Source organism: Labrenzia sp. ATLA3, assembly GCF_057180185.1.
In genome coordinates, this window is sequence record NZ_JBXUKV010000002.1 from 1 (window position 1) to 229,617 (window position 229,617).

Sequence of the window (229,617 nt, forward strand, 5' to 3'; positions counted from 1 at the left end):
TCCAGTAACCATCCGCCCTCACGAATGGCCACTGACCGGCCACAGGGAGTACTGGATCCCGGTCCTGGCTGCGCCAAACCGGGATGACAACGCGGAGGCAGTCTCCCACACCTGCCCCATCCGCTTGCTTCGCCACACCCACTTTGTCATCCCCGCGAGGGCGGGGATCCAGTAACCATCCGCCCTCACGAATGGCCACTGACCGGCCACAGGGAGTACTGGATCCCGGTCCTGGCTGCGCCAAACCGGGATGACAACACTGAGGCAGTCTCCAACGCCTGCCCCAACCGCTTGCTTCACCACCCCTCTTGCCATCTCCGCGCAGGCGGGAATCCAGTAACCATCCGCCCTCGCGAATGGCCATCGACCGACATCACGGCGTACCTAATCCCGATCCCAGCTTCGCCACACCGGGGGGACACCGAACGAAAGGCGCTCTGACAGAAAATTTACCCATCGACTTCAGTCTCAAGTTATTGGAAGCTGTGGTGAATCGATTGCCTGTGGAGGTCCCGATGCGATTGCTGACGTCATTTGCCGCGCTGTTTTTCCTGCTCATTGCCCTGCCAGCCGGCGCCCAGACCTACAATGTCGAGGCCGGGCCGATCTGGAGCAATGGCGATGCGCAGGCGAAATGCCCGAATCTCTGCAGCGGGTTGGGAACGCGCTGGAGCGGCCAGTGGCATACGACGGTGCAGGGACAGATGTCGGTTTGCTCCTGCGAAAAGACCAGCTCCGGACGAAACATCGAAGCTGGGCCCATCTGGAACAATGCCGATGCGCAAAACAAATGCCCCAGCCTCTGCTCCGGCAACGGCCTCAGCTGGGGCGGCCAGTGGCACACCACCGAGCAAGGCAGCATGTCCGTCTGCGAGTGCCGCTAGCCCCTCAAAGACCGAGGGAGTGACGGCGTTCTACTTGGTGCAGCCGTTGACGTCGGCAGCGCAGTATAACCCATCTGAAGAATTGCCGCAGCAATAGAGGAAACCGGGCGAGTCGCAATAGTATTCGGACGATCCGCAACGGCCGGCAACCCGGATCAACGGCCCCTTGTCGGTTGAAGAACCCGGCAGATCGACCGCACCGGACAGGCGCGGTGACATGTTCGGCATTGGCGGAACCGCGAGCTCTCGGTCGAGGCTGGCCAGAACAATCTTCGCCGCTCTCAGGTCCGGCTGATGTGTCAGGTCCAGCGGATCTGCACTGGCGGGAGAAGCTGCGTAAAACAGACCCGCCATCAGCGTAATTTTAACAATAGATCTCAGTCTCATCTTTCGCCTCCTCCGCGCAAGATGCCGTATGTTTCACTTTGAACTGATAGAACCAATTATAGCACGAAACAGAAATGCCGAATATTCAGCAAACTACGCAGCACGTATAAGATTTACGGATCCAAACAACAGCTTTACGTGGGTCCGCCGATCTTCAATGCCCCTCTGACGGGCCCATAAGGGGGCACACACAAACTCCTGCGACTGGCCCGCAGCACCTGTCTCTGGCGGACATTTTTTCGGATCAACGTCCCTCTCCAAGACCGACTTCCTGACAACCTTGTGTCAGGAGACTGACAGGAAGTGGCAAAAAGCGGAACAAACCCGCAACCACCCCCTTTCCTCACGCGCGGAACCGAACCATATTGCGCCCATGAGCAAGCGCCCGACCAAATCCTCCTCCGACGACACGACATCTGCTGACGGCTTCGGCGAAGCGCCGCAAAAGCCGTTTTCGGGTGCGCCGCTGTCCGGGTCGATCAGCGATTGGGCAGCCGAGATATCGCAAGAGGCGGACAAACCGGAACCAAAGAAGGCCCCATCCCGGAACGCTGGTGAGGGAAAAAAGGATCCGGGCGACGACGCGCCCACACGCAAGCCAGGCCGCAAGGCCGGTGCGACCGCGAGCGCGAAAAAGGAAAAGCCGACCAAGTCGTCGCGCGGAACCTCCATCGGCAAGGCCGACAGCGCGCGCGAACGCGCTGCAGGTGGCCTCAACCCCGTGGCTGGTCTCGACATGTCTCTGGAAGAGGCCGAAAGCCTCGAAAAGCAGCTCAAGCAGCACCAGAAAGACAACAAGAAAAAGAAAAACAAGGAAAGCAAATACGGCGAGCTGACCGGCAATCAGGGTGCCACCGCGACGGTCGAGGCGCTGTCCGCGCTGATCGAAAGCGGCAACCCCCTGCACAAGAACGGCGAGCTCTGGGTGCCGCACCGGCCCGAGCGCCCGGAGAAATCCGAAGGTGGTGTGCCGATCGTGCTGAAGTCGGCCTATGAGCCCAAGGGCGACCAGCCGACTGCCATCGCAGATCTTGTCGAAGGCATGGAGAACGCCGAACAGACCCAGGTTCTGCTCGGCGTGACCGGCTCGGGCAAGACCTACACAATGGCGCAGGTGATTTCCCGCACCCAGCGTCCGGCGCTGATCCTGGCCCCCAACAAGACGCTGGCGGCTCAGCTCTACGGCGAGTTCAAGTCCTTCTTCCCGGACAACGCGGTCGAATATTTCGTTTCCTACTACGACTACTACCAGCCGGAAGCCTATGTTCCGCGCACGGATACCTACATCGAGAAGGAAAGCTCGATCAACGAGCAGATCGACCGGATGCGCCACTCCGCCACCCGTTCGCTGCTGGAGCGCGACGACGTCATCATCGTCGCCTCGGTGTCCTGTATCTACGGTATCGGCTCGGTCGAGACCTACACGGCCATGACCTTCGCCATCGAGGTTGGCGAGCGCATGGACCAGCGCCAGTTGATTGCCGATCTGGTGGCCCTGCAGTACAAGCGCAACGACGCCGCCTTCCAGCGCGGCACTTTCCGGGTGCGTGGCGACACCATCGAACTGTTCCCGGCCCACTATGAGGACACCGCCTGGCGCATTTCCATGTTCGGCGACGAGATCGAGTCGATCACCGAGTTCGACCCGCTGACGGGGCAGAAGTCGGGCGAGCTGAAAAGCGTCAAGATCTACGCCAACTCGCACTATGTCACGCCCAAGCCGACGCTTAACCAGGCGATCAAGTCGATCAAGGACGAACTCAAGCACCGGCTTGAGGAGCTGAACCAGCACGGCCGCCTGCTGGAAGCGCAACGGCTCGAACAGCGCACCATGTTCGATCTGGAAATGCTGGAGGCCACGGGCTCCTGCGCCGGGATCGAAAACTATTCGCGCTATCTCACCGGCCGCAAGCCGGGCGAGCCGCCCCCCACCCTGTTTGAATACCTGCCGGACAATGCCATCGTCTTCGCCGACGAAAGCCACGTCACCATTCCCCAGATCGGCGCCATGTACCGGGGCGACTTCCGCCGCAAGGCGACGCTGGCCGAATACGGCTTCCGCCTGCCGTCGTGCATGGACAACCGCCCGCTGCGCTTCGAGGAATGGAATGCCATGCGGCCGCAGTCCATCGCGGTGTCGGCGACCCCCGGCTCCTGGGAAATGGACCAGGCCGGTGGCGTCTTCGCCGAACAGGTCATCCGCCCGACCGGGCTGATCGATCCGCCGGTGGAAATCCGCCCGGCCACCAGCCAGGTCGACGACCTTCTGGGCGAAGTGCGCGAAGTGGCCCAGAAAGGCTACCGCACGCTGGTGACCACGCTCACCAAGCGCATGGCCGAGGATCTGACGGAATATCTGCACGAGAACGGCGTACGCGTGCGCTACATGCACTCGGACATCGACACACTGGAACGCATCGAGATCCTGCGCGACCTGCGCCTGGGCGCCTTCGATGTGCTGGTCGGCATCAACCTGCTGCGCGAAGGCCTCGACATTCCCGAGTGCGCGCTGGTGGCCATTCTGGACGCCGACAAGGAAGGCTTCCTGCGCTCCGAAACCTCGCTGATCCAGACTATCGGCCGCGCGGCGCGTAACGTCGACGGCAAGGTGATCCTCTATGCCGACAACATGACCGGCTCGATGGAACGGGCGATTGCCGAAACCAACCGGCGCCGCGAAAAGCAGCTTGCCTACAACGAAGAACACGGTATCACGCCGGAAAGCGTCCGCCGCTCCATCGGCGACATTCTGGAAAGCGTCTACGAGCAGGACCACGTCACCATCGACGCCGGTTTCGCCGAAGAAGGCGATCTCGTCGGCCACAATCTCAAGGCCCATATCGAGGATCTGGAAAAACAGATGCGCGATGCTGCTGCCGATCTCGACTTCGAGACCGCAGCCCGCCTGCGCGACGAGATCAAGCGCCTGCAGGCAACCGAACTGGCCGTCGCCGACGACGCCATGGCCCGCCAGTCCGACGTCGACGGCAAGACCGGCGGCTACAAGGGCGACCGCAAGTTCGGCGCCGGCGGCACCAAGGAAGGCGCCAGCGGCAAGAAGAAACAGACCGCCCGCGACAAGGCCCGAGCCGCCAAAGACCGCAACGCCCTGCCCGCCCCCAGCGCCAAGGTGCGCAAGAACACCCTCGACGAAATGACCGTCGGCCGCACAGAAGTCCCGCTCGGCTCGTCAGACCCGGTCAAACCGCTGGTAAGGGCAAAGATCGGCGCGGGGTCTTACGAGGACCCGGCGGAAGAGAAACGCAGCCGCGGACGACCGAAGAAGAGTGGTCGGCCGGGGCGGTAACCCGTTCCTTCAAATCTCCGGAGGGAATTGATCTTCGGTCAGCGGTTCACGGCCTGCTGGGTAGTATTGAGGAGACCGTATCCCCTCCTCCCCCGTCATTCCGGACAAGCTCAGCACAGCTGAGCGCCGATCCGGAACCCAGCGCATCAGCGCGAGTGCAGCTCGCTCCTTGGTCCCGTCTCTATAGGAAATGAGCGCGCCTTCGGCGCAGACTATGTCTGGATCCCGGATCTGCGTTCGGCCCTGCCTCACTTGTCCGGGATGACGGGTGGGTGTGGTTAGGGACAGGGAACTCTGAAGATAGGTCCGTTGAAGCCAGCCCACCGACCACAACGCCTCCTGTTACGGAGATCTGATAAAACCACCAAACCTCTCCTCCCCCCGTCATTCCGGACAAGCTCAGCACAGCTGGGCACAGATCCGGAACCCAGCACATCAGCGCGAGCACAGCTCGCTCCTAAGCCTCCTTCTTGAGAAAAAGCGCGCCTACGGCGCAGACTATGTCTGGATCCCGGATCTGCGTTCGACCCTGCCTCACTTGTCCGGGATGACGGGTGGGCGTGGCTTGGGACAGGGAACTCTGACGATGGGTCCGTTGACGAAGCCAGCTCACCGACCACAACGCCTCCCTCCTATTGCGGAGGCCTACATAAGCCGCCAAGCCCCTCCTCCCCTCGTCATTCCGGACAAGCTCAGCGCAGCTGAGCGCCGATCCGGAACCCAGCGCATCAGCGCGAGCACAGCTCGCTCCCTGGTCCGCTTCTCCCTAAGAAATGAGCGCGCCCTCGGCGCAGAATATGTCTGGTTCCCGGATCTGCGTTCGGCCATGCCTCACTTGTCCGGGATGACGGGTGGGTGGGGTTGAGGTTCCGATTGCCAGGGCCTTCGAGCTGGGCTCGCGGGAGCTTTATAACAGTACCGTTTCTGTCAGGTCCTGCCATTCGGGATTGCTTTTCTCGATGAGGTCGATCTTCCAGCTGCGCCGCCATTTCTTCAGCTTCTTTTCACGCAGGATTGCATCCTCTATCCGGTCAAAGGTTTCCGCATGGACAAGCCGAGTGACACCATAGGTCTTGGAAAATCCTTCGATCAGACCGTTTTGGTGCTCGTAGAGGCGGCGCGACAGGTTGGTGGTCACGCCGATGTAGAGCGTGCCGTTGCGGTTCGACGTGAGAATATAGACGGCGGCAGGCATGATGCGACTATTCCGTGCCTCAACGGGCCTTGCAAGCAGCAAGGTTATGCCTGCGACTTCAACATCCTTCCGGATCGGAACGCAGCTGCGCTGCGCATGTCCGGAATAACGGTGGCGAGGATGGACAGCCTTGCGTTGTCGTACTCGGCCGCGATCGAACACCTGATCGAGGTGGCCGTTTTGCCGGTGCAACGTCCATTCACTTCCCCCGTGTTCCCTTGCAGGCTAAGGTTTTGCGCAAGGCAAACCGGGGCAAGAGATATGCGGGCACTTCTAGCCATCATCGCCGCCATCGTCGGTGCAGTGGTCGGGTTCTTCGGGGCATTTATCGTTGTTTATCCGATCCTCGTAACCATCGATGGCCCCGACAGGGATGGTGGAATTGCCATGGGCGTCGGCGTGTCCGTCGCCCCGGCTCTGGCCATCATCATGGCCATCGTCTTTTTGGTGCTGGCGCTGAAGCTGATCCCCGCCAAGGCCCCACCGGAACCCGAGCCTGTTCCCGAAGACGATCCGGATGCCGCCTATTTCCAGCCGAAACCCGGTGCGCGCACCGGTCCGGATACGCAGACCATGGTCGCCATTGGCGTTGTGACGCTGATGATTATCGCAGGCGTCGTCTGGCTGACGGGCTGAGAGCCCGCCAACTCCGGGCAAGTGCAGGGTGAAGACCGAGCCCATTTCTTCGCAGAGATATGTGTGCTTCGCCGCGGTGATGGGCAAACGGCACTGGTGTCGCACGTTCGCCGGTGAGCGGGTCCCAGAACTTTGCAACACCCGGGAAGGCCAAGGTGGTTCGCCGGGTTTGGTCCTTGCCGTCATCATCCCATGGCTTGACCATGGGATCCATTCCGTTTCGCAGGCCCGTCCGAGTGGCCTCGATTGCCGAAAAGGCACGGCATGGATTGCAGGGGCCGCCCTGCAATGACGGTGGAAGTGTGTTGCTGTGAGGAGACCAGATGCCTGCCCTCCCCACCGTCATTTCCTGACCAGCGCAGCGAAGCTGAGCGACGATCCGGAACCCAGACATCAGCGCGTGCGGAGCTCGCTCAGATCCCCTTTAACAAGACGCCGGCGGCCAGCACCACCCACGAGGCAATCAGGACATAGATCGTCGAAATGCCGATGGCCGGAACGGCGACGCCGGCGAGCGGCAGGACCGCGTAGACGAAAAGAGCCAGGGAAATCAGGAATATCAGCAGTGAAGGGGCGGTCAGTCTCATGGGGAACCTCTTGAAAAATCTTGTTGGCCTGGTCGTACCGCCCGGTCAGGCAGCCGGGGTGGGCAATCAAGCTAAGAATGCCGAACCGGCCCGCTTGCCGGGCCGCACTGGCGCCGCCACATGAGCCGGACCTGTCAGGAATGTCAATGCAGGAAGATCGCAGGCGCGCGGTTCCCGACGTTCCGCTTGGTTTTGCTCCACATGGCCGGAGTGGTCTGCCCGTAAATGTCCGTTTCCTCGTCCTCCCATGGCTCGACCAAGGGATCCATGCCGTGCCGTAGCCAGATTGAAAAGCCTCGTTTGTCGAGAACACACGGCGTGGAGTGCAGGGTCGAGCCCTGCAGTGGCGGAGGCATGAATGTGTGGTGCCGAGGCGAGAATGGAGGCCTTGCTTGCCGGGCTGGCCCAGGCTCTCAGAAAACCCAGCCGGTCGTGATCCAGGTGATTTCCTGGTCGTTCACGTAGACACCAACCTGGGTGACCGCCTTTGGGTCGTCCGGGTCGGCGTAGAACCACAGGTGGGCGTCGTTGCCGTCCTGTGTCTTGAAATAATATCCGGAGCCCTCGTTCTCCGTATTGCGCAGGTCTGCCGGAGAGAATGTCTCGTCGAAACTGCCGTGGACCAGGATCGCCCCGTCACGAAGGCAGACTTCCAGCACAGGCTTGCCCTTGTCGTTGATGATCAGGCTCTTGGGGCCGGCATCGAACTCCATGTAGTCCTCGACGTCCTCCAGAGCGATCACCTTGCCGTCTGCCGGGCAGACCTCCGGCTCCGGGGCTTTTTCCAGGGGCTGTTCCAGGGTCAGCTGAACATGCACGGACAGCGTGCCTTCGGTGTAAGGGAGCTGTTTGTCGGCCGTCTTCGTGCGCACGAAATTGGTGATGTCGATCAGCGCATCACTCAGCTGCACATTTTCCCTAGCTGTCAGAACGCTGGAGAAGGCTTCCATGAACGGGCTGTTGCTTCCCTCCCCATCATACGCCCGGTGGTTCGGCTGGGCCGAGTAGATCACCATCAGGTCCTGAAGCTGATGATTGACCCGGGAAAGCCCCTTGGCGTCCGGGTCGAAGATCTTTTCCAGCGAGCGAGTGGAGGCGAAGGGATTGTCGCGGCAGGCATCGACGATCAGCAGTTTGACCTTTGCGCTCTGTGCATAGGCCGCCAGGAATTCCTCCATGCGCACGGCGCTATTTTCGAAGGTCGCCTTGTTTTCCGCGCCCGTGTCCGTGGCCAGCAGATAGTTGACGTTGGCCGCCTGCACCCCGTGGCCGGCAAAGAAGATGGCGGCGACTTCCGCATCCGCCGAGGCTGTCTGAAACTCCCGAAGCGCCTGCCGCAGATGATCGGTATCGGCATCCAGAAGCACCTGGCTGTCAAACCCCAGCGCCTTGAAGGTTCTGCCCGCCAGATCCGCATCGCGGACCGGATTGTCGAGTGGGCTGACGTTGAGATAATGCGAATTGCCGATGATCAGCGCCACCTTCTGCGCCGCGCTTGCCGGCGAAAGCATCATCAGGGACAGAATGAGGCTGGCCACAAAAGCCGGGCGGAACTTCATGAAAATCGGGCTCCCGTTGCACGAAAAGCGTGCCCGCAGAACCGGGCAGATATGCCCAACTTAACCGGCAGGCCGGCGAAGAACCACCGCTAACGCCAGGTGAACGGACTTTTCAGGCTCATGAGGCCATGCAAAACGGGCCCCGGCACAGCCGGAGCCCGATCATTATCGCCAGCGCTGTTTGCAGTGCGGGCGTCCCTGCCAAAGCAAGGCAGGCTGACTGCCGTTACTGTTTACGGGCACTCAGAAGAGGCGTGATGTTGCGGATCGTCACGCGGCGGTTGCGTTCTTCCGCGCCCTGCGTATCGACCTTCAGATAGTCCTCGCCATAGCCCTGCACGACCATGTTTTCCGGGGCCACGCCATAAAAGTCTGCCAGAATGCGGGCGACGGTTTCCGCCCGGCGGTCCGAAAGGGCCAGGTTGGAGACATCCGACCCGACCGCATCCGTATGACCTTCGATCAGCAGAACCGTTGTCGGGTCCTGTTCGATCAAGGCCTGGGAGGCACGGGCGAGATCTTCAAGTTGCGGCACCTGGCTCTGGCGCACCACTGCGCTACCGGTGTCGAAGGTGATCGTGTCCAGATCCACCCGGCGCACCTTGTCGCGCAGGCGTTCACTTTCACGGATGTCGCGCAGGGAATAGGCCTGTTCCACCTGTTCCACCGGCGGGGCGGTGAACGTCTGGTAGATATCGTCATAATTCGCCCGGCCAGCCGGCACAATGTAACGATCGCGTGGAATACCCACCTGCAGCGGCGGCAGCTCGCGGTCGTAGTTCCGGTGGTGCTGATTGTACTGGCGATTGTCGATCAGCACATATTCGCGGCCATCCGGCAGAAGACGCGAGCGGTAGAGCACATAACCGCCCTCATCGCGGATCGTGACGATCTTCACGCCATTGCGCCGGGTGACTGTTTCGCGCGTGCGGCCCCCGCGCAGGCGTTCAGCCCGGAATTCATCGTCGCCATAGCGCAGCAGGCTGCTTTCGTCCTTGCGCACGAAATATTCGCCGTCGCGCTCAACGATGATCCGGTCTCCCTGATCCTCGACCACCTTGCCGCCAAGGGCGGGGATCAGCATCCCGACCCCGACGCCAACGGCAGCCGCACCGAGCAGTTCCAGCCTGCGGTCGCGGGCTTCGTCACGGCGGCGTTCTTCCTTCGCCTTGACTTCAGCCCTTTGCGCGTCTGTGGCATCGTCCGAAACGACAGCCGCCGGTTCGTCCGCCGGCGCGGCTGCCTGGGCGTCAATCAGCTCACCCGGTTCGTCGGTCACGGTCTCATCTGCGGCGGTTGCTGCAACCGGTGCAGCGTCCGAAGAAGCATCAGGCGCCGCGAGCGTATCAGCCTGCACCGGCTCATCGGTCTTCTGCTCCGTCGTCTTTTGATCCGTGGCCTTCTGTTCCGCGTCGGTCTGCTCAGGGGCAACCTCTTCCGACGCGGGCTCCGCCACAGCGGCAGCTGCCGGTTCGGTTTCCCCGGCGCTCTTCAAGGAGCCCTCTTCGGTGGTGGTCTCTTCGGCAGCAGGTTCTTCTGCTGCAGCTGAATCGGCCTTCGTGTCCGGGCTTTGCGAAGTCTCTTCCTGCCCGGCTTCCGTGCTGGACCCGTCGTCACCGGGCTGCTCTTCCGCCGGCTGTTCAGCGGTGGAAGCTTCCGGTGCAGCATCCGTCTGTCCGGTCTGGTCCGTCTGTTCAGATGATGGCTCAACTGCAGGCTTTTCTGTGGGTGCAGCTTGTTCAGCCGGCGCTTCCGGCTTCGCATCGGGCGTGGCCGTCTCTTCAGTGTTCGTCTCTTCGGTGTTCATCTCTTCGGTGTTCTGGGGCTTTTCCGCCGGTGCAGCATCCTCAACCGGAGCGGCCGGTTTCTCGGCGGGCTTGGCTTCCTCCACGGGGGCAGCGGGCTTTGCCTCCGGCTGCGCTTCCTCGGTGTCGGCAGACTCGGCAGGTTGCGGGTCTTGTGTGGCCTCTGGAGCAACTTCCGGGGCGGGTTCTTGCGCGGCCTCTGGGGCAGCTTCCGGGGCAGTTTCAGGCGCGCTTTCAGATGCGCTTTCAGGGGCTGGTGCTTCAACCGCCCCCTCTTCAGATGCTGGTGCCGCAAGCGCTTCACCGCTGTTTGCTTCTCCGGAAGGCGCAGCCTCCTCCGACCGGCAGGCCTCCTGGTCCGGATTGGCCGCACAATCCACCGCCGTCTCCTGGGCACGGGACACACCCGGCTGCAACGGGAGACCGATGGCCAGGACAAGTGCCATGGCCGTTGAATTTCGAAGCAATCTAGACGTCATTCTTTCCATCCTCTCGCCCCCCGGCGAACTTTCCCGAACCTTCGTCGGCCAGGTGCGCTCGATGGAAAACAAGTGACGGACGCATTCGTTCCAGTCAGCGTGCGCACACAGGCGCCAAACCTGCTCTTTCCCAACAGGATACCTGTTTCCATCGTTGCCTGATTGACTTCAGGTCATAGACCGCCATGGTGGGGCAGAGACCGGCGCAGAGCCGGTACAGTCAGAGGGGGCTGACGTGACGAAAAAACTGATTGCACTCGCATCGCTATCCATGGTGCTCGCCGGACCGGCGGCCGCTGAACTCGACCGAACCGACTTCGGCGAGTGGTCGGTACGCTGCAACGAGAAGAACTACTGCATCGCCGAAACCAGCGGCAGCGGCTCCAACGGTGAAGCGTTCCGGCTCAAGGTGGAGCGCAGCGCCAAGCCAGACGCTGAGGTTTTCGTGACGCTTCGTCCCAAGACGCCTCTCGAAACCGGCCTGCGTGCCCGGATCGAAATTGAAGGCGACGAGGACAATGTCGGTTTCTTCGGCAAGGCGGCCAAGATCTACACCGGCAATGAAATGACCTTCGGCGGAGACGCCGACCGGGACCTGATCGAAAACCTGCGTCTTGGCCAGGACGCGTCGGTCCAGATCGAATATGGCGGCAGCACCGGCACGATCACCTACGAGGTCTCGCTCAACGGCATCACCCACGCACTTTTGAAAATCGACGAGGTTCAGGGCCGTATCGGCCGACAGGATGCCATCGTGGCCTGGGGTGGCCTGTCATCGGAAAAAGCCACCGGCATTGCCGCCGCACCGGCATCTGCGCCAGCCACAGCCTCGGCGTCGGCCCCGACCGAGCCTGCGCCTGCGCCTACTCCGGCGCCTGCCGAAACAGTTACTGAAGCGCCTTCAGACGATTTGCCGCCGCCGATCATGCCATCCCAGGAGACCAACAACAGCGGCATCGACAGGGGCACGCGCGGCCAGGTTTATGCGGTCAACGAGCTTCCGGACGAGGTCCAGATGATGGGCTACCGCACGCTGAATTGTCAGCTTGCGGAAACGGTGCCAGCCTTCGGCGCGCAATACTACGCGGAAGGAGACGTCGAAACCTGGGTCGTTCCCTGTCAGATGGCCGACGTCAACGTGCCTTACTACATGGCAACGCATATCCCCTTCGATCCATCCCTGGACGAGTGGAAGGAGTTCGAAACGCCCCCTGGCTTCAATCAGCCCAACCATGCTCTGGTCAACAATCTGTTTTTCGACCCGGACAGCGGCCAGGTGACGGGCACCACCTACGCTTCCCCCAACTACGATTGCGGCACCTTCGAGCGTCACGAGATCGAAGCCGAAAGCGGCAACTACACCTTGATGGAATATCTCGAAAAATCCGACTGCGACGGCATCACCGGCCCTGCCGAGGGCTGGCCGCTCAGCTGGACGATTGACGAGATGGGGGATTAAGGCCTTTGCTGGAGGGACTGAAGGTCAGCGTTCACCCGGAATGACAGCCTGATTGTTGCTGCGGGGCGAGCCTATTGCCTCTCCGGAAACAGGCCCTGAAACACCGCGCACTGGATCATGAGCACGCCGTTCATGGTCTGGGCGTTCATGTCGACGACAATTTCCGCATGGGCGGAATTGGAGCCGATGATGTTTTCCAGCTGGAGCTTGCACTCTTCGATGTCCCCGTCGGTCTCGATCACCAGGTCAGCCGGCTCGCTGGTGCCGGACTTTAATTTCAGTCTCAGAACCAACGGGTCCTCGGCGACGTATTCCCCTTCGCTGACCGCCAGTATGTCGCTGCCGGCAATCCTGTAGGTGTGGAACAGCTGATAGGCGGCTGCCGGCAGGTGGAAAAACGATACCAGGGCAAGGCCCAGCAGAAATGCTTTTTGAAAAACGCGCATGAATATCTCCGGAAAGACCGTGATCGGTCTCAAGCATTTCGTCCAATCCCGAACGCAGCGTCAACCGGTATCATCAAAACGGGTGATCAGCCCGGCGTTATGAACGCGGCACGGCTGGCAGGATGAAAAACAGAAGTATGGCAATTGCGAAAGCCGCCAGGGCCAGAAAGTAGAGCCTGGCAATGCGGCGGCGGGATGGCTCGGCCTCGACACCGAAGCTGCCGGGCGTGAACATGCGTTTCCAGAGCCCGACCCCTTTAAGCGGAGAAAGCGCGGCCTCCTCCACAAGGTTCAGCCGCTTGATGAAGAAAAGCGCGCTCACATAGCCGGCAATCATCAGGAGAAATGCCAGTGTCATGAAGGTCATGAAAACCAGATAGGCAGGTGTCATTCCCTCCTCCTCTCGCGCTGTGGACCCGGCCAGTTGTCAGCCTACGCGGGCCCCACGCGGCGTTGTAAACCGTGCCCAGATATTAACCATAGGTTCAAATCCATTAAAATGCCGGGGATATCTGTCTTTTGAGGTTAACACTTCACACTGTATTCTGGGTTCAAGTTGCCCTGAGTCGTTGAAACTGCCAGCGCTTGTGGGTTAATATTGAGTTAAGAATTTGCGTATCTTTCGCCGGGCGGCGCCGGCGGGACAGTCAGGAGACAGGAATGGGCATTTTCTCGAAATCCTCGCGCCCCGGCAGTGACCGGGAGCAGCGGGTCGAGACCGGGACAGAGGCAAGCGACATTCAGGAAATCGTACAGGTTTCCGAAATGAGCAACGTTGAGCATCTTTCGCCTTTTGCCCTGAAGATGCAGGAGAAGATGAACCATCTGGACGTGCTCAAGTCCCGGGTCGGCGGTCTCAACCAGACCTTCGAGCAGATGGCCGCCTTCGCCGCAGAAAGCCAGACGTCTATCCGCATGATGGCCGAGTACCTCGAAGGCTCCCGCACAAGCGTGGAGACCGAGGTCCGCCTGAAGTCCGAAAACGCCAAGATCTCCACCGATCTTCTCGATGCCGAACACATGGTCAGGACACTGACCACGCAGCTGGAGGATGCACAGGCCGAGGTGCACTCGCTGCGCAAGCGCGCGACCGAAACCCGCACCGCGCTGGAGACTGCCCGCAACGACATCGTCTCCATCCGCGACAACAACAAGAAGGTCAACGAGGAATACCGGCTGCAGAGTGCCAAGCTGGTCGAAGCCAACTCCCAGGTCTCGGACCTCACAGGCAAGCTCACTGACCTGCAGGCGAAGTTCGATACGCTGGAAAAACACTCCGAAAGCCTCGGCTCCGATCTGGAAGCGGTCCGCCATCGGGAAAAGGAACTGCAGCAGAATCTGTCCGAAAGCGCCAAGCTTCTGGAAGACGAAGTTCGCAAGAACAACCAGGTCACCAGCGAACTGGAATCGGTCAAGCGCGAACTGGTCGAGTTCCGCAACGACAACATCGACCTCAAGTCTCATCTGGACGTTGCCAATCAGGAACAGGCCTACGCCAAGAGCCGGCTTGAGGAAGAACAGCGCAAGCATGACAACGAGGTCTATGCGCTGAATGCGGAAATCGAGAACCTCTCGTCCCAGCGCCGCATCGGCGCTCAGTCGCTGCAGGAAATGGCGCGTGAAAATTCCACGCTGAAGGAGCGCAGCCGCGATCTTCTCAAGCGCATGCAGGAAATCGAACACCTGCTCGACAGCGCGCAGAAGAACCACGAAAAAGACCGCAACGAGCTTATGGCAACTTCCGCCAAGCTGCGTGAAGTGAACCTGCGGTACAATTCGGCTCTGACGGATCTGAACCACCAGCGCAACCAGAACAAGAAATATGCCGACAACCTGGAAGACCTGATCGAAGAGAACAAGCGTCTCCAGCGCTACAAGATCCAGGTCGATACCGCCAACGAGCAGATCGTGCAGCTGAAGTCGGTCATCGCGAACTATCAGATGGCAATGGAAGGTCGCGGCCCGGCGGAAGAACTCGGGTTGACCGAAGGCTACGACCCTGCCGCTGAGCTGGGGATCACCGAGCCCATGACAAGCGCAAGCGAGCCGTCGAAGAATGATGACGCCGGTTCCGACGACGACGGACCGGACGGCAACACCCCGGGCGGCGGTGACGACAAGATCGTCAAGCTGCGCGACTGACGCGGGACGGCGATTTCCATCGCCTCCCTTCCGCAAGAAATTGAATAAGGCCTCGGGTTTCAAAGTCCGGGGTCTTGTTGTTCAAGGACCGGTTTCCTCCGCCGTTTCCGGCCAGACCGGGTCGTTACCCATCAGCTTCTTCTGCCTGTCGATGAATTGATGACCAAGGTTGTTGCCGCCGTTTTCCTGATCCTGCTGTCGCCGCTGTTCGCCGGTATCGCTCTTCTTGTCTGGCTCACCGACCGTCAGTCACCGTTCTACATCGCCCGGCGCGTCGGCCTGGGGGGCGGCACCTTCGCCATGGTGAAATTCAGAACCATGCGCCCCGGCACAAGCAAGGCCGCTACAAGCAAGGCCGGCGCGATCACTGCGGTTGGCGACAGTCGCATCACCCCATTCGGCAGGTTCTTGAGAAACACCAAGCTGGACGAGTTGCCCCAGCTTTTGAACATCCTGCGGGGCGACATGGCGTTTTTCGGACCCAGACCGGAAGACCCCGGAATTGTCGCGCGCTACTATGATGACGAGATGCGAAAGTCTCTTTTGTTCGTGCCGGGCCTGCTCAGCCCAGGCACCCTGTGGGCCTTGAGACATCTTCACCGGATCGACGGCGCCGCCGACACCGACGAGGTTTACGCAAGGAAGATCCTGCCTGAAAGGCTTTCCCGCGACACCGCCTATTTCGAACAGGCCGGGATTATCTCCCACCTTGAGCTGGCGATGAACACCATGGCTGTTCTGCTGCTGCACCGGGCGGTATCGGCCAGACACCGGGAATAACCTGCTGCTTCAGCCCAGTTCCGTTTGCAGGAAGTCGCAGATCCTGGCTGCGTCGCCGGTGTTCAGGTCCATGTGGACCGGCAAACGCAGAAGACGGTCCCAGGTGCGTTCCGCACCCGGACAACTGCCTGCCAGATTTTGTCCGGCGAACCGGGAAAGATGGAGCGGCTTGTAGTGAGACTGAATGCCGAGCCCCAACATGGCCGAGCCCTGCAGCAGCCGCTCAACGATTTCGCCGTCCCTAGCAAGAAAGGCAAAGCAATAGCCATTGGCCTGCGTCCCTATCTCCGGCCGCAGGATCTCGATCGCAAGATTTCGAAGCGACTTTTCGTAATAGGCCCAGATCGCGCGGCTCTTGAAAAGGATTTCCCTTACATCCGTCAACTGGCTGTAGAGCAAGGCCGCATTCAGATCGGGCATTTCGAAGCTGGAAGAGACGGAGGTCCATTCATAATGGTTCACTTCCCGCCGGGCGAAGGCAGGAAAATTCGTACCACGTGCCAGCAGCTCCTCGACGCGTTCGCGCAAACGCGGATGGCCGCTGTTCAAGACCAGCGCGCCACCGTGACCGGAGCTGATGATCTTGCTTTCGTGAAAGGAATAAGCGGCGAACAGACCGCATGTCCCGACAGCCCGGCCGTCCTGTTTCGTGCCGAAAGCCTGTGCAGCATCTTCTATGATGACGATGTCGTGCCGGTCGCACAGGTCCTTGATCGCAGCCATGGAAGCGGCCGCTCCACCATAATGCACCACCACGACGGCCCGCGTCCGGTTCGTCAGGCGCGCTTCCAGCGTCTCGGCTGTCACCATCATCGTCGCCGGATCGATGTCGGCCAACACGATCCGTGCGCCCATGCGGGCGAAGGCAGTCGCCGTTGCGCAGAAGGTAAACGTGGGCACGATAACCTCGTCTTCCGGGCCAAGATCCAGCGCCAGCGCCGCAATTTCCAGGGCGGAGGTGCAGGAATTGGTCAGGAACACACGATCATGGCCCACATGCCGGCTCACCAGAGCCTTCGCCTTGCGGCTATAGCTGCCACCGGCACGCAGATGCTTGCTGCTGAGCGCCTCTGAGACCGCGCCAAAGGTAGCGGGCGGAATGTGTGTGGAATGAAAGCGGATCGGCTGAAGCGCCGTCGCCGGCAGGTTCAACATCAGAACCTGTCCTCATCGGCCAGGCGGCGGACACGAGACCGTATGTCCCGATAGATCGCACGCAGTTCCTGATCGACAGAGCTCTTCTGGCGGTATCCAAGCGAACGCAAGCGGCTGTCGTCGATCCTATAGGCTTGATCGTTGGTCTCGCGGTCCCGAATGAAATGCAGTCCGGTGGAACGGCCTGTCACGCCGGACACACGGCGGGCGACCTCAAGCACCGAAAGATCTTCTTCCCCGGAAACATTGAAGATTTCGAGCGGCTGTTCGTCCTGTGTGTTGAGCAGGAGACAGATCGCGGCGGCAAGATCGCTGGCGGGCAGAAAGCTGCGTTCCTGGGCTCCGGTGCCTTCGACCGTCAGCCGTTGCCCCTTCAATGCCTGCATGACGAAACGCGGAAACAGTTTTTCCGGGTTCTGTCCGGTGCCGACGGCATTGGTCGGTCGCAGGATAGTCGACCTCAACCCGTTTTGCGCCGCCATCATGACGGCTTCCTCTGCCATGGCCTTGGAGGTTGCATAGGGCGTCGTCGGCCTCAGGGGAGCGGTTTCGCGCACCTCTTCCAGCGCAGGGCCGTAAACTTCGTCCGTACTGATGTGGATGAAGTGCTTCACACCGGCTTCCTGCGCCGCATTCAAGAGCACTTCAGTGCCAGTCACATTGACGTCGAAGAACAGCTCCGGAGCTTTAAAAGACCGGGGCACATGGGTTTCCGCCGCCAGATGGATAACGGCATCGCACTCATGCAGTGCCGCCGCCACGTCGATGGGCGAGCGGATGTCGCCGCGTATGACCGGCAGGTCGCCCGCGTCTCCGAAAGGCGCCAGGCGGCGGAAATCGGCCGCGTAGGACACGCGGTCGAGGACAACCGTCTCGGCGACATTCGCCATCCGGGCAACACGTGTGAAAACCTTCGACCCGACGAATCCCAGGCCCCCGGTGATAACGATCTTGCGGAAGGAAATGTTCTGTTTCGGAGCAACCGTTCCTGGGCAATGTTCCATATTGGCACAAATCCTGATGTCTGCAGCACTTGATTGCATCATCAGCAGATTTCATGCCAGCCACCGCGGGCAAGAAGGTGTGCACATGTTGGAAACAGTCTGGCGGGTGATGGAAATCACCTGCCTGTGACGTCACTCCGGCTCGACGGTGAACTGCAGCGGATAGCCAAGTCGACCCGCGGCATCGACGGCGCGGGTGGCCTTGGTTTCGGCAACGTCCCTCGGATAAACGGAGACAACACAGACGCCCTTCTGGTGTGCCGTCATCATCACGACCTCCGCCTGAGACTCATCCAGACGGAATTCCGCCTTCAGGATCAGGGTGACGAATTCCCGAGGTGTGTAGTCATCGTTCAGCAGCATGACCTTGTAGAGCTTCGGCCGCTGCACTTTTGTTTTTTGCTTCAGTTTCGGTTTGAAATCGATCTCACTCATGACAATCGTCCAAGCTGACGCTTTAGGCTCCGCGCGATGCGGTCTCACCTGATAAATGGAAAATGTGCCGAACATTCCTCCGGCGACGCGCTTCCAGACCTTTTCAGCTCCAGGTACGATCATGTGACATGACGCACCGTCCGCAGTCGGCCTTTGCTTTTCATCACTATACTGCATTGCGAAATCGAAGAAAACATGACAGCCGAAAATCTTGCGATCACAAAGCGGACATAACGGCCAGCGGGACACCCGGCGATGGTCGCTCAGCGCCGGCGCCAGCACCGTCATTCTCCCTTCAGAGGCAAGGTCCCTGGCGGCACATGCCGACAGCCGGATTGTACCAAAGCGAACGCCGACTAATCCGGCGACCCTGTTCCCCCGTAGAGAGTTGGTGGCTGGGCCCACTAAACGATTTTCGGAGGATTGCGCGATGGTTCTTCAATTGACGACACACCGTTTCAGGCAGCGCGGACTTGCCGCCGCCCTGCTACTGGCTTTGGCTGTAACCGTGCCGGCGAGCTCTGCTCTGGCTGACCTCGGGACGGCATCCAGGCTAATGCCCTCGCCAGAACTCGTCGGCAAGGGCAGGATGACCTTCCTCGGGTTCAAGGTGTTCGACGCTGAACTTTACGCTCCCCAAGGCACTTACAGCCCTGCGTCCCCTTTCGCCCTGAAGCTGACCTACCTGCGAAGCTTTACAGGCACACAGATTGCCGAAAGCTCGGTCAAGGAAATCCGGCGGCAGGGCGGTGTTTCGAACGCGCAACTGGCAAAATGGCAAGCTCAGATGGAAGCCATCTTTCCCGATGTGACGCCCGGCCAGTCCATAACGGGTGTCCGCACCAGCAGCGGTCATGCCGAGTTCTATCTCGGCAACCGGAAGCTTGGAGCCATCACAGATCCAGCCTTCACGAAGAAATTTTTCTCCATCTGGCTGGGTGGCAACACACGTAATCCGCAGTTACGTGCAAAGTTGGTCGGGTCCGGTTCGTGACACCACGCTCTCGCAGCAGCGAGACGGCACATCGACTTGAGACGGACGATGCCGGAAGCGTGACGCTTTCCAGCCTGGCCACCTATGGGGTGATGGCATTCCCCCTGGCCTTTGCCGGCTTGCCGATCTACCTGCACGCCCCGGATTTTTACGCTGTCACATTGCAGCAGCCGGTTGCGACGCTTGGCGCCATCCTTCTTGTATTGCGCCTGTTCGACGCTGTTCAGGATCCTTTCATCGGCAGCCTCAGTGACCGGTTCCACCAGTGGCGCGGCGCAGTGCTTGCGTTCGGCGCCCTGCTGCTCGGGGCAGGCTTCTGGATGCTGTTTCACCCGCTTGAAGCCGCTCCACTGGTCTGGTTTGCCGCGTCGGTGCTTATCTGCACCACGGGATTTTCCGTCGTCACGATCAACTACCAAACCCTCGGCGGCCTCTGGAAAACGAAGGCGTCCGACCGAACACCCATCACGGCAGCGCGCGAAGGCTTCGGCCTTGCCGGCCTTCTGGTGGCATCTGTTTTACCGGCGGCTTTGGCAACCCTGACCGACCTCGAAACAGCTTTCCATTATGTCACGCTCGGCTACCTGCCACTCCTGGTCGTCTCACTCTGGCTGCTGCTTCGCTGGATGCGGTCAGCGCCGCTTGAAAAGCCGCAATCGGACACTCCGGTCATGGGGTGGTTGGCCCTACTTCGGAACCGCTGGCGGCGTCTGTTCTTCGGACTTCTGTTTCTCAATATTTTCGCCAGCGCCATCCCCGCCGTCCTTGTGATGTTCTTCATCCGCGACAGGCTTGGCGCGGAAAGTTACACGGGCCTGTTTTTGCTGATTTATTTTCTCTCGGGCGTGATTTCCATGCCGCTCTGGACCCGGCTTGCCCGCGGCTTCGGCAAGATACGGGCGTGGCAGATCTCGCTTGCTGTTGCCATCCTCACGTTCTGCTGGGCAGCTTTGCTTCAACAGGGAGACCTGACAGCCTATGGTCTGGTGTGCGCCCTTTCCGGTCTGGCCCTTGGCGCCGACCTGGCCTTGCCGCCTGCCATTCTGGCCGACCACATCGATGAAGACCGCCGTCAGGGAGAAGCCTCACGTCTGTTTGCGGTCATGGCGTTTCTGTCCAAATCCGCTTTGGCGCTGGCGACGGGCGTTGCCCTGCCGCTTCTCGGGCTTTTCGGATATCAGCCAGGCGGTGTCATGACGCCGGAGCTGAACTTCATGCTCAGCATCACCTATGCAGCCTTGCCATGTGCGCTGAAATTGTTTGCCTTGGTCGGACTTCTGCTGTTCGAAAAAGACCTTGCCCTCAACCGATCCGCCGTGTGACCCTGCATTTCTCATCGCCCGTGCCGGAATAAGACAGCACCACCTGAAGACATGAGCCTACGCCCGCCTCAGTTGATCAGCCCCGCCGACAAGGACCCGCTCTCGGCAGCGCTGGAAAACGAAGTCCTCAACGAGAAGGCCTCGACACTTTCCCGGCTGACCAAAAAGCTGGAAAAGGCTCTCGCCGATCTGAAGTCGGCAGAGGAAGCCCCTGCAACAGATACCGAAACGCTGCAAAACCGGCTTGCCGAAGCAGGCGAAGCGCTCTGGCATGTCACCATCCAGCGGGAACTGTGCGGCTTGCGGCAGCACAGGGCTTTCTATGATTTCCTGGCCGTTCCGAAGGCGGTTCGCCTTCGCATGGGACCCGCGTCCGCTTTCCGTTCAAAGCCGGGCTCCTGACAACCCGCACCCCTGTGACCGACATCACTTCTTTGTTGATGTCCTTACCCTAGAGAGAGGAACCTGTTGCATCTTCGATGCCGCAGTGGTTTTTTCTGGGGGCTTTTTGCAAGATGAGTTATTTACAGTCACATCCGGCGAGCTATGTGAAACAGCTAAAGCTCGCAGGCATGACCGCATTTGGTCGGCAAGAAACACAAGATAAAGCCAGGCGCAGAAAAACTATGGTGTGCAGGAAGACCCCTCATCTCGGCCAAATCTCCAGGCTTCTGACTGGATGTATGATTTTTGGTCTGCTTCTGGCCCCCCTGGCGTTGCCTCTTGCAACAAGCACGACCGTGCAGGCGCAGTCGGTGCGGGTGGTTCCGGAAGGAAACCGCCTCAGCAGCCAACCGAAGATCCCTTACGCATCTTCCCGCCGCACCGCCGCCTCGAAGTCATCCTACGATGCCAAGTTCAACAAGGTTCTGGCTGTTCTGAAGCGTGACCGCCGCCTGATGGGGTCCATCAAGCGTGTGTCTGCGCGCTACGGCATCGATCCGATCCACATCATCGGTGCCATCGTCGGTGAGCATACCTACAATTACGACACGCTCGACAGTGCGCAATCCTACTATGTGAAGGCACTCTCCTACGCAGGCATCCGCTTCGACTTCGAACTGAACGGAGAGCATGTCGACACTTTTGTCGAACGTCCGCAGTTCGACCGCTGCCGCAAGGATCACATTCAGAAAAGTTCCGACCGCAGGTGGTCCTGCTACGAGAACGTCTGGAACAGCAAGTTTCGCGGCCGGTCGGTCGATGGCGTTCGCTATCCGAGAAAGAACTTCAACGAGGCATTCTTCCAGCCGCTCTACTCCGGCCAGAGCTTCGGTCTTGGCCAGTTGAGCCCGCTCACAGTGCTCAAGATGACCGACAGGGTTGCCAGCACAAGCAACTTCCGCAAGCTGACCGCGGAAGATTCAGAAGCTGTCTACAAGGCCACCATGGACCCGAATATCTCGCTGCACTACATGGCCGCGATCATCAAGGACTCCATCGCCGCCTACAAATCCGTCGGCAAGGTGGACATTTCGAAGAACCCGGGCCTGACTGCGACGCTCTACAATCTTGGTGATCCGTGGAGCCGCGCCGCGAAGTTCCGCCGCAGCGGTCAACGCTGGCCGCGGGAAAACTACTACGGCTGGCTGGTCAACGACCGTATCGATGATCTGAGAGGCCTGCTCTGACGGTTCAGGCCACCTGAGCGGACGTACGGCATTCTTGCCGAACGTCCACGCCATTTCAGGCAATTCGGTTCAGGCGACAAGGTTCAGGCAACGCAATTCAGGCTGCCTGTCTCCCGTGTCTCACGTCAGGAACGGATTGGTTTCGCGCTCGTGACCGATGGTCGAAGCCTGACCGTGTCCCGGCAGAAACGCAACATCGTCCCCGAGCGGCAGCAGCTTTTCCCGGATCGACTTGATCAGGGTCGCGTGATCGCCCCCCGGCAGATCTGTGCGGCCGATGGAGCCGGCAAACAACACATCCCCGGAAATCGCGAAACGCAGTTCCTTGTCGAAAAACACCAGGTGACCGGGCGAATGCCCGGGGCAATGCAGCACGTCAAACATGCGGCCGGCGATTTCCACCTGATCGCCTTCAACCATCCAGCGATCCGGCGTCACGGGCTTCACGCCTTCGACGCCGAATTGCACTGCCTGGTCGGCCACCCTGTCGATCAGCATCTGATCGGCTTCATGCGGACCTTCCACCGGCACCTTGAGCGCTTCTGCAAGATCTGCCGCGCCACCGACATGATCGATATGACCATGCGTGAGAACGATCTTCTCAACCTTGACGCCCTGCTTGTCGATGGCCGCCAGGATCTTGTCGACGTCACCTCCCGGGTCGACCACCGTCCCGCGCAAGGTTGACGGGTCCCAGATAAGCGAACAGTTCTGCTGAAACGGTGTTACGGCAAGAACCATGACCTGGATCGGCGGCATACCCTCTTCAGTATTTTCGCCGCCGCCGGAAGTTGTAGTGTCTTGCGCCATGGCAGGCTCCTTTAACAGCGGCCTTCCACGGCCCGATGTAACAAATACGGGACAACACCATCCGGTGTCGTCTTTCTGGTCAATCGCGGCTTCACCTGGCCGCGTGCATTTCGTACAAGATGTATGGACCTGTTGGAAGATGCCAAGACCATTCGGATAGCCGGAGCTGATGACGCCACGACTGAAGACACTGCTGATGACTGTTGCCGTAGCGCTTATGGGCGCTTCGAGCACAATGGCGCAGCCCGGACGGACGACACCCAGCTTCGAAAGCTGGACGGTCGATTGCGGTAATACGGGGGTGTGTTTCGCCTCCTCCTTCACCCGCAGCCAGTCGGTCTGGGTCGATGTGCGCATCGTCCGTGACTGGCAAGCCGAGGCGCAGCCGCTCGTTCGCGTGACCACCAACACCGAACTTCAACAGGACGGCACCCTCAAGTTCGAGGTGGACGGTGTTCCCATCGAGGCTCTGCCGATCGAACAGCTTCGCGAAATGCAGCCGGCAGTCAATCCGCCGGCCGGTTTCCGCCCGTTGGGTGGAGAAGGTTTCTGGTATCCGACCGGGCCAGCGACAACGACACTGCTTGATGCCATGCGCACGGGCAAGGAACTGACCATCCGCCTGCCTGCGACGACCGGAACCGCCCCTGTTGCCGTGCCGGTTCCCCTGCTTGGCCTCAAGTCCAGCCTGCTCTGGCTCGACAATCGCCAGGACCGGACAGGCACCGTTGCAGCCATCGTCTTCCCCGGCGCCGACCCGGCCAGGGACGCGCCGCATGCCATTCCTGTGATGAGCGCCGACCAGCTCCCCCCGGAAGTTGCGGCCGTGTGGTCCGCCAACCGCCTTTGCTCTGAAATCGACCCGACAATCTTCGCCAGCCTGAACGCGGTCCGTGTACCGCTCGCCGACAGCGCCGCGCTCTACATCATCCCGTGCGGAGCACCGACCGCCTACAACAGCCCCTATGTGGCCGTGCTCTCCGGCAAGGACGGCGCGGCCCGTCAGGTTCATGTCGCCCGCATGTCGGAAAAGGGTCCGATAGCAACGGATCTCATCTACAACGCCAGATGGATTCCGGCCGACCAGCAGCTAGTCAGCTACTTCAAGGGGTCCGGCGTCGGCGAATGTGGCCTGTGGAACCGCTGGGTCTGGAACGGCACCGGCCTGGTGCTGCTTGAGGAAGCAGCCCGGAAGACATGTGACGGAACGGAACCTGACTTGTCCAATTGGTCAAACACCTGGCCGCTGAAAAACGCCTCGAATTAGGCCTTTCTCCAAGGATTTTCTTGCGATTTTCCCTATCCCGCCCTTATGATGAAAACGCAGCGGCTGGAGAAGGATGCGGCAGGATTGCTTCAACCCGATCCCAGAATGTTGAACAGACGCACGGAGTGCGCCTGGGTGTGGTGACTCGACTGTGAAGGCGGGTGAGGTTGGTCGTTATGTGCCGAAAGGGCGCAACAATTAAGGTGATTCGGTAATGCACGATGGTGATTCGGACCGGCGGTCGCGTGGTCGGCGCGGCGGCAAGCGCGAGTTTGGCGGTCCGCAAGACTTCGGCAGTGATTTTGGCGGAAGCGAGTTCGGTGGTGACTTCTACGGCGGCGGCCGGGACGGTGGCTACCGCGGTGGACGCGACAATGATTTTGGTGGCGGCTACGGCCGCGACGACAATAAAGAAGGTGGCTATGGCGGCGGCCGGGGCGGTTACGGCAACCGTGACGGCGGCGGCCGCGGAAGTTACGGCGGCGGCGGCGACCGCGAAGGCGGCGGTTACGGCGGCGGTGGCCGTGGTGGCTACGGCGGCGGACGTGAAGGTGGCGGCTATGGTGGCGGCAACCGTGAGGGCGGCGGCTATGGCGGCGGCAACCGTGAAGGCGGCGGCTATGGCGGCGGCAACCGTGAAGGCGGTGGTTATAGCGGCGGCGGTGGCCGTGGTGGATACGGCGGTGGACGCGAAGGCGGCTACGGCGGCGGTGGCCGTGAAGGCGGTGGTTATGGCGGCGGCGGTGGACGCGGCGGCTATGGTGGCGCTCCGCGCGAAGGTGGCAGCGAAGGCGACGGCGGCTTCCGTCAGCAACGCCCACGGCGGGACATGCCGCCTGTCGAGCGTGGCCCGCGTCAGTCTGGCACTGTAAAATTCTTCAAGAACGACAAGGGTTTTGGCTTCATTACCCCGGACGAAGGCGATGCGGATGTGTTCGTGCACATTTCCGCAGTCGAACGCTCCGGTTTTGCCGGCCTTGATAGCGGACAGCGTGTGTCTTTCGAGACCGAGCCGGACCGCCGGGGCAAGGGACCGAAAGCGGTCAACCTGCAGGCGCTCGAAGAAGGCGATGCACCGCAGGAAGACCAGGGCGGACCAGCCGAAGAATAAACTCCGGCCTTCCCTGCCGACGCAGGGGTCGAGAGTATGATGCGAGTGGGCGCAGCCATGCTGCGCCCACTGTCTTTTCACCAAGAGTGCCGGCGCAACCTCCCCCGACCCCCATTGGAGCAATGCCCGACAGCCCGATCATCCGCTCTTCCGGCGACCAACGGATTTGGCGGACCTCTTTTCACATCCCCCCGAAGTGCCTATAAGGCGTCTCCGAATTCCATAGAGGGGCTCCATGCTTGCCGTTTCGTCCGATACCCTGACCATTCGCCCGTTTCTGCCGGGCGACCTCAATGCATTGCTTCCGCTGAATAACGCAGCCGTGCAGGCTGTGAACGAGCTGACAGCCGAAGACCTGCTCGACCTCGTCAATTCTGCCCTGGTCTGCCTTGTCGCGGTCGTGGATGAGGTTCCCGCCGGTTTCCTGCTGTGTCTTGGCGACGGCACCGATTATGACAGCCGGAACTACCGCTGGCTGAGCGAGCGTCTGTCCACCTTCGCCTACACCGACCGGATCTGCGTCGATGAGAACCGTCGCGGCCAGAAGATCGGCGATGCCCTTTACACCGCCCTGTTTGAACGGTTCGCCGGCACCGGCCGCGTCTTCGTTTGCGAAGTCAACGAACGCCCGCCCAACCCGGGGTCGATGCGCTTCCACAGCCGGCTCGGCTTCACGGAAATCGGCAGAGCCGACCACGGTGAAAAGGCTGTCGTTTTCTTCAAGCGCGAAGCCGAACCGGCTTCCGGAAACAAGACAGAATGAACTACCGCCATGCCTACCATGCAGGAAACATCGGCGACGTTCTGAAACACGTCGTTCTGGCCCGGCTGATCGCTTATTTCCAGCGCAAGGACAAAGCCTTCCGCATCCTGGACACCCATGCGGGCATCGGTCTCTACGATCTCAATTCGCGGGAGATGCAGAAGACCGGTGAATGGCAACTTGGCATCGGCAAAGTGCTCGAGGCCGATATCCCGCCGCAGGTGGCGGATCTGCTTACCCCCTGGCTGACGGCGGTGCGCTCACTCAACGATGGTGACACACTGGCGGTCTATCCAGGCTCGCCCATGGTGGCCCGGCAGTTGATGCGCAAGCAGGACCGGCTCACCCTGACGGAACTGCACCCGGCGGACTTCAAGTCGCTGGCTGAGCGGTTTGCGGGCGACCATCAGGTCAAGACGATCCACCTGGATGGCTGGCTTGCCATGGGCAGCTTTCTGCCGCCCAAGGAAAAGCGTGGCCTGGTGCTGATCGATCCCGCCTACGAGGTGACGGACGAATTCGCCCGGATGACCGATGCGGTGGTGAAGGCCTACAAGAAATGGACGGGCGGCACCTATGCAATGTGGTATCCGATGAAGGATGCAAGAGCGATCCGGCGCATGCACGAAGACTTTGCGAACGCAGGCCTGCGGGACGTGCTGAGCCTTGACCTGAATGCAGGCAAGAGCGGGCCGGACACCAGAATGCTCGGGTCAGGCATGACGCTGATCAACCCTCCCTACACGATGGGGGAAGAAATGCGTCTGGTTCTGCCCTGGTTGTGCGACGTTCTGCACCAGGGGCCCGGCGCGAGCTGGAACGTGACACAGATGATCGGCGAATAAAGCCCTTCCAATGACACTTTTACCGGTATCGAACCTTGACCTTCCGACCCGGCTCCCCCATCGTCTCCCTCACAGTTTGCTTTCCGGAGTTTACGCCGTGCATATTGCCCGTACCGTCTGTTTGACCCTGTCAGCCTTGGCCTTTTGCGCAAGCTTGGCTGCACCGGCGGCCGCGAATGACGACCGTGTCTACTTCTCCTTTGCCAGTGGCAACCGCCTGCCGGATTGCACGGCAGCATCCGTGCAAAGCGCTGTCGCCGGGACTGTCGCCCGCGCCCGCAGGGACTATTACGACGGCCGCACCATTTTGAGCATCGACGGCATCAGCGAAGTCAACGGTCGTGGCAACGATGTCAGCCCGATTGAGCGCCGCTACTGCAAGGGCACAGCCAGCCTGTCCGATGGCAGCATCCAGGCAGTCCACTACATGGTGGAAGAACACGCAGGTTTCGTCGGGCTGGGCTGGAACGTCGAGGCTTGCCTTGCCCCGCTCGACAAGTGGCGGGTGTATGGCGATCATTGCAGCACGGCACGCCCGCACTAGGGTGTAAGCTCGCCCACCCCAAGAGAGTTGATCCATGGCGCTGTTCGGCCGCATCGGAAGACTGTCCGCCTGCCTCCTGGCGGGATTTTTGAGCCTTCCCGCCAAAGCCGATGAACCGGGCAAGTTCGATTTCTACGTCCTCGCCCTGTCCTGGTCACCAACCTATTGCAAACAGCAGGGCGCGGATGCCAACCCGCACCAATGCGACGTCTCCAAACCGTTTCGCTTCGTCGTGCACGGCCTGTGGCCGCAGTATGAGCGGGGGTTCCCCGAAAGCTGCCCCGGTGCACCCAAGCGTATCGACCGGCAGATCGCCGTTTCGATGGAAGACATCATGCCGAGCCACAATCTCGTTTTTCACGAATGGCGCAAGCACGGCACCTGTTCCGGTCTGACGCCGGAAGACTATTTCGCCCTCACCCGCAAGGCTTACGACAAGATCACCATCCCCGGCGCCTTCCGCACGCTCGACAAACGAGGCAAGGCCGCGCCCGAGACCGTGGAAAAAGCCTTCCGGCTTGCCAATCCGGGCCTGACGGAAGCAGGGCTTGCAGTCGCCTGTGACAGGGGCGAGCTGGAGGAAGTGCGTATCTGCCTCACTCGCGATCTGGAATTCAGGTCCTGCCGGGAGGTCGACAGGTCCGGATGCCGCGCTGACAGCCTCTCCGTGCCGCCGCCCGGCGCCCACTAAACACGTTCGACACCCCAACCGCCCAAGTCTTTCAGGAGTTCGGCCCCATGATGAAACTTCGCTCGTCTGCCCCCTCGCCTTTCGGCCGCAAGGTAAAGCTCGGCCTGTCCATTCTTGGTCTCAAGGGCAAGGTTGAAGTGGAAGACGCCAATACGGCAGATCCCTCCGACAGCCTGCGTAGCCAGAACCCCCTCGGCAAGATACCGGCGCTGATTCTGGAAAACGGCGACGTTCTTTACGACAGCTCCGTCATTCTGGAATATCTCGATTTCCTGGCAGGCGGCGGCAAACTCTTTCCCGAGGGCGAAGCCCGGTTTGCGGTCCTGCGCGACCAAACGCTGGCGGACGGCATCATGGATGCGGCCATTCTCCGGGTCTACGACAAGCGCTTCAAGGAACAGAAGTACCGTGACCCGGCCTGGGACGCGTATCAGGCTGGCAAGATGGAACGCGGCCTGAAACATTTTGAAGACAACACCCCGCCCACTCCGGCAAGCGCCTCAGACGTCAACGCAGGCTCCCTGACGCTTGCCTGCGCGCTCGGGTATCTGGACATCCGCTTTGCCGGTGAATGGCGCAAGACCCATCCGAAGCTGGTGGCCTGGCTGGACGCCTTCGAAGCGGCTGTGCCTGCCTTCACCGACACAAAGGTGCCACCCGCACCGGTTCCGGAAAACGACCCGGCCCCGCTACGGTAATTACCTGAGCGCAGTCGCCCCAATCAGCCAGCCCGCATGACGCCGGGCTGGCTTTTTGTTTGGTCCAGGCTTACCGGACCCATTCCAAGAACCAGGGCCGCGCCAATTAACGGACACGCGACTTGATGCTACAGTTCTGATGCCAGCGGAATGAGCACAAGGGACGCGCACCTTGGTCGACATGATCTGCATACCGGCTTCACCGGCTGAACTCATCGACAAGATCACCATCCTTGAAATCAAGGCCGCCCGCATATCCGCTCCAGACAAACTCGACCATGTCCGCTACGAGTTGTCTTGCCTCAAAGACGTTTTCGACCGGCACCTCTCGAACTCGGACCAGATCCGGACCTGGAAGGCCCGGTTAAAGAGCCTCAATGAAACTCTGTGGGCCCTGGAAGACGACATCAGGACCTGCGAGCGCAGACAGGATTTCGGTGACGGCTTCATCGATTTGGCGAGGCGCATCTATCAGAGCAACGACAGACGTACGGCGCTGAAGCGGGAGATCAATACCGAACTCGGCTCGCGCATTATCGAGGTGAAATCCTATGCGGGTGGCTGCGCTCTTCCGGACGAAACATCAGCTTTTCAGGACAAAAACAAAGTTTGAAAACTGGAAGACGTTCGACAGCGGATCTCTTGGGTCCCGCTGCACCCAGCCATCTGGAAGCAACTGATAGACGTCGTAGCCTGGCAGCATCTCGGCGAAATCGTTCAGCGTCTTGCTGCGAAACATCTGATGCCAGTTGAATTCCATCTGGATGAACCGCGGTTTGACCTCTGAAATCACCCGCGCTGCCCCGTCGAGCACTTCGGCTTCAAAGCCTTCGGTATCGATCTTTATGAGGTCAATCGCCGTGATGCCCCTTTCCTGGCAATAGCTATCAAGTGTTACGACGCTGGCCGTCACGGTCTCCCCGTTGGTGACATAACTCACCTTCTTCACCTCCTCAGCGAAAGAGGCCAGAACAGAGTTCGACGAGTCGAAATGCAGCGCCGCCTCGTCATTGAAATTTCCGACGCCTGCGTTCTCACAGAGGATTCTGCCGCCAAAACGCAGCGTATTTTGCACCAGCTCCGTGTAAGAGCGGATCAACGGTTCGAAGGCAATTACATCCGCCGACGTGAACTCCAGCAGATCAAGACTGTACCGGCCAACATTCGCGCCGATGTCGATACAAAGCCTTGGGTCGCAGGTGGCCAGCACGTCCCTGATAAAGAAACGCTCGCCACTTTCGGCATTGTTGTACCCCCGCGCAGACAGGGCAGCATTCAGCAGATAGTCATTCAGCTCGGCCAGATCCGGCCGATGCCGGTTGGCGATGTACCAGTCCAGAAACGCGTCCGTCAGACCGGCGATCGAATCTTGGTTCGTCATTTCTGCCGTTCCTCCAGTCTGTCCGGCATGAATGCCCACGGCACCGGGATGATCAAAGATTTTGATTTTGGTCAGCCAGCCAATCTAACGTAAGGTAACTCAAGACTAGACTTGAAGCATTCAGTTACGCGCCATTGTCAAATGACTGAGGACCCCACCGCCTCATGACCACGCCGGAAATCTACAGCACCTATCCCCGGGAAACCTTGACCGACTTGCGGGAAACGATTACCGGGCAGCTTGAACATGTGTTTGGCCCGGTCCGGGGTGGCCTGCTGCACGAGCTTTGGGTCGTGGAAAAGGCTCTGGGGATGCACGCTGCGTATTTCAGCAATTCCGGCCAGGACAAGTTTCTGAATGATACTGTTCTGAACAACCGCGAGGGCGGCGTCTTTCTGGAACTGGGCGGCTATGACGGCATTACGGGATCAAACACTCTTTTCTTTGAAAAGGAACTTGGCTGGACCGGGCTTCTGATAGAACCCGTACCTTCCAACTATGCGCAGGCAACTTCCGTGCGCCGCTGCACTTGCCTCAACACCGCGGTTGGCACCCCGGTACCTGAGGCGGCCTTTCTTGAAATCCGGGCCGGCTATACCCAGAGCGGTGGACTGATAGACAGCATCGCGCCGGATCTTCTGGAAAGAATCCGTCAGCACCCCGAGCACGACGAGCGTATTGCCAGAATCCCCGTGCGCTCGATCCAGGATATTCTCCAGGAGGCAGGCATTCACAGGATCGACTATGTGTCTCTGGATGTCGAAGGCGGCGAGATGGCGGTCCTCAAGGAGTTTCCCTTCGAGACCGTTCCGGTCGAAACCTGGAGCATCGAGAACATTTCCGACAGCCCCGAGATCCCATCCTTCATGGCCGGGAAAGGATACGAGGTGATCGAATTCATTGGCATCGACGAAATCTACAGAGCCACGTGAGCGGGTGTCGGCGGCAAGAACCACATGACCAGGGATCCCGGCCATCTGACGGCAGACGACTTATACGCCATGGCTCTGCGAAGCTTCGGCCGGGAGCAATGCGCTGCGGCAATCGCCTACGCAGATGCCTGTCTGGAGCTTTGTCCGGATCATCTGGACGCCTGGCTGCTCCAGGCTGAAGTTCATAGTCTGGAGCAGCGGCCGACGGCAGCCCTTGCGTGCCTCACCCGCGCTGCTGCCACACAGCCGGCGAGCGCCACAGCCCATCACCGCCTTATCGCGCACTATCTGCGCCTCGGGCGCCCGGGGGACGCCTTGCACGTAGCGGAACAACTCAAGAGCCAGCAGCCGGACGATCCGGAAATCGACTATGTCCTCGCCGTAGCCCGCTCCAGGACAGGCCAGCGCGACGAAGCCCTTGCAACCTTCAGGGAGCTTTTGCGCCACAATCCAGACGATGCCGGATCAGCCATCGAAGCTTCCTGGCTGGCTTTGGGACAACGGGACTATCAGGCCGGTTGGCCAGTTTGGGAACACCGCTTCGGCTTAAACGCCAGCCCGATGGCATCACAGCACCTGCCCTTCTGGGACGGGTCTCCGCTCTCGGGAAAGAAAATTCTTGTCCTGCCTGAGGGGGGCTATGGCGACATCGTCTGGGCGGCACGTTTCCTGCCCGCACTCAAGGCCACCGGTGCCAATGTCCATTTCCTGTGTCCACCTGCCCTTTTACGCCTCCTACGTTCTATGGAAGGTGTCGACGAATGGGTCGATGATGCCGAAGGCCCGCATGGATGTGCGCTTCAGGTCTCGCTGCTGTCACTGCCCTCACTCTTGAACGTCAAGGACCCGTCTCTTCATCCGCCCCCGCGCCTGCAGGGAGACCCGTCGTTTGCAGAAAGGCGCGACAGTTTATTGGCAAGGGCAAGAGCGCCGCTCCGGGTCGGCATCATCTGGTCGGGAAACGTGGACTATGGCGGCAACGCGGACAGGGCTGCACGGCTCCAGGATTTTCTGCCGCTTGCCGAACTCCCCTTCGTCCAACTCTTCAGTCTGCAGAAAGGCCCGCCGCAACGCCAGTTGATCGAGGGCGGGCTCGGGGATCTCGTGATCGACTGCGACGATTTCGATTTTGCCGAAACCGCCCTCCTGATCCAGGCGCTGGATATCATCGTGATGACCGACAGCGCGGCCGCCCATATCGCGGGCGCGGTCGGCACGCCTGTCTGGGTGCTGCTCGACACTTTTCCCCATTGGTACCATTGCTTTGAAGGGGAGAGATCGGACTGGTATCCGGGCATGCGCTATTTCCGGCAAGAGAAATCGCGCAACTGGAGCGATGTCATCGGCAATATAAGGAAAGCTCTGAAAAGAGTTGCGAAAAGCAGAGGCATTTTGTAACTTTGTGTCAGTTTTGCAATTAAATCTTCCACATTATTAGGATATTGAGGGTAAAGCTTTGGTCGACCGTAAGAAGCCGGGAATCGATCAAGATCTCGCAAAGTTGGGCGCTGGTCGAAAGCCATCCGCCGACAGCTCCATGGGCAGCCGGCCGGGGCAAATGCATTCTGAAACGCTTACCGCCGGCCCCGCTGGATATGCTCCCTTCTCCAAACGGCCGGCCATGAACACGATCTATGGAGGGCATCCGGGCGCGCGACGACCGGTGATGAGCACCATCTACGCCGGCCATCCCGGCACGCGGTTGCCGGTTATGGACACGATCTATGCGGGGGGCCACCCCGGCTCGCGGTTGCCGGTTATGAATACGGTCTACGGGGGGGGGCACCCCGGCTCGCGGGCATCATCGGGAAATACCGTCTTTGCGCCGGGATATCGCGGTTCGCAAATTCTGACGTGGCAGGTCACCAACCCCTTTAACCGCCAGCCGGAGACCGTTTCCTACAACATCGTCACCGGCCTTTATCTGGACAAGAGCCTCAACCGCTGGCTCCCAGCCCCGCCCTGGATCAGTGCACAGTTCCGGCGGTAACAGGGGCGGCCCGCCCATGCTGAGTTTCAACGTCAGCGTTGACGTACACGGCGGAGACGGCGAAGAAAGCGGCCCGGCGACAATCGGGTGGCTTCTGGCGGAAAACGAATCCCGATTGATCTACAAGCCGCCGCAAAGGCTGAAACAGCCTTCGCTCTCACGCCCGCGAACCCATGCAAAATCGGTGACTGCGTGCCCGGCGGTTTTGGGGCTCGAAAGCCGGTTGTTCGAGGTGCAATGTCCCTGCGACCTGACACTTCGCATGGCAGAAACCGACTTTGGCGAACCTGCCGTCGTAAATGCCGACGGCCCCATGTCCACGGTCCGTGACGATGTCTTTGCCAATCTCATCATCCTTCATCCGCGTGAGGAATGGCGCGCCCCCGATAGGCCGATCCTGCAGATGCGCCTGCCATATATCTTCATAGCGGACGAGCCCACCTACATGTCGCAGCTTCCGCCCTTTCAGCACCCCAGAAAAACGCCCCTGCCCGGTCTGATGATCCCTGGACGGTTTCCGATCAACGTCTGGCCGCGAACGCTGACCTGGGCTTTCGAGTGGCACGATATCTCGGCATCTCTTGAACTGCGGCGCGGCGACCCGCTGTTCTATGTCCTGTTTGAAGTCATGCCCCAGTCACGGGCAATCCAGCTGGTCGAGGCGGAGCGCACACCGGAGCTGGACGCCTATCTGCAGCAGATCAACGGTGTTGTCGGCTTTGTGAACCAGACATTTTCACTTTTCAAGGCGGCGGAAGAGCTGCGGCCGGCGCGCCTCGTTCAACCGAAAAAGAAACCCTAGAAAACCGGGCTCCTCGCGGCTGCCCGAGGCGGCGGTTCGAGCCAACCGCTTTCCGAAGAAGGAACAGGAAATGGCGAACGAGGCTGGCGAAGCAACTCCACTCGTCATCATGATCGCGGTGCCGACCCGCGGACAGGTCGAACTGCCGACCGTTCGCTCGCTCATCGCGCTGACACAGGAGTTTCAGCGTCACGGACTGCCCTTTGCCTTCGAAACCTACGGCGCGGCCAACCTCGTCATCAACCGCAATCACCTGATGAGCAAGTTTCTCGCTCACAAGGACTTCAGCCATATGCTGATGCTTGATTCCGACATGGAGTTTTCGCCCGAGGCCGTCTGGCGGCTGATCGCCTTCGGCGATGATTTCGTCAGCGCGTCCTACCCGCAGAAATATTACAACTGGGACCTGCTCCGGCACCTCATTGAAGCCGAAGCCGCCCTGCCGGAAACCGAGCGAACCCCGATGGAACAGCTCATCTCCCGCAGCACGACCTACAACCACCAGCTTCGCGACTACGACAACACGGACTGGCAGCCCGAGCACCGGGATGGCTTCATCTCCATCCCGGCAGGGGGCCAGGGCCTGACACTGCTGAGCCGCAAGGTGCCCGAAACGATGGCGGCACGCGGCGTCGTCACCCACTATCCCGATATGTCGCTGATCCCGGCCCATGCCGGTATGGAGTATTACGACTTCTTCGGCCATCTGCCGACGCCGGACGGACGGCTGTTCCTGCACGAAGATCAGAGCTTCAGCCTGCGCTGGGTCCGAGGTTGCAGCGGCACAATCTGGCTCGACTGCCAAACCACCATCCGCCACGCAGGGCAACACACGTTCGAAGGCAGATATGCCGACAAATTGCACGACGACTTTCCCTCGCTTGAGGTTTGACAGCTGGCGGCCCGTTCAGAAAAAAGCGGAAGGCTCTCAACCAACCAGCGTTCGCCCCTGAGGAGCTGTCTGCAACTGCCCACCCAAACGCGAAAGGCCGCGCCCGAAGGCACGGCCCTTGTTACAACAGTTTTTTCGCTCGGGTCAGGCGACTTTCTTGCCCGACATGGCGTGAACGTCCGCAGCTCCCAGGCGCTGGCCGCCAATCGCCCAATCACCCTGCTCGACTTCCATAACGCGGACCCAGGTTACCGGGCGCATGGCTTCGCCTTCGACCGAGACCATGGCTTCGGTCACTTTTTCGATCAGCTGGTGCTTCTGTTCAGGGGTGAAAACGTTCTTGATGACATCAATCGTTACCAAAGGCATTTCATATCTCCTGGTTCATGTCTCAGTGCTTCAAAACTATCGGTTGCTCCCGATGAACAAGAGATACGCCTTCCCCTGCGGCAATGCTTGACGGGGACGTGAATATAACTGACCTTTTCATGAAGACTTTCCGAGAAAGGGGAACATGTGCCGCAAGCCGACGCCCTGGTGTTTACCTTCGACGGCTTTGAACTGGACGGGGCACGTTTCGAATTGCGCCGTGGTGGCGAACGCGTGGCGATTGAGCCGCAAGTCCTCTCCCTCCTCTTGCTGCTGGCGGAAAACCGCGACCGGATGGTCAGCAAGGATGAATTGATCGAGCATATCTGGGACGGACGGATCGTCTCCGAAACCGCCGTGGCCGCTCGGATCAAGGCAGCGCGCAAGGCAGTGGGAGACACAGGCAGCGCGCAGAAAGTCATCCGGACGATCCATGGCAAAGGGTTCCGGTTTGTTGCGGACACCGAGGTCAGCGGCGCTTTGAAGAAAACACTCTGTGTGAAATCCGCTCTCATGACCGAGGAACAAGCCGCCCCGGCGATTGAAGACGTGCTGAAGAACGCACGTGACGGGCGGCCCTCCATCGCTGTCCTGCCCTTCCAGTATTTCGGCGAACCGGGCCAGCAGGAAATCGTGGCCGACGCCCTACCCGCCGACATCATTGCGGATCTGTCGCGCCTGCACTGGCTGTTCGTCATCGCACGCGGATCGAGCTTCCGCTTTCGCGGGCCTGATGTGGACCCGCTGTCCGCCGGTCGGCAGCTCGGTGTTCGCTATGGGCTCACCGGCACGGTCGAATTGTCCGGCGAGCATGTCACCATCGGCGTGTCGCTGATCGACATGACCAGCAGCGGAACGATCTGGGCAGAGCATTATCGCGGCGGCCTTACTGAGTTGCAGCAGCTCAGGTCGGACATCGAAAGCCATGTGGTGGCCAGTCTGGCGGTCCAGATCCCACAGAACGAAGTGCGGATCGCCCGCAGGCGCGCGCCGGGAGAACTCGATGCCTGGGCCTGTTTCCACCTGGGCCTTGACCACATGTACCGCTTCAACCGACAGGACAACGCGAGAGCGGCCGCGCTGTTCACACAATCTCTGGAGCGTGATCCCTATTTCTCAGGCGCCATGGGTGGGCTGTCCTTCACGCATTTCCAGTCAGCCTTCATGCGTTTTTCAGAAGATCCCGCGGCGGAGGTTGAACAGGCACGGGTGCTGGCGCAGCAAGCGGTGGAGACCGACCGGCTCGATCCCTTTGCCCATTTCAATGCCGGGCGATGCTCTTGGCTCGACGGCCAGCTGGAGGATTCCATCGCCTGGTTCGACCGGGCAACCAGCCTCAGCCCCAGCTTCGCCCAGGGCGTCTACACACGCGGGCTGGTGAGCGTGATGGCAGGCCAGGCGGCACAGGCCGATGCCGATCTAGCATTCGCGCTGGACCTCAGCCCGCTCGACCCACTCGCCTATGGCATGACATCGGCACGTGCGCTGGTGCAAGTGCAACTGGGCAATATGGCAAAGGCGCAAGAGCTTGGCGTGAAAGCGGCACAGATGATCGGGGCGCATAAGCACATTTCGCTGATTGCGGCGCTGACGTCGCACCTGGCCGGCAAGCACGCCGAAGCCCGGCAATGGCTGACACGAGCAAAACAGGCCGATCCGGCGATCAGTTCGGAAGTTTTCTTTGCATCCTTCCCCTTTGCCGAAAACGGTGCTCGCGAAACGATAGAAAAAGCCCTGCGCGAACTGGGGGTTTGAACCAACCTCGCAACGCCGGCACCGCGAGAAGCCAGGACCTCATCCACACAGGAAACGCGTGCGCAATACAATCTGCCTGATGCTGAAGGCTGGCTTCAATTGCCGCAGCCAATGACGCTCGAGAAGCACCAGGATCTGCATTGCCTTTTTTTCGACCAGTCAAGTGTCTTTTCTTTGATTTCCGGGCACCAACAAGGTTCCCGATGTAACGTTTCCGGCAACCTGAACGTGACGCAGAGCTCTTTCTGAAATTTCAATCGATTAGTCTTGAAACTTCTTATGGACAGGGCGTTCGCACCAGCGATAAACAGCGTGCATAGGCTAAAGACTTGCCACTCATTGCGTTGAAAATACCATAAAGGAGTTTTGTGTATGGCGGCTATGGATAATCACTTCGACAACTGGAAGGAACAACAATCCGCCGCCGAGCAGATGATCCCGCTGGTTGGACATCTCTACCGCGACTTCGGCATCAACATCCGGATTTTCGGACGCCGCCTGCTGAACAACTCCGCCATCGAGATCATCAAGGCTCACCGTTATGCCTTGCAGATCACCGGGCAGGAGCTGGAAGTCTCCAAAAGTCTGGAAATCGTCAAGGCGATGCTTGAGATGGATCTCGCTGCATCGCGTGTCGACCTCGGCAAGCTGTGCCACCGCTACATGGAAGAAGGTGGCGACGTCACAAGCTTTCTCGAAAAGCAGCTTGCCAGCATCAACACCGGCAAGACTTCTATCCTGCAGGAACCGCAAGACGTCGTTCTGTATGGTTTCGGCCGCATTGGCCGTCTTCTCGCCCGCATGCTGATCGAGCGCGTCGGCGCCGGGAACAAAATGCGGCTTCGCGCAATTGTCGTGCGCGGCGGCAAGGATGGAGATCTGAAGAAACGCTCCAGCCTCCTGCGGCGGGACTCCGTCCACGGTGCCTTCAGCGGATCCATCACGGTTGACGAAGAACAGAACGCGATTATCGCCAATGGCAACTACATTCAGGTGATTTACGCCAGCTCCCCCGCCGAGGTCGATTACACCAAATATGGCATCCGCAATGCTCTGGTGGTCGACAACACAGGCATCTGGCGCGACGAAGAAGGTCTCGGCCAACACCTGAAATGTCCGGGTGCGTCGAAAGTCGTTCTGACCGCACCGGGCAAAGGCAACATCAGGAATGTCGTCTATGGCGTCAACCACGGCGACATTACAGAAGACGACAAGATTCTGAGTGCGGCCTCCTGCACCACCAACGCGATCACGCCGGTGCTCAAGGTGATCAACGATGAGTTCGGGATCGAGAACGGTCACGTTGAAACCATCCACGCCTTCACCAACGACCAGAACCTGATCGACAACTACCACAAGGGTGATCGCCGTGGACGCGCCGCACCTTTGAACATGGTCTTGACGAGCACGGGCGCTGCAAGTGCCGTGGCAAAGTGCCTGCCTGAAATGAAAGGCAAGCTGACCGGAAACGCGGTTCGCGTGCCGATCCCCAATGTCTCCATGGCCATCCTCAACCTGAACCTCAAGCGCGAGACGACGGCTGAGGAAATGAACAACTACCTGCGGGGGATTTCGGTAAAATCGCCGATGCAGGACCAGATCGATTATACCGCCTCGACCGAGTTGGTTTCTTCCGATCTGGTTGGATCCACCCACGCCGGTGTTGTCGACAGCCAGGCTACGATCGTCGATGGCGACCGCCTGGTCCTTTACGTCTGGTATGACAACGAGGCGGGATACAGCACCCAGGTCATCCGGTTGATGCAGGAAGTTGCGGGTATGAAATACCCGGCCGTTCCTGCCTGAAACCGGCCGTGAGACATAAAGGCCGAGAGTAATACCGGCTTCAATGACATGATTGGGGCTAAGCCACGCCTGAGGTGTGGCTTAGCCCCTTTCGCCGACTGGCTACAGAAGATTTCGCAGGGCCGTCCCCACGGTTACCCCGGATCAACGGGTGCTGATTTTCTGTCAGTGCGTGACGAAACAGCCAGGCAATTGCCCGAAGCATCCTGTGAGATCGTGAAGAGGCTACAAAGTGAGCTTCGCTAGCCTGACCGGTTTCGAAGGCAAGCGCAGAAATCAGAGGCTAAAACTTGAACCTTGCACCGATGACCGGGCCGTAAGTATCAAGCGCGTCGAGGTCGGCCACGTCGTCGAACCGCCAGCCGATATATCGATAGCCGGCAAACAGATCGATGTTCTTTATTTCATAACCGATCGCACCAAACAGTTGCCAGGTGACGTCAGACTGACCGGTACCAACGTCGCCATAATAGGCAACGGACCAGCGATCGGACAATTTGGTTTCACCGCGCAACCCCACAACAGCGTCGATAACCTGCCCCTGGTCACTTGCGCTGGCGCTAAAATTGCCCAGGGAGAAATCAAGATCGGTGCTCAACCACAAATAACGGAAACCGCCGAAACCGGCGATTTCGGAGCTGGGGGTATCGACAATCTTGTAACCCAAAGAGTTTGTCGTGATGAACCCTTTGATTGTCGCGTCCAGCTTGGCATCGAAGGTTCTTCTGACGAGGGTCGCCGTGGTCGTCTTGGAGCCTTCCAGGTTCATGTAGATCAGGTCGGAATAGACGCCGAAGCGCCCCTTCTCGGCTGAAATAGACGTCATCAGCGCAAAGCTCAGGTTCTCGATCACCTTGTTGAACGGCATTGTGATGTTGTCGCCGGTGACGGTTTCTCCACCAAGCCCTGCCATCCAGAAATAGGGCGTGATGCTGAAATTCCACCTGTCTTCAACAACTCTCGCGGGTGTCACCGTCGGCTCAACAGCGAGATCGGCGGCCAGCGCAGGCGCCTGAGATATGAAAAATGCACTTAAGGCAACAGCTTTCGAGAGTGAAGTCTTCAACATTCTACCTTCTCACTTTGCTTTCGAGCCGGAATTTATTTTTGGTTTAATCTATCTTCTTGCTTACCTTAAGTCCGATGTAAAGGCACTTGATTTTTAAGTTTAGAGACATCATTGGCCAGAGGTGTCACACAAAAGATACTGCGTCTGCGCGGTCGGACGCCGAAATAGACGCGCAAAGCAAGGCCGTGTCCATCTGAACCACGATATTGCCCTGTCGTGTCTTCCAGGAAATTTGTTCCCATATTTTCTGGAACCACGAAGTTCTCACCAATAAGATAATCTCCTCTCTTAATAACCCCACAGGCAGAGAAGCGATTCAAGAAGAAAATTTCTTTGCAGATCATCAACTGCAAGCACCAGAATATTGTTTTCGTGGATTGGTCACTTCCATCGCCCGCCAACGGTTGCAGAGGCGAAATTTTCGCCCGACCTAAGGGTCGAAAAGACAGAAATCAATTAGAAATTGTGACACATGTTTTCGTGCCGCACAAATAATAGATCATACGTAGCGTTACGGAGTTTTATATCGATACCCTTATTGTAAAGTAACTTATTAAATTCTTCATATGTATGGAAATTACGCAGCATTTCGCACAATCAAAAAAAGTAAAACGAACGAAAACAAGATTTTAGAGTCAGTATAGGAGGTGGGAATGAGTTCGATTAAAGTCTTCATGACGAGCGTTTTCGGATTTGCGCTTTTGGTTGGTGTTGCCGATCAGGCAACTGCACAGCCGGCGTCCGGTGCGCCGAATTCCACGACCACCCTCAACGGATTGCAGTTGCCTCCGCCTCCGCAACATTTTGGGGGCAAGATCGACACGCTTGCCGAGGACTCCACCCAGTGGTGGCCTCCACGTGTTGTGCCACCTGCCGAAGCGCCGAACGTACTGCTCATTATCACGGATGATTCAGGTTGGGGCATTCCAAGCACTTTTGGCGGTGTCATTCCTCATCCGACCATGGATGCGCTTGCGGCGGACGGATTGAGTTTCACCAGCATTCATTCAACCTCGCTCTGTTCGCCCACGCGTGCCGCGCTCATCACCGGCCGAAACCATCACAATGTCGGCTTCGGTGTTATCTCGGAACAGTCGACGGGGTATCCCGGCTACAACAGCATCATCGCTGAAGACAAAGCCACGGTGGGCAGGATCCTTCTCGACAATGGCTACAACACGTCATGGTTCGGCAAGGACCACAATACGCCCGCCTTCGAGGCCAGTCAGAGCGGCCCCTTCGATCAGTGGCCGACCGGCATGGGATTTGAATATTTCTATGGCTTCGTTGGCGGAGACGCCAACCAATGGCAGCCCAACCTCTTCCGGAACACGACCCAGATCTACCCGTTTGACGGCAAACCCGGCTGGAACCTGATGACTGCGATGGCGGACGATGCCATCGACTGGGTCACCCGAATGCACCAGATCGATCCCTCCAAGCCTTTCTTCATCAAGTTCGCGCCCGGCGCCACTCATGCGCCCCACCATCCGACCAAGGAGTGGGTGGAAAAGATCAGCGCCATGCACCTGTTCGATGATGGCTGGAACAAGCTTCAAGAGACCATCTTCGAAAACCAGAAAAACATGGGGCTCTTTCCGAAAGATGCGAAAATCACGCCCTGGCCGACCGATCACATCAAGAATTGGGATGAGCTCACGGATGTCGAGAAAAAGCTCTTCATTCGCCAGGTCGATGTCTTCGCCGCCTATTCGGCCTATATGGACGACGAAATTGGTCGCCTCGTTCAGACCCTGAAGGATATCGGCGAATACGAAAATACCTTGATCATCTACATCAACGGAGACAACGGCACGAGCGCCGAAGGTGGCCTGCTGGGAACACCAAATGAAGTTGCCTACTTCAACGGGATCAACGCAATCCCCGCCGAAGAGCAGATGAAGTGGTACGACGTCTGGGGAACCGAGGAAACATATAACCACATGGCAGTCGGCTGGACGTGGGCCTTCGACACACCGTACCCCTGGATGAAACAGATCGCTTCGCAGCTCGGCGGTGTCCGGCAGAACATGACGGTCACATGGCCAGCGAAGATCACCGACAAGGGCGGAAAACGCGACCAGTTCCTGCATGTCATCGACGTCGTGCCGACGATCCTCGAAATCGCCGGGATCACCCCGCCAGAAGCTGTCGACGGCATCACCCAGGCTCCGATGGACGGCAAGAGCTTTGCCTATCTGTTCGACAAGGAAAATGCGGACGCTCCCCCTCCCCGTGACACCCAGTACTTCGAGATGTTCGGGCAGTGGGGCCTCTGGCAGAATGACTGGTTCCTTGCCACGAAGGTGAACCGCGCTCCCTGGGATGCGTTCGGCCCTGCCAATGAGGATCCCCTGAACAACCAGGTGTTCGAGCTCTACAATCTCAAGACAGATCCGACGCAAACGACGGATATTGCCGCAGAGCATCCTGATATGGTTCGGAACCTGAAAGAAACCTTCATCATGGAAGCAACCAAATACCAGGTGTTTCCTCTCGATGCCTCGGTTGGTCCGCGCGTTGCGGCTCCACGTCCAAACATCACCGCAGGTCGTGACGAATTTGTCTACACCCGGCCGATGACCGGCTTGCCGCAGGGCGATTCACCAAGCATTCTCAACAGCTCCTACACAATCACTGCGGAACTGACAGTTCCTGAAGGCGGCGGTGAAGGCATGATCCTGACATCGGGTGGCCGCTTTGCAGGCTACGGGTTCTATCTGCTGAAGGGCAAGCCCGTCTTCCTCTGGAACCTCGTTGATTTGGAAAGGATCAAATGGGAGGGCAAGGACGCGTTGTCTGCGGGGAAACACACGCTTGAGTTCGACTTCAAGTATGACGGCTTGGGTGCGGGAACGCTTGCTTTCAACAACATGAGCGGGGTCGGCCGATCCGGCACAGGCACGCTCAAGGTCGATGGCAAGGTTGTCGAGACCAAGAAAATGGAAAAGACCATTCCGATCATCTTGCAATGGGACGAAGCGTTCGACATCGGATCGGACACCCTGACCGGGGTCAATGATGCCGACTACGAACCACCGTTCACCCTGACCGCCAAGCTCGACAAGCTGACAATCAAGGTCGACCGGCCAAAGCTCTCCGAGGCAGACATTGCCAAGCTGCAAGCGGCCACACAAAAAGCAAGCGACTGACGTTTCGTCCAGAAAACCTGCCGGCAGCAACTCCGGCAGGTTGACACTGTGACGAACGATTGAGCCCTCTGGGAACCTTATTTGCGACAGACTTGCCGGCCGACATCGGGCCGGCAGACATGAAGGCAAGGAACAAAGGAGGGATCGGACGGAGGCAGGCGTCGGCTCTGCCGTCAGACCCGTCCGCCGGAAAGCGGGGTCCTCCCCCGGACCTTGAGCAGGCGTTTGCCGCTGGTGATGGCCTGGCCAAAATCCTTCTGCACCGCCAGCAGCGCCGGCACCAGCAGGATGACCAGAAACAGGCCGACACCCAGACCGTAGGCAAGCGTAATGACCGTCGGCAGCAGGAACTGCGCCTGCCGGCTGGTTTCGAACAGGAGCGGCGCCAGGCCGAACACCGTGGTTGCCGTGGTCAGCACGACCGCGCGCAGCCGGTCGCAGACGCCGTTGACGACGGCCTGCCGGAAGGGATGGTCCCTGGCGTATTCGTCGATTGTGGTCACCAGAACGATACTGTCGTTGATGATGATGCCTGCCATGCCGATGAAACCGACCACGGAGAACATCGACAACGGAATGCCGTGCAGATAGTGCCCCCAGATCATGCCAACGCAGCCGAAGGGGATGATGATCATGATCATCAGCGGCCGGGTCCAGGATTCGAAGATCCAGCACAGCACCAGGTAGATACCTGCCAGGCACAGGCTAAAGCCGATCAGGGCGTCGGAGAGGAACGAGCGTTCCTGCTCCGCCAGCCCGCTCATTTCGCTTTCAACATCGTAGTTGGCGGCAAGCTGGGGCAGAAGCTCGTTCTGCAGAGCCTCCGTCACCCGTGCGGCGGCTTCCGGATTGTCCTCCGAAACGTCGCCGGAGACGCGCAACGTGCGCAGGCCGTCACTGCGGCGCACCGAGGCAAAGCCGTAGGTGCTCTCCACATTGACGATCTCGTTCAGGGACACATAGGTTCCGGCGTCGGTGCGGACCCGCGTGGTATAGAGAAACGCCGCATCCGTCTCCTCATCCGGCAGCAGCACCTTCACCTTTGCCGTCCGCCGGCCGATCGGGAACTCGGCAACCTCGACGCCCTCCAGCCGGTTGCGAAGGACGCGCGCGATTTCATCCGTGGTGAAGCCGAGGGTTTCGCCGCGCGGTGTCAGCGTCAGGTTCAGTTCCGGCTTGTCATAGGCCAGCGTATCCTCCAGCGCGCTGACACCCTCCATGGCAGCCAGCGACTGTTTGAGGCTTTCGGCAGCGGCCTTCAGGTTTTCCGTGGAGTTTCCATAAAGCTTGACGTCGATGGCATCCCCGCCCGGGCCTGAGCGCTCGCCGCGCAGAGCCAGTGTTTCCAGAAGCGGCGGCTTTTTGATTTCCTTGCGCCAGTCGCCGATGAACTGAAAGGCCGAATAGGGCCGAAGGTCCGGGTCGAGCAGTTCAATGGAAATCCCGCCGAGCTGGTCCGCATCCTTGGTGTCGGCGCCGCTCAGCCCGCGCCCGGCGGTCGCACCAACGGTGGAGAGCGCAAAGATGACCGGATCCGCGCCGTATTTTTCGACATAGCGCTGATTGACCACGTCAAGCGCCCGTTCCATCTCCGCGATCATCGCCTTGGTGTCGTCGCGCTTTGCGCCCGGCATCATGGCGATACTGGCGGAAACCACCGCCCGCTCCGGCGCGTTGAAAAAACGCCAGCGCACGGATTTGTCCAGAACCAGCGTCAGGGACAGCGCCAGGATCATCAGCGCAAAGCCGATTGCCGGATAACGCACGGCAATCACCCAGGCAATGAACCGGCGGAACAGCTTTTCCCGGAACCATACGAAGCCCCGGTTGAACAAGCGGTTGGGCATATCGAACCAGTGCTTCTTCTTGCTGGCCTTCAGCGCGTGGTTCATGTGGGCCGGAAGGATGAGAAAGGATTCCACCAGGCTGGCGATCAACACCACCGACACCGTGAAGGGAATATCGGCCACAAGACTGCCGAAGCGACCACCGATGGCCACCAGCCCGACAAAGGCAATCAGAGTTGTGATGGAGGCACAGAAGACCGGCGCCGTCATCCGCTTTGCCGCAAGGCTGGCAGCTTCCGCCGGCGAATACCCGCGCCGGTGCAGGAAGTCGGCATGCTCGCCCACCACGATGGCGTCATCCACGATGATGCCGAGACAGATGATCAGCGCGAACACGGAGATCATGTTCAGCGTGATCCCGAAGACGTACATCAACCCGACAGTGGCAGCCATCGCCACCGGAATGCCGGCCGCCACCCAGAAGGCCGTTCTGGCAGACAGAAACAGGAACAGGAACAAGAGCACCAGGGCCAGACCGAAGATGCCGTTTTCAACCAGGATATCCAGCCGGTCGATGATCGCCTGCGACCGGGTGTTGGTGAGCTGAACGACGACACCTTCAGGAAGCGTCTGCTGGAACTCCGCGGTAATGCGCTCGACCGCCCGCTGGATCTCGATGGTGTCGCCCTGAGCGCTCCGGTTGACCCTGAGAACGACCGCCGGCATGCCCTTGTGATAATAGGCCCGGCCGCTTTCCACCCCTTCGGTGACGATGTCGGCGACAGACCGGAGTTGCAGCTTTTCCCCTTGCGAAGGCGCCTTCAGAACGATCTCGCCCAGTTCCTGTTCGCTACGCCGGGTCTGGCCCGTGCGCAGCCGTGCGGAGCTGCCTGCGACATCGCCCGCAGGCGTCGTTTCCATTTCGGCAGAGACGACGTCGGCGATCTCCGCAAGCGTCAGCCCGTGGCGCACAAGCATGTTCTCGCCGACATTCACCCGGATAATCGGGTCTTCCAACCCGCGAATGGAGACCCGTGTCACGCCCTGGCGAAAAAACACGGTCTGGAGATCTTCGGCAAAGCGGGCAAGCTGGTCGATATCGACCGGACCGTACATGACGACATCCGTCACCCGGTCGGAATAGACGCTGCGGGTGACCACCGGCTCGTCGATGCCCTCAGGCAGACTGGAGCGGGCCTGATCGACGGCGGCTTTCACCTCGTCGGTCGCCTGGCCCATGTCCCAGCCGTCCTCGAACTCCAGTTCAATGCTGGCCCTGCCCTCGCGCGAGACGGATGTGGCTTCGTCGACACCGTTGATGGCAAGCAGCTGCGGCCCCAGAATTTCGACCACAGCCCGGTCGAGGTCCTCAGGCCCGGCGCCCGACCAGTTGACGACGACGTCCACTTGCTCGCGGACAAAATCAGGAAAGAACTGCGTGCGGATCTGCGTCGAAGCCGCGAAACCGCTGATCAGCATCATGGCCAGCAGCAGGTTGGCCGCTGTGCGGTGCCGGACCATGTAGTCCAGTAACGAGGCAAATTGCGATCCGCCGGGAGAACGCATGTCGGGACACTCCAATCAGGATATCAGGCAGGACGGGACGACAGACATCAGTTGTCAGCCGCTGGTCCCACCACCATGCTCCAGCCGTTCGATCAACTCTTTCGGCACCATCGGCTTGTTCAGAAGGGCAAGCAGCCTGGCCTTGCGGTTTTCCGGCATGTCGGACCTGTTCAACTGGTCGATCAGGGCCGCGCGGCGCTCCGGCTCCAGCGCGACCAGATCACCGGAAAGGCGTGTGTCGTCACCATCAGGCGCCTGCACTGTCTCCGGTCCGTCCGTCTGTTGGGGAGCTTGTCCGTCATTGCTCCGCCTTGGCAAAACCTTGAGACCGGTGCCAAGCTGCGGCAGGCGTTCGCGCACATAATCGGCACCGAAAGGCACATTGGCCACAATAACGTCGTCGCCCATCCGGCGCAGGATCGTCGCCTTGATTTCCTCGATACGCTCGCCTTCGCCAACGATCAGCATGCGGCCATCTTCCGCCACTGCCGCCGAGGGAACCAGGGCAACACGGCTAAGCTCCGGTTCGCGCACCTCAACCTTCACGAAATCACCCGGACGCAGAACCGTGCCGGGCTCCAGATCCAGCGTCGCAAACAGCGTCCGCCCGGCCTCGCCTTCCGAAACGACAGCCGCTGCCCTGTCGATGGTGCCCGGAACCTCGATGGACCGGTTGCCCAGTTGCAGGACCGCGGTAACAGGCGCCTTCACCAGATTGCCGCTGGCATCCAGCAACCGCGAAAATTCGTCGGTCGACAGGGAAAACCTGACTTCCAGTGCCGCCGGATCGATCAGAAGGGCAAGGGTTTCGGAGGAACCGACCCGGCGCCCAAGCGTGGCGTTGACCTCCGACAGATAACCGCTGAAGGGCGCTGTCAGGGTGATTTCGTCCAGCGTCCGCCTGGCATCGTCCAGCGCAAGCCTGGCGCGCTTGACCGTCAGGTCCATGCGCTCGACACGCTTGCGCGCGGTGATGACAGATTGCAGGCGGTTGCTGAGTGATTGTTCCAGCGAAGCCACGGCCAGTTCTTCGGTTTCCACCTGTACGGCCGTGGAATACCCCTTGTCCTGCAGCTGCTGCTGGCGCTCCAGCGCCTTTTTACGCAGCTCAAGCTGGCGGCGGGCCGCTTCCAGCTCCTGCTCAGCTCCAACAATGGCCTCCGCGGACTCCGCTTTCTGGGCCTCCGCATCCGCCAGGGCCGCCTCCGCGTCCAGCACCAGAAATTCCGCGTTCGCCGGATCGATCCTGAGCAGCAGTTCGCCCTTGGCGACAGCGGCCCCATCACGAAACTTGGAAGCGACCTCCACAAGCCGGCCTTCGGAACTTGCCCTCAGTTCGAGCGTCCGCCAGCTTTCCACCTGGCCGTAGGCAGTCGTGACCGGCGCCAACGTTTGCGGTGTCAGCTCGGCGACATTGACCGAATAACTGCGCTCACGGGCTGGCCGGCGATGTGCGGTCTCTTCCGCCGTTATCGCGTTGTAAAGGCGATAACCGCCGAAACCGGCAAAACCGATCATGATCGCCATCAATGCCAGACCGACAAGTCCGCGCATCAAAAACCGCATGCGTCTCTCCACCTGAAGGCCGGGCTAGCGGGCAAAAGGGAACACCCTCAATACCGGCACCTTACGTTAGATGCCATCCCTAGCACGGTACTGGGGCGAAATTCGGAAAAGCTTGTAACGACTTGTAACCAGCGGCATCACTTTGGAGAGAACGCCGGCATGAAAAAACCCGGCACCTTTCGGTACCGGGTCTTTCCGCATCGGTTGAGGTCTGGCTTAGAACTTGTAGCCAAGACCCATGCGAACCTGCGAATTGCTGAAATCCGAGCTCACGCCGGTTCCGTTCAGGTTGAAATCCTGTTCGCCGAAGTCCTGGTAAACATATTCCAGCTTGGCGCTGATGTTGTTGGTGAGCGCTGCTTCGCCACCTGCGCCCAGCGTCCAGCCCAGGGCCGTTTTGCTGTCGGTGTCGCCATTGCCGGACACTTCCAGGTCGGCAATTGCCAGACCGCCGGCGCCGTAGACCAGGTAACGGTCGAAGGCGTAACCGACACGGCCACGGAAATTGGAGTTCCAGTCGGACTTGGACCGCAGGGTCAGACCGCCGTTGGATTTGGATTTTTCCAGATCGGTCAGGGTGAAGTCAGCTTCCGCACCGACGACGAAGTTCGGCGTCACCTGGAAATTGTAACCGGTGTAAAGACCGCCGGCGATGCCATTGGCATCCACGCCAAGCCCGGTGTTGTTGCCGGCCTTGTTGTCGAATTGGCCGAAAGCCCAACCGAGATTGCCACCGACGTAAAGGCCGGTCCAATCGATGCTCTGCTGCGGAGCCGGAACCGCCTCATAGGCCGGTGCCGGCGACTGCGGCAGATCCGCAGCCAGTACAGGCGCCGATGCGGCCGCCGTGGCTGTCAGGGCCATGCCAGCAAGTGCAAGACGTTTCATTTGAGTACTCCAGATCCACTTTATCCATTAGTGCTTTGGCCGGATAACCGCCGACCATCTTGCGAGTTGGACGGGTAAAAAGCCGCGTCCTCACTCTCCCCCAATGCTCAGATATGGAGAGCGTTTGTGGCGGATCAGGATTGAGAATGGGGAGTTTTGGTGACGAATGGCGGCAACATTCTGACAGGATGAAAGACCCGTAAAGACAATTGCAATTTGCATTCAGAAACCCCATTTGGCCGGTAGAAAGATCCTTGTCCGCGGCTTTCCCCTCACCGATCTATTGCGTATAAGGCGCCGAGTTGAACTCTGGCGCTGCCACATTGAAGCCACTCTCGACGATTGAAACCGACCCGAACCGGAATTTCGTAAATGCTCTTTGACTACATCAGCCTCGCAGGCGGACTTGTTGTTCTGATTATCGCCGGCGATGTCTTGGTCAGGGGTTCTGTTGGCATTGCGCAACGTCTCGGCATTCCCAATCTGGTCATCGGCCTGACCATCGTCGCCTTCGGCACCTCGGCCCCGGAACTCGTCATTTCCCTGCAAGCCGCCATGGACGGCGCCGGCGGTATCGCCATCGGCAACGTTGTCGGCTCCAACATCGCCAACGTGCTTCTGGTTCTGGGCATGCCCGCGCTGATTGCGGCAACGCCGTGCGGCGAAACCGGCGCGACGCGCAACGCGCTGTTCATGGTCGCCGTCACCATTGTGTTCATGGCGCTTTGTTTCTTCACCCCCATCGGCCTGACCGCCGGGGTTATTCTTCTGGCACTGCTCGGCGTCTTTCTCGCGGCCTCAACGATCATGGCGCAGAAGCACAGAAAAGAGCAGAAGGCGATTGCCGCGGCCTCCGCAGGCGCTGCCGCCGCCGAAATGCAGATCGAAGAAGACGACGGCCTGGACGATGTCGAAGACGTTCCCGATTCCGTCTGGATCGCGCTGGCCTATATCGTGCTCGGCCTGGTCGGACTGCCCCTCGGCGCCCATTTCACCATCACAGGGGCCACCTCTATCGCAACATCCTGGGGCGTCAGCGAAGCGGTCATCGGCCTGACCGTCATTGCGCTCGGCACGTCCCTGCCGGAACTTGCCACCACCGTCATGGCGGCCATTCGCCAGCATGGCGCCGTCGCCATTGGCAACGTCATCGGCTCCAACGTCTTCAATCTGCTTGCCATCATCGGCATCACCGCCGTCGTCGTGCCCATCGACGTGCCGCAGGAAGTGCTGAAACTGGATATCTGGGTCATGCTGGCCTGTGCGATCCTGCTGACAATCCTTGCCGGAATGCGCATCTGTCTCGGCCGTGTGTCCGGCGCGGTCATGACCACAGCCTATTGTGCCTACATCGCCACCGTCTATGTGCTGGGGCACACCTCCTAAAAGCCCTTTTTGCAGTCCGCTTGGCAGCAGAGCCGCGCTTCGCTGCGCCCACCTCTTTCCCTATTGCCTTGCGCGGCTTAAATGTCTGGCATGCAGGACGATACTGATTCTGAAAAAAGCGCCGTATCCGCGCCGGAGGCCGACACGGCCCCCGCACGCAAGGGCGTCGAGGTCATTGCCGACGAGGTCAAGCGCCTGCCCAACGGGCCGGGCGTCTACAGGATGCTGGACGAAAACGGCGAGGTTCTCTACGTCGGCAAGGCCCGCAGCCTCAAGAAGCGGGTCACCAGCTACACGCGCCTGCAGGGTCAGTCCAACCGGATCATGCGCATGATACTGGCGACGGCAGCGATGGAATTCGTTGTCACCCAGACAGAGCCGGAAGCCCTGCTTCTGGAAGCCAATCTGATCAAGCGCCTGCGGCCACGGTTCAACGTGCTGCTGCGCGACGACAAGTCCTTCCCTTACATTCTGGTGACCGGTGACCATGAATCGCCCGCCATCGTCAAGCACCGCGGCGCGCGCAAGCGCAAGGGTGACTACTTCGGGCCCTTCGCCTCCGCAGGTGCGGTCGACCGCACCATCAACGCGCTCCAGAAGGCGTTCCTGATCCGGACCTGCTCTGACAGCTATTACGAAAACCGCAGCAGACCCTGCCTGCAATATCAGATCAAGCGCTGTGCCGGCCCCTGCACCGGTGAAATCGATCCCGCGGATTATGCCGGTCTGGTTTCGGAGGCCAAGGCGTTCCTGTCCGGCCGCAGCCAGTTGATCAAGACCCAGCTTGCCCAGCAGATGGAAGCCGCATCCGCCGATCTGGAATTCGAGCGCGCCGCCATCTACCGCGACCGCCTGTCGGCGCTGTCGCACATTCAGGCGCATCAGGGCATCAACCCGCAATCGGTCGAGGAAGCCGACGTTTTCGCCATTCACCAGGAAGGCGGCCAGACCTGCGTGCAGGTGTTCTTCTTCCGCACCGGCCAGAACTGGGGAAACCGGGCCTATTTCCCCAAGGCCGACAAGTCCTTTGAGGAAGCCGATATTCTGGAAAGTTTCCTGGCGCAGTTCTACGACGACAAGCCCGCGCCGCGGCAGATCCTCCTCTCGCACGAGCTGAGCGAACAGGAGTTGCTCGCGCAAGCGCTCAGCGAGCGCACAGGCCGCAAGGTGGAAGTTGCGAACCCCAAGCGCGGAGAAAAGAAGGAACTGGTCGACCACGCGCTCACCAATGCGCGCGAAGCGCTTGGCCGCAGGCTGGCGGAAACCTCCAGCCAGGCTCGCTTGCTGAAAGGCGTCGCCGAAGCGTTCGACCTGGCCCAAACTCCACGGCGGATCGAGGTCTACGACAACTCGCACATCATGGGCACCAATGCTGTCGGCGGCATGATCGTGGCGGGCCTGGAAGGCTTTGCCAAGGGCCAGTACCGCAAGTTCAACATCAAGTCGGAAGATCTCGTTCCCGGCGACGACTACGGCATGATGCGCGAAGTTCTGACGCGGCGGTTCTCCCGGTTGTTGAAGGAACACGCCCGCGAAGACAAAAAGCCGGAGACGGATGAGCCTGCCCTCGAAGACGGCGAAGACAGCGATCTGGAAGCGGCCCCCGCCGACACCGGCGTACCGGCCTGGCCGGAACTGGTGCTCATCGATGGAGGCCAGGGGCAGTTGACGGCGGCGCGCGAGACGCTGGAAAGCCTCGGCATCACCGATGTGCCGCTCGTCGGCATCGCCAAGGGGCCGGACCGGGACGCCGGACGGGAGAAATTCTTCATCCCCGGCCGGCAGTCCTTCATGCTGCCAGAGCGTGACCCGGTGCTTTACTTCGTCCAGCGTCTGCGCGACGAAGCCCACCGCTTTGCCATTGGCAGCCACAGGGCCCGCCGCAAGAAGGACATTACCAAAAACCCGCTGGACGAGATCGCCGGTGTTGGTCCAACACGCAAAAAGGCGCTGCTGCGCCACTTCGGCACAGCCAAGGCCGTTTCCAAGGCGGGCGTCGACGATCTGGCCGCCGTACCAGGCATTTCCGAAGCGATTGCCAAACTGGTCTATGACCATTTTCATGAATAAGACGTCGCACCGGCCTTTCCACCCGGCTGATGATATAGCCAAAGCCAAGGAAGACTGAACGTGTCAAACCCGCTGGAAGCCGCGCTTCGGTGCATCGACGCCAAGGACTACGGCATGGCACTGGAGATCCTGACCGATCTCAACCAAGCCAATCCGCGCGACCCGCAGGTCAACCACTGGCTCGGCGTCATCTACCTGACCCACGGACACGCGGACCGGGCAATCGACCATCTTCAGGCCGCCGCAAAGGTTGCCAAGAAGGAGGCAGTTATCTTTGCGACGCTGGCGGACGCCCTCACACTCGACAACCGCTTCGAGGAAGCCCTGCCCCATGCGCGCAAGGCTGTCGCCCTCGACGGCAAATCCGAATTCGCCCAGCGCACCCTGGGGGAGATCTACGCCAGGCTGCGGCGTCCCGTCATGGCCGAACATGCCTTCCAGAACGCGCTCGCCATCAACGAAGCATCGGCCATCGCACATTTGGCGCTCTCGCGGCTGAAAGTCTCGCTCGGCAAGATGGACGAGGCGGAAACCCACTTTCGCCGCGCGCTGGAGCTCGCCCCGGAAGAACCTTCCGTTCTGATCAGCGCAAGGGATCTCTCCGACATTGGCCTGAAAAGGGAAGCGCTGGAAAAGATCGAGCCCCTGCTGAACGATGCGGACCGGCCTCTGTCGAAGGTCGAACGCGCAAGGCTTGCCTTCACCGCCGGCAAAATCTGCGACGACACTGGCGACCTTCCGAAGGCCTTTCACTATCTCGGCCTGCATCGCAGCGACCTTTATGGCCACTATGATGCTGCCCGGCAGGAACGCCATATCGACAATTGCCGGGAGGTCTTTTCAAAACAGTTCTTCGAGGACCGCAAGGACTTCGCCCTCACCAGCGACAGACCCGTCTTTGTCTTCGGCATGCCACGCTCGGGCACCTCGCTGGTGGAGGCCATCCTCTCTGCCCACCCAAAGGCAACGGCTGCAGGCGAACTCAGCTTCTTTGACGAGCAGATCAACGGCCTGACATCGGGCCAAACAGGTGAGACTGCCTTTTTCGACGCCGCCAGGGCGCTCGACCGCAAGACCGCCCAGCGCATTGGCCGCAAGTACCTGACGATGCTCGACGGATTCAGCAGGAAAAGCGCCCGCGTGATCGACAAGATGCCGCAGAATTTCGAGCATCTGTGGTTGATCGCCCTGCTGTTTCCGAACGCGCATTTCTGCCACGTCAGCCGCAACCCGGCCGACACCTGCGTCTCGATCTACATGACGCCCCTGCCCGGCAAGCACGGTTACTGTGAAAGCCAGCAATCGCTCGCCCACTATTACGGGCAGTACAGAAGACTGATGACGCATTGGCGCGATGTGCTGCCAGTTGCAATACGCGACCAGTCCTATGAGGCCCTGGTGAGCGATCCTGAACACGAACGCCCGGCCCTGATTGCCGACACCGGGTTGGCCTGGGACGATGCCTGCCGCCATCACGAAGCTAACGAGGCGCAGGTCTTCACCTTCTCCATGACCCAGGTCAGACAACCCATTCATACCGGGGCCGTGAACCGCTTCGAAAAATACCGGGACCACATCGGTCCGCTGCTGGAAGGCTTGTCCGGGCTGGACGCCTGACACCGCGAGACTGCACCTCTAAGGCGCTTCCTGCAGTGCTCGGGAGCAAACGGACCTGACCTGGGAGCAAAACAAGTCGCACCTTCCGCACAGTCCGTGTTAAGCACATCCGCCTTCTCATGAAATCGGACCCAGGCTGCCATGTTTCGAAAGCCCCAGGCTAAACCGCGTTCCCTGCTCCACAGCGCATTGTCCCTGATCGGTTGGTGCGGCAGCCTTGGCGCCATTGCCGTCAGCGTGCTGGGTCTGCTGGCGTTTCTGGCGCCGGACGTCTGGATTGCGGACAACATGAGCTTCTTCCTGCGGCAGTTTCTGGCTGCCGGCCTCGCAGGCTGTGTGGCTGGTGCTGCCGGTTTTCTGGTCCGGCACCGCTTTCGTTTGGTCTACCGTGTAATCTGGCTCCTGGCCCTGGCGACGTTTCTCAGCCTCGCCGGACTGACCGGCGCGCGCACGCTTGCCAACACCAAGCCCCTTGGCCCGGCCGCTCCGGGGGACCGCCCGCTCAAGATCGTCTCCATCAACCTTGAACACCTGTTCCTCGGAGACAAGGTTTTGCAGGCCTTTCTGGAAAAGGAGCAGCCGGATGTTGTCGTCTTCCAGGAAGTGCTGTGGTGGCTGCAGGAACGTCGCTGGCAGCACCTCGGCCTACCGATCGGCGGCGCGGGCCAGAACGGCTTTCCCCAATACATGAAAGTCGGTGACCTGGGAGGCCTTGCGGTCTATTCCCGCTTTCCGCTGTCATCGGAAGAAACCCGCGTCATTTCCGGCGAAGTGCCTCCCGGGGCCAACGTCTATTACGACGGTGACAGGGAGCTTCTGTCACTCTCCCTCGACACCGGCGCCGCGCCCTTGCATCTGCTGGTCATTCATCCCGACAGCCCGCGCTCGAAGGCCCGCTGGGAGAACAAGCGCCGCTATTTCGATGAGGCAGACAGCGTCATCGACACCCTGAAAGCCACCAACGGCACCAACATTCTGGCAATTGGCGACTGGAACAGCTCACCGTGGTCTGCAAGGTTCCAACAGACCCTTTCGCGCAACGGTCTGAAGACCGCCTATCCGGATGGCTGGCCCCAGACAACGCGCTTTTTCTTCGACTACAGCCTGCACTGGATCCTCGGCGCTCCCGTCGACCAGTTTGCCGTCTCCAAGGACATTCAGGTCATCAACGTTTCTCTTGGGCCCGATATCGGCTCCGACCATCTGCCGCTGATCGTGGAGATCGCTCAAACCCCGGCAAACTGATTTCTGCACCAGAAATTGAATCATTGGCTGTGACTTCAACCGGAAAGTGTTTGAGGCTTTGGGTGGTTTCCTGAAAACTGCCCGAAACTTCAAGATCGATTCCAAAAGTTCCGCATGGCCAAACTCTATTTCAACTACTCCTCGATGAACGCCGGCAAGTCGACCGTGCTTCTGCAGGCCGCCTATAACTACGAGGAGCGCGGAATGAACACGCTGCTCCTGATCGCCGCCTTCGACAACCGGGCCGGCAAGGGCCGGATCGCCTCGCGCATCGGGCTGGGAGCGGATGCCGATGTCTTCAACGCGTCCGACAATGTCTTCGAACACATACTGCGCGCCAACGAAGCGCAGAAAGTCGATGCGGTCCTTGTCGACGAAGCCCAGTTTTTGACGGAAGACCAGGTCTGGCAGCTCGCCCGGGTGGCCGACATGCTGCGTATTCCGGTGATGTGCTTCGGTCTCAGAACGGATTTCCAGGGAAAGCTTTTCCCTGGCAGCGCCGCCTTGCTGGCGCTTGCCGACAACCTGAAGGAAATCAAGACCATCTGCTGGTGCGGGCGCAAGGCAACGATGGTTGCCCGGATGGATGCACAGGGCAAGATCGTTGAAGAAGGCGACCAGGTCGTCATCGGCGGCAATGACAAATACGTCTCGCTGTGCCGCCGTCACTGGTCCGAGCGGGATCTAGGACCTGTTGACAAAGTAGATTCCCAAATCAGGTGAGCTGTGATTCAAGACTGTCTTTTAGGAGGCAGTCTTGGCCAATGCGATATATCGGGGCGATTTGACGGACGCAGAATGGGAATTGATTGAAGCATTGCTTCCTTCGGAGCGAGGCCGAAAGTCCCGCCCGGCGCAGGATAATCGTCGTTATTTGAACGGCATGTTGCATGTCCTGCGAGTTGGCTGCCCTTGGCGGGATATGCATGAGCGCTACGGGAAATGGAACTCGGTCTATGTCCGGTTTCGCAGGTGGGCGGAGCAAGGCGTTTGGGACGGGCTGCTGGAAACGCTGGTGGACCTCGGGCTTACCGATGACTGGCAGCACATGATCGACAGCACGACGGTCCGCGGCCACAGTCAGGCGGCAGGCGCAAAAGGGGGACTCATAAGGAGGCTTTTGGTCGATCACGCGGCGGCTTTACGACGAAAATCCACGCCAGAGCAGACGGTCAAGGACGCCCCCTCGGCTTTGTCCTGACCGGCGGCGAAGCATCAGACTACAGCGCTGTTCCCGCCCTTCTGGAGATGCCTTGTCACAAGCCCCGACTGTTCCTGGCTGACAAGGGATACGATGGCGATGCAGTGCGCCAGAGCCTTCAGCTGGCAGGCATCAATCCTGTCATTCCGCCGAAGTCAAACCACAGGGAACCGATACCTTGCGACTTCCGGGCCTACAAGGACAGGAACTGGATCGAGCGAATGTTCAACAAGGTCAAACAGTTTCGAAGGATTGCCGCCCGGTACGACAAAACCAAGAGATCCTTTGATGCCTTCCTCAATCTCGCGGCTACACGCATCTGGTTACGTGATTTTTTTAACCGGACAAAGCCAACCTAACCTGGAGTCTCTGAATGCCCTGGTATCTTGATGAACTTGGACGCTATGACGAAATGGAGTGGCATTTCGCCGACGATCAGGACATTCTGGCCACGATTAGTCTCGCTAGTGTTGTCCCGGATCCTAAAACGTGGCCACTGAAGATTGTTCAAACTGGCTATGTTGAAAATCACGGAAAAACGGAGATACCGGATTTTACGGTTGGTCCACTTCTTGGAACTGTTGTTGTCAGCCGAAAATTTAGGGACCTCGTAGAGCGATTTGACCCAGAACCGCATCATTTCGTTCCATTGGAAGTTCAGCGACCTGATGGCGAAGTTTTGCGCGACACCCATTACCTCTTCAAGTTCGGCAGTTTCGTTGAAAATGGAATAATTATAGAAAAATCGGATGTGACCCCCCAATATCGACACGGCAAAATTCGTACTTATCTGAGGACTGCGCAAAGACCTCGGTTGATGTGGCGTTCTGGTGCTATTTCAGGGCGTCATATTTGGGCGGATAAGTATTTTGGTCGAGCTATTATTGTGTCAGACCAGTTCTACAAAAAACTGAAAGAGGAAAAGATAGACAGCTTCACGGCATTAGAGTGCCGAGTTGAATGATTTATGAGCAGAAGCAACCCGTAAACGGCGACAGATAATTAGTTCCGTTAGACCATCCCCGGTACGACAAGCTAGGCCTCCTCTGCCTCCTCTTTAATAGATCTGTTTGGTAGGCGCATGGTTCATAACTTTGTCAACAAAACCTAGGTCCGGCCTGACCCTCCGCGCCCGTTTAACCCAATCTAAAGGCCGGCGCTTTCCTCTTCGACAATACGGCTCACCAGATCCCGGCTGTTGCGAGCCTCGTAGGCTGCAATCCGCTCGATGAAAGCCTGCAACCGACCAGTCGCTGCAGTTGCATCGACGGCAAGATCGCGCATGTGCCAGCGCACCATCCGCCAGTAGCTGGCGGAAAAGGCATCCTGGAGAATGGGATCCGGGATCAGGCCGGACAGCAGGCCGTGCAGCCGGCTTTTGACATCGTATTGAAGGTCCCGGTCGTCCTCGCCGACCATCGAAGCGATGCCGCCCAGCGCCAGAATGTCGGAATGCTGCGCAATTGACAGGTCTGGCAGGTCCTGCAACAGCGCCGCCTGCAGGATGCCCTTGTGTGTCAGGGTATCGCGCTTGCGGTGTGCTTCCTGCAGGGCGACGACGACCGTTCCGACACCGCTTCTCGTTTCCACCAGCCTCTCATAGGCCAGTCTTTGCAGGATCTGCCGGATCGGCGTTCTGGACATGCCGTATTGCGCCGTCAGGGCCGTCTCGTGGAGCACCAGGTCTTCGCCGGGCTGCGCCATGCAGATGTTCCGCCGCAGGTCGTCGAGTGTCCGGGTGTGTTTCGTATCGAAATGGGAAGACTGGTTCATCAGGTCATCATGTCCAATTGGTATAAAGCACGGTTTACGTCGTATCGATATACCTGTATACAAGTTTGGTAATCTTACCAGTATACATACAGGATCATGATTCCACCAAGCCCACCCCCACCGGCAGAGAAGCGCCTGCACCTCTCGGACATCGCCGCGGTCGGAGGGCTTGCGCTCGTTCTGGCACTGGCGGTCTTCAACGTTCTGGCCAATATGGAAGCCGCCGGGGTCAGCCCCGGCTTCGGATTTCTGGTCCGGGAAGCCGGGTTCGACGTCAGCAGCTCGCTGATCCCTTACTCCCCCAGCGACAGCTATGCCCGCGTCATCCTGGTCGGATTGGCAAACACTGTTTTCCTGGCCGCTGTGTGTCTGGTTCTTGCGACCGTGATCGGCGTTGTCTTCGGGCTTGTCAGCGTCGGCCCCAGCCCGATCGGACGTGCCCTGGCACTGGCCTATGTCGAAGTCTTCCGCAACCTGCCCAAGCTGCTTGTACTGCTGATCCTGTTCGTCCTGGCCGTCAACGGCCTGCCGCATGTTCGCGAGGCAATCTCGGTGGGACCGTTCCATCTCTCCAACCGTTCCGTCAATTTTCCGGTTGTGGTCTCGAACCAGAGAATGTGGTTTGCCGTCGCGGCGGCCGTTGTCGGACTGGGCATCGGCTTTTTGTGGCGTGCGCGTCAGAAACTGGCGGACCGCCGGAGCGGAGCGACGGAAACCGCCGCGATCAACCTCTTGCCAATCGCCCTGCCGCTGCTGGCGATCCTTGTCTTCCAGGTCCCGGTAACGGTGTCCGTTCCCGAATTGAAGGGATTTGATTTTCAGGGCGGCGGACGGCTATCGTTGCAATTCGTGGTCATCGCCGCAACGCTCGGCATCTACCACGGCGCCCAGATCGCGGAAGTGGTCCGCGGCGGCCTTCTGGCCGTTCCGAAAGGCCAGACGGAGGCTGCAAAGGCGCTGGGCCTGACGCCCTGGCAGTCGATCCGCCTGATCGTCCTGCCCCAGGTGATCCGGATCGTCATCCCGCCAATGAACAACCAGTATGTCAATCTGGTCAAGAACACCTCCATTGCCATCGCAGTCGGTTATTCCGATCTGATGTCGGTCTCCGGCACCATCATCAACCAGAGCTTCAAGCCGCTGGAAATGATGCTGATCACCATGGGGCTCTACCTTGCCCTGTGTCTCGGCCTGACCACGACCTTTAACCGCTTCCATCGTCGCCTGACCAGGCGCGAGACAAGGTGACCGAATGAACTTCACCTTCGCTGCGCATCTGCGCACTGGCCTCAGGGAAGGGTTTTCGTCACCGCTGGCAGCTGCCCTGTCCCTGCTGACCGGGAGCCTGATCGTCGCAATTGCCTGGGTCTCGATCCGATGGCTGTTGCTGGAGGCCGTCTGGCCCTGGCAGAAGGCTGATGCCTGCCGCGAGACGGCAGGTCTCTGCTGGCCCTTCCTGACGGAAAAGGTCCGGCTTATTCTGTTCGGCACCTACCCCTTCGACCTGCAGGCCCGCCCCGCAGCCGTCTCTGTGATGTTATGCCTCCTGGCCGTTCTGACCTGCCGCCAGATGGTCGGCAAACCGCCCCGGCTCAATGCCGGGCAACTGGCCGCGATCTGGGTTCTTGTCATCGGATTGTCCTTCGTCCTGATGGGCGGCGGTGTTTTCGGCCTTCAAGCCGTCGACCCGGTGCGCTGGAACGGTTTGCCCATTCTTCTGATCCTGTCGATCGTCGCCGTTGCGCTTGCCTTTCCGCTTGGCGTTCTGCTGACGCTCGCCCGCGTGCAGACCTCCCATCCGATCCTCGCACTCCTTGCCTCTTCCTATGTGGAGATCACCCGCGGGGTCCCGATGCTGACAGTGCTGTTCGTCGGCATTTTCGTGCTGCCTCTGACGCTGCCGGCAGGTGTCAGCATTTCTCCGGTCATGGCAACACTGGTGGCACTGGTGTTCTTCCATGCGTCTTATTTCGCGGAAGATATCCGTGGCGGTCTTCTCTCCCTGCCTGCTGGACAGGGCGAAGCGGCCAATTCGCTCGGCATGACCTACTGGCAGGCCACCCGGCTTGTCGTGCTGCCACAAGCCATCCGCCGCAGCCTGCCCTCTCTCGTGAACAGTCTCATCGGGGCCTACAAGGACACCTCCCTCGTTGTCGTCGTCGGCATTCACGACCTGACCGCGACCGCCCGCATGTCCTTCGGCGATCCGGAATGGCGGGACAACGCCCTGGAAGCCTATGTGCTTGTCGGCCTGTGGTTCTTTCTGTCCTGCGCCTACCTGTCCGGCATCGGCCGGCAGCTTCATCGCAATTCCGCTTCCTGACGATCTATCCGCAAAGGCGATAGCCGCCTGGTTGCCAGCAGAAAGTCTTTGTTCTGTCCCGTAGACAGACGTCAAGAAACTGTTACAATGTACCTGTATACAGGTATTGAGGTATAGAAATTTCTCGACCAGTGTGAAGGGATGACCGCAATGAAAAATCTCCTGTCCTCAGTCGCCGCACTCACGGCGGCCTTTTTCGCAACTCCGGCTCTGTCCGGTCCGGTACTTGACGACATCATCGCCAAAGATAAGCTGATCTGCCTTGTAAACCCGAACTCACCCGGCTTTTCGGTTCCCGACAGCCAAGGCGTCTTCCAGGGATTCAACACCGACTTCTGCCGCATGGCCGCCGCCGCGATACTCGGCGACGCCACCAAGGCGGACATTCGCGGGATCGGCTTTTCCGACTCCATGAAGACGATTGTTGCCGACGGCGCTCACATGGCCTCACGCTCGATCACCGCCACCGGCACGCGTGACGCCGACCCCGGCCTGGCCTTCGTCGCAACGACCTTTTTTGACGGTCAGGGTTTCATGGTGCCCAAGACGCTCGGCGTCTCCAGCGCCACTGAGCTCAACGGTGCGACGGTCTGCGCCGAGGACGGCTCCACCACGCTTCTCAACATCGCCGACTGGTTCGGCGACCGCGATATCCAGTATCGTGTCGAGAACATTGCCGACAAGACCGCCCGGCTCGAGGCTTTCTTCTCCGGCAAATGCGATGTCTACGCCTCGGATGTGACCGCGCTCCTCAGCGACCGCCTACTGTCCGACACCCCGGAAGCCTACACGATCCTGCCGGAAGTGATCTCGGCCGAACCGCTGACGCTGGTGACCCAGCCAGATCAGGCTCTCGAGGCAGCCGTCTTCTGGGCGTTTCAGGTCATGCTGAATGCCGATATCCTGGGTGTCACCTCGAAAAATGTCACGGCAATCGTCGAGGATCTGGAGAGCCAGCCCAAGGCGGTTCAGCGCCTTTTTGCCGAAGACAGCGCAGCGGCAGAAATGGCCGGCAAGCTGGGTTTGCCGAAGGATTGGGCCTTCCAGGTCATCAGCCAGGTCGGTGCCTATTCCGAGGTCTTCGAGCGTCACCTGGGCAAGGAAACCCCGTTCGGGATCGACCTCTCGGAAACCGCCAATGCCCTGGTTAGTGACGGCGGTCAGATGTACGCCTACCCGATCCGCTAAACAAAATACCGGCGGGGGCGCACTGTCATCCGCCGGCAATCGTCACAAGCGTGACAGGAATGCTAGGATAACCACGGAAAGACATTGATGGAAAAATACCCCCCTGACCTTCGAGCCCGGCTGATGGAGGACGACACAAGCATTCGAACCGTTATTGCCTGCCCCGGCGGCGGGCATATTGCGACGCTCGGATTTCCCGGACTGGCCTTCGACGTTCAGGGCAATGCCTATGTTGACAGCGAACGCATGGCCGCGACGCTGTCTTCCCCCGCGCTCGCCGCCTGCGGCCTTCTGATCGTGCTCGTGGAATTCGGGGAAGTGCCTGAAGAGGCCTGGGGACTGCTGACGCAGACAGCGGCTGCAAGATCGATCCGGATCGCCCATCTGCCGATCAAGGACTACGAAGCACCCGATGGAGCTTTCATGGACCACTGGACCGAAATCGATCCCGAGATCCGCGCCCTGCTGACCTCCGGAGGAACGGTGGCCCTGTCGTGCCACTATGGCGCTGGCCGCTCCGGAACAGTCGCTGCCAGCATGCTGATCGAACGGGGCCTTTGCCCGGCAGAGGCCATAAAGACCGTCCGTGCCGGATTTGCCGATTCCATCGAAAGCGAAAAGCAGCTCCAGTGGCTGCACGGAAAGGAGCGCGCCGCCTGACCGGCCGCCCACAGAAGACAGCCCTCACTTTGTTATGGACAACGGCCACCTGACCGGGAAAATCGTTAAGCCCGTCAGGAAGGCCGGCCGTTTGCGTATCCGCCGGGCCGTCCCGGTTGACAGGTTCGGTATCAGGAAAATTTGAGGTCAGCATATGATTCAGGAATTTCGGGACTTTATCGCCAAGGGCAACGTGATTGACCTGGCCGTCGGCATCATCATCGGCGCTGCCTTCACAGCCATTGTCACCAGCCTGGTCAATGACCTGATCAACCCGATTATCGGGCTCATCCTCGGTGGCATCGATTTCACCTCGATGTATGTCGTTCTGTCCGGAGACGTTCCCGCAGGCACCGGCCTTGCCGCCGCTCGTGAAAGCGGCGCCGCCGTTTTCGCCTACGGCGCGTTCCTGACGTCCTGCATCAACTTTCTGATCATCGCGTTCGTCGTCTTCATGCTGGTCAAGACGGTCAACCGGATCAAGTCCGTGGCAGAAAAGCCGGACGACGTCGAGCCGGAGGTCAAGACCGCTCCCTCGCAGATCGACGTTCTGATTGAGATCCGCGATGAACTGAAATCGTCCAGATCACCAGCCTGATCACGCCGTCTCAGCGTCGCTGCGTCGCCGCTACGCCTGTTCGTCCCGGTATCCCCGGGGCGAACGGCCGAACACCTTGCGAAACAGCGTCGAGAAATGCTGAAGATTGCTGTATCCGCAGCGCATCGCGACTTCGCTGATCGACAGCGCCGCAAATCTCGGGTCACGCAATGCCGCAGCAACGACGTCCAGTCGTTTCTGCCGGATTTCTCCAGCGATCGAAGAGCCTTCGCACTGAAAGATCGCATTGAGACGCCGCACCGAAAGGCCGGTGGCCGACGCCACACGGTTCCGGTCAAGTTCGGGATCGTGAATATGGCTGGCGATGAAACTGCGCGCCCTGAGCAGGATCTGCCGGTCGAAGGAGGACAACGCCAGATCGCTCTTGCGGCCGCCTGCCAACCCGGTCGCAACCAGATCGAGCAGCGTTTCCTGAAGCGTGGCGGCGAAGGCCGGTGTCCCGCTTTTCAGATGAACTGAAAATGCCAGGATACTCTCCCGCACCAGGCGGCCGATGTCACTTTGCCCATCGATCCACGTCCCGCCGATCGTTTCCGCGAACGGCAGGCGGCTCAGCAGGCTTACCTTCGAAAACTGCAGCACCGTTTGCGAAAAGGGTTCCGTCAGATCCAGACAGTAAGGCTGGGTGCTGTCGTAGACCACCATGTCACCGGGACGCAGAACCGATGTCTTTCCGAATTGGGTCACACACGAGGAGTTTGCCGTCTGCAGACTGACGAGGAAATCGGCCTCGGACGCAGCCCGGATATCGCTTGGACGCCGCACGACCCTGTGCGCTGTTCCCGATACTCTGGAGACCGACAGGGCCGAATGGCGCTCGATTTCCAGACGGCCTTTGAAGCCGGGGTCCTCGCCAGCTTCACAGCCCAGTTGAACGTAAGAGTCGCAGACCGCTTCCCGCCAATAGGCGAAGCGGTCGCGCGGTGCGATCTCCGCTGTGCTGTATGAGGCCTGGCTGCTCATATCCGTTTCCGTGTTCGACGGATCGATTTTCGGCAGTCTGCCCAAAAACGCAAGTTTTTTGGCTCATGCGCAAAAGCAAACGCGCCGCCGCTCCGGCAGGCTGAAAGGCCTAGGAGGACATCACATGACCCAGACATTCAAAGTTGCGGCCGTCCAGGCGGCCCCCTGTTTTCTCGATCTTGATGCCGGCATCGACAAAGCTGTCCGGCTGATAGAAGAAGCGGCGTCCGCAGGAGCCAGACTGGTCGCCTTCAGCGAAACCTGGCTGCCCGGTTATCCCAACTATATCTGGCTTGGGCCCGTCGCCTGGCAGATGCAGTTTGCCGGACGCTATTTCGAAAACTCCATCGTCGCCGGCTCGGATCACGAAAAGCGCCTTGCCGACGCCTGCCGGAAACACAACGTCCAGGTCTCCATGGGCTGCTCGGAACGGGACGGTGGCTCGCTCTATATCGCCCAGTGGCATTTCGACGAGACCGGGACTGTCGTGAACCGAAGGCGCAAGCTCAAGCCCACGCACGTGGAACGCACAGTCTACGGCGAAGGCGACGGCTCCGATCTTGCCGTGGTCGAAACGTCTCTCGGCCGCATCGGCCAACTGGCCTGCTGGGAGCACCTGCAGCCGCTGTCGAAATACGCCATGTATGCCCAGAACGAGCAGATCCATTGCGCCGCCTGGCCCAATCTCCACCTCTACAAGGGTACGGCCTATGCCCTTGGCCACGAGGTCAACAACGCAGCGTCGATGATCTACGCGGTCGAAGGCAGTTGTTTCGTTCTTGCTCCCTGCTCGCTGGTCACCAGGGAAATTCAGGACGAGATCTGCCAGGGCGATGCGGAGAAAGAAGCTTTGTGTCCGCTCGGCGGTGGCTACACCCGCATCTATGCCCCGGACGGACAGGAAATCGGAACGCAGATTGCCCAGGATGAAGAAGGCCTCGTCTATGCGGAGATCGACCTTGGCATGATCGCCTTCGCCAAGGCTGCCGCCGATCCGGCAGGCCATTACGCAAAGCGGGATTCCACCAGACTGCTGCTCAACCGAAAAAAACAGCGTCCCGTCGTGGCATTCGACGATGCGCCCGGCTGGGAAGATGCAAGCGAGCTTGCAACGGCACGGCAGAGCCAGACGGAAGACGCAGCCGAATAACCACAAACGAGCCGGTGCATGCTATCTCCGCACCGGCTCCTTCTTGCACGGGTCCCAATTCCCTGCCCCTGCACCGCCTACACATTGGGACAAACCCGCTGAACCGCAAATTGCGCCTTGTCCAGACGTCGCGGGCACGGTCAATATCAGTTCATGACAGACGAAGACAGCAGCCCCCGCTTCCGCATCCGGCTCGTGTTCGGCCCGGATGAAATGATCGGGCCCGGCAAGGCCGAGTTGCTGGAACGCATCCAGCGCACCGGATCGATTGCGGCCGCGGGCCGCGAAATGGGGATGAGCTACAAGCGGGCGTGGCTGCTTGTGGAAACCCTGAACGCCATGTTTCGCTCCCCTCTGGTGGAACGCAGCCGCGGCGGCGCGAAGGGTGGAGGGGCACAGATTACTGAGACAGGACTGGCGGTTCTTGAGGAGTATCGTGCCATAGAACTGAAGGCACGTGCTGCAGGAGAACCGCATATCGAAAAACTGAAGACCATGCTGAGCGATATATCCAGCGGAAAATAACGCTTGCCTTTCAGGCTATTTACCCGCGATATTTCCGAAGAAACATATCGAAACTCCAAGGACCTCCCCGCATGTTCAAGTCCAGTCTCAAAACCCGCCTGCGCTCGCTGGCCGGTGCGACCGTTCTTGCAGGCCTTGCGGTCTTGCCGACAGCGGCCGCAGCAGACCAGATCACGGTATTCGCAGCAGCAAGTCTGGCTGACGCCCTCAATGAAATCGAACAGCGATTTGAAGCCGCCACGGGACACGATCTGGTGGTTTCACTGGCGGGTTCCTCGGCGCTCGCCCGGCAGATCCAGCAAGGCGCACCTGCGGATGTCTTCATTTCTGCCAATCCGGACTGGATGGATGTTCTGGAGAAGGACGGCCTTCTTGAGCCCGGCAGCCGGTTCGACCTTCTGAACAATTCGCTCGTTCTGATCGCGCACGGCCAGGAGGCTCAACCGCTCGAGATTACGTCTGACCTGGACCTTGCAAACCTGCTTGGCAACAACCGCCTTGCCATGGCGCTGGTCGATGCGGTTCCCGCGGGCATCTACGGCAAGGCGGCCTTGCAAAGCCTCGGGCTCTGGGACGATGCGGAACCCCGGATCGCTCAATCGAACAATGTCCGCGCCGCACTCGCGCTTGTCGCCACCGGTGAAGCCCCCTACGGCATTGTCTATGCAACGGATGCCGTTGCAGAGGACAATGTCACTGTCGCCGGAACCTTTCCGGCAGACAGCCACCCGCCCATCGTCTATCCCGTGGCAGATCTCGCCAACCGCGACTTTCCTGCCGAAGCGGAGTTTCTCGCTTATCTCAGGGGACCAGACGCGCGCGAAGCCTTCGAACGGCAGGGGTTCGTCGTTCTCGATCGCTAGGATGCAGCCTCGTCAATGAAGACAGCTGCCGCTGGAAATTACAGCCGCCGTCCCCATATGAATGGCTTGCCGGATGTTCCGGCTCCCTCACCTCGCCCGAAAAATTCAATTTCCCGCAAGCTTCAACCGCCTCTCCCCTTGAAGCGGTTCTCCGCCCCTCGTAAAAGAGGGCAAATGAAACGGATTGAGGCCTCAGATGCTCGGCAAGATGTTCAAATCCCTTTTCGGCTCTTCCGAAGACGGTAACAAAGGCGCGTCGAAGGCTACGGCGGTGGACTACGACGGCTATATGATCGTCGCAGAACCTCAGCAGACGAATGGCCAGTGGCAGGTCAGCGGGCGCATCGAGAAACAGGTCGGGGACACAACCAAGGTCCACACCTTCATCCGTGCCGATACGCTGCCAGATGAAGAAGCCGCGAAGGCCGAGATGATCCGCAAAGCCAAAATGATGATTGACCAGGTGGGCGATAGCATATTCGATTGACCTGACAACCGGACCATCTTTGGGGACAGACGTTCCAGGTGCTACCGCGCGGTGTGGTGCGAAACCTTATCGCCGGGATCACCCCGCAATCTGAAAGCCGACATGAAACGAAATATTGTCCTGAGCCTGCCAAATCTCCTGACCTATGGGCGCATATTGGCGGTTCCTGCGGTTGCGGTCTGTTTCTATTTCGAAGGCAACACGGCCCGCTGGGTTGCCCTTGCACTGTTCGTACTGGCAGCAATCACCGATTTCTTCGATGGCTATCTGGCGCGGGCCTGGCAACAGCAATCCGCGCTCGGGCGCATGCTCGATCCGATTGCCGACAAGCTGCTGGTGTCCGTCAGCCTGCTGATGCTGGCCGGCGACGGAACCATCTACGGCTGGACCATGATCGCCGCAATCATCATCCTGTGCCGGGAAATTCTGGTGTCGGGCCTGCGTGAGTTTCTGGCCGAACTGCAGGTCAGCGTTCCGGTGACAAAGCTTGCCAAATGGAAGACGACTGTTCAGTTGATCGCCGTCGCCTTTCTGCTGGCCGGGCCGGCGGGAGACACCGTGTTTGCCTATACGACGCAAACGGGCCTGGTGGCGCTCTGGCTCGCGGCACTGCTCACCCTATATACGGGGTACGATTATTTCCGAGCCGGCATCGGCCACCTGATCACGGAATAGGCGCCTTCCGTCGGCCCTGACCGCATACCACCTGGAGGTTTCATGAACATCCGCTATTTCGCCTGGGTCCGTGAACGGGTTGGCGTGGAAGAGGAAACCATCGAGCTTCCGGCGTCTATCGCGACCGTGGCCGATCTGATCACACATCTGAAGACGCTCGACGACAACCACGCCGCCGCTTTCGAAGAAGAAGACGCCATTCGTGTCGCCCTCGACCAGATGCACGTTGAAACGGACGCCGCGCTTGGCGATGCGAGGGAAGTTGCTTTCTTTCCGCCCATGACAGGCGGCTGAGCGATGCCTGTTACGCCGCTCGTCCGCGTCCAGGCGGAAGACTTCGACCTTCAGGCGGAAAGCCTGCGCCTGACACAAGGCCGCAGGGACGTCGGTGCATTGGTCACCTTCACCGGCCTGTGCCGGGACGAAGCCGGTACCCTGGCAGCGCTGGAACTGGAACATTACCCCGGCATGGCCGAAGCGGAATTGACCCGGCTTGCCGAAGAAGCAGTAGCCCGCTGGCCGCTGACAGGCCTGACCGTGATCCATCGTTTCGGCAAGATCGTGCCAGGTCATAACATCGTGCTGGTGATCGCAGCCTCATCCCACCGTAGGGCCGCGTTCGAGGCAGCAGATTTTCTGATGGATTACCTGAAGACCCGCGCCCCCTTCTGGAAGAAGGAACACCCTGCGGAAGGTGGTTCCGGAGCCTGGGTCGAAGCGAAAACCGCAGACGACAAGGACGCCGCGCGCTGGACCTGAGCCGTCCGAGAGAATAGTCTGCGTTTGATTCAAGGCCGCTCCGCCGCCCCTTTCCCTTTCCAAGCTTAGCGGCTGCCCCGGCAGCCCGGTTATTTGTATTGGTGCCTACCCCGTGACACACGACAGTCAATCCTCTGGCAAAGCCGCTTCGACACCGGCGGCAACAAAGGATGCTTCCGGCTCTTCTTCAGAAGTTCTTCGGGACCCCGGCATTCCCTTTGCCGAGTTTGTGGCGATCATCGCCATGATCATGGCCCTGAATGCCATGGCAATCGATGTCATGCTGCCGGCCCTGCCCGCCATTGGCGATGCGCTCAACATCGTCGAGGAAAACAACCGCCAGCTGGTGCTCCTGTCCTATCTTGTCGGCTTTGGCAGCGCGCAGCTTTTCTTCGGTCCGGTGACCGACGCCCTCGGACGGCGTGGTGTCCTCGTCGGCGGTCTCGCGCTTTACAGCCTCGCCAGCATCGGCGCGATCTTCGCCATGGATCTCAACACGCTTCTGATTGCCCGCGTGCTTCAGGGTGTGGGCTGTGCCGCTGCGCGCGTCACCGTGCTTTCCGTCGTCCGAGATTGCTATACCGGCAGACGCATGGGCAAGGTCATGTCACTGGTGATGATGGTGTTCATGGCCGTTCCTGTGGTCGCCCCATCCATCGGCCAGGCGGTCCTCCTGATCGCCGGCTGGCACTGGATCTTCGCCCTTCTGCTGATTTCCGGTGTCACCATGATGATCTGGTCCGCTCTCAGGATGCCGGAAACCCTTGCGGTCGAAAACCGCCGGCCGATGGAGGTCTCCACCATCGCAAGCGCCTACATGACGGCGCTGACCACGCGGGTGAGCCTTGGCTACACAGTGGGCACCGCCTTCATTTTTGGCGGCCTGTTCTCGTTCCTGGCAATGTCGCAGCAGATCTTCGTTGAAATATTCGACCTTGGAAATCTGTTTCCGGTCGTCTTTGCCGCGATTGCGATCAGCATGGCCGGAGCCTCCTTCACCAACGCGCAGCTGGTGGAAGCCATCGGCATGCGCCGGCTGTCCCATGGTGCGGCGGTGGTCTACACGGTGCTCGGATTTGTCGTCTGGCTTTTGGCGGCACTCGGCTTTGAGAACTTCTGGGTCTTCCTGATCCTTGCCGCGATGATCATGACCAGCTTCGGGTTCCTGGGGGCAAACTTCAATGCCATGGCAATGGAACCGCTCGGCGCCATTGCGGGAACCGCCTCCTCGGTCATCGGCACCATTTCGACGCTTGGCGGCGCGATCCTGGGCTATATCATGGGCCAGCTGTTCGACGGCACCACCCAACCACTCGGCGTCGCCTACACCATCTATGGTCTATGCGCCATCGGCTGCATTCTTTATGCGGAACGCGGGCGGATGTTCCATGCCATGCATGAAAAGCAGCTGGAGCACTAACAAGAACCTGTCGGCGCTTCACGCGCCGACATCTATCGCGATCTTTCCCACGAAAGATTTTTCAAGGAATTTTTCCTGCGCGGCCCGCAGCTCGCGCAAGGGATAGGTTTTCGCGATGACGGGGCGGATCTCGCCCGCTTCGATGTAGCGCACCAGATCCTGAAAGATGGTGTCCGGCTGATAGGTGCTTCCGATAAGCGTCAGGTCTTGCAGGTACAGCGTCCGGAGATCCAGCTCGACTATCGGACCGGCAATCGCACCGGATGTGACATACCGCCCCCGGCTGCGAAGCGCATCGATCAACTGCCCCCAGGCCGGCCCTCCGACGAGATCCAGCACGACATCAAAAGACCGTTCGGGCGGAACCGCGTCCCGATCCAGCGTCTCATCGGCTCCAAGGCACCGCAGTTCGGCAGCTTTTTGCGGGCTCGTGACCGCCGTGACATGAGCGCCGCGCCGTTTGGCAAGCTGGATCACCGCAGAGCCGACACCACCGGAGGCACCGGTTATCAGCACCCGCTCGGCCTTGACCCCACCACGCTGTATCATTCCTTCAGCCGTTGAGAAGGCACAGGGAAACGACGCCAGTTCGGCATCGCTCAGGCTGGAGTTGACCGCAAGCGCGTCGTCAGACCTTGCCGTCGCATATTGCGCAAAGCCGCCAGCGCATTCAGACCCGAAAGTCCAGATCGCGGGGTCCCCGCTGCCGGTATTCATTGATTGAAGAGCCCGGACCAGCACGCGTTCGCCGATCCGCTCGAAGGGAACGCCGTCCCCGACTGCAACCACTTCTCCGCAGCAATCGGCCCCTTGAATATGCGGAAAGGGAAGCGGCTTGCCTGTCCAGCTCCCCTCCGCCCCGGCACCATCCATATATCCGCCGGCCGCACCTGAAGCGGTATCCCCACGCACGGCCTTGGAGTACCAGCCCGTGCGCGTGTTCACGTCGGTATTGTTCACTGAGGACGCACCGACGCGGATCAGAACCTCGCCCTTCCCGGGTGCGGGAACCGGCAGGTCCGTGCGCCAGACCAGCTTCTCAAGTCCACCGTGCCCCGTCAGCACGACACCGTTCATGGTCTCGGGGATCGACATACGTGCTCCTTAGGTAGAATGATCATTCTACCTATTTGCGTAGAGCTATCACTTCACCTCGTCAAGCATGACGGATACAACCACCAGGGATCGCATTGAGGCTCCGACAGTGGCCTCTCTAAGTGTGGAAACTGTGATGCAGAGCGCTCCGGTGCACGCTGATCGATCAGGGAATTACACTGGATAGCACCCCCAGTGGCACTTTGAAGCTTTCGGAAATTGGGCACGCTTCAAGCTGCCTTGAGCGTCAAACAGCCATGATAAAGATGCAACACTTGGGTGATATGCGGGCGCTTGCGCAACGCCTCGCTTGAAAAACAGCGAAGAACCCCATAGCTCTGAGGCAGCCGCACCCTGCGGTTCAGAGACTTTTTTGAAAACGGGACCAGGAACATGACCAGCATGCGCCGCGCCCCCATGAGGGCAGCAAACCTTCGCTAAACCGCGCTAGCGGTGCGTCGGAGGCAAATCAGGGCAACTACGCTTGCACCTGAAGCTTACCTGTTTTCAAAAATGGACCCCAAATGGGCACTTCTCAAAAAGAGGTGGCGCCGCGTTCGAGCGCTGCCCCAATTCATCATTTCTACTCTGAAAATTCCTGGATCGAAGGTACCGCGGAAGCTCAGCTCGAATTCGTCGCGAACATGGACGGAATTCTGGGAGTGGCCGCTTTCCCGGACCTGCACCCGGGCAAATATGGGCCGGTGGGCAGCGCAATGCTGTCGGACCGGATCTACCCTCAGCTGATCGGCAATGACATCGGCTGCGGAATGTCGCTTTATGCGCTGGACCTGCCGGCCCGCAAGTTTCGACTGGACAAGGCCGCCGAAAAAATCCGTTCAATCGAAGGGTTTTGGGAAGGGGACGCCGGTGCACGACTAGTGTCCCAGGGTTTGTCTCCGGATCTGCATCCTCATGCCCTCGGCACAATTGGGGGCGGCAACCACTTCTGCGAAGTGCAGATGGTCGACCATGTCCTGGACAGTGGCGCTCTCGCGGAAGCCAATCTGGAAAAGGGAGATCTCGTTCTCCTTGTTCATTCCGGCTCACGCTCTCTGGGAACATATGTCTTCGATACTGTGCAGGATCAGTTTGGTGGCTGTGATGCGGAGAGCGACGTTGGGCGGGCGTATCTGGAGGCGCATCGGCAGGCCGTCGTCTGGGCAAGTCTCAATCGTTCGCTCATCGCCGAACGGGCAGCCAGTGCCCTTCGTTGCGACTTCCGGCAGATCTGCGATGCACCACACAACCTCATAGAGCGGCATGCGGAAGGTTTCCTGCACCGCAAGGGGGCCGCAAAGGCCGATGCCTCTCTTGTGCCGCTTGCCGGCTCCAGGGATGCCTTGAGCTACCTGCTCAAACCCCGGTTGGAAAAACCCGAAGCCCTGTCTTCGCTTGCTCATGGTGCGGGCCGAAAATACATAAGGCGCTCCATGCCAGGGCGCGTCGGCGCGACGCGGTCGGAGCGTGAAAACCTGAACCGGACATCGTTTGGCGGCCTGGTCATTTGCGAAGACCGCCAGCTCCTCATTGAAGAGGCACCTCAGGCCTACAAGGATCCCGCGCATGTTGTTCGGGACCTTCAGGCGACGGGGCTTGCCGATCCTGTTGCCACATTGAAACCGCTCCTGACCTTCAAGAGGGCCATGGCGGAAAAGGAACAGGCGAGCAGGCAAGACAAAGAACGGCGTCTGAGAGACAGGAGGGCTGCGAGATGAGTGCACCGGAAACCCTTCGTCTGCTGGTATCAAGTGGCGATGGGCCGCGTGAATGTCGCCGGGCGGTAGCGCTCGCATTGCGCCGGATGGAGCAGGAAGCGGTCGACGCTGGCGTGCGGTTCGATGCCGAACGGCCCAATGCAAGGGGAGCGGACAATGACCCGTCCTCGGCTCTCGTCACCTTGAGCGGAAAAGACGCCATGGAGATCGCACGTGCCTGGACCGGAACCGTGCAATGGATCTGCACAAGTCCGTTCCGTCCGAAACACAAGCGGCGCAACTGGTTTGTCGGTGTCTTTCCGGTCCAAGTTTCCGAGCTTGCGGAGGTCAATCCTGAGGTTCGAGACCTGAAGATCGAAACGTTCCGTTCAGGCGGCCCTGGCGGACAACATCAGAACACCACCGACAGCGGCGTAAGGATCACTCACCTGCCGACGGGCATTTCTGCCATCTCGACGGATGAGCGCTCCCAGCACCGCAACAAACAGGTAGCGCTTGATCGTCTGTCCGCGAAGTTCATCCTGCGGCGACAGGAGGCTCGCGGTCGAGACAGGGCCACGCAGAACCAGTTGCATCGGCAACTGGAGCGCGGCAATCCGGTCAGGGTTTTCAAGAATGACCTGTTTTCGGAGGTGAAGTGAACCAGAGGCGCTTGCACAAATCGTGGCAAACGCACACGCGCAGAAACCCTCTGACCTGGGCCTGAAAAGGAATATGGTCCGCAAAGCAAAACTTTGCGGACCATATTTGCGTCAGGGCCGGGCCAGGGCCCGCCCTTCTCTTTAAGAAAGTTCAGCCCGCTGCGGCCTGAAGGGTCGGCGACTGCGGACGCACGGCGGCGTCATAGTCCTGCATCAGGGTCTTGATGATGTCGCCGACCACGAAGGTGTTTCCGGCGATCTCGGAGACCGGAGTTACTTCGGCCGCCGTTCCCGTGACGAAGCACTGTTCGAACTCCGACAGCTCTTCCGGCATGATCACGCGCTCGACAACCTCGATGCCGCGATCCTTGGCAAGGCCAATCACCGTCTGACGGGTAATGCCGTTCAGGAAGCAGTCCGGCGTCGGTGTATGGATCGTGCCATCCTTGACGAAGAACACGTTGGCGCCGGTCGCCTCGGCAACCTGACCGCGCCAGTCCAGCATCAACGCATCGGTGTAGCCCTTGGCTTCCGCGGCGTGCTTGGAAATGGTGCAGATCATGTAAAGGCCGGCGGCCTTCGCCTTGTAGGGCGCCGTGGCCGGTGCCGGACGGCGATACTCGGCCATATCCAGCCGGATGCCCTTCAGCCGTTCTTCCGGCTTGAAATAGCTCGGCCATTCCCAGGCGGCGATTGCCAGGTGAATGGTGTTGTTCTGAGCGGAGATACCCATCATTTCGCTGCCGCGCCAGGCAACGGGACGAATATAGGCATCGGTCAGGTTCATGCGCGCCAGGGTTTCTTCCTTGGCGGCGTTGATCTGTTCAGCAGTGTAGGGAATCTCGAAACCGAGCATGCGTGCCGAGGCAAGCAGGCGCTGCGTATGCTCTTCGGACTTGAAGATCCGGCCGCCGTAGGCACGTTCGCCTTCGAACACGCTGCTGCCGTAATGCAGTCCGTGGCTGAGAACATGCAGTTTGGCTTCCGACCAAGGCACAAAGGTGCCGTCGTACCAGATATCACCACTGAGCTGATCAAAAGGCGTTCCAGCCATCTTTCATCTCCCGCTCGCTCTATGAGCGTTTTTATGTTTTCTGTTCAACAGAGGCAAATGACACCAAAGACTTGCGCCTTATTCACCGCTGTATTTTTTGCACAGCACGCCAACTATCGGTATCCTGATGGTCGCGGCGACGATGATTGGATTCGTTTATCATCTGATGCATAAAAAAGCATCAAAAAGACCGATCATTTCGTACGCAACCGGATAGAAGTAACAATCGATCAGAATTAAGTCAATATGACTGACGTAAATTTCAAACCGGACCAGCCGCCCCTCAGACAGGGGGCGGACAAAGCCCGGACACAACAGCCCGAAGGGTCAGAGTCCGATGGCGCAGACACGCTGTCGTACGACCTGATCGAGCTTCTGTTTTTTGCGTATCGCGACTTCACCGGAGATCCGGACGACGTCCTTGCCAAGTACGAATTCGGCCGCGCCCACCACCGTGTTCTGCATTTCGTGGATCGCAATCCCGGGATCATGGTGACCGACCTACTCGGCATCCTGCGGATCACCAAGCAGAGCCTTGGCCGTGTGCTGAAGCAACTGGTGGACGCCGGCATCATTGAACAGCGCGAAGGCCATCACGACCGGCGGCAGAGACTGCTCTATACCACCGAACGTGGACATGCCCTGGCAGTTGACCTGACAAGCCTGCAGCAAAAGCGCCTTGAACGCGCCCTAATTGGATTGCCAGATGGCAGCGACGAGATTATCCGCCGGTTTCTGCTGCGAATGATCGATCCCGAGGCGCGACCGCAGATCCTGCAGTTGATACGTAGTCTTTATGACCTGAAAGATTGACCGGCAATCGGTCATGGAAGGACAACGAAGCCGACATGAATGCCCAGGTGCCTGACGACAACGCCAACCATATTCTCCTGGTAGACGACGACAAGCGGATCAGGGATCTCCTGTCGAGGTTGCTCCAGGAGAACGGTTACCGTGTGACGGCCGCCGCCCATGCGGCCGAGGCCCGCACGTGCCTCTCCGGCCTGGAATTCGACCTGATCATTCTGGATGTGATGATGCCGGGCGAAACCGGTCTGGAACTGGCCGTTTCCCTTCGTGAGGATTCCCCCGTCCCGATCCTGATGCTCACCGCGCGGTCCGAAACACCCGACAGGATCGCCGGGCTTGAGGCCGGCGTCGACGATTATCTGTCGAAGCCGTTCGAACCGCGCGAACTGATGTTGCGCATTGCCGCCATCCTGCGTCGTGGCAACCAGCAGCCGGTCATCGTCAGCGAAGAAATCCACTTCGGGCCCTTCTCCTACAATTCAACGCGCGGAGAACTCAAGAACGGCGAAGACATGGTGCGCCTGACCGACCGGGAAAAGCAGATCCTGTCGATTTTCGCAGAGCAGCCCGGCGCGACAGTCCCGCGCCACAAGATCGTCGGCGACGATAGTGGCCTGGGCGAGCGCACGGTGGACGTTCAGATCAATCGGTTGCGCCGCAAGATCGAAACCGATCCCGGCAACCCGATCTACCTGCAGACGGTGCGCGGCATCGGCTACAGGCTTGCGTGCGACTGAACCGGACCGCAATGGCCAAATTAGACAGCTTCCTCCGGCGCTTTCCCCTGACGGTGCCCCTGAAACCGCTGCTGGCGGTCTACCGTCAGGTATCCCGGCTGATGTACCGGGTCATGCCGAAGGGTCTCTTCACACGAACCTTTCTGATCATCGTTACACCGATCGTGATCCTCCAGTCGGTGCTCGTGTTCGTGTTCATGGAGCGGCACTACCAGTTGGTCTCGCGCAGGATGTCGGAAGCGGTGGTGCGCGAGATTGCGGCCGTCGTTTATGTGCTGGAGAACTATCCGCAGGACCCGGAATACGCCAACATCGAGGAACTCGCCTCGCGCGCCCTCGGCATGTCCATGACGGTAACGCCGCTGGAGCCCTTGCCGCCGCCCACGCCCAAACCGTTCTTCGACGTTATCGACAAGGAACTGAGCCAGGCAATCGGCCAGCGCATCGGCAAGCCGTTCTGGATCGACACGGTCGGCAGGTCCCGCTTCGTCGAGATCCGCATCCAGCTGAAGGACTCGATCCTGCGCGTCTTCACGCGGCGCAGTCAGACATATGCCTCCAACTCGCATATCTTCCTGGTCTGGATGTTTTCGACCTCTCTGGTCCTGGTGATCATCGCGCTGTTATTCCTGCGCAATCAGATCCGCCCGATCATTCGGCTGGCCAATGCGGCGGAAGCCTTTGGCAGAGGTCGCCCGGTCGAGAACTTTCGCGCCAGCGGCGCGCGCGAAGTTCGCCGCGCGAGCCTGGCCTTCATCGACATGCGGCGACGGATCGAACGGCAGATCGAGCAACGCACCACCATGCTTGCAGGTGTCAGCCACGATCTCAGGACCATTCTGACCCGCCTCAGGCTGCAGCTTGCGTTCCTTGGCGGCACGCAGGAAAGCGAAGCGATGCGCAAGGATGTCGACGAGATGAGCCATATGCTCGAGGACTATCTCGCCTTCGCCAGCGGCTACGGCGACGAGGACATCCAGAAGACCGATATCTCCCTGCTGTTGGAAGAACTGGAAGAAGAAGCGGAGATCTCTGGCCACGACGTGACGACGCGCTTCGAAGGGCCACCGGAAGTGCAGATACGCCGCCTGTCCATGAAGCGGAGCCTCTCCAATCTGGTCACCAATGGCTGTAAATACGGCAATCGGGTCGAAGTGCTCGGCAAGATTGATAGAGGCTGGCTGACGATTACGGTCGATGACGACGGTCCGGGTATTCCCGAAGACCAGCGTGAGCTTGCGTTCAGGGCCTTCCACCGCCTCGACCTTGCCCGCAACATGGATCAGACCGGCAGCGGGCTTGGCCTTGCCATCGCCCGTGACATCGCCCGCGCCCACGGCGGCGACCTCTACCTGGAGGACAGCCCGATGGGGGGATTGAGAGCAAGGTTGCGTATCCCGGCGTAGGACATCGCTGTTTCCCCGAAAATGGAAACATCAACCAATTCAGCCGAAAAGCTTGTCTTTTCGGCTGTCTGTCTGCTTCAATTGAAAGTCTTTCAAGTCAACGCAAGACAATCGCAACCCGATTTCTGGTTGACTGACCAAACATCAATTTTCTACCAAGGTGTCGGCTGGTTCTTGCCCCCGTTTTCCACCAGCCGAACGCATTCCGATGAGACGGGGCCCCAAGGAATGCACGATGCCTGAAATTCTTCTGAAAAACGCCGATACCGTCCTGACGATGGACGATGACCGCCGGGAACTTTCCGCCGTCGACATTCGCCTGCGCGATGGCGTGATCACGGAAATCGGAACGGATCTGGAAACCTCCGGCGAAACGGTCTCCGCGCGCGGGTGTGTCGTGACACCCGGTCTTGTGAACACGCATCATCATCTTTTCCAGAGCCTGACCAGAGCCGTCCCCGGCGGCCAGGACGCATTGCTTTTCGGCTGGTTGCAAACCCTTTATCCGATCTGGTCCCGCTTCGGCCCGGAGGAAATGTTCGTGTCTGCCCAGACCGGACTTGCCGAACTGGCCCTGTCCGGATGCACGCTCAGCTCCGATCATCTCTACCTTTTTCCCAACGGCTCAAGGCTTGATGACACCATCGCCGCGGCAAAAGAGATCGGCCTACGCTTCCATCCGACCCGCGGCGCAATGAGCATCGGCGAGAGCGACGGCGGCCTGCCGCCGGACAGTCTGGTGGAGCAGGAAGCCGGCGTTCTGGAAGACTCTATCCGCGTCGTCGACGCTTTTCACGATCCATCGGACGGTGCGATGGTCCGTGTAGGTCTGGCCCCCTGCTCTCCCTTTTCCGTCAGCCGCGACCTGATGCGGGACGCGGCTCTGCTGGCCCGCGACAAGAAGGTTATGCTGCATACCCATCTTGCGGAGAACGACGAGGACATTTCCTATTCTCAGGAAAAATTCGGCTGCCGACCGGGGCAATATGCCGAGGACCTCGGCTGGACGGGCCCGGATGTCTGGCACGCCCATTGCGTCAAGCTGGATGATCGGGAAATCCGGCTGTTCGCGGGCAGCGGCACCGGCGTTGCCCATTGCCCCTGTTCCAACTGCCGGCTTGGCAGCGGCATTGCGCCCATCCGGGCGATGCGTGACGCCCGGGTGAAGGTGGGGCTCGGCGTGGACGGTTCGGCCAGCAACGATGCCGGCAATCTGGTTCTGGAAGCGCGTCAATCGATGCTCCTGCAGCGTGTGGCAAACGGCGCGGATGCAATGTCCGCCCGTGAAGCCCTTGAAATCGCCACGCGCGGCGGCGCCGATGTGCTGAACCGTCCCGATTGCGGCCGGATAGCCGTCGGCAAACGCGCCGATATCGCGCTGTGGGATATTTCGGGTATCGAGAGTGCGGGAAGCTGGGACCCGGCAGCCTTGCTGCTCGCAGGCCCAACACGCGTCAAGCACCTGTTCGTGGAAGGCCGTCAGATCGTGAACGACGGCCAGATCACCACACTCGACCTGCCCAAGGTCATCGAACGCCAGAACCGGCTCGCACGAAAGCTAAACGCCTGAACCTTGAACGCTCGCAGGCACCGGAACCTGAACAGGATTAGTAAAGCCGTCCACCGATCGGAACGTCCTTGGTCGGCGACAACAGAACCACCTCGCCGTCCTCGTCGGGAACACCGAGTGTCAGCACTTCGGACATCACCGGCCCGATCTGGCGCGGCGGGAAATTCACCACCGCCATCACCAGTTTGCCAACCAGCGTTTCCGGAGTGTAGTGCTTGGTGATCTGTGCGGAGGTTTTCTTGATGCCGATTTCGGGGCCGAAATCGATCTGCATTTTGTAGGCGGGTTTGCGCGCTTCAGGAAATTCCTCGGCCTTGATAATCTGGCCAACGCGCACATCCACCTTCAGGAAATCGTCGAAACTGATCTGGTCGCTCACGGAAACAATCCTTTTGTGCTTGTTCTGCGAGCGACCATGGACGGCCATATGACCGTTCGCAAGGGCCTGGACCGCGCTCAGGCGCCTACCGGAGCTTCTCCGCCAAGATCTGTGTCTTCCCGGCCACTTTCGTGCCGGTCACGGCGCCGGCCGGATCGTTCGGAGGCCTTGCGGAAGAACGACCGGACACCTTTCGCGACGCCATCCAGCTTGTTCAGCCGTTTCATGAACGACGTGCCCTTGTCCAGTTCCTTGTCGAGACGTGCCATGGTGCGTGGCATGCCCTCGTCTTCCTCGTCCAGCCAGACGCCAACCACACGGCCAAAGCCAATGGACAGACCCTGGGCCACCACGGTTGCCTTGACACCGGAAACATCTATGCCCGCGGCGATCAGCATCCATTTCTGCGACCGGACTTCAAGTGCATTGAAATCGAGTGCGAGCGCCGGGTCCTTCCGGGCCGCCTTTTGGAGCGCACGCACCGCTTCCTTGTGCTCGGCCATCGCGTCAATGCGGCTCATCAGGATGTCGAACAGGCGGTCGCGCGGCGGCTGGTCGCCCATGTCCTCGTCGCGTTCGTCCAGTACAACGGTGTCGATCTGCTCCAGAAAGGCCGCAACCAGCTTCAGCTTCGATGCATAGGCGCCGCGCATTTCTGAAAGCTTGACCTTTGCCGTCTCGGCAATCAGCGGCAGCGAGACGTCTTCATAAGGATGTTCAGACAACAGATCGAGAAAGGTTTTCAGGATCTTCTGCTTGGTCTTCACGGTCGCCATTGCTGGCCCTCCTGTGTCTTTACTCCTCTCAAGATAGGATCTCACAGTCCTCACGAAAAGGGCGGCCCGCTGCCGCAGGCCATAGCAACGACCAAACAGCGGGCACAATCTCCTGCAAAAGCGTTTGGAACGCAGGAACCAAACAGACCGGGACAGCGTTCTCCCAAGTGACGGGCATGAGACCGTGAACGGACTGTCCTGAAGGGCGTCCCAAGCATCTTTTCATGGCCTGTTCCGCCCGAGCGACCGGTTCCCCCACGCGAGCTCCGTTAAGTCCGAGGTTCGTGCCGGTTGGCTTCGGGTGGCCACAAGGCCCCATGCTGAGCCCTTCACCCCGAGCGCTCCGCATATTGTGAAAGGACGATCCCATGAAAACGCTTGCCGATGCTTTCGAGCATACTCTTCAGGACATCTACTACGCGGAAAAAACCATGGCCAAGACTATGCCCAAATTGCAGGAAGCTGCAAACGGCAAGAAACTGAAGGATGCCATTGGCGAGCATCTGGAAGAAACGAAGGGCCAGGTCAAGGTTCTCGAAAAGGTCTTCAAGTCACTCGGCAAGAAGCCGGAAGGCGAGAAGTGCGATGCCATCGAAGGTCTCATCAAGGAAACCGACGGCATCATCAGCGAAGCGAGTGGCGCTGCAAAAAACGCCGCTCTCCTGGCTGCCTGCCAGGCTGTCGAGCATTATGAAATCGCCCGTTACGGCACGCTGCGCGAATGGGCCAAGGTGCTCGGACACGATGAGGCGCACGACCTTCTGACCGGCATTCTCGACCAGGAAAAGGCCGCAAACAGCAAGCTGACCAATCTTGCCGTTTCAACGATCAACGCGCAGTAACCGTTCTACATACCTCGCGGAAAGCGCCCTGACAGTCCGGCGCAAAAACAAAGGCCGCAGGAAAGGGATTGCGCTTTCCCGCGGCCTTTTGATCTGATTGACGTTCGTAGAGGCAATCTGCCTCAGCTGGCCAGTTCCCGCGCGCGCTTGACAGCAGCGGCAACGGCCTTCGTCATCACCGGCTGCAGGCCATCGGCGTGCATCAACACGTCGAGCGCGGCCGCCGTCGTGCCGTTCGGGCTGGTGACGTTTTTTCTGAGAACGGAAGGATGTTCACCGGACTGGTGCATCAGTTCGCCCGCACCACAGACGGTGGCAACCGCCAGCTCCTGCGCAATCTCTTCCGGCAGACCTGCCTGCCGTCCGGCTTCGCTCAACGCTTCGGCGAGAAAGAACACATAGGCAGGCCCTGATCCGCTGACACCTGTCACGAGATCGATCTGATCTTCGCTGTCGAGCCAGACGACCTTGCCAACCGACGACAGAAGCTTCGTGACGTCGTCCTTCGCTTGAGCAGAGACGGCCGGGGTCGGATAGACCGCCGTAATGCCGCGTTTGACCATGGCCGGTGTATTGGGCATGCAGCGGCAGATCGGCACCTTGCCGAAAAATGTCTCGAATTTGGAAACAGGCGTGCCGGCGGCAACCGACAACACCAGCGTGTCGGACGCGACCGCGGTTTTGAGACCAGGCAGAACCTGATCCATCATCTGCGGTTTGACGGCGACCAGCACGATCCCGGCCGTCAGATCCTCCGGCACGGAGGTCACATGACGGATACCGTGTTTCTTGAGAAGGGCATCCATCTCTTCTGACAGATGCGGATCATTGACCACGATGGCGGCGGGGTCGATTCCCTCCGCCATCCAGCCGGATAACATTGCCCCGCCCATCTTGCCGGCTCCGACAAGAAGGAAAGGCCGTTCCTTTGAAAAGCTCATGCTTCTCCTGCGGTTTCAAACAAGGCCGTATTCAACGCCTCGGCTGCCGAATGACCGGCCCAGACGACGAATTGAAAGGCTTGATAGAAACGTTCGCAGTTTTCAAGGGCATTTGTCAGCATTCCCTCGATCTGGGCCGAGGTTGCCTCCGCACCACCGGCCAGAAGCAGCGACTGCCGGAACATCACCACGTTCTCCTTGTTCCAGAGATCGAAGTGGCCCATCCAGAGCTGTTCATTGACCAGTGCCAGCAGACGGACAACTTCCGTCTTGCGCAATTCGGTGACCTTGAGGTCGAAAGCACAGGCAAGATGAAGGGCTTCGACTTCCTCCATCCACGAGAAGGAGACGTGGTAATCACACCAGCTCCCCTCAAGGGATATGGTGATCTCGTCCTCGTCCGACCTTTCGAACGTCCAGTCGTTCAACGCGGCGAACGTCTCTATGGTGTCAACGGGATTACCAGGTCGATCGAGTTCAATCTCGATGAGGCTCATGTGCCTACTCCCCTTCTGAGCCGGGGGCCGAGAACCCGATCACGATAACCGGGCGGGCCGCCGGGAAAAGTCCCATGCCGGAGGAGCAAAACGCGTCCTGTTACGGCCCTTTAGAAGGGAACCGGTTCCGTCTTGCTCCGACGAATCCCTGTTATCTTTCAGTATAGGAGCAGGATTGATTTAAGCGATACATACCAGTTGAGTGAAAAAAGCCGAAACTTGTGGACGACTCAGCGGTATTTTTCATCAAACTGCCCAAAATCAACGCAAAACTGCCGTGTTCAAGCGTCTTAGATCTGTCATCAACTTTGCACAGAAAACGCTCACATCGACGTCAGAAGGTCGCCTTAAGCGTCTCCAGACGCGGCGGAATCCGGATTTTCGAGTTTTGCGAGCCGCGATTCGAGTTCCTCGATCCGGTCCAGAGCGCGCACTGCCATCTCTTTGACCGCTTCATGCTCTTCGCGCGAAACCATGTCCATATCGGACAGAAAACGCTCTGCCTGAGCGCGGAAAGCGGTCTCGACCTCGCGGCGGGCGCCCTGGGCAACACCGGCGGCATCAGTCATCAGCTTGGCAAAATCATCGAGAATACGGTTCGGGCCTTGGGTCATCAGACCCTCCTTGATCGGAAACACATGTGATGACAGACAGGTATGAGGGAATGGCGGCAACTTCAAGGACCAATTCCGCCGCAGCCGAATTCACTTGCATTCGCCCCCGCCTTTCGGCGCGTAGTTCCCGCCAGCCGTGCGAACCTGTGTCGGCTTGACGGGACGGGCAAGATCGCGCAAGCGTTCAGCCCGAAATTCGCCCGCGCACCATCGGAAGGTTTTGCCGTGCCGCCAGTCCTGGTTATGCCCTTTCCCGCAATCGACCCTGTTCTTGTCGAATTCGGTCCCTTTGCCCTGCGCTGGTACGCGCTCGCCTATATCGTCGGCATTCTGCTGGCCTGGCGTTACATGCGCCTTCTGGTGGCCAACGACCGCCTGTGGGGCGGCGTCCCCCGCCCTGCCCCGCTTGATATCGATGACTTCGTGCTCTGGGGCACGCTCGGCATCATCATCGGCGGCCGTCTTGGCTACGTGCTGTTTTACAATCCGGCCTATTACTTCGCCCACCCGGCCGAGGTGATCGCGATCTGGACCGGAGGCATGTCCTTTCATGGCGGCTTTACCGGCACGGTGATCGCGATGATCCTGTTTGCCTGGAAGCGTGGCCTGTCGCTCTGGACGCTGTTCGACCTTGCCGGTTGCGCGGCCCCCATCGGCCTCTTTTTCGGCCGGATCGCCAACTTCATCAACTCCGAACTCTGGGGCCGGCCAACAGACGTGCCATGGGCGGTGGTTTTTCCAAATGGCGGGCCAGAGCCCCGTCACCCGAGCCAGCTCTATGAAGCCGCACTCGAAGGCGTCGTGCTGTTTCTGGTGCTGATGGTGCTCAGCCGGCGCTTCAAGCTGCTGCAAAAGCCCGGTTTCCTTGCCGGTGCCTTTGCCTTCGGTTACGGCATCGCGCGCTCTATTTCGGAACTCTACCGGGTTCCCGATGCCCAGATTGGCTATCTGACCGGCTTTCTCACCATGGGCATGCTGCTGTCCATTCCGATGATCCTGGCCGGATTGGCCACCATGATCTGGGCAGGTCGACGCAGCTCCGGAGCAAGCGCGGCGTGACGGGACTGAAAGACAGGATCAAGACCCGGATCGAAACCGAAGGGCCTCTATCGGTCGCGCAATATATGTCCGTCTGCCTCGGCGACCCGGACGCCGGCTATTACATGACACGCGAACCCTTCGGCAGCGAAGGCGATTTCATTACCGCGCCTGAAGTCAGCCAGATGTTCGGCGAACTCATCGGGGCCAGCTGCCTGTCGGCCTGGCAGGCGCTTGGTGAACCGGCGGAGTTTCAACTGGTCGAACTGGGGCCCGGACGCGGCACGCTGATGGCCGACCTCCTGCGCATGGCGTCCCTGCGCCCGGCCTTCCTAAAGGCAGCCCGACTGAACCTGGTCGAGACAAGTCCGCGATTGAGAGACATGCAGATGGCGACGCTGGCGCGTGGCCCGTTGACACCGAATATCCGCGACCGGTTCCAGGACGTTCCAGGCGGTCCGCTGATCCTGGTTGCCAACGAGTTTTTCGACGCCCTGCCCATCCATCAGTTCGTCAAGACCGCCCGTGGCTGGCAGGAACGCCAGGTCGGCCTGTCGCAGGACGGAGAGCTGATGCTCGGCGTCGGCACGGCCCGGCTGCCGGATGACGCCATCCCCGCCGATCTTTCAACTGCCCCTGAAGGCGCGATCTTCGAAACCCAGCCCGCGGCCAATGCCATTGCCGAGGAGATCGGGCACCGGATTGCTGAAGATGGCGGCGCTGCGGTCTTTATCGACTATGGCTACCTGAAGACAGCCACGGGTGACACGCTGCAAGCGCTTTACAAGCACGCCTATGACGATGTCCTCGCCCACCCGGGCGAAGCGGATCTGACGGCGCATGTCAATTTCGAGGCGCTGGCGGCAGCCGCCGTCCGGGCAGGTGCCCACGCGCTGCCACCGCTGACCCAGGGCGAATTTCTGCTGCGCTCGGGCCTTCTGGAACGGGCTGGCGCTCTCGGCGCGGGCAAGTCCCACGGGGAACAGGAAACAATCCGCGATGCCGTCGAACGACTGGCCGCTCCCGACCAGATGGGCGATCTTTTCAAGGTGTTGGCTGTGACCAACTCCGGAATATCGTTCCCCCCGTTTGACAGCGCGTCCTGAACACCCCAAGGATCAATCGCTGGCGTGGCGAATCCCCTCCGCACAGGAGCTCCTTATGAAGATAGAAGCAGACGTCTTGAAGCTGGACGGTATCCGGCACGGCTTCTTCACCCGCCAGGGGGGCGTCTCCGGCGGCATTTACGCCAGCCTCAACATTGGTCTTGGATCGGACGATGATCGCGGCAGCGTTCTGGAAAACCGCGAGCGCGTTGCCGGCCAGCTTGGCATCGGTGCCGATCGCCTGGTCTCCCCGTATCAGATCCATTCACCCGACGTGATCACGGTCTGCGCGCCCTTCGCGCCCGATGCGGAGCGCAAGGCCGACGCGCTGGTCACGGCCACACCGGGCCTCGCCATCGGCATCGCGACGGCCGACTGCGGCCCGCTTCTGTTTGCAGACCCCAAGGCGGGCGTCATCGGCGCGGCCCATTCCGGCTGGAAAGGGGCTGTTGCCGGCATCTTGCAGAATACGGTTGCCGCGATGGAGGCCCTTGGCGCGTCCAAAGGCAACATCACAGCCGTGCTGGGGCCGACGATTTCCCAAGACGCTTACGAGGTCGGCCCGGAGTTCAAGGACCGGTTCCTTCAGGAGCATCCGGACAACACCCGCTATTTCACGCCTTCGGAACGCGCCCAGCATTTCATGTTCGATCTGCCAGCTTTCATTACCGACAAGCTTCAGGCTCTTGGACTGGGCGACGTCGCCGATCTGGCGCTGTGTACCTATGCCGACGAAGACCGCTTCTTCTCGTACCGCCGGACAACCCATCGCAAGGAGCCGGATTACGGCCGCCAGATCAGCGCGATTGCACTTCTCTAAGGAAAACCCATGGCACTTCATTTTTCCGATGCCGAGTTCGAAAGCCGCTTCGACAAGCTGAAGGCCGCCATGGAGGCGCAGAAGCTGGATGCCATGCTGCTGTTTGCCCAGGAGAGCATGTACTGGCTGACCGGCTACGACACGTTCGGCTTCTGCTTCTTCCAGTGCCTCGTGGTGACGAAGGATGGCCGCAAGGTGCTGCTCACGCGCTCGGCAGACGAACGCCAGGCCAAGCACACCTCGAACATCGAGGACATCCGCATCTGGATCGACCGTGGCTCCGCAAGCCCTGTGCTGCAGCTAAAGGAACTGCTGTTCGACATGGACCTGCTCGGCTCAAAGCTGGGGGTCGAATATGACACCCAGGGCATGACCGGCAAGATCGCTCTGAAGCTGAACGAGGAACTTACCAGTTTTGCGGACGTCAGCGATGCCTCGCCCCTGATCCCCGAGCTTCGTGCGGTGAAAAGCGCCGAGGAAATCGTCTATGTGCGCAAGGCCTCGGAGCTCGCCGACAAGGCCTATTATGCCGCGATGGAGGAAATCCGCCCCGGAGCCAACGAAGGCCGCATCCTGGCAGCCATGCAGGGAGCCATTTTCGAAGGAGGCGGCGATTACCCCGGCAATGAGTTCATCATCGGCTCCGACCGCGATGCCCTGCTGTGCCGTTACAAGTCTGGCCGCAGGAACCTGTCCGAACAGGACCAGCTGACACTGGAATGGGCCGGTGCCTACCGCCACTACCACGCCGCGCTGATGCGCACGGTGGTGATCGGCACACCGACGGACCGGCACATGGAAATGTACACCGCCGCACGAGAAGCACTGGCCGCCGTGGAAACACAGCTCGTACAAGGCAGAACCTTCGGCGATGTTTTCGACGCCCATGCCGAACGCGTGGACGCCCATGGCCTGATGCCGCACCGGCTGAATGCCTGCGGCTATTCCCTGGGGGCCCGCTTCACGCCAAGCTGGATGGACATGCCCATGGCCTACCGCGCCAACCCGGCGGAAGTGAAGCCCGGCATGGTTATCTTCATGCACATGATCCTCATGGATTCGAACTCTGGAACCGCCATGACCCTCGGCCAGACCTATCTGACCACGGCCGGAGCGCCGGAGTGCTTGTCCAAGCTGCCTCTCGACCTGCCGGTCAAGTCAGGCTAAACCAGTTTCAACATTGTGGCCCGGTTCGCGTTTCGCGTTTCCGGCAGGGCCGCTGCCACGACGATATCGACCGCGAGAGCCAAGCGTCTCCATGACAGACATGACAACTCAACCATCCCTTTCTTCCCGGCGCCTGCTGGCGGTTTTTCTGCTCGGAGCCGGACTTGCCGCCTGTCAGGCCGCTCCCCAGCCTCCCACTCCGATCTCGACCACCGTGACCGCACCGACAATCGCCGGTCAGGCGGCTCAGGACGAGGGTGTCACTTTCGCGTTCGAACCGTTCACCGGGGCACCGGGCAACATTGCCGATGATCTTTCGGAATTGATCGGCGCCGAAGCCCGCAAACAGGGCATCACGCTGGTGCGCCGTATCGGCGCGTCCGCCACCTACCGGGTCAACGGCTATCTGGCGGCAACAGGACAACCCTCCAACGGCACCGTGTTCTACGTTTTCGACATTGTCGACAGCAGCGGCCGCCGCGTGAAGCGAATCTCTGGAACGGAAGATACGGGCGGAGCGTCCGGTGACCCGTGGCAGTCGGTCAGCTCGGGCACCCTGTCGCGCATTGCCAATCGCTCAATGGTGGAAATCCAGGCCTGGCTCAACCGATAATGAAATGCTTTTCCGGATAATTCCGGCGTGGCGTCATAAAAAATAAAAAAAAGCGGGCGTCAGACGACAAGGCCTGTTGTGGTCCGGTTGCTTGGTTGTTACAACGCCGCCGCCTGCCGAGGGTTTCCGAGCGAGGCTCCCGGCACCCGGCACATGACTTAAGACCTATGCCTTTCCGCGCGTTTGCAAGGCTACCCCGGCCCGCAAACCCGCCGTCGCACCAGAAGGACTTGCGGCTCATGAAGATCGTCGCGGGCAATTCCAACCGAGCCCTGGCTGAGGAAATATCCAAATACCTGGATGCCCCTCTCGCCAAATGCCAGGTCCGGCGGTTTGCCGACCAGGAAATCTTCGTAGAAATCCAGGAAAACGTACGCGGCGAAGATGTTTTCGTCGTCCAGCCGACCAGCTACCCGGCAAACGACCACCTGATGGAGCTGCTCATCATCATCGATGCGCTCCGCCGGTCCTCTGCCCGCCGTATCACCGCGGTCATTCCCTATTTCGGCTACGCCCGGCAGGACCGCCGCGCCTCCGGCCGAACCCCGATCTCGGCAAAGCTGGTGGCCAATCTGATCACAGAAGCCGGTGCAGACCGCATTCTAACCCTGGATCTCCACGCCGGACAGATCCAGGGTTTTTTCGATATCCCGACGGACAACCTGTTCGCCGCTCCTGTCATGACCCGCGACATCAAGGAGCGCTACGCGACCGACAATGTCATGGTCGTCTCTCCGGACGTCGGCGGCGTGGTTCGCGCCCGCGCGCTTGCCAAGCGCATTGAGGCCCCGCTCTCCATCGTCGACAAGCGCCGCGACAAGCCTGGGGAATCGGAAGTCATGAACATCATCGGTGATGTCAAAGGCTACGACTGCATCCTGGTCGACGACATCGTCGACAGTGGCGGCACCCTCTGCAACGCAGCCGAAGCCCTTCTGGCCAAGGGCGCCCAGTCGGTAACGGCCTATATCACCCACGGCGTTCTGTCCGGCGGTGCGGTCGCCCGCGTGGCTTCCTCAAAGTTGAAGGAGCTGGTCATCACCAACTCCATCGAACCGACCGCCGCCATTACGGCTGCCGCCAACATCCGTGCCATCTCGATTGCTCCGCTGATCGGCGAAGCCATCAACCGCACGGCCCTGGAAAAATCGGTTTCCAGCCTGTTCAGCTAATCCGGCTGACGGTAGGCACAAAAAACGCCCGGCCTTGCGGCCAGGCGTTTTTGTTTCAGCCAAGTCTTGAAATCAGGCAGCAGCAACCGCGGCCAGAAACCGATCCACCGTTTCCCGCAGCGCATTGGCGTGATTGTTGACATCCGTCGAGGCAGACAGCACCTGCCCTGCGGAAGAGCTCGTCACCAGTGTCTTTTTGGAGATGGTCTCGACCGTGCGCGCAACCTCCTGCGTGCCCCTCGCCGCCTCCTGAACATTGCCGGAAATCTCGTTGGTTGCCGCACCCTGCTGCTCGACAGCAGAGGCAATCGATCCGGTGTATTCGTCGACCTGGCTCATCGTCTCGGTAATCCCGGCGATTGCCGACACGGCATCCTTCGTGGCGGCCTGTACCTCGGCAATTTGCCCCTCGATTTCTTCCGTTGCCTTCGCGGTCTGCGTTGCAAGCTCCTTCACTTCGGAAGCCACAACCGCGAACCCACGCCCTGCATCTCCGGCTCGCGCGGCTTCGATCGTCGCATTCAGCGCCAGAAGATTGGTTTGTTCGGCAATGGCGGAAATGAGGTTCACGACATCCCCGATCCGCTGTGCGGCTTCAGCAAGACCTTCGATCTTGGTGTTGGTGTCAACCGCCGCTTTGGATGCATCGCGAACAATCTCCGTCGTCGACAAGACCTGCCGGCGGATTTCCTGGATGGAGGCCGACAATTCCTCTGAAGCGGATGCAACCGTCTGGACGTTCGTTGAGGCCGCTTCCGAAGTTTTCGACGCGGTCGAGGCGTCACTTGCGGTCTCGTCGGCAACGCCGTTCAACTCCTCCGCCGCCAGCCGCATCTGTTCGCTGTTGCTGTGAACCGAATTCAGCATATCCGTCACTTCGGACCTGAAACCGGAAATGAGCCGGGTCGTTGCCTCTGCCTGCCTCTCCCGGGCAGCCGCAGATTCATGCTGCTCGGCTTCCAGCCTGTCGCGGGAAATTGCGTTTTCGCGGAAGACCGCAACTGTTTCCGCCATATCGGAAATTTCGTCCGAGGCAGATTGTGACGGCACTTCCACGGCCGTATCTCCACCGGCGAGTCTGTTCATCACGGACCCCAGCCGGGTAATGCGGCCGGAGAGGCTTTTTGCCATCAGAAGTCCGATCACGCCGGCCGTGAATGCACAGGCAAGGGAGATGCCCAGGATCCAGACCTTGAGCGAAGTCAGGGGTGCCAACACTTCGTCGGCGTCCTGAACAACGACGAGCGTGTATTTGTTGCCAAGCGCTGTGACAGGCATCATCGCCGCGAACACGTCCCCGGTGTGATAGCCCGGCAGACGCTTGAAGGCCGCCTCGCCGTCCATAACCGACATCACTTCGGGTGCCGCGAAAGCATCGCTGAGCATTTCGTCCGCATCGGCCGTGCGCTTGCTGTCGCTCACAGTCAACCCGGCTTCATTGACGAGAAAGATATTGCCGGTCTCACCGAGGCCGGCATAGTTGCCGAGCAGGGATTCGATCTTGCTTATCGGAGTTTCGTAGGCAACCGCGCCGATGGTCTTGGATCCCACCTTCACCGGCGCGACCCAGAACCCGGTCGCAGCGCCGTCCCTGCCGGCATATTGGACAGGATCGAAGCCCAGGAGCGTATCCTCGCCACCGGAAACAATCTGCTCGAAAGCAACAGCCAGCGGCGTCTGAGACCAGGCCGGGTCCCTGAGATTGACACCAAAATCCGAATGCTTGCGGGCTGTGTAGATCACATCCCCTGCAAGGTTGATCAGCAAAATGTCCGGATGGTCGTTGGCGTCGGCATAGTCCCTGAGCGCCGTGTGATGTTTGGCATGCACCTTGTCATAGGGCTTGCGGCCTGCCTTGACGAGCTGATCCCTTTCCTCGAGCGGATGCGGGTTGTCCGTCACGTAGATCTTGGTCAGGGTTGCGGAGGCCTTGTCCTTGTATTTCGCCCAGGCACCGTCGAAACCGCTATATGCGGACCGAAGCGCCTGACCGTTCAGGTGCCCGCCGATTGTCAGTTCCTTGCTGCGGTAAAACTCCAGCAGGCTGTCCCGGCGGCTCTCCGCCAGCGCCATCAGTCGCTGCTCCGCCTGACCGCGCACCGTATTGGCTCCGGAGACATAACTTGCGATACCGACGCCTCCTGAACAAAGAAGTGCGATACCGAGGACGAGAGCTGGAAGCTTTACGGATACTTTCAAGGTTTCCCCCCGGAAGATGCGGGAAGGTTCACCCTTCCCGCCGGTTCTTGCTTGTTAGTGCCAGGACGACAGCGTCAGAGCCGGTACCTGCCTGTTAGAGATTGTCGACGTTCACGCCAAAAGTCACTGCGCCGATAACTGCGCCGCTGTCGGGATCGAGAACGGGGACGCTTACCTGGCTCTGCAGCGTTTGCGTGCTGTCATCCTGCTCCAGCTCGCTGATATGAACAGCGCCTTTGCCGGCGAGAAATGTTTCCTGCCACTTTGCTTCGTCACCCTGCCAGAAATCTGACGTGACATCGCTCTGGCCCACGTTGAGCCCCTTGGCATCCATGACGAAAATTTCGGTAAAAAGCCCGCCGCTCGCTTCCTGAACGTCCGACAGATAGACGGAAAGCGGCTTGTCCAGCACTTCATCGATCATCGGCTGATCAACGGCATCGGCTTCCTCACGCCATTTGCCGTCCAGTTCATCGATTTTCGCCTGATCGTAGGAGCCGGTAACACCATTTTGCTCCTTGACCGCCGAGACGACCTCCCCGGCGGAGGCGATTTCAGCGATCTTTCCAGCAGCCAGGTCTTTCAACTCGCTGTCAAATTCATTCGCGCCGGCGCTGCCGGTAAGCAAAAAGAAGACTGCGGCTGTTCGAACAAGATGTTTCATCATTCACTCCCATAAATTTGTAAGAAGAATAATCAAACATCGGAATTAAAATAGTATTTAAAGCAATAAAGAATCTCATGAAAAGAAATAGTTATATCTATATAGAAATAACATCTGTCATTTATACCAATAAAGATTCAGAAAAATTCAGAAGTCACGCTATTTTATACTACCAGTGATAACATAAATTCAAAAAGCACCAGTAAGTAGATCACTCAGACATAGGCCCTCGAAACCAGGCAACAGTGCCCCATTGCATTCGAGGCCTAAGCACATCGGATAGCCGGGTTCCGGGCAAAAAATTTTCCCATTTGTTCAAAAAATTTGCCACAGACACCCCTGCTCAGCTTGTAGGCACGCACCTTTTGTGGTCATCTAATCGCGCATAAGGTCTTTCCAGGGGTTTTCAGATGCTCACTTCCAAACCATTTTCCAGGGCCCGCAGGGCCATGCTGACGGCCGCCCTGGCTGTCACAGTCACTGCGGGACTGTCCGTTCCCTCCGCAATGGCGGCAGACCCGGTCAAGGTCGCCGCGATCTACACCGTTCCCGTTGAACAGCAGTGGGTCAGCCGTATCGACAAGGCGCTGAAAGCCGCACAGGAACGCGGCGAGATCACCTACACCTTCTCCGAAAACGTCGCCAATACCGACTATGAGCGCGTCATGCGCGAATATGCCGAACAGGGCATGGATCTGGTGGTGGGCGAAGCTTTCGCCGTCGAGCGCGCCGCCCGCAAGGTGGCTGCCGAATATCCGGACACGGCGTTCCTGATGGGATCGTCCTTCGGACCGGCCAAACCGAACTTCAGTGTTTTCGACAACTGGATTCACGAGCCGAGCTATCTCTCCGGCATGATTGCCGGCGCCACCACCAAGTCGAACGTCATCGGCATGGTCGGCGGCTACGCCATTCCGGAAGTCAACCGGCTGATGAATGCCTTCATGGAAGGCGCGACAGCCGTCAATCCGGACGTGAAGTTCCTCGTGACCTTCATCAACTCCTGGTACGATCCGCCCAAGGCGAAGGAAGCTGCCTTCGCGATGATCGACAAGGGCGCCGACATTCTCTATGCCGAGCGTTTCGGCGTTTCGGATGCTGCCAAGGAAAAGGGCGTTCTGGCCATCGGCAACGTGATCGACACCGCGGGCGATTATCCGGGCACGATCCTGTCCTCCGCGCTGTGGCACATGGAGCCGACCATCGACAAGGCCATCGAGATGGTTGCCAGCGGTACGTTTGAGCCGGCCGATTTCGGTCCCTACAGCTTCATGTCCTATGGCGGTGGCAGCTTCGTCGTCGACGAAAGCCTTGCTCCGGCCGACGCGGTTGCCGCGGCAAAGGCCAAGGAACAGGAAATCCTCGACGGCCTGTTCCGCGTCAATGTGAACGACAGCGAACCGAAATCCACCATGTAGGCTTTCGCTCAAGACACCCGGCGGTCACAATGACCGCCGGCGTATCCCGGCCGCGAGGGTCAAGCGCGGCACTCATTCTTTTTCCGGGAGGGGGCTCCTATGGCAGGTCTGGCACAGGACGCTGGCGTCGTGCTGCGATTGGACGGGATTACCAAGCGCTTCGGTGCGCTGACGGCCAATGGCGACGTATCGCTCGACTTGAAGCGCGGCGAGATCCTCGCCCTTCTGGGCGAAAACGGTGCCGGCAAGACCACCTTGATGAACATCCTCTTCGGGCATTATGTCGCCGACGAGGGCCGGGTCATGGTCTCGCCGGATGGAACCGGCCTGAGTGAACTGGAACCAGGCTCCCCGCATGCCGCGTTGCAGGCCGGCATCGGCATGGTGCATCAGCATTTCACGCTTGCGGAGAACCTGAGCGCCCTCGACAACATCCTGCTCGGTACGGAACGGTTGGCCGCGCTTTCCTCCTCCCGCGCACCAGCCCGGCGCAAGCTGGAAGAGCTGATGGCCCGCTCCGGCCTGACGGTTTCCCTCGATGCCCGCATTTCCCAGCTTTCCGTTGGCGAGAAGCAGCGGGTGGAAATCCTGAAGGCGCTTTACCGCGATGCCCGCGTGCTGGTTCTGGACGAACCGACCGCGGTGCTGACACCCCAGGAATCGGACACCCTGTTCGCTACCTTGAAAAAGCTGTCTGACGATGGCCTCGGCATCATCTTCATTTCGCACAAGCTGGCCGAAGTCCTCGCCTCCTCGCACCGGGTCGCGGTGCTGCGCGGAGGCCGCAAGGTCGCCGATCTGCCGACAGCCGAATGCGACCGGCGCAAGCTCGCCGAATTGATGGTGGGCCATGCCATTGTCGAGACCATGCGCTCACCCGGCACGCCGGGCGCACCGTTGTTCGTCCTGGAGAAAGCCTCCGCAGGACATGGCCGCGATGCCCTGCGCGAGGTTGACCTCACGCTGAAATCTGGCGAAATCCTCGGAATTGCCGGCGTCTCCGGCAACGGCCAGACAACGCTTGCCCGTGTCATTTCCGGACTGGAACCGCTCAGCAGTGGATCCATGACGCTGGAAGGCAAGGGGGTCGGCCAGACCAGCGCCCGAACCATGATCGACAGCGGCCTTGCCCGCATTCCCGAAGACCGCCATCACGACGGCATCGTCGGGGCGATGAGCGTTTCGGAAAACCTGGCGATCGAAGCCATCCGCAAGCCGGAAAACCAGCGCCTCGGCCTGCTGCGTTTTTCCGCCATGCGGGAACGGGCCCGCAATCTGATCAAGGCCTACGACATCCGCTGCCAGAGTGAAGACAGCCCGGCGCGGCTACTGTCCGGTGGCAACATCCAGAAGATTGTGCTGGCCAGAACCCTGGAAACCGTTCCCAAGGTCGTATTGGCCGCCCAGCCCTCGCGCGGGCTCGATGTCGGCGCGACGTCCGATGTTCACAAGCGCCTGCTGGCCGCCCGCGACCGCGGCGCCGGTGTCATCCTGATTTCAGAGGATCTCGACGAACTCATGCGCCTTTCCGACAGGATCGCCGTGATCCACCGCGGACATCTGTCCGAAGCGGAAGCCAGCGAAACGCTGGACCGTGGCTCCCTCGGCCTCAGGATGGCCGGTCACTCCACGGAGGACGCAGCATGATCCGCTTCGAGCCGCGCGGACCGTCGTCCGTTTCCCGAATGCTGGGCGTATCGATTGCCGCTGCCCTGGCAGCCCTGCTGCTTGCCGCCATCCCGATGGCCTTTGCCGGCTTGTCGGTGTTCGAAGGCTACAGCCTGATGGTCAAGGGCGCCTTCGGCTCGCTCTTTGCCTTCACCGAAATGCTGACAAGGGCAACACCGCTGATCCTCACGGGCCTGGCGGCGGCCGTCGCCTTTCGTGCAAAGCTCTGGAACATCGGTGCGGAGGGCCAGCTTTATGCAGGCGCTCTGGCGGCCGTTGCCGTCGGCACCGGTGTCATTTCCGCACCGCCCTACATCCTCATTCCCCTGGTGGTTCTTGCCGGCGCACTGGCCGGCGGTCTCGTCATGCTTGGCCCGACCCTTCTGAAAACCCGGCTGGGCGTCGATGAAGTGGTCACAACCTTGCTGCTGAATTTCATCATCCTGCTTTTCGTGCAGATGATGCTGGAAGGGCCGATGAAAGACCCGATGGGCATGGGCTGGCCGCAGTCCGAACCCATTCTCGATCAAGCGGCCCTACCCAAGCTGATGGACCGGATGCGCATTCACTGGGGTCTTGTCATTGCCCTTGTCTCGTCGCTCGGTGTCTATTTCCTGCTCAAACGCACCATCTGGGGCTTCGAGATCCGTGCTGTCGGCGAAAATGCCGCCGCGGCCCGCCACGCCGGCATTCCGGTCACCGCCACCTTCATTCGCGTCGGTCTTCTGTCCGGTGCGCTGGCAGGCCTTGCGGGCGTTGGGGAAGTTGCCGGCCTGAAAGGTTACCTGACCGCCGATCTTTCACCCGGGTTTGGCTATTCCGGCATTGTCGTCGCCATGCTTGCCGGGCTGTCGCCGGCCGGTGTCGTTCTGGCAGCTCTCTTCATCGCCAGCATCTTTGTGGGCGCCGATTCCATGTCCCGCGCCACCGGTGTTTCCAACTACCTGGCGGACCTGATCGTCGCCATGGCCCTTCTGTGCGTTCTTGTCTCCGGACTGTTCCTGCGCTTCAAGATCCGCTTCGTCGGCAGCCAGACCAACCAGGAGGCGGCAGAATGACCGATATCCTCGACATTCTCATCTCCGCCAACTTCTGGGCCGCTGCGCTGCGCATCGCGACCCCGCTGATCTTCGGCGTCATTGGCGCCCTGGTGTGCGAACGTGCAGGCGTCCTCAATCTCGGCATCGAAGGCATCTTTACGGCGGGTGCCATGGCCGGCTGGATGGCGGTGTGGCTCGGTGCGGGCCTGTGGGGCGGCGTTCTTGTGGCCGCGATGGCGGGCGCCTTCTTTGGGCTCATCCACGCGATCCTGACCGTGCCGCTCGGGCTCTCCCAGCACGTCTCGGGCATTGGCGTAACGCTGTTTGCCACGTCACTCAGTTATTTCATCTACCGGACGGCGCTACCGGATGTGTCCTCCCCACCCCGGATCGAAGCCTTCCAGCCGCTCGACATTCCCGGCCTGAGCGATCTGCCGTTCCTCGGCCCTGCCCTGTTTCAGCAGACACCACTGACCTTCCTCGCCCTACTGCTGGTTGCGATCACCGCCTATGTGCTCTACCGAACCCCGCTCGGCCTGGCCATTCAGGCCGTTGGCGACAATCCGGCGGCGGTGGAATCGCAAGGGCTTTCCGTCTATGCGATCCGCATCGGCACGGTGGTTGCGGGCTCCGCGATCATGGCGCTCGGCGGCGCATTCCTGACCATGTCGGCCTTCGACGCGTTTTTCTTCGGCATGGTCAACGGACGTGGCTGGATCTGCATCGCGCTGACGGTGTTCGCCTCCTGGCGGCCCGGCAAGGCCCTGATCGGCGCCCTCCTCTTCGGCGCGTTCGATGCCTTCCAGGTTCGACTTCAAACCGAGGTCGGCAGCTTCATTCCGGGTCAGCTCTTCCTGATGATGCCGTATCTGCTTTCCATCGCCGCACTGATTGTCGTTGCCCGCCGGGCAGACTATCCAAGAGCCCTTCTTGTGCCCTACTTCCGTGGCCAACGCTGAGACAGTCCCATGAGTTTCGATCTCCTCGTCAAGAACGCCAACCTGCCTGACGGCCGCCACGGCATCGATATCGCCTGCCGGAACGGCCGGATCGAAGCGGTGGAAGCCGGGATCACCGCGGAGGCCGGCCAGGTGATCGACGCCGGCGGACACCTCGTGTCGCCGCCGTTTGTCGACAGCCACTTCCACATGGATGCCACCCTGTCGCTCGGCCTGCCACGCATGAACCGCAGCGGCACACTGCTGGAAGGCATCGCGCTGTGGGGAGAACTGAAGGAGATCCTGACAGTCGAAGCCGTTGTCGAGCGAGCCCTGAGATATTGCGATCTGGCCGTCTCGCAAGGTCTTCTGGCAATCCGCACCCATGTGGACGTGTGCGACGACAGGCTGACCGGTGTCAAAGGCCTCCTGGAAGTCCGCGAGAAAGTGAAGGACTACATCGACCTGCAACTGGTCGCCTTCCCGCAGGACGGGCTGTTTCGCTCCGCCACCGCCGAGAAAAACCTTCTGGCGGCTCTGGATATGGGCGTCGACATTGTCGGCGGCATTCCGCATTTCGAACGCACCATGGACGACGGTGCCCGGTCCGTCGAACGGCTGTGCGAGATCGCGGCTGAACGCGGCCTGATGGTCGACATGCACTGCGACGAGACCGACGATCCGATGTCACGCCACATCGAAGCGCTCGCCTATCAGACCCAGCGCCTGGGGCTAGAGGGCCGCGTTGCCGGATCGCATCTGACGTCCATGCATTCCATGGACAATTACTATGTCTCCAAGCTGCTGCCGCTGATCGCGGAAGCGCAGGTTCATGCGATTGCGAACCCGCTGATCAACATCACGCTTCAGGGCCGCCACGATACCTATCCCAAACGCCGCGGCCAGACCCGCGTTCCGGAAATGCGTTCCTATGGCATCAATGTCGCCTTCGGCCATGACTGCGTGATGGACCCCTGGTACTCAATGGGCTCCGGCGACATGCTGGAGGTTGCCTCCATGGGTCTTCACGTTGCCCAGATGACCAGCCGCGATGCCATCCGCTACTGCTACGACTGTGTTACCGCGCACCCGGCCAAGGCCATGAACCTTGAAGGTTATGGACTGGAGAAAGGCTGCAAGGCTGACTTCGTGCTGCTGCAGGCCCGGGACACGATCGAGGCCATACGCCTGAAGGCAACGCGCCTTGCCGTCGTCAAATCCGGCCATGTCATCGCAACCACACCGGCCCGGCAGGCCCAGCTCACCCTTCCCGGACGCCCGGCCCAGGTCGACCCGGCCTCCTACGCCCCGCACGAAGGCTGATAGGCCCTACCTCAAGCACAGGCTTCAGGGTCTTCAAAACCTGCACTGCCATGGCGCGACCCTGGCATCCACGCCGCTCCTTCATACCGGGCACGACCTTGGCATCCAGGCCGGTCGGGCCATGGATTTGGACATCGGCTATCGTCCTGTGTGAAGACGCTCCCTATTTGGTAGCGACTCGATGCTATTGCGCATTTAATTTCGACTCGCTACAAAGAAGTTATGTCCGCCACCACCGATGCCGAGACCATTCGCGACCTGATCGACCGGTTGACGCGTCTTGCCGCTGCCGAAGAATGGAATGGGCCGTTGAACCCGTCTCAATTTGCCGCGCTCAGCTATCTGGCGCGGGCAAACCGCTTTTCGCGAGCGCCCTCTCATGTGGCCGATTTTCTGGCAACGACACGCGGCACGGCATCACAAACCCTGAAGGCGCTCGCCCGCAAGGATCTGATCGCCGAAACGCGCTCGGACGAAGACAAGCGCAGCATCCGCTATGACGTCTCCGCGCCGGGCCTGGAAGTGCTTCAGAGTCCCTCGTCTCTGGAAAAGGCCATCGATACCCTGCCACCGGAGGTCAATGCGTCGCTGGCATCCTCTCTGAAGGCGCTTGTCCTGACGATGTTGCATCAGCGCGGCGGCCGCTCGTTCGGCATTTGCCGCACCTGCTGTCACCATGAGGCGAAAGACACCGGCGGCCATTGCCGCCTGCTGAATGTGCCGCTTTCGCCAACCGATGCCGCACAGCTCTGCCACGAACACACACCAGCCGAAAGCCAATAGCCATGACCACCAAAGCCCGCATCGTCTCGCTCTTTACAGGAGAGCCCGAAGACCGTTGGGACGGCAAGGCGCCGTCCGCCATCGGGAAATCGTTGGCCGATGGTGTTCTTCAGGTCACCAGAACGGGCATCATCGGAGATCAACAGGCGGATCTTTCCGTTCATGGCGGGCCGGAAAAGGCGCTGCACATCTACCCTTCGGAGCATTACGACCATTGGCGTGAGGCTCTTCCGGAAAAGGCGGAAATCTATCGGCCGGGCGGTTTCGGCGAGAACATCGCTTCCGAAGGGTTCACGGAAGAAGACCTGTGCATTGGCGACATCCTGTCGGCTGGCACGGTCCGCATGCAGATTTCCCAGGGACGCCAGCCCTGCTGGAAACTGAACCTGCACACGGACAACCCCACCCAGGCTGCCCAGTTTCAGAAAACAGGCCGCACAGGCTGGTATTTCCGGGTTCTGCAGGAAGGGGCGTTTCAGGCAGGCGACGAGCTGACCCTGGTCGAGCGCCCCTGCCCGGAGTGGAACCTGCGCGAGGTCATTCATGCGCGGTTCAATCCTCGGCTCGACCCGGCCGTGGCACAGGCTTTGTCGGAGCTCGAACAACTGGCTGAACCCTGGCGTGTCTCCTTCGCCAAAAAGGCCAATCCGTCCTTCCGCGAAGACACCTCCAAACGGCTCAACGGTTAAGTCAGTCCCCTTTCGGGGGTAAAGTCAGCGCATTGGCGATGGCAAGATCCAGCCAGGTTTGAAGCAACTCGTCGTCACAATCGTCCTCACCGACGAAGAACAGACCGCTCAGGGTACGCCCGCCCTGCACCATCGGTTCGGCGCCGGGCAGTTCCAGTCCAGCAGCGTGGTTGGACTTGCCAAGACGGAAAATGAACCGCCGCTCGCCCTCCCGTGTGCGGTCGGCACCTGCGATCATGTGGCCATGCAGCAGAAAGCACATGGCGCCCATCATCCTTTTTTCGCTGACGCCTACCCTGTTGCCGAGCGCTTCTCGCAAGCGGTCGTTGAGGTCTTCATCAATGGCCATGACGTCGGCTCTTCAAGGTAAGGAGTGGGCATGAAATCGGATTTCGAAGGCCGGTAAAATCACCCGGACAGTCGGCCGCAACGTCCGCCGGATCATCCGGTCGGTCAACCCGAAGGTTCAGCAAATCTGCGTTACGAACACGGGTGAAGGTCTACAGGTTGAAATTTCCGCAGTTCCCTGCGAAAAACGACCAACAGCAGACTTGCACTTTCCCTGCGGTTTGGGTATATCCCCGCACGCGCCTGCACCCCTGGAGGAGGCGCTTCTGGACCGATCCCGGACAACATGAGTCTTCTGGCACGGTGGTTCGCCGGTCCGTTACCTATACACTCGAAGGAGTTTTGCCATGGCTGCCAGCTATGAGCTGAAGGCGTCGGCACGGGACCGGGTGGGCAAGGGGGCCGCACGGACACTGCGTCGCGAAGGCCTTCTCCCTGCCGTGATCTACGGCGACAAGAAACCGGCACTGCCGATCACCATTCCGCTGAAAGAAACCACCATCACCCTGCATAAGGGCGGTTTCCTGACGCACATCGGCGTGATCGATGTGGACGGCAAGAAGCATCAGGTGATCGCGAAGGATTTTCAGCTGCACCCGGTGCGCGACGACATCATCCATGTCGACTTCCTGCGCGTCTCCAAGGGCGCTACGCTGACGATTGAAATTCCGGTCCACTTCCTCAACGAAGAAGACTGCCCGGGCATCAAGAAGGGCGGCGTTCTGAACATCGTTCGCCACACCGTCGAAATGACCGTTCCGGCCGACAACATTCCGGAATCTCTCGAAATCGACCTGGCCAAGGCACAGCCGGGCGACAGCCTGCACATTTCCGCAGTGAACCTGCCGGAAGGCTGCCAGCCGACCATCACCGATCGCGATTTCACCATCGCCACGATCGCTGCTCCGGCCGGTATGAAAGAGACCGACGAAGACGAAACTGAAGAAGAAGCTGAAGGCGAAGCTGAATAAGCTGAAGCCTTGCTATAAAAATCGGGAGGCGGTCTCCGCCTCCCTCCCCCCCGCGGGACAACTTGCAGAGCAGCCGAAAACGGCTGCTTTTTCGTTTCAGGACTAGCCAGCCGGCCGGCATTCTACTTCATGCAGGATGCTCTACCTTGAAAGGCGCACCATGAAATTGATCGTCGGCCTGGGCAACCCGGGCGCCAAATACGAAGGCAACCGGCACAACATCGGTTTCATGGCCGTGGATGAGATCCACCGCCGCCACTCCGGCTTTCAGCCGTGGAAAGCCCGCTTTCAGGGACAGGTGTCCGAAGGCCGTCTCGGCTCGGAAAAGGTCCTGCTGCTGAAACCCAGCACCTACATGAACGAATCCGGACGCTCCGTCGGTGAAGCCATGCGCTTTTACAAGATCGAGCCTGAAGACATTGTCGTCATCTATGACGAACTCGACCTGCCGCCCGCGAAATTCCGCATGAAGGCCGGCGGCGGCCACGGCGGCCACAACGGTCTCAGATCGATCACCGCCCATATCGGCGAAAGCTACCGCCGCCTGCGTCTCGGCATCGGCCACCCGGGCGACAAGAAGCTGGTGTCCAATTACGTGCTGGGCGATTTCGCCAAGGCCGACCGGGACTGGCTCGAACCGCTTCTGATGGAAGTCGCCGATCAGGCCGGATTGCTCGCCGAAGGCAAGGACAGCCAGTTCGCCAACAAGCTGACCCTGGCTCTTGAACCGGAAAAGGCGCAGCGCAAGGACAAAAACCAAGCTGGCAAGTCAAAAGACGTTGCGAGCAATGCCGCCAAGGCAGCTGCCCCGAGGGACGGCACGTCCGCGCCCTCAAAACCCAAGGGCCAGAGCCACATCCGCCAGGCGCGGCAAGGCAAATCGGTCAACGTTCCCAAATCGGGGCCCATGGCCGACATGCTGAAGAAGCTGCTCGGCGGCGGCGACTGAACACATCACCGGTCCGGCATTCCCCTGTCCTTTAAGGTTAGGACAGCGGCTGAACGTTGATGATCTCAACCCGCCTGTTGCGAGCGCTCGACGGATTGCCCGGGTCAACCGGCCGGCTCTCGCCATAGCCCACCGGCACAAGCTGTTGCCGCGGGATCGAGAAGAAGGCCGCCAGAAACTCCGCCACCATGAAGGCCCTTCGTCTCGACAGGTCCAGATTATAGGCCGTCGTTCCGCGCAGGTCCGTGTGCCCGGCGATCTGGAAATGCATGTTCCTGAGACGCGGATCCTGCAAGGCCTGGCCAAGTGCCTGCAAGGTCAAAATTCCATCATTGGTCAGCGAGGCGGAATCGAACTCGAAATTGACCGTCAGATTGATGCGCGGCAATTCCACTTCCGGCGGCAATTGGCCTTCGATGCTGATGCCCCGAAACGGGTGGGGTTCCTGCTTTCGCATCGACCGGGACCTGGGGGCTCCGCCATCGGGTAGCAACGCCTTGATGATCTGATCCGACGTAACGGTTTGCGCGCAAACGCCTGCGGGCAACATCAGCCCCACCAGCAGGGCCAGAACGGGCGCCCAGGACAGGCGGGTAGTCGCAAATTCGGTAAGAAATCGCATATCGAAACCTTTGAGTGTCACTCTTCCCGGATTGTCACGTGTAGGACGGCCGCTGAAATCTCTCGCGGCAGGCTTGTTTCATCCGGCCTGTCCGCCAGCCCCGCCCGCAACGCCGTCAGGAAATATCTGTCGTCTGCGGTACCGGCGCCGCCTTCGGCACTCACCGGCATGGAGAACTGCCCCGAGCCGCCGTTTTCCAGCTCTTCCAGCTGGATAATGGGGCTGTGAGCGGCAATCACGATAATGGCCTCAGACCCGGCGGGCGGCTGCACCGTGAACTTTTGGCGTTCCTGCCGGCCATCGCCAAAGACGAAGCGCTCACCGAACTGAACCTGCTGACGCACGGGGCCGCGGCGCGGCATGAGATTCACCACCGTGCCGTCTGCCTGCAGATAGACGATGTAGAGAAACGAGGCGAAATCCGGCGCGGTCACCTCAAACGCCAGCGAATCGCCGTAGCGAAGGTCGGCGCTGCCTCCCAGAAGGCGGATGCGGGGGCGCGAGGGTTCCGCCAGCGGTCTTTCTAGGGTCTTCAGCGCCTCGCACACAGGCCAGGGTCGGACATCGACCTTCTGCAACTGCTCGGGTGGGAACTCCGATTCCAGTTTCCGCAGCGCTTCCTGCGTGCTCACGAAGCCGGCAAGCAACGGCGCGCCATCCGGCGTGTCTTCGCTGACATAAAGACTGCTGCAGCTATCCCCTGCAAAGGCAACGACATTGTCGCGGTCGGTTCTATGAAGCCCCGGAACGGGTCTCGGCGGCACGATCGACGTGCGCATGATCGACGCGTTATGCATATCGGCTTTCGTTGCCGCGTAGCTGATCCAGCCATAACCGTCACCGGACCAGTAAGGCCCCCAGGAGTTCTGGACAAGGAAGGCCTGACGGCGCTCGTCGTAACCGACGAACACCATCTGATGTCCCCCGGCGGCGCCGCTATGGCGCCCGAGCGATCCCTGATAGATCTCGCCCGATTTCAGGTATTGCAGCGTCACCCCGTCGGGTGTTTGCGCGGAGGGCACCACCCCGACCATCAAAAACCCGGTCGCCACAGGATTGCCGGCTGCCAGTTGCTGCTTGATCGCATCCAGGTCCCTGTCCGTCGCATTGCGGCGCTGGCGGCCCTTGTCGAAGACGAACAGGAAGTCCCGTATCCGGAACCTGTCGGGGGCGGTTGTTGCGTATTCCACCCGCTCCGAACACATGGCCGCATCAGGAATGTCATCCTGGTCGGGTGATCCGTTGCCCTTGAAATAGGACATGGCCAGAAGCGCGTGGCTTCCGGCGGTTTCGCAGGCTTCGTTCCGATTGCGGATCTGCGAATGAAGAAACGCCGGACTGGGCGTGTAGGTGCGGTTGCCCGGTTCCGCGCCGTTTTCCAGCGCGGCGTAATAGCCGCGCATGGCGTAGCCGATGGCATAGGAAACGCAACTTCCATAGGTCTGCAACAAGGGCGGCGGCATCATGGGAGACAGGTCGATGGCATCGGGAATATAGGCCCGCGTAACACCAACCTGACCGACACCTTCCAGAAGCGCCGGATCGATAGGCGTATCGCCCAGAAGACCTGTCAGGTCACTTGGATTGAAACCTTGAGCGACCGCTGGCCCCGTCGGCAAGACAGTGGCACAAGTCGTCAGCGCAGCCAGAGCGGCAAACAGGGGACCGGACAATCCCGACAGAAAGCCGAGTTTCTTGCGACCAAATATCATCGCATCACAATTCCTAAAACAATCGCCCAAAACAACGGATTCACTATAGCCAAATAAAAACCGGAGGGAAGCTTCCAGCCGGATTACGTCGCCTCGCCGTTTGCCATCTGGTGCATCAACCTGACACGCTCTTGACAAACACAGCCCTGTCCTCCGCCAAAGCCTTGACCTCGTGACCCGGCTCGGGCATTTAGCGCTTCAAAGTCTCAAGACCAACCGAAAGCGAACTCCCATGGGTTTCCAGTGCGGCATTGTCGGACTGCCGAATGTCGGCAAGTCCACACTCTTCAACGCGCTCACCAAGACGGCGGCTGCACAGGCTGCCAACTATCCGTTCTGCACCATCGAACCGAACACGGGCGAAGTGGCCGTTCCCGATCCGCGCCTTTATGCAATCCGCAAGGTTGCCGGATCCAAGGAAGTCATTCCGACGCGCATCACCTTCGTTGACATTGCCGGCCTCGTGCGTGGCGCGTCCAAGGGTGAAGGCCTCGGCAACCAGTTTCTGGCCAACATCCGCGAAGTCGATGCCATCGCTCACGTGCTGCGCTGCTTCGAAGACGATGACATCACCCATGTGGAAGGCACCGTCGACCCGATCGCCGATGCCGAGACGGTCGAGACCGAACTCATGGTCGCCGACATGGAAAGTCTTGAGCGCCGCATTGCACCGCTGAAGAAGAAAGCCACCGGCGGCGACAAGGAAGCCAAGGCGGTTCTGCCCGTGATGGAAGCCGCGCTTGCGCTCCTGCAGGAAGGCAAACCGGCCCGTACGCTGGAAGTCTCCGGTGCGGATGAGGAAAAGATCCTCAAGGACCTGAATCTTCTGACCGCAAAGCCGGTGCTTTACGTGTGCAACGTCGACGAGGCCTCTGCTGGAGAAGGCAATGCCCTGTCCGCCAAGGTGGCCGAAAAGGCCGAGGCGGAAGGCGCTGCCGCCGTTGTCATCTCCGCGGCCATCGAGGCGGAAATCTCCCAGCTCGACAAGGAAGAGCAGGAAGAATTCCTGGAGACCATCGGGCTTGAAGAACCGGGCCTCGACCGGCTGATCCGCGCAGGCTACGGCCTGCTGGGGCTGATCACCTATTTCACCGCTGGCCCGAAGGAAACCCGTGCCTGGACCATCACCGACGGCACCAAGGCGCCGGGTGCTGCCGGGGTCATCCACACGGACTTCGAACGCGGCTTCATCCGGGCGCAGACCATCGCCTTTGACGACTACGTCGGCCTCGGCGGCGAAACCGCAGCCAAGGAAGCCGGCAAGGCCCGCGACGAAGGCAAGGAATACGTCGTCAAGGACGGTGACGTGCTGCTGTTCAAGTTCAACACCTGACGAACACTGCGCGCAGGCAACCTGAAACTGCCTGCGCGCTGCCCCCGCTCATCTCTAGCTGCCCGCCCCCGACTTCCGCAACGGAAGGTAAAGACATCTCCTCTAGGGTTTCCCCGGACAAACGGGAATTCGACCTGCAGGAGGGGCTCGCATGGCGGGACGAAGCGACACCAGAATCCGGAAACTTGTTGCCGGAACGGTGGGAAACACGCTGGAGTGGTACGATTTTGCCGTTTATGGCTATCTTGCCCCCATCCTTGCGCAACAGTTTTTCCCGAGCGACGATCCGACAGTCAGCCTGATCAGCACCTTCGGTGTGTTTGCGGCGGGCTTCCTGATGCGCCCCGTCGGCAGTTTGCTTCTCGGGCATATTGCCGACAGGGTGGGCCGCAGCCGAGCTCTTCTGCTGTCCGTGGCCCTGATGGCCATTCCGACAACGCTGATCGCCTTCTTGCCGACCTATGACCAGATTGGCGTTGCCGCGCCCATGCTCCTGACGCTGCTCCGTCTGCTGCAGGGCCTCTCCGTCGGCGGTGAATACACCGGATCGACGGTCTATCTCTACGAGATCGCCCCGCCGCGACACCGGTGTTTCACCGTTTCCTGGGCCCTGGTTGGAGCAACGTTCGGCATTCTGCTCGGATCCGGCGTGGCGGCACTGGCTACCGGCCTGCTGCCGCCAGACGATCTGGGAAACTGGGGATGGCGTATCCCCTTTGGCTTCGGCCTGCTCGTCGGTCTCACCGGTTTCATGATCCGCAGTGGCAACACGGCGGAAGAAAAGGATCAGCCCCCTTCCCCGCATGATCCCGTCAGCGCTCCGGTTGGCGAAGTGCTGCGCAACCACCGGCCCGCCCTCATGCGAACCATTGCCTGCAACATCCTCAACGGTGTCGGCTTCTATCTGACGTTCGTCTATCTCACCTCCTACCTGGTCGACTACGTCAAGTTCACCGAAAGCCGGGCCCTGACGATCAACACCAGCGTCATGGTCGTCTTCATGCTGCTGCTGCCCCTTGTCGGCTATCTGGCCGACCGGATCGACCGAAGAACCATTTTGCTTGCCGGCTCAGGCGGAGTTGTGGTCTTTGCGCTGCCCATGTTCTGGCTGATCCATCATCCCGATCCCGTCATGGTGGTTCTCGGTCAGCTCGGCATGGCCGTCATCCTGTCCGCCTTTTTTGCCCCGCTCATGGCGGCCATGGTTGCTCAGTTCCCGGTGTCCGTGCGCGTGACCGGCTATTCCATCGGCTACAACATCCCGCTGGCACTCTTTGGCGGTACGGCACCTCTCATTGCCACCTATCTGATCGACAAGACCCATTTGCAGTTTGCGCCGGCATTTTACATGATCGCCGCTGGCCTGCTGGCTTTCGTGGTGGTCTGGTTCATGCCCTCGTCCGGCACAGACAATGATCAGGACGCCCAGCCGGAACCCTCGTCCGAGAAGCTGAGGGCCTAGCAGCCATCCTCTGAACGAGCGCGTTGCCGCAGACGCACCCGAAAAGGACGGAACCGGCGTCAGGAACACCGGTCACGCAACTCTCGCTCGACAGGCAGCTTCCGAACCCGTTACAAGCAGGTTTTCGTCAATCCTCGAAAGTTTCAGCGATGTCGACCGTCATTCCGGCCCCCTTGCCGACCATCCTGCCCGTCAGCGAAAGCCAGAACGGTTTTCCGGTCCGGCGGGTCTACTGCGTCGGGCGGAACTATGCGGCCCATGCCGTGGAGATGGGCCACGATCCCGACAGGGAAGCGCCGTTCTTCTTCCAGAAGAACCCGGACAACCTCGATCCGTCGGGCGAATTTCCCTACCCGCCCTTGTCCAGCGATGTGCATCACGAAGTCGAACTCGCGGTCGTTCTGAAATCCGGCACGCGCGACATTCCGGCAGCCAGGGCTCTGGAGCATGTCTACGGTTACGCTGTCGCCCTCGACATGACCCGCCGCGACCTGCAGGCGGAAGCCAAGAAAGCGGGGCGCCCGTGGGAAGCCGCCAAGGCGTTTGAACGCTCCGCCCCTATCGGCCGCATCATGCCGGCGGCGGACAGCGGGTTCCTCGACCATGGGCGGATTGCCCTCGCCATCAACGGCGAGGTTCGGCAGGAAGGCGATCTCAACCAGCTGATCTGGAAAATCCCCGAAGTCATCGCCAAGCTGTCCGAACTGTTCAACCTTGGCACGGGCGACGTCATCCTGACGGGAACCCCGGCAGGCGTCGGCCCGGTGCAGCGCGGCGACCTCATGGTGGCGACGATTGACGGTCTCCCGGACCTGACCGTCAAGGTCGTGTGACCGGCCTGATTGTCATTCCTGCTTTCGCTCAAACTGCGCCCTGAATGCCGCGGAACCTTTTCGCATCGGTCCGTGTTTAGAAGTCGTGGTCCCGGTTTCCCCGGCGAAGGCGTTGTCCAGCGCCTCTTGCTGGAATGTTTAAGGAAACCGGACCCCAGTCCCTTAAGCGGTCTTGAGATTGCGGGATGGCCATGTTCAGGTCGAACCCGCATTTGCAAGTCTTTGCCGGAGCCTGTTCGTGACATTTGATCAGATTGCCCTGTTCGTCCTCTTTGGCGCGGTTTTCGCCTTGCTGGTCTGGGGCCGCATCCGCTTCGACCTTGTCGCCTTCGCCGCCCTGATTCTGGGCGCCTTTTTGGGCCTGGTCCCGTCTGAAGAGATCTTTTCCGGCTTCGGCCATTCCGCCGTCATGATCATCGCCCTCGTGCTGATCGTCTCGCGCGGATTGACGAACTCTGGCGCCGTGGAACTGATAGCAGGCTTCGTGATTTCCGCATCGAGGGGCCTCTCCCGGCATATCGGCCTCATGGCCGTGGTCGGAGCCAGCCTGTCGGCGATCATCAACAACGTCGCCGCGCTGGCATTGCTCATGCCGCTTGATGTAGAGGCAGCCAAGAAAGCGGAACGATTGCCCGGCCTCTCGCTGATGCCGCTGTCATTCGCGACCATTCTCGGCGGTATGATCACCCTGATCGGCACCCCGCCGAACATCGTCATCGCGCAATACCGCTCGGACGCCCTCGGCGCGCCGTTTTCCATGTTCGACTTTGCCCCGGTCGGCCTCGTGGTCGCGGTCACCGGCATTGCCTTTGTCGCCCTGTTCGGCTGGCGCCTGCTGCCACGCCATTTCCGCGACAAGCCGGCGGAAGAAGACTTCGCCGAAAGCCTTTATGTGGCTGAACTGAAGGTCGGCGAGATTCCGGAAGACAAGCCGCTGACAGTCGGTGACCTTTACCCCGTCGCCGACGAGAAAGACGTCGCCATCATCGGCCTTATCCGCAACGGCCGGCGCGTTCGCGGCTTTGCCCGCCGCGAAGCCATCAAGTCCGGCGACTATCTCTTCGTGGAAGGCGATCCCAAGGCCATCGAGGCGTTCATGGGCGCCGCCAAATTGGAGTTCGCAGGCTCGGAACAGCACAAGGGCGGTCTCAACAGCGATGCCCTGTCCCTCGTCGAGGCCATCGCACCGGACAACGCCCGGATCATCGGCCGGTCCAGTTTCGACATGCGTCTCCTCTACGGCCACGGTGTCACCTTGCTCGGCCTTTCCAGACAGGGCCGCCGCGTGCAAAAGCGCGTCCGGCATGAGCTGATACGCCCGGGCGACGTCCTGTTGCTGCTGGGCACCCCGGAACGTCTGGAAAACGCCTGCACATGGCTTGGCGTGCTACCGCTTGAGGGGCGCAAGACCGGTGTCATCCAGCGCAACAAGGCGTGGCTGGCAATTGCCGGCTTTGCCATTGCGATTGCCGCTGCCGTTGCTGGGCTTGCCTATCTGCCGGTCGCGCTGGCGGCCTGCGTCATCTTCTATGCCGCTGCGGGCCTGATCAGCGGATCGGAGGTTTACCAGTCCGTGGAGTGGAAGGTCATCGTGCTGCTCGGCTCGCTGATCCCGCTGGGACAGGCCTTTGAGCAGGCCGGCAACGCGCAGCTGATCGCCGATGGAATTCTCGCTCTCACATCAACGGCTCCGGCCTGGGTCACCCTCGCCATCTTGATGGTGGTGACGATGACCCTTTCGGATTTCCTCAACAACGTCGCGACCTGCCTGATCGCGGCGCCAATCTCGGTTCAGATCGCCAATTCCCTCGACGTGAATTCCGATCCCTTCCTGATGGCTGTCGCCGTAGCGTCGTCCTGTGCGTTCCTGACGCCCATCGGCCACAAGAACAACACCATCATCATGGGGCCGGGCGGCTATCGGTTCGGCGATTACTGGCGCATGGGCCTGCCGCTGGAACTGCTTGTCCTGACCGTCAGCATCCCGGCCATTCTGATGTTCTGGCCGCTTTGACGTAAGGCTCAAGCAGCCGGTTTCAGAGGCAGGCAGATATCGGTCAGGAGATCCGCCGGGGCTGTGTCGCGCGGGTTGTTGAGGTAGACCTCCACACAGGGGGCATCGTCCGGCTCGCGGCCCGACTGCGTCAGCCATTCGCCGTAAAGCCACTCATAAGCCCACTTCATATCGACATAGGGCCCCTTGAAACGCAGCACCGCATAATCGCCCGCGCGCGTTTCCCGCGTCTCGAGCGGAACGTCAACCGGAAAGCCGTCGCCAACAACCGCTCCGGCAGCGGATTGGAGATCGTCTTCCGCAACCTGTGTGGGATCGGAGTAATAGAGTCCCTTCATCTGACCAATCTGTCCGATGATCTGACGGCTTGCCAGGATACCGAACAGCTTTTCGAAGGCCTTGCCGATTTCCATGTAGGAGCCTCGATGGGGCAATACGACCAGGGTTTCGGACGGCAGGGTTTTGATGACAATATCATGCATTTGAGAAAGTCCTTTCTTCTTGGCAAGAGGCGCACCGCCATTGGCAGGCAGCACCCGGTACGATGAGGCGCTGCTGCGATAAGCACCCGGCGCCTGGCCGTACGCTTGTTTGAAGCTGCGCGAAAAGGCTTCAAGGCTGCCATAACCGGCCCGCTTTGCGACAACTGGCAGTGCGAGGTCGGTATAGGTCAGATCCCCCGCGGCCCTATGAAGGCGCAGACGCTTGACCGTCGCGAAGATGGATTCGCCGTAGGTCGCCTGCCACACCCTGTGCCAGTGGGAGGGAGAAAGGGCGGCAACCTCGGCAAGTGTCGCCAGGTCCGGATCCTCGTCCAGGTTGGCGTAGATGTATTCGATCACCCGTGTGAAGCGGCGGATGTAGCCGTTGTCCCGCGGCGAGAGTGTGAGCTTTTCGTGATTGGTCATGTCTTGGCCCCGTTCGATTGAAGGGACCCTAGCACCATGCTTTTTGATAAATCTTGCTGACTTGGCCCCGCCTCACCAGGCCGCTTGAAACGGAGAAGGTCTTTCTTTCAGAAAAACAAAACAGGCACTGGTTTCCCGTGCCGGTTTGGCCATGATGTACGCAACTCAAAAACTGGAGGAATCGAACCATGACCACCAAGAAGCGCATTTTGTTCACCGGCGGTTCGGGCAAGGCCGGACGGCATGTCATTCCGTATCTGCTGGCGCAGGGACATCGTGTCGTGAACGTCGACCTCACGCCGCTCGACCACCCCGGCGTCGACAACCTCATTGCCGACATCACCTCCTCCGGCGAGATGTTCAACGTCATGACCAGTTACGCCAACTTCGACGAGCTGGAGCCGGGCAACGGCGTACCTTCCTTCGACGCCGTCGTGCATTTCGCCGCGGTGCCGCGCATTCTGATTAACCCGGACAACAGGACGTTCGAGGTCAATACGATGGGCACTTACAACGTCGTGGAGGCCGCGGTGAAGCTGGGCATCCGCAAGATCGTGATTGCCTCGTCGGAAACCACCTATGGCGTCTGTTTCGCCGATGGCGTGGTCGACCCGAAGGTGCTGCCCGTGGAAGAGGACTACGATGTCGACCCGATGGACAGCTATGGTCTTTCCAAGGTCGTCAACGAGAAAACCGCCCGCGCCTTCCAGCGCCGCTCCGGGTTCGATATCTATGCCCTGAGGATCGGCAATGTCATCGAGCCGCATGAATACGACCGGTTCCCGGATTTCTTTGCAAATCCGGCGCAGCGCCGCAGAAACATCTTCTGCTATATCGACGCCCGCGACCTTGGGCAGATCGTTGACCGCTGCCTGGACAAGGATGGCCTCGGCTTCCAGATCTTCAACGCCGGCAACGACACGAATTCAGTCGATATTCCGAATGCGGAAATCCTCAAGCGCTTCTTCCCCGATGTGCCGTTGAGCCGGGAACTGGGAGAGCATGAAGCCCTCTTTTCCAACCGCAAGATCCGCGAGGTTCTCGGCTTCGAAGAAGAGCACAATTGGCGCAAATACGTGGCGGTCTGATAGGCATCCGGGCCAGGGCGGGAGACCGGCGGATTTAGTTTTACTTCCGAACCGGCTGGGAATAGCTTCGTGTCGCAACACGATCGGGCAGCAGAGCTGCCCCTCTGGGAAACGTGCTATGAAGCTACTGAAATCTGCCGCTTTCGGCCTTGCCGTCCTGGCGTCTGCGACCGCAGCCGCCGCACAGGGAACCGGCTCGCAAGGGTACTTCCAGATCTACAACAACACAGAAGACAATGTTGTCGTCGGGTTCTACACCAATGACGGCAACGGCTGGTCGGACAACTGGCTGGCCGGACCTCTCGAACCCGGCGAAAGCGCAAGAGCCGAGTTCGAGGCAGATAGCGGCAACTGCTCGCAGACCTTCCAGGTCGGCTGGCTGGCGGACGACGACAGCGAAGTGCTCGACGATCCGATCGACATCGATATCTGCGAAGCCAGCAACATCTACATGGACGATAACGAAATCTATTACGACTGATCTTGTTTGCCATTCTCGAGGCGGAAACGCGGCTCATCGCGTTTCCGCGATATGCCAACCCCACCGGAATTCATGACCGATCTCCTTTATTTTGAAGACTTCGAACCTGGTCAGGTCTTCGAGCTAGGCTCCCTCACCGTCAGCCGGGACGAAATCATCGATTTCGCCGCCGAGTTCGACCCCCAACCGTTCCACCTCGACGAAGAGGCCGGCAAGGCATCCATCCTGGGAGGCCTGGCCGCTTCCGGCTGGCACACCGGCGCAATGGTGATGCGCCTGCTGGCTGAAAACCTCCTGAACAAGACAAGCGGCCGCGGCTCGCCGGGCATCACCAGGCTGCAATGGAAGCGCCCGGTTCATCCAGGCGATTGCCTCACTGCCAGGGTCGAAATACTCGACACGAGAGACTTGCGCTCGAAACCGGACCTGGGCCTCGTCAACATACGCGTAACGGCAAACAACCAGGACGGCTCTGAAGTGCTTGTCTGGGAAAACCCGAACCTGTTCGCAAGACGGGAGGCTGCCCGGTGAGTGCCTTTTTTGAAGATATCGAAACCGGCGACACGCTCGACCTCGGGGACTACACATTCACCCGGGAAGACATCGTGCGATTTGCGGAAAAATACGATCCGCAGGCTTTTCACCTGAGCGAAGAGGCCGCAGCAAAAACCCATTTCGGCCGCCTGTGCGCGTCCGGCTGGCATACTGCGGCCGTGTTCATGAAGCTCTGGGTGACGCGTCACAAGGCTCTTCAGGAAGAAGCGCTCGCTGCCGGGCAGACACCGGCCAAACTCGGCCCCTCGCCCGGGTTTGAAGATCTGAAGTGGATCAGACCGGTGTTCGTCGGCGACACGCTGCGCTACCGCCGCGTCGTGACCGGCAAGACCGAAAGCCGCAGCCGTCCGGACTGGGGCCTCGTTCATTCCGACATGCAGGCCTTCAATCAGGACGGCACGCTGGTGTTCTCCTTCAAGGGCACGGTCTTTGTCGAACGTCGCAAGGGCTGATCCCTGCAATTGACTGGCGCTGAAAAGACAAAAAGCGTGCTGCATCCCTGAAGACGGCAGCACGCTCTTTCAATGGCAATCCTGTATTGCCGCGCCTCACGAAGGCGCAGCGCTCAGCGGCAGACGTCCAGGATCCACAAAAACGCCATTGGCACCATGGTCAGTGCCGGCACAATGATGGCCGGGTAACCAAAGGCATAGATCGACACCGCCCAGATCATCGCCAGATTGGCGATGAACCAGTATTTGGCATCTCCTGCGCCATAAAGCGCTTCCTTGAGGAACAGATTCAAGATCGGCACGGCCAGAAGCAGCCGTAGCACCAGAACTTCCTTGGGGGCAGATGAAGCAGACATCGTTTCTCCAGATCTTAGGGAAAATACGTAGACCGCTTTTCTAAATCTATTGCCTGCTCCCGAACCTGCGGCAAACAGACATCAAGTCCATTTGCCGCATCTTGTCGGAGGATGTTAGTCCGGCTTACGGCCGTGAACCAGCATCGTCATTCCCGGGATCATCACCTCAACCGCGATATCGATGAAGCCCGCAGCCTCCATCAAACCGGCAACATAGGAACTCGTGATCGACCGGGCTTCCGGGTTGAAGGCGGTATGCTGCAGCTGCCAGAGCGCAGCGAGCTTCGGCCCGTCGCGATTTTCGTCGACCATGAAGTCATGGACCATGAAATCGCCGCCCGGCGTCAGAACTTCGAACGCCTTGCGCACGAGCCCCGGTATGGCCGTGCCCGGAACACCGGAAAACAGATAGGACATCAACACCGCGTCTGCACTGTCCGGCCACGTGTCCTTCAGGGCATTGCCAGGCGCATAGTGGATGCGGTCCTGCAAACCCTCTTCGGCAATGAACTCCTCGCCCACCTTGGCGACATTGGGGAAGTCCAGAACGGTTGACCGCAATCCGGGATAAGCCTTGCAAAGCGAAATCGAGAATGCGCCGGTGCCGCCGCCAACGTCCAGCAACTGCTTAGCAGCGGACAGATCCACAAGCTTGGCAAGCCCCCGACCGGGCCCGAGCGAGCCTGCATGCTGGGACCGGGAATACAGCCGCGCCTCTTCCGGGTCGCTGAACCAGGCCTCATAGGAAGCAACCTGGCCATCCTCCAGACTGTCGGTAAGTGCATCGTTGAGCTGCGTCATGAAGGGATACATCTGCTTGTCGATCTGGAACCGCAGATAGTCGCCGAAGTCGTATTTCCGCCCCTTCACCAGAAAGGCCTCTGCCGCTGGGGAATTGGTAAAGCCCTCGCTCTCCCGGCGAACCAGCCCAAGGCTGGTAAGAGCGGTCAGCAAGGTTGTCGCGCGATCAAGATCAAGCGCGCTTTCCCGAGCAACTTCCTCTGGGGACAAGGTTTTTTCCGAAAGAAGTGAAAACAAATCTACATGAAGTGCAGAAAAAAGGGCTTTTGAACCCATGAACCCGAAAGCAATATCTGAAATTTCCTCAGCTGTTTCCAAGGACCTGGCGACAGGCATTAATTATCCTCCTCAGGAATTCTGAGCACGAATGTGCGGAATTTTTCCGGTCAGGAAAAATGAACTTGGGAATGAGCAATTATAACTATTGTGCGCTGCAATGCAAATTTCGGCCCTCGCACGCAAAACCTGATGCGAAGCCCGTCGGATGTCCGCGAGTTTTGGCAGAAATCGGCCGTAGGTAAGGTAGGGCTGGAGCCGTCACGCACCGGAAGCAACATTATCCGCTTGGTACAGCCCCGAAAGAAACCCAACAGGGCCGGCAACAGCGAAATCGAGGCTGCACGGCGCGATCATCCGACAATAGCAAACCCGGACCAGCCGACAGCTTGCTGTCAGGGGCCCCGAAGGCGCCGAAAGTGAGGGGTGGCCCTGAAGCTCAGAGGCTTCGGGCAAACAGGACTTCGTCCCGGATCTCAATCCCGTAGTCCCCCCGCAGCGGGATCTCCGGTTTCTTCTCGCGCTCTGCGTCGATGACACCTTGCGCCACCCGTTCCAGGCGGAAACCCCGGCGCTGATAGAAGCGGAAGGCATCGAGGTTGTCGTTGGAAGTGCGCACCGTCAGCCGGTGCATACCGCTGGCCTTTGCCTCATCAACCACGGCGTTCAGCAAAAGCGTTCCGGTGCCGCTCCAGCGGCTGAGCGAGTCGAGCGTCAGGATTTCCCATTCGCTGTCCCGCTTGATCAGCGTGACGAGCCCCACCAGTTCGTTGCCGGCATAGGCGACATAGCCAGGCAGGCTCGATGCATCGATGACCTCACCATCCAGCAACATTTCGGGCCCGGCCCACCTGTCTGCCAGAAGCTGAAACACAGCTTGTTTGTCTTCCTCGTTGATCCGTCGGATGATCACGCTCATGGTTTGCCCTGCCTCTGGATCAGCTGCTTTTCAATCAACCCCAATTGAACTGCCTGCAGCTGATCGCTTCCATATTTTGCGAGCATCTTGTCTGCGCTCACGGGAACGCAGAATGCCCTATCGGTGAATGATGCGCGAAGCCAGGGGCGTGCGCGCCTGCCAACGCGCTCGCTCCAGCTCCGGATCGACATGCTCTTCTTCCGGATAACCGACGCATAGATAAGCCACGAGGCGCCAGCCAGCGTCAACCTGAAGGGCCTTGGTGACCGCGTCGGGATCGAGGATCGACACCCAGCCGACACCGATACCTTCAGCACGCGCTGCAAGCCAGAAGGTGTGGATCATGCTGACCGTGGAATAGGCCAGCGTCTCCGGCATCGTCAGCCGGCCCAACCCGTGTCCCTGCTCGGGGTCATCGTCACAGAAGATCGCCAGATGAACAGGCGCCTCCTTCAACCCCGCCAGCTTGAGCTGGCGATAGGCGAGCGCCTTGTCGTCGCTGTAGGTCTTCGCGGCCTCTTCATTCTCGGCTTCGAAGCTTTCGATGATCCCGGCACGCGCCTCGGCGCTGTCGACGACAACGATCCGCCAGGGCTGGCTGTTGCCGACGGACGGCGCGAGGTCGGCTAAATGCAGCAAATGATCGAGAACACCTTTCGGCAGTGGCGCCTGTTTGAACCGGCGCACATCCCGGCGCCATTTCAAAAGGGTCTCAAAATCCTTCTGAAACTTCTCCGAAAACTCCGGTCTCACATCCCTGCCCTCGGCTCCACCCGGCATGACGGACCTAGTGACCCGGAAATTCCACGAGCGTGCGCACGGGAACCTTCAAAGCTTCCAGCTTCTTGCGCCCGCCGAGATCCGGCAGATCGACGATGAAACACGCGGCCTCGATATTCGCCCCCATGGACCGCAAAAGCTTGCAGGCAGCCTCGGCCGTGCCACCGGTCGCAATCAAGTCGTCGACCAGGATGACACGGTCGCCCGGCTTGATCGCATCCTTGTGCATTTCCATCTCATCCAGGCCGTATTCCAGAGAATAGGCGATCCGGACGGTTTCGTGCGGAAGCTTGCCCTTCTTGCGGATCGGCACGAAGCCGGCGGACACCTGGTGGGCAACCGCACCTCCCAGGATGAAACCGCGCGCCTCGATGCCGGCAATCTGATCGACCTTTGATCCAGCCCAGGGCTGCACCAGCGCATCGACGGCGCGGCGAAACGCACGCGCATCGCCGAGCAATGTCGTGATGTCCCGGAACAGGATGCCCTCTTTGGGATAGTCCTTGATCGTGCGGATGGCACCGACAAGTTCATCCTGAATGGTCTGTGCGGTCATCGGGATATCTCTCTTTTGAAACGGGTCCGGGCAACTGACCCGGCCGGTCGTTATAACAAGTTTGACCTGCCGGTCGAAGCAATTTCGCTTTGTCTCAAGGGGCTATGTCGGCCACGCTTGCGGCCCACACCCTATCTCCGGTTCAGGATCCGCCCAGCAACGGCGTCCAGTTTGGCGACCAGCGCCGGATCACGTTTGTCGGGCGCGGTCATCATGGCAAACTCCAGCGCGGTGTCGGACCCGGCCGGGCAGGATTGATGTTCACGCGGCAGATCCCGCGCCACACGGGCAACGAGCCTCTGTGCGTTTTCCGCATTTTCGTGCAGAACCTTGATGATTGCCTGAATATCGACTTCACCATGGTCCGGGTGCCAACTGTCATAGTCGGTGACCATGGCAATGGTCGCGTAGGAAATCTCGGCTTCCCGGGCAAGTTTGGCTTCCGGCATGTTTGTCATGCCGATGACGTCGCAGCCCCAGGAGCGATAGAGCTGACTTTCCGCCAGCGACGAAAACTGCGGACCTTCCATGGCAAGATAAGTGCCGCCCTTTGCATAGGACAGCCCCTCGGCTTCCGCAGCCGCCGCCACCGCATCGACCAGTTTCGGACTGACCGGGGTCGCCATCGACACATGAGCGACACAGCCTGTGCCGAAGAAGCTCTTTTCCCGCGCAAAGGTTCTATCGATGAACTGATCCACCAGCACGAAAGTGCCGGGGGCGTGCTCATCCTTGAGCGATCCGCAAGCGGAGACGGACAGAAGATCGGTGACGCCGCAGCGCTTCATCACGTCGATATTGGCGCGGTAGTTGATCGAGGTCGGCGAATAGACATGTCCACGTCCATGGCGCGGCAGAAACACCACCTTGAGACCGTCGATGGTGCCGATGCGCACGTCGTCGGATGGAGTACCCCAGGGGCTGTTGACGGCAATCCATTCGGAGTTTTCCAGCCCCGGAAGGTCGTAAATGCCGGACCCGCCGATAATGCCCAATACTGCGTCTGCCATAACCGCTCCAAACAGAAGTAAAAAGGTAGTCAGCGGGATATGCGCCCGCATCAGCGATGTTTTATTTCAACTGTTCCGTAATGGCGTCAAGCCCGGCCCTGGCGCTTTCGGCCCCGTTCTCGCCACCGCCGCCAGCAACGCCGGACCCTACCAGCAACCTGCCCGACCTCGAGACGGTCGGTAGCCTACCGCCGAGCGGTGATGCCCCCCGAACTGGCGACCAGACCGACCGCGCCGCTGATATCTGCAAACGGCATGTCCAGCACCTCGACCATGTTGGATACGGCTGATTGTGAAACTGCGGGGGCTGGAGGCGGACGACTTGCCAGAAACATCAATGCACGGCGCATCGCCTTACCCCTCAAAGAAAAAGCCGCCGGAAGAACCGGCGGCTTTCATCATGCACTTGGGCGGCAATCAATCAATGCTCGACGTTGCGCCAAAGTTTTTTCTTGGTGAAGTAGAGCATACCAGCGAACACGATCAGGAAGATCATGACACGGAAGCCAATCTTCTTGCGCTCTTCCAGATGCGGCTCGGCAGCCCACATCATGAAAGCAGCAACGTCATGCGCGTACTGTTCGACCGTCATCGGCGTACCGTCGGTGTATTCGACCAGTTCTTCCGACAGCGGCGGCGCCATGCCGATCGCCGGACCAGCCAGGAAGGAATGGTTGAAGTACTTGCCCTCCGGAATGGTCACGCCATCCGGCACTTCTTCTTCCTCATACCCGGTCAACAGCGCGTAGATGTAGTCCGGGCCCTGTTCCTGGTACTGGGTGAAGGCATCGAACACGAACCACGGGAAACCGCGGTGTGCCGCACGGGCCTTTGCCAGCAGCGAGAAGTCCGGCGGATACGCACCACCGTTCGAAGCGCGTGCTGCTTCCTCGTTCGGGAACGGAGACGGGAACTTGTCCGCCAGGATACCCGGACGCTCATACATGTCGCCGTCATCGTTCGGACCGTCAATGACAGTGTACTCGGACGCAATCTGCTTCGCCTGTTCTTCGGTGAAGCCCGGCCCGCCATCGGAGGCGAGGTTGCGGAAAGCAACCTGTTTCAGACTATGACAGGAAGAACAGACTTCCCGGTAGATCTTGAAACCGCGCTGCAACTGGCCACGGTCATAGAAACCGAAGGGACCCGAGAAGGACCACTGCTGCCGCTCGATGTGCGGTGCGTCGCCTGCTGCGAAGACCGGGGTCGCGATGGCGACAGCCGCCACCGCAGCGAAGGAACGAACCATTTTGATCATGGTGCTCATTGTCTCAATTAACTCCTGATCCGGGCCGCGTTACTTCGTGTCCGGTGCTGCAGTGGCACCAGCCGGTTTGCCGGCTCCGCCCTTCAGAACCGCTTCGGAAATCGAGGCCGGCAGGGGCCGCGGTTTTTCCAGGAACCCGAGCATCGGCAGGATGATCAGGAAGTGGGCGAAGTAATAGACCGTGCAGACCCGGGCGAGCAGAACGTAGGTACCTTCAGCCGGCATCGCACCGAGATAGCCAAGTGCGACAGCGTTGGCTGCGAAGATCCAGAAGAACTGCTTGAACAGCGGGCGATACGTGCCGGAGCGAACCTTGGACGTGTCCAGCCAGGGCAGGACGAACAGGACCGCAATGGCACCGAACATGGCTGCAACACCACCGAGTTTGTCCGGGACAGCACGCAGGATCGCGTAGAACGGCAGGAAGTACCATTCAGGAACGATGTGCGACGGTGTCACGAGCGGGTTGGCCTCGATGTAGTTGTCCGGGTGGCCCATGTAGTTCGGCACGTAGAAGGCGAACCATGCGAACAGGATCATGAACACGACGATCGCGAACAGATCCTTGATCGTGTAGTACGGGTGGAACGGAACCGTGTCCTGCTTGGTCTTCGGCTGAACGCCCGTCGGGTTGTTGTTGCCCGTGGTGTGGAACGCCCACACGTGCAGGATAACGACACCGAAGATCATGAACGGCAGCAGATAGTGCAGCGAGAAGAAGCGGTTCAGGGTCGGGTTGTCGACCGCGAAGCCACCCCACAGCCAGGTGCGGATTTCCTCGCCGACCAGCGGAATGGCCGAGAACAGGTTGGTGATAACCGTAGCGCCCCAGAAGGACATCTGGCCCCACGGCAGAACATAGCCCATGAAGGCGGTGCCCATCATGATCAGGAAGATGATCACGCCGAGGATCCATGAGATCTCACGCGGCGCCTTGTAGGAGCCGTAGTAGAGACCGCGGAAAATGTGAATGTAGACAGCGATGAAGAACATCGACGCGCCGTTTGCGTGCAGGTAGCGCAGCATCCAGCCGAAGTTCACATCGCGCATGATGTGCTCGACGCTGTTGAAGGCTGCTCCAGTGCTCGGCGTGTAGTGCATCACCAGCACGACGCCGGTGATGATCTGCGCGATCAGCATGAAGAACAGGATGCCACCGAAAGTCCACCAGTAGTTCAGGTTCTTCGGCGTCGGGAAATCAACGAAAGAGCCGCGTACGAGCGAGATAACCGGCAGGCGGCTTTCCAGCCACTTTGCCGCGGCGCTCTGCGGTACATAGTTTGAATGTCCAGCCATGGCTGTCTCCTAAAAATCTATGCCGTTAGCCGATCTTGATCGTCGAGTCGCTGACGAACTCGAGCGGCGGAATCAGCAAATTCTCGGGAGCCGGGCCCTTACGGATACGGCCGGCGGTGTCGTAGTGAGAGCCGTGGCACGGACAGAACCAGCCATCAAAGTCGCCGGAACTTCCGATCGGCACGCAGCCGAGGTGGGTACAGATACCAACCTGGACGAGCCATTTCTCGTTGCCCTTGACGCCGCGGTTGGCGTCAGTTGCTTCAGCATCCGCCGGCAGATTTGAATTTCGCGCAAGCGGGTCCTTCAACTCGTCCAGCGGAACAGCCTTGGCTTCTTCCACTTCCGTTTCGGTACGGTTGCGGATGAATACCGGCTTCCCGCGCCATTTGACTGTGATTGACTGCCCCTCTTCCACGGGAGTGATATCAACCTCGATGGAAGCCAGAGCCAATGCGGAGGCATCCGGGTTCATCTGGTCGATGAACGGCCATGCCAGCGCGCCAGCGCCAACGACGCCCATGGCGCCGGTCGCAATATAGAGGAAATCGCGGCGGGTCGGTTCCGCCTGATCCGTATGTGCCAAGGTCGCGTCCTCTCGAAACCTGTTCAACCTGTACCGAAAGCCCGCATCACGTCCGAGGTCCCTTCTTTGCCCAAGAAGGGAACGGAACCATGCCGGGCTCATCGGGGGCCGGATACGAGCTATTGCGCACCGGCCAAGCGGCTTGTCTTTTTGCACCCTTCGAAACGCTTGTCCAGTTCAACAAACGCCTCGAAACGCATATGTCGCAGTCAAAACCACTGCCCCGCCGCTTTTCTGCCCTTTTTTAGGGAACGAGCGCAAGAGCGGAATTCGGCTGAATTCCGCTCTTGCCATTGGTCTTTGGTTTTAGGCGGCCTGAACCGAGGACAGAAAACCGCCCGACTGGTGCTCCCAAAGCTGTGCGTAAAGTCCGCCCCGCTCCATAAGCTCCTGATGGGATCCCTCCTCGATGATTCGACCCTTGTCCATCACGATCAGCCTGTCCATGGCCGCTATGGTGGACAGGCGGTGGGCGATTGCGATCACCGTCTTGCCCTGCATCAGGTCGAACAGGCTCTCCTGAATGGCGACTTCCACCTCACTGTCGAGAGCGGATGTCGCCTCGTCCAGCGCCAGGATCGGGGCGTCCTTGAGCAGGGTCCGCGCAATGGCCACGCGCTGACGCTGCCCGCCCGACAACTTCACGCCCCGCTCGCCGACATGGGCATCGAGACCCTTTCGGCCCTCCATGTCCTCCAGGTCGTAAACGAAGGACAGCGCATGCGCCTGTTCAAGAGCGGTCAGCACTTCTTCCCGCGTCGCATCCGGACGGCCATAGGCCACGTTTTCGAAGATCGACCGGTGAAGCAGCGACGTATCCTGCGTCACCACACCGACCTTCGCCCGGATGTCATCCTGCCGGACATGGGCAATATCCTGCCCGTCGATCAGGATCCGCCCGCCTTCCAGGTCGTAGAAGCGCAGCAGCAGATTGACCAGTGTCGACTTGCCCGCGCCTGAACGGCCAATCAGACCGATCTTTTCACCCGGCTGGATCGTCAGGCTGAGATCCTCAATCACCCCGGCTTCCTTGCCATAGTGGAAGCAGATGCGTTCGAAACAGATCTCGCCCTGATGGACTGAGAGCGTTTTGGCGTCCTTGACGTCCACCACTTCGCGTTCCCGCGAAATGGTCGAGATGCCATCCTGCACGGTGCCGATGTTCTCAAACAGGCCCGCCAGTTCCCACAGGATCCAGTGGGACATCCCCTGAAGACGCAGCACGAAAGCAACCGCAATGGTGACTTCACCGATGGTCACGGTGCCGCTCTGCCACAGGACGATTGCAAGAACCCCGACAGCCGTCAACAGCAGCATGTTGATGAACACCAGAACGATATTCAGCCCTGTCACCAGACGCATCTGCAGGAAAACCGTCTTGAGAAAGCCAAGCATGGAGTTGCGTGCATAGGCTTCTTCCCGATCCGCGTGGGAGAACAGCTTCACCGTGGTGATGTTGGTATAGGCATCAACCACGTGCCCGGTCATCAGCGACCGCGCGTCGGCCTGCTGCTTCGAGACATCCCGCAACTTGGGAATGAAGTAGCGGATCGTGAGCAGATACGCGCCGATCCAGACCAGGAACGGCAGGCTCAGCCAGATATTGGCGCCCGCCACCACGAAGACGGCGGCGGTGAAATAGACCGCGACATAGACCATGATATCGGCCATGCGCGAGACGACTTCGCGCACGCCAAGCGCGGTCTGCATCAGTTTGGTCGCAATCCGGCCCGCGAAATCGTTCTGATAGAACGACACGCTCTGGCGCAGCAGGTAGCGATGGACACGCCAGCGGATGGACATCGGATAGTTGCCCATCAGCCCCTGGTGAAACAGCAACTGCCAGGCAACTTCCAGCAGCGGGCGCAACACCAGAAGAATTACCAGCATGAACAGAAGCATCTGCCAGTTCTGACTGACGAAGGTCTCAGGATCGGATTTCTCCAGCCATGTGACCAGATCGCCCAGGAACGTGAAGATGTACACTTCAACGATAGCGACCAGCGCGCCCAGTATCGAGACACCGGCCAGGATCGGCCAGACAGGTTTTGTGAAGTACCAGCAGAAGGCCCAAAAGCCCTTCGGGGGCACTTCGAGAACAGTCTTCTCGAAGGGATCGACGAGTTTTTCGAAACGCTCGAACATGATTACCTCTCGGCCCCGCTCAACCGTAGCACGTTGAGATGCACCAGGGCATCGTCATCGGTGTGCACAGGCCTGCTACGCGGGCGAATGATGCGGCCAGTCGCAAACAGCAGCAGACTGGCGATAAAACTTGTAAAGGCGAGAGCCACGATGAAAGTGCCCCAGAAAAGCGCACCGAGCTCGTCGGCGAACTGTGTCACCGGTATATGGCGCCCGGCGATTTCCAGAGCCTCGACCCGGCTCACATTGAAGACGATCACCGGAATGAAGAACACAACGGCAACCGCGAAAGTGGCACTCAGAAAGACGCCGGCAGCCAGTGCGGCGCGCATCGCGCGGCTGAACAAGGCCTGCCGTGGTTTTTCCGGTAAGGACACCTCTATGTCCGGACGCCCCGTCTCTGGGGACAGGTCCGGCGTGAAATGAAATGACATCGGATCATCTCCGAAATGGGATCATTAACGTGGTGACGGCAGACATGCGCGGTAACGCATGCAGCTCAAAGGGCACGGCTTCAGCCGGTCACCGCAAAAGTCAGGAAATTCAGGAAGGGCTGTGGCTTCCTAGCGGAAGCGGACAGCTGGACCTTGGCAACGCTGGAGAGCGGCATATGGGTGGATCATGCAGCGATCTTTCATTTGGTGCCCTCCTGGTTGCGCAGCCGGGCGGCTGCTAGGGAAACAATGTCAACCACCATGAGTTGACTGGTTGTTTTGGTACCTGCTTTCGTCGTACTTGAAAAGCAGAAATGCGTCGAATTGCAGCATGAAGCGCCCATCTGTTGCCCATTGGCCACAGAGTGGCAAAGCATCCCCGCACCTTGCAAGTTATGCCCGATGTTCCTGAAACTCGAATTCGCGCATGTGAATTTCCGCCTCAGTTACAGAGAGCGGCTCGGCAATGATCTTGCCCTGGACCATGGTACAACCGAATTGTCTGAGCAGATCAGCTTGCGTTGCCGTGTCGACGCCTGCCGCCGAAATCGTGAGCCCCATATTGCCGGCAAGCCTTATGATCGACTGGATCAGTTGCTGCTTTTCCCTGCACTCTTCCAGGCCGGCGACAAGCATCGGGCACAGCTTCAGCTGGTCCGCGTTGAGATAAATGAGCTGACCGGCACCGCCGTGTCCGCCGCCAAACTTGTCGAGCGCAACCCTGCAGCCGATCTCCTTTAAAAGATCGACCGATCCAGACAGACCGTCCTGTTCGTCGAAACGGATGATCTTCTCGTCCAGCTCAACCACGATATCGCTGGTTTCGAAGCCCGCTTCCCAGGCAGCCTGCCGGAGCTGCGCCACAAAACCGGCATCCTTCAGGCTGGCCCCGCTCAGGTTCACCGACATGAAGAACGCTACCTTTGACACGTCCCGAAGTCGCCTGACCTTGTTAAGGCCTTCGCGCAACGCAAAAAGTTCGATCTGCGCGATGCGTTTCGTATCGTCCTGCGCCGACAGAAGGCTCACCGGATCGACAAGCCCTTCCGAAGGATGGAGCCAACAGGCAGCTGCCTCATACCCGGTGATCCGCCGGCTCTCCATGTCGTATTGCGGTATCAGCATCAAGGACAGGCCGCTGTTTTCAAGATCCTCATCGAGCTGGGCCAGGATCATGCGACGATGGCGATGGGCCGCACCAAGCGCATCCGTATACCAGCAAATCTGGCTGCGGCCCGACCGCTTGGCGGCATAAAGCGCAATATCCGCGTGATTCATCAGTTCGGATGCGCTCGCAGTCGCCGCATCGGCAAGCACGAGCCCGACGCTGCCGGTAACCCGCACCTGGTGACGATCCACCCGCACGGGCTTGGTCAGACCCTCGATAATCCGGTTGCCCAGATCTTCCATTTCCTCCCGCCCCTGAGGGTCGGAAACCACGGCAACAAACTCGTCGCCACCGATACGTGCGACCAGACCCTTGTTGCCCAGAACACGGCTCATCACCGTGGCCACATGGCGCAGCACGGTGTCGCCGGCACCATGGCCGTGGCTGTCGTTGATGTCCTTGAAGTGGTCCAGATCGAAATGAATGATCCCGATCCGCGCGTTGCCGCCCACGCCCTCCGCTATGCGCTCCAACAGATAGGAGTTCAACTTGCCCCGGTTGGCAACGCCCGTCAGATCGTCATGTTCTGCCTGATGTTTCAAGCGGATACGTGCGTGCTCCAGATCCTTCACATGTTCGACCTGGTTGGTCACATCACGGCAGATAAGAATGATCTTGGTGTCTTCCAGCGTTTTTCCCTCGACGACTGCGAAGGTGAGCTGGTTCCAGAAAAACTTTCCGTCTTTACGGCGGTTGAGGATCAGTTCTTCGGTTCCGGACCGGAACTTCGTCAGATCGAAACGGAAGGTTTCAATCTCCTCCGCCGAAATTTGATTGGCAGGCGGCAGGATGAATTCCTGGGGGCGGCGACCGCGAATTTCCTCGGCGCTGAACCCGGTAATGCGGGAATAGGCCGGATTGGTCCATTCGATGCGCCCGTAGATGTCCTGCATGACCAGGCCCTCATGGGCGTGTTGCACGACAAGCTGAAGGATTGCGGTATCGTTCCCGAATCCGGAAACACGGGCAGGTACAGCAGCTAACCCCCGCCGCCGTCCGAAAAAATAGCCAACGGCGACAAGAACCGAAGCAATTCCCAGAACGAACAGTAGTTGTTGACCCGTCACCCCCCCTAAGATTTCTGACATACTTCGTCTTCAGTCCAGAGATTTGATCAAACTTACTCTACGAGAGTAGAGCTGAATAAATCCCTACACTGCAACAGAATTTTGCAATATACTGGTAATTATACCTATAGTCTCAACGCGGTAATTTTACCGATCAGGCCGCCCGCACGCTTTGAAGGAATTGCCTCACCTGCTCCTGAAGGCTGTTCGACAATTGCCCCAGTTCATCGGCAGCACCGGTCATTTCCTCGGTTGCCGTCCGGCTGGTCTCCATCACTTCGCTCAAGGTATCGACGTTTCCGGCCACCTGATCGGAGCTCGCACGCGCCGTCATGGCATTGCTGCTGATTTCCTGCGTAGCCGTTGTCTGTTCTTCGACCGCCTCGCGGATTTTTCCGGAGATCTCGCTGACACGGCCGATTGTTTCCGCGATCGAGCGAATGGCTGTTTCGGAGAGTTCGGCAACTTCCTGCACGGCCGTCACCTGTGCCGAGATATCCTCGGTGGCCCGCGTCGTCTGCTCCGCCAGGGCCTTGACCTCATTGGCGACAACGGCAAATCCGCGTCCTGCTTCGCCGGCACGGGCCGCCTCGATGGTCGCATTGAGCGCAAGCAGGTTCGTCTGGCTCGCGATCTGGCTGATCAATTCCACGATTTCACCGATGGCGCGGCCCGTCTCGGCAAGCCTGCCGACAACCTCGTCGGTTTTCCGGGCCTCCGCGACCGCGGTGCTGGCAATGTCCGTTGCCTGGTCGACATCTTCGCGCACACGGCTCAACGAACCGGACAACCGGTCCGCCGAATTGGTCACGACAGCAACGGAACTGCTGGCTTCCGACGTTGCCTGATGAACTTGCTGGACAGCCTGCATGGAAGAATTCACGGCCCTGTTGAGATCGGCAGAGTTGCCCGCAACGCTTTTGGCAGCCGTGGACAAGGCAGAGACCACCCCGATAACGGACTTTTCAAAGTCGTCCGCAACGTCCTGCATCAAGGCCTTGCGTTCTTCACTGAGCTCTTCCTGATGCGCCAGCTCCTGACTTGCCTGCTCTTTCGCACGTTCTGCGAGATTGGTGCGGAAAGCCGTCACGGAACGGGCGATGGCACCGATCTCGTCGGTCCGCTGGGCGCCGTCGATCTGGATATCGAGATTGCCTTTCGACAACATGTCCAGGCCCGCCTGCAGCCGGTTCATGGGCCGCGCGAGACCGACGGCAAGAATGACCGCAAACGCCAGAAAGGCAAGCCCGACGGGCATGACAACGAGACCGATGGTGATCATCTGATCCAGAATAAGGCCGTCGATCTTGTCAGCGACATTTCCAGTCAGAAAATCCTGCGCACCCGCTGGTGTGCCGATCTTTTCCATGAAGGCCTGGCGGAACGTATAGAAGGCAAATGCGGTACCGGCCATCATGATGGCGGCGGCCGTCAGAACCATGGCGACAAACCGGCCCTTGATTGAAAGCGTCACGTTGAAACCCCGAAAGTATTTTCATCCCGCTTACCGCCGCCTTCCATCAGCGCCGTTCTCGCAAGCAGGAATACTAGCGGTCTGCACGTAAAAATTCAGTAACGGCCGGTCCTCGGGAGAACTACTTAGACATGACATTTCTTACAATGCCGTCGTCTACCGAGGTCCACAGGTGGCGGTTCAGGACATCAACCGTGTGATGGTGTAGCCAGCTGTCGCAGAAACCGCGGAGAGCACCGTTCCCCAGGCAACATCGACGATTACAACGGATATCGGCCAATCCCGGAGGGTCGCATAATTGGTGACGTCATACGTGCCATAGGTGAAGAGGCCGAACAGCCCTCCCAGGATGGCGGCCATGGCGAGACTCTCGGCCTTGAGTGCGGGCGCAACCGCGAAGATCACGATGCCGACGACGTAAAACAGATAGAAAACACCGGCCGCAACAATATTGGGCCGCTCCATCATCAGGTGGCCGATGCGGTCGACATAAAACCGGGTCGACACCTGGGTGAGCCAGACGAAGTCCACGGCAAGAAAGACGAGAACTGTTGCAATATATGCCGTGAGGTATTTCAAGCCGGCCCCCTGTCTTTGCCACTGATTAGCCTGACCGGTCTACGACACGGCTATCGCGATGGATCAGCCCTAGGGTGTGGCCCCCTAAATTGCCAACGGCCTCTCGCGGCATTCTCGCTCAGGCAAATTCGCCTTCTGCCTCCAGGAAGCCACCGGACTGACGATGCCAGAGCTGCGCGTAAAGGCCATCCGCATCCTCAAGCAGTGTCTCATGCGTGCCCTGCTGAACGATCCTGCCCCTGTCCATGACGATCAGCCGGTCCATGGCTGCGATGGTTGACAGGCGGTGGGCGATGGCGATCACCGTTTTTCCCGTCATCAAGCCTTGCAGGTTCTCCTGAATGGCGGCCTCGACTTCAGAATCGAGCGCGGAGGTCGCTTCGTCCAGCACAAGGATCGGAGCATCCTTCAGCAGCACCCTTGCAATGGCAATGCGCTGACGCTGCCCGCCGGAGAGTTTGACACCGCGTTCGCCGACAAAGGCGTCAAAGCCCTTGCGGCCGCGCCTGTCTTCCAGCTTCCGGATGAAGCCGGATGCATGGGCCTTTCGGGTTGCCTCCAGCAACTCTTCTTCGCTGGCCGATGTCCGTCCGTAGAGGATGTTCTCGCGGATCGAACGGTGCAGCAACGAGGGATCCTGCGTCACCATGCCAACCGACCGGCGCAGGGTTTCCTGGTTCACATCCCTCACATCCTGTCCATCGATCAGCACGCGCCCCGCTTCCACATCGAAGAACCGGAGCAGGAGGCTTGTCAGCGTTGTCTTGCCCGCCCCTGACGGACCCACGATACCGACACGCTCGCCGGGACGGATCGTCAGATCAAGATGATCGATAACCCCTGCCGCCTTTCCGTAGTGGAACCTTATATTCTCGAAACGGACCTCCCCGGCGGTCACCTTCAGCGCCGGGGCATCTGGCTTGTCCGCAAGGGCCACCGGCTTGACGATGGTTTCCATGCTGTCCTGCAGCGAGCCGAAGTGGCGGAACAGACCGTTGAGCTGATTGAACAGGCGATTCAGCAGAATGTTCAGGCGCAGGATCAGACTGAGCGTGAAGGCAACATGACCGGCACTGATGCCGCCATCCTGCCAGATGGACAGTGCCATGCCGGAGATGGCAACGATCATCACTCCGTTGACCATCGTCATGATCATGCGAATGCTGGTCAAAAGCCGCGTGAAGACATGAAGCTTGGCGATCATCGTTTCCACCGAAGACCGCGCCCCCCGGCTCTCTTCCTTGGACGAGCCGAACAGCTTCACCGACTGGATGTTGGTGTAGGTATCCACCAGACGGCCCGTCACACCGGAATAGGCATTGGCGGTATCCTTGGCGGCGGCACGAACCCTCGGCACGAACACGACCGCCGTCACGGTAAAACAGAGCAGCCAGACGGCCACGAGCGCCCCAAGCCACAGATCCAGATCCGCGATCAAAACCAGTGTCGTGATCGCATAAACGACGATGAACCAGACCACCTGCAGCAGGTTGGTCATGAAATCTCCCGCCGACATGCCCGATTGCATCACCTTCTGCGAAAGACGCCCGGCGAGATCGTCCTGAAAATAGGAAAGGCTTTGCTGCATTACCCGCTGGTGGCACTGCCAGCGCACGAGATTGAAGAACCCGGGGACGATTGTCTGCTCTTCCACGAGCGCCATCAGCGAGTTTGTCAGCGTGCGCACGACCAGCACCACGAAGGCCATGGTCATGAGGGTCCAGAAATGATCGGAAAAGAAGGTCGCCCGATTGCTCTCTTCCAGAAGATCCACGATCCGGCCGAGAAAATTGAAGATCGCCACTTCGACGAATGCGGCCGCGCCGCCAATGACAAGCATGGCGATAAACGGCCAGCGCACCTGGCTGACGAAATACATCAGAAAGGCAAACCCGCCATGAGGCATGCCGGATCTTGGCGGCGCCCGGAATGGATCTATCCAGGTTTCAAAAACGCGAAAGAGCGGGGACACGGGGCGTCTCCATGGGGGCTGGAGCGAATCTTCAGGCTATCCTACGCGCCCGGCGTGAAATTGGCCCAGTGAAAATATCTGCCGGTTCGCCTTCTTCCCGTATGTTGCAGGGTCCGCCTGGGCGCAGCCACCACACCGCTCTGTGACAAAAGCCGTGCCTGCTGCTATTGAGCCGCAGCTTCGAAACGAACGTGGATCCCCATGCCAGACATCGCCCTTTACCAACCGGACATTCCGCAAAACACCGGCACGATCCTGCGCCTCGCCGCCTGCATGGGGGCGACCGTACATCTGATTGAGCCGGCCGGGTTTCCAATCTCCGACGCTGCGCTGAAGCGGGCGGGCATGGACTATCTGGAACGGGCCGCGATGGTTCGTCATATATCGTTTGCCGCCTTCGATGAGTGGCGGCGGTCCGAGCGGCGCCGGTTGATCCTCATGACGACAAAATCAGACGTCCTCTATGCGGATTTTACATTCCACTCAGATGATATCCTGATGATGGGACGGGAAAGCTCAGGCGCGCCGGAGGACGTACACGCGCTGGCTGATGCCCGGCTGACGATCCCCATGGCAGAGGGCATGCGCTCGCTCAACGTTGCTGTGTCCACGGGCATGGTGCTGGGTGAAGCCTTGCGGCAATCAGGCACATTTCCTAAAAGCCGGTGATAGCAATCAATCGCATGCCCGCCGGTCCGGCAGGTTGCAACAAGTCCAGGCAGTCACATGAACGCACCTACCCCTGAAAACCGCGGCGGTCCCATCCCGGACGGCATCGAGGACAAGAAGGCAACGGCCCCGGCCTGGTTCAAGGAGCTGCGAGACCGGATCTGCAAGGCTTTCGAAGACCTTGAAGACGAGATCGGCGATCTGTCCGGCCCACTGTCGGACCAGCCTGCCGGCCGCTTCGAGCGCACACCCTGGGAGCGCACCGACAGCACGGGGGAAAAAGGGGGCGGCGGCGTCATGTCGATGATGCATGGCCGTGTCTTTGAAAAGGTGGGCGTGCATATCTCGACCGTTCATGGCGAATTCTCACCCGAATTTCGCGGCCAGATTCCCGGTGCCAGCGAAGATCCCCGTTTCTGGGCGTCGGGTATCAGTCTCATTGCTCATCCGCAGAACCCGCATGTTCCCGCCGTTCACATGAACACTCGTATGGTGGTCACCACCCGCCAGTGGTTCGGCGGCGGTGCGGACCTGACGCCTGTGCTTGATGCCCGGCGGACGCAGGACGACCCCGATACCATTGCCTTTCACGAGGCCATGCGGTCCGCCTGCAACGCACATGCCGTTGCCGACTATGACGCCTACAAAGCCTGGTGTGACGACTATTTCTTCCTGAAACACCGCAACGAAGCGCGTGGCATCGGCGGCATTTTCTACGATTATCTGCACAGCGGAACCTGGGAGGAGGATTTTGCCTTCACCAGGGACATCGGTCTGGCATTCCTCGACATTTATCCTGAGCTGGTCCGGCGCAACTTCCAGAAATCCTGGAGCGATGCAGAGCGTGAAGAACAGCTCATCCGCCGTGGCCGTTATGTGGAATACAATCTGCTTTATGACCGCGGCACGATTTTCGGCCTGAAGACCGGCGGCAACGTCGCCTCGATCCTCTCGTCGATGCCCCCCGTGGTGAAATGGCCGTAATTTTTGGTTCCGACATCTGATGGGTGGGTGCCGGGTCAAACGGCCTGCGTGCGGGTCACCTTCTGCGGCGGGCGAATGACTTCGCCCATATCCCGGTCCAGGACCATGTGCGCGAATTGTTTCAACATGGCCTGGTCCAGTTTCCGGCCCATCTCCTGCATCACGCCAATGGCAACACGAACCGGCATGCCATCCTTGTAGGCCCGTTTTTCGGTGAGCGCGGTGAAGATGTCGCAAATGGTCATCAGGCGGACTTTGGGAGAGATCCTCTCTCCCTTCAGTCCATCCGGATATCCTGAGCCATCCAGAAACTCGTGATGCTGGATGGCCATCTTCTTGATGTCGACGGACAGTTCAAGCCGCGGCTTCAGGATGTCACGGCCAAATACGGGATGTTTGTCGATGATCGAGCGCTCGGCATCCGTCAGCTTGTCGGCTTTGTCGAGGATCGTCAGCGGAATACGCATCTTGCCGATGTCATGCACCAAACCGCCGGCAATCGCTTCCTGACAGTCCTTCTCACTCCAGCCGAGATGCTGCGCGAAAGATCCGGCAATGCCGGCAACCATCAGGGAATGACAATAGGTTCCACTGTGATGTGACTGCACGGCATCCAGCCAGGGCGACAAGCCGTCCAGTGACAGAGCCGACAGAATTTCTGCCGCGCCTTCGTTCATCAGGCTGGTCTGGATGTTCGAGCCTTCCGCTGCAGACAGAGCCAGACTTTCCAGAAAGGCATTGCCTTTCTTGTAGGCTTCCAGCGTCTTGGCAGGCAGCCCGTTTGGAACCTGGGCAAGCGGATCATCTTGCAGGATCAGCTTGAGCTTGCGCACAAGCAGTGCAAGCGGTGTGTCGCGTTCCATGATTTCGGTCTTGCCGAGTGCGGATGCCTGAATGACTTCCCGCCGGTTCTTCTTGGAAACCAGGCAGATCACGGGGATCTCGGCAATACTGGCCCAGGATGATTTCAGGGCCGTCAACCCGGCATCGGTTGCGCCCAGCAGCTCCACCACGGCAGCACGGCCGTCACCAACTGTGCTTTCGGACACCTTGGACATGTCGATCAGGCGGGCCGGAAAGAAAAACGGAAGTTTTCTGACGGGTGAATCAAGCGCAAGCGGTCCGTCTGAGATCAGAACAATTTCCATTCACCGCCTCACAGTCGTCCGCACACGCTTCGTCATGGCAGAATATCCACAAAACCTTTCCAAAAGGAAATCAGCATCGCGATGTGACGCAGTGTCACCTAAAATTTCCTTAAGTCACCTCCCCTGCCCGCGCCAGCAAGTCCTGTCTGGAAAGGGAAAAACCGCTGTCTCGCCAATCCGCCTCCAGGCTTTTGAGGCGGTCGCCGAGTGCCCGACCGGGGGCATGACCGGCTGCAATCAGATCTGCCCCCTTGATGGGAAATTGCGGCAACGGAACGTCTTTCAACCGCTCCAGCAGACCGGTGAACGTATCGCCGGGATCCTTGTCCTGCGCCCGCAGGCCGGCCCAGCGCCCCAAAAGGCCGTCGACCGCTCCCTGGCGCCCAAACTGATAGACCAGGTGCGCAGCTTCCGGCAGCTTGTCCGCCTGGCGTAGGCATCTCATCGCCGCCCAGGCGGTGCGCATTCTCTCGCGTTCGGCATTCGACAGCCGCAGCCGATCGCAAACGCGCTCTACGTCCTCACGCACGAAACCGGTCAGCACCACCAGTCCGAGCTCCGGATCGGTCACGTTGCTCGCGTCCACGTCGAGGTTGCGCAAGGCCAGATAATCCTCAATACGGGCCAGCCCGCCGGTCGCGATTTCCCAAAGACCGCAATCGTTCATCATTTTCAGCGCCGGCGCGGCCAGACGCGCGCGTAACAACCGCCGCATCTCGTGGCCGATCCGCTCGGCAGACAGATGCCGCAGTCCGTCGCGCTGACGCAGACACGCTCCAAGGCCGTCTGCGTCCATGTCTCCAGCGCCATAGGCTGCGTAAATCCGGAAGAACCGCAGGATGCGCAGGTAGTCTTCGCGAATGCGCTTGTCCGGGTCGCCGATGAAACGCACGCGCCTGTCGAGGCAGTCGTCCAATCCGCCAAGCGGATCGTGCAGCCGGCCATGGCGATCGACATAGAGCGCGTTAAGCGTGAAATCCCGGCGCTCGGCATCGCGCGTCCAGTTTCGACCGAAGACAACTCGCGCCTGACGCCCGAAGGTTTCCACGTCCTCCCGAAGCGTCGTGACTTCATAGGGATAGCCACTGCTGACAACGGTGATCGTGCCGTGGTCGATACCGGTTCCGATCGGTTTCAGGCCAGCCGCGCGTGTTCGCTCCATCACCGTTTCAGGCGATGCCGTTGTCGCGATATCGACATCTGGAACAGGATGACCGAGCAAGGTGTTGCGCACGGCTCCCCCGACAACCCGGGCTTCGTCGCCTTCCTGCTCGATCGCCTCGAACACCGCCTGAATGCCCGGCGCTTTCAACCAGTCGGCCTGTTGAAGGATCTGTTCAGCAGTCACGCACATGGTGTTATTCGTATCGACCGGGCACAAACACGCCGTCTCGCATTTCAGACGGTCGCCAATTGGCGCCCTCCGGGGCATGACCGAAGGATGCCATGCCGACCAGTCCGGCAATCACCAGAATCAGACCGATCAGCGTGAGCCATGCCAGCGGCTTTGCGGCCCAACGGCCAGGATCATTGTGACGTTTGCTCAGCCACAGCCAGAAACCGTAGGTGATGAACGGCAGGAGAAACAGAAAAAGATGAAGTATGAACACACGAACCATTAGCGGTAGACCGTTTCATATAAGGAGCGAATAATGCCCGCGGTGACGCCCCAGATATAACGTTCTCCAAAGGGCATTGCGTAGAAGTAACGACGTTTTCCCTGCCATTCCCGGCTGAGTTTCTGATGGTTTGCGGGATCCATCAAGAATCCCAAAGGCACTTCGAAAACACTTTCAACCTCACCGGGATTGGGACGGAAGGTCGCCCCCTCCCGAATGGTGCCGACCACCGGCACGACCCGGTATCCCGAACCGGTGAGATAGGGTGCCAGATTGCCGATAGGCTCGACACGCTCCGGTGCAAGGCCGATTTCTTCATCCGCCTCCCGCAGAGCCGCCTCGACAGGCCCCCTGTCGGTCGGATCAATCTTGCCTCCGGGAAGAGCCACCTGTCCGGCGTGGGACTTCAGATGCCCCGTGCGCTGTGTCAGCACCACATTGGGGCCATCACCGCGCTCGACGATACCGATAAGCACTGCGGCATCCCTTGGCGCACCGTCCCATTTCGCGTAGGGGCCAAGATCGGGGTTGAGAATGTGATCGCCGGTCTCGCGCTCGAAACCTCGAAGCGCCGCATCGTCCAGCCGCGTCCTGAACAGGGTTGGCCAGTCCGCGGGATCGGCAAGGGATTTCGTCGGGAAGGCAGTCATGCAATCGGTGTGTCCGGTCGTGCGAAACAGATCATTCGGTCAGTCCTGAGCGTTCAGGAAAGCAGGATCGACCGGAAAGAACCGGCCACCGCTCCAGACCCCCATCCGGGTGCCGTCATCCGTTTCCCGTTCTTCCATAAGATCCGCCAGTTGATACATCAGCGCTCTGGTAAACAAGGCCTCCAGGCGCCCTCTGACGTGAACATAGGGTTTAAGGCCGCCGCTGTCCGGTTCTTTTTCAAAACGCAGCAGATGGTCCTCTCCAACAGCAACCAGATCACCGAGATTTGTCCGCACTGTGAGCCGCTGCTCCCGCGCCACACCCTCGACGGCCATTTCGACCGCCAGAAGCGGTGCATCTTCGACGGTGATGCCGATCTTTTCCACCGGCGTGACCAGATAGTGCCTGCCATCTTCATCCTTGCGCAGCACCGAGGCAAACAGCTTCACCAGCGGCATGCGGCCAATGGGTGACCCAAGGTAATACCAGGTACCGTCGCGGGCGATGCGAATGTCCAGATCCCCGCAAAACGGCGGGTTCCACTTGTCTACCGGCGGCGGTCCCTTGCCGCCTGTGTCCGCCCGGCTCATCAGGGCCTTCAGACCTTCCGGTAATGCAGCATCTGTTTTTGCGGTTTCCTCCGCCATGGATGTTTCGTCCTTGCTGTCTTTATCAAGGCCCCGGAATTTTTGACAATTCCGACCCTCCACCGATATCGCTCGTTCGGCTACAGGTGCCTGCAGGCCCGGCCTTTTCCCCAAAGGTTGGAAAGAAACTTGGACCTTTCCACTGTATGGCGCACAATTGCGCCTTATCTACTGAATTATATGGTGTCAGACTGCTTGAGTCGCAGCAACAAAGGTCAGCGGCATTGTTTACCCGAAAGCCGGGCAGGCAGTCGCAACGCAGATTGCGGGAAAGGTGAACCATGAGCGTTATTTCTCCCTCCACCCCAAGCGAAGAAGATCTCGCCGCCGTCGCCGAGCAAGCCGAACGCGCCGTCAGCCGCATCAGCGATGCCAAGGTTGATATCGCCCGGATCATCTTCGGTCAGGAAAATGTGGTGGAGCAATCGCTGGTCACCATTCTGGCCGGCGGCCATGGTCTTCTGGTCGGCGTGCCCGGTCTTGCCAAAACCAAGCTGGTGGAAACTCTCGGCACCGTTCTAGGCCTCGACGCCCGCCGCATCCAGTTCACACCGGATCTGATGCCCTCGGACATTCTGGGCGCCGAAGTGATGGAACAAGGCGCCGACGGCGGCCGCTCGTTCCGCTTCATTCCGGGTCCCGTCTTCTCACAGCTGCTGATGGCAGATGAAATCAACCGGGCCAGCCCCCGCACCCAGTCGGCGCTGCTGCAAGCGATGCAGGAATATCATGTGACCGTCGCCGGCCACCCGCACGATCTGCCGCGCCCCTTCCACGTGCTCGCCACCCAGAACCCGCTTGAACAGGAAGGCACCTACCCGCTGCCGGAAGCTCAGCTCGACCGGTTCCTGATGCAGATCGACGTCCACTATCCGGATCTTGAAGCCGAACGCCGCATCCTGCTGGAGACCACAGGCGCCGATCAGGCCACGGCCCAGGTGGCCATGCGCGCCGAAGAACTTTTGGAATATCAGCAACTGGTCCGGCGCATGCCCGTTGGCGAATCCGTGGTGGAGGCCATCCTGAAGCTTGTACGCTCCGCCCGTCCGGACAACAGTTCGGCCCCTTCCGATCTGACCAGCCTGATTGCCTGGGGACCGGGGCCGCGCGCCAGTCAGGCACTCATGCTGACTGTCAGGGCCCGCGCGCTGGTCGACGGACGTCTTGCGCCTTCCGTCGATGACGTGCTGGCTCTTGCCGAACCGGTCCTGCAGCACCGTATGGCGCTGACGTTTGCCGCACGGGCTGACGGGCACACCGTTCGCGACGTCATCCGCCGGGTCAAGGACCAGATCGCCTGACCCCCTTACCTTAACCAGCCAGAAAGCCGGCCGCATGGATTCGAGCAGCACTCAGGGCAGCAACCAGACAGGCATCGACGCTGAAAACTGGCCGAATGTCATCGGCGAGGCCAGATCGGTCGCGAATGCGCTGCCGGACCTGCTGGTCGAGGCGAGCCATGTCGCCAGCTCCATTATCGCCGGCTGGCATGGCAGACGCCGCGCAGGCCCGGGTGAAAGTTTCTGGCAGTTCCGCCCGTTCAACATGGGCGAACCGGCAAAGCGCATCGACTGGCGACGGTCTGCGCGCGATGACCATCTCTACGTCCGCGAACGCGAATGGGAGGCCGCGCACACGGTCTGGCTTTGGGCTGATCTGTCGCCGTCCATGGTGTTCCGCTCTCGCCTGGCAGACGTTTCCAAACGCGACCGGTCCATTGTTCTGATGCTGGCCCTTGCCGACATGCTGGCCGAAACCGGCGAGCGTATCGGATTGCCCGGTCTGACAAGGCCCTTTTCCGACCGCCGTGCCGCTGAGCGCCTGGCGGATGCACTCACCCATCTTTCCAAACCCATCGCCTATCCGGACACAATCGCCGTGCAGCGTTTTGCCGATGTTGTGCTGGTCTCCGACTTCCTCGACCCGATTGAGGAAATTGCGACATGGGTTGCCCGTGTTGCCGGCACAGGCGCGCGGGGCCATCTGGTGCAGGTGCTCGATCCCATCGAAGAAACTTTCCCGTTTGACGGCAGGGTGGAGTTCACGGATCCGGAACAGGGTGTCCGGCTGACGGCCGGGCGCGCGGAAAAATGGCGCGAAGACTACCGTAACCGCCTGGAAGCCCACAGGGCGGAAATTCGCGACATCGCCAGACGGGCCGGCTGGACCTACGTCCTGCACCACACGGATCGTCCGGCGTCCGAACCCTTGCTCGTGCTTCACAGCGCCCTGTCCGGCGCGCTGGACCTGTTACCCAAAGGAGGCATCTGACCCGTGTTCGCAGGATTGCCTCTGACATTTACCGTTCCCTGGATCCTGACCGCGCTCGCGCTGCTTCCGGTCATCTGGTGGCTGTTGCGGCTGACACCGCCGCGCCCGCGCGAGATCCGGTTTCCGCCAACCCGGCTTCTGATCGGCATCGACCAGCATGAGGAAACCCCACAGCGCAGCCCGTGGTGGCTGACGCTGCTCCGTTTGCTGATGGCGGCGATCCTGATTATCGCCCTGGCCGGGCCAATCTGGCGATCCAGCGAACCGCTCGATACAGGTGAAGGCGTTCTCTGGGTTCTGGTCGACAACGGCTGGACATCCGCCAAAGGGTGGGCTGCGCAGGTCAACACCGCCGAGCAGATCCTGACTGAAGCCGAACAGAGCGGTCAGCCGATCCTGTTTGCCGCCACAGCGGAAGGTCCCGGTCAGAGTTTTACGCCCGAGGCCGCAACCACCGCCCTTGAGAAACTTCGTGCTCTCGAGCCGCGCCCCTATCCACCGGAGCGCTCCGAACTCAGCATAGGTCTGCGCAAGGCCGCACAGGCCAACCCGCCCGGCGCCGTGATCTGGCTGTCGGACAACACCAGTACCAAGGGGCCGTTTCTGACTGACCTCGCCCAGATCTCCGGCAACGCCCCCATAACGGTGTTGACCGGGCTGGACACGCCCATGGGATTGAAAAACCTGAACAACGATACCGATGCGCTGTCTTTGACCGTTGTTCGGCATCCGGACCAGCAACAGACCACGACAACCCTTCAGGCGCTGGACCTGAAAGGCCTTGTTCTGGGTGAAGTTCAGGCGAATTTCGACGCTGGCGAGACCGAAACCGAAGCGCGTTTCGAACTGCCGAGCGAACTGCGCAACGACATTGCCCGGGTGGAAATTGCCGGCGAGGCTGCGGCAGGTGCGGTGCAACTGGTGGATGACAGCTGGCGCCGGCGCACGGTCGGCCTGATCTCCGGCCAGTCAGGTGATCTGGATCAACCGCTGCTTTCGCCACTTTATTATCTTGAACGTGCGCTTGCGCCCTTCTCCGACATTCGCCGCCCGCGCGATGCCGATATCGCCGAAGCAGTGCCATCCTTGATCGAACAGGGCATTTCCGTTTTGGTTCTGGCCGATGTCGGCCGGCTGCCGGAAACGACCACCGCGACACTACGCGACTGGATCGAGAGCGGTGGCACGCTGGTGCGGTTTGCCGGTCCGCGCACGGCAGGCGGCAGCGACGATCTCATTCCCGTGCGTCTGCGCGCCGGTGACCGCTCCCTCGGCGGATCTCTCAGCTGGAAACAGCCGCAGCATCTTGCGGATTTCCCGGAAGGCTCGCCCTTCTCCGGGCTCAGGGTGCCTGAGGAAGTCACCGTGACGCGTCAGGTCTTGGCCGAACCGACCTCGGACCTGCCGGAACGGACCTGGGCCATGCTTGAAGACGGCACACCGCTGGTAACCGCGGCTCCTCTCGGCGCCGGGTCGATGGTGCTGTTCCACGTCACGGCGGACTCGTCCTGGTCCAATCTGCCGCTGTCCGGCGTCTTCCTGAACATGCTGCGCCGGATCCTGTCGGTCTCCAATGTGGCCGCTGCCTCGGAAACCGCGGAAGACGGCACACCGGCCAAGAGCGTGCTCCCCCCCTTGCGCCTGCTTGATGGCTACGGTCATTTCGGCCCGCCGCCGGTCGAAGTTACGCCCGTGAGCGCATCTCTTTTCCGGGACGCGGAAGCCAGCCGCAGAACGCCCCCCGGTCTTTACGGCACCGAGGACGGCTTCCGTGCGCTCAATCTCATGCGCAAGGACGACGAACTTCTGCCGCTTGACCTGTCGGCGCTGGGCGACCGGGTGGCGCGAACCGCCTATCCGACCTCCGATCCATTCGATCTGAGAGCCCTGTTCTTCACGCTGGCCTTCTTGCTGATGATCCTCGACACGATTGCTGTCTTCTTGCTGGCCGGCGGGCTGGGCCGTCTCGGCCTGCGCAGCCGGACCGCCGCCACGGCGCTGGCGTTCGCCCTGGGCGCCGGCCTGCTCGCGCCTGCCGGCATCGGCATCAATCAGGCGCAGGCACAAACGGCCTCCGACGATCTTCTGGCGCTGGAGTCGACCCTGCAAACCCGTCTGGCCTATGTGCTGACGGGCAATCCGGAAATTGACGACGCCAGTGCTGCCGGTCTGTCGGGCCTGACCCAATTCCTGTCAGAGCGAACCGCCCTGGAACCCGGAGCACCGATTGCCATCGATATCGAGCGTGACGAACTGGCGTTCTACTCCCTGCTCTACTGGCCGATCGATCCGGCGGCGGACAAGCCGAACGATAAGACCATTGCCCGCATAGACACCTTCATGCGCAATGGCGGCACGATCCTGTTCGATACCCGTGACCACATCAATGCATCGGCCAACGGCTTTTCTTCCACACCGGCAACACTGAAGCTGCGGGAAATCCTGGAAGATCTAGACGTACCGCCGCTTGAACCGGTACCGCCGGATCACGTCCTGACGAAATCCTTCTACCTTCTGGATTCCTTCCCCGGTCGTTACGCGACCAGCCCGCTGTGGGTGGAAAGTCTGGAAGAAGTCGCAGCGCGTGGCGATCGTCCGGTGCGCGCGGGTGACGGTGTCTCGCCGATCCTGATCACCGGCAACGATTTTGCCGCTGCCTGGGCAATCACGGAAGCAGGCGAGTTCATGTATCCGACGGTGCCCAACAGCCCCATGCAGCGCGACTACGCGTTCCGCTCCGGGGTCAACATCGTCATGTACAGCCTGACAGGCAACTACAAGGCCGACCAGGTACACATTCCCGCTCTTCTTGAGCGTTTGGGACAATAGGAGACTAGATGGTCTGGTCACTCGCCTTCGATCCCCTCGTTCCGCTCTGGACCCTTGTGGCAGGCGGCGTCATTGTTTTGTTCCTCACGGCCTTTTCCGGGTTCCTCAACCTGCGTGGCTGGGTGCTGCGGACCCTGACGATGGCTTTGCTGCTGCTGGCGCTCGCCAATCCCGCGGTGGAACGGGAAGACAGGCAACCGCTTTCAAGCGTCGTCGCCCTCGTCGTCGATAAAAGCCAGAGCCAACGCCTCTCCGACCGCCAGTCGACAACCGACGAAGCCGTTGAGGAGCTCAAGCGCCGCATTGGCACGCTGAACGGGTTCGACCTGCGCGTTCTGGAAGCGCGGAACTCTGGCTCGGGCGATGGAACGGAAGCCTTCCGGACGCTTGCCAACGGCCTTGCGGACGTGCCGCCCGATCGGGTGGGCGGGGCAATCATCGTCACCGACGGACAGATCCACGATATTCCGGCCAATGCCGGTGCGCTGGGGTTTGACGCTCCGGTTCATGGCCTGATCACAGGCACGGTGGACGAACGCGACCGGCGTATCGTGCTCGACAAGGCCCCCCGGTTTGGCCTTGTCGATTCCGAACAGATCGTCTCAATGACCGTCGTCGATCAGGGCCGAGGCACCGGACCGGGCGATCAGGTACGCCTGACCGTGAAACGCGACGGCGATGTCATCACCGAAAGGACAGCGCGGACAGGCGAAAAGATCGACATTCCGGTCGAGATCGCCCACGGCGGCAACAATATCTTCGAATTCGACGCCGAACCGCTGTCGGATGAACTCACGACGATCAACAACAGGGCCGTCGTAACCATCGACGGTATCCGCGAAAACCTGCGTGTTCTGCTTGTCTCGGGCTCGCCGCACGCCGGTGAGCGGACCTGGCGCAATCTTCTGAAATCCGATGCCTCGGTCGATCTGGTTCACTTCACCATCTTGCGCCCGCCGGAAAAGCAGGACGGCACGCCGATCAACCAGCTGTCGCTGATCGCCTTTCCGACGCGGGAACTGTTCTCGGTGAAGATCGACGAGTTCGATCTGATCATCTTCGACCGCTACGTTCGCCGCGGTGTGTTGCCGATGCTCTATTTCGACAACATCGCCCGTTATGTGCGCGACGGCGGCGCGATGCTGCTGGCCGGCGGTCCTGATTATGCCGAAAACGGCAGCCTCTACCGCACACCGCTGGCGCCGATCCTTCCGGCCCGTCCGACCGGCACCATTCTCGAACAGCCCTACCACGCCACCCTCGCCGATATCGGCAAGCGCCATCCGGTCACCAGGGGGCTTCCCGGGTCCGAGCAGGACCCGCCGGCCTGGAGCCGCTGGTTCCGGGCGGTCGACACCGAACTCGACGCCGGTCAGGCGCTGATGTCCGGCCCCAGCGACACGCCGCTTCTGGTTCTCAACCGCGAGGGCGAAGGCCGTGTGGCCATGCTGCTGTCCGATCACGTCTGGCTCTGGGCTCGTGGATATGAAGGCGGTGGCCCGCATGTGCAGCTGTTGCGCCGCCTCGCCCACTGGCTGATGAAGGAACCGGATCTGGAAGAAGAAGCGCTGAATGTCTCCCTGCGCGGACCGGAACTGGTCATCGAACGCCAGACCCTGGGCGAGACCATCGGCGAAGTTACCGTCGAGACACCGACGGGCGACCGCACGCAGGTTGTCCTGACCGAACAGGAGCCGGGTCTGTGGCGGGGCGGAATGCCCGCTGGCGAAACCGGCCTCTTCACCGTGACCGAAGGCGACATGAGCGCGCTCATTCACGTTGGCCCCCAGAACCCGCGGGAATACACCGACGTCCTGTCCACTACCGAACCGCTGGCACCGCTCAGCGAAGCTACGGGCGGCGTGTCCGAGCGCTTGCGGGATGTGGGCGGCGATCTGACAGTCCCGCGCATCGTCTCCATGCGGCCTTCGGCGAGCTACGCCGGCAACGGCTGGCTGGGTCTGAAGGCCACCGAGGCAAGCGTCCTCAACGGCATTGACCGCTATCCCCTGATGATCGGGCTGCTCGGCCTCGCACTCCTGCTCGGTGCACTGTCCCTGACCTGGTATCGCGAAGGGCGGTAATTGAAGCACCGGCCGCCCTAGCGGCGGTCGGCACGGTGATTGAGGCGCCTACACTGGTGTTTGCGGCCCATCCTTCGAGACGGCCTGACGGCCTCCTCAGGATGAGGATGAGCATGTGGATAGGACGTTAGCCACCCTTCAACCTCATCCTGAGGAAGGCCGAAGGCCTGTCTCGAAGGATGGGTCACTTGCTCCGTCGATTTGCCCCGCTTCAGACCGAGGCAAACCAGTCCGCATTGGTGAAGAACATCGGGCCTTTCGAGAACGGCACTCTCAGGAAGCTTCCGCGACAGAGGTCGCGCCGTGCACCATCCCGCTCGGAATGTCGCCGTCGTTCAAGAGCGCGACGAGCAGCCGTGCGGGATCGACAGGCCCGGGCAAAGTGATACGCCCGAGCGGCACCTGCTGAAATCCGAAGGGACCGTAATACGGCGCATCGCCGACAAGCAGCACAACCTTGTCTCCAGCCGCAGCAGCAGCTTCCATCGCCGTGCGCATCAACGCCTTGCCGAGACCCCGGTTCTTGAAATCGGGTGAGACGGTCAGCGGCCCGAGCAACAGGGCGTCGCTCTCGCCGATGCTGATCGGGGTCAGTCTGATGGATCCCGCGACCTGGTCACCCGCAAGGCCGACGAAAGATACATCCGGACGATGCGGCACACCTTCACGGATGCGGAAAGCAGTTCGCGCAAACCGGCCGGGCCCGAAAGCTTCGGCCTGCAGTTCATCAATTGCGGAGGTGTCGGTCGCGTCTTCGGGCCGGATGACCCATGTGGTCTGTTTCATTTGGCTGGTTCCAGCAAGCAGGCAATCTTTGGAGAAAAGCGCGCCTGCCAGGGCCTGGATGAAACGTAAGGGAAATCCAGGATCAGGTCAGCCGCGACGGTGCGGACGAGAGCTATCTCGTCGGCTGGTTCGTCGTCGAAGCGTAAGACCTGCGGTCATCTATCCCAGTCTCGTTGCGTCACAGACCCGCTCGTGAGCCTGTATTTCCTGAAAGAGGAGAAGCGGTTAACACGCAACAGCTGCCTTGGTCCAGCATTTTTTGCCTGTTTCTGACAAAGCGCGAGATTGTTCACCAGGAAGGAACAGAGCATTCAATTGATTGATTTTTCGCTCGTGTGCACAACGTATCGAGGAGAATTGAAGCGAAGGAGCACAATATGGGACTGCTGGTCGACGGCGTCTGGAAAGACAAATGGTATGACACGAAATCCACAGGCGGCAAGTTCGTTCGCAAGGAATCCTCCTTTCGGAACTGGATCACTGCGGATGGATCAGCAGGCCCGACCGGAGACAGCGGTTTCAAGGCGGAAGCCGACCGCTATCATCTGTTCGTTTCCTACGCCTGCCCCTGGGCGCATCGCACCCTCGTGTTCCGCAAGCTCAAGAAGCTGGAAGACCTGATTCCCGTAACCGCCGTGCAAGCCTTGATGTTGGAAAACGGTTGGGAATTTCCGGAAATCGAACCGCTGACCGGCGCCAAATACGCCTGGCACGTTTATACCAAGGCTGACCCTGGCTACAGCGGCCGTGCGACCGTGCCTATCCTCTGGGACAAGAAGCAGAACACGATCGTCAGCAACGAGTCGTCCGAGATCATCCGGATGTTCAATTCGGCCTTCAACGACCTGACAGGCTCACAACTGGACTTTTATCCGTCGGCCCTGCGTGGCGAGATCGACAGCATCAACGAGCGCGTCTATGACGCCATCAACAATGGCGTTTACAAATCCGGTTTCGCGACCACGCAGGAAGCCTATGAAGAGGCCGTGACGGAACTGTTCACGGCACTCGACGAAGTGGAAGACCGCCTGTCCCGGCAGCGCTATCTGGTGGGTGACCGCATGACGGAAGCCGACTGGCGGCTGTTTACAACGCTTCTGCGGTTCGATGCCGTTTATTTCGGGCATTTCAAATGCAACATCCGCCGGATTGAAGATTATCCGAACCTGTCGAATTACCTGCGCGAGCTGTACCAGGTGCCCGAGGTGTCCGATACGGTCGATATGGAGACCATCAAGAAGCATTATTACGGGTCTCATGAGACCGTGAACCCCACCCGGATCGTTCCGGTCGGGCCTGAGCTGGACTTCACACGTCCTCACGACCGCGAACGGTTCAAGGCAGCCGCCTGACTATTTTGGGAAAATCAGTTTCGGCAGAACCCGCCCCACCTCGGAGGGGTCCTGCCGGAACAAACAGAGCCGGGCTTCACCACCTGCCGCCTTCAAGAGGCCGCCCGGAGCGAAACTCATCGAGCCTGCGGGCGGTCGACCGGGTCAGGCCCTCCGGCAACGCCTCCATGGTAAAAAAGGCCGCTTCCTCGATCTCCGCATTGGGCTGAAGAAAACTGTCGGCCTCTCGCCATTCGGACATGTGATAAAGGCCGACATGATCCCGGCCCGTCGCCTCTTCGTTCAGGAATATGTTGAGAAGCCTTGGCCGGGTGGCAGAGACGACGCCCGCCTCCTCCAGAACCTCCCTGCAGGCGGCCTCCTCCATGGTCTCGCCCTTGTCCACTCCGCCGCCAGGCAAGTACCATCCGGCGACATAACTGTGCCGCACAAGCAGGACCCGATTACCTGCGTCTTCGACGATTACCCGGACGCCAAGCGTGAACGGATTCCGAACCAGTCCAATTCCCTGGATCAGACGGGTCGTCACCGACCTCGGCAGAATTGACAATATCCTTAACATTTTCAATACCTTACCTGATCCAAAGGCGAAGTAAAACTTTTTTAACCCATGCAATCCCCGCAGGGCTGACCCGTGAGAATAACGCTCCTCCTTTGTGCATCGTGTGCATATATATCGGGCAACTTGATGAATTCGAGGGCAGCCCTCCCGGCAGCCCGAACCTGAAGGATAAACCCTATGTTCAACGCCCTTTTTGGCAAACGCCGCCGCAATCGCGCTCATTACCAGTGGAAGCCGGCTATCGACCTGACAAACCCGCGCATCGTCGCAGCCCTGACCACTTTCCCGGCCAACTAAATTCGGTCGAAGGAACCTGTACGGAGAAGTCCCATGTTCGGATTTTTGAATGTTGTTGGTGCGACGCTGCGCGAAACCACGCGCTCCGCAGACAATAACACCGGCAAGGCGCCGAAAGCCGCAAAGGTGGTAAAACCGGTCAAATAACCGGACTTCCGGCAGTTCCGAAACTCAAATGAAGACGCCGCGTCATTTTCCCTTGACGCGGCGCTTTTCGTTTTGAAGATGCGCGACCATGTCCACATTCAAACTCGCTCATCTTTCCGACCCCCATTTGGGCCCCCTTCCGGACCCGAAGCTCCTGCAGCTCTTTTCCAAACGCATCCTTGGCTACCTCAACTGGCGCCGTAACCGGTCCAGGATCATGGGCGCCAGCTATCTGGAACAGCTCGTCGAGGACATGAAGGAGCAGGCACCCGACCATATCGCTGTGACTGGCGATCTGGTGAACATCGCCCTGCCTCTCGAAATCAGCGGCGCACGCACCTGGCTTGAAGAAATCGGCCCGCCGGAGGACGTCTCCGTTGTTCCGGGAAATCACGATGCCTATGTGCCGGGCGCCGTTCGCCGGGCCCGCGCTGCATGGTGGCCCTACATGCGCGGCGACGGCGCGGGCGAGGCACCGTCCAAGGGCACCAAATCGCAGGCTACCTTTCCCTATGTGCGCAAACGGGACGGCATTGCCCTTGTCGGCGTGACGACCGGCCGGGCCAGCGCGCCCTGGTTTGCGACCGGACGCGTCGGCAGCAAACAGAGCAAACGCCTGCGCGCAACCCTTGAGGAACTGGGCCGGGACGGTTTCTTTCGCGTGGTAATGCTCCATCATCCCCCGTTCCACCATGCCACCCGTTGGCACAAGCGCCTGTCCGATGCCTCCAGGGTGCGTGCAGTTGTCAAACGGGCCGGTGCGGAGCTCATCCTGCATGGCCATACCCATATTGACAGTTTCGAGCATATCGAGGGCCCGGACGGTCCTGTCCCCGTGGTTGGCGTGCCATCGGCCACCAGCGCGCCCGGCGGCAAGAAGCCCCCGGCCCGCTACAATCTGTTCCAGATTGAAAAGACAAACGAAGGCTGGACCTGCCAGATGGAAGAGCACGGCTTTTCCATGCCGAACGAACCGGTGAAGCTTTTGAGCGAGCGGCAAGTAGAGATACCGAGCCGCAGGTCCTGAGGCCATCTGCCCAGGACTGAAAATCTGATTGAGGGAGCACGCATTCACGGATGCGGTTCCCTCCAGAAGCTCTAAAGGGTCCCATCGCCGGACCCGAACAATTCGAGCGGACGAGCGAACAGATGCTGCCTTGCCATCAACACCCGCTTATCGGCATCGCAGCGTTAAATTGCTGGACAATCGTCAGCTAATGGACCTGCAGATCAGGTAAACAGGCGAAAATCCGCGTTAGAGCGGATTGGCAAACCAGGCAAAGGCGATCAGTCCGACCACACCGGCAGCCAGGCCGATGCCGAAGGCTCCCGCAACGGCCATCCAAGGCGTACGGCTCTCCTTGACGCGTACGACCTTACTGTCGAGCGCCACCTGCCGCAGCCGGTTGTTGAGCCAGTCGCCTTCCAGCGCCTTTTCCCGTTCCAGCACACGCTCTGCAATATACTCAGTCAGACAATCGGCCATGTCATCGATATTGGCCGTCTCCAGAATAACCACCCGGCCCAGGCGCGTATCCTTCAGGAACCGGTAGGTGCGCCGGTCTCCGCCAACCGCCACGTGGCTGGTTGCGTCGATCCACAGCCGCGGCGTAGAGCCGGAAATGATCTGAAGGGAAAACTGGTCGTCGTCTTCAGGTATTTCCTTGAAAACGTCCTTCAGTTCGTCCGCGAGCATATCCAGCCGGGCACGTTCGGTTTCCTGCAGCTCAACCACCACGTCCGAACGTTCGACTTCGCCAAGCTGAACCTTACGGATTGCATCGCGCAAGGATCGCATGCGCGTATGTGGAACGACGTTATCCTGCATTTCAGACATGGGGTACACGAGACTCCGTTGTACTGCCTTTGGTGAATCAAGTCTTAACTGACTCTATCGCGAGTGAAACAGCCACACGGGCCTCACCTGCGAGCTATCCACTGGCAATGATCCAAACATGGTTAACAGAGATTAAGGTATTTTTGGCTCTCGCGCCAGCAACCGACCGCTGGCCTGTCAGCTATTCATGGGGTAAGCAGGAACATACTGCGATTGCGGAGTTTCGCTCATGAACGTGGACGGCAAGAAATATCGCACGATCTGGCTGGCAGAAGAGGACGGCCCGGTCGAAATCATCGATCAAACCCGGTTTCCACACACCTTCGAAACCGTGTTGCTCCACACCATGGAAGACGCCGCTCACGCGATCAGGGTCATGCAGGTGCGTGGTGCACCGCTGATCGGAGCAACAGCCGCCTACGGCGTCGCGCTGGCCATGCGAGCCGATTCTTCGGACGACAATCTCCATGCCGCCTGTTCGTCCCTTCTGGAAACCCGGCCAACAGCCGTCAACCTTCAGTGGGCGCTCGACAAGGCGCGACGGAGGCTTGTCCAGATAGCGCCCGAAATTCGCGAGGAAGCGGCCTTCAAGCTGGCGAATGACATCTGCGACGAGGACATCGCCATCAACATGGCCATCGGCATGCACGGCATGGAGCTGATCGCTGCCATATCAAGGCTCAAGCGGACCGGTGAGCCGGTCAACATCCTCACCCACTGCAATGCCGGCTGGCTGGCCACAGTCGACTGGGGCACCGCGACGGCGCCGATCTACATGTCCCACGACGGCGGTATTCCCGTCCATGTCTGGGTCGATGAAACCCGCCCTCGCAACCAGGGAGCATTTCTGACCGCCTGGGAACTCGGTCACCACGGTGTGCCGCACACGGTCATTGTCGACAATGCCGGCGGTCACCTGATGCAGCATGGCGAAGTTGATATCGTCATCACCGGAACCGACCGCACCACCGCCACCGGCGATGTCTGCAACAAGATCGGCACCTATCTGAAGGCTCTGGCGGCGAAGGACAACAACGTGCCCTTCTACGTCGCGCTGCCGTCGCCGACCATCGACTTTTCCCTGTCAGACGGCCTCCGGCAGATCCCGATCGAGGAGCGCGGCGGCGATGAGGTCAGCCACATTACCGGCCGCACCAGTGCCGGTGAGGTCGAAACGGTGGAGATCGTTGCGGATGGCTCCCCCGTTGGCAATCCGGCTTTCGATGTGACCCCGGCCCGCCTCGTCACCGGTCTCATCACCGAGCGCGGAGTTCTGGAGGCAAACCGCAAGGCCATCGCAGATGCCTTTCCGGAGCGGGTACGCGCAAGCGCCTGAACGGCCCGACCCGAAAATCAGCAGCACCCGTCCAGAGCAAGGAGCCCATCCTTCGAGACAGCACTTCGCGCTTCCTCAGGATGAGGGCGGTGTATGCGTTGCTTGCTAGCGGGTTTGGTGCGTTTTCAAAGACCGTCTGAGCTCGCAAGCCCCCTGCCCGTTTCAGAGACTCGCCAATTTCAGCTTCCGCCGATCACCGGCACATGCGGCGCTCTATCGGGTCCGAGCAGCCCCAGCAGGCGCGGGTCTTCGGCAACTTCGATGGCACGCCCGTAGGGTTTGAAGCCGCAGGCCCTGTAGAACGCCAAAGCCTGAGGGCTGTCACCGGTGCAGGTGTGCACCCACAGGCGTTTCGTTTCCGGGCGGGACCAGACGATATCCAGCGCCTGGGCCATCAACCAGCGCCCAAGCCCGCCACCGATGGCGCCCGGCACCAGGCCGAAATAGGCAAGTTCCGGCTCCTCCGGGTTGGCAAAATCCAGTTCCAGGGTTCCGACAGGTTTGCCATCGATCATGGGAAGGTAGTTCTCGCGCCCCGGTTCGGCGAGCAATTGCCTCAGCGTCGCATCGTCATGGACCAGCCTGCCGAACCAGATCCAGTCCTCGCCCACCTCGCGGAACAGTTTGCGATAGCTGTCCGGATCCGGCGTCTCCCACCTCTCCAGCGTCACATCGCTGCGCGGCGGGGCAAGCGGCGTTTCCGGCGCCTGAAGCATTTCCAGAAACGTCACCACGAAGGCAACCTTGCCCTCAGGGATATCCGTATAGCCATCGAGGTTGAGCACTTGCGTCGACATGAAAACTCCAGATTGCCGTGTCTTTGGCAGGACTTACCAAATGCCGGGATCATCGCCAAGCACGACGGGCAGAATGCGCCTGATTAAGGGCTTGTTAACCATCTTCACACACAGTCTGTTCAGATCTCCAGGAAGGAGCTGCCATGGCAAAGGTCGGAAACTACGTCCAGCGGGACTACCACAAAACCTTCAGCACGAAGCGGAAGTCGACTTGGTCTGACTACAACAAGGCCTGGAACGGACGCCGTCAGGGGGCGTCGCAGAAAATGCAGCAGCTTCGCAATCTGGCCTCCACATTCGCGACCATCAACACGCAGGCCGCTCAGACAAACACCATGTTTGTCATGCAGAACCAGGGTCGGCTCGGTGGTTATGCAAACCAGACAGCGGCTATGGCCCGCATTAACGTGCTCGTCTAGTTTTCCGTGCGAACAGCCAGGCGAATGACCTAGCGATCTCTCTTTTCCAAACAAAAGTTACGCAACGTCTTCGGGCGATTGCCCCGTTAAGAAAGTGTTCATTCCTTCAGGAGCTATGCTGATTCAGTCTTTTGAAAAGGCAATCGCATGGCCAAGGTCAGCACCTACTTCCAACGGGATTATTCCAGACGTTTCAGCTCCAGCAAGAAGTTCACGCTGGCTGAGCACAACAAGGCATGGGCAAAGCGGCGTCAGGCGGCTGCAAAGCGCATCGACCAGTTGAACAACTTCGCTTACGTGATGCAATCGATCAACACCCAGTCCTCACAGGCCAACACGCTGTTCGTCATGCAGAACCAGGGGCGGCTCGGCACATACGCCAGCCAGACCGCAGCCATGGCCAGGATAAACGTGGTGGTTTAAAGCGCAGCGGCCCAGATCCCCAGGCGCTCAACGGAGCCTTGTTGAACGCACCGGCGATTACGCCACCTCAGATCGAACCGATAGTCTTCAGCTTGATCCGCGGATGAACCTCCGCCTGGCTCATGATCGTCGTATGCGCGCGGAAGCGCTCGACGATGGAGCGGACAAACGGACGGGTCTGCGGCGAGGTCAACAGCACGGGAACCTCGCCCTGCTGGGCAGCGTGCTCGAACGCATCGCGGACACCCCCGACGAATTCCTGCAGCTTGCTCGGCTGCATGGCGAGCTGGCGGTCGTCGCCCTCGCCGATGATGGATTCCAGGAAAGCCTGCTCCCACTGCGGCGACAGCGCGATCAGCGGCAGATAGCCACCCGGGGCAAGATTGGCGGCGCAGATCTGCCTGCCGAGCCGGCTCCGCACGTGTTCGGCGATGGTGTCCGTGTTGCGGGTCATGCCGGTTGCTTCGGAAACGCCTTCCAGAATGGTTCCGAGATCCCGCACCGAAATGCGTTCTCCCAGCAGCGTCTGCAACACACGCTGAATACCGGAAACGGTGATCTGGGACGGGATCAGGTCCTCCACCAGCTTGGCCTGTTCGCCCTGCAGTTCCTTGAGCAGCTTCTGAACGTCGCCATAGGTCAGGAGTTCGCTGATGTTGGCCTTGATGGTCTCGGTCAGATGCGTGGACAGAACGGTTGCCGGGTCCACCACCGTATAGCCGCGCAGAGAGGCATCTTCGCGGTACTGGGCTTCCACCCAGGTCGCGGGAAGGCCGAAGGTGGGCTCCGTGGTATGCGTGCCCGGCAGCTTGACCTGTCCACCTGCCGGATCCATCACCATGAAGTGGTTCGGATAGAGCACACCACGCCCGGCCTCGACCTCCTTGACCTTGATGACATAATCGTTCGCGCCGAGCTGAATGTTGTCGAGGATGCGCACCGGCGGCATGATCACGCCCATGTCGCCCGCAATCTGGCGGCGCAGGGCCTTGATCTGTTCGGTCAGAACATCGCTGTCGCCCGTGGCCTTGCCGTTGATCAGCGGCAGCAGCGCATAGCCCAGCTCGATCCGCAGTTCGTCCATCTTCAAGGCGTCGGTAATGGGCGGCTCGGGCGGCGGCTTGGGCGCAGATGCCACCGCCTTGACCATCTCGGCCTTGGCGGCAGCCAGCTTCTTTTTCGCCCCGACGGAAAACGCCAGATAGCCGGCAAGGCCGGCAAGACCGAAGAACGGGATCATCGGCATGCCCGGAAGCAGCGCCAGGATCACCATCACCGCCGCAGACATGCCGAGAGCCTTCGGATAGCCTGTGAACTGGCTCGTCAGTGCCTTGTCGGCCGCGCCATGAACGCCAGCCTTGGAAACGAGAAGACCGGCGGCAGTGGAGACGATCAGTGCCGGGATCTGGGAGACGAGACCATCACCAATGGTCAGAAGCGTGTAGTTGTTGGCGGCCTCGGTGAAGGTCAGATCCATCTGGGCAACGCCGATGAAGATCCCGCCGAGAATATTGATGAAGGTGATCAGAAGGCCGGCGATGGCATCGCCGCGCACGAATTTGGACGCACCGTCCATGGCACCGAAGAAGGCACTTTCGTCTTCCAGCGCCTTGCGGCGAGACTTGGCTTCCGCTTCATCGATGAGACCTGCGGACAGATCCGCGTCGATCGCCATCTGCTTGCCTGGCATGGCATCCAGGGTAAAGCGCGCCGCGACTTCCGCGATACGGCCGGAACCCTTTGTGATAACGACGAAGTTCACGATCACCAGGATCGCGAACACGATGATCCCGATGACGAAGTTCCCGCCCATGACAAGGTTGCCGAAGGACTGGATGACGTTGCCCGCCGCCGCCGTTCCTTCATGCCCGTTTGCCAGGATCAGCCGTGTTGAGGAAATGTTGAGACCGAGCCGAAGCATCGTCGCAATCAGCAACACCGTCGGGAAGGACGAGAATTCCAGAGGCCGCTGGATGAACAGCCCCGTCATGAGAACCATGACGGAAAAGATGATGGACACCGCCAGAAAGGTATCCAGCATCACGGGCGGCATCGGCAGGATCAGAAGTGTCAGGATGACCAGAATGCCGGTGGCAAGACCGACGTCGCCCCGGCGAAGGGTGTCAACCATCTCCCTCAGGAAGGGAAGGCCGGCAAAACCGGCGTCTGCGGCGGGCGCAGCCGTCTGCTGCTCCGCTGAGGGGCCTTCCGGTCTGGGTTGTTGGCCTGCTGCCGTGTCCGACATTTCTATTCTGGTTTCCTGTGACCGCCACCCGGATTACCGGGCGCTCTGTTGGTCTTTGTTATGGTTCCTGCCGGTCCGATCAGGCCCGGGCTTCACCTGGTCCGGGAACGCTTACGCCCTCATCGGTATATTGATTCAGCTTGTTGCGCAGCGTCCGGATTGAAATACCCAGTATTTTTGCTGCATGGGTGCGGTTACCGAGGCAATGATCGAGCGTGTCGAGAATGAGGTCGCGCTCCACATCGGCAACGGTTCGTCCGACGAAGGACCGCGTAACGGCCTCGGCCGTCTGTGCAGCCCGCTCCGCGGCCCCCTTGGACACCGTCAGCGGCGTGCCGTCCGGCATGCGGATCGCTTCGACGCCAATTTCCCCGCCGGACGCCAGCAGCACCGACCGGTGCATGGTGTTTTCCAGTTCCCGCACGTTGCCCGGCCACGGATTGGACATCAGCGCCTGACGGGCTTCCACAGACAGCGGCCGCACGGGCATGCCGTTGGCTTCCGAATAGTGCTTTATGAAGAAGTGGGCGAGTTCCATGATATCTGCCGGCCGCTCGCGCAACGCCGGCAGCTTCAGGTTCACCACATTGAGGCGGAATAGCAGGTCCTCGCGAAAATGCCCCTGACGCACGCTTTCGGCAAGATCCCGGTTGGACGTTGCCAGAATACGGATGTTGACCGGAACCGGGCGCGTGCCGCCCACGCGGTCGATCACCCGTTCCTGAATGGCGCGCAGCAGCTTGGCCTGCAGACGAACGTCCATTTCCGAGATTTCATCCAGCAGCAGCGTGCCACCGTCAGCTTCCTCGAACTTGCCGATCCGCCGGGCAACCGCACCGGTGAAGGCGCCCTTCTCGTGACCGAACAGCTCCGATTCCAGAAGATGTTCGGGGATCGCCGCACAGTTGATCGAGATAAACGGCTTGGACGCCCGGTTCGAGCATTTGTGCACGTGGCGGGCAATGACTTCCTTACCCGTACCGCTTTCACCGGTGATCAGCACCGAGGCATCCGATGGCGCGACCTGTTCGGCCAGCTTGACCACCGAGGCCATGGCATCGTCCCGGTAGATCAGATCGCCCCGCTCCTGCGCGACGGCTGCCAGCACGGCGGCGATCAACTCCGGATCGGGCGGCAGCGGAATATATTCCTTCGCGCCTGCCCGGATGGCGGAGACAGCCGCCTGAGCATCCGTTTCCACGCCGCAGGCCACCACCGGCACATGAACGCGTTCGTTCTGAAGTTTCTGGATCAGCCCGGCGATGTCGAGATGAACCTCGACCATCATGAGGTCCGCCCCGCGTCCGGACCGCAGAACCTTCAGCGCTCCTTCAATATCGTCCGCATGGGTGACCTGAGCCCCGCCCTGCATCGCAATCTTGGAAGCCGTCGTCAGCTGACCGCCGAGCGTTCCGACAATTAACAGCCGCATGCGTTACGCTCCCTATCGATCCGTCTTGATGATTTCAGTCATGGTCACGCCCAGCTTGTCTTCCACCAGGACGACTTCGCCACGGGCAACCAACCGGTCGTTCACATAGATATCGATGGCTTCCCCCACCTTCCGGTCGAGTTCCAGAACGGTTCCGGACCCCAGTTTCAACAGGTCCGACACATGCATTCTGGAATGTCCCAGGACTGCGGAAATGCGAACGGGAACGTCGAAGACGGCCTCAAGGTCGGCCGCGGATTGCGGTGCATGCGGTTCGCCATCGTCGAGCGGGCGCTCCGGCGCCTCGAGCTCGTCGAGCGGAATGTTATGGTCTTGCTCGTCGCTCATGCGTCAGTTTCCTTTTCCGCCGACGTGTCGGAGGTCTTGCTGCGTCTTTCCGCGCTACGCCCGCGCAGGTAGGAACGAATGCTGGCATCGATTTCGGCTTCGATTGCCTTGCGGTCGCGTCTGATACCGCCGTCGGCCCACTCTATATGGCAATCGCCACGGCCAATTTCAGGTTCCCCGAGGATGACCAGCCGTCCCTCGAAGCCCTTCTCGTGAATGATCGGATCCACCTGAGCCTTCAGCGCTTCGACATCCTTCTCGGCGATCCGGATGACGAGATGCGGCGCCTTGCGCAACGGTCCCAGGCATTCTGACACCAAAGCCACCGTCTCGGCCAGCGGCTGACGCGCAATCAGATGGGCACACAGACGTCTGGCCACAAGAAAAGCAAGGCTGATGGCATCTTTCTCACGATCCGCCACCTGGCCATCCAGGGTGTCCAGAACGCGGCCGACCGCATCGACGAGTTGGCCGACTTCCGCCGTGAGCAGGGTCTCCTGCTTGGTCTGCAGATCCTGAAGCGCTTTCACGCGGCCTTCCTCGAAAGCCTGCGCCTTTGCCTTCTTCAGCAGTTCCTCATGCTGGGCCACCGGAATCATCGGTATCTCCGGCTCGACGGGTGCGACCTCTTCCGGCGCTTCAGGCTCGGAAAAGTCAACGTTGAACAGAAATTTCGATGGGTTGGTCATGCGTCCCATTTTGCTGTAAGTGCCTGCCGCTTGCCGCATCAGTAGATAATTTCATCCTCGCCCTTGGACTTGGAGATCATGATCTCGCCTTTTGCCGCCAGGTCCTTGGCCTTGTTCACCATGCCGGTCTGCGCTTCGTCCACGTCACGCAACCGCACGGGTCCGAGCGCATCCATATCGTCCCCCAGGAGCTTGGCAGCCCGCGAGGACATGTTGCCGAAGAAGAACTCCCGTGCGGTGTCCGTCGACCCCTTGAGCGCAATCGCGAGCTGATCCTTCTCTACATGGCGCAGCAGCGTCTGGGCACTGGCCGCATCCAGTTTCAGAAGGTCGTCGAAGGTGAACATCAAGGTCTTGATGCGGTCGGCCGCTTCGCGGTTGTCTTCTTCCAGCGCCGCCAGGAACCGGGCTTCGGTCTGCCGGTCGAAGTTGTTGAAGATATCCGCCATCATCTCGTGACTGTCGCGCCGCGAGGTATTGGTGAGGTTCGACATGAACTCCACACGCAGCGTCTGTTCCACCTTCTCCAGTACTTCCTTCTGGACGGCGTCCATGCGCAGCATGCGGCTGACAACTTCCAGCGCCAGTTCCTCCGGCAGGATGCCAAGCACCCGTGCGGCATGGTCGGAATTGATCTTCGACAGCACCACCGCGACAGTCTGCGGGTATTCGTTCTTGAGATAGTTGGCGAGAACGTTCTCCTGCACGTTGGAGAGCTTCTCCCACATGTTGCGTCCGGCCGGGCCCCGGATTTCCTCCATGATGACGGAAACCTTGTCACCCGGAAGAAAACTGGCCAGAAGCCGCTCGGTCGCATCGACGTTACCCGTCAGCGAGCCCTTGGAACTCACGCGGCGCACGAAATCCTTGAACAGGTTCTCCAGCATGTTCGGCGTGACCGGACCAAGGTTTGCCATGGCGGCGGACACCTGGCGAACCTCGATCTCGTCAAGCTTGGCCCAGATCGGCGCACCATGGGACTCGCCAAGCGCGAGAAGCAGAACGGCTGCCCGTTCCGCTCCTTTCAGCTCGCGATCTTCCTCGTCGGCGCTGACCTTCAGCTGTTTCTGGAGTGCATCGCTCACTGTCAGGCCGCCTGTTCATCCAGCCAACCGCGGACGATGGTAACCGCTTCGGTCGGGTGGTCCTTGATCATGTCGCCTACTTTGGCAATCGAGCTCGCCTGCATCGCCCCTTCCTGTTTGGCCTGTTCCAGCCATTCGATCACGAATTCGTCTTCCGCGGCTTCTTCCTGCGGGACTTCCGTTTCCACCACCAGGGTTCCGTCCGGACCGATCATGAGCTCCTGCGGCTGCTTTTCTTCCGGTGTCACGATGCGGCGCAGAAGCGGACGGACAACGAACAGCAGCAGCATCACTGCGATCAGGAACAGAACACCCAGTTCGGCAAAGCGAATGATGTCGTTACGGGTGAAGTCGAACAGGTTGTCGCTTTCGGCCAGCAGGTCGTCCTGCGGAGGCATCGCGAACTGCAGGTTGACGACTTCCACCACATCGCCCCGCTGCGCATCGAAACCAACTGCGGAGCGAACAAGCACGGCGATCCGGTCCAGGGTTTCCTGAGGCCGCGGTGTGTAGGTGCTGCCACCATTACCGTCCGGCTGGTAGGTGCCATCAACCAGAACGGCAACGGACAGGCGTTTGATCTTGCCGGCTTCAACGACCTCTGTCCGGGTCGAATGGGAAATCTCGTAATTGACGATTTCCTCGGTCACGGACGAGGTGTCGCGCTCAGCACCGCCCTGACCGGCATCGGCGTTCGGCAACTGGTTAGCAACGGTAACCTGCCCGTTCCGGGATACGGCGGAGGAAGCCTCCTCCTTGGACTGGGTGGAACGCACCACCTGCCCGTCCGGATCAAAGGTCTCGGTGGTCTCCGTCAGGCGGTTGTAGTCGACTTCCGCGTTGACGCGAACCCGTGCCCGGCCTGGGCCGACAACAGAGTTCAGGATCTCCTCGATCTGGTTGCGCAGCCGGCCTTCCACCTCGACAGTCCGCTCCTGCAGCGAATTCGACAACAGGCCTTCTTCATCGTCGCCCACGCCGGACGCCAGCAGGCGCCCGCTTTCATCGACGATGGAGACCCGGTCCGGCTCAAGGCCTTCAACGGCTGTGGCAACAAGATGCTGGACCGCCCGGATTTCACCCGGCCCCAGTGCACCGCGAACGTTCAACACGATGGAGGCAGACGGCGGACGACGATCTTTCTGGAACAGCTGGCGCTCCGGGATCACCAGGTGAACACGGGCAGCGCGGATACGGTCGAGGGTTCCGATCGTACGGGACAGCTCGCCTTCCATGGCGCGCAGGTGATTGATGTTCTGAACGAAGCTGGTGGCCCCCAGCGTGTCTGAGCGATCGAAGATCTCGTAACCGATGGACCCACCGGTCGGCAGGCCTTCGGCGGCCAGCTGCATGCGCAGGCGAGCGACCTGTTCGTTGGGGACAAGAATGGAGGCACCCTGACGGGCAATCTCGAACTGCACGCCCTGGCTTTCGAGCTGCGAAACGATTGCCGCGGAATCTTCCAGAGTCAGCTCATTGTAAAGCGTCGTCATCTGGGGTGCCGTCACCCGGAAGATGATGAACGCGAACACGCCGACAAGGATGGCGGCAACCGCCCCCATTGCAGCAATGCGCGCCGCCCCCAGGGTTTTTATGAAATCAACAAGTCCGTTCACGAATGCCCGCCCGCATCTGAAGCATGTCCTAGCCGTTATTATTGGAGTCGGCCGGACACGCCACACCTTCGATGGGCAAAATTTGCCGCCCAGGTGGTTAACAAGTGGTTAACAAAACCTTTCCAATAAGGGCGGATCGGCCAGTTTCAGCCACTTCCATTAATGCAAACTGCAACTGAGGTGGGGAAAAACTGCCTACTTCATTAATATTTGGATAAGTTCCACGCTGGCAGCAAGCAAAATAAAAAGGCCGGCAGAGCCGACCCTTTGATTGCGCCTTTTGAGCGCGTTGCAGAAACTGTGTTCCGGATCAATTTCGATATTGTTGGATCCGGGTTGCTCGAAGCCCGGCTAGGCCGTGCTTTTCAATCGAGCTTTGCCAGGAGAGAAACTCCTCAACTGTCAGAGTGTACCTCTGGCAAGCTTCTTCAAGGGACAACAAGCCACCGCGAACAGCGGCGACTACCTCTGCCTTGCGGCGGATGACCCACCGCTTTGTCGAAGTCGGAGGCAGGTCCGCAATGGTTAGCGGGCTACCGTCCGGTCCGATGACATATTTAACACGCGAACGAATATGTTCGGTCATTGTACTCTCACACTAACCATGACCAAGGCTTGAAATGAGACTACAAGATGACGCTTAACAAACGCCTAAAGCAAAATTGTGTTTTTATTAACTATAAAATCTAAATTTAGTGAATGATATTTAGGATTTGACTAAGTATAAACCTCCAATTCTAAATAGTATTATATGAAATCGTTAACCATATTTACCTGCTCGTGCAATTTGCGAGGCAATTCGATTAACTTTGAAATTGCATGACACCCCCGCAGCACCTCAACCGCACATTTTATGCGCCGGCAAATGTCCAGAGGCGTGCAGAGCACTTCAGAAACACGCAGAAAACGCAGAAAACCGCCCCGGAGACCTCCGGAGCGGCTTTCAAAAAAATTAGTTTGACGGGATGATCAGGACGGACGGGCGACCGATACCACGGAACTGACCGGAAATTCCTGGCTACCAACCTTCAGCACCGCTTCACCGCTCGACCAGTCCACACTGTCGACAATACCCGAGACGGTCGTCTTGACGGTTTCCGGTCGGCTGGAGGCGTCCTTCATATCAAAGGAGATGGTGTAGAGCCCGTCGACAGCCTGCTGGCCGGAGTCCGTCTGCCCACCCCAGTAGAAGGTGCCATCCCCGGCGTCCAGTTCGATTTCGCCGCTGTAAACGATGGAACCGCTGCTGTTACGGATCTCGAAGTTGCCTGTCGCGGCTTCCTCCAGACTGTAACTCCAGCTGGCCTTGCTGCCGGACAGGGTCGTGGTGGATGCGTCGGCAGTCACTTCATTGCCGATATAGCTGACGTAGCCCATGCTCTGGTTGGTGGCCAGAGACGCAATGATTTCTTCCAGGTTCTGGTTCTGCTTGATGGCCTGTTCGACGTTCGAATACTGCACCAGCTGACTAGTGTATTCAGCCGAATCCAAAGGGTCCAGCGGGTCCTGGTTCTGGATCTGGGTCGTCAGAATGCTCAGGAACAGCTCGTAATCCGCTATCAGGCCGGCCTGGCTGGTAGATGCGGAACTCTGCGACGCTGCCGAGGAAGCTGGAGAAACCGTTGTCATTTTTCACTCCTGAGGCGGCAACCCGCCCCGTTAAACTTTCATGTCCAGACCGCCGCGTTGTTCGGCGATAGTCATTCTGACAATGTCTTCAAGCATCGGATCAGCTTCCGCAGAAACCGCCCCTCCGCCACCGTTTGAGGTCGGCTGATGGTCCCCCTCGCCCTGCTGGGAACCGAATTGCTGCCCCCCGTCCTGCCTCAGGGAGAATTGCAGGTTGTCCGAATCCGGATTGAGCCCTGCCGCCTCAAGTGCCCGCTCCAGGCCACGCTGATCGCGCAGAAACATGTCCAGCGTCTCCGGCCGGTCGACCCGCAAATGGGCCTGAACCTTGCCGTCGTGAGAAACCTTCATCTCAACCTCGACCCGGCCGAGCTCCGGCGGATCGAAACGCATTTGGAAGCGGGTCTGGCCATTCTTCAGATTACGGGCAATCTCCGCCGCCACCTGGCCGGCCACATGGGCAGACTGGCTATGGCTGGGCGCTTGCAGGCTTTCGGTCCGCATGGCACCGGCCAGATCGCCGCCGCGCACCGTTGCCGTGCCCATTTCGCCGGAAACGCTTGTCTCCGGCAGGTCAGCAGGCAGATCCGCCTCATCAAAGGCAATGTTCGAAAGCGCCGCCGCCGGAACAGCCGCAGCCATTGCGGCGCCGCGGGGTTCCGGTCCCTTCTGGTCCACCGCCCTGGCAGCAGGATCAGCAGCAGCAGTGTTGCCAGTGCCAGCCGCTTGCGGGCCGGTTTCAGCCTGAACGGCAGGTTTGACCAGACCAGCGCCGTCTTCCGCGGCAGGCTCTCCGGCCGTCGGCTGGTCAGTCAGCACCGGTTGCACCGTTGCCTGAACAGGCTTCTGCACGGGCGCAGCTCCCGCATTCACGACAGCAGCAACCTGAGCGGCGGCCGTGCCTGTAGCGGAGCCTGCCTTCGGTGCCGCCTCACCTGTTTCGGCAGTCACCGCCGTTGGCTGGGCGGCTTTCCCATCCACGACAGGCGCGGCTGGCATTGCAGCAGCCCCAGCGCTCTCAGGCGTTGCCGCGGCCTGAGCAACAGCCGAAGTGGACGCAGCTTTCGTTCCCGCAGGCGTCGCAGCCGCAACCTGAAGTCCGGGAGCCTCAGATCCAATTCCAGTCCCAGCGCCAATACCAGTCCCGGCCAAACTCCCGACCCCGGCCTGGCTCGCCACATTTCCCACAGCCTCCGCAGCGGCCTGGGCCGGCAGTGTTGCGGAAGGCCTCGGATTAAGCGGTTGAACGGCAGGCGTTACCGGCGCTCGAAATTCCTTCGGCAGCTCGCTTTGCCAGCGGCGCTCTGTCGTTACGGGCACTGGCCGTGAAACAGCAGACTGAACCTCCGCACCCGGGTTGGAAACCGGCCGCTCGGGTGTTGCAGGTTGCGGGACACTTGCCTGTGCATCCGCCGAGGCGCCAGCCAGGTTTGGCTGCGCGGCCGCTGAAGTAGGCCCGGCATTAGCATTGGCATTAGCATTAGCATGCGCCTTTTCCCCTGCACCCGACGCAGGCACAAGCGCAGGACCACTTGCCGGATTATCCAGAGGCGCTGCAGGCCCATTGGCCGAAAGCGGCGCTGACCCGGACAGCGTTGCGCCGGGAGCCGGCGCACCAGCAATCCCTGCACCTGCCACACCTGTTCCTGGTCCACCTGCAGCTGCACCAGCTAGACCGGCCCCAGAACCGCCTTCACCCGAGACACCGGCGCGGGTAGCCTCGGGAGCAATGGCAGCACTGTCACCTGCCACTTGCGGCACCGGCTGCACAACGGGTGCGGCCGGGGCAAGATCTGCAACAAGGGTAACGTCGTCAGACTGTGCCGTGTCCTCCCCCTCTGATGGGAGCTGATCTTCTCCGACTGTGTCTGCCAGTCCCGCACCGGGAACCGGTGCTGCGGCGCTGATAGTACCAGAGACAACCGGATCGGCCGCAGGCACTGCCGGGTCCACTGCACCGGCGGGAGCAATTTCGCCGGTGGCCATATTGGCCTGGATCTGCGTGGCAACCACGCCAGGCATAAGCGGATCGGCTGTCCGGCCACCTTTGCCGGTGACGGCCGCGCTTGCCTGCGTCTTTGCTTGCCCTTTGCCCTGCCCGGCAATCGAGTTCAACTCGTCGGCAAATCCGTTTGCCTTCCCCTCAAGAGAGGAGGCAGCAGCAGAACCGGCAGACGCCTGTCCGCCAGCAAGTGCGCTGCCCGCACCTGCTGCCAGCGCCCCGGCAGAAACATCCGTTGTCAATCCAAATGGCAGCACGTTTGCCCCCAGCTCCAGGCCCGCAGCGGCGGGCACATTACGTCACCGGGACAGGAAGCAAGCATCGGGCCAAGTCAGATAAGCGGACAGACCCATTGATTTTATTCGCCTTTCTCCAGCTCAGGCCCTCCCATAGCCCGACATTCAGGCGGCAAGCTTTGCCGGTCAGGCAAAGCGTGCCTGCCATGCGGGGGAAGCAATTGGCAGCAGCACACCTTATCTGTATAGTGCCGCCAACTTTGAATAGGGCCCTTGATCGCCGCCCGCCCGACGGGGCGCGGATGGCACGGGACGGACAACCGCCCCGCCTGCGCGATCGGCCGAAAACTTCTGGAAGTACACTGGATGCGAAACAGTCTGGATCTGCCCGGCCGCCCGGAAGACACTCGCGTTGTCGTTGCCATGTCAGGCGGCGTCGACAGCTCTGTCGTGGCCGCCCTGATGAAGGCCGAAGGCTACGACGTCATCGGGGTCACCCTGCAGCTTTACGATCATGGCGCTGCCGTCAGCAAGGCAAAGTCCTGTTGCGCGGGTGTCGACATTCACGATGCCCGCCGCGCGGCGGAAACGATCGGCATTCCTCATTACGTGCTGGATTACGAAAGCCGGTTCAAGGAACAGGTCATGGACCGTTTCGCCGACAGCTACATTGCCGGTGAAACACCTATCCCCTGCGTTTCCTGCAACCAGACGGTCAAGTTCACCGACCTTCTGAAGACCGCAAAGGATCTTGGCGCCGATGCGCTGGCAACCGGGCACTATGTCCGCTCTGCCCAGCAGGGCAACAAGCGCGCGCTGTTCCGCCCGGCTGATCTCGACCGAGACCAGAGCTACTTCCTGTTCGCCACCACGCAGGACCAGCTCGACTTCATCCGCTTTCCGCTTGGCGGCATGCCCAAGTCGAAGGTGCGCGAACTTGCGGCCGAATTCGGCCTGACCGTCGCCAACAAGCCGGACAGCCAGGACATCTGTTTCGTGCCAAACGGCGATTATGCCGAGGTCATCCGCAAGCTGCGCCCCAATGCGGCCGAACCGGGCGAGATCGTCCATATGGACGGGCGCGTGCTGGGCACTCATGACGGCATTATCCATTACACCATCGGCCAGCGGCGCGGCCTTGGCGTTGCCACCGGCGACCCGCTTTATGTGGTGCGCCTTGATCCGGACGAGCGCCGTGTCGTTGTCGGCCCGCGTGAAGCACTGGCGACCCGCACCATCCTGCTGCGTGAAATGAACTGGATCGGCGACCAGCCGCTCGACGAAGGCGACGAGATCGAACTGTTCGCCAAGGTTCGCTCCACCCGCCCGCCGGCACCTGCCACCTTGCGCATTTTGAACGGCAAGGGCTTCGTGGACCTCGCCAATGGCGAAACCGGCGTCGCCCCGGGCCAGGCCTGCGTTTTCTTTGATACGGACGACGAAACCGCCCGTGTTCTGGGCGGTGGCTGGATCCACAAGACCGAACGCACAGGCGACTGGGCGCTCGATTTTCCACAGGCCAAAGCCCCGGTTTCCGCGGCCTGAAGCCAAACAAAAATCTTTGCGGCCGGACGCCAATTCAACGCTTGACGCCCGCCCGCCGCCTCACTATAAGCACCCCACGTCGCGAGGGCCTCCTAGGCCCGGTTCGCACTGGATGGCGGAGTAGCTCAGCTGGTTAGAGCAGCGGAATCATAATCCGCGTGTCGGGGGTTCAAGTCCCTCCTCCGCTACCATCTTCCATAATAAAGCCTATCGCACGCCTAGCAGCATTTTATTCAATGAAGAAAATGCTGCCGCATTTGCGATTGTTGTGTTTCCTGCAGTCGATCCTGATTTTCTTCAATTTGGGTGCGCAGAGATACTCGCAGCCCGCCCGATCCCGGACTTGAACTTCAAGCCCAATCGCGCTCACTACAGCATCAATTTTACTGAATGGGATCGATCTATAGCTTGAAGTAAATCTTTTCGGATTTTCCATCCGAATAATATTCAATTTTTGATCCTGATATTTCCTTGGAAAGACGCTGTGCGATTTGGAGACCCTTCTCATCCAAGGCTGCCAGGGTCTTCAAATTTCGAAACCCAGCAAAGAACTCAGCTTCATATTCCAAAAGCCATACGCGGATATCTCTCTTTAACCCGGCCGAAACGCCGATTTTGTCCAAATCAACAAACCCGCCATCCAGAGTGTCCCGGACACCCGTTCCAGAACTCATGCCGTCTACGGTTAAATACCTCATCTTAAAGGCGCCAAGTAATCACAGATCAACACACCTGCCGAACTATAGAATTGGTATTCTTAATTCGATCGTGGAGCATCCGTTTCTTTCTCCGAATTCTTGTTACGATTGCACCAACGTTGGAATCCTAACCCGCGTGTTGGGAAATAGAGACCCTGTTCCGCTACCAAATCCAACTTGATCTAACACCACTCAATTCAATGCTGTTCGACGAAGGTCATCGTGGAGTTGCCCTGGGGTTGGCGGAGGGCGTTTAGCTCGTTCCTTAAAGTTTCTTCTGCGCAATTTCAGTTTGTCGATGTGCTTCTTCACGCATGGCAACCACCGAGCGGACCTTGCTTCTCACTTGCCAATCCAAATTTCCTGAAGAGAGTCCAAAAGCGCCACAATCGTGTCCCGACCCAAATGCCGGTTCATTGTTGCAAAGCCAAGGCAGGCAGGAACGGATACCGCCTGCCCCACCGCGATGCCGAAGGCCTGGCGCTGGTGTAGGGCGATGGACTCGCGGCAAAGGCTGAGGCCAACGCCTGCCCGCACCATTTCCAGCATCGACGCCTCCTGATCAACCAAGGCAACAATGTTCTGCCGGCAATTATGTCTGGTGAATATCTCGTCCAGCAAACGGTAATGTGCCGATGCGGGCGGCGTGCCGATCCAGGGCAGCTCCGCCAACGCCTCCCAGCCCGCGGTCTCGACCTGGGCCTGCCAGCCCGGAGGGGCGATGACGCGATAAGCGAAGTCGGCAAGCCGCACGGTGTGGAGCTTTTCCTCGTTCTGCTGAAGCACCGGCTTGTCCGGATTGCTCAGATAAAACCCTGCGTCGATGCTGCCCCGCATCAGCCTCGCCAGAACCTCACCGCTCACCCCATGGGTTAGCTCAGTTGTTATGCCGGGATAATCGGCACGCAGCCGCCGCAGCAACGGACCAAGCCGGATGAATTCAGGGTCCACGATGGTTCCAATGCGTAACGTGCCACTGACACTGCCTTTGCCTTGCTGCGCGCTACGACGAAACTCTGCCAGGGCCTCGAGCACCTGCTCCGCCTTGGCCAGAAGCTCTGCACCGCTATTGCTCAATTCCAGTCCCCTGGAAGTGCGCCTGAACAGCGTTGTCCCTGTTTCCTCCGCCAGCCGTTTGAGCTGATGACTGACAGCGGGTTGGGTCAGGTTCAAAACCTCGGCGGCGCGAGAGACGCTGCCTTCGCGGGCGACAGTGGTGAAGGCCAGCAGTCCGCTGATGTTTGAAAAGAGCTTCATATAAAAATCTCTAATATCACTTGGTGCCAATTGTCATTGGATTTGTGCAAGGTGCCCCGTTAAAGCCCAAAACAGTGCAGTTCAGGGAGGGAACCATGTCGATCGACATGACGTTCGATTATATCGTCGTGGGGGCTGGTACCGCCGGCTGCCTGCTGGCCAACCGGCTGAGCGCCGATCCATCCAACAATGTTCTCCTGCTCGAAGCCGGCAAGCGCGACAATTACCCGTGGATCCACATTCCGGTGGGCTACCTCTACTGCATCGGCAATCCGCGCGCCGACTGGCTGTACAACACCGAACCTGACAAGGGATTGAACGGACGCGCCTTGCGGTATCCGCGCGGCAAGACGCTGGGCGGCTGTTCCTCGATCAACGGCATGATCTACATGCGCGGTCAGGCCCGCGACTATGACAATTGGGCCCGGATCACCGGCGAAGATGCCTGGGCGTGGGAAAACGCGCTTCCGGATTTCAAGAAGCACGAAGATCACTACAGGCTCGATGACGGCGACGTGCGCACCGGTGACAACAGCCGATTTTCCGACATTCACGGACATGGCGGCGAATGGCGGGTGGAAAAGCAGCGTCTGCGTTGGGATGTACTGGACAGCTTCGCCGACGCGGCAACTCAAATTGGCGTCGACAAGACCGAGGATTTCAATTCAGGCGACAATGCGGGGGTTGGCTATTTCGACGTCAATCAGCGCGCGGGCTGGCGCTGGAACACATCGAAGGCCTTCCTGCGCCCAGCCAAAAAACGCCCCAACCTGACCATCTGGACCGAAGCGCACGTCGAGCGACTGACGTTCGAACGTGATGCCGACGGTGGCCTGCGTTGTGCGGGCGCAATCGTGAACCGGGCCGGCGAGTCCCGGAGACTTTCCGCAACGAAGGAAGTCGTGCTGTCGGCAGGAGCCGTTAACTCGCCGCAGATCCTGCAGCTGTCCGGCGTGGGCTCCGCGGAGCTATTGCGCGAACACGGTATCGAAGTGGTCATGGACGCGCCCCAGGTAGGTGAGAACCTGCAAGATCATCTTCAGATCCGTGCCGTGTTCAAGGTCAAGGGTACGAAGACGCTCAACGCCCTGGCTTCGACCCTTTTGGGCAAGGCGAAGATCGGCATGGAGTATGCGTTCAAGCGCTCCGGTCCGATGAGCATGGCCCCCAGCCAGCTGGGCGCCTTCACCCGGTCGGATCCGCAGCGCCCCCACGCGAACCTGGAATACCATGTCCAGCCACTCAGCCTGGATTCATTCGGAGAACCTCTGCACCCCTTCCCGGCAATCACGGTCTCGGTCTGCAACCTGAACCCGACCAGCCGTGGTCATGTGAAGATCGGCTCGAACAGCTTCCGCGATGCGCCGAGGATTACGCCCAATTATCTCGACACGGACGAAGACCGCAAGGTCGCTGCCGACAGCCTGCGGCAGGTTCGCACGATCATGAAGCAGCCAGCGATGGAAGTTTATGCACCCGTGGAATTCAAGCCCGGTGCCGAGTATCAAACCGACGACGAACTGGCCAAGCTGGCAGGGGATATCGCCAACACGATCTTCCATCCTGTCGGCACTGTCCGCATGGGCCGCAAAGACGATGCCGCGGCCCCGCTCGACCCGCATCTGCGGGTCAAGGGGATTACGGGACTGCGCGTGGTCGATGCCTCTGTCATGCCGGAAATCACGAGCGGCAACACCAATTCGCCCACGCTCATGATCGCCGAAAAAGCCGCCCAATGGATACTCGCAGGACAGTGATAAAAAGAGCCTTGTAAAGGCAAGAATTGCGGAGGAACAATGCGCAAGACCTTTTCCCAGCTTCCACTGACCGGCGTAAAGATCGTCGATTTCGGCCAATATATCGCTGGCCCTGCAGTGGGAATGCTGCTTGGTGATCTGGGTGCCACGGTGGTCAAGATAGACCCGCTTGCAGGCCCCATGTGGGACAGTCCGGCAAATGCAGCCCTGAACCGGAACAAGGTCATTGTGAACCTTGATTTGAAAACGGAAGACGGGCTGGAAAAAGCCCGGGCCCTGTGTTCCGAAGCCGACATCGTGATCGAGAACTTCCGGCCGGGGAAACTCGCTGCGCTGGGACTCGACTTTGCGGAGATGCGCAAGGAGCGGCCCGAACTCATTACCTTGTCGATTCCCGGCTTTGCCTCGAACGATCTCGAACGTCGCGAACAACGTGCGTTTGAAACTGTTGTTGCTGCGAGCTCCGGCGTGTTTACGGATATGGGGCTGAACCGCGTCCTGATGGGTGTAAACCCGTCCTTTTCTCCGCTCCCCCTGGCCTCGGCCTATGCTGCACAGATCGCAGCCTCCGCTGCAGTGCTGGCACTGCAATCGCGGCAAGTGACAGGGCGTGGCGACCAGATAGAAGTGCCTCTGGCCGCCGCGGTGATGGAGGGGTTGTGTTACAACTCCATCAAGGTGGCTGACATACCCGAACGCTACCTTACGCAGCGCGAAAAAGAGATCGAGCGACGCCGCATCGAGGGTCTGCAGATGAACGTTCCTTACGAGGACCTGCAGGAACTTCTGGATCCGTTCTTCCGCAGCTACATGTGCAAGGACGGACGCATGTTCTACGTGGTCTGCCCCAGCCACAAACATCACGCGAAGCGCTGCCTTGAAGTGCTGGGCATCTACGAGAAGCTGGTCGAGGAGGGACTGACCTCGGAGGACGACACCTACAAACCCTGGGCCGAATGGTCCTCGCCGGTTTCGCTGGGCGTCTACCCCATGCCCAAGGACTGGGCCGACCACATCGCCGCGCGCATGAAGGAAGTCTTCATGACGCGCACCGCACGCGAATGGGTCAAGCTTTTCGGACGTGCCGGCATCCCGGGAGGGCCGCAGTTGTGGCTTCAGGAATGGATCAACGACGAATACGCAGAGCACTCCGGCCTGATGATCGACGTCTGGGATCCGGAATACGGTGAAATGACCCAACCGGGCCCAATCGTCTGGATGGAGGAAAGCGGCGAGGAAGCACTGGCGCCAGAACCGCGCCGCTGGGTGGAATTCGACGAGGCGTTGAAGATCCTGCGGAAGCATCGTACCGACATTCCAGAGCCGTCCGAGGAGAACGATCAGGAAGCATGGCTGACCGGTGTGCGCGTGCTGGACCTCTGTAACGTGATCGCAGGACCGCATTCGGCCTGCTACCTCGCACGCTTTGGCGCAGAGGTCATCAAACTCGACCCCGCACAGCCGCTATACGACAGCTGGAACACGGTGATCTATGGCCTTTCCCAGATGCGCGGCAAACGCTCGATGCTTGCCGATCTGAAATCGCGTTACGGGCGGCAGGTGTTTGAAGATCTCGTGAAATCAGTCGATATCATCGTCTGGAACGCACCGGACAGCCAGATCAAGCGCATGGGCCTCGATACGGAGAGCCTGCGCAAGCTGAACCCGGACGCGATCTTCTGCAAGCTCGACTGCTTCTCGGGCGTCCGCCGCGGAGTTCGAACCGACTATATCGGCTACGACGACCTCGTGCAGGCCGCCACAGGCATCATGCTGCGCTTCGGAGGTGCCATGGACAGGCCCGAGGAACACGCGCATGTGGGCACGATTGACGTCATGTGCGGTTTTGGTGGCGCGCTGGCGGTGGCAGCGGCACTTTATCAGAAATACCGCCATGGCCGGATTGGACGGGGACGCACCTCGCTGTCCGCCAACAGCGGGCTGCTGCAACTGCCCTTTGCCTTTGACTACAAGGGGCGTGGGTTGTTTGACGAACCTTCCGGCCCCGACGCCATCGGCTGGGACGATCTCAGCCGCTTTTACAGCACCGCCTCGGGCCGACACATACTTCTGAGCGCCTATGAGAATGACCTTCAGCGCTTCCGCAATGTCGAGGGGCTTGAAGAGCTTCCCGATATTGACCCCGCTGAGCGCGCCGCCTATCTCGCCACCGCGTTCCAGAGCCAACCCGCCTCGGAATGGCTCTCACGACTGCGGGAAGCGGATATCGGCGTGGCGATCTGCGAAAACATCGATGCGCTCAGAGCGAGACACTCCCGGGAAGCGGATGATACGCCGGGAACAGACAATGGCAGCTATTCCTTCTCGGTTTATGCTGATCACCCTTCGGGTCATGAGGTCATCCAGCTCGACCCCTACGCCGTGCGGGCAACTCGCGGGAAGGTCTACGCGGTGTCTCCCTCCGAAAAATTCGGCGCGTCCACCCGCACCATTCTGGCCGAACTAGGCTATGCCGATCGTGCGGTTGAAAAAATGCTGTCCTCAGGCGCACTAAGTGAGTCCTGGAGTGAGGAATATCTGCCGAGCTGACGTGGCAGCAGGCGGCGCTTCGCCGCCTGCGGCACCCCACGCCGGGCTTGCACCGGCAACACTTTGACCGGGAAGCAATGTCGCGTGTCGGAGGGGCACACCCCTCCTCCGCTTCTAAAGTAGCGAATTGCGCGGACTATAGCTGCGTCAATTACCCTGTTCTGTGCGAGGGCACATTCACGTTGAGCGCACCCGACGTCTTTGGCCTCGCGTTAGTCCGCATCTTCAAGGCGTTTTTTGAACGGCGGCATATTCCTCGGACAGTGTGACTTAGTGGAGAGGTTCGTCTGGCAGCATGCAAATTCTCGCGAAGAATTCGCTTGCTTCTTCTTTACCTGATTTTTCAAGCGCAGAGCCTCGCACAACCGGCCCGCCTCGCTGCATCATCATGAAGAACGGCTCCATTTTGTCGCTCCAAACGAGCCTGCCGTCTTTCTCCGTGATCAATTCAGTCGCCAGGAAGCCATCGATGATTTCGGAGGAGACATTCACGATCCTCTCGGGAAACTTTTCCCGGCACTCCTTCGAGGGTGACCAAGTGCTTTGCACCTCGTAGTCGAAGAACGTTTCGACTGCCCAGGCAAATTGTTCTCGATTGATGTCGTGGCGAGTGCGAATGATCTGAGGAATGTCGTGCGCGTTCTCCAGCAATTGATAGACCCTGCCACCAACTCGCTCAACCAGGCCGAACTGTTCCAAACATGTGATGACAATCTTGTACGTCGAAATGCCATCCGTAGTCATCATCGCACCAAGGACGCCATCGTATTGATCGACTTGATCCCAATTGTGGGACGAGGCCTTCTCCGGCAACAATTCTATCCAGTCTTCAAAATCCCATTCAAGAAATTGTCGGCACATTGCAAGAGCGATATATTTGACCAACAACCCGCACAGTTCTTTTTCGCTGGAGTTAAGCAAGATTTCAGGTGACCGGGCAGAGTGATACATCACCCTTTTGGCGACAAAACTTTTCTTTAGCCAGTATGGGCTAAACATCTTAGAATTGTGGAAGTTGACACCGATATCGGAATCTTCGCGAAAGGCATCATAATATTCTTGCACCTTTCCCCCAGCCAGAAAACTGCTGTCGAAGATATAAAAGACGCGATCTTCCGGAACACCATGCTTCTTCAGGAAGTGCCTGATCGCATCAACCCTGTCCTTGGCATTCTCGCTCTTGCCAGCTGGAAACGCGACACCCCGGAACAGGGATTTCAGGGTCGGAAATTGGTACTCCAACATGTTCCATTGGTCCTGGGAGACCATCGAAACCGCATAGATGGGGACACCTTCCTTCAGAAGGCGTTCAAGCAACTCCAGAACCTCGGCATCGAGACCATAGTTCTGCTTTTCATCTCGGATGAGGACGACGTTCATCACGTCAATCAAGAGAGTTTTCAAGGCGATTTGTCTGACCGGTTAAAAAGAATTCTGCAAGCAACACCGCAATCATAAAGCAATCTGAAGCTGAAAAATCAATTCCCCCCAACCCAACAGCAACCATCCTTCAGGCAAACGCGCTTTTGAACTCCACACGGCAATTGGGACCCTAATCCGCGTGTCGGAGGGGCACGCCCCTCCTCCGCGACCATCTATGCAATGTCTCTTCCAGATTCTGCGGCTTTATAGTCACTGCTGTTTGGCCGGGTCGCGTGCAAACTATATGTCGATCACATCAGTACATCCGCACACTGCCCCGGCCATCGCAGTCGATCCGTCGAGATCAATAGGTGTCTTCGACCAGGCGCAGCGTCGCCACAGTGACATGCGGCCAGCTGAGCCCGTTGAAGTCCAGGATCACGCGCTGGGTGTACTGAAGCTGCAACAGCGGCTTGCCGTACTTGTCCGTCCCCTTCTCGATCCAGAAGATGGATGTGGCCTTGGGCATGTCGGCGTTGGGCCCGCCGCCGTTCGGTGGCTGTTTGCCAACGAGGAAGGCGATGTTGGAGGCGCCGCCTCCGACGTCAGGAACCGCCCCCGGAGCCGTTGAGTCCGTCGAAAGCACCAATACCACGGTCTCTGTGATGGTTTGGTCCTTCAGCACATCGGTCAGGAACAAGTTGGGATTGTTCAGGTGATCCTGGTCCAGCCCGGCGACGCGCGCGAGATCGGTCCGCGAATTCAATGATATCGACAGATCCTGCTCGGGAAACTGAACGAGGTCGGTGGCCCCGTCGTCAACGCTGCCGATTTTGAACGGTACGATCGAAGACGGATCAATCCTTGGCTGCGGCGCCGTGAAGGCCTGGCCCTGCATGTTGATCGTCGTGCCGTGTGGAATAGATCCCATGCGAACTATCGTGGGCGGCTCGCTGGGATCCTGCGTTGCAGGTACGTTGTTGAATACCCCCGGCTCAAAATGCTGACCCGAGTTGTCAAAGCTGTCGTTGATCGTCTGCAGGTAAGCCACGCCGCCAAGGAAGATGTCCTTTTGCAGAAGAGCCCTGTTGGCGATCCCGGTCGGGCCACTGATATCGGTGAAGGACAGCGTTTCCTCTGTCATGTTCAACTGCAGAAAATGCGGCTGGTCGCCGAAATCTGGCGTCACCGAGGGATTGTTCGGCCGCCAGATCATATTAAAGCCCGGCCCTTTCCAGGTTCGTTGGGCGTTGCCTTCCGGTGTGGTGCCGCAGAGGTCGCGCAAAAGACCCAGGAAGTCTTCCTGGGAAACCGCCTCGGACAGGGTTTCTTGCACTGTAGCCGAGCCGGAATGTTTCTGTTCGTATTTGAAATCAGTTTGGATGGGCATAACAACTCCCCGTGAATAAACGAGAGAAAAGATACTCAAATGCTTACGTAGAGTCAGATTTTTTCAAAATCAGAGCATTAAAACCCGAATTAATAGCGCGCAATTCTCCAAAAAAATTGAGAAAAGAGCAACTCTGATCAAAAAATACATACAACCTAACGCAAAGGAACTCTTCCATAGATTGCTTTTATCGTCAACCACAACATGGCTTTCGAGGCAAGAAATTACGTAACGTTATTTCAACCCTATACTCCACGAAAAGTTGCCTCTTGATGAAGAGACAAACATTCACGCTCAGAAAATATGTTTTCTATAATATAAAAACACACAACCACGCCTTCAATTAATGTAAAAAATTTTATAAATATGAAATATAAAGAAATACAGAAATAATATATAGATAATCATTTTAATAATTGGCAGAAATCAAGAAAAACATAAATGAAAGCTCACGAGCTCGCCAACTCCGTCCGCGTAAAACAGATCGGCACACTCACGTACGATTTAACGCGTTTGTAATGCTCAACGAAACGGAAAGAGGCACGGGCGTCACTCAGGGTCGCGTCGTCGATTACCAGGGAGAAACGACATCTAACACGGAAAAGCAGGTCGCCTGCTGGTGCGGCCTGGAAACCAGGCGTGTTTGAACGCGCTTCCTGCGACCACCACCCCTTCCGGTTTGATGAACTCTCTTTCGATCGGGTGTCAAAGTGTGGTAAGCGCCAGCAAGGCAACAACAGGAATGCACCATTGAGCGAACTGACCGTAGCGGATGCGACGAACCGCGTTTACGAATCCCTTCAGGCTGACAACGAAGACATTGACCTGCACATCGCAGCTCTCAAGGAAGCGTTGAAACGCGAAGGCCAGAAAGAAGCCGTCATCGATCCGACCAAGCTCGTCCAGAACAACCGGTCCGGACGCAAGCTCATGCAGGCCTATTTTCGCCAGCGCGGCGTGAAGGTCACCTTCGCGTCTTCATAACGCGAGGCTGCCCCGCCTTGCCGTTTTGCCGATCCCTATTGCGCTGGCGACAGCAGGCTGTGGCGTCTCTGGCCAGTCTCCGGACTCACTCGAAAACGGTGCTGTTCTTTTCCAGTTTTTTGAGGTGAGCCTTCTCGGCGTGCCGTGCGCTGCTCATGAACACGTAGCGCTTGGCCACCCAGGAGACCGCGAACATGAAGATCAACAACGGCACGATGATCATCATCAACGAGGAGAGCTGTAGGCCGGACTCGCTTTGTGCAAACAGGCTCCAGAGAAACACCCCACCAATGAACACCGAAATAACGGTTTCCACGAGCGTCATCTGAAAGGACGCCCGCCAGGCGAAACCGCTGTCCGGGATGGCTTCATATCTCTTGTAGAACTGTCGCCCTGCATCCGTCGCAGCTCCCATGACTGCAGCAATCTGGTTCACCGAACCACTCACGGAAACTCCGGTAAGCGCCCCCAGAAGAGCAGTTACGATCGCCAGTGCGATTAACAAGCCGGTGAATACGAGCCCAAATCTGACCAATCCAACTTTTCTCTGCACAACAGTCCCCAAGTGACACAAACATTTTCTGGCAGGTACAAAGGCAAGCACACTGGCTCCGACCAGTCCGGGCACTGCAAGCTCGCGCGGGTTATCCTGCGACAACCGGCAGGCTTATAGAATCTAAATCTTAAGTTGCAATGTCAAAGATCGCTTGCATTGATGACAGTGCCACGAACAAACACTTCAAAACGCCTTTAAAATATGTTCATTTTGCCTCGATCTTAAGGCCTTATTTCAGCCCAACAAATACGGATGACTGACTGCAATCAAAGAACAATAATCATCTGATATTCAGGGCTGTATTTCCTTTCCGCCTTCACCGTCGAAGCCAAAAGAGGTTTGGATGACTGTACTCATTACCGGCGGCGCCGGTTATATCGGCTCGCATTGCTGCGTGGCTTTTCTGCAGGCCGGGCACGACATTGTTGTGGTGGACAATATGTCCAACGCGAGCCAGGTCAGTCTTGAACGGGTAGCGGCCATCACCGGTGCAAAGGTATCGCTTGAAACAGCCGATATCCGGGATCAGGCGCGGCTGGAGGAGATCCTCCGGCAGTACAGCTGTACGGCGGTCGTGCATTTTGCCGGGCTGAAAGCGGTCGGCGAATCCACCAGGATCCCCCTCGCCTATTACGACAACAACGTGGTGGGAACTCACCGCCTGCTTTCGGCCATGGCCAATTGCGGCGTGAAGCAGATGATCTTCTCGTCCTCGGCCACCGTCTATGGCGACCCGCAATTCCTGCCACTCACCGAGGATCATCCGACCGCGGCCGTCAACCCTTACGGCCGCACCAAACTGATGATCGAGGAAATGCTGCGCGACGTCGCCGCCAGCGATCCCTCCTGGCGCTTCGGCATCCTGCGCTATTTCAACCCGGTTGGCGCGCACGAAAGCGGGCTTGTGGGGGAAGATCCGCAAGGCATCCCGAACAATCTCATGCCCTTCATCACCCAGGTCGCCGACGGCCGCCGGGAAGAGCTTTCCGTCTTCGGTAATGATTATGACACGCCGGACGGAACAGGCATTCGCGATTATATCCACGTGATCGATCTGGTCGAAGGACACCTCAAGGCGCATGAAGTGCTCGAGGCAGGCTCCGCCCCGTCGAATTGTTTTGCGGTCAACCTTGGCACCGGCAACGGCTATAGCGTGCTGGAGATGGTCAAGGCGTTCGAGCGGGCCTCCAACAGAGAGATCCGCTACTCCATCGCTCCCCGCCGGGAAGGCGATGTGGCGCAGTGTTTCGCCAATACGGAATTTGCGGAAAAGCTGCTGAACTGGAAAGCAGAGCGCGGCCTTGAGGACATGTGCCGCGACACCTGGAACTGGGTCTGCAAGAACCCGCGCGGCTACGAAACCGTCGCCTGAGCGAGGTTGAAGCATTACAAGTTTGAGCCGGCAAGTGAACTTGCCGGCTCAATTCATTGGCAGATGCCAGTCGTTTCTAGGCTGAAGTGTTCTGAAACACCCTCACCGCGCGGATGCTGGTTGCAGCTCCTGCCACATCGCCGTCGTTCTTGCCGGCAAAGGGCGCGACTGCATTGCTGAGAAGCAGCAGCGCCGGCGTAAAGGCAAAATCATTCGGAGCGTCGAAGACTTCCATGTCGTCGACGTAGAACCGGAATCCCCGTTCCGTCCAGAGCATCGCATAGCGGTGAAACGTGTCATCCAAGCGTATATGCGCCCGGTAACTGGCGGCCAGCACCTTCTTTTCCGGGCTCCAGCGGCGGGCCGACACCTGCACGATGTTCGGGTATTTGACCTCCGCCACATCCAGCTCAAAATGCGTGTCCCCCTCCGTCGCGCGGTCGGATATCAGCCAGAAGGCATTGTTGACACCGGCCTCGCGCGCAATGCGCATCTCGCATTCGAAATAGCCATAGGTCTGGCGGAAGCTCCGGGTCCGGACGTATCCGCCGGTGAAAGGTCGTTTCGGGTCGGCCTGATGGCCTAACATGAGGTCCAGTTCGCCATCTCGCATCACGACGTTTTTCGGGTAACGCATAGTCGGGTGACCGTGCCCTCCGATCCGCATCCGCTCCCAGGTCTGCTGGAACCGGCTGAGATCGTCGAAGTCGTCCTGAAAGGTCAGCCGCCAGTCGCCCTCCATCCGCTGCAGGGGCGCAGGCAGATTGTTTGAGGTCAGAGCCAGCACGCGCCGGGGCGACGCAAGAAGCGCCGCCCCGGCAAGACCGCCAACCGTCGCCCCGGTCAGAAACCGGCGGCGGCTCAACATGGAACTGGTTGGTGTCATGATCACGCGAACCGGTCAGCTCGCCAGTTTCGCGCCGGGCTCCGGCGACGTGGTCTCGCGCAATTTCAGTTCCAGATTCCAGGCCCGGCTGCGCAGGGTTTCGATCTCGCTGGTCATGTAATCGACCTCGCCCCGGAACCAGTCGGTCACCTCTTCGGTCGACTGGTCGATCTTCACCAGGTTCGGCTTGACCAGCGGCTGCTCGGGCGGAGAAGCCACCGGTTTCGCCAGCACGTGGTTGAGACCGTTCTCCGTCAGAAAGCGGTGGTACTCGGCGTAGTTCAGCCGGTAGACATGCTGAACCTTTGAGAAGTCGGCGCTCTCGAAGATCTTTTCCAGATTGATCGGCATGTAGTCTTCGATCTCCACCGACGGGATCGCGAACAGCGTCGACAACTCGCGAATACGGGAATCGTAGGTGAAGAAGACGGCCGGGATGCCCTGATGCAGGCCGATGACGTTGCCATGGAGACGGAAGCCGACCAGAACGTCGACATTGTCCCGCGCATCCGCTGCCCATTCGTCAACGTCGAAGAACGCCTGCATCCGCTCGCTCATCAACGCCTCGACATCCTTGTCGCCCTCCAGATTGTATTTCCCGAGGATCGAACGGATGTGCTTCTGCTTGGCCTCGCCGGTCTCGAAGATCGCCAGCGTTTCCTCGCGCTCGCCCTGCGAATAGAGACGATTGGACGACCGCCTGGCGACGGCCTCGATGAGCGCCCGTTGCATGCGGTTGGTCTTGGTCGCGTTGGACGCATAGTCGGCGGACAGATACTTGTTCAGCGTCAGGCCGACGCGGGCATTGGCCGGATCGAATGGCTTGATCTCGATGGACGGCCTCAGATTGCGATAGAAGCTCGGGCAGCCGATGATCCGGATGTTCTTGATGCCGATATCGTTGAAGACTTCGGCACTGTAAACGCCGCGCACCCCGATCGTTTCGCATTTGTCGGCGATGATCTTCCACGCCTCGACGCTGCCCTTGGGCAACTCCAGCTTCTTGTATTTTGCCGCCTGGGCACCGACACCCACCGGCACAATCGGGCCCTTGAGCTTTTTCAGGAGCGGAATGACATTGCCGATGTCGACTGTCTCGGTGAGGTAGTTGGACCCGCGGATGACCGTGGCGTCATAGTCATCGGCAGGCCACAGTTTCTCGTCGGCCGCATGGGCAAACTGCACGTTGGTGATCTGGTCATAGGCCAGTGCCTTCAACATGGCGTCATAGACGAGAACGTCACCCGTGTTGATCCCGCCACGCGCAAAGGTCGACAAAGGGTCGTCGATTTTCAGGAATGCCGACTTGTTGCCCGGCTTGACGGCAGCGCCGCCGTTGAGAACGAAGAGCTTCTTCATGTGAACTGCACCTTTCAAAAAATGTGGGCTCGGGCCCTTCGATTACCGGACGGACGTCTGCCGTCCCCGTTGCTGAAAGAGCGGTGCGCCTTCAGCTTTTGCACCCCCGCCCGGTGTTTCGGGTGAACCGGAAACATGGGCGACGGGCGCTTTGGTCCGGCGGATGCTTTGCAGACGATCCGGAAACCAGTTGTGCAACTGCCGCAGGAACGGCTGAAGGCTCTTGTCCCAGCTGCGCTCGGCACTGCGCTGCGCGGCATTGGCCGACAGGGAGCGAAGCAGCCTTTCGGATTTGGCCAATGTCTCCAGGGCGGTGATCAGGTCGTGGGTCACCACGCCGTCATCGCTGGAACGCAGCAAAAGACCGTCGACCTTGTTCTCAATCAGCTCGCCCACAGCCCCCACATCGGCGGCAACAGGCACACAGCCGAGCCGCTGCGCCTCGATAATCGTGAGCGGCGCACCTTCCCAGCGGGACGGCAGCACGAACGCATCCGCCCAGGCCAGCAACCGGCTGAGCCGGCGGCTGTCGTAGATTGGCGGATCTACCCGGATACCGAGCTCGGCGAACCGCTCTTTCCACGAGCCGCCCGCGCCGTCGTCCATGACGTCCGATCCGACAATGCGCCAATCGATGTCGACGCCCTTGCGTTTCAGGGCACGTGCTGCGGCAAAGATGCGCTCAATGCCTTTCTGCCGGTCCAGCCGGCCCAGGAACACCGCCCTCAGGCGGCCGTCGCGGTCCTGCTGACGGGTGTCCGACAGGCGTTTGACGTCTTCCGGCGTCATCGGGTAACCGGCTGCATTGGGTATGTGAAGCAACTTGGCAACCGGCACGCCCATGCCGTGCAGCCACTCCGCCATATCGCGCGAGCAGGTCAGCACACTGTCGTAGATATGCTCATAGGCAAGCGTCAGATAAGGGTGGCCTGCCGGACGACCGAGTTCGGAACTGTCCAGCACATGCACATAGTTCACGACCTTCACCCCGCGTCGGCGAAGTTCGCCGAAGATGGCATTGGCCGGGGCAAGCTGATTGTTGATCACCACGTCGAGACCGGACAGGAACCCGAGAACCTCTTCGGCCCGCGCGTTCTCATCGTGCCCCATCAACAGGTCATGGCCCGAAAACATGTTCGGCCCGCCCCACAGCGGATAGTCGTCGGCCAGAAAGTTGATGGTCTCGAACACCCCGTCGTTGTCGGCGATGTGGTTGTAGACCGGCTTGCCGAACACATAGAGATGGACTTCGCAGCCGGCCTTTTTCAGAACCCGCGCAGCCGCGTAGGCAACCTTCTCGACGCCGCCGAACGTTGCGATCGGCAACAGCAGACCGACCCTCAGCGGTGCGCCCTCACGGGCGAGACGCGGCATCACCGGAGACGCCCCTGCACTGTGGCGCAGCAGTTCGAAATACTTGCTGCGGTTCGGGAAATAGGCCGAACGCCAAATCCAGCGCTTGCCGGGCCCATGCCGGTAACCGGATTCGCGCAAGGCCCCGAGCGTCGCCAGAAGACTGTTTGTGGCGGACAGGGCCGTACCCTGAATATCTTCCGCCGAGAAAGGGCCACGCACGACGACTTCGGCAATCTTCGGTGCCGGATTGGCGCCGCGCAAAGTCCGGATCCAGTCGTCGGACTTGTCCTCGACGCATTGCTTCATGATGTCGAGGGAGCACATCCATCCAAGCGGTTTCTTGGCAAGTTCCTTGCCTTCGCCCAGTTCGTTCACCTCGATTGCAAGCCGGTCCTTGTCGCACTCGAACCGGATAGCGACAAAGTGATGGGCCGCCGACAGGCGCTCGGTCAGCCACAGGACGTTGTGTAAAAGGCCGCAGCTCTTCAGCGCGTCCCGGTGCGCCGGCGACATCCACAGCCAGAACGGCGGCACCCCATAGGTTTCAGGTTCTGCCTGCGCCGCCCAGAAGGTCTTCACGAACTCCTCGATGCTGCGCTTGTTGTGCGCAACCGCCGGATCTGTGAAGAGGTCGACCAGATAGGTGTCCGCTCCGAAGGCGACGAACCGTGGTGCTTCCTCGTGCTCCCAGCCAAGCAGCGTCTCGGTGGAGAACAGCTTCTTGTGCTTGTCCTTGATGTAGCCAAGGATGCTGTCCCGGGTGCGGTTGGAATCTCGCAACATGCTCTCGGCGCGCTGGCGGTACTCGAAGCCGAAGAACGGATAGTTCGCGCCCTTGAAACCATGAGAGATCGCCTGCAGCCAGAAATCCCAATCCTCGAAGCCGGACTTCATGCTCTCGTCGAAACGAACTCCGGCATCGAGGAGGGATCTGGAGACCAGGCTGCCGGCCTCGCAGATATTGTCGAAGGTAACGTGCAGAAGGCGCGAATATTCCGCCGTGTAGTTGCCGTTCCATTCGATCCCGAACTTGTCGATATTGGGATAGACCCAATCCACACCGTCGCTGGACTGCATGAACTCGAGCAGCGTCCGGATCGCCGATGGCGTGATCCGGTTGTCGGCATCCAGGAAGTAGATCGCCTCCAGTTCGGAAAAGCTGCGCAGGGCAAAGTCGATGCCGTGGTTGCGTGCCGAACTCAGACCTCCGTTGGCTTTCCTGAGGTAATAGACATTGTCGTAGGCAAGCGCATAGGCCCGGCCTGTCTGCCCGGTTTCGGGAAAGGGGCAACCATCGTCAACGATGACAACCGCGATATTGAACGGCGCCTGCTGGGCCAGAGCCGCGTCGATGGCCTCGGTCAGAAGGACAGAGTGCTTGTAGACCGGAATGACGATGGCGACCGTGGCTGAGGGCATGCCGGTACCGCCGAAACGTGCATAACGCACATTCGGCAGGCCCGGTCTTGAACCAGTGTGCTGGAGCATGCCCACCTACCCGCTCACGACAGCGCGGAAGTTGGCGAATTTCGCCCAGGCAAAATCATTCCCGCCCGCTTCGCTCATCCGGGTGGCGAAATAGACGTTCTGCCAGACCCCGATCCGCTCGCCGGCAAAGGCGCTCAAGTGAGCCGTCTCGCCGAAGCTGACGGTTTTCCAGCCGGAAAACGCTTCGCCGACCGCCTGCTCCCGCTCTCCCTTGAAGAGGGCTTTGGCCGCGCCAAGATCCTTGGCAACCACGATGGCGAAATCGATATCGGCCGCCCGGCTGTTGTCGATGAAAGCCTTGGCCGACATGCGGATGACCTGAGGCGGACAGGCCGCCGGCAGTTGCCCGATCGTCATCCCTTCCGCCGGCGGATGGCAACCGATGGCCCGTTCCGTCGGCAGCGGCATGATGGCTTCGAAGTCGAAGGATACCTCGTCGGAATTGGCAAGGCTCGCGTGCTCCAGAATGCCCGGGGCAATCGGCATGTCGCGGAAGCCTTCGTCCTGGTTGACCTGCTGCGACTGCGCCGGGATGTAATTCGCATGCGGTGGCATGGAAACGCCCGGAATGCCGCCCCAGACCTGAAGCGCGAGGCTGTTTTTCAGAACCGGCAAGTCGTTGGAAGCGTCCCGCACCTGGAACATCTCGACCGGCTGCAGGCCACCGACGGACAGAAGCGGCACCTCATCCTCCGTCTCTTCAACCTGCAGGCGGAATTCCAGGGTCCTGCGCAGACCCGCCGTTGAGCGCGACAGGCCAAAGATGTTCCAGCCCGTGGAAAGATCACCGCTGGAGAAATGCCAGGTATCGACGATCCTCTGGTCCTCCAGCGTCATCAACTGGGCGCGCAACTTGATGTCAGAACGGCTGCCGGTCTGCTCCACATGCACCGCCACGCCGCTGACACCGGAACTCGGCACCGGCAGGATCTGGCTGACGCCATCGATGGACGCGCTTGCCAGCACATTCGGATTGAGCGGATTTTCCGCCGGCTCGTTGCTGAAGAGGAGATCCAGCGGCTGCAGGCCATGGCGGTTGAGAAACGCCTCAAGCGCGGCAAACCGGTTTTGTAAATCGTCGTTCAGGCTGCGAAGGGTCTTCAGCTCCTTGCTGGACAGGACGAGGCGCCGCGCACCCGATTTCACGTGATCGGCGACCAGCCCGACCATTGAGGACACTGCCTCCACTTCACCGCCCCGACCCCAGCCGATGATCGGCGGCGACTGAACGGCACCGCGTTGTTGAAGCCACTTCAGCAGCTCGTCCTTGGCCTCTGTTGCCGCCGGATCCATGATCACCGCCAGCGGCAGAAGGGGGGCTTCCGACACCTGGAAGCGACCAGCGCTCTCGTCGGAAAACAAGGCGTAACCGTCCTCTACCCCTTCAAACCAGACCGTCTTGACCGCCTCCTGCAACGATCCTGGAATCTCCTGCCTTGAAACACCGACGACGATCAACGTCAGTTCTTTCAGCAACAGCATCTCTCGCGCTGCGTTGTGAACGGGAAATGTGTCTTGTGTCGCCACGACTGTCATGCAAGCCCCCATCTGAACGGTGAAGCGTCTCCCTGCCGGAGTCCGCCTGCTCAATTTGTATACACGCACATTTTTTAAGTTTTATTATGACAATAATGCGGCGCACAAAGAGTTATGTAAACATAATTATATATTTCTCGATACAAACATACTATAAAATCATATACATCGAAATATTATATAAATAATAAATGTAATATACTTCGATTTTCGAAATTATTTCATTTCAACATCACACAAGAGCCACCACTCGCCGCTGTTGCATGGGCTCTCGCACCTGCATTACATGCGGCACGCTGTTCTCACTCAAGAAATCGCTCATGGCGTAATAGGTGGCCTCATAGGCCCGGTTGAACCGGTCGAAGAGGCCCTGATCCCAATAGTCGCTCAGGCGGAACACCTTCTCGCTGAAGACATCGAAACTCGGAATCCGGAACGTCTCGGCAAATTCGCGCGTGCGGCTGTCATAGGTGAAGTAAAGCGCCGGAACCCCATTGGCCAAAGCCATCAGATTGCCGTGCAGGCGATAGCCGAGCACCAGGTCGCAGGCTTTGACGCAAGCGTCGTAGTCCGCAACCACGTCCGAATAGAACATGGAGCTGCGGTAGAGAGCTTCGATGTCATCGTCCAGATACCACTCGCCAACCCAGGCGTTTTCCCGAAGCGATGCAATTGCCTGCTCTTTCTGCTCCGGCGTTCCAAGCACCAGCTTCTTTTCCTCCAGCTCGCCCTGCGCCATCAGAACCGTATCGAAGCGGGCCGCGACGGACTTGATCAGGTCGCGGTGAAACGTGAGATACTGCCGGATATCCCTGGCATAAGCAGGCGACACTTCGCGCCGCACGGTCAGGCCGACTTTCCTGATCTGCCCGATCTCGGGCAGCGTGATCCGGAGGCCCGGATCGTTATGGCGAAAAGCCGTCGGACAGCCGATGATCCGCGTATTCGAAATGCCGATATCTTCCAGCACCTCGGCGGTATAGGTGCCCCGAACGCCGACCGAAGCCGTCGAGCCTGCGATCAGACGCAGGACGTTCTTGGTGGCCTCCGACAGCACCAGCTTGCCATCCACTGGCGCCTGGGCACCGATGCCGAAGGCCAGCACCGGAAGCCCGAGCCGGCTCAGAACCTGCTCGGCCATTTCCCAGTCCATGTCGCCGTGAATGTAGTTCGAACCGCGTAGCACGACATAGTCGAATTCATCCCGCAGACGATCGACCTCCGCCGGGTCGAAGTCCCGGATCGTCAGGGTTTCCAGGCGGTCGTACTTCAGCAGTTTCAGCGAGGAATCGAAGACGAAGGCATCGCCGATGTTGTGATAGTGGTCCAGGTTCCGCTGAATGTCCTGATGGCTGTACCAGCGGACATTGTTGTGGTCGTAGACTTCGCCGGACGGTATCATCACCAGAACGCGTGTCATTCCATATTCCTTTGTCTTCTCAGGCGCTTTGCTTGAGGGCACCGGGACGAGACGCGAGGCCGCCATCAAGAACCTCGCGATAAAGGGTCACGTGCTCGCCGGCACTTTCCAGATGTGTTTTCGGGGGGCGGATTCCCGCCCGCAGACGCTGCCACAGACCGGGATCGCTCAAGGCTTCGCTCATGCGGTCGGCCAGGTCTTCAGGACTTGCCGGTCGGGCATGCAGTCCGTCGGCGCCGTCGCGAACCTTTTCGGCCATACCGCCGATGCCGCTGCAGATAACCGGACGTCCGTGAAAGAACGCTTCCTGGATGATCACCGGCGAGTTTTCCCACCAAACCGACGGCATCATCACCCAGTCGGCTTGCCTGATCAGCGAGGGCATGTCCTTGTTCTGGTAGCTGCCGGCAAACCGCACGCGCGGCCCGGCGGCCTCCAGGAGATCGGCAATGCGGCTTCGAAATGCTTCTGGCTGACGCTCCAGATTGCCGCCGTGGATGGTCAATGCAGCGTCTTCTCCCCAGACCTTTTCGGGAATGCGCTGAACCGCATCCAGGAGCACGTCCACGCCCTTGTAAGGGGTCATCTGGCCGAAGAACCCGAAACGGTTCCGGCGCCCACCAGCCGCCACCGGGCGGGGCGCCGCGGGCTCACCCACGTTCAGGCCGTTTTCGATCACGGTCATCTTGTCGGCTGGCAGCCCCCAGGCGACATAGCGGTCGGCCAGGAAACGGCTGGGCGAAATATAGCCATCGGCAAGACCGAGCATGGACTTGATGAACTGCCGGCGACGCAGGAAGCTGGCCGGCGAAATCTCCGGAAAGCAGCCGTTGCAGGCAATCGGCGAGGCGGCGTCACAGAGCTTGTGCCCCCCTGCTTTGACCATCTGGCCGTGATGGTGGCAGATGGAGAGAAACTCGTGAAAGGTCACCAGAATGACGGCATCGGGCAAGGCATCGCGCACCGTGTAGAGCGCCTCGAGGCCAAAGCCGATGAAATGATGAAAATGCACCACGTCCGGACGCAAGGTACGGACGAACCGGCGTAGATCCCTGGAAAGATCTCCCGTGTTGCGGTTGGACACCAGGAACGGGTCGTAATCATCGGCATGAAAGAGCAACTCGTCATCGGCATCGTCCACGCCCATGAGGGCGGATTGGCCGTGCCGCGGATAACCGTCGCCAACCCTTGCCAGGAAGAACGATTGCGTTCCCGGCAGGGATTTCAGGCCTTGATGAAGATTGTAGGACGCCACTTCCGCCCCGCCCAGCGACAGCGTCGGATGGCCGTGAGAGATGACGAGAACACGCAGTGTCTCGCCGGTCGCCGGTGGTCTTTCCTGCGAAACTGTCGTCATGCGATCTCCTCCGCCAGATCGGGAAGAACCGGAGACCAGATCCGCTCAAAGCTGCGGCGATCCAGTTCGGCAACCAGCTTCTTCCAGGAGCGCTCGCCCGGACGCCCGTCCTCGGCGTGGATCATTTCCACCTGCGGCACCCAGAGCGAACCGATGCCCGACAGCTTCAGCCGCAGCGCCCCGTCGAGACCCTTCTCGTCCGTGCCGAGATATTTCCTGGAAAAGCCCCCGGCTTCCGCCAGCGCCGATCTTGGCAGGACACAGCAATCGAATGGAGCCGCGGCAACCGGACTGACATCCGCCCCGTGAAGGGTCCGACGCGGATAACCAAGATAATGCTGCTTCAACAGATGGCGACCGCCTTCCGGTTCGATCCAGGCCCCGCCCCATCTGATGGTTTCGTCTTCGTAGAGCAGCGTGGGAGCCACAATGCAGGCCGCATCATGCGCCTGAAACGCGGTGAGCAAGGGCTCCACCCACCCTGCTCCGCGCGGCAGCACTGCGGAAGACAGACAGACAATCGTTTCCGACGGAGAAGCCTCGACGCCCGCCTGAAGCGCATCGAGCGCATCCTCGACATGGTCCGCCAGCACCAGGCGGACGGCGAGACCGTAGAAACCGGAAAGCTGTCTGAAATCCTCGATCTGCTCCACCGCTTCTGCCTGGGAAGCGACCAGAACAACAGGCACACCACGCAACAGCGGATCGAGAGCACACAGAGACAACAGGACCCGCGATGTCTCGAAATTGCCATCCAGCCCGACCACGAGAGCAAAGACCGCACCTTCCACGACGGGGCCGAAGTCGATGGTTTCGACAACAACGGGATCTGGCGCATCGTTCGCCTGAAGGACCGGCAGGAGATGGCGTTCCAGAAAGTCCGGGCGGAAGGCCGTTGCCGGATCAAGCCCGGACAAAAGCCGGCGGAGCGCGGAACGCGGTGTTGCCCTGCCGAGAGCCAGCGGGGCAAAGGCGGCGCGGCCGTCCTTCAGCACGATCTCCAGGTAGCTTCCCTCGGAACCCGACATTTCTTCCGCGGGCACGTGAACCAGAAAGCCGTGCCGCTGAAGCGCATCCGGACCGCTGAGGAAGGGGGAAAGGGTTTCAAATGCGCTCGTCACATCCGGCCGTGGCTGCGTCGTCCACCGGGTATCGAGCCGGCAGCTCTTGCACCCCGAGCGCAGGAGAACCGCCTCGGCACGATCCTCCGGATTAAGCAGCCAGCCCGACAACAGGACGCCGGCGCGATCCAGCGAAGCACTGAAATCGATACCGACCCTGACCGGGACGTCGAGCTCGCTAACGGTTTCCCGGCCGTCGAACCGCCGGCCCGCAAGCTCCAATCGGGCCCTGCCGTCACCCGCCGGGGAAAGCTTCGGCAACAGGGCCCGTATGTGGGAGGGAAGAGCCCGGGCCGGCGGCATCGTCCTGTGTTCATGAACCTCGACCGCGCTCCACCCCGCGCGGCCCCGAAAGAAAACCTTGCGCAGCAGCCCGGCGTCGAGACCGCCCTCGACCTCCAGCAAACCGGCAAAACCATGGGCCTTGCCGCCGGTGTCCTTGCGCTCGAACAGACCACCCGCCAGTTCGCCAAGTTTCAGCGCCCCGTCGTAAACAAACACCCGGCTGATGCCTGCCGGCATGCCCTTTGCCCAGCCCTGAAGATAGATATCTCCAGCATCAAAGACGCCAAGAACCTCGATGAAACCGTCACGCCCTGCCACCGCATCGACAATTCTCGCAGCCGTCTGCATCGCCTGAGGCGCCGTGCCAGCCCCCAACAATGCCTGGACCAGGCCGTCGACGATGTCGGACACTGACTGAGGCGTCAGCTCACCGACGCTTTGCAGGAAGCTCTTGAGATCCGCAGCCTGATGTCTGACAGCAAAGGGATAGGCGCGCCCCTGGCTTCGAATGGTCACCCGCTCCGGCCGAAGAACCGGGCTGTTGGCCAGCGAGAGGATCGCGACGAAGGGACGTTTCTTTCCCGAAAGACGATTGCCGGCTGGCAAAACGGAAACCGTGCAAGGCACCGTCAACTTGGGATCTTCATTGAGGATGGCCGGCAATCCACCGGCGAAGGCCTCTCCCACACCGGCAATCAACAGCGTTTCGCGGTCGAGACTGACATGGAGAACCGAATGTCCGTCGAGCGGAACCTGCGGTTCCACCGCCCCCTGCGCCTTGAACGCGGATGCCTGCCGCTCTGCACCTGCGGGCAGCTTCTTCACACCTTCCAGGGTGACGACAGGCTCCATCTGTCCTTACCTCCACAGGCCGCCGGCAGCGGCAAACAGCATGCCGCCGACAAATCCGAGCAGGATCGCCAGCACCAGCATATGAACCTTGAGATTGTTGCGGCTCTGCTCCCCCAGAGCCTTCAAGCGGTCATCGAAGCCCTTCAGCGTCGTATCGAAGCGCACCAGAAAGACTTCCAGCTCCTTCACCCGCTGGGCGAGGTCCCCCTGACCGCTCTTGAGAATGGACATGGCCTCGCCAAGCTCACCCTCATTGGAGGCCAGCGCATCGATCCGCTGCACCGTCTCCCGCAACACCGCGGTCGCATCTCGCTGGCCGATGGCGCTTTGGCGCTGCGCCACGATCAACCGATCAAGCTTCTCCATCACCACCGCCAGAGGCATTGCAACGGCAGCTTCCGCGGCCCGTTCTTCGGCGCTGGGGCGCGGCAGTTTCAGTTGCGCTTCCCCCTTTGGGGTTTCCGCAACCACGGTCAGACCGGCGGGGGCTGAGGCAACCGCCTGGGGCAACTCGATGTCGAACGCATAGCTGCCGTCACCGATGCCGTTGCGCTTCAAGTCGATGCGCTGGGTTTCGGCGACCTTGCTGAGCACCCGTTCGCCGTCGTGGAAGACGTGGATGGTCATGCGGTCGCTGGGGCTCGAGGCATCCCAGGCCCAGCCGTGCAACCGTCCGTTTTCTAAAGCGTCGACACGTCCCTGCAACCTTGCGGTCACAGTCTGCTCGCTGCCGTCAGCACCGGCTTGCTGCGGCTTTGCGTCCGGTCCGGGTCTCACCTGTTCGAGAGGGGTTACGCTCATACCAGTCTCCTCAGGCTGCTGGTTCGCTTGCCGCGTTTTGCCTGTCGGCAAAGACACGCAGATACTGTTCGGCAACAGCGCCGACGGTGGGCGGTTTACGGGTGTTGGCAGCCAGCTTCCGATACTGCGCCGCGTCTCCGGCAGCCGTCGCCATGGCAATGGCAAGTCCAACCGGATCGTTCTTGCGCACATGCAGGCCATCAACACCATCAGTGACGGCCTCGGCCATGCCGCCAACCCCGCTGGTGATCACCGGCCGGCCGTGCTGTTGCGCCTCGGCGATGACAAGCGGGGCGTTTTCCCACCAGAGCGACGGCACCACCACCCAGTCGACCGGCTCCATCAGATCAGCCACGTCCTCTGGCTTGTAAGGCCCAAGACGCGACACCCTGGGCGCGGTTTCTTCGAACAGCGTGTCGATGCGTTTGACGAACTCCTGGTTCTGGAACGGTGCGCCGCCATGGACCCGCAGCTCGAAATCCATGTCCTTTTCCACCAGCAGCTTTGCCGCCTGCAGCAGAACCTCGACACCCTTCCAGGGCGTCAGATTGCCGAAATAGCCGAACACGGCCTTTGGCGTGTCCGCACCCGCCCGGCTGGACGCCGGTGTCACCTCCGGCCGACCGTTGCGGATGATCCTGATTTTTTCCGGTGGCAACCCCCAGCGCACATAGGTGTCGCGCAGAAACGCACTTGGAGAAACGAACTCATCAACGGCCTCCAGATGTGTCTTGATGAACCGTTCGCGCAGACGCATGTCATTCGGCGTTGCCTCCGGCAGGCACCTGCACAAGCCCCCGGGCCCGAGTGCCGCACAGGTCTCATCCGGAGTTTTCATGAGGACACCGTCATTGGCGCAGATGGCGTAATAATCGTGCAACGTCATCACGATGCGCACATCGGGCAGAACGCGCCGGATAAGCACCGGCAGCTCAACGCCGAACAGCAGCAGGTGGTGGATATGCACGACGTCGGGCCGGAAGCTTTCCAGTAGCGTACACATGTCCGGCACAAATGCCTGCAGGTCGATCTGGCTCATGTTGAACCGGTCGAAATGACCGGCCCACATCAGCAACTCGTCGCCGCTGTCGCTGATCGCCTGAAAGCTCGTTCCCGGATGCGGGTCGCGGTGCAGGTGGTTGGTTGCCCCGACAAACAGCGCCTGGTGCCCGGCCTCGCGATAGGCCCTGGCCAATTCGAGCGCGACGGTCTCCGTGCCACCGGGGTGAAGGTCCGGATGATTGTGCGCGAAAACGAGGATCCGCATTACGACACCCCCCGCGAGGTTTTCACGGCAACGAAAAAGTCCTGATAATGCGGGGCCCCGTTGCTGCCGCGCCAGTGACCGAACCGCTTCAGCGCAATTTCGAACCCGGCGGCTTCCAGTGCCTTGTCGAGGAAACCATCGTCGAAGGCGACGGCTGCGAGCGGTGCTCGCGGGTTGCCATACCAGGCAGGCCCCTCGCCATCCCGTCGGAACTCGACACGTGGGCTCAGGCCTGCCCCGCGGTCCGGCGCGATGACGAAGGCGGACAGAAACAGCCTGCCTCCCAGCTCCATGAGCCGCGAGATTTCGCGGAAATAGGGCAGGATCTCTTCGGAAGGCAGATGCGTGACCACCGAGGTCATGATGGCAAAATCGAACGAGCCGTTGGCAAACGGCAGCGCGATCTCCGTGCCGCGGATGTAACCGTCCGGATTATAAAGCGCATTTGCGATGTCGAGATGCATGAAGCGAAAATTGGGATAGACCGACCCGATGTTGCGCGTGCACCACTGAATGCCTGCGGACGCGGGATCTATTCCCACATATCTGGCAGCTTCAGGATCGAGATATTGCGTCAACGGCACCGCCATCCGGCCAATCCCGCATCCGACATCAAGCACCCGTTCATGCGTGTTGAGACCGCCAAGTTCGATGAAATGACCCAGAAATTCCGTTCCGATGGCGAGATAATCACCATCGCCAACAAAGTTGTCCTCGCTGGGCGGAACCGGCAGGAACCGGTTACGGCCGATATGTCTCTGAAGGTCCGCAAGCCGTTCGGCGTTGAGCGGCGACGACACCAGTCTGGCAGCATCCTTGATGAGAACCGGCGAATTCATGCACTCAGCCCTTTTTCACGCTGCTCCGCAGCTTCCATCAGGGCAATGATGTCGTCCTGCCATCGGGACTGGTGGAGCCAGCGATTGTATTGAGAGGCAACGCCGCGCGTGTAGTCTTCGTTCTTGCGAATGGAGACGCGCTCGAAGTGATAAAGTTCGACGTCGCCCAGGTAGTAGATCTTGCGGTTCAGCTTGCGCAGCTTCAGGCACAGGTCGCTGTCTTCGTAGTCGCCGACGATGAAGTCGGTCGTGAAGCCTTCGACTGCCTCGAAATCGGCCTTCGACAGCACCAGGCAAGCACCGGTTACCCCCGGCACCTCGCGCGAGGAACTGGCTTCGGGAAACTGGCGTGGAAACCCCTTGAAGTAGTGGTGGTTGAACCAGCGGCCCTTGTCGTCCTGAATGAACTTCAAACCGGCGTGCTGGATGGCGTTGTCCGCATAAAGCAGCTTGCCACCGACGGCGGCCACCTGCTCGTCCATCATCAGACTGGCGCAAAGCTGTTCCAGCCAGCCGGCCTCCACCGGCACGACATCGGAATTGATCATCGCCAGATAGCGCCCGCGTGCCGCCTCGGCGCCGGCATTGCAGGCAAGCGCATAACCGCCGTTGCGCTCCATGACGACAAGGCGCACGGGAAGGCCGTAGAGAAGATGGAACCCGGCCAGCAGATCCTCGACATGGGTCACCTGCTCGGGAGAATCGAGCACATAAATCACCTCGGCATTCTCGGCCAGCCAACTGTCGGCAGCAAAGGCCGCAAGCTGTGCCTTGATGAACTCGAACACCTTGTAGAGCGGGATCACGATGGACACCGTGGGCTCGGCAAGCGGTTTGCCGAACCGGACTTCGGACGGCGTACCGACCGACTGCCGGAACCGCGACTGGACATCCGCCAGAACAGGCGACAGGCAGCCCGAGAGAACATCGTCGCCCGCGTGGCGCGGCGTGACCACCGACAGCGCCTTTGCCCTTATGCCGGGAATGTCGCCCGGCTGCGGCGGTGGCACCAGCACTTCACGTTCACCCGATGCCAGGCGGACCTCGAAGCGGGGCTGCAGATTGTGCTGCAACACCCTGCCGACCGGCGCAAACGCGACAAACCGCCTGATGGCATAGCCGCCCTGGGTTTCCGGCAGAACGCCGTCGAATGTGTGCAATTTGAGGGGAACCGGTGCGGAACTGCCGGCCAGGATATCAATGCCCCGGTAGACATGACCGGGATCGCGCAACCAGCCGCCAACCAGCACACCGGTTTCACAGGCGACAGCCGTTTCGACCGCGCAGAAGGACCCGGTTTCCGACAGCACGCCGTGCCGACGCGCAGGCAGGGGATCACTCACCTGCAGATCGCGGATAGCCGCGCGGGCCTCGTCTGATTTCGTGCCGACGTCCGCCACCAGATAGTCGCGCACCTCCGGCAGCTTGCGGGAATTGGCGGCCCACCACTGGCCGACCGTGCGTTTCACGTTGTCCGTTGCCAGCCGCCGGATCGCCAGTCCCCAGTTTCCGGACAGCACCAGGAAAGCGTTGGCTGGCGTTTGCGGCGTGTCGACAGTGCCCAGAAACAACCTGCTTTTGCCGCTGTTGTAGGGCGTGTTGCAGACCGCGCTGTCCAGCCGCACGACACCGGCGTCGCCGATCAGCACCGCGGTCTTGATCTCTGTGCTGTCGCTGTTGATGAGGGTTTCCAGCAACCGGACCGACCCGATGCTGGCGACCGCCTCCACCACAGGCGGCGTGTCGTTGACGGACCGCAGCAACTCCCGTGCAAAATTGACGAAGCTGCGGGAGCGCCCCAGCCGAAACATGCCGGACCAGGCGCTCAGGAAAGTGGTGACGAAAACTGCACAGGCCGCCTGGCTGAGACCGTTGGTAATGGCAAAGGCATCGGCGGGAGGGCCAGGCCGCGTGGCATCCACGGCAAGCGTTGCCTCGGCCCCAACTGCACCGGCGCTCAGCTTCAGGCTGAGCCGCGCTTTTTCCTTCAGAGTAACGGCCCATACAACACGTGACCCGCCATCCAGCCGCGCCAGCCTGACACTCGCGATAGAGCCGAAAGCCAGTCCACCCTGCTCCACCAGCCTGGGCGCTGCATTGACCTGATGGGCCGGGTCCCAGACCAGCAGGAGAACCTCCGGCGTGAGCTGAAAGAAATGCGGCGAACCAAACTTCGCCTCGGCGTATTGGCCCAAGGTCTCGAGCATATTTGTCCATCGCTATTGAAGACCTGAGCTCCGAAGGGCTCCAGGTCAAACGCCGGTACCCAGGCACACGGAAAGCCACGTGCCCGGGTGCGGGATCATCAGGTAACGACGATGTAGCCGTCGGGATTGTCCTGAAGATCGTCGGCATCGACGTTGTTGAGCGTGACGGTATCGCCGTTGCCGAGATCGATGACGGTGTTGTTGCCAACCTGCGTCGCCCGCGCGGCGACATCGGCGGCGGAGGACACACCGGTTTCGTTGATGTTGGTGGAAATCTGCACCAGGTCGCCGGCCTGGAAATCCATGACGATGTCGTTGCCGCCACCGCCTGTGAACACGAAGACATCGTTGTCGCCGCCGCCGAACATCACGTCATTGCCGGCACCGCCGTCAATGATATCGGAGTCTGCGCCGCCGAATATGATATCGCCGCCAGCTCCGCCTTCGATGTAGTCGGATCCCGCACCACCGAAGATGGTGTCGCTGCCTTCACCACCCAGAATGACATCTTCGCCACCCTGCCCGAAAAGCTTGTCGGCACCCTCTCCGCCGGCAATGAGGTCACTGCCGCGACCGCCGAAGAGGAAGTCGTCCCCTTCATTGCCGAGCAGAACATCGGATGAGCCCAGTCCGAAAATAAAGTCCTGGGCATTTGTACCTTGCAGGAAATCCTGGAAAGCACTGCCTTCAATCGTGGCCATGTAGCTAACTCCTGAAGTTCGCCTCGTTAAATTGACGCCCCGCGAACCGCGGCACACCGCACTGCACAAACCCCATAATTTTGCAGCGCAAGAAGTACAATACACAATTACCAATCGCTTCAAAGTGAAGAATAGTGAAAAAAATACGGCAATATTTTGAATGACATAAACTAATTCTACTTTTTATTGAATAGTAATTTGAAAATACAATTCGTTTACTTCTATTTCATTTCGAAATTCAAAATAAAATCAATGAAACCGTCCGCTCACTCATAGATTGAAATCCAATTCCTGCGGTTTTTCAGATACTTGAAATCGCCGGAAGTTCGCGGAAAAACACCACTCAACCGGAAAGCCACGAAAAAGCTCGACATAGTCGTTTTGCAACGCAGCATTCGCGTTATAGGTGCAATTTTCCAGAGGCCATCCGGCTTGCGCGTCAACACCCGCAGACGACGACGGAACCGGCGGGACGGCATTTCGACATTGCCATCCCGCCTTAATATTTTTTGGTTGAATGCAAGAAAGCTCGTCAATCTTCCCTGAATGCGCGGTCCAGGCTCTCGGTAATCGGCTCGAGCAGATATTCCATCGCCTTGCGGGCGCGCCTCACGATCAGGACTTCCGCCGACATGCCCGGGTAAAGGGTCAGGGTGGGATTGTCCTCAAGTTCATCGGCGCGAACCTGCGCACGCACAATGTAGTAGGCTGCCTGCGTCTGCGGATCGACGGTCTGGTCGGCGGCGACATAGGTCACCTCGCCCTCAAGCGGGCTGGTGTCATGCCGGTCGTAGGCAGTCAGGCGGATACGCGCTTCTGAGCCGACATGAACGGAATCGATATCATTGAGGTTCATCCGGACCTCGACGAGCATCTTTTCATCGCGCGGGACGATATCCATGATCGCCTTGCCGGGCTCGACAACCCCGCCCGGCGTTCTCATTTCGATGTTGGAGACAATACCGGCCTGGGGAGAATGGACCACCAGCCGGTCGAGCACATCCTTGGAAGAAATGATCTGCTCGTTGGTGACGTTGAGTTCCAGCTGCGCGTCAAGGATCTTGCCGGCGATATCGCTCTGCCATTCCTGTTCGGCCTGCAACAGGGCCACCTCGGCGCCCTGGCGCGCTTTTTCAGCTCGTGCCTTCTGGGCGGCGAGCTCGCCGCCATCGCCGATCATCTGGCTCAGTTCCAGCTGAACCTCGCTGAGGATAGCCTTTGACGTGAACCCCTTTTTCTCCAGACCGCTGAGCGCGCTGACACGCTCCTCCAGCAGCTGGCGCCGGTGACCCGTAGCCTCGATCTGAGCCTGATTGGCTTCAATCTGGGCGACATATTGCTCGATCTCTTTCTGCTGAAGAGCAATCTTGCCGCTGTAGACCTGGCGACGCCTTTCGAACACGCCTCGCTCGGCCGCAACCACTTCCGCAATCAGCGGCGCGTCGCTGTTGCTGATCTCCTTCGGGAATACGACCTCCTCCTCCAGATCCCGCTCCGCCCTGAGGCGGGCAAGCCTCGCCAGGAGGCTCACCCGTTTGGCGTTAAGCTGCGCCAGTTCGGCGCGCGCTCTTGTGTCGTCCAGTTCTACCAGCGGCTGGCCGGCGTCGACATAATCACCTTCCTGAACCAGCAACCGCCGCAGGATGCCCCCTTCCAGATGGCTGATGGTCTTGCGTTTGCTGTCAACGATAACCTTGCCGGTGGCGACCGCCGCACTGTCGAGATCGGCGGTAAATCCCCAGAGCAGAAAGCCGCCAAACCCGATCGAGACGGCCAGCACCGCCGCCAGCAGGGGCTTGCGCAAGCTGGGCGGACGGCTGTCGTCGGCCTTCAGCGCGGCCATCCAGTAGGAGTGTCCGGGTTTTGAGGTGTCCCCGGAAGAGGACGAGGTAGCTGGTGGGTCTACCCGCTCGGAACGCCTGGTCATGCCACTTCTCCGCTTGCCGGCAAGGCACGGGGGGTAGAAGGAGCAGGGAGACGCCTGGAAATGGTGCTGACGACATCCGTGCGGTCGCCGAACTGGCCGATCCGGCCGTCTTCCAGCACCAGGATCTTGTCGGCCGCTTCCATGATCGCCGGACGATGCGCGATGACGATGACGATGGCATCATCCGCTTTCGCCTGTGAAATGGCGCGCAGCAGGGCAACCTCCCCTTCCGTATCCAGATTGGCATTGGGTTCATCGAGCACGAGCAGACGCGGACGGCCGAACAGGGCCCGCGCAAGGGCCACTCGCTGTTTCTGTCCGCCCGACAGGGTGTAGCGGTTGTCGCCGACAGGAGTGTCGTATCCAAGCGGCATCCGGCCGATCATCTCGTGAACACCGGCGGCCCGCGCGGCGTCGATCACCATCTGCGGATCGGCTTCATACATGCGCGAGATATTGTCCCGGACCGTTCCATCCAGAAGCGAAACCGATTGCGGCAGATACCCAACCATCGCTCCGAAGGACGCCCGCTCCCAGAGGTAGGCATTGTGCCCGTCCAGAAAGACACCGCCGGTGGTTGGCTGAAGAACACCGACCAGCAGGCGGGCCAGGGTCGATTTTCCGGCCGCCGACGGTCCGACAATGCCCAGAACATCACCAGGTTCGAGCGTGAACGAAATCCCCTTGATGACCGGCACAGGCGCATTGGGCGGTGCATAGACCAGCTTGTCCACCTTGAGCGTCCCCTGGCTGGGCGGGGTCGGCACGGTCTGGCGAATGGAAGAATGGTTCTCCAGAACCTCGCGCACCCGGCTCCAGGCGGTTGACGCGAACACCCACTGGCGCCAGTTCTCGGTCAGATTATCGAAAGGGGTCAGCAGGCGCCCCATCAGAATGCTGGCGGCAATCATCGTGCCGGCGGTCACTTCGCCCTTGATGACGAGGTCGGCGCCAAGGGCCAGTACCGCGATCTGCATTCCGAACCGGAGGCTTCGTGTCATCGCATGGATCGCCTTGCCGCGCCGGCTGCCCATGGCCATCAGCTCCGTGGCGTGTAGCTGCCCCTTGCGCCACCGGCGCGTCAGCGCGGGCATCAATCCCATAGCCTCGATGGTCTCCGCATGGCGAAGCGTGGAGGCGATCGTGGCAACATTCTGAAGGTTGGCGGTGCTCGCCTCCTTCAGCAACGAACGTGTCAGCATGTCGGACAAGAGATTGAGCCCGATCAGCGTGACTGCGGAAACAACCGCCAGGAGCCCGTAGAGCGGATGAAGGGCAAACAGCACAAGCAGGAACAGCGGCACCCACATGGCTTCCAGCGGAGCGCTGATGGCGTTGCTGGTGACGAAAGTGCGCAGATCGTTCAGATCCCGCAACACTTCGGAGGCCATGCCGCCCCCCTTTTCCAGCGACGACTTCACCCCCGCCTCGATTGCCGTCAGGTTGAGACGCCGGACCAGTTCACTGCCCATCACCTGAAAGATCTGGCTACGGATGTATTCCAGAATCGCAAACAGGATCAGCCCGCCACAGGCGATGATCAGTAACATTGTCAATGTATCGAGACTCTGACTGTTCAGAACCCGATCATGAACTTGCAGCATAAACAGCGGCACGATCATCTGTAGCAGCGTAATAAAGCCGCTCAGGGCCGCTGCCGCCGCGAGCCCGGTTGCAAAGGTGACACGCGCCTCTCTGATGAGGCGGAACGGATCGATTGCATCCGGTGTTGTCTTGTCAGTCATTCAAGATTCTCCGAGACCTCAACCGATAGGTGTGTTCGCACGTGCGAAAAAAAGCGCTTTTTGCCTAGAAAACGACACATCTTTTCCATAGGAATGACGAAAGCATATAGACTAACTGGGTGTATCTAGGGACTTTAATTATGGCGATCGATTGACAAAGAGAATAAATGAAAAAACAAAACTAATGAATGCATAAATATGCATAAAAAGGGAGCAGAATAGCAATGAGGTTATTTCGAATTTAGTTCGAAATTAAGTGGGAGTTTGGGGCAAATGCACAAAGTCTTGGAAGATGTGACAAGAGAAATGAACCAACACGTATCACCGGTTGAACCTGTGGTTGAAGAAACCCACACTCATTCAAGTTACGGAGACCGGGAAAAAAGTACGGTCCAGACCTCTCAGGCGAACCATTTCGAACTCGTCCGGGTCATCGAGCGAATGTATCGCCGCTATCTGGATCGCTTGCGTGTCGACCTCATCCGGATTGGTGCGGACGACATCTCCCCCGCCCACGCCATGCTGCTGTTCACCATCGGCGACGACGATCTGTCGGTGCGAGACCTGATGGACCGGGGTCACTACCTCGGGTCGAACGCCTCCTACAGTCTCAAACAACTTGTCCAGTCCGGCTACGTCGACCGAACCGCCTCCGCAAGGGACAGGCGATCCGCCCGCATCCGGCTGACGGACAAGGGAAAGACGCTTTGCAGAGCCATCAAGGCTGCCGACGAGGTCAATCAGAACCAGATTGTCCAGTCCGATAAGGACCTGAGAGCTCTTGAGGAAACATTTGCCTTGCTGCGCAGGATGGAAGTCATCTGGGCGACGGACCTTCAACAATCCCCCTTGCGTCTGGACGGCTCCGGTTATTGAACGAAGGTTTGGCGCATGCATATCGTGTTCGTACACCGGCATGGACCCGGTCAGTTCGTTCATCTTGCGCGGCGCCTGATCGCCGATGGCTGGACCGCCACACTGATTTGCGAAACCCTGGACCGGCCGGTGCCCGGGTTGCGTGTGCTGCGCTATCAGAGCAGCCACCATCAGGCAGGTGACCCGAACGCGCGGACTTCGGTTCCCTACATTGAGGCAGGCCGCAAAGTTGCCGACATCCTTCAACGTCTGAGCCTGTCCGGGCGCATGCCCGACATCGTTATGGGACATATCGGTTGGGGTGGCATGATGTTCGTCAAGGATGCCTTGCCGGACGTGCCTGCGGTTGGATTTTGCGAATATTACTTCCAGCCCCAAGGCGGTGATGCCGGCTTTGCTCCCTCCGACGAGATGACGCTGCAGCAGCGCCAGACAATGAGGCTTCGCAATGCCATCCAGCTCTCCACGCTGGATCAGCTTGATGCCGGCATCAGCCCGACCGCCTGGCAGAAAAGCCGTTATCCCACCGAATATCAGTCAAAGATCATCGTTCAGCACGAAGGTATCGACACGACCCGTGCGCGGCCCGACCCAATGGCCGGGTTCCGTCTGCCGGACGGCAGGTACCTGAGCGCGGGCGACCCCGTGGTGACCTTCGCGGCGCGGGATCTCGAACCCTACCGCGGATTTCCGCAATTCATGCAAACCGCAGCTCAGGTTGCGCACGACTATCCGGATGCCACATTCGTCGTTGCCGGTGGCGATGGTGTCAGCTACGGGCGCGCGCCGTCTCGTGGCGACACGTGGCGCGCCCGACTTCTTCAGGAAACCGGCCTGCCGCCTGAGCGGATTCACTTTCTGGGCCAGATCCCGCACAGGGATCTCCTGCATCTGTTTCAAGTCTCGGCAGCCCATGTCTATCTGACCTACCCGTTCGTGCTGTCCTGGTCGTTTCTCGAGGCCATGGCGTGCGAGGCGCCGGTCATAGCGTCCAAAACCGCGCCGGTGCAGGAAGTGGTCCGCGACGGCGTCAATGGCAGACTGGTCGATTTCTGGGATACCGGAACCATCGCGGCGGAGGTTTGCGCGGCATTGCGAGCACCGGCAGAGCGGCAAGCCATGCGCGAGGCTGCCCGCCGCACCGTTGTTTCAAGATATGAACTGTCTGGCTGTGTCCTGCGTCTTCAGGCGCTGCTCAGCAAGCTTGCCAGTCGGCCGGCACAGCCACTCACGGCGCCTCCCGGGCCGAATACCGGCAGTCACACGCCAGGCCCGCACTGAAACCGCGTGTCAGGGCGGCCGCCCGCAACAGCACCCAAACGTAGAACCGCAGATCTTCGCCACCGTCCAAATGACGCCCTTCGGACGCCCTGCCGACGGCTGCTCATTTCTACAATCCCGAATGTGAGTGTGTTTGATCACCAGGTGGTCTCAAACCCGCGTTTCCGGCGCCTCCCACCATCGCCTGAAGACTCCCCTTGAATAAATACTATAGTCAAAAACAACAATATTAATATTGGCAATAAAATAGAGAAATAATAAATCCTGCTCTTCTATTTTATTCTACGAAATTAATCAATTTTTCGTCGATATGATTGATCATCACAGGAATTACAACTCAGGCAACACGGGGAATCTAAAGAGCTCCATGGCCTATACCTTGGTCACTTTTAACAGAACCAGGTTCTTTCTAACCAGGTTTCTGGTGGCTGCCGCGCTCCTGTTTGTCATTCTCCAGACCTCGTTTTTCATGTCGGAGAAGTCGCACTTCGAGGAGCGCCGGGCGTCGATACTGGCTGCATTGGAACGCTCGGAAACCATCATCCAATCCCAACTGTCCGCATTCGCGACGGATCTTCGCATTCTGTCACACGACGACCGGCTGCTCGACTTTGCCATCGGAAATGCGGACATGTACCAGCCGACCGCTCGGGATTTCATGACTTTTGTCGAAGAAAAGCCTTCCATCGCGCAACTCCGTATCATCAGCGGCGACGGCCAGGAAATCATTCGAGTTGAACGGAAAAACGGGCACCTGCTAGAGGTTCCGCAAGAAAGTCTGCAGAAAAAATCCAGCAGATACTATTTCACCGAGGCATTGAAGCTGAAGACGGGGCAAATCTATTTTTCCCCTATCGACCTGAACATTGAAAACGGCCAGATCGAAACGCCCTGGCGACCAGTTCTGCGTCTGGCGACGCCACTGCCGGCTGACGAAACTGGCAAGCGCAGTGTTCTCGTCATGAACATCAACGCGGAAAAATTGCTGAATGATGTGATCGATACGCAAGCCGTCACCGCGAGCCCCGTTCAACTGGCAAACATGGATGGTTACTGGCTGCGGGGAGCGCCTGAAGCAAAACTTTGGGGTTTCATGTTCGGACGGGAAACCCGTTTGAGCGTGGAAAATCCAAGGCTCTGGTCCAGGATCTCTCGGCACGGTGACGGCGAAGTTGAGCAAGACGGGGTCTATTACGTCTTTCGCACGATCTTTAAGGGAAGTTTTGCGCCGTCCCTGGCCGGGCATATATCGCCATCGTTCAGAAATGTATCTCTGGTCGCTTTCTCCAAGCTCCCGTCGCCGACAATCGCAGGCAGCTGGAATATCGCTTCGGCGATGCTTACGGCGGTGCTAACGGCCATCCTCGCTGCGATCTGCTTCAGCTGGGCACGGACTGCCGAAGCACGTCACCTGGCAATGCAAGACAAGGAGGCAGCGCAGTCGGAAATGGTGCGCCGGGAACGCCTGGCAAGCCTTGGAGGCCTTGTGGCCGGGATCGCCCACGAACTGAACACACCGATCGGAAGCGCCGTACTGATCGGCAGCACCCTCTCCAGCCGCGTTGCGGAATTTCTGGAGACCATCAAATCCGGCAAGATCCACCGGTCCGACTTACAGATGTTTGAAAATGATCTCGATTCCGGCATGGCAATTCTGTTGCGCAATCTCGAAAGAGCTGCCGATCTCATCGGTCACTTCAAGCAGGTGGCCATAGACCAGAGCAGTGAGCGGCTGCGGGAATTCGAACTCAGCAACTGTGTTCAGGATGTGCTGGCAAGCATCTCGCCGCAAATCCGTGGCAGGAAGATCGTCATTGTTCCGAAGATTGATCCAGGCCTTACCCTCGTTTCCTTTCCCGGCGCCTTGGCACAGGTGCTCATCAATCTCATTACGAATGCACAGATACATGCCTTTGACGAAGGCCAGTCAGGCCAGATCACGATTATCGGCAAGGCTGCCGGTCGTGACGAGATCGAACTTGTTGTAGCCGACAACGGGCGCGGCATACCCCAAGATTTGAAGCAACTGGTATTCGAACAGTTCTTCACCACCAAGCTCGCTTCCGGGGGCAACGGCCTGGGCTTGAGTATTGTTCGCAACATCGTTGAATCCATTCTGGGAGGGACTGTCTCAGCCTCCAATACACAGGGCGGTGGCGCGACGCTGACAATCCGTTTCCCGAGAGTCTCCCCATTTGGCGCGGCAGACCATGCACAGGAAAAAGACTATGTCGAACCTCAAAAAGCAGCCTGACAGCGTCCTGGTCGAAGTGGTGGAAGAGCGCTTGTCAGTCCGCTCAAGCCACACCGCAACGCCCTGGAAGATCCTCATTGTCGATGACGACAAGGACGTGCATGAGGCAACCCTCTACGCCTTGACGAACGAGACGTTTTTCGGCCGGCCAATCGAATTGCTACATGCCTATTCCGCAGCCGAAGCCCGCGCCAGAATGGGCGAGTTCGATAACATCGCCCTGGCAATCATAGATGTTGTCATGGAAAATCAGACAGCGGGCCTGGACCTGATCCACGACATGCGCAATGCCGGTCTTGAAGAGATGCGGATCATCCTGCGAACCGGGCAGCCTGGCGTGGCGCCCGAGCTTTCCGTCGTCGCCCGTTACGACATCGATGACTATCGCACCAAAACGGAGCTGAGCCGCAATCATCTGATCACTGTCGTTACCTCCTGCCTTCGCACCTACAGTCAATATCGCGCGATCAATTCAAGCCGCAAAGGCCTCGAAATGATCATCAAGAGCACCCAACAGCTGTTCAAGCCGACCAATCTGGAAATGTTTGCCTGGGGCATCCTGCTCCAGGTCGCCACGTTGGCAAAAACCAGCCCAAAGGGCTTCGTCTGCGCCTGGCAGACCGACAGTTCTGTGCTGGAAAGTGAGGTGCTCTGTGCCGCAGGCCCCTTCCTGCACTTTTCAGGCAGACGCGTCAGCGACGTCCTCGATCAGGCGATCCTCGATAATCTGAGCTCTCTTCACGACCAGGAGGGTCCCGTACTGTCCGGAAACCACCTGTTCCTTTCGATCAGCAACAGGTCGCGCCGGAAACTCGTCGCGGTGATCGAGCTTGACGGCCCGGTCACGGAAACCGACATGTCGCTGGTGAAACTCTACTGCGGCAACATCAAGATTGCCTTCGACAATATCTCGCTTGTCGAGCGTCTGGACGAACTGGCCTTTCTCGACACCACGCTTCAGGTTCCCAATCTGAACGCCTTCTACCGCTCCTTCGAGGCCTGCCTGAAACGGACGAAAACGCCATTGGGCCTGGGGTTGATCCAGATCGACCGCTTCGACGAATTGATTGCCGATCACGGTCTCCACCTGGCACTGGAATGCCTGCGCCAGATGCATGCGACGCTGTCACGGCTCAACGGGCTGGAAATCGTGGCCCGGGTTGGGGATGGCACGCTTGCCATTCTGGGGGATCCTGATCAGCTCTCCAGTGATGATCTCCAGAATTTTCTGCAACAAAGCTACATGATCGAGGGCGTTGAAATCGCCCCGCGGTGCCGGATGCTCTTCCGCAATCTCGACAAGAGCGAAACCCTTCCTCTCGAAATTCTCCGCGAAGCCGTGGCTGCCTTGCTTCATGAACGGGCTGCGGGCGTTGGCAAGGTCACCTACTACGATCAGAAGTTAAGGTCTGATATCGAACGGCAGAACAAACTGAAGAGTGCCTTGAAAAAAGCTGTCGAACAGCATGACGGCATCCTTGTCTACATGCAGCCCAAGATCGACCTTGAAAGCAAAGCCTGCATTGGCGCGGAAGCCCTTGTGCGCTGGCAGAATGGCGGTGAAATGATCATGCCGGGGGAATTCATCCCTATCTCGGAATCGATCGGCACAACAGCCGCCCTGACCGATATCGTCGTGCAGAAATCAGCCGAATGGTTCAAGGCGACGGTGCGCAAAGAGGGGGTCAAGATCTCGATCAATCTGTCCATGTACGACCTCAACCTGCCGGGATTTGCCAAAAGGCTTTTGCGAACCATCGAAAAGACGGGCCTACCTGCGGAAACCTTCGAGTTCGAGGTGACCGAGGGAATCGCCATGAAAAACCAGGGCACCGCGATATCGCAGCTCGAGATGTTGCGCGAGGCGGGCGGCACGATCGCGCTCGATGACTTCGGAACCGGATATTCCTCGCTGTCGCAGCTACAAGACCTGCCCGTTGATGTTCTGAAAATCGACCGCAGCTTTGTCGGCAATCTGACCATGGACAACGCCCGGCGCAGCATGGCGGCAATCATTTTGTCGACCACGAAGACGCTGGACCTGCAATGCGTCGCCGAAGGCATCGAAACACCCGAACAGGAACAGGCTCTGACACTTCTCGGTTGCACGATCGGGCAAGGATACCTTTATGGAAAGCCCTGCCCCATCGAGGTCTTTTCCTTCTGAAGATCGGGACAGGGAACCGCAACGGCGCAATCCGGGAAACGCCTTGGCGAACAGTTGACCGGGGGATCCGCACCAGCGACTCGCGTTCAATAAATCGTCAACTCGCCTGGCGCGGATTTCCATGCCCGGCAACGCGCGCGCTTGCGTTTTTTTCGGCCGTTCGCCCACCAGGCGAAACCGTGATTTGCGCCCGCGTGTCGTGGCGATAATGCCCCATGACGCAATTACGCTATTTTGCCTTTCGATCAGTCGCGATACTGCCGCCAGGAAACGGACCTCCGTTGCAGGCGCACGGACCGGAAGCAGAGCGATTGCGTTCCGGTCGATGGAAAAGGAATGAGACATGTCAGCATTTCCTGACAAGGCACAGATCGTCATCGTCGGCCTCGGCGGTATTGTCGGCGCGTCGATCGCCCATCACCTCATCGAACGCGGCTGGACCGACATTGTCGGCATCGACAAGTCCGGCATTCCAACCGATATCGGCTCGACAGCCCACGCCTCCGACTTCTGCTACACCACCAGCCACGACTATCTGTCCGTCTGGACCACCCAGTATTCCATCGATTTCTTCGACAAGATGGGCCACTACGCCCGCGTCGGCGGCCTGGAAGTCGCACGCACAGGCGACGATGCCTGGATGGAGGAAATCAAGCGCAAGGTGACCTCGGGCAAGGCTTTCGGCACCAATGTGCGCCTGGTGAGCCCGGCGGAGATCAAGGAAAAGTTCCCGCTGATCGAAGAGGACATGGTCCAGGGCGGCATGTGGGATCCGGATGCCGGCCTTGTCATTCCGCGCTCGCAGACCGTTGCCGGCAAGCTCGTGGATGAAGGCGAGAAAACCGGCAAGCTGAAAGCCTTCGCCAACACCCCGGCACAGTCCCTCATTGTTGAGGACGGCCACATCAAGGGTGTGAAGACCCATCGCGGCACGATCATGGCTGATCATGTCATCGTCTGCGCCGGCCTCTGGGGCCGCCTTATTGCGGAAATGGTCGGCGAAGACCTGCCGGTGATGCCGGTCGACCACCCGCTGACCTTCTTTGGCCCGTACAATGAATTCGAAGGCACCGGCAAGGACATCGGCTATCCGCTGATGCGCGACCAGGGCAACTCCGCCTACATGCGCGACACCGGCGACCCCAAGACGGCCGAAGGCGGCCAGATCGAATGGGGATATTACGAGCCGAACCATCCGCGCATGTGCCACCCGCGCGATCTTCTGGAAAAGGATCAGGCCCGTCTGTCTCCCTCCCAGCGCGATCTGGAAATGGAACAGGTCATGGAGCCTCTGGAACGCGCCATGGAACTGACGCCGATCCTGGGCGAAATCGGATATAACGAAAGCCATTCCTTCAACGGCCTGCTGCAGGTGTCGGCCGCTGGCGGCCCCTCCTGCGGGGAAAGCCAGAAGGTGCGTGGCCTGTGGTACTGCGTCGCCATCTGGGTCAAGGACGGACCGGGCTACGGCAAGCTGCTCGCCGACTGGATCACCGATGGCCGGACCGAAATCGACCACGCGTCCATCGATTATTCGCGCTTCTATTCTCACCAGCTCACCGAGAAATACATCGAGGACCGCTGCTACGAAGCCGCGCAGAAGATCTATTTCCCGGCGGTTCACCCGCGGGAGCCCTATTTGACGAGCCGCAGCGTGAAGCGGTCGCCGTTCTATGACCGTGAGGTTGAACTCGGCGGCTACTTCATGGAGCTGGGCGGCTGGGAGCGCGCGCATGGGTATGCCGCCAACGAGCACCTGCTGGAAAAATATGGCGACCAGGTTCCGGTCCGTGAAAACGAATGGGACAGCCGCCATTTCTGGCGTGTCTCCAACGCCGAACAGCTCGAACTCAGTGAAAACTGCGGCATCGTCAACCTGTCGCACTTCTACATGTTCGACGTCGAAGGCCCGGACCATGAGGCCCTGCTGGAATGGCTGTGTGCCGCGAAGATCGGCGGCGATGCCAACATCGGCAAGGGGATCTACACCCACTTCCTTGATGACGAAGGCAATGTGCGTGCCGACCTCACCGTCTTCCGCATGGCAGACCGCTGCCGCATCGTCGACGGTGCAGACGCCGGCCCGCGTGACTATCAGTATGTGAAACGCATCGCCGAGGACAAAGGCTTCGACGTCACGGTGACCGACGTCAGCGAGCAATACACCACCATCGGCATCTGGGGTCCGAACGCCCGCGAAAACCTGAAGAAGGTCGTTTCCGATCCGGCTGCGCTCGATCCGGAAAACTTCCCCTTCGCAGGTATCCGCCAGATCGAGATCGCCGGCAAATCCGTGATGGCTCTCCGCCTGTCCTACGTCGGTGAACAGGGCTGGGAACTGCACATGAAGTACGAAGACGGTCTGGCCGTCTGGGATGCGCTGCGCTCCACAGGTGTCATCGCGGTAGGCGTCGAAACCTATGCCAACTCGCGCCGCATGGAAAAATCCCTGCGCCTGCAGAACGCTGACCTCCTGACCCAGTACAACCTCTATGAGGCGGATCTCGCCCGTCCGAAGGTCAAGGAAGCAGACTTCCGCGGCAAGGCCAAGCACGTCGAATATCGGGAACGCGACAAGCAGCCGGCCATGCTCTGCACGCTGGTGATGCTTGAAAACACCGATGCAAACGGCGTCAAGCGCTACCCGGTCGGCGCCATGCCGGTTCAGGATCCGGACACGGGCAAGACGCTGGTCGATAGCCTGGGCCGTATTTCCTACACCACCTCGGTCGCCTTCGGCCCGACCATCGGCAAGAACATTGCGCTTGCCTACCTGCCGCAGGAATACTGCCAGGTCGGCCGCAAGCTGAATGTCGAGTATTTTTCGGAAACCTACCCGGTGGAAGTCGCCGGTGTCGGCTATCAGCCGCTCTACGACCCGGAAAACCTGAAGCCGCGGTCCTGATGAACAAGGCCCGTGACAGGCAAAGGCGTGTCACGGGCTGTCGTCAGATCACAAGAACAAGCAAAGCCCCATCTCACGCCCCCCCAAAGCGCCGCCAGGGCAAATTGCGTTTTATCGGACTCGTTTTTCGCTGCCTGAAATCAGAGATTTCACCGCAAAAAGCGATGCAGGATTTTCCGGTAAACGCGACACGCTCTTAGCGGCGCTTTTCCTATTGTGGCGAGTGCGGGAGCCTTAAGCGCTCCGCACGACAATTCCCTCGCTGACCCATCTGTCGAAGACGCCAAGCGCTGCCTCCGCAAAGGCCTGGTCATTGATGTGGGCTGACACCTCGCTCATATCGACACGGCCAGGAAAGACCGTCCTGACTTCGTCGATGAAGGCTTCAAGGCCCTCGGGATCATGCGCTTCCTCGCCTTCCCTGTCCCAGGCTTCGATACCGCCAAGCGGCAGCAGGAAATGGGTTGGCCCTGTGGCCGCTTCCAGCCGATCGGCAAGCGCGTTCGCCCATTGGCGGCGCTCTTGCGGATTGAAGACGGAACTCTTGATCAGACGATTGTGCTCGTGAAACGGCCTGTCGGTGTATTGCGCCGGGATTTCCTGCCAGCCTGCAAAGTCCACCAGATCAAGCGCGCCTGGCGCCACGATCTGGGGCGTGCCCTGCCTGCCTGCATTCTGCAGCCTGTCAGGCCCGCTGCTGACCAGTGACCCGGCCAGCAGGTTGCCGAATTCCTGCAGGCAGAAATCCATGACGCAGCAGAAGGCCCCTTCCCGCGCAAGGCTCTCGAAAGCCATGCCGCCCATGCCGGTGGAATGGAAGACGGCCACTTCGTAGCCGCGCCGTTCGAGCGCCGGTTTCAGCAGTTTCATATAGGAAAGACAACTGGAGCCGAGTGATGTCATGCCGATCAGCGGCTTTGAGCGATCCGGCATCTGCGCAGCCTTTGCCGCTCCCAGAACCGCGCCTGCGGCCTGCGCCAGCGACGACTTGCAGATTTCATTGAGGCCATAAAGGCCACCAGCCCACAAGATCATCTGGATATCGGGTGCCAGCCGCTCCGGCGGGATCAGCGACGAGAAGCTGACCGTGGAGACGATGAATTTCGGCACGCCCATGGGCAGCGCTTGCGCGCAATCGAGCGCCAGATCCGTTCCCATGGTTCCGCCGAGCGCAATCATGCCGTCAATGCGGCCCTGCGCATAAAGGTCAGCAACCAGTTTTGCCGCCCCCCGCGCCATCACCTGAAAAGCCTTGTTCTCATCGCCTTGCCCGAACACGTCCTCGATGGACATGCCGCCCGCCTCGGCAACCTCATGCTTGGAAATGCCGGTCGGCCTGGCCGGATTGCCCAGCACGCTGACATCCATCGTCAGCACCTCGCCGCCCTGATCTCGAATGGTCTGCTCGATGAACTCCAGTTCGGCATTCTTGGTGTCGTAGGTCCCGATGGACAGGATCGTTTTGGTCATGTCTATCCTCAGAGCTGGATCCAGGCGGTTTTCAGGTCGACATACTTGTCGAGTGCGTGCAGCGACTTGTCATGCCCATTGCCGGACTGCTTCATGCCGCCAAGCGGGACGGTCATATCCGAACCGCCATAGGTGTTCACATGAATGACGCCGGACCGGACACCGGCAATCATCCGGTGCGCCCGGCCGAGATCGGATGACCAGACACCTGCAGCAAGACCGTATTCGGTGCCGTTGGCGATCCGGATCGCGTCTTCCTCGTCCTTGAAGGCAGTTACAGCCAGCACGGGCCCGAACACTTCCTTCTGCGCAATCGTGTCTTGCGGTTTGACGCCGGTCACGACGGTGGGAGCCATGTAGTAGCCGCCGGTCTCCGTCAGGATGCGTGCGCCGCCTGTGCGGCGCTCCGCGCCTTCGGTTTCCGCGGTTTCCACGAATTTCAGATCGGCTTCCAGCTGGGGCAGCGAATGCACAGCGCCGATCTGGCTGGAAAGGTCCAGCGGATCGCCTACCTTGAAAGCGTCCGCCTCCCGGCAGATCGCGGCAACGAAATCATCATGGATTTCCTCCTGCACCAGAAGGCGCGACCCGGCGACACACACCTGCCCGGAATTGCGAAAAATCCCCGCTGCGGACACCTTGGCGGCTTTCGCCAGATCAGGCGCATCGTTGAAGACGATGTTGGGGGACTTGCCACCCAGTTCCAGATAGCAGCGTTTCAGGTTGGATCTGGCGGAATATTCCAGAAGCCGGCGCCCGGTCGCGCCGGACCCGGTAAAGACCAGAATATCGACATCCATCGACAGGGCCAAAGCCTCGCCGACAACCGCACCCGGTCCGGTCACGACGTTGAAGACGCCGTCCGGAACCCCTGCCTCAGACGCCAGTTCGGCAATCCTGAGCAGGCTGAGCGAGGCTGTTTCCGCCGGCTTCAGCACGATGGAATTTCCCATGGCGAGCGCCGGGGCAATCTTCCAGGCTCCGATCATCAGCGGAAAATTCCACGGAACGATAGCCCCAACCACTCCGACAGGCGCCCGGTGGATGAGCCCCAGCACATTGTCCGCAGTCGGCGCGATCTCGCCATAGATCTTGTCGAGCGCTTCGGCGTAATAGCGGAACGTTCCGGCCGCGGACAAAGCCTCGGCCTTGAAGGCCATGTTAATCTCGGTGCCGTTGTCGCGCACGCCGAGAACGGCAAGCTCAAGTGCTTTCGCCTCGATCAGGTCGGCCAGCTTCAGCAGAACCTTCTTGCGATGGGCCGGGTGGGCTTTTGACCAGCGGCCATCCTCGAACGCCTTGCGCGCGCCCTCAACGGCAAGTGCCACATCGGCGGGTGTTCCGCTTGCGATCTTCGTCAGCGGCTTTCCGTCGATGGGAGAAAGTACCTCCAGCGTTGCCCCGTCCCGGGACGCGGCAAAGGCACCGTTTATGAAATGCCCCTGCTCGGCAACGGGTTGGTTGCGCAAGGCATCGATTGCGGCCTGATCAAGCATCATGAATGTTACCCTTGCTGGGTTGAGGTTTCGGAGGTGTCCTCTTCACGTTCCAGCCGCACCTTGTGTTCGCGTATGACCGTGCGCACGTGCAGGACGAGAATGAGAATGATGGCGATGAAGAGGATGGCGGCGATCGGCCGGTCGATGAAGTCGAGCGGCGAATGCACCCGCGCCATGGCGCTGCGAAGCTTCACTTCCATGATGCCGCCAAGCACCATGCCCAGGATGATCGGCACGATGGGCAGGTTGAGCCGCTTCAGCACCAGACCGAAGACGCCGAAACCGGCGGCAATCGCGCAGTCGGTCACCGAGTTGCGCAGCGAGAAGACGCCGACGAAGGACAGCGTCATGATCATCACGCCCAGGAACCGCGTCGGGATCTGAATGATCTTGAGCAGCAGCCCCGTAGAGGACAGGAGGAAGATCAGAACAATGATGTTCAGAAGGAACAGTGCGAGATAAAGCGCGACCACAAAGTCGAGCTTCCCTTGAAACAACTGTGGTCCGGGGATGACATTATGGACATAGAACACGGACAGCATCATGGCCGTCAGCGCTTCTCCCGGAATGCCGAGCGCAAGCAGCGGGATCATCGCCGCACCGGGCACCGCGTTGTTGGCAGCCTCCGATGCGATCAGACCCTCCGGCGAGCCTTTGCCAAACAGGTCCGGATCCTTGGAGGTCTTCTGGGCATAGGTATAGGACAGGAACTGGGCCGTAAATTCACCCACGCCCGGGATCATGCCCATGAGCACGCCAAAGCTTGACGAAACGGTTGCCACCCGCTTGAACGCGAACAGCTCCTTGAGCCCGGAAAAGAGATTGCCGTCGACCTTGGCAGATCCGGGTTGATGCTCCTTGTCGACCAGCAGCAGCAATGCCTGCGAGATCGCAAAGAGACCGAGCACCACCACGATGAGATCGACCCCCGAGGTCAGCCAACTCTGGTCGAATGTGAAACGCTTGGTGTATTTGGCAGGCTCCAGCCCGATCGTGTTCAGGAAGATGCCGAAACAGGCCAGCATGCCGGCAGCAAAGACCTGCCCCCGGTGCGCCACCACCACCAGGATGATACCCATCAGGGCAGCCAGGAAGATCTCGCGGCTGCCGAAATGCGGTGCGATCATCGCCAGAACCGGCGAAAGCACGATCAGGCACAGGATCGAAAACATGCCGCCGAAAAAGGACGCCGAATAGGCAAGCGACAGCGCCCGGTGCCCCTGCCCCTTCTTGGTCATGGGGTAGCCGTCATAGGTGGTCAACGCGTTGACCGCCGTTCCCGGTGTGTTGATCAGTACCGCCGGAATGGCACCGCCATACATGGAAGAGCCATAGACGCCGAGCAGCAGCGTCAACCCGACGATCGGCTCGAAGGAAAAGGTCGCCGGCAGCAGGATCGCGATGGCAACCGCCGCCCCGACACCGGGAATCGCGCCAATGATGACACCACCGATAGAGCCGATCAGCAGAGCGGCAAGAACGTCCCAATGAGCAAGCATGGACAGGCTGGAGAGGATCAGTTCCATTCTTGCCTCACAGATAGGTCAGGGCAAAGGCGCGGATGCCGTCAGGCAGCGCCTCGTAGATATGACCGGCGGGAACCTTGACCTGCAAGAAGGCCCGGAAGATCACCACCACCGAAATACTGAAAACAACCGCCGCGCCCAGATTGAGAGGTGTCGCCTCGCCGATCCGCACACACAGGAACAAGGTGAAGGCAAGCGTTGCTGGCAGATAGCCTATTTGCGGCACCAGGAGCACGTAGATCAGGAAATAGGCCACGAACTCGAACGACTTCAGCCAGAAGCCGACTTCGCGCCATCGCCCCGGAATGCGCTGGGAACAGAGCGACCCGATGAAATGCAGACTGGCAAACAACACCATGCCGCCGATGGCAACGGTCGGCCAGAACCTTGGTTGAGCGAACCATTTGGTGCGCTTGGCCCAGACGGTTTCGCCGGGAACCTGCGTCAGAAGAAACACGGAAAATACCAGAAACAGGGTCGCAAACACGATGTCGCCTGGACGGCGGTATCGTTTGAACAATTCCTGCAACGTCTTGATGCGGGCCAAGCCGAACCCTCCCTGGAAGCTGAAGGCAACCGGCCGGCACAAACAGTGCCGGCCGGAAAGATCGCTTTACTGTTCGATCAGCTCGGAGATCTTCTGGAGAGCCGCGGCATCCGCCTCGATCTGCTGCTCGGACTGAACCGGATCCTGCCAGTAGATCAGCACACCGGTCTGACCGATCAATTCAAGCGCTTTTGGCGACTTGAGCGCAGCCTGCGCGGCTGCGGATATCTTGATCCGCGCGTCTTCCGGAACGTCCTTGCGTACGAACAACCCATTCCACAAAGCCACCGATAGCTCCGGATTGATTTCCTCCATGGTCGGCACATTCGGTGTCAGGGATGTACGTTCCTTGCCGATGCTGGCCAGGATCTTCACGTCCCCCAGGCACGGCTGGATCTGCTGCAGCGTCGTGTTGATGACGTCGACATCTCCGGAGGCCAGCGTATTGCAGTTCAATTCGTCAAAGGCCGCTTCGCTGGCAAAGTCGAAGCCGGAGGTCTTGGCGGCTGCAAAGGTGATCTGGGTGGGCGGCAGGAAGGAGCCGAAATGACCGAGGGCAACCTCATTTTCCTTGGCATAGTCAGCCAGTTCGGCCCAGGTGCTGTAAGGCGCGTCGGCACCGGCTGCGATCACGAACGGATAGGTCATGAAAATGCCGATCGGCTCGAACGGGTTCGGTGAAAGCTCGGGAATGCCAATCTGCGGACCGCCAACCGGTACGTCGGTGACGAAGGAGCCGACTGTATAGCCGTCAGCCGGAGCCGTTGCGACTTCAACCGCACCGGGGAACGGGCCACCGCCGCCGCCCGGCTTGTTCACCACTGCAGCCGGCACGCCGTACATTTCCTGAAACTTGTCCGCGATCAGGCGCGTAAGGACATCTTCCAGGTCTCCCGGAGGCCATGGCACGATGAACGACACGGGCTTTTCCGGATATTCGGCCAGAGCGGCCGTTGCCGACATCAATGTCGCGGCCGCCAGGGCGATCACTTGCTTCTTCATTTCAACAGTCCCTTTTCTGGTCAGGTGACAGCCGGACTTTGCACCGGTCTTGGTCATTTTTTATTTGCTTTGTTAATTATTGTGATCTTAAATAATTAGATGTCAACCTTCAATCGAAGCGCTGACGCTTTTGCTTACCCCGCGAACTGGTTCAAATATCAAACCGTCGGTTTAAAAATATATTGTTTCAAATGAAACTACATGTCAACATTGTCTCGTCGAATGCCGGAGGTTCAATCCGGCACCTTCGGGAAAGGAACTGCTGAAGCATGGGCACGATCACAAAAGCGCTGAGCCTGCTGAACCACTTTTCGGCTAGCCGCTCGGAAATCGGCCTGACCGAATTCCGCAACCTGTCGGGCCAGGACAAGGCAACCGTGCACCGGCACCTGAGCGAACTGACGGCGAACGGTTTTCTGGAGCAGAACCCCGGCACCAAAGGCTACCGCCTCGGCCCCGCCATCCTGCGCCTGGCCGCTGTCCGCGAACGCCTGTTTCCGGCACGCCGGCTGGTCGCACCGCTGGTGGAAAAGCTGGCAGGGGAGCTGGGAGAGCTGGTGCATGTTTCGTTGAGAGAAGGCGACCACCTGTCGCCGCTCTACCATTTCGACGCGCTCATTCACGGCACGCGGGTCTATTTCGACGAAGCCGAACTGCTGCCTCTCCACGCCACCGCTTCAGGTCTTGCCATGCTGGCCTTTGGCCCGACAGATCTGCTGCCGAAACTCCTGAAGACAAAACTCAAGCCCTCCACCGGCTACACCATTACCGACAGCGAGCTGCTGAAACAGATGGTCGACCAGGTTCGAAACGACGGCATTGCCTTTGTCGATCAGGGTTTTGAAGAACACGTTTCTTCCTTCGCTTCCCCGGTCTTCGGCGACTTGCCAGAAGCCATCGGCACCATTGCGGTTGCCGCTCCCTCCGTCCGCATGACCGAAGAATTGAAAGCAAAGATCCGCGCCACCCTGCCACTCGCGGCATCGGAAGTGACGGAAAAGCTCGGCGGTGTTGTCCCGGTCGATTTGAGAAGGATCTGGCGCAATGCCGCATGACACCAAAGCTCTGGTGCTCGATTTCGGCGGGGTTGTCACCCGCACGCTGTTCGAGACCCACGACCTGACCGAACAAGCCCTCGGGCTTGCCCCTGGCACACTCACCTGGCGTGGTCCGTTCGCGCCGGAAACGGACAGTCTCTGGCAGGCCATGCAGCGGGACGAAATTTCCGAGCGTGACTATTGGCACCGGCGCACACGGGAAATTGCCGATCTGACCGGAAACGATTGGACGGAAATGGCTCAATTCGTGAAGGCTGCGCGCGGCGCTGATCCGGATGCCGTCATGCGGCCGGAAGCGCTCGCCGCCATCCGCCTCGCCAAACAGGCGGGCTGCAAGCTTGCCGTCCTGTCCAATGAGCTGGACCTCTTCTACGGCGCGGACTTCAGAAAGAAACTCGCCTTTCTGGACGACTTCGACGTCATCATTGACGCCACCTACACCAAAATCCTGAAACCAGACCCGCGCGCCTACAAGCTGTGCCTGGATGAACTCGGCCTGCCCGCGTCCGCCTGCGTCTTCGTCGACGATCAGTTGCGCAATATTCGCGGTGCAGAGGCAGCCGGCCTCCAGACGGTCCACTTCAACGTTCTTTCCCCCCGATCCTCATATGACCAGGCGCTATCACTGCTCGGCCTGACCAAATTACCCAAGGAGACATGACATGAAGGATTCCAACTTCCTGAAGGAAAACAACGCCCGCCATGTCTGGCATCCGATGGCGCACCCAGCGGACAGCCAGAACAACCTGCCGACAATCGTGACCGGCGGCCGCGACGTTTTCATCAACGATGTTGACGGTCACGAAGTCCTCGATGCCGTCGGCGGGCTGTGGAACGTCAACCTGGGCTATTCCTGCGAACCGGTGAAACAGGCCATTGCCGACCAGTTGAACGCCCTGCCCTATTATTCGATCTTCCGCGGCACTTCGAACGACAAGGTGATCGAACTCTCCTACGAACTGGCCGATTTCTTCGCCCCGGATGGGCTGACACGCGCCTTCTTCACGTCCGGCGGATCGGATTCAGTCGAAGTTGCCCTCAAGCTTGCCCGCCAGTATCACCGCATTCGCGGCGAAGCCGGTCGCACCAAGTTCCTCAGCCTGAAGAAAGGCTATCACGGCACCCACTTCGGCGGCGCCAGCGTCAACGGCAACGGCAAGTTCCGCAATGCCTATGAGCCGCTGCTGCCGGGCTGCTTCCACATTCCCGCGCCTTACACCTACCGCAATCCGTTCAATGAGAGCGATCCGGCCAAGCTCGCCCAGCTTTGCGCCTCCGCCCTTGAAGACGAGATCGCCTTCCAGGGCGCCGGCACCATTGCCGCCTTCATCATGGAACCCGTGCTCGGCGCCGGTGGCGTCATGCCGCCGCACCCGAGCTTCATGCCGATGGTGCGCGAGATCTGCGACCGCAACGGCATTCTGCTGATCTCCGATGAGGTCATCACCGCCTTCGGCCGCACCGGCAGCGAAAGCGGCGCGCGTCACTGGGGCGTTCAGCCGGACTTCATGTGCACGGCAAAAGCCATCACCAATGGTTACTTTCCGTTCGGCGCGGTGATGATCGCCGGCCATGTGGCAGAAGTCTTCGAAGAGGACACCAGTGGCATCGCTTCCATCGACACCGGCTACACCTACTCCGGCCACCCTGTCGGTGCCGCTGCCGCCTTGGCCGCCCTTGCTGAAATCCGCCGCCTGAAAGTGCATGAAAACGCCGCTGCGCGCGGCAAGGAACTGCTTGGAGGCCTGAAGGGCCTGCAGGAACGCTTCGAGCTGATCGGCGATGTGCGCGGCGAAGGCCTGATGTGCGCCATCGAACTCGTCTCCGACCGTGCCAGCAAGAAGCCTTGCGCGAAGGACGTGCCGATGAAACTCCAGCAGGCCGCCTATGCGGACGGCGTCATGATCCGCGTCTCGGGCAACAACGCCATCTTCTCGCCGCCGCTGATCGTAACCGAGGACAATGTGCAGAAGATCCTTTCGGGTGTCGAAACCGGCCTGAAGGCGGTTTCCGGCTAATTGTCGCAGAGGCGTCCTCAAACGTCACTGTGACGGGCCCGTCATTGTCACTCGCAGTCCAGAACCCGGAGCCTATGCGCTCCGGGTGCCAGGCAGCGATGCGGCCGGCCTTCAAAGCTTCTGGAAATCCTCCAGAATGTCCAGCAGTTGGGCCAGCTTCTCCTTGCCGATCACCTCTTCGATACGGGCTGCAATGGCCTTGGCGTCCTGAAGCTTGTCATCAATGATCGCCTGCCCCGCCGGTGTAATCGCGACCGTCTGCTTGCGCCGGTCCTTCTCGTCCACCTGACGGGTCACAAATCCTTTTTCCAGAAGTGTCTGAACGATTCTCGTCTGACTGGGCAGCAGCAGGCAGGCGCGCTCCGCCAGGGTTGAAGCATCCTGGGGTCCAAACTCTTCCAGCACCCGCAAGATGCGCCACTGCTGCTCGGTGATGCCGCAGTCGGAGAGCATTTCCCGGATCGGCCCCATGACCTTTTCCCGCGCCCGGATCAGCGCAATCGGGATGGAGCGTCTTGTGGACGGCAGCACCGGGCTGCCTGCGATTTCAGTGTCGTCGATCATGCAAGGTCCATAGCGAATTGGCAGATTGTTGGACACAAAAAGTTTGACAGTTTCCATCTCATATATTTAACATAACAAATATTGCACTGTTAAGGAAATCCCATGCCGCACATATCGCTGGAATATTCCGCCAACCTGGACCAGCGGGCAGACATCCAGGGCTTGTGTGAGCATCTGCGCGCCCAGGCGGCCGCTATAGAAGCCTTGCCGATGCCCGGCCTGCGCGTGCGGGCCATTCGGTGCGACCACTATTCAATTGCCGATGGCGACCCGAAACATGCCTTCATCGACATTTCCGTGCGTCTGCGCGGCGGGCGGTCGGACGACGTCAAGCGCGAAGCAGCCGAGCGCCTGTTCGATGCGGCAAAGGCATTTCTGGAACCTGTCCTGACAAGCAGTTCGCTCGCGCTATCGCTCGAGATGCGCGACATCGACCCGGACCTTTCGCCCAAGACGGGCACCATTCGCGACCATTTGGGGACTGCCTGATCCATGTCCGATCTACAGAACAACGTCGACAAGCTTGAAACCTATCTCGCCCGGTTCCGGGAAACCGGCGTCCTCAACCAGATCGGCGGCAAGGCCTGCTCGGCTGCCTCCGGTGCGACGTTCGAAACCACTTCCCCGGTGGACGACAGCTTGATCTGCCAGGTGGCCCGCGGCGATGCCGCCGATATCGACGCTGCTGCCAAGGCAGCAAAAGACGCCTTTCCCGCCTGGCGCGACATGGCTGCGGCGGACCGCAAGAAGATCCTGCACAAGATCGCAGACGGCATTGTTGCCCGCGCGGAGGAAATCGCCTTTTGCGAATGCTGGGATACCGGTCAGGCGCTGCGTTTTATGTCGAAGGCGGCCCTGCGCGGCGCCGAGAACTTCCGCTTCTTTGCCGACAAGGCGCCAGGTGCCCGCGACGGTCAGGCCCTGCCCTCACCGACCCTCATGAACATCACGACACGCGTGCCCATCGGCCCGGTCGGCGTGATCACCCCCTGGAACACGCCCTTCATGCTGTCGACCTGGAAAATCGCTCCGGCCCTGGCGGCAGGCTGCACGGTTGTGCACAAGCCGGCAGAATTCTCTCCCGTCACAGCACGCATCTTGATGGAAATAGCCGAGGAAGCCGGCCTGCCGAAGGGGGTCTGGAACCTGGTCAACGGTCTGGGTGAAGAGGCCGGCAAGGCGTTGACCGAACATCCGGACATCAAGGCAATCGCCTTTGTCGGCGAGAGCCGCACAGGCTCCATGATCATGCGTCAGGGCGCGGAAACCCTGAAGCGGGTCCATTTCGAACTCGGCGGTAAGAACCCCGTAATCGTCTTCGATGATGCCGATCTCGACCGCGCACTGGATGCGGCGATCTTCATGATCTATTCGCTCAACGGCGAACGCTGCACCTCGTCCTCGCGCCTTCTGGTGCAGGACACGATTGCCGATGAATTCGAAGCAAAGCTCATCGAACGCGTCAACAACATCAAGGTCGGTCATCCGCTCGACCCGACGACCGAAATTGGCCCACTGATCCACAAGACCCATTTCGACAAGGTCACCGGATACTTCGAAACGGCCCGACAGGATGGCGCAACGATTGCCGCCGGAGGAACCCGCGTCGGCACCGAAGGCTGCTTCGTGCGCCCCACCCTCTTCACCGGCGCGAACAACGACATGAAGATCGCCCAGGAGGAAATCTTCGGCCCCGTTCTGACCTCCATCCGCTTCGGCTCGGAGGAAGAAGCGCTGCAGATCGCCAACGACATCCCCTATGGCCTGACCGGTTACGTCTGGACCAACGACCTGACGCGGGCATTGCGGTTCACCAACAGTCTGGAAGCGGGCATGATCTGGGTGAACTCGGAAAACGTCCGTCACCTGCCCACGCCCTTTGGCGGCGTCAAGGCCAGCGGCATCGGCCGCGACGGCGGCGACTGGTCGTTTGAATTCTACATGGAACAGAAACACATCGGCTTTGCGACGGGACAGCACGCAATCCCGCGCCTCGGGGCCTGATAAAAATAAATCTTCTGGGAGGACCTCATGCCCATTCCGGCACCCAATCTCTACCCGCCCTTCAACATCGTCCGCCTCAGCCATGTGGAACTCGGCGTTACGGATCTGGCCAGAAGCCGGGCATTCTACGTCGATACGCTTGGCCTTCAGGTGACGGACGAAACCGGCGACGCCATCTATCTGCGCGCCATGGAAGAGCGCGGCCACCATTGCCTGGTGTTACGCAAATCGGCGGAAGCCTCCGCGCGCGATCTCGGCTTCAAGGTGTTCGACGAGGAAAATCTCAACAAGGCAGCCGCCTATTTCAAGGGCAAGGGCCTTCCCGTCGACTGGGTCGAGCGGCCCTACCAGTCACGCACCTTCCGCACCCGCGACCCGCACGGCATTCCGCTGGAATTCTATGCGAAGATGGACCGCCTGCCGCCGATCCATCAGAAATACGCACTCTACAAGGGCGTGAAGCCGCTCAGGATTGATCATTTCAACTGCTTCTCGCCGGACGTCTATGCTTCCGTCGCCTTCTACAACGAGCTTGGCTTCCGCGTGACCGAATTCACCGAGGACGAGGAGACAGGTCGTCTCTGGGCCGCCTGGACCCACCGCAAGGGCGGCGTCCACGACATCGCCTTCACCAACGGCAAGGGACCGCGCCTGCACCACACGGCCTTCTGGGTGCCGACCCCGCTCAACATCATCGATCTTCTGGACCTGATGGCAACCACCGGGTGGGTGTCCAACATCGAACGCGGCCCCGGCCGACACGGCATTTCGAACGCCTTCTTCCTCTACATTCGAGACCCGGACGGTCACCGGATCGAGATCTACTGCTCGGACTACCAGACGGTCGATCCGGATCTGGAACCGATCAAGTGGGACCTGAAGGATCCGCAGCGCCAGACATTGTGGGGCGCGCCGGCTCCCAGAAGCTGGTTCGAGGAAGGCTCCCTCTTCGAGGGAACGGAAGTTCAGCCCCCAAGCCTTGCCGCACAACCGATTGTTGCGCCATAGGTGAGAGAGACAACGGTTGGACCAACGCAATGAACTGGACTGATTTTGCCGGCTGGAGCCGGCGTGTGGCCGACTGGGCCGCAGACTATCACCAGACCCTCCGGCAGCGGCCTGTCCGCGCCCAGGTGAAACCTGGCGAGATCCTCAACGCACTCCCCGAGGCTCCGCCGGAGCTTGCCGAGGAGATGGAGAAAATCTTCGCGGATTTCGAGAAGATCGTGCTGCCGGGCATGACCCATTGGCAGCACCCGCGCTTCTTTGCCTATTTCCCGGCCAATGCCTCGCCGCCGTCGATGCTGGCGGAGTATCTCGTCACCGCCATGGCGGCCCAATGCATGCTGTGGCAGACCTCTCCGGCCGCCACCGAGATGGAAACGAGGATGATGGACTGGCTGCGCCAGGCCGTCGGGCTGCCCGAGACGTTTACAGGGGTGATCCAGGACAGCGCGTCCACCGCAACACTGGCCGCCGTACTGACCATGCGCGAGCGCGCCCTTTCCTGGGACGGTAACAAGGCCGGTCTCAGCGGCCAGCCGCGCCTGCGGGTCTATTCCTCCAACGAGGTCCACACCTCCATCGACAGGGCCATCTGGATCTCCGGCATCGGGCAGGACAATCTGGTGCGGGTCCCGGTTCAGGGGCAACACCGGTCCATGGATCCGGACGCCCTGCGCTCTGCCATCGAAGCGGATCTTGCTGCCGGCTACCGTCCTGCAGGCATCATTGCCTGCACCGGCGGAACCGGCGTCGGCGCGTCCGACGATGTTGCCTCTGTCGTCGCCGTCGCGAAGGACTTCGGCCTTTATGTCCATCTCGACGCCGCCTGGGCGGGCGCAGCCATGATCGTGCCTGAGTACCGGGACCTCTGGGCTGGTGTCGAGAGGGTCGATTCCATGGTCTTCAATCCGCACAAATGGCTCGGCGCCCAGTTCGATTGTTCCGCCCATTTCGTACGCGATCCGGAAGACCTCGTGCGCACGCTGGCGATCCGGCCGGAATATCTGAAGACCCATGGCCATGACGGCATCGTCAACTATTCCGAATGGTCCATTCCGCTCGGCCGCCGGTTCCGGGCGCTGAAACTCTGGTTCCTTCTGCGCTCCTACGGTCTTGAGGATCTGCGCCAGCGGCTGCGCAATCATGTCGAATGGTCGGCTGCTTTCGCTGAACGCCTGCGCGCCGAACCGGATTTCGAGATCACCTCCGAGCCTGTCCTGTCGCTGTTCAGCTTTCGCTACGCCCCAGCAGGTGCACAGGACCTCGACACGCTCAACCAGACGCTTGTCGACGCCATCAATGACGATGGCCGGATCTACCTGACCCAGACCTTGCTCGACGGCGCTAAAGTGATCCGCTTTCAGGTCGGACAGTTCGACTGCACACAGGAAGATGTCAACGTCGCCTTTGGCGTCATCCTTGAAATTGCCAGAAATAGGGGGCCCGCATGACCCGGCTCGCGACCTACAGCGCCGACGGCAAACAATATTACGGCGCCGTCACCGATACCGGCATGATTGCCCTGTCGCCGCACTTTCCGCAGTGGCCAACGCTTTACGACGCCATCCACGCCGGTGGCCTGCGGGATCTCGTTGAAGCCGCAATGGACAAGCCGGTGACACAGTCCGATTTCACCTATGAAATGGTGCTGCCGAATGCACCACGGATCCTGTGTGTCGGCGTCAACTTTCCCGACCGCAACGCGGAGTACAAGGACGGCAGCGCGCAGCCGAAATACATGTCGCTGTTCCCGCGGTTTGCAAGCGGATTCACCGGTCACGAGCAGCCGCTGATCCGACCGCCGGAAAACCATACACTCGATTACGAGGGTGAAGTCGCCATCGTCATCGGCAAGGCCGGCCGGCGGATCAGGGTGGAAGACGCCTACGACCATATCTGCGCCCTGACGCTGTGCAACGAAGGCACCATCCGCGACTGGGTTCGGCACGCGAAATTCAACGTCACCCAGGGAAAGAACTGGGACAGGTCTGGGTCCATCGGCCCCTGGCTGGTTCCTTTCGAAAACGCTGCGCAACTGGATGAGGCCCGCATTCAGACCCGCGTCAACGGAGAGCTGCGCCAGGATGATTACCTCAAGCGCATGACCTTCCCGATCCGCGAGGAAATCGCCTACATCTCGACCTTCATGACACTTCAGCCCGGCGACATCATCGTCACCGGAACACCGACAGGCGCCGGCGCCCGTTTCGACCCTCCCCGTTATCTGAAACCCGGTGACGTGGTCGAGATCGAGGTCGAAGGCATCGGCATCTTGCGCAATGGCGTGGAGGACGAAAAATGAGCCTGAGCGAAGCAGACATCTCCAAAACGGCAGGCGATCTCCTGAACGCGGAAAAGACGCTCACGCAGATTGGCCTTCTCACCCTGCGCCATCCGGACCTCGACATGGACGGGGCCTATGCGATCCAGAAGGAATTTGCGAAGGCAAAGCTCGCCGACGGCCGCAAGACCATTGGCTGGAAGATCGGCCTGACGTCAAAAGCCATGCAGGATGCGCTCAAGATCGACACGCCGGACAGCGGCGTCCTCTTCGACGACATGCTGTTTCAAACCGGTGCCACTGTCCCCAAGGGCCGGTTCATCCAGCCGCGGATCGAAGCGGAAATCGCCTTCGTCATGAAGGCTTCAATTGGCGGTGCCGGTGTCACGCGAGAAGACGTTCTGGCGGCAACGGATTACGTCTGCCCGAGCCTGGAAATTCTCGATACCCGTATCCAGCGGGTCGACCCGCAAACCGGTCAGGCCCGCAAGATCTTCGACACCATCGCCGACAACGCTGCCAATGCCGGTCTAGTGCTGGGTGTGGAGAAACACCACCCCGCCACCACCGACCTGCGCTGGATCGGAGCCATCGTCAGCCGCAACAACGAAGTTGAGGAAACCGGTCTTGGCGCTGGCGTTCTCAACGATCCGGTCGAGGCCGTCGTCTGGCTGGCAAGGCGCATGGCCGATTACGGACAGACAATCGAAGCCGGACAGATTATTCTCTCCGGATCCTTCATCAGGCCGGTGGAATGCCCGCCCGGTTCGAAGGTTCACGCCGACTTCGGCCCGTTCGGGTCCGTTTCCTGCTCTTTCGCATAATTGGGAAAACCATGCCAGCGCCTCAAAACGCCTTCAAAGCCACCATGAAATTCGGTCAGCCACAGATGGGCTGCTGGGTTGGGCTTGCCGATGCCTACACGGCAGAGATCACCGCAAGCGCCGGTTTCGACTGGCTGCTGATCGATTGCGAACACGCGCCCAACGATCTCAGATCCATGATGGCGCAATTGACCATGGTCGAGGCCTCGGGCAGCAAGCCGGTGGTCCGGGTGCCCATCGGTGAAACCTGGATGATCAAGCAGTTCCTGGATGCCGGCGCGCAAACGCTGCTGGTCCCCATGGTGGAAAGCAAGGCCCAGGCGGAAGATCTCGTCAGCGCGGTACGCTATCCGCCCGTTGGCGTGCGCGGCGTTGGGGCCGCCCTCGCCCGTGCGTCCCGCTTTTCCGCCATCCCCGATTACCTGACCACCGCCGACGGCGAGATCTGCCTGCTGGTTCAAGTGGAAAACCGCGCCGGGCTGGCAGAACTTGACGGCATCCTGTCAGTCGAAGGCGTTGACGGCGTCTTCATCGGCCCGTCGGATCTGGCTGCCGATATGGGCCATCTTGGCGAGCCCATGCACCCGGAAGTCGTGGCCGCGATCCTGGACGCCATGAAGCGTATCAAGGCCGCCGGCAAGGCACCGGGCATCCTGACCACCAATCTCGATTTCGCCCGCACCTGTCTGGAACTGGGCGCAACCTTCGTCGCCACGTCTATCGACGTCACCCTCTACGCCGCCGCCATCCGTGGGGCTGCCCGGCAGGCGAAGGAGCTACTTGGGTCGGTAGAAGGGTAACGTCCGGCGGGCGCCGGCTCCCGGTCTGGTCCCGTCCATATGCAAAGCGAGGCGGGGCCGGAAAGCTGGCAACATCGGAACAAGGTGCCCATCCTTCGAGACGGGCCTGACGCCCCTCCTCAGGATGAGGCTGTTGGGCTGCGGTTTAAAGTATTCTTAGACGGCAGGATCACGGACGGGTGCCTGCTCTGTCTCTAGGTCACCACGTCAGACAGATCGCCAAGTCGGACTGACCAACCCGGAAAGCTGTTTTACCCGAAGAGCCTCCCCCCTTCCTCATCCTGAGGAAGCGCGAAGCGCTGTCTCGAAGGATGGGCCCCCGGAATGCAAAAGAGCCGCCGGTCCATCTGAACGGACCTGGCGGCTCTTCCAAACAGGAGCCTGAAGCGGCTCGTGCCGGGGACTTACCCCAGCACGACCACCTTGGTGCCGACATTGACGCGGTTATACAGGTCGATGATGTCCTGATGCCACATGCGGATGCAGCCGCTGGAGGCGTTGGTGCCGATACTAGAGGGGTGGTTGGTGCTGTGGATGCGGTAGAGCGTATCCTTGTTGTTCTGCCACAGATACAGCCCGCGCGCGCCGATCGGATTGCGGGGACCGCCATCCTGCCCGTCGCGATATTTCGCCAGCTTCGGATCGCGCTCGATCATCTCTTCCGGCGGGAACCATTTCGGCCACTCGCGCTTGAAGCGGATTTCCGCTTCGCCGTTCCACGCAAAACCGGCTCGACCAACACCGATGCCATACCGGATGGCTCGGCCGCCTGGCTGGATCAGGTAGAGAAATTTGTTCTTCGGATCGACGACGATTGTGCCGGAGGGATACTTGCTGGGATAGAACACCACCTGACGCAGAAATTTCGGGTCGAATTTCTGGTACTGGATGGCAGGGATTGCAAACCCGCCGTCTGTTCTGGCGGCATAGGCCGTCGCATAGTCCGGCGTGCCATCGGCCAGCGGGTTCAATCCCGCCTGCACGGTTGAACTTTGCTGGCTTTGGCAGGCGGCCAACAGCAGGGGTATTGCAGCAACAAACGTGCGTCGGCTCATCTTGGAAGCCATATTCGCGTCCTTTCAGCGGCATATTCGAACCGTCAGCACTTGCAATAATACGGTTCTGACCGGATCAGAAAATTTTAAAGACACATCACGCGATCCGAAACCGAAAGCAACACAATTATGGTAAACGGTTGATTAAAACTGGGGCTTTTCTGCCGTAAGGTCACAAAAGACCTCAGACACGTGGCCTGTTGCGGCAGCCAATCAGAGCGATACTGATCACCGGCACCGGCATAGCGCATGGCACCCGGGCCATCAGAGGGCGGGTGACGACGGCTTCGACAGGACCCGTCCATTGCCCGGGAACCGCTTCGGAATGCTTATTCCTCGAAATGATCCTGGTTCTCGGCGCGGATGCGGCCGAGGATGGTGGCAATGCGGCCCAGGTGTTCAGTCAGAATGGCTTCGGTCAGTTGGCCGTCCCGCAGGCGCATGGCCGAAACGATGCGGTAATGGTCATCGAGCGCAGCCTGCGCCCCGGAGGCCAGAGACAGGAACCGGACCCGGTCCATATGCGCTTTCTGTTCGCGGATCAGCGCCCAGACGTAGTCGTGACCGGAGATTTCGCAGATCCGGCGGTGAAAGATGTCATCGAGCGAATGAAACAGCTGGCGTTCATTGGCATCCACCGCCACCTGCTGCTGCGCGAGAAGCTCTTCCAGGTCGTCGATCTGTTCGTCTGTGATCACCTTGATGGCCGCCCGCATGCAAGCGACCTCCAGCGCGGTGCGCACGAATTTCGCCTTCAGCACCGCAGCTTCCGAGATCTTGGAGATGACCGTTGCCCGTTGCGGGCGGATGAGCAGAAAGCCGAGCTGCGACAGACGGTAGAACGCATCGCGGACCGGCTGGCGGGACACGCCGAAGGCTTTGGCCACTTCCGCTTCCGACATGCGCGTTCCCGGCGCCAGATCCAGTGACAGGATCTGCTGGTGCAATTCTTCGAACACCGTATCTGCGACGCTCGGAATCTTGATGGGCTCGAGCACCTTCAGGGCGCTGCTTTCTGACATCGGCATTCGTCTCCGTTGACTCGACTAATCAACTAGCATATCAGTTTACTAGTCGCAACATTAGCCTGTCTGAAGGCAGCCCTGGGAGAAACGAATGTCACTGGAAAGAGCGGATGCACCGGATATCTCGGGACAGGGCCTGGACCCGCACCGCCTGTTTCCCGCCGATGCAGCCTCGCGCAAGATCGCCGCAGAGCTTTACGCCACCGTCAAGGACCTGCCGATCGTCAGCCCGCATGGCCACACGGATCCGCGCTGGTACGCTGAAAACGAGGCTTTCCCCGACCCGGCACAACTGTTCATCGTTCCTGACCATTACGTTTTCCGCATGTTGTTCTCGCAGGGGATCGACTTGAGCGACCTGGGTGTACCGCGCATCGACGGCGGTCTGAGCGAAACCGACAGCCGCAAGATCTGGAGGATCTTCGCCGAGAATTTCCACCTTTTCCGCGCGACGCCCTCTCGCATGTGGCTGGAACATTCCTTCCAGGAAGTGTTCGGCTGGACCAAACGGATCTCCGCCGACACTGCGGATGAAGCCTATGACCACATCGCCGATTGCCTGACCCGTCCGGAATTCCGCCCTCGTGCGCTTTTCGAGCGGTTCAATATCGAGGTGATCGCGACCACGGAATCACCGCTCGATGACCTGAAATGGCACCGCCAGATCCGCGACAGCGGCTGGAATGGCCGCGTCGTCACGGCCTATCGCCCCGATCCGGTCGTCGACCCGGAATTCGAGGGCTTTGCCACCAACATCGAAAAATTCGGCGAAATCGCCGGTGAGGACGCCACCACCTGGCAGGGCTATCTCAACGCTCACCGGAAACGCCGCGCCTACTTCAAATCCTTTGGCGCGACGTCGTCCGATCACGGCCACGCCACCGCCCGGACGGAAAACCTTTCGGCTTCGGAAGCCCAGGCTCTGTTCCAGAAAGCCCTCAAGGGCGGCTGCTCACCGGAGGAAGCCGACGCCTTTCGGGGGCACATGCTGACGGAAATGGCCCGCATGAGCCTGGAAGACGGGCTGGTCCTGCAGATCCACCCGGGCAGCTACCGCAACCATTCGGCCGGCATCATGGCGGCCCACGGCCGGGACAAGGGGTTCGATATCCCGACCCAGACCGGCTACGTCAAGGCGCTCAAGCCGCTGCTGGACGCGGTCGGCCTGGAAAAGAACCTGTCGATCATTCTCTTCACCCTGGACGAGACCGCCCTTGCACGGGAACTGGCACCACTCGCCGGTGTCTACCCGACGCTCAAGCTTGGTCCGGCCTGGTGGTTCTACGACAGTCCGGAAGGCATGCGCCGCTTCCGGGAACTGACCACGGAAACCGCGGGTTTTTACAACACAGTCGGCTTCAACGACGACACCCGCGCGTTCTGCTCGATCCCTGCCCGCCACGACGTGGCACGCCGGGTTGATTGCGCTTACCTCGCTTCACTCGTGACATCCGGGAGGCTGGACGAGGACGAGGCATATGAGGTCGCTCACGACCTCACTTACAGGCTTGCCAAGCAGGCCTACCGGCTCTGACGAGCCAATTTCGGGAGGAGAGTATGAAAGTATTGAAGACCCTTGCGGCATCGCTGTTGGCGACAGCTGCCCTCACGACCGCATCGCTCGCATGCGAAGTGACCCTGAAGTCGTCCGACACTCATCCGGACGGCTATCCGACGGTGGAGGCCGTCAAGCAGATGGGCAAGTTGCTCGAAGAGCGCACGGACGGCCGCATCTGCGTTGAAGTGTTCCACTCCGCCCAGCTGGGCGAGGAAAAGGACACCATCGAACAGACCAAGTTCGGCGTCATCGACCTGAACCGCGTGTCCATGGGTCCGTTCAACAACCTTGTGGAGGAGACCAAGGTCGTCTCGTTGCCCTACGTCTTCAAGGGCGTGGATCACATGCACACCGTGATGGACGGCCCGATCGGCGAAGAGATCCTGGCGGCATTCGAACCGCACGGCTATGTCGGCCTTGCCTTTTATGACGGCGGCTCGCGCAGCTTCTACAATAAAGTCAAACCGATTAAATCGATTGAAGACCTTCAGGGCATGAAGGTTCGCGTCATGCAGTCCGATATCTTCGTCGACATGATGTCGGCACTCGGCGCCAACGCGACCCCTATGCCATATGGCGAAGTCTATTCGTCCATCCAGACCGGCGTCATCGACGGGGCGGAAAACAACTGGCCGTCCTATGAGTCTTCCGGTCACTTCGAAGTCGCAGGGTATTACACCCTCGACGAACACCTGATCGTGCCGGAAGTGCTGGTCATGTCGAAGAAGTCCTGGGACAAGCTGTCTCCGGAAGACCAGGCGGCCGTCCGCCAGGCTGCAAAGGACTCCGTGCCCTTCATGCGCGAACAGTGGCAGGCCCGCGAAAAGGCGTCTGAAGAAAAAGTCCGCGCTTCCGGTGTCGAAGTCGTCACCGAAATCGACAAGGAGCCGTTCATGGCAGCCATGGACAGCGTCTACGAAAAGCACGTGACCTCCGAAAAGCTGAAGGATCTTGTCGCCCGCATTCGCGCGACCGACTGACCTTCACAAAACCCGTTGCCGGAAGTGCTGTTTCGCGGTCCATCGACCGCGGAACGGTCCGGTCGGCTGCGGGCCGTTTTTCAGGATCCGCCTTGCCCCGGCTCCCCGCTTCAGGATCTCGACGTGCAGCCTCATCTCAAGTTCGCCGCGCAGATGTTGCGCCTTGTCTCCACGGCAGCTCTCTGGCTTGCCGGAGGCGGCCTCATTCTCATGACAGTGTTCATCACCGCGCAGGTGTTCATGCGCTACGTGATGAACGACAGCCTCGTCTGGTCGGAACCGGCGTCCGTCATCCTGATGGGCTGGTTCATCTTCCTGGGGGCCGCAGTCGGCATCCGTGAAGGCTATCACCTCAGTTTCGACGTCCTGCTCTACTTCCTGCCGCAGGGGGCCAAGCTGGTGCTTTACAGCATCTCCGATGCCGTCGTCGCCGCCTTTGGCGCGGGCATGGCCTGGTACGGCGCGGAACTGGCGCTCTCAGCCTGGGATGTGAAACTGCCGTCACTCGGGGTTTCCGGCGCGGTCGATTTCCTGCCGCTGGTCGGTGGCGGCTGCCTGGTTTTTCTCTTTTCCATCGAACGCCTGATGCGCCGTGCGGCCGGTCTGCCGACCGCACGCTTCGGCGAAGACCCTATCGAAGAGGCTGCATGATATGGAACCCTTTATCCTCTTCGGCACATTCACGATCCTGCTGCTGATCGGCACCCCGGTCGCCTTCTGCCTGGGCGCGGCCTCGCTGGCGACAGTGCTCTACATGGACCTGCCGCCCGTCGTCGTCTTCCAGCGCCTCAACTCCGGCGTCTCCGTCTTCGCGCTGATGGCGATCCCCTTCTTCATCTTTGCTGGCGAACTGATGGTGCGCGGCGACATCGCCCGAAGGCTGGTGGCACTTGCCGGGGCCGTGGTCGGGCATATGCGCGGCGGCCTCGGCCAGGTGAACATCGCCGCCTCCGTGCTCTTCGGTGGCATCTCCGGCTCCGCCGCTGCGGATGCGACCGCCATCGGCGGGCTGATGATCCCGCAGATGAAGGAAAAGGGCTATTCGGTGGAATACGGCGTCAACGTTACCGTCGTCTCCTCGATCATCGCGCTGATGCTGCCGCCCTCGCACAACATGATCATCTATTCGATATCGGCTGGCGGGCGCCTTTCCATCGCCGATCTCTTCACCGCGGGTATCTTGCCCGGCCTGATGCTCGCCGTGTCGCTGATGGTCACCGCCTGGTTCGTCGCACGCCGCGCCGGCTATCCGACGGAACGCTTTCCCGGCTGGTCAGCCCTCGGCGCCCTGTTCATCAACGCCATTCCGGGACTTCTCCTGATCGGCATCATCTTCGGCGGCGTGCGCTCGGGCGTCTTCACCGCGTCGGAAAGCTCCTGCATCGCTGCCGTCTATGCCCTACTGGTGACCACGCTTGCCTACAGCACAATGCACTGGCCGGAATTCGTCGCCGCCACCAAGGCCGCCGTGCGCACCACCGCCATGGTGCTGCTGGTCATTGGCTGCGCGGCCTCCTTCGGCTGGCTGCTGGCCTTCCTGCACATCCCCGCTCAACTGGTGGCGTTCATGAAGGGGATTTCCGAGAACCCGCTGATCATCCTCTTGATGATCAACATCGTTCTGCTGTTCCTCGGCACCTTCATGGACATGTCGCCACTCATCGTCATCACGACGCCCATCTTCCTGCCGGTCGCCACTGCCTTCGGCGTCGACCCGGTTCATTTCGGCGTCATCCTGGTGCTCAACCTCGGCATCGGCCTGTGCACGCCGCCGGTGGGCACCGTGCTCTTTGTCGGCTGCGCCGTCGGCCGGATATCGGTCTGGGATGCGATCAGGACGATCTGGCCCTTCTATGGTGCCGCTGTCTTCACATTGCTCCTGGTGACCTACATCCCGTCCCTGTCGCTGTGGCTGCCATCCCTGTTCCATTGAGGCCCATTCAATGTTCGTGAAATCCTTTCCCGAAGTGACCGCCGATCCGGGTGTCCGCCGGCAGGTCCTGTCCGACAGTCCGGATCTGATGGTCGTCGCCTTCCGTTTTCTTGAAGAGGGCGCGGAAGGCAAGCTGCACAACCATCCGCACGTCCAGTCGACCTATGTCGAAAGCGGTCGATTCCGTTTCACGATTGACGGCGAAGCCTTCGACGTCAGCTCCGGCGACAGTTTCGTCATCCCCTCCAATGCGTTGCACGGGTGCCTCTGCCTGGAACCG

Annotated in this window: 204 protein-coding genes, 1 tRNA gene and 1 pseudogene (1 of these 206 only partly in view); 113 read left to right on the top strand and 93 right to left on the bottom strand. The window is 59.9% G+C overall.

The window, feature by feature from the left end; all coding sequences use genetic code 11:
- Positions 1-515 precede the first annotated feature (515 nt).
- Positions 516-884, top strand: coding sequence for a mannan-binding lectin (locus AC2A6O_RS04505; protein WP_498925922.1), 369 nt, complete (start codon positions 516-518; stop codon positions 882-884).
- Positions 885-914: 30 nt separating this feature from the next.
- Here AC2A6O_RS04505 and AC2A6O_RS04510 read toward each other — a convergent pair whose 3' ends face one another.
- Positions 915-1,271: a hypothetical protein gene (locus tag AC2A6O_RS04510; RefSeq protein ID WP_498925923.1), complete on the bottom strand. Its 357-nt coding sequence runs from the start codon at positions 1,269-1,271 to the stop codon at positions 915-917.
- Positions 1,272-1,644: 373 nt separating this feature from the next.
- Here AC2A6O_RS04510 and uvrB point away from each other — a divergent pair, with 373 nt between their 5' ends.
- Complete coding sequence (uvrB, locus tag AC2A6O_RS04515) at positions 1,645-4,578, top strand: excinuclease ABC subunit UvrB (protein WP_498925924.1); 2,934 nt, start codon at positions 1,645-1,647, stop codon at positions 4,576-4,578.
- Positions 4,579-5,485: 907 nt separating this feature from the next.
- Here the strand turns inward: uvrB and AC2A6O_RS04520 are convergent.
- Complete coding sequence (locus AC2A6O_RS04520) at positions 5,486-5,773, bottom strand: GIY-YIG nuclease family protein (RefSeq protein WP_498925925.1); 288 nt, start codon at positions 5,771-5,773, stop codon at positions 5,486-5,488.
- 261 nt (positions 5,774-6,034) lie between these two features.
- On the opposite strand from AC2A6O_RS04520, the gene AC2A6O_RS04525 reads away from it, so the two are divergent.
- Positions 6,035-6,409 (top strand): hypothetical protein, encoded by a 375-nt coding sequence (locus tag AC2A6O_RS04525; RefSeq protein ID WP_498925926.1) that lies wholly within the window; start codon positions 6,035-6,037, stop codon positions 6,407-6,409.
- A gap of 413 nt (positions 6,410-6,822) precedes the next feature.
- Here the strand turns inward: AC2A6O_RS04525 and AC2A6O_RS04530 are convergent, their stop codons facing one another.
- From AC2A6O_RS04530 to AC2A6O_RS04545, 4 genes are all read right to left on the bottom strand, one after another.
- The gene (locus AC2A6O_RS04530; RefSeq protein ID WP_498925927.1) at positions 6,823-6,996 is read right to left on the bottom strand and encodes a hypothetical protein; all 174 of its coding nucleotides are present in this window, start codon (positions 6,994-6,996) and stop codon (positions 6,823-6,825) included.
- A gap of 143 nt (positions 6,997-7,139) precedes the next feature.
- The gene (locus tag AC2A6O_RS04535) at positions 7,140-7,352 is read right to left on the bottom strand and encodes a hypothetical protein (RefSeq protein ID WP_498925928.1); all 213 of its coding nucleotides are present in this window, start codon (positions 7,350-7,352) and stop codon (positions 7,140-7,142) included.
- Positions 7,353-7,409: 57 nt separating this feature from the next.
- Positions 7,410-8,555: a caspase family protein gene (locus tag AC2A6O_RS04540; RefSeq protein ID WP_498925930.1), complete on the bottom strand. Its 1,146-nt coding sequence runs from the start codon at positions 8,553-8,555 to the stop codon at positions 7,410-7,412.
- A gap of 226 nt (positions 8,556-8,781) precedes the next feature.
- Positions 8,782-10,806, bottom strand: coding sequence for an OmpA family protein (locus AC2A6O_RS04545; RefSeq protein ID WP_498925931.1), 2,025 nt, complete (start codon positions 10,804-10,806; stop codon positions 8,782-8,784).
- Between the two features lie 268 nt (positions 10,807-11,074).
- Here AC2A6O_RS04545 and AC2A6O_RS04550 point away from each other — a divergent pair, with 268 nt between their 5' ends.
- Entirely contained in the window at positions 11,075-12,298 is a 1,224-nt protein-coding gene (locus AC2A6O_RS04550) for a DUF1176 domain-containing protein (protein ID WP_498925932.1), read from the top strand.
- Between the two features lie 71 nt (positions 12,299-12,369).
- On the opposite strand, the gene AC2A6O_RS04555 is transcribed toward AC2A6O_RS04550, so the two are convergent.
- Both AC2A6O_RS04555 and AC2A6O_RS04560 read right to left on the bottom strand, forming a co-directional pair.
- Entirely contained in the window at positions 12,370-12,744 is a 375-nt protein-coding gene (locus AC2A6O_RS04555) for a hypothetical protein (protein WP_498925933.1), read from the bottom strand.
- Positions 12,745-12,841: 97 nt separating this feature from the next.
- The gene (locus AC2A6O_RS04560) at positions 12,842-13,135 is read right to left on the bottom strand and encodes a hypothetical protein (protein WP_498925934.1); all 294 of its coding nucleotides are present in this window, start codon (positions 13,133-13,135) and stop codon (positions 12,842-12,844) included.
- A gap of 269 nt (positions 13,136-13,404) precedes the next feature.
- On the opposite strand from AC2A6O_RS04560, the gene AC2A6O_RS04565 reads away from it, so the two are divergent.
- Together AC2A6O_RS04565 and AC2A6O_RS04570 are read left to right on the top strand one after the other, a co-directional pair.
- Positions 13,405-14,886 (top strand): coiled-coil domain-containing protein, encoded by a 1,482-nt coding sequence (locus tag AC2A6O_RS04565; protein WP_148585858.1) that lies wholly within the window; start codon positions 13,405-13,407, stop codon positions 14,884-14,886.
- A 159-nt stretch (positions 14,887-15,045) separates the two neighbouring features.
- Complete coding sequence (locus tag AC2A6O_RS04570; RefSeq protein ID WP_498925935.1) at positions 15,046-15,666, top strand: sugar transferase; 621 nt, start codon at positions 15,046-15,048, stop codon at positions 15,664-15,666.
- Between the two features lie 9 nt (positions 15,667-15,675).
- On the opposite strand, the gene AC2A6O_RS04575 is transcribed toward AC2A6O_RS04570, so the two are convergent.
- The 3 genes from AC2A6O_RS04575 to clpS all read right to left on the bottom strand — a co-directional run bounded on the left by AC2A6O_RS04575 (position 15,676) and on the right by clpS (position 18,260).
- Positions 15,676-16,821 (bottom strand): aminotransferase class V-fold PLP-dependent enzyme, encoded by a 1,146-nt coding sequence (locus AC2A6O_RS04575; protein ID WP_498925936.1) that lies wholly within the window; start codon positions 16,819-16,821, stop codon positions 15,676-15,678.
- The gene (locus AC2A6O_RS04580; protein WP_498925937.1) at positions 16,821-17,825 is read right to left on the bottom strand and encodes an NAD-dependent epimerase/dehydratase family protein; all 1,005 of its coding nucleotides are present in this window, start codon (positions 17,823-17,825) and stop codon (positions 16,821-16,823) included. Before AC2A6O_RS04580 ends, AC2A6O_RS04575 begins: the two co-directional genes overlap by 1 nt.
- A 132-nt stretch (positions 17,826-17,957) precedes the next feature.
- Positions 17,958-18,260, bottom strand: coding sequence for an ATP-dependent Clp protease adapter ClpS (gene clpS / locus AC2A6O_RS04585; RefSeq protein ID WP_148587265.1), 303 nt, complete (start codon positions 18,258-18,260; stop codon positions 17,958-17,960).
- Positions 18,261-18,690: 430 nt separating this feature from the next.
- Between clpS and AC2A6O_RS04590 the strand changes: the two genes are divergently transcribed.
- From AC2A6O_RS04590 to AC2A6O_RS04605, 4 genes are all read left to right on the top strand, one after another.
- A complete protein-coding gene (locus AC2A6O_RS04590; RefSeq protein ID WP_498925938.1) occupies positions 18,691-19,254 on the top strand; it encodes a chalcone isomerase family protein in 564 nt (187 codons plus the stop codon).
- Positions 19,251-20,576, top strand: a complete 1,326-nt coding sequence (locus AC2A6O_RS04595; RefSeq protein ID WP_498925939.1) for an MFS transporter — start codon at positions 19,251-19,253, stop codon at positions 20,574-20,576. Before AC2A6O_RS04590 ends, AC2A6O_RS04595 begins: the two co-directional genes overlap by 4 nt.
- A 51-nt stretch (positions 20,577-20,627) precedes the next feature.
- Positions 20,628-20,978, top strand: coding sequence for a DUF6665 family protein (locus tag AC2A6O_RS04600; RefSeq protein ID WP_162855069.1), 351 nt, complete (start codon positions 20,628-20,630; stop codon positions 20,976-20,978).
- Positions 20,979-21,259: 281 nt separating this feature from the next.
- The gene (locus AC2A6O_RS04605) at positions 21,260-22,207 is read left to right on the top strand and encodes a DUF1402 family protein (protein ID WP_209001250.1); all 948 of its coding nucleotides are present in this window, start codon (positions 21,260-21,262) and stop codon (positions 22,205-22,207) included.
- Positions 22,208-22,327: 120 nt separating this feature from the next.
- On the opposite strand, the gene AC2A6O_RS04610 is transcribed toward AC2A6O_RS04605, so the two are convergent.
- On the bottom strand, positions 22,328-23,017 hold the full coding sequence (locus AC2A6O_RS04610; protein ID WP_498925940.1) for an MBL fold metallo-hydrolase: 690 nt from the start codon (positions 23,015-23,017) through the stop codon (positions 22,328-22,330).
- A 169-nt stretch (positions 23,018-23,186) separates the two neighbouring features.
- Between AC2A6O_RS04610 and AC2A6O_RS04615 the strand changes: the two genes are divergently transcribed.
- The 8 genes from AC2A6O_RS04615 to AC2A6O_RS04650 all read left to right on the top strand — a co-directional run bounded on the left by AC2A6O_RS04615 (position 23,187) and on the right by AC2A6O_RS04650 (position 29,549).
- The gene (locus tag AC2A6O_RS04615) at positions 23,187-24,284 is read left to right on the top strand and encodes a DUF1176 domain-containing protein (RefSeq protein ID WP_498925941.1); all 1,098 of its coding nucleotides are present in this window, start codon (positions 23,187-23,189) and stop codon (positions 24,282-24,284) included.
- Between the two features lie 214 nt (positions 24,285-24,498).
- Positions 24,499-25,395 (top strand): cold-shock protein, encoded by an 897-nt coding sequence (locus tag AC2A6O_RS04620; RefSeq protein ID WP_498925942.1) that lies wholly within the window; start codon positions 24,499-24,501, stop codon positions 25,393-25,395.
- 235 nt (positions 25,396-25,630) lie between these two features.
- Positions 25,631-26,158 carry a GNAT family N-acetyltransferase gene (locus AC2A6O_RS04625; RefSeq protein ID WP_498925943.1) on the top strand — a complete coding sequence of 176 codons (528 nt, stop codon included), beginning with the start codon at positions 25,631-25,633 and terminating at the stop codon, positions 26,156-26,158.
- Positions 26,155-27,003 (top strand): 23S rRNA (adenine(2030)-N(6))-methyltransferase RlmJ, encoded by an 849-nt coding sequence (locus AC2A6O_RS04630; protein ID WP_498925944.1) that lies wholly within the window; start codon positions 26,155-26,157, stop codon positions 27,001-27,003. Before AC2A6O_RS04625 ends, AC2A6O_RS04630 begins: the two co-directional genes overlap by 4 nt.
- Before the next feature lie 97 nt (positions 27,004-27,100).
- Positions 27,101-27,547, top strand: coding sequence for a hypothetical protein (locus AC2A6O_RS04635; RefSeq protein ID WP_209001248.1), 447 nt, complete (start codon positions 27,101-27,103; stop codon positions 27,545-27,547).
- A gap of 34 nt (positions 27,548-27,581) precedes the next feature.
- Positions 27,582-28,238 carry a ribonuclease T2 family protein gene (locus AC2A6O_RS04640; protein ID WP_498925945.1) on the top strand — a complete coding sequence of 219 codons (657 nt, stop codon included), beginning with the start codon at positions 27,582-27,584 and terminating at the stop codon, positions 28,236-28,238.
- 47 nt (positions 28,239-28,285) lie between these two features.
- Complete coding sequence (locus AC2A6O_RS04645; protein ID WP_498925946.1) at positions 28,286-28,936, top strand: glutathione S-transferase family protein; 651 nt, start codon at positions 28,286-28,288, stop codon at positions 28,934-28,936.
- 181 nt (positions 28,937-29,117) lie between these two features.
- Positions 29,118-29,549, top strand: coding sequence for a DUF6165 family protein (locus AC2A6O_RS04650; RefSeq protein WP_498926365.1), 432 nt, complete (start codon positions 29,118-29,120; stop codon positions 29,547-29,549).
- Here the strand turns inward: AC2A6O_RS04650 and AC2A6O_RS04655 are convergent.
- Entirely contained in the window at positions 29,520-30,317 is a 798-nt protein-coding gene (locus tag AC2A6O_RS04655; protein WP_498925947.1) for an FkbM family methyltransferase, read from the bottom strand. The genes AC2A6O_RS04650 and AC2A6O_RS04655 overlap by 30 nt on opposite strands.
- Before the next feature lie 164 nt (positions 30,318-30,481).
- Between AC2A6O_RS04655 and AC2A6O_RS04660 the strand changes: the two genes are divergently transcribed.
- The 5 genes from AC2A6O_RS04660 (at position 30,482) to AC2A6O_RS04680 (ending at position 34,933) form a co-directional block, all read left to right on the top strand.
- Positions 30,482-31,249: an FkbM family methyltransferase gene (locus AC2A6O_RS04660; protein WP_498925948.1), complete on the top strand. Its 768-nt coding sequence runs from the start codon at positions 30,482-30,484 to the stop codon at positions 31,247-31,249.
- 24 nt (positions 31,250-31,273) lie between these two features.
- Positions 31,274-32,647, top strand: coding sequence for a tetratricopeptide repeat protein (locus tag AC2A6O_RS04665; protein WP_498925949.1), 1,374 nt, complete (start codon positions 31,274-31,276; stop codon positions 32,645-32,647).
- A 160-nt stretch (positions 32,648-32,807) separates the two neighbouring features.
- On the top strand, positions 32,808-33,239 hold the full coding sequence (locus AC2A6O_RS04670) for a hypothetical protein (protein ID WP_498925951.1): 432 nt from the start codon (positions 32,808-32,810) through the stop codon (positions 33,237-33,239).
- A 16-nt stretch (positions 33,240-33,255) separates the two neighbouring features.
- Positions 33,256-34,041 (top strand): hypothetical protein, encoded by a 786-nt coding sequence (locus AC2A6O_RS04675; RefSeq protein WP_498925952.1) that lies wholly within the window; start codon positions 33,256-33,258, stop codon positions 34,039-34,041.
- 70 nt (positions 34,042-34,111) lie between these two features.
- Positions 34,112-34,933, top strand: coding sequence for a hypothetical protein (locus AC2A6O_RS04680; RefSeq protein ID WP_498925953.1), 822 nt, complete (start codon positions 34,112-34,114; stop codon positions 34,931-34,933).
- A 144-nt stretch (positions 34,934-35,077) separates the two neighbouring features.
- On the opposite strand, the gene AC2A6O_RS04685 is transcribed toward AC2A6O_RS04680, so the two are convergent.
- Positions 35,078-35,302, bottom strand: a complete 225-nt coding sequence (locus AC2A6O_RS04685; protein WP_148585848.1) for a tautomerase family protein — start codon at positions 35,300-35,302, stop codon at positions 35,078-35,080.
- A 147-nt stretch (positions 35,303-35,449) separates the two neighbouring features.
- Here AC2A6O_RS04685 and AC2A6O_RS04690 point away from each other — a divergent pair, with 147 nt between their 5' ends.
- Entirely contained in the window at positions 35,450-37,057 is a 1,608-nt protein-coding gene (locus AC2A6O_RS04690; protein WP_498925954.1) for a winged helix-turn-helix domain-containing tetratricopeptide repeat protein, read from the top strand.
- A gap of 372 nt (positions 37,058-37,429) precedes the next feature.
- Positions 37,430-38,863 carry a glyceraldehyde-3-phosphate dehydrogenase gene (locus tag AC2A6O_RS04695; RefSeq protein WP_498925955.1) on the top strand — a complete coding sequence of 478 codons (1,434 nt, stop codon included), beginning with the start codon at positions 37,430-37,432 and terminating at the stop codon, positions 38,861-38,863.
- 283 nt (positions 38,864-39,146) lie between these two features.
- Here the strand turns inward: AC2A6O_RS04695 and AC2A6O_RS04700 are convergent, their stop codons facing one another.
- Positions 39,147-39,932: a hypothetical protein gene (locus tag AC2A6O_RS04700; protein WP_498925956.1), complete on the bottom strand. Its 786-nt coding sequence runs from the start codon at positions 39,930-39,932 to the stop codon at positions 39,147-39,149.
- 653 nt (positions 39,933-40,585) lie between these two features.
- Between AC2A6O_RS04700 and AC2A6O_RS04705 the strand changes: the two genes are divergently transcribed.
- Positions 40,586-43,084, top strand: coding sequence for an arylsulfatase (locus AC2A6O_RS04705; protein ID WP_498925957.1), 2,499 nt, complete (start codon positions 40,586-40,588; stop codon positions 43,082-43,084).
- A gap of 173 nt (positions 43,085-43,257) precedes the next feature.
- Here AC2A6O_RS04705 and AC2A6O_RS04710 read toward each other — a convergent pair whose 3' ends face one another.
- The 3 genes from AC2A6O_RS04710 to AC2A6O_RS04720 form a co-directional block, all read right to left on the bottom strand.
- Positions 43,258-46,437, bottom strand: a complete 3,180-nt coding sequence (locus tag AC2A6O_RS04710) for an efflux RND transporter permease subunit (RefSeq protein WP_498925958.1) — start codon at positions 46,435-46,437, stop codon at positions 43,258-43,260.
- Between the two features lie 54 nt (positions 46,438-46,491).
- The gene (locus AC2A6O_RS04715; RefSeq protein ID WP_498925959.1) at positions 46,492-48,003 is read right to left on the bottom strand and encodes an efflux RND transporter periplasmic adaptor subunit; all 1,512 of its coding nucleotides are present in this window, start codon (positions 48,001-48,003) and stop codon (positions 46,492-46,494) included.
- Positions 48,004-48,219: 216 nt separating this feature from the next.
- A complete protein-coding gene (locus AC2A6O_RS04720; protein ID WP_148585842.1) occupies positions 48,220-48,891 on the bottom strand; it encodes an outer membrane protein in 672 nt (223 codons plus the stop codon).
- A gap of 372 nt (positions 48,892-49,263) precedes the next feature.
- Between AC2A6O_RS04720 and AC2A6O_RS04725 the strand changes: the two genes are divergently transcribed.
- From AC2A6O_RS04725 to AC2A6O_RS04755, 7 genes and pseudogenes are all read left to right on the top strand, one after another.
- A complete protein-coding gene (locus AC2A6O_RS04725) occupies positions 49,264-50,277 on the top strand; it encodes a calcium/sodium antiporter (protein ID WP_498925960.1) in 1,014 nt (337 codons plus the stop codon).
- Between the two features lie 90 nt (positions 50,278-50,367).
- The gene (uvrC, locus tag AC2A6O_RS04730; RefSeq protein WP_498925961.1) at positions 50,368-52,347 is read left to right on the top strand and encodes an excinuclease ABC subunit UvrC; all 1,980 of its coding nucleotides are present in this window, start codon (positions 50,368-50,370) and stop codon (positions 52,345-52,347) included.
- A gap of 60 nt (positions 52,348-52,407) precedes the next feature.
- Positions 52,408-53,964, top strand: a complete 1,557-nt coding sequence (locus AC2A6O_RS04735) for a tetratricopeptide repeat-containing sulfotransferase family protein (RefSeq protein WP_498925962.1) — start codon at positions 52,408-52,410, stop codon at positions 53,962-53,964.
- Between the two features lie 141 nt (positions 53,965-54,105).
- On the top strand, positions 54,106-55,209 hold the full coding sequence (locus AC2A6O_RS04740) for an endonuclease/exonuclease/phosphatase family protein (RefSeq protein ID WP_498925963.1): 1,104 nt from the start codon (positions 54,106-54,108) through the stop codon (positions 55,207-55,209).
- A 114-nt stretch (positions 55,210-55,323) separates the two neighbouring features.
- Entirely contained in the window at positions 55,324-55,932 is a 609-nt protein-coding gene (locus AC2A6O_RS04745) for a thymidine kinase (RefSeq protein ID WP_498925964.1), read from the top strand.
- Positions 55,933-55,966: 34 nt separating this feature from the next.
- Positions 55,967-56,769: pseudogene (locus AC2A6O_RS04750) on the top strand (IS5 family transposase).
- Between the two features lie 14 nt (positions 56,770-56,783).
- Positions 56,784-57,374 (top strand): imm11 family protein, encoded by a 591-nt coding sequence (locus AC2A6O_RS04755; RefSeq protein ID WP_498925965.1) that lies wholly within the window; start codon positions 56,784-56,786, stop codon positions 57,372-57,374.
- 182 nt (positions 57,375-57,556) lie between these two features.
- Here AC2A6O_RS04755 and AC2A6O_RS04760 read toward each other — a convergent pair whose 3' ends face one another.
- A complete protein-coding gene (locus AC2A6O_RS04760; protein ID WP_498925966.1) occupies positions 57,557-58,183 on the bottom strand; it encodes a GntR family transcriptional regulator in 627 nt (208 codons plus the stop codon).
- Between the two features lie 96 nt (positions 58,184-58,279).
- Between AC2A6O_RS04760 and AC2A6O_RS04765 the strand changes: the two genes are divergently transcribed.
- From AC2A6O_RS04765 to mscL, 5 genes are all read left to right on the top strand, one after another.
- Entirely contained in the window at positions 58,280-59,431 is a 1,152-nt protein-coding gene (locus AC2A6O_RS04765) for an ABC transporter permease subunit (RefSeq protein WP_498925967.1), read from the top strand.
- Positions 59,432-59,435: 4 nt separating this feature from the next.
- On the top strand, positions 59,436-60,506 hold the full coding sequence (locus AC2A6O_RS04770; RefSeq protein WP_498925968.1) for an amino acid ABC transporter permease: 1,071 nt from the start codon (positions 59,436-59,438) through the stop codon (positions 60,504-60,506).
- 150 nt (positions 60,507-60,656) lie between these two features.
- Positions 60,657-61,694 (top strand): type 2 periplasmic-binding domain-containing protein, encoded by a 1,038-nt coding sequence (locus AC2A6O_RS04775; RefSeq protein ID WP_498925969.1) that lies wholly within the window; start codon positions 60,657-60,659, stop codon positions 61,692-61,694.
- Positions 61,695-61,781: 87 nt separating this feature from the next.
- Positions 61,782-62,354 carry a phosphatase domain-containing putative toxin gene (locus AC2A6O_RS04780; protein ID WP_498925970.1) on the top strand — a complete coding sequence of 191 codons (573 nt, stop codon included), beginning with the start codon at positions 61,782-61,784 and terminating at the stop codon, positions 62,352-62,354.
- A gap of 154 nt (positions 62,355-62,508) precedes the next feature.
- Positions 62,509-62,952: a large conductance mechanosensitive channel protein MscL gene (mscL, locus tag AC2A6O_RS04785; RefSeq protein ID WP_148585833.1), complete on the top strand. Its 444-nt coding sequence runs from the start codon at positions 62,509-62,511 to the stop codon at positions 62,950-62,952.
- Positions 62,953-62,982: 30 nt separating this feature from the next.
- Here the strand turns inward: mscL and AC2A6O_RS04790 are convergent, their stop codons facing one another.
- Entirely contained in the window at positions 62,983-63,936 is a 954-nt protein-coding gene (locus AC2A6O_RS04790) for an AraC-like ligand-binding domain-containing protein (protein ID WP_498925971.1), read from the bottom strand.
- Between the two features lie 124 nt (positions 63,937-64,060).
- On the opposite strand from AC2A6O_RS04790, the gene AC2A6O_RS04795 reads away from it, so the two are divergent.
- From AC2A6O_RS04795 to AC2A6O_RS04830, 8 genes are all read left to right on the top strand, one after another.
- On the top strand, positions 64,061-65,086 hold the full coding sequence (locus AC2A6O_RS04795; protein WP_498925972.1) for a carbon-nitrogen hydrolase family protein: 1,026 nt from the start codon (positions 64,061-64,063) through the stop codon (positions 65,084-65,086).
- Between the two features lie 153 nt (positions 65,087-65,239).
- Entirely contained in the window at positions 65,240-65,611 is a 372-nt protein-coding gene (locus AC2A6O_RS04800) for a winged helix-turn-helix domain-containing protein (protein WP_498925973.1), read from the top strand.
- A gap of 71 nt (positions 65,612-65,682) precedes the next feature.
- Positions 65,683-66,474, top strand: a complete 792-nt coding sequence (gene modA / locus AC2A6O_RS04805; RefSeq protein ID WP_498925974.1) for a molybdate ABC transporter substrate-binding protein — start codon at positions 65,683-65,685, stop codon at positions 66,472-66,474.
- 196 nt (positions 66,475-66,670) lie between these two features.
- A complete protein-coding gene (locus AC2A6O_RS04810; protein ID WP_148585828.1) occupies positions 66,671-66,961 on the top strand; it encodes an HlyU family transcriptional regulator in 291 nt (96 codons plus the stop codon).
- Between the two features lie 102 nt (positions 66,962-67,063).
- Positions 67,064-67,636 carry a CDP-diacylglycerol--glycerol-3-phosphate 3-phosphatidyltransferase gene (pgsA, locus tag AC2A6O_RS04815; protein ID WP_022998065.1) on the top strand — a complete coding sequence of 191 codons (573 nt, stop codon included), beginning with the start codon at positions 67,064-67,066 and terminating at the stop codon, positions 67,634-67,636.
- A 42-nt stretch (positions 67,637-67,678) separates the two neighbouring features.
- Entirely contained in the window at positions 67,679-67,930 is a 252-nt protein-coding gene (gene moaD, locus AC2A6O_RS04820; RefSeq protein WP_148585827.1) for a molybdopterin converting factor subunit 1, read from the top strand.
- 3 nt (positions 67,931-67,933) lie between these two features.
- Positions 67,934-68,395, top strand: coding sequence for a molybdenum cofactor biosynthesis protein MoaE (locus AC2A6O_RS04825; RefSeq protein WP_498925975.1), 462 nt, complete (start codon positions 67,934-67,936; stop codon positions 68,393-68,395).
- Positions 68,396-68,507: 112 nt separating this feature from the next.
- The gene (locus AC2A6O_RS04830) at positions 68,508-69,815 is read left to right on the top strand and encodes a multidrug effflux MFS transporter (RefSeq protein ID WP_148585825.1); all 1,308 of its coding nucleotides are present in this window, start codon (positions 68,508-68,510) and stop codon (positions 69,813-69,815) included.
- 18 nt (positions 69,816-69,833) lie between these two features.
- Here the strand turns inward: AC2A6O_RS04830 and AC2A6O_RS04835 are convergent, their stop codons facing one another.
- Positions 69,834-70,910, bottom strand: coding sequence for an alcohol dehydrogenase family protein (locus tag AC2A6O_RS04835; protein WP_498925977.1), 1,077 nt, complete (start codon positions 70,908-70,910; stop codon positions 69,834-69,836).
- Positions 70,911-71,434: 524 nt separating this feature from the next.
- Between AC2A6O_RS04835 and AC2A6O_RS04840 the strand changes: the two genes are divergently transcribed.
- A complete protein-coding gene (locus AC2A6O_RS04840; protein ID WP_498925978.1) occupies positions 71,435-72,628 on the top strand; it encodes an RNA ligase RtcB family protein in 1,194 nt (397 codons plus the stop codon).
- Entirely contained in the window at positions 72,625-73,269 is a 645-nt protein-coding gene (prfH, locus tag AC2A6O_RS04845) for a peptide chain release factor H (protein WP_498925979.1), read from the top strand. The genes AC2A6O_RS04840 and prfH overlap by 4 nt, the downstream gene beginning before the upstream one ends.
- Before the next feature lie 151 nt (positions 73,270-73,420).
- Here prfH and AC2A6O_RS04850 read toward each other — a convergent pair whose 3' ends face one another.
- A complete protein-coding gene (locus tag AC2A6O_RS04850) occupies positions 73,421-74,323 on the bottom strand; it encodes a branched-chain amino acid aminotransferase (RefSeq protein WP_498925980.1) in 903 nt (300 codons plus the stop codon).
- A 246-nt stretch (positions 74,324-74,569) separates the two neighbouring features.
- Between AC2A6O_RS04850 and AC2A6O_RS04855 the strand changes: the two genes are divergently transcribed.
- The 4 genes from AC2A6O_RS04855 to AC2A6O_RS04870 all read left to right on the top strand — a co-directional run bounded on the left by AC2A6O_RS04855 (position 74,570) and on the right by AC2A6O_RS04870 (position 78,846).
- Positions 74,570-75,136 (top strand): MarR family winged helix-turn-helix transcriptional regulator, encoded by a 567-nt coding sequence (locus AC2A6O_RS04855; RefSeq protein WP_498925981.1) that lies wholly within the window; start codon positions 74,570-74,572, stop codon positions 75,134-75,136.
- A gap of 35 nt (positions 75,137-75,171) precedes the next feature.
- Positions 75,172-75,870 (top strand): response regulator, encoded by a 699-nt coding sequence (locus AC2A6O_RS04860; protein WP_148587254.1) that lies wholly within the window; start codon positions 75,172-75,174, stop codon positions 75,868-75,870.
- Between the two features lie 11 nt (positions 75,871-75,881).
- On the top strand, positions 75,882-77,276 hold the full coding sequence (locus tag AC2A6O_RS04865) for an ATP-binding protein (RefSeq protein ID WP_498925982.1): 1,395 nt from the start codon (positions 75,882-75,884) through the stop codon (positions 77,274-77,276).
- 235 nt (positions 77,277-77,511) lie between these two features.
- The gene (locus AC2A6O_RS04870; RefSeq protein ID WP_498925983.1) at positions 77,512-78,846 is read left to right on the top strand and encodes an 8-oxoguanine deaminase; all 1,335 of its coding nucleotides are present in this window, start codon (positions 77,512-77,514) and stop codon (positions 78,844-78,846) included.
- 37 nt (positions 78,847-78,883) lie between these two features.
- Here AC2A6O_RS04870 and AC2A6O_RS04875 read toward each other — a convergent pair whose 3' ends face one another.
- Both AC2A6O_RS04875 and AC2A6O_RS04880 read right to left on the bottom strand, forming a co-directional pair.
- The gene (locus AC2A6O_RS04875) at positions 78,884-79,225 is read right to left on the bottom strand and encodes a tRNA-binding protein (RefSeq protein ID WP_498925984.1); all 342 of its coding nucleotides are present in this window, start codon (positions 79,223-79,225) and stop codon (positions 78,884-78,886) included.
- Positions 79,226-79,302: 77 nt separating this feature from the next.
- Positions 79,303-80,001: a TetR/AcrR family transcriptional regulator gene (locus tag AC2A6O_RS04880; protein WP_498925985.1), complete on the bottom strand. Its 699-nt coding sequence runs from the start codon at positions 79,999-80,001 to the stop codon at positions 79,303-79,305.
- Between the two features lie 368 nt (positions 80,002-80,369).
- On the opposite strand from AC2A6O_RS04880, the gene AC2A6O_RS04885 reads away from it, so the two are divergent.
- The gene (locus AC2A6O_RS04885; protein WP_148585816.1) at positions 80,370-80,843 is read left to right on the top strand and encodes a YciE/YciF ferroxidase family protein; all 474 of its coding nucleotides are present in this window, start codon (positions 80,370-80,372) and stop codon (positions 80,841-80,843) included.
- A 122-nt stretch (positions 80,844-80,965) separates the two neighbouring features.
- Here AC2A6O_RS04885 and proC read toward each other — a convergent pair whose 3' ends face one another.
- The 3 genes from proC to AC2A6O_RS04900 all read right to left on the bottom strand — a co-directional run bounded on the left by proC (position 80,966) and on the right by AC2A6O_RS04900 (position 82,895).
- Positions 80,966-81,784: a pyrroline-5-carboxylate reductase gene (proC, locus tag AC2A6O_RS04890; protein ID WP_498925987.1), complete on the bottom strand. Its 819-nt coding sequence runs from the start codon at positions 81,782-81,784 to the stop codon at positions 80,966-80,968.
- On the bottom strand, positions 81,781-82,281 hold the full coding sequence (locus AC2A6O_RS04895) for a type III secretion system chaperone family protein (RefSeq protein ID WP_148585814.1): 501 nt from the start codon (positions 82,279-82,281) through the stop codon (positions 81,781-81,783). The genes proC and AC2A6O_RS04895 overlap by 4 nt, the downstream gene beginning before the upstream one ends.
- A gap of 347 nt (positions 82,282-82,628) precedes the next feature.
- Entirely contained in the window at positions 82,629-82,895 is a 267-nt protein-coding gene (locus AC2A6O_RS04900; RefSeq protein ID WP_148585813.1) for an accessory factor UbiK family protein, read from the bottom strand.
- Between the two features lie 243 nt (positions 82,896-83,138).
- On the opposite strand from AC2A6O_RS04900, the gene lgt reads away from it, so the two are divergent.
- The 6 genes from lgt (at position 83,139) to AC2A6O_RS04930 (ending at position 88,811) form a co-directional block, all read left to right on the top strand.
- Positions 83,139-83,954, top strand: coding sequence for a prolipoprotein diacylglyceryl transferase (gene lgt, locus AC2A6O_RS04905; RefSeq protein ID WP_498926366.1), 816 nt, complete (start codon positions 83,139-83,141; stop codon positions 83,952-83,954).
- Positions 83,951-85,039 carry a class I SAM-dependent methyltransferase gene (locus tag AC2A6O_RS04910; protein WP_498925988.1) on the top strand — a complete coding sequence of 363 codons (1,089 nt, stop codon included), beginning with the start codon at positions 83,951-83,953 and terminating at the stop codon, positions 85,037-85,039. Before lgt ends, AC2A6O_RS04910 begins: the two co-directional genes overlap by 4 nt.
- Positions 85,040-85,094: 55 nt before the next feature.
- On the top strand, positions 85,095-85,859 hold the full coding sequence (pgeF, locus tag AC2A6O_RS04915; protein ID WP_498925989.1) for a peptidoglycan editing factor PgeF: 765 nt from the start codon (positions 85,095-85,097) through the stop codon (positions 85,857-85,859).
- A 9-nt stretch (positions 85,860-85,868) separates the two neighbouring features.
- Complete coding sequence (locus tag AC2A6O_RS04920; RefSeq protein ID WP_498925990.1) at positions 85,869-87,026, top strand: M24 family metallopeptidase; 1,158 nt, start codon at positions 85,869-85,871, stop codon at positions 87,024-87,026.
- 91 nt (positions 87,027-87,117) lie between these two features.
- Positions 87,118-87,639, top strand: a complete 522-nt coding sequence (locus tag AC2A6O_RS04925) for a hypothetical protein (protein ID WP_498925992.1) — start codon at positions 87,118-87,120, stop codon at positions 87,637-87,639.
- A 239-nt stretch (positions 87,640-87,878) separates the two neighbouring features.
- The gene (locus tag AC2A6O_RS04930; RefSeq protein WP_148585808.1) at positions 87,879-88,811 is read left to right on the top strand and encodes a ribose-phosphate pyrophosphokinase; all 933 of its coding nucleotides are present in this window, start codon (positions 87,879-87,881) and stop codon (positions 88,809-88,811) included.
- A gap of 72 nt (positions 88,812-88,883) precedes the next feature.
- On the opposite strand, the gene AC2A6O_RS04935 is transcribed toward AC2A6O_RS04930, so the two are convergent.
- Together AC2A6O_RS04935 and AC2A6O_RS04940 are read right to left on the bottom strand one after the other, a co-directional pair.
- Positions 88,884-91,010, bottom strand: a complete 2,127-nt coding sequence (locus AC2A6O_RS04935) for a methyl-accepting chemotaxis protein (protein WP_498925993.1) — start codon at positions 91,008-91,010, stop codon at positions 88,884-88,886.
- A 94-nt stretch (positions 91,011-91,104) separates the two neighbouring features.
- Positions 91,105-91,674, bottom strand: a complete 570-nt coding sequence (locus tag AC2A6O_RS04940; RefSeq protein WP_209001243.1) for a PDC sensor domain-containing protein — start codon at positions 91,672-91,674, stop codon at positions 91,105-91,107.
- 410 nt (positions 91,675-92,084) lie between these two features.
- Between AC2A6O_RS04940 and AC2A6O_RS04945 the strand changes: the two genes are divergently transcribed.
- From AC2A6O_RS04945 to AC2A6O_RS04975, 7 genes are all read left to right on the top strand, one after another.
- Complete coding sequence (locus tag AC2A6O_RS04945) at positions 92,085-93,092, top strand: BMP family protein (RefSeq protein WP_162855068.1); 1,008 nt, start codon at positions 92,085-92,087, stop codon at positions 93,090-93,092.
- 99 nt (positions 93,093-93,191) lie between these two features.
- Positions 93,192-94,739 carry an ABC transporter ATP-binding protein gene (locus tag AC2A6O_RS04950; protein WP_498925994.1) on the top strand — a complete coding sequence of 516 codons (1,548 nt, stop codon included), beginning with the start codon at positions 93,192-93,194 and terminating at the stop codon, positions 94,737-94,739.
- Complete coding sequence (locus AC2A6O_RS04955) at positions 94,736-95,818, top strand: ABC transporter permease (RefSeq protein WP_498925995.1); 1,083 nt, start codon at positions 94,736-94,738, stop codon at positions 95,816-95,818. Before AC2A6O_RS04950 ends, AC2A6O_RS04955 begins: the two co-directional genes overlap by 4 nt.
- Complete coding sequence (locus AC2A6O_RS04960; RefSeq protein ID WP_498925996.1) at positions 95,815-96,759, top strand: ABC transporter permease; 945 nt, start codon at positions 95,815-95,817, stop codon at positions 96,757-96,759. The genes AC2A6O_RS04955 and AC2A6O_RS04960 overlap by 4 nt, the downstream gene beginning before the upstream one ends.
- 9 nt (positions 96,760-96,768) lie before the next feature.
- A complete protein-coding gene (locus AC2A6O_RS04965) occupies positions 96,769-98,061 on the top strand; it encodes an amidohydrolase family protein (protein WP_498925997.1) in 1,293 nt (430 codons plus the stop codon).
- A 222-nt stretch (positions 98,062-98,283) separates the two neighbouring features.
- Entirely contained in the window at positions 98,284-98,844 is a 561-nt protein-coding gene (locus AC2A6O_RS04970; protein ID WP_498925998.1) for a MarR family transcriptional regulator, read from the top strand.
- A 2-nt stretch (positions 98,845-98,846) separates the two neighbouring features.
- Positions 98,847-99,533: an MOSC domain-containing protein gene (locus AC2A6O_RS04975; protein ID WP_498925999.1), complete on the top strand. Its 687-nt coding sequence runs from the start codon at positions 98,847-98,849 to the stop codon at positions 99,531-99,533.
- 1 nt (position 99,534) lies between these two features.
- Here the strand turns inward: AC2A6O_RS04975 and AC2A6O_RS04980 are convergent, their stop codons facing one another.
- Complete coding sequence (locus AC2A6O_RS04980; protein WP_498926000.1) at positions 99,535-99,882, bottom strand: TfoX/Sxy family protein; 348 nt, start codon at positions 99,880-99,882, stop codon at positions 99,535-99,537.
- A gap of 346 nt (positions 99,883-100,228) precedes the next feature.
- Between AC2A6O_RS04980 and AC2A6O_RS04985 the strand changes: the two genes are divergently transcribed.
- Both AC2A6O_RS04985 and pth read left to right on the top strand, forming a co-directional pair.
- Complete coding sequence (locus AC2A6O_RS04985; protein ID WP_148585798.1) at positions 100,229-100,852, top strand: 50S ribosomal protein L25/general stress protein Ctc; 624 nt, start codon at positions 100,229-100,231, stop codon at positions 100,850-100,852.
- A 160-nt stretch (positions 100,853-101,012) separates the two neighbouring features.
- Complete coding sequence (gene pth / locus AC2A6O_RS04990; RefSeq protein WP_498926001.1) at positions 101,013-101,801, top strand: aminoacyl-tRNA hydrolase; 789 nt, start codon at positions 101,013-101,015, stop codon at positions 101,799-101,801.
- A gap of 37 nt (positions 101,802-101,838) precedes the next feature.
- Here pth and AC2A6O_RS04995 read toward each other — a convergent pair whose 3' ends face one another.
- On the bottom strand, positions 101,839-102,423 hold the full coding sequence (locus AC2A6O_RS04995) for an OmpA family protein (protein ID WP_148585796.1): 585 nt from the start codon (positions 102,421-102,423) through the stop codon (positions 101,839-101,841).
- Positions 102,424-102,440: 17 nt separating this feature from the next.
- A complete protein-coding gene (locus AC2A6O_RS05000) occupies positions 102,441-104,135 on the bottom strand; it encodes a DUF4384 domain-containing protein (protein ID WP_498926002.1) in 1,695 nt (564 codons plus the stop codon).
- 232 nt (positions 104,136-104,367) lie between these two features.
- Here AC2A6O_RS05000 and ychF point away from each other — a divergent pair, with 232 nt between their 5' ends.
- The 4 genes from ychF to AC2A6O_RS05020 all read left to right on the top strand — a co-directional run bounded on the left by ychF (position 104,368) and on the right by AC2A6O_RS05020 (position 109,777).
- Positions 104,368-105,468: a redox-regulated ATPase YchF gene (gene ychF, locus AC2A6O_RS05005; RefSeq protein ID WP_148585794.1), complete on the top strand. Its 1,101-nt coding sequence runs from the start codon at positions 104,368-104,370 to the stop codon at positions 105,466-105,468.
- Between the two features lie 151 nt (positions 105,469-105,619).
- Positions 105,620-106,930: an MFS transporter gene (locus AC2A6O_RS05010; RefSeq protein ID WP_498926003.1), complete on the top strand. Its 1,311-nt coding sequence runs from the start codon at positions 105,620-105,622 to the stop codon at positions 106,928-106,930.
- A gap of 149 nt (positions 106,931-107,079) precedes the next feature.
- A complete protein-coding gene (locus AC2A6O_RS05015; RefSeq protein ID WP_498926004.1) occupies positions 107,080-107,763 on the top strand; it encodes a fumarylacetoacetate hydrolase family protein in 684 nt (227 codons plus the stop codon).
- Between the two features lie 238 nt (positions 107,764-108,001).
- Positions 108,002-109,777: an SLC13 family permease gene (locus AC2A6O_RS05020; protein ID WP_148585791.1), complete on the top strand. Its 1,776-nt coding sequence runs from the start codon at positions 108,002-108,004 to the stop codon at positions 109,775-109,777.
- 8 nt (positions 109,778-109,785) lie between these two features.
- On the opposite strand, the gene AC2A6O_RS05025 is transcribed toward AC2A6O_RS05020, so the two are convergent.
- Positions 109,786-110,685 (bottom strand): AraC family transcriptional regulator, encoded by a 900-nt coding sequence (locus AC2A6O_RS05025; RefSeq protein ID WP_498926005.1) that lies wholly within the window; start codon positions 110,683-110,685, stop codon positions 109,786-109,788.
- Positions 110,686-110,873: 188 nt separating this feature from the next.
- On the opposite strand from AC2A6O_RS05025, the gene AC2A6O_RS05030 reads away from it, so the two are divergent.
- The 4 genes from AC2A6O_RS05030 to AC2A6O_RS05045 all read left to right on the top strand — a co-directional run bounded on the left by AC2A6O_RS05030 (position 110,874) and on the right by AC2A6O_RS05045 (position 113,261).
- Positions 110,874-111,773, top strand: coding sequence for an NAD-dependent epimerase/dehydratase family protein (locus AC2A6O_RS05030; RefSeq protein ID WP_148585789.1), 900 nt, complete (start codon positions 110,874-110,876; stop codon positions 111,771-111,773).
- A gap of 118 nt (positions 111,774-111,891) precedes the next feature.
- Positions 111,892-112,254, top strand: coding sequence for a hypothetical protein (locus tag AC2A6O_RS05035; RefSeq protein WP_148585788.1), 363 nt, complete (start codon positions 111,892-111,894; stop codon positions 112,252-112,254).
- 72 nt (positions 112,255-112,326) lie between these two features.
- Positions 112,327-112,785, top strand: a complete 459-nt coding sequence (locus tag AC2A6O_RS05040; RefSeq protein ID WP_148585787.1) for a MaoC family dehydratase — start codon at positions 112,327-112,329, stop codon at positions 112,783-112,785.
- A complete protein-coding gene (locus AC2A6O_RS05045; RefSeq protein WP_498926006.1) occupies positions 112,782-113,261 on the top strand; it encodes a MaoC family dehydratase in 480 nt (159 codons plus the stop codon). Before AC2A6O_RS05040 ends, AC2A6O_RS05045 begins: the two co-directional genes overlap by 4 nt.
- A gap of 113 nt (positions 113,262-113,374) precedes the next feature.
- On the opposite strand, the gene AC2A6O_RS05050 is transcribed toward AC2A6O_RS05045, so the two are convergent.
- From AC2A6O_RS05050 to AC2A6O_RS05120, 15 genes are all read right to left on the bottom strand, one after another.
- Positions 113,375-113,617, bottom strand: coding sequence for a hypothetical protein (locus AC2A6O_RS05050; protein WP_498926007.1), 243 nt, complete (start codon positions 113,615-113,617; stop codon positions 113,375-113,377).
- 114 nt (positions 113,618-113,731) lie between these two features.
- Positions 113,732-114,754, bottom strand: coding sequence for a methyltransferase (locus AC2A6O_RS05055; protein WP_148585785.1), 1,023 nt, complete (start codon positions 114,752-114,754; stop codon positions 113,732-113,734).
- Between the two features lie 379 nt (positions 114,755-115,133).
- A complete protein-coding gene (locus tag AC2A6O_RS05060) occupies positions 115,134-115,613 on the bottom strand; it encodes a GNAT family N-acetyltransferase (RefSeq protein WP_148585784.1) in 480 nt (159 codons plus the stop codon).
- Positions 115,614-115,730: 117 nt separating this feature from the next.
- Positions 115,731-116,393, bottom strand: a complete 663-nt coding sequence (bluB, locus tag AC2A6O_RS05065) for a 5,6-dimethylbenzimidazole synthase (protein WP_498926008.1) — start codon at positions 116,391-116,393, stop codon at positions 115,731-115,733.
- 7 nt (positions 116,394-116,400) lie between these two features.
- Positions 116,401-116,949 carry an adenine phosphoribosyltransferase gene (locus AC2A6O_RS05070; protein WP_148585782.1) on the bottom strand — a complete coding sequence of 183 codons (549 nt, stop codon included), beginning with the start codon at positions 116,947-116,949 and terminating at the stop codon, positions 116,401-116,403.
- A 131-nt stretch (positions 116,950-117,080) separates the two neighbouring features.
- Positions 117,081-117,959: an S-methyl-5'-thioadenosine phosphorylase gene (locus AC2A6O_RS05075; RefSeq protein WP_498926009.1), complete on the bottom strand. Its 879-nt coding sequence runs from the start codon at positions 117,957-117,959 to the stop codon at positions 117,081-117,083.
- A gap of 421 nt (positions 117,960-118,380) precedes the next feature.
- Positions 118,381-119,226 carry a cytochrome c1 gene (locus AC2A6O_RS05080; RefSeq protein WP_148585779.1) on the bottom strand — a complete coding sequence of 282 codons (846 nt, stop codon included), beginning with the start codon at positions 119,224-119,226 and terminating at the stop codon, positions 118,381-118,383.
- A gap of 30 nt (positions 119,227-119,256) precedes the next feature.
- The gene (locus AC2A6O_RS05085) at positions 119,257-120,522 is read right to left on the bottom strand and encodes a cytochrome b (protein WP_148585778.1); all 1,266 of its coding nucleotides are present in this window, start codon (positions 120,520-120,522) and stop codon (positions 119,257-119,259) included.
- Positions 120,523-120,547: 25 nt separating this feature from the next.
- On the bottom strand, positions 120,548-121,108 hold the full coding sequence (gene petA / locus AC2A6O_RS05090; RefSeq protein WP_148585777.1) for a ubiquinol-cytochrome c reductase iron-sulfur subunit: 561 nt from the start codon (positions 121,106-121,108) through the stop codon (positions 120,548-120,550).
- 306 nt (positions 121,109-121,414) lie between these two features.
- Entirely contained in the window at positions 121,415-123,253 is a 1,839-nt protein-coding gene (locus tag AC2A6O_RS05095; protein ID WP_498926010.1) for an ABC transporter ATP-binding protein, read from the bottom strand.
- Between the two features lie 2 nt (positions 123,254-123,255).
- A complete protein-coding gene (locus AC2A6O_RS05100) occupies positions 123,256-123,687 on the bottom strand; it encodes a hypothetical protein (protein ID WP_498926011.1) in 432 nt (143 codons plus the stop codon).
- Positions 123,688-124,080: 393 nt separating this feature from the next.
- Positions 124,081-125,943, bottom strand: coding sequence for a putative bifunctional diguanylate cyclase/phosphodiesterase (locus AC2A6O_RS05105; protein ID WP_498926012.1), 1,863 nt, complete (start codon positions 125,941-125,943; stop codon positions 124,081-124,083).
- A 133-nt stretch (positions 125,944-126,076) separates the two neighbouring features.
- Positions 126,077-127,396, bottom strand: a complete 1,320-nt coding sequence (locus tag AC2A6O_RS05110; RefSeq protein WP_498926013.1) for a methyl-accepting chemotaxis protein — start codon at positions 127,394-127,396, stop codon at positions 126,077-126,079.
- A 180-nt stretch (positions 127,397-127,576) separates the two neighbouring features.
- On the bottom strand, positions 127,577-127,975 hold the full coding sequence (locus tag AC2A6O_RS05115) for a DUF2177 family protein (protein WP_148585772.1): 399 nt from the start codon (positions 127,973-127,975) through the stop codon (positions 127,577-127,579).
- A gap of 118 nt (positions 127,976-128,093) precedes the next feature.
- Positions 128,094-129,881 (bottom strand): ABC transporter ATP-binding protein, encoded by a 1,788-nt coding sequence (locus AC2A6O_RS05120; protein WP_498926367.1) that lies wholly within the window; start codon positions 129,879-129,881, stop codon positions 128,094-128,096.
- Between the two features lie 267 nt (positions 129,882-130,148).
- Between AC2A6O_RS05120 and AC2A6O_RS05125 the strand changes: the two genes are divergently transcribed.
- Both AC2A6O_RS05125 and hemF read left to right on the top strand, forming a co-directional pair.
- A complete protein-coding gene (locus tag AC2A6O_RS05125; RefSeq protein WP_498926014.1) occupies positions 130,149-130,616 on the top strand; it encodes a tRNA (cytidine(34)-2'-O)-methyltransferase in 468 nt (155 codons plus the stop codon).
- Between the two features lie 57 nt (positions 130,617-130,673).
- The gene (hemF, locus tag AC2A6O_RS05130) at positions 130,674-131,600 is read left to right on the top strand and encodes an oxygen-dependent coproporphyrinogen oxidase (RefSeq protein ID WP_498926015.1); all 927 of its coding nucleotides are present in this window, start codon (positions 130,674-130,676) and stop codon (positions 131,598-131,600) included.
- Positions 131,601-131,635: 35 nt separating this feature from the next.
- Here hemF and AC2A6O_RS05135 read toward each other — a convergent pair whose 3' ends face one another.
- The 5 genes from AC2A6O_RS05135 to AC2A6O_RS05155 form a co-directional block, all read right to left on the bottom strand.
- On the bottom strand, positions 131,636-132,748 hold the full coding sequence (locus AC2A6O_RS05135; RefSeq protein ID WP_498926016.1) for an HD-GYP domain-containing protein: 1,113 nt from the start codon (positions 132,746-132,748) through the stop codon (positions 131,636-131,638).
- Positions 132,749-132,857: 109 nt separating this feature from the next.
- Positions 132,858-134,102, bottom strand: coding sequence for a CCA tRNA nucleotidyltransferase (locus tag AC2A6O_RS05140; protein WP_498926017.1), 1,245 nt, complete (start codon positions 134,100-134,102; stop codon positions 132,858-132,860).
- 4 nt (positions 134,103-134,106) lie between these two features.
- Positions 134,107-134,367: a DUF6111 family protein gene (locus tag AC2A6O_RS05145; protein ID WP_498926019.1), complete on the bottom strand. Its 261-nt coding sequence runs from the start codon at positions 134,365-134,367 to the stop codon at positions 134,107-134,109.
- A complete protein-coding gene (locus AC2A6O_RS05150) occupies positions 134,367-135,017 on the bottom strand; it encodes a CoA pyrophosphatase (RefSeq protein ID WP_498926020.1) in 651 nt (216 codons plus the stop codon). The genes AC2A6O_RS05145 and AC2A6O_RS05150 overlap by 1 nt, the downstream gene beginning before the upstream one ends.
- 39 nt (positions 135,018-135,056) lie before the next feature.
- The gene (locus tag AC2A6O_RS05155) at positions 135,057-135,665 is read right to left on the bottom strand and encodes a DUF1285 domain-containing protein (RefSeq protein ID WP_498926022.1); all 609 of its coding nucleotides are present in this window, start codon (positions 135,663-135,665) and stop codon (positions 135,057-135,059) included.
- 281 nt (positions 135,666-135,946) lie between these two features.
- Here AC2A6O_RS05155 and AC2A6O_RS05160 point away from each other — a divergent pair, with 281 nt between their 5' ends.
- The 4 genes from AC2A6O_RS05160 to AC2A6O_RS05175 are packed head-to-tail and all read left to right on the top strand — an operon-like array spanning position 135,947 to position 142,849.
- Positions 135,947-136,966 (top strand): AAA family ATPase, encoded by a 1,020-nt coding sequence (locus AC2A6O_RS05160; protein WP_148585764.1) that lies wholly within the window; start codon positions 135,947-135,949, stop codon positions 136,964-136,966.
- Positions 136,967-137,000: 34 nt separating this feature from the next.
- Positions 137,001-137,936 carry a DUF58 domain-containing protein gene (locus AC2A6O_RS05165; RefSeq protein ID WP_148585763.1) on the top strand — a complete coding sequence of 312 codons (936 nt, stop codon included), beginning with the start codon at positions 137,001-137,003 and terminating at the stop codon, positions 137,934-137,936.
- A 3-nt stretch (positions 137,937-137,939) separates the two neighbouring features.
- Positions 137,940-140,765, top strand: a complete 2,826-nt coding sequence (locus AC2A6O_RS05170) for a DUF4159 domain-containing protein (protein WP_498926023.1) — start codon at positions 137,940-137,942, stop codon at positions 140,763-140,765.
- 8 nt (positions 140,766-140,773) lie between these two features.
- On the top strand, positions 140,774-142,849 hold the full coding sequence (locus AC2A6O_RS05175; RefSeq protein WP_148585761.1) for a hypothetical protein: 2,076 nt from the start codon (positions 140,774-140,776) through the stop codon (positions 142,847-142,849).
- 273 nt (positions 142,850-143,122) lie between these two features.
- Here AC2A6O_RS05175 and AC2A6O_RS05180 read toward each other — a convergent pair whose 3' ends face one another.
- Complete coding sequence (locus AC2A6O_RS05180; RefSeq protein WP_148585760.1) at positions 143,123-143,635, bottom strand: GNAT family N-acetyltransferase; 513 nt, start codon at positions 143,633-143,635, stop codon at positions 143,123-143,125.
- Between the two features lie 377 nt (positions 143,636-144,012).
- On the opposite strand from AC2A6O_RS05180, the gene AC2A6O_RS05185 reads away from it, so the two are divergent.
- Positions 144,013-144,987: a glutathione S-transferase family protein gene (locus tag AC2A6O_RS05185; RefSeq protein WP_148585759.1), complete on the top strand. Its 975-nt coding sequence runs from the start codon at positions 144,013-144,015 to the stop codon at positions 144,985-144,987.
- A 76-nt stretch (positions 144,988-145,063) separates the two neighbouring features.
- Here the strand turns inward: AC2A6O_RS05185 and AC2A6O_RS05190 are convergent, their stop codons facing one another.
- Positions 145,064-145,516, bottom strand: a complete 453-nt coding sequence (locus AC2A6O_RS05190; protein ID WP_498926024.1) for an NUDIX domain-containing protein — start codon at positions 145,514-145,516, stop codon at positions 145,064-145,066.
- Positions 145,517-146,081: 565 nt separating this feature from the next.
- Between AC2A6O_RS05190 and AC2A6O_RS05195 the strand changes: the two genes are divergently transcribed.
- Complete coding sequence (locus AC2A6O_RS05195) at positions 146,082-147,020, top strand: metallophosphoesterase family protein (RefSeq protein WP_498926025.1); 939 nt, start codon at positions 146,082-146,084, stop codon at positions 147,018-147,020.
- Between the two features lie 228 nt (positions 147,021-147,248).
- Here the strand turns inward: AC2A6O_RS05195 and AC2A6O_RS05200 are convergent, their stop codons facing one another.
- Complete coding sequence (locus AC2A6O_RS05200) at positions 147,249-147,830, bottom strand: hypothetical protein (protein WP_148585756.1); 582 nt, start codon at positions 147,828-147,830, stop codon at positions 147,249-147,251.
- Positions 147,831-148,059: 229 nt separating this feature from the next.
- On the opposite strand from AC2A6O_RS05200, the gene mtnA reads away from it, so the two are divergent.
- On the top strand, positions 148,060-149,166 hold the full coding sequence (gene mtnA / locus AC2A6O_RS05205; protein WP_148585755.1) for an S-methyl-5-thioribose-1-phosphate isomerase: 1,107 nt from the start codon (positions 148,060-148,062) through the stop codon (positions 149,164-149,166).
- 179 nt (positions 149,167-149,345) lie between these two features.
- On the opposite strand, the gene AC2A6O_RS05210 is transcribed toward mtnA, so the two are convergent.
- Entirely contained in the window at positions 149,346-149,963 is a 618-nt protein-coding gene (locus tag AC2A6O_RS05210; protein WP_498926026.1) for a GNAT family N-acetyltransferase, read from the bottom strand.
- Positions 149,964-150,106: 143 nt separating this feature from the next.
- Between AC2A6O_RS05210 and AC2A6O_RS05215 the strand changes: the two genes are divergently transcribed.
- Positions 150,107-150,382, top strand: a complete 276-nt coding sequence (locus AC2A6O_RS05215) for a flagellar biosynthesis protein (RefSeq protein ID WP_148585753.1) — start codon at positions 150,107-150,109, stop codon at positions 150,380-150,382.
- 147 nt (positions 150,383-150,529) lie between these two features.
- Entirely contained in the window at positions 150,530-150,805 is a 276-nt protein-coding gene (locus AC2A6O_RS05220; protein ID WP_498926027.1) for a flagellar biosynthesis protein, read from the top strand.
- Between the two features lie 67 nt (positions 150,806-150,872).
- On the opposite strand, the gene flhA is transcribed toward AC2A6O_RS05220, so the two are convergent.
- From flhA to AC2A6O_RS05265, 9 genes are all read right to left on the bottom strand, one after another.
- Positions 150,873-153,050, bottom strand: a complete 2,178-nt coding sequence (flhA, locus tag AC2A6O_RS05225) for a flagellar biosynthesis protein FlhA (RefSeq protein ID WP_148585751.1) — start codon at positions 153,048-153,050, stop codon at positions 150,873-150,875.
- 79 nt (positions 153,051-153,129) lie between these two features.
- The gene (flbD, locus tag AC2A6O_RS05230; RefSeq protein ID WP_148585750.1) at positions 153,130-154,482 is read right to left on the bottom strand and encodes a sigma-54-dependent transcriptional regulator FlbD; all 1,353 of its coding nucleotides are present in this window, start codon (positions 154,480-154,482) and stop codon (positions 153,130-153,132) included.
- A 12-nt stretch (positions 154,483-154,494) separates the two neighbouring features.
- Entirely contained in the window at positions 154,495-154,830 is a 336-nt protein-coding gene (gene fliN, locus AC2A6O_RS05235) for a flagellar motor switch protein FliN (RefSeq protein WP_148585749.1), read from the bottom strand.
- Entirely contained in the window at positions 154,827-155,519 is a 693-nt protein-coding gene (locus tag AC2A6O_RS05240; RefSeq protein ID WP_209001240.1) for a FliH/SctL family protein, read from the bottom strand. The genes fliN and AC2A6O_RS05240 overlap by 4 nt, the downstream gene beginning before the upstream one ends.
- A 38-nt stretch (positions 155,520-155,557) precedes the next feature.
- Positions 155,558-156,604, bottom strand: a complete 1,047-nt coding sequence (gene fliG, locus AC2A6O_RS05245; RefSeq protein WP_498926028.1) for a flagellar motor switch protein FliG — start codon at positions 156,602-156,604, stop codon at positions 155,558-155,560.
- A 2-nt stretch (positions 156,605-156,606) separates the two neighbouring features.
- Positions 156,607-158,220: a flagellar basal-body MS-ring/collar protein FliF gene (fliF, locus tag AC2A6O_RS05250; RefSeq protein ID WP_148585746.1), complete on the bottom strand. Its 1,614-nt coding sequence runs from the start codon at positions 158,218-158,220 to the stop codon at positions 156,607-156,609.
- Between the two features lie 310 nt (positions 158,221-158,530).
- A complete protein-coding gene (gene sciP / locus AC2A6O_RS05255; protein ID WP_006940094.1) occupies positions 158,531-158,806 on the bottom strand; it encodes a CtrA inhibitor SciP in 276 nt (91 codons plus the stop codon).
- Positions 158,807-159,189: 383 nt separating this feature from the next.
- Positions 159,190-159,849, bottom strand: a complete 660-nt coding sequence (locus AC2A6O_RS05260) for a flagellar hook assembly protein FlgD (protein WP_498926029.1) — start codon at positions 159,847-159,849, stop codon at positions 159,190-159,192.
- Positions 159,850-159,879: 30 nt separating this feature from the next.
- Complete coding sequence (locus tag AC2A6O_RS05265) at positions 159,880-162,144, bottom strand: flagellar hook-length control protein FliK (RefSeq protein ID WP_498926030.1); 2,265 nt, start codon at positions 162,142-162,144, stop codon at positions 159,880-159,882.
- A gap of 309 nt (positions 162,145-162,453) precedes the next feature.
- Here AC2A6O_RS05265 and mnmA point away from each other — a divergent pair, with 309 nt between their 5' ends.
- Both mnmA and AC2A6O_RS05275 read left to right on the top strand, forming a co-directional pair.
- Positions 162,454-163,632, top strand: coding sequence for a tRNA 2-thiouridine(34) synthase MnmA (gene mnmA / locus AC2A6O_RS05270; RefSeq protein ID WP_148585743.1), 1,179 nt, complete (start codon positions 162,454-162,456; stop codon positions 163,630-163,632).
- Between the two features lie 114 nt (positions 163,633-163,746).
- Positions 163,747-163,823, top strand: a tRNA-Met gene (locus AC2A6O_RS05275).
- Between the two features lie 210 nt (positions 163,824-164,033).
- Here the strand turns inward: AC2A6O_RS05275 and AC2A6O_RS05280 are convergent.
- Positions 164,034-164,330, bottom strand: a complete 297-nt coding sequence (locus tag AC2A6O_RS05280; RefSeq protein ID WP_498926032.1) for a hypothetical protein — start codon at positions 164,328-164,330, stop codon at positions 164,034-164,036.
- A gap of 342 nt (positions 164,331-164,672) precedes the next feature.
- The gene (locus AC2A6O_RS05285) at positions 164,673-165,587 is read right to left on the bottom strand and encodes a LysR family transcriptional regulator (RefSeq protein ID WP_498926033.1); all 915 of its coding nucleotides are present in this window, start codon (positions 165,585-165,587) and stop codon (positions 164,673-164,675) included.
- A 95-nt stretch (positions 165,588-165,682) separates the two neighbouring features.
- On the opposite strand from AC2A6O_RS05285, the gene AC2A6O_RS05290 reads away from it, so the two are divergent.
- Both AC2A6O_RS05290 and AC2A6O_RS05295 read left to right on the top strand, forming a co-directional pair.
- Positions 165,683-167,344 carry a GMC family oxidoreductase gene (locus AC2A6O_RS05290; RefSeq protein ID WP_498926034.1) on the top strand — a complete coding sequence of 554 codons (1,662 nt, stop codon included), beginning with the start codon at positions 165,683-165,685 and terminating at the stop codon, positions 167,342-167,344.
- 39 nt (positions 167,345-167,383) lie between these two features.
- A complete protein-coding gene (locus AC2A6O_RS05295; protein ID WP_498926036.1) occupies positions 167,384-169,894 on the top strand; it encodes a CoA transferase in 2,511 nt (836 codons plus the stop codon).
- Between the two features lie 270 nt (positions 169,895-170,164).
- On the opposite strand, the gene AC2A6O_RS05300 is transcribed toward AC2A6O_RS05295, so the two are convergent.
- Positions 170,165-171,286 (bottom strand): hypothetical protein, encoded by a 1,122-nt coding sequence (locus AC2A6O_RS05300; RefSeq protein ID WP_498926037.1) that lies wholly within the window; start codon positions 171,284-171,286, stop codon positions 170,165-170,167.
- Positions 171,287-171,620: 334 nt separating this feature from the next.
- Positions 171,621-172,646, bottom strand: a complete 1,026-nt coding sequence (locus AC2A6O_RS05305) for a heme-binding protein (RefSeq protein WP_148585739.1) — start codon at positions 172,644-172,646, stop codon at positions 171,621-171,623.
- A 750-nt stretch (positions 172,647-173,396) separates the two neighbouring features.
- Here AC2A6O_RS05305 and AC2A6O_RS05310 point away from each other — a divergent pair.
- Complete coding sequence (locus tag AC2A6O_RS05310; protein WP_148587249.1) at positions 173,397-173,630, top strand: hypothetical protein; 234 nt, start codon at positions 173,397-173,399, stop codon at positions 173,628-173,630.
- An 85-nt stretch (positions 173,631-173,715) separates the two neighbouring features.
- Here AC2A6O_RS05310 and AC2A6O_RS05315 read toward each other — a convergent pair whose 3' ends face one another.
- A complete protein-coding gene (locus tag AC2A6O_RS05315) occupies positions 173,716-174,165 on the bottom strand; it encodes an ABZJ_00895 family protein (protein ID WP_498926038.1) in 450 nt (149 codons plus the stop codon).
- Between the two features lie 364 nt (positions 174,166-174,529).
- Between AC2A6O_RS05315 and galE the strand changes: the two genes are divergently transcribed.
- Positions 174,530-175,558, top strand: a complete 1,029-nt coding sequence (gene galE / locus AC2A6O_RS05320) for a UDP-glucose 4-epimerase GalE (RefSeq protein ID WP_148585737.1) — start codon at positions 174,530-174,532, stop codon at positions 175,556-175,558.
- A gap of 76 nt (positions 175,559-175,634) precedes the next feature.
- On the opposite strand, the gene AC2A6O_RS05325 is transcribed toward galE, so the two are convergent.
- From AC2A6O_RS05325 to AC2A6O_RS05390, 14 genes are all read right to left on the bottom strand, one after another.
- Positions 175,635-176,444 (bottom strand): glycoside hydrolase family 16 protein, encoded by an 810-nt coding sequence (locus AC2A6O_RS05325; RefSeq protein ID WP_498926039.1) that lies wholly within the window; start codon positions 176,442-176,444, stop codon positions 175,635-175,637.
- 15 nt (positions 176,445-176,459) lie between these two features.
- Positions 176,460-177,803, bottom strand: coding sequence for a polysaccharide pyruvyl transferase family protein (locus AC2A6O_RS05330; protein WP_148582720.1), 1,344 nt, complete (start codon positions 177,801-177,803; stop codon positions 176,460-176,462).
- A gap of 42 nt (positions 177,804-177,845) precedes the next feature.
- Positions 177,846-180,647, bottom strand: coding sequence for a glycosyltransferase (locus tag AC2A6O_RS05335; protein ID WP_498926040.1), 2,802 nt, complete (start codon positions 180,645-180,647; stop codon positions 177,846-177,848).
- Positions 180,648-180,653: 6 nt separating this feature from the next.
- Entirely contained in the window at positions 180,654-182,183 is a 1,530-nt protein-coding gene (locus tag AC2A6O_RS05340; protein ID WP_498926041.1) for a DUF6212 domain-containing protein, read from the bottom strand.
- Positions 182,184-182,415: 232 nt separating this feature from the next.
- Positions 182,416-183,603 carry a polysaccharide pyruvyl transferase family protein gene (locus AC2A6O_RS05345; protein ID WP_498926042.1) on the bottom strand — a complete coding sequence of 396 codons (1,188 nt, stop codon included), beginning with the start codon at positions 183,601-183,603 and terminating at the stop codon, positions 182,416-182,418.
- A gap of 19 nt (positions 183,604-183,622) precedes the next feature.
- Positions 183,623-184,960 carry a glycosyltransferase family 4 protein gene (locus AC2A6O_RS05350; protein WP_498926043.1) on the bottom strand — a complete coding sequence of 446 codons (1,338 nt, stop codon included), beginning with the start codon at positions 184,958-184,960 and terminating at the stop codon, positions 183,623-183,625.
- The gene (locus AC2A6O_RS05355; RefSeq protein WP_498926044.1) at positions 184,957-187,218 is read right to left on the bottom strand and encodes a hypothetical protein; all 2,262 of its coding nucleotides are present in this window, start codon (positions 187,216-187,218) and stop codon (positions 184,957-184,959) included. Before AC2A6O_RS05355 ends, AC2A6O_RS05350 begins: the two co-directional genes overlap by 4 nt.
- 6 nt (positions 187,219-187,224) lie before the next feature.
- Positions 187,225-188,019 carry a hypothetical protein gene (locus tag AC2A6O_RS05360; protein ID WP_498926045.1) on the bottom strand — a complete coding sequence of 265 codons (795 nt, stop codon included), beginning with the start codon at positions 188,017-188,019 and terminating at the stop codon, positions 187,225-187,227.
- Positions 188,020-188,029: 10 nt separating this feature from the next.
- A complete protein-coding gene (locus tag AC2A6O_RS05365) occupies positions 188,030-189,286 on the bottom strand; it encodes a glycosyltransferase family 4 protein (RefSeq protein ID WP_498926046.1) in 1,257 nt (418 codons plus the stop codon).
- The gene (locus AC2A6O_RS05370) at positions 189,286-190,125 is read right to left on the bottom strand and encodes a class I SAM-dependent methyltransferase (RefSeq protein ID WP_498926047.1); all 840 of its coding nucleotides are present in this window, start codon (positions 190,123-190,125) and stop codon (positions 189,286-189,288) included. Before AC2A6O_RS05370 ends, AC2A6O_RS05365 begins: the two co-directional genes overlap by 1 nt.
- A complete protein-coding gene (locus AC2A6O_RS05375) occupies positions 190,122-192,332 on the bottom strand; it encodes a glycosyltransferase family 2 protein (protein WP_498926048.1) in 2,211 nt (736 codons plus the stop codon). Before AC2A6O_RS05375 ends, AC2A6O_RS05370 begins: the two co-directional genes overlap by 4 nt.
- 98 nt (positions 192,333-192,430) lie before the next feature.
- Positions 192,431-193,033 (bottom strand): calcium-binding protein, encoded by a 603-nt coding sequence (locus AC2A6O_RS05380; protein WP_148582710.1) that lies wholly within the window; start codon positions 193,031-193,033, stop codon positions 192,431-192,433.
- Positions 193,034-193,565: 532 nt separating this feature from the next.
- Entirely contained in the window at positions 193,566-194,960 is a 1,395-nt protein-coding gene (locus AC2A6O_RS05385; RefSeq protein ID WP_498926049.1) for an HlyD family type I secretion periplasmic adaptor subunit, read from the bottom strand.
- Positions 194,957-196,705 carry a type I secretion system permease/ATPase gene (locus tag AC2A6O_RS05390; protein ID WP_498926050.1) on the bottom strand — a complete coding sequence of 583 codons (1,749 nt, stop codon included), beginning with the start codon at positions 196,703-196,705 and terminating at the stop codon, positions 194,957-194,959. The genes AC2A6O_RS05385 and AC2A6O_RS05390 overlap by 4 nt, the downstream gene beginning before the upstream one ends.
- Positions 196,706-197,011: 306 nt before the next feature.
- Between AC2A6O_RS05390 and AC2A6O_RS05395 the strand changes: the two genes are divergently transcribed.
- From AC2A6O_RS05395 to AC2A6O_RS05415, 5 genes are all read left to right on the top strand, one after another.
- Complete coding sequence (locus tag AC2A6O_RS05395; RefSeq protein ID WP_498926051.1) at positions 197,012-197,581, top strand: MarR family winged helix-turn-helix transcriptional regulator; 570 nt, start codon at positions 197,012-197,014, stop codon at positions 197,579-197,581.
- Positions 197,582-197,596: 15 nt separating this feature from the next.
- On the top strand, positions 197,597-198,862 hold the full coding sequence (locus tag AC2A6O_RS05400; protein WP_498926052.1) for a glycosyltransferase: 1,266 nt from the start codon (positions 197,597-197,599) through the stop codon (positions 198,860-198,862).
- 367 nt (positions 198,863-199,229) lie between these two features.
- Positions 199,230-201,116 carry a sensor histidine kinase gene (locus tag AC2A6O_RS05405; protein WP_498926054.1) on the top strand — a complete coding sequence of 629 codons (1,887 nt, stop codon included), beginning with the start codon at positions 199,230-199,232 and terminating at the stop codon, positions 201,114-201,116.
- On the top strand, positions 201,091-203,283 hold the full coding sequence (locus tag AC2A6O_RS05410) for a GGDEF/EAL domain-containing response regulator (RefSeq protein ID WP_498926055.1): 2,193 nt from the start codon (positions 201,091-201,093) through the stop codon (positions 203,281-203,283). The genes AC2A6O_RS05405 and AC2A6O_RS05410 overlap by 26 nt, the downstream gene beginning before the upstream one ends.
- Positions 203,284-203,626: 343 nt before the next feature.
- Positions 203,627-206,188: a GcvT family protein gene (locus AC2A6O_RS05415; RefSeq protein ID WP_498926056.1), complete on the top strand. Its 2,562-nt coding sequence runs from the start codon at positions 203,627-203,629 to the stop codon at positions 206,186-206,188.
- Between the two features lie 234 nt (positions 206,189-206,422).
- Here AC2A6O_RS05415 and AC2A6O_RS05420 read toward each other — a convergent pair whose 3' ends face one another.
- The 5 genes from AC2A6O_RS05420 to AC2A6O_RS05440 form a co-directional block, all read right to left on the bottom strand.
- Positions 206,423-207,658, bottom strand: coding sequence for a Tm-1-like ATP-binding domain-containing protein (locus AC2A6O_RS05420; protein ID WP_498926057.1), 1,236 nt, complete (start codon positions 207,656-207,658; stop codon positions 206,423-206,425).
- Positions 207,659-207,666: 8 nt separating this feature from the next.
- On the bottom strand, positions 207,667-209,154 hold the full coding sequence (locus AC2A6O_RS05425) for an aldehyde dehydrogenase (protein ID WP_498926368.1): 1,488 nt from the start codon (positions 209,152-209,154) through the stop codon (positions 207,667-207,669).
- 8 nt (positions 209,155-209,162) lie between these two features.
- The gene (locus AC2A6O_RS05430; RefSeq protein WP_498926058.1) at positions 209,163-210,683 is read right to left on the bottom strand and encodes a tripartite tricarboxylate transporter permease; all 1,521 of its coding nucleotides are present in this window, start codon (positions 210,681-210,683) and stop codon (positions 209,163-209,165) included.
- Positions 210,684-210,690: 7 nt separating this feature from the next.
- On the bottom strand, positions 210,691-211,230 hold the full coding sequence (locus AC2A6O_RS05435) for a tripartite tricarboxylate transporter TctB family protein (protein WP_162854988.1): 540 nt from the start codon (positions 211,228-211,230) through the stop codon (positions 210,691-210,693).
- A 66-nt stretch (positions 211,231-211,296) separates the two neighbouring features.
- Positions 211,297-212,289: a tripartite tricarboxylate transporter substrate binding protein gene (locus tag AC2A6O_RS05440; RefSeq protein WP_498926059.1), complete on the bottom strand. Its 993-nt coding sequence runs from the start codon at positions 212,287-212,289 to the stop codon at positions 211,297-211,299.
- 212 nt (positions 212,290-212,501) lie between these two features.
- Between AC2A6O_RS05440 and AC2A6O_RS05445 the strand changes: the two genes are divergently transcribed.
- Genes AC2A6O_RS05445 through AC2A6O_RS05455 form a run of 3 tightly spaced genes read left to right on the top strand, consistent with a single transcriptional unit; the run spans position 212,502 to position 215,308 of the window.
- Complete coding sequence (locus AC2A6O_RS05445; protein WP_498926060.1) at positions 212,502-213,287, top strand: IclR family transcriptional regulator; 786 nt, start codon at positions 212,502-212,504, stop codon at positions 213,285-213,287.
- Positions 213,277-213,951, top strand: a complete 675-nt coding sequence (locus AC2A6O_RS05450; RefSeq protein WP_498926061.1) for an HAD-IA family hydrolase — start codon at positions 213,277-213,279, stop codon at positions 213,949-213,951. The genes AC2A6O_RS05445 and AC2A6O_RS05450 overlap by 11 nt, the downstream gene beginning before the upstream one ends.
- A gap of 1 nt (position 213,952) precedes the next feature.
- Entirely contained in the window at positions 213,953-215,308 is a 1,356-nt protein-coding gene (locus AC2A6O_RS05455; RefSeq protein ID WP_498926062.1) for an aminotransferase class III-fold pyridoxal phosphate-dependent enzyme, read from the top strand.
- 111 nt (positions 215,309-215,419) lie between these two features.
- Here AC2A6O_RS05455 and hpaR read toward each other — a convergent pair whose 3' ends face one another.
- Positions 215,420-215,872 (bottom strand): homoprotocatechuate degradation operon regulator HpaR, encoded by a 453-nt coding sequence (gene hpaR, locus AC2A6O_RS05460; protein WP_498926063.1) that lies wholly within the window; start codon positions 215,870-215,872, stop codon positions 215,420-215,422.
- Positions 215,873-215,974: 102 nt separating this feature from the next.
- Between hpaR and AC2A6O_RS05465 the strand changes: the two genes are divergently transcribed.
- The 7 genes from AC2A6O_RS05465 to hpaI are packed head-to-tail and all read left to right on the top strand — an operon-like array spanning position 215,975 to position 222,786.
- Positions 215,975-216,361 (top strand): 5-carboxymethyl-2-hydroxymuconate Delta-isomerase, encoded by a 387-nt coding sequence (locus tag AC2A6O_RS05465; protein WP_148582696.1) that lies wholly within the window; start codon positions 215,975-215,977, stop codon positions 216,359-216,361.
- 3 nt (positions 216,362-216,364) lie between these two features.
- Entirely contained in the window at positions 216,365-217,876 is a 1,512-nt protein-coding gene (gene hpaE / locus AC2A6O_RS05470) for a 5-carboxymethyl-2-hydroxymuconate semialdehyde dehydrogenase (protein WP_498926064.1), read from the top strand.
- 27 nt (positions 217,877-217,903) lie between these two features.
- Positions 217,904-218,884, top strand: a complete 981-nt coding sequence (hpaD, locus tag AC2A6O_RS05475; protein ID WP_498926065.1) for a 3,4-dihydroxyphenylacetate 2,3-dioxygenase — start codon at positions 217,904-217,906, stop codon at positions 218,882-218,884.
- A gap of 29 nt (positions 218,885-218,913) precedes the next feature.
- Positions 218,914-220,332: a pyridoxal phosphate-dependent decarboxylase family protein gene (locus tag AC2A6O_RS05480; protein ID WP_498926066.1), complete on the top strand. Its 1,419-nt coding sequence runs from the start codon at positions 218,914-218,916 to the stop codon at positions 220,330-220,332.
- Entirely contained in the window at positions 220,329-221,183 is an 855-nt protein-coding gene (locus tag AC2A6O_RS05485) for a fumarylacetoacetate hydrolase family protein (RefSeq protein ID WP_498926067.1), read from the top strand. Before AC2A6O_RS05480 ends, AC2A6O_RS05485 begins: the two co-directional genes overlap by 4 nt.
- A complete protein-coding gene (gene hpaH, locus AC2A6O_RS05490; RefSeq protein ID WP_498926068.1) occupies positions 221,180-221,986 on the top strand; it encodes a 2-oxo-hept-4-ene-1,7-dioate hydratase in 807 nt (268 codons plus the stop codon). The genes AC2A6O_RS05485 and hpaH overlap by 4 nt, the downstream gene beginning before the upstream one ends.
- A gap of 11 nt (positions 221,987-221,997) precedes the next feature.
- The gene (gene hpaI, locus AC2A6O_RS05495) at positions 221,998-222,786 is read left to right on the top strand and encodes a 4-hydroxy-2-oxoheptanedioate aldolase (RefSeq protein ID WP_498926069.1); all 789 of its coding nucleotides are present in this window, start codon (positions 221,998-222,000) and stop codon (positions 222,784-222,786) included.
- A 404-nt stretch (positions 222,787-223,190) separates the two neighbouring features.
- On the opposite strand, the gene AC2A6O_RS05500 is transcribed toward hpaI, so the two are convergent.
- On the bottom strand, positions 223,191-223,853 hold the full coding sequence (locus AC2A6O_RS05500; RefSeq protein ID WP_148582690.1) for a L,D-transpeptidase: 663 nt from the start codon (positions 223,851-223,853) through the stop codon (positions 223,191-223,193).
- Between the two features lie 317 nt (positions 223,854-224,170).
- The gene (locus AC2A6O_RS05505; protein ID WP_498926070.1) at positions 224,171-224,863 is read right to left on the bottom strand and encodes a GntR family transcriptional regulator; all 693 of its coding nucleotides are present in this window, start codon (positions 224,861-224,863) and stop codon (positions 224,171-224,173) included.
- 94 nt (positions 224,864-224,957) lie between these two features.
- Here AC2A6O_RS05505 and uxaC point away from each other — a divergent pair, with 94 nt between their 5' ends.
- The 5 genes from uxaC to AC2A6O_RS05530 form a co-directional block, all read left to right on the top strand.
- On the top strand, positions 224,958-226,400 hold the full coding sequence (uxaC, locus tag AC2A6O_RS05510) for a glucuronate isomerase (protein WP_498926072.1): 1,443 nt from the start codon (positions 224,958-224,960) through the stop codon (positions 226,398-226,400).
- Positions 226,401-226,423: 23 nt separating this feature from the next.
- Positions 226,424-227,404: a TRAP transporter substrate-binding protein gene (locus AC2A6O_RS05515; RefSeq protein ID WP_148582687.1), complete on the top strand. Its 981-nt coding sequence runs from the start codon at positions 226,424-226,426 to the stop codon at positions 227,402-227,404.
- 153 nt (positions 227,405-227,557) lie between these two features.
- Positions 227,558-228,055, top strand: a complete 498-nt coding sequence (locus tag AC2A6O_RS05520; RefSeq protein ID WP_162529983.1) for a TRAP transporter small permease — start codon at positions 227,558-227,560, stop codon at positions 228,053-228,055.
- Position 228,056: 1 nt separating this feature from the next.
- Positions 228,057-229,337 (top strand): TRAP transporter large permease, encoded by a 1,281-nt coding sequence (locus AC2A6O_RS05525; protein ID WP_498926073.1) that lies wholly within the window; start codon positions 228,057-228,059, stop codon positions 229,335-229,337.
- Positions 229,338-229,347: 10 nt separating this feature from the next.
- On the top strand, positions 229,348-229,617 hold the 5' portion of the coding sequence (locus AC2A6O_RS05530) for a cupin domain-containing protein (protein WP_148582684.1). Its footprint extends 48 nt past the window's final position; 270 of the gene's 318 nt are visible here — the first part of the coding sequence; the start codon lies at positions 229,348-229,350; its stop codon lies off the right edge, out of view.

Excerpts from the sequence above, each read along its gene's own strand:
- AC2A6O_RS04505 (WP_498925922.1), top strand. The coding sequence starts at position 516 with ATGCGATTGCTGACGTCATTTGCCGCGCTGTTTTTCCTGCTCATTGCC.
- AC2A6O_RS04510 (WP_498925923.1), bottom strand. The coding sequence starts at position 1,271 with ATGAGACTGAGATCTATTGTTAAAATTACGCTGATGGCGGGTCTGTTT.
- uvrB (WP_498925924.1), top strand. The coding sequence starts at position 1,645 with ATGAGCAAGCGCCCGACCAAATCCTCCTCCGACGACACGACATCTGCT.
- AC2A6O_RS04520 (WP_498925925.1), bottom strand. The coding sequence starts at position 5,773 with ATGCCTGCCGCCGTCTATATTCTCACGTCGAACCGCAACGGCACGCTC.
- AC2A6O_RS04525 (WP_498925926.1), top strand. The coding sequence starts at position 6,035 with ATGCGGGCACTTCTAGCCATCATCGCCGCCATCGTCGGTGCAGTGGTC.
- AC2A6O_RS04530 (WP_498925927.1), bottom strand. The coding sequence starts at position 6,996 with ATGAGACTGACCGCCCCTTCACTGCTGATATTCCTGATTTCCCTGGCT.
- AC2A6O_RS04535 (WP_498925928.1), bottom strand. The coding sequence starts at position 7,352 with ATGCCTCCGCCACTGCAGGGCTCGACCCTGCACTCCACGCCGTGTGTT.
- AC2A6O_RS04540 (WP_498925930.1), bottom strand. The coding sequence starts at position 8,555 with ATGAAGTTCCGCCCGGCTTTTGTGGCCAGCCTCATTCTGTCCCTGATG.
- AC2A6O_RS04545 (WP_498925931.1), bottom strand. The coding sequence starts at position 10,806 with ATGGCACTTGTCCTGGCCATCGGTCTCCCGTTGCAGCCGGGTGTGTCC.
- AC2A6O_RS04555 (WP_498925933.1), bottom strand. The coding sequence starts at position 12,744 with ATGCGCGTTTTTCAAAAAGCATTTCTGCTGGGCCTTGCCCTGGTATCG.
- AC2A6O_RS04560 (WP_498925934.1), bottom strand. The coding sequence starts at position 13,135 with ATGACACCTGCCTATCTGGTTTTCATGACCTTCATGACACTGGCATTT.
- AC2A6O_RS04565 (WP_148585858.1), top strand. The coding sequence starts at position 13,405 with ATGGGCATTTTCTCGAAATCCTCGCGCCCCGGCAGTGACCGGGAGCAG.
- AC2A6O_RS04570 (WP_498925935.1), top strand. The coding sequence starts at position 15,046 with ATGACCAAGGTTGTTGCCGCCGTTTTCCTGATCCTGCTGTCGCCGCTG.
- AC2A6O_RS04575 (WP_498925936.1), bottom strand. The coding sequence starts at position 16,821 with ATGTTGAACCTGCCGGCGACGGCGCTTCAGCCGATCCGCTTTCATTCC.
- AC2A6O_RS04580 (WP_498925937.1), bottom strand. The coding sequence starts at position 17,825 with ATGGAACATTGCCCAGGAACGGTTGCTCCGAAACAGAACATTTCCTTC.
- clpS (WP_148587265.1), bottom strand. The coding sequence starts at position 18,260 with ATGAGTGAGATCGATTTCAAACCGAAACTGAAGCAAAAAACAAAAGTG.
- AC2A6O_RS04590 (WP_498925938.1), top strand. The coding sequence starts at position 18,691 with ATGGTTCTTCAATTGACGACACACCGTTTCAGGCAGCGCGGACTTGCC.
- AC2A6O_RS04600 (WP_162855069.1), top strand. The coding sequence starts at position 20,628 with ATGAGCCTACGCCCGCCTCAGTTGATCAGCCCCGCCGACAAGGACCCG.
- AC2A6O_RS04605 (WP_209001250.1), top strand. The coding sequence starts at position 21,260 with ATGATTTTTGGTCTGCTTCTGGCCCCCCTGGCGTTGCCTCTTGCAACA.
- AC2A6O_RS04610 (WP_498925940.1), bottom strand. The coding sequence starts at position 23,017 with ATGGCGCAAGACACTACAACTTCCGGCGGCGGCGAAAATACTGAAGAG.
- AC2A6O_RS04615 (WP_498925941.1), top strand. The coding sequence starts at position 23,187 with ATGACGCCACGACTGAAGACACTGCTGATGACTGTTGCCGTAGCGCTT.
- AC2A6O_RS04620 (WP_498925942.1), top strand. The coding sequence starts at position 24,499 with ATGCACGATGGTGATTCGGACCGGCGGTCGCGTGGTCGGCGCGGCGGC.
- AC2A6O_RS04625 (WP_498925943.1), top strand. The coding sequence starts at position 25,631 with ATGCTTGCCGTTTCGTCCGATACCCTGACCATTCGCCCGTTTCTGCCG.
- AC2A6O_RS04630 (WP_498925944.1), top strand. The coding sequence starts at position 26,155 with ATGAACTACCGCCATGCCTACCATGCAGGAAACATCGGCGACGTTCTG.
- AC2A6O_RS04640 (WP_498925945.1), top strand. The coding sequence starts at position 27,582 with ATGGCGCTGTTCGGCCGCATCGGAAGACTGTCCGCCTGCCTCCTGGCG.
- AC2A6O_RS04645 (WP_498925946.1), top strand. The coding sequence starts at position 28,286 with ATGATGAAACTTCGCTCGTCTGCCCCCTCGCCTTTCGGCCGCAAGGTA.
- AC2A6O_RS04650 (WP_498926365.1), top strand. The coding sequence starts at position 29,118 with ATGATCTGCATACCGGCTTCACCGGCTGAACTCATCGACAAGATCACC.
- AC2A6O_RS04655 (WP_498925947.1), bottom strand. The coding sequence starts at position 30,317 with ATGACGAACCAAGATTCGATCGCCGGTCTGACGGACGCGTTTCTGGAC.
- AC2A6O_RS04660 (WP_498925948.1), top strand. The coding sequence starts at position 30,482 with ATGACCACGCCGGAAATCTACAGCACCTATCCCCGGGAAACCTTGACC.
- AC2A6O_RS04665 (WP_498925949.1), top strand. The coding sequence starts at position 31,274 with ATGACCAGGGATCCCGGCCATCTGACGGCAGACGACTTATACGCCATG.
- AC2A6O_RS04670 (WP_498925951.1), top strand. The coding sequence starts at position 32,808 with ATGCATTCTGAAACGCTTACCGCCGGCCCCGCTGGATATGCTCCCTTC.
- AC2A6O_RS04675 (WP_498925952.1), top strand. The coding sequence starts at position 33,256 with ATGCTGAGTTTCAACGTCAGCGTTGACGTACACGGCGGAGACGGCGAA.
- AC2A6O_RS04680 (WP_498925953.1), top strand. The coding sequence starts at position 34,112 with ATGGCGAACGAGGCTGGCGAAGCAACTCCACTCGTCATCATGATCGCG.
- AC2A6O_RS04685 (WP_148585848.1), bottom strand. The coding sequence starts at position 35,302 with ATGCCTTTGGTAACGATTGATGTCATCAAGAACGTTTTCACCCCTGAA.
- AC2A6O_RS04695 (WP_498925955.1), top strand. The coding sequence starts at position 37,430 with ATGGCGGCTATGGATAATCACTTCGACAACTGGAAGGAACAACAATCC.
- AC2A6O_RS04700 (WP_498925956.1), bottom strand. The coding sequence starts at position 39,932 with ATGTTGAAGACTTCACTCTCGAAAGCTGTTGCCTTAAGTGCATTTTTC.
- AC2A6O_RS04705 (WP_498925957.1), top strand. The coding sequence starts at position 40,586 with ATGAGTTCGATTAAAGTCTTCATGACGAGCGTTTTCGGATTTGCGCTT.
- AC2A6O_RS04710 (WP_498925958.1), bottom strand. The coding sequence starts at position 46,437 with ATGCGTTCTCCCGGCGGATCGCAATTTGCCTCGTTACTGGACTACATG.
- AC2A6O_RS04715 (WP_498925959.1), bottom strand. The coding sequence starts at position 48,003 with ATGCGGTTTTTGATGCGCGGACTTGTCGGTCTGGCATTGATGGCGATC.
- AC2A6O_RS04720 (WP_148585842.1), bottom strand. The coding sequence starts at position 48,891 with ATGAAACGTCTTGCACTTGCTGGCATGGCCCTGACAGCCACGGCGGCC.
- AC2A6O_RS04725 (WP_498925960.1), top strand. The coding sequence starts at position 49,264 with ATGCTCTTTGACTACATCAGCCTCGCAGGCGGACTTGTTGTTCTGATT.
- uvrC (WP_498925961.1), top strand. The coding sequence starts at position 50,368 with ATGCAGGACGATACTGATTCTGAAAAAAGCGCCGTATCCGCGCCGGAG.
- AC2A6O_RS04740 (WP_498925963.1), top strand. The coding sequence starts at position 54,106 with ATGTTTCGAAAGCCCCAGGCTAAACCGCGTTCCCTGCTCCACAGCGCA.
- AC2A6O_RS04745 (WP_498925964.1), top strand. The coding sequence starts at position 55,324 with ATGGCCAAACTCTATTTCAACTACTCCTCGATGAACGCCGGCAAGTCG.
- AC2A6O_RS04755 (WP_498925965.1), top strand. The coding sequence starts at position 56,784 with ATGCCCTGGTATCTTGATGAACTTGGACGCTATGACGAAATGGAGTGG.
- AC2A6O_RS04760 (WP_498925966.1), bottom strand. The coding sequence starts at position 58,183 with ATGAACCAGTCTTCCCATTTCGATACGAAACACACCCGGACACTCGAC.
- AC2A6O_RS04765 (WP_498925967.1), top strand. The coding sequence starts at position 58,280 with ATGATTCCACCAAGCCCACCCCCACCGGCAGAGAAGCGCCTGCACCTC.
- AC2A6O_RS04770 (WP_498925968.1), top strand. The coding sequence starts at position 59,436 with ATGAACTTCACCTTCGCTGCGCATCTGCGCACTGGCCTCAGGGAAGGG.
- AC2A6O_RS04775 (WP_498925969.1), top strand. The coding sequence starts at position 60,657 with ATGAAAAATCTCCTGTCCTCAGTCGCCGCACTCACGGCGGCCTTTTTC.
- AC2A6O_RS04780 (WP_498925970.1), top strand. The coding sequence starts at position 61,782 with ATGGAAAAATACCCCCCTGACCTTCGAGCCCGGCTGATGGAGGACGAC.
- mscL (WP_148585833.1), top strand. The coding sequence starts at position 62,509 with ATGATTCAGGAATTTCGGGACTTTATCGCCAAGGGCAACGTGATTGAC.
- AC2A6O_RS04790 (WP_498925971.1), bottom strand. The coding sequence starts at position 63,936 with ATGAGCAGCCAGGCCTCATACAGCACAGCGGAGATCGCACCGCGCGAC.
- AC2A6O_RS04795 (WP_498925972.1), top strand. The coding sequence starts at position 64,061 with ATGACCCAGACATTCAAAGTTGCGGCCGTCCAGGCGGCCCCCTGTTTT.
- AC2A6O_RS04800 (WP_498925973.1), top strand. The coding sequence starts at position 65,240 with ATGACAGACGAAGACAGCAGCCCCCGCTTCCGCATCCGGCTCGTGTTC.
- modA (WP_498925974.1), top strand. The coding sequence starts at position 65,683 with ATGTTCAAGTCCAGTCTCAAAACCCGCCTGCGCTCGCTGGCCGGTGCG.
- AC2A6O_RS04810 (WP_148585828.1), top strand. The coding sequence starts at position 66,671 with ATGCTCGGCAAGATGTTCAAATCCCTTTTCGGCTCTTCCGAAGACGGT.
- pgsA (WP_022998065.1), top strand. The coding sequence starts at position 67,064 with ATGAAACGAAATATTGTCCTGAGCCTGCCAAATCTCCTGACCTATGGG.
- moaD (WP_148585827.1), top strand. The coding sequence starts at position 67,679 with ATGAACATCCGCTATTTCGCCTGGGTCCGTGAACGGGTTGGCGTGGAA.
- AC2A6O_RS04825 (WP_498925975.1), top strand. The coding sequence starts at position 67,934 with ATGCCTGTTACGCCGCTCGTCCGCGTCCAGGCGGAAGACTTCGACCTT.
- AC2A6O_RS04835 (WP_498925977.1), bottom strand. The coding sequence starts at position 70,910 with ATGTCGATCCCCGAGACCATGAACGGTGTCGTGCTGACGGGGCACGGT.
- AC2A6O_RS04840 (WP_498925978.1), top strand. The coding sequence starts at position 71,435 with ATGGGCACTTCTCAAAAAGAGGTGGCGCCGCGTTCGAGCGCTGCCCCA.
- prfH (WP_498925979.1), top strand. The coding sequence starts at position 72,625 with ATGAGTGCACCGGAAACCCTTCGTCTGCTGGTATCAAGTGGCGATGGG.
- AC2A6O_RS04850 (WP_498925980.1), bottom strand. The coding sequence starts at position 74,323 with ATGGCTGGAACGCCTTTTGATCAGCTCAGTGGTGATATCTGGTACGAC.
- AC2A6O_RS04855 (WP_498925981.1), top strand. The coding sequence starts at position 74,570 with ATGACTGACGTAAATTTCAAACCGGACCAGCCGCCCCTCAGACAGGGG.
- AC2A6O_RS04860 (WP_148587254.1), top strand. The coding sequence starts at position 75,172 with ATGAATGCCCAGGTGCCTGACGACAACGCCAACCATATTCTCCTGGTA.
- AC2A6O_RS04865 (WP_498925982.1), top strand. The coding sequence starts at position 75,882 with ATGGCCAAATTAGACAGCTTCCTCCGGCGCTTTCCCCTGACGGTGCCC.
- AC2A6O_RS04870 (WP_498925983.1), top strand. The coding sequence starts at position 77,512 with ATGCCTGAAATTCTTCTGAAAAACGCCGATACCGTCCTGACGATGGAC.
- AC2A6O_RS04880 (WP_498925985.1), bottom strand. The coding sequence starts at position 80,001 with ATGGCGACCGTGAAGACCAAGCAGAAGATCCTGAAAACCTTTCTCGAT.
- AC2A6O_RS04885 (WP_148585816.1), top strand. The coding sequence starts at position 80,370 with ATGAAAACGCTTGCCGATGCTTTCGAGCATACTCTTCAGGACATCTAC.
- proC (WP_498925987.1), bottom strand. The coding sequence starts at position 81,784 with ATGAGCTTTTCAAAGGAACGGCCTTTCCTTCTTGTCGGAGCCGGCAAG.
- AC2A6O_RS04895 (WP_148585814.1), bottom strand. The coding sequence starts at position 82,281 with ATGAGCCTCATCGAGATTGAACTCGATCGACCTGGTAATCCCGTTGAC.
- AC2A6O_RS04900 (WP_148585813.1), bottom strand. The coding sequence starts at position 82,895 with ATGACCCAAGGCCCGAACCGTATTCTCGATGATTTTGCCAAGCTGATG.
- lgt (WP_498926366.1), top strand. The coding sequence starts at position 83,139 with ATGCCCTTTCCCGCAATCGACCCTGTTCTTGTCGAATTCGGTCCCTTT.
- pgeF (WP_498925989.1), top strand. The coding sequence starts at position 85,095 with ATGAAGATAGAAGCAGACGTCTTGAAGCTGGACGGTATCCGGCACGGC.
- AC2A6O_RS04920 (WP_498925990.1), top strand. The coding sequence starts at position 85,869 with ATGGCACTTCATTTTTCCGATGCCGAGTTCGAAAGCCGCTTCGACAAG.
- AC2A6O_RS04925 (WP_498925992.1), top strand. The coding sequence starts at position 87,118 with ATGACAGACATGACAACTCAACCATCCCTTTCTTCCCGGCGCCTGCTG.
- AC2A6O_RS04930 (WP_148585808.1), top strand. The coding sequence starts at position 87,879 with ATGAAGATCGTCGCGGGCAATTCCAACCGAGCCCTGGCTGAGGAAATA.
- AC2A6O_RS04940 (WP_209001243.1), bottom strand. The coding sequence starts at position 91,674 with ATGAAACATCTTGTTCGAACAGCCGCAGTCTTCTTTTTGCTTACCGGC.
- AC2A6O_RS04945 (WP_162855068.1), top strand. The coding sequence starts at position 92,085 with ATGCTCACTTCCAAACCATTTTCCAGGGCCCGCAGGGCCATGCTGACG.
- AC2A6O_RS04950 (WP_498925994.1), top strand. The coding sequence starts at position 93,192 with ATGGCAGGTCTGGCACAGGACGCTGGCGTCGTGCTGCGATTGGACGGG.
- AC2A6O_RS04955 (WP_498925995.1), top strand. The coding sequence starts at position 94,736 with ATGATCCGCTTCGAGCCGCGCGGACCGTCGTCCGTTTCCCGAATGCTG.
- AC2A6O_RS04960 (WP_498925996.1), top strand. The coding sequence starts at position 95,815 with ATGACCGATATCCTCGACATTCTCATCTCCGCCAACTTCTGGGCCGCT.
- AC2A6O_RS04965 (WP_498925997.1), top strand. The coding sequence starts at position 96,769 with ATGAGTTTCGATCTCCTCGTCAAGAACGCCAACCTGCCTGACGGCCGC.
- AC2A6O_RS04970 (WP_498925998.1), top strand. The coding sequence starts at position 98,284 with ATGTCCGCCACCACCGATGCCGAGACCATTCGCGACCTGATCGACCGG.
- AC2A6O_RS04975 (WP_498925999.1), top strand. The coding sequence starts at position 98,847 with ATGACCACCAAAGCCCGCATCGTCTCGCTCTTTACAGGAGAGCCCGAA.
- AC2A6O_RS04980 (WP_498926000.1), bottom strand. The coding sequence starts at position 99,882 with ATGGCCATTGATGAAGACCTCAACGACCGCTTGCGAGAAGCGCTCGGC.
- AC2A6O_RS04985 (WP_148585798.1), top strand. The coding sequence starts at position 100,229 with ATGGCTGCCAGCTATGAGCTGAAGGCGTCGGCACGGGACCGGGTGGGC.
- pth (WP_498926001.1), top strand. The coding sequence starts at position 101,013 with ATGAAATTGATCGTCGGCCTGGGCAACCCGGGCGCCAAATACGAAGGC.
- AC2A6O_RS04995 (WP_148585796.1), bottom strand. The coding sequence starts at position 102,423 with ATGCGATTTCTTACCGAATTTGCGACTACCCGCCTGTCCTGGGCGCCC.
- AC2A6O_RS05000 (WP_498926002.1), bottom strand. The coding sequence starts at position 104,135 with ATGATATTTGGTCGCAAGAAACTCGGCTTTCTGTCGGGATTGTCCGGT.
- ychF (WP_148585794.1), top strand. The coding sequence starts at position 104,368 with ATGGGTTTCCAGTGCGGCATTGTCGGACTGCCGAATGTCGGCAAGTCC.
- AC2A6O_RS05010 (WP_498926003.1), top strand. The coding sequence starts at position 105,620 with ATGGCGGGACGAAGCGACACCAGAATCCGGAAACTTGTTGCCGGAACG.
- AC2A6O_RS05015 (WP_498926004.1), top strand. The coding sequence starts at position 107,080 with ATGTCGACCGTCATTCCGGCCCCCTTGCCGACCATCCTGCCCGTCAGC.
- AC2A6O_RS05025 (WP_498926005.1), bottom strand. The coding sequence starts at position 110,685 with ATGACCAATCACGAAAAGCTCACACTCTCGCCGCGGGACAACGGCTAC.
- AC2A6O_RS05030 (WP_148585789.1), top strand. The coding sequence starts at position 110,874 with ATGACCACCAAGAAGCGCATTTTGTTCACCGGCGGTTCGGGCAAGGCC.
- AC2A6O_RS05035 (WP_148585788.1), top strand. The coding sequence starts at position 111,892 with ATGAAGCTACTGAAATCTGCCGCTTTCGGCCTTGCCGTCCTGGCGTCT.
- AC2A6O_RS05040 (WP_148585787.1), top strand. The coding sequence starts at position 112,327 with ATGACCGATCTCCTTTATTTTGAAGACTTCGAACCTGGTCAGGTCTTC.
- AC2A6O_RS05050 (WP_498926007.1), bottom strand. The coding sequence starts at position 113,617 with ATGTCTGCTTCATCTGCCCCCAAGGAAGTTCTGGTGCTACGGCTGCTT.
- AC2A6O_RS05055 (WP_148585785.1), bottom strand. The coding sequence starts at position 114,754 with ATGCCTGTCGCCAGGTCCTTGGAAACAGCTGAGGAAATTTCAGATATT.
- AC2A6O_RS05060 (WP_148585784.1), bottom strand. The coding sequence starts at position 115,613 with ATGAGCGTGATCATCCGACGGATCAACGAGGAAGACAAACAAGCTGTG.
- bluB (WP_498926008.1), bottom strand. The coding sequence starts at position 116,393 with ATGCCGGGTGGAGCCGAGGGCAGGGATGTGAGACCGGAGTTTTCGGAG.
- AC2A6O_RS05070 (WP_148585782.1), bottom strand. The coding sequence starts at position 116,949 with ATGACCGCACAGACCATTCAGGATGAACTTGTCGGTGCCATCCGCACG.
- AC2A6O_RS05075 (WP_498926009.1), bottom strand. The coding sequence starts at position 117,959 with ATGGCAGACGCAGTATTGGGCATTATCGGCGGGTCCGGCATTTACGAC.
- AC2A6O_RS05080 (WP_148585779.1), bottom strand. The coding sequence starts at position 119,226 with ATGAGCACCATGATCAAAATGGTTCGTTCCTTCGCTGCGGTGGCGGCT.
- AC2A6O_RS05085 (WP_148585778.1), bottom strand. The coding sequence starts at position 120,522 with ATGGCTGGACATTCAAACTATGTACCGCAGAGCGCCGCGGCAAAGTGG.
- AC2A6O_RS05095 (WP_498926010.1), bottom strand. The coding sequence starts at position 123,253 with ATGTTCGAGCGTTTCGAAAAACTCGTCGATCCCTTCGAGAAGACTGTT.
- AC2A6O_RS05100 (WP_498926011.1), bottom strand. The coding sequence starts at position 123,687 with ATGTCATTTCATTTCACGCCGGACCTGTCCCCAGAGACGGGGCGTCCG.
- AC2A6O_RS05105 (WP_498926012.1), bottom strand. The coding sequence starts at position 125,943 with ATGTCAGAAATCTTAGGGGGGGTGACGGGTCAACAACTACTGTTCGTT.
- AC2A6O_RS05120 (WP_498926367.1), bottom strand. The coding sequence starts at position 129,881 with ATGCCTCATGGCGGGTTTGCCTTTCTGATGTATTTCGTCAGCCAGGTG.
- AC2A6O_RS05125 (WP_498926014.1), top strand. The coding sequence starts at position 130,149 with ATGCCAGACATCGCCCTTTACCAACCGGACATTCCGCAAAACACCGGC.
- hemF (WP_498926015.1), top strand. The coding sequence starts at position 130,674 with ATGAACGCACCTACCCCTGAAAACCGCGGCGGTCCCATCCCGGACGGC.
- AC2A6O_RS05135 (WP_498926016.1), bottom strand. The coding sequence starts at position 132,748 with ATGGAAATTGTTCTGATCTCAGACGGACCGCTTGCGCTTGATTCACCC.
- AC2A6O_RS05140 (WP_498926017.1), bottom strand. The coding sequence starts at position 134,102 with ATGTGCGTGACTGCTGAACAGATCCTTCAACAGGCCGACTGGTTGAAA.
- AC2A6O_RS05145 (WP_498926019.1), bottom strand. The coding sequence starts at position 134,367 with ATGGTTCGTGTGTTCATACTTCATCTTTTTCTGTTTCTCCTGCCGTTC.
- AC2A6O_RS05150 (WP_498926020.1), bottom strand. The coding sequence starts at position 135,017 with ATGACTGCCTTCCCGACGAAATCCCTTGCCGATCCCGCGGACTGGCCA.
- AC2A6O_RS05155 (WP_498926022.1), bottom strand. The coding sequence starts at position 135,665 with ATGGCGGAGGAAACCGCAAAAACAGATGCTGCATTACCGGAAGGTCTG.
- AC2A6O_RS05160 (WP_148585764.1), top strand. The coding sequence starts at position 135,947 with ATGAGCGTTATTTCTCCCTCCACCCCAAGCGAAGAAGATCTCGCCGCC.
- AC2A6O_RS05165 (WP_148585763.1), top strand. The coding sequence starts at position 137,001 with ATGGATTCGAGCAGCACTCAGGGCAGCAACCAGACAGGCATCGACGCT.
- AC2A6O_RS05175 (WP_148585761.1), top strand. The coding sequence starts at position 140,774 with ATGGTCTGGTCACTCGCCTTCGATCCCCTCGTTCCGCTCTGGACCCTT.
- AC2A6O_RS05180 (WP_148585760.1), bottom strand. The coding sequence starts at position 143,635 with ATGAAACAGACCACATGGGTCATCCGGCCCGAAGACGCGACCGACACC.
- AC2A6O_RS05185 (WP_148585759.1), top strand. The coding sequence starts at position 144,013 with ATGGGACTGCTGGTCGACGGCGTCTGGAAAGACAAATGGTATGACACG.
- AC2A6O_RS05195 (WP_498926025.1), top strand. The coding sequence starts at position 146,082 with ATGTCCACATTCAAACTCGCTCATCTTTCCGACCCCCATTTGGGCCCC.
- AC2A6O_RS05200 (WP_148585756.1), bottom strand. The coding sequence starts at position 147,830 with ATGTCTGAAATGCAGGATAACGTCGTTCCACATACGCGCATGCGATCC.
- mtnA (WP_148585755.1), top strand. The coding sequence starts at position 148,060 with ATGAACGTGGACGGCAAGAAATATCGCACGATCTGGCTGGCAGAAGAG.
- AC2A6O_RS05210 (WP_498926026.1), bottom strand. The coding sequence starts at position 149,963 with ATGTCGACGCAAGTGCTCAACCTCGATGGCTATACGGATATCCCTGAG.
- AC2A6O_RS05215 (WP_148585753.1), top strand. The coding sequence starts at position 150,107 with ATGGCAAAGGTCGGAAACTACGTCCAGCGGGACTACCACAAAACCTTC.
- AC2A6O_RS05220 (WP_498926027.1), top strand. The coding sequence starts at position 150,530 with ATGGCCAAGGTCAGCACCTACTTCCAACGGGATTATTCCAGACGTTTC.
- flhA (WP_148585751.1), bottom strand. The coding sequence starts at position 153,050 with ATGTCGGACACGGCAGCAGGCCAACAACCCAGACCGGAAGGCCCCTCA.
- flbD (WP_148585750.1), bottom strand. The coding sequence starts at position 154,482 with ATGCGGCTGTTAATTGTCGGAACGCTCGGCGGTCAGCTGACGACGGCT.
- fliN (WP_148585749.1), bottom strand. The coding sequence starts at position 154,830 with ATGAGCGACGAGCAAGACCATAACATTCCGCTCGACGAGCTCGAGGCG.
- AC2A6O_RS05240 (WP_209001240.1), bottom strand. The coding sequence starts at position 155,519 with ATGACCAACCCATCGAAATTTCTGTTCAACGTTGACTTTTCCGAGCCT.
- sciP (WP_006940094.1), bottom strand. The coding sequence starts at position 158,806 with ATGACCGAACATATTCGTTCGCGTGTTAAATATGTCATCGGACCGGAC.
- AC2A6O_RS05260 (WP_498926029.1), bottom strand. The coding sequence starts at position 159,849 with ATGACAACGGTTTCTCCAGCTTCCTCGGCAGCGTCGCAGAGTTCCGCA.
- mnmA (WP_148585743.1), top strand. The coding sequence starts at position 162,454 with ATGCGAAACAGTCTGGATCTGCCCGGCCGCCCGGAAGACACTCGCGTT.
- AC2A6O_RS05280 (WP_498926032.1), bottom strand. The coding sequence starts at position 164,330 with ATGAGGTATTTAACCGTAGACGGCATGAGTTCTGGAACGGGTGTCCGG.
- AC2A6O_RS05285 (WP_498926033.1), bottom strand. The coding sequence starts at position 165,587 with ATGAAGCTCTTTTCAAACATCAGCGGACTGCTGGCCTTCACCACTGTC.
- AC2A6O_RS05290 (WP_498926034.1), top strand. The coding sequence starts at position 165,683 with ATGTCGATCGACATGACGTTCGATTATATCGTCGTGGGGGCTGGTACC.
- AC2A6O_RS05295 (WP_498926036.1), top strand. The coding sequence starts at position 167,384 with ATGCGCAAGACCTTTTCCCAGCTTCCACTGACCGGCGTAAAGATCGTC.
- AC2A6O_RS05305 (WP_148585739.1), bottom strand. The coding sequence starts at position 172,646 with ATGCCCATCCAAACTGATTTCAAATACGAACAGAAACATTCCGGCTCG.
- galE (WP_148585737.1), top strand. The coding sequence starts at position 174,530 with ATGACTGTACTCATTACCGGCGGCGCCGGTTATATCGGCTCGCATTGC.
- AC2A6O_RS05325 (WP_498926039.1), bottom strand. The coding sequence starts at position 176,444 with ATGACACCAACCAGTTCCATGTTGAGCCGCCGCCGGTTTCTGACCGGG.
- AC2A6O_RS05330 (WP_148582720.1), bottom strand. The coding sequence starts at position 177,803 with ATGAAGAAGCTCTTCGTTCTCAACGGCGGCGCTGCCGTCAAGCCGGGC.
- AC2A6O_RS05335 (WP_498926040.1), bottom strand. The coding sequence starts at position 180,647 with ATGCTCCAGCACACTGGTTCAAGACCGGGCCTGCCGAATGTGCGTTAT.
- AC2A6O_RS05340 (WP_498926041.1), bottom strand. The coding sequence starts at position 182,183 with ATGACAGTCGTGGCGACACAAGACACATTTCCCGTTCACAACGCAGCG.
- AC2A6O_RS05345 (WP_498926042.1), bottom strand. The coding sequence starts at position 183,603 with ATGACACGCGTTCTGGTGATGATACCGTCCGGCGAAGTCTACGACCAC.
- AC2A6O_RS05350 (WP_498926043.1), bottom strand. The coding sequence starts at position 184,960 with ATGACGACAGTTTCGCAGGAAAGACCACCGGCGACCGGCGAGACACTG.
- AC2A6O_RS05355 (WP_498926044.1), bottom strand. The coding sequence starts at position 187,218 with ATGGAGCCTGTCGTCACCCTGGAAGGTGTGAAGAAGCTGCCCGCAGGT.
- AC2A6O_RS05360 (WP_498926045.1), bottom strand. The coding sequence starts at position 188,019 with ATGAGCGTAACCCCTCTCGAACAGGTGAGACCCGGACCGGACGCAAAG.
- AC2A6O_RS05365 (WP_498926046.1), bottom strand. The coding sequence starts at position 189,286 with ATGCGGATCCTCGTTTTCGCGCACAATCATCCGGACCTTCACCCCGGT.
- AC2A6O_RS05370 (WP_498926047.1), bottom strand. The coding sequence starts at position 190,125 with ATGAATTCGCCGGTTCTCATCAAGGATGCTGCCAGACTGGTGTCGTCG.
- AC2A6O_RS05375 (WP_498926048.1), bottom strand. The coding sequence starts at position 192,332 with ATGCTCGAGACCTTGGGCCAATACGCCGAGGCGAAGTTTGGTTCGCCG.
- AC2A6O_RS05380 (WP_148582710.1), bottom strand. The coding sequence starts at position 193,033 with ATGGCCACGATTGAAGGCAGTGCTTTCCAGGATTTCCTGCAAGGTACA.
- AC2A6O_RS05385 (WP_498926049.1), bottom strand. The coding sequence starts at position 194,960 with ATGACCAGGCGTTCCGAGCGGGTAGACCCACCAGCTACCTCGTCCTCT.
- AC2A6O_RS05390 (WP_498926050.1), bottom strand. The coding sequence starts at position 196,705 with ATGACTGACAAGACAACACCGGATGCAATCGATCCGTTCCGCCTCATC.
- AC2A6O_RS05395 (WP_498926051.1), top strand. The coding sequence starts at position 197,012 with ATGAACCAACACGTATCACCGGTTGAACCTGTGGTTGAAGAAACCCAC.
- AC2A6O_RS05400 (WP_498926052.1), top strand. The coding sequence starts at position 197,597 with ATGCATATCGTGTTCGTACACCGGCATGGACCCGGTCAGTTCGTTCAT.
- AC2A6O_RS05405 (WP_498926054.1), top strand. The coding sequence starts at position 199,230 with ATGGCCTATACCTTGGTCACTTTTAACAGAACCAGGTTCTTTCTAACC.
- AC2A6O_RS05410 (WP_498926055.1), top strand. The coding sequence starts at position 201,091 with ATGTCGAACCTCAAAAAGCAGCCTGACAGCGTCCTGGTCGAAGTGGTG.
- AC2A6O_RS05415 (WP_498926056.1), top strand. The coding sequence starts at position 203,627 with ATGTCAGCATTTCCTGACAAGGCACAGATCGTCATCGTCGGCCTCGGC.
- AC2A6O_RS05420 (WP_498926057.1), bottom strand. The coding sequence starts at position 207,658 with ATGACCAAAACGATCCTGTCCATCGGGACCTACGACACCAAGAATGCC.
- AC2A6O_RS05425 (WP_498926368.1), bottom strand. The coding sequence starts at position 209,154 with ATGCTTGATCAGGCCGCAATCGATGCCTTGCGCAACCAACCCGTTGCC.
- AC2A6O_RS05430 (WP_498926058.1), bottom strand. The coding sequence starts at position 210,683 with ATGGAACTGATCCTCTCCAGCCTGTCCATGCTTGCTCATTGGGACGTT.
- AC2A6O_RS05440 (WP_498926059.1), bottom strand. The coding sequence starts at position 212,289 with ATGACCAAGACCGGTGCAAAGTCCGGCTGTCACCTGACCAGAAAAGGG.
- AC2A6O_RS05445 (WP_498926060.1), top strand. The coding sequence starts at position 212,502 with ATGGGCACGATCACAAAAGCGCTGAGCCTGCTGAACCACTTTTCGGCT.
- AC2A6O_RS05450 (WP_498926061.1), top strand. The coding sequence starts at position 213,277 with ATGCCGCATGACACCAAAGCTCTGGTGCTCGATTTCGGCGGGGTTGTC.
- AC2A6O_RS05455 (WP_498926062.1), top strand. The coding sequence starts at position 213,953 with ATGAAGGATTCCAACTTCCTGAAGGAAAACAACGCCCGCCATGTCTGG.
- hpaR (WP_498926063.1), bottom strand. The coding sequence starts at position 215,872 with ATGATCGACGACACTGAAATCGCAGGCAGCCCGGTGCTGCCGTCCACA.
- AC2A6O_RS05465 (WP_148582696.1), top strand. The coding sequence starts at position 215,975 with ATGCCGCACATATCGCTGGAATATTCCGCCAACCTGGACCAGCGGGCA.
- hpaE (WP_498926064.1), top strand. The coding sequence starts at position 216,365 with ATGTCCGATCTACAGAACAACGTCGACAAGCTTGAAACCTATCTCGCC.
- hpaD (WP_498926065.1), top strand. The coding sequence starts at position 217,904 with ATGCCCATTCCGGCACCCAATCTCTACCCGCCCTTCAACATCGTCCGC.
- AC2A6O_RS05480 (WP_498926066.1), top strand. The coding sequence starts at position 218,914 with ATGAACTGGACTGATTTTGCCGGCTGGAGCCGGCGTGTGGCCGACTGG.
- AC2A6O_RS05485 (WP_498926067.1), top strand. The coding sequence starts at position 220,329 with ATGACCCGGCTCGCGACCTACAGCGCCGACGGCAAACAATATTACGGC.
- hpaH (WP_498926068.1), top strand. The coding sequence starts at position 221,180 with ATGAGCCTGAGCGAAGCAGACATCTCCAAAACGGCAGGCGATCTCCTG.
- hpaI (WP_498926069.1), top strand. The coding sequence starts at position 221,998 with ATGCCAGCGCCTCAAAACGCCTTCAAAGCCACCATGAAATTCGGTCAG.
- AC2A6O_RS05500 (WP_148582690.1), bottom strand. The coding sequence starts at position 223,853 with ATGGCTTCCAAGATGAGCCGACGCACGTTTGTTGCTGCAATACCCCTG.
- AC2A6O_RS05505 (WP_498926070.1), bottom strand. The coding sequence starts at position 224,863 with ATGTCAGAAAGCAGCGCCCTGAAGGTGCTCGAGCCCATCAAGATTCCG.
- uxaC (WP_498926072.1), top strand. The coding sequence starts at position 224,958 with ATGTCACTGGAAAGAGCGGATGCACCGGATATCTCGGGACAGGGCCTG.
- AC2A6O_RS05515 (WP_148582687.1), top strand. The coding sequence starts at position 226,424 with ATGAAAGTATTGAAGACCCTTGCGGCATCGCTGTTGGCGACAGCTGCC.
- AC2A6O_RS05520 (WP_162529983.1), top strand. The coding sequence starts at position 227,558 with ATGTTGCGCCTTGTCTCCACGGCAGCTCTCTGGCTTGCCGGAGGCGGC.
- AC2A6O_RS05525 (WP_498926073.1), top strand. The coding sequence starts at position 228,057 with ATGGAACCCTTTATCCTCTTCGGCACATTCACGATCCTGCTGCTGATC.